This window comes from Pseudomonas sp. P1_C12, from assembly GCF_056406435.1.
This window is the reverse complement of record NZ_JBFUAE010000005.1, coordinates 57,672-286,131: the sequence shown is the minus strand read 5'-3', so window position 1 is coordinate 286,131 and position 228,460 is coordinate 57,672. Positions and strand designations below refer to the sequence as shown.

The following is a 228,460-nucleotide window of genomic DNA, read 5'->3' as shown; positions in this document are numbered from 1 at the left end:
ATAAAATCGAAAAACACATCAATACGTAAACGACGACTCACAACTTCACCTCTATCCCGGCTGCACTGAAGGGCTCAGGCACGCTCTGACCCTCAAGCCGGGCGATATCTTTTTGGTAATGACACTTGGCATAGAAGAACACCGCTGCCGCCGCGAGGCTGACCAGTGGCACTAATTGGAAAGCGGCATGCAGGCCGATGAGGTCGGACACACGGCCAGTCAGGAACGGCCCGGGTGCCAGCCCCAGCAGGTTATTGGCCAGGGTCAGCGTGGCGAACGCCGTACCGTGGACGGAGTAATGGGTCAGGTTGGCAACCATCGCACCGGCGGGGCCGGTGGTGCCGGTGGCAATCGCCATGCCCAGACAGATCAGCGCCAGTTGCGCAGGCCCTGCCGACAATGCGAACGCTGCCGACAGCAGCAGGCAACTGCCCAGGCAAAAACCAATGGCCAGGCTGACCTTGCGCTCCGGCGAGTTCCGACACAGGCGGTCGCTAAGCATGCCGCACAGGATCATCCCCGCGCCGCTGCACAACACGATGATCGCCGCCATGCCACCGGCCTTGTCGGTGGGCATGTCGTAGTAGCGATTGAGGTAGCTGGGAATCCACACCATCACCGTACCGCCGACGAACAACTGCAAGCCGCTGGCGACGTAGGTCGCTACCACCGAACGGCTGGACCACAGCGTGCGCAGCGGACGCTTGACCGCGGCGGCCGTCTTGTTCGCAATCTGCGCGGCACGTTGTGGCGCAATGCGCGCCTCCTTGACGATGAGCGGGTAAAGCACCGCCAGAAACAGGCCAAACAGCGACATGCCGGCGAACGACCAGCGCCAGCCCAGCTTGGCGGCAATCGCACCGCCCAAAGCCATGCCCAACACCGAACCGAACATGCCGCCTGCCATGAAGGCACTGGCCAGGGTGGCGCGCATGTGTTTGGGGAACACCGAGATCACCACGGCGATGCCCACGCTGCCGTAGGCGGCTTCGCCGACGCCGACCATGAATCGCGCGATGAACATCTGCTGGTAGTCCTGAGCCAACGCGCAACCCAGGGTCGCCACGCTCCACAGAAAAGCCATCAGCGCCAGGCTCTTGACCCGGCCGAAACGGTCGGCCATCAACGACAGGGGAAACGTCAGCAGGCCGACCATCAGGGCCACGATGCCACTGAGCAGACCGAGCTGACCGTCGCTCAACGCCCACTCGCTCTTGAGCAGCGGGAACACCGCGTTCAGTACCTGACGCGACATGTAATCGGAAATCAACAGGCCGAACGTCAAGGCAAAGACGATCCAGGCATATTGGCGCGCAACGCCGACGCAACCTGCGTCGTCATCGTCGGCGGCGATTGGGTGAAAGGCCATGCAGCCTCCTCAAAGCTTCGTTTTATTGTTGTTATCAAGCATGTAGCAATGCGGCGAGCGAGCGGTCACGGCCGCTTGCTCGCCAGTCGGTCAGCCGCGTTGCGGCACGCCTTTCTGCCCAGCCTTGCGGTTGGGGGCCATGCCGTTGGCCAACAGCGTTTCCTCGATGGTTTCGTACTGCACGCCGATGCGGTAGATCTCGCGGGCTTCTTTACCAGAGGCAATTTCGCGCCCCAGTTCGTGGGCAATGCGCACGGTTTGCCGGATCTGCGCAACCGAGCTGAAACGATCGCCCTTGTGGTCAATGATAGTGTCTTCATTGCCCACACGCGGGTGCATGCCCATGGCCATCGACATGGTGTTGAACGGCATGACGTTCTTGAGCAGCGATTCGGAGGTCAGGGTGCAGCCGTCCGGCGCGCGGTGGATGAAGTTGAAGAAGTTGAACGGGTTCGGGCCATCGAAACCGCCGCCGATGCCGATCCAGGTCAGGTTCAGCGGGCCCTTGTAGATGCCCCTGCGCACCAGGCGCTCGAGGGTTTCCATGGCGTGCATGCCGGTCAGCTGGAAGTGCGGCTGGATGCCGTTGTCCATCAGGCGCTTGAGGTGCTCGGCAACCCAGGCCGGGCCAGCCGGCACGGTCATCTCGCTGTAGGCCGCCTGGATCATCGGGTTGGCCAGGGAGGTGCCTTCCAGGTATTCCGGATACAGCAGCTCCATGATGTTCATTTGCGTGGTGTTGATCGCGACCGTGACTTGATCCGGTTTCGGCGTCAGCTCGGCCAGCATGTGGCGAGTGTCGTCGGACAGCCACTTGGCCGCTTCACCGTCGCTTTCCGGGGCGAAGGAAATCGAGCCGCCGACCTGGATGATCATGTCCGGCACGGCTTCACGCACACCGGCGATCAGTTCGTTGAACTTCGACAGGCGCTTGGAGCCCTTGCCGTCCAGTTCGCGCACATGCAGGTGCAGCACGGTGGCGCCGGCTTCATAGCATTCGACCGCTTTCTGGACTTGCTCATCCATGGTCAACGGGATGTCTTCCGGGAAGTCTTCCGGCATCCACTCCGGGCCGTACGGGGCCACGGTGATGACTACCTTTTCCATGTTTTCCGGGTGCAGGGAATCGTCGAAGAATTGCATGGTCTACTCCAGTTCTTATGATTGTCCCGCCCACCCGGGGTCGTGCCGGGCAGACGTGTTTACGAGTGCGAATGCTTTGAGTGCGGATGCAGGTGGCGTTCGATCAGAACGTCTTGTCGCCGATGATCCCGGCGCGATCCATCTTGCGATGGCACGGCGGGTAATCCATGACGGCGTAATGCTGGGTAGTGCGGTTGTCCCAGATGGCGATGCTGTTGGGCTTCCAGCGCCAGCGCACCTGATACTCGGGGATGTACGCCTGGCTGATCAGGTAGCGCAGCAACTCGCTTGCGCCGGGGTTGGCGTCCTGGCCGAAGCGCACCCGTTCAGGGGTGTGGTAGTTGCTGATGTGGGTGGTGAAGGCGTTGACGAACAGCACCTTCTCGCCGGTTTCCGGGTGTGTGCGCACCACCGGATGCTCGGCATCCGGAAACCTCTCCCTGAGTGCCAGGCGTTTTTCGATCGGCATGGCCGCACCAAAACTGGCTTCGATGCTGTGGCGCGCACGCAGGTCGGCAATCTTCACCTTCACGTCTTCGGGCAAACGCGCGTAAGCCTCGACCATGTTGGCCCACATCGTGTCGCCGCCCACCGGCGGGCACTCCACGCAACGCAGCACGCAGCCCATCGGCGGCGCCTCGCGCCAGGTGGCGTCGCTGTGCCAGGAGTTTTCGTAGCGGTCCGCCGGCTGGTCCGGACGCTTGTAGATTTGTACCAGGCCCGGATGCTCCGGATCGCTGCCCGCCACCGGGTGATCTTCCAGCTCGCCGAAGCGCCGGGCGAAGGCCACATGCTCGGCGCGGGTGATGTCCTGATCACGCAGGAACACCACGCGGTGCTTGAGTAACTGGGCACGGATCTCGGCAAACAGGCCGTCGTCATGGACTGCGTCGGCCAGGTTGACGCCGATCAGTTCGGCGCCGATGGAGCAGGTTAATTGTTCGACTTTCATGGCTGGCCGCTCCTTAAACGACGAAAATCGAAGAGCCGGTAGTCTTGCGCGATTCAAGGTCGCGATGGGCCTGCACGGCGTCCTGCAACGCGTAGTGCTGGTTGATCTCGATCTTGATCCGGCCGCTGCCGACATGGTCGAACAGTTCGCCAGCCAGGGCGGCTTTTTCCGCAGGGTCGCTGATGTAGTTGGCCAGGGCCGGACGGGTCAGGAACAGCGAGCCTTTCATCGCCAGCATCACCGGATCGAACGCCGGGATCGGGCCGGACGCAGTACCCACGCAGACCATCAGGCCACGGGGTTTCAACGAATCCAGCGAACCCATGAAGGTGTTCTTGCCGACGCTGTCGAACACCACGTTGACGCCCACGCCGTCGGTCAATTCGCGAACGCGAGCGGCGACGTCTTCATGGCTGTAATTGATCGTATGCTCGCAACCGTGAGCCCGGGCGATTTCCGCCTTTTGCTCGGTCGACACCGTGCCGATCACGTTCAAGCCCAGCAATTTGGCCCACTGCGAAACGATCAGACCGACACCGCCAGCGGCGGCATGCAGCAGAATGCTGTCGCCCGGCTTGAAGTCGTAGATGCGGCGCATCAGATACGAAGACGTCAGGCCACGCATGGTCATCGCGGCGGCGGTCTCGAAGCTGATGGTTTCCGGTAGCTTGATCAGCGGCGCAGCCGGGATCAGGCGCTCGGTGCTGTAGGCACCGAGGGTGTTGAGGAAACCGGTGTAGGTGACGCGATCACCGACCTCGACATTGGTGACCCCTTCACCAACGGCCTGGACTACGCCAGAGGCCTCGACGCCCATGCCGTTGGGCAGTGGAATCGCATAGGTACCGTTACGGAAATAGGTGTCGGCATAGTTCAGGCCAACTGCCACATGACGAAGCCGAACCTGGCCGGGACCGGGTTCGCCGACTTCGACGTCCTCATAACGCAGGACTTCGGGACCACCGGTTTCGTAGAAGCGTACGGCTTTAGCCATTTTTCTTATTCTCCAATCTGCAATATGGGCGTGTTGCATCGAATTGCGTTGATTGGACTGTAGGACGAGGCCTGTCGGGACGCTTCTCATCAGACGACAATGGCTTTTCATTTGGTGACAGGCAGAAACGGGATCGTCCCAGACGGCCCCGCCGCCACCTGCGCTATCATCGCCCGCCTCGATACCCCAAGAGTCTTGAACCTGGATGTCTGACACCCTGCCACTGCTCGACGATTACCAAGCCTTGCCCCCGGTCCTGGCCGGCCCGCTGTTGCGGCGCCTGGAGCCCACGCGACTGGTGCTGTGGCTGGTGGGTTCCCGGGCGCTGGCGCTGACCTTGCGCTTGCAGGGCGTCGGCGATATCCGTCTGGATGCCGGGCAATGCGCGGTGATTGCAGTGGGGGCTCATGCCTATGTGCACTTGATCGATGTGCAACTCGATTGCGCCCTGCCCTGGGACGAGTCGATCGACTATGACCTGCTGATCGATGGCACAGAGAAAGGCATCGCCGACTGGGCGCCGCATTTGCTGTACGGCCATGCCCGATGCCCGAACTTCGTCCTGCGCGCACGGGTCGACCAGTTGCTGCATGGCTCTTGCCGCAAGCCTCACCACCCGGCGGTAGACGGCTTGCTCTGCGTCGACCAGTTGCTGGCGCAAAAGCACGACGCCAAGGATCGTCCGGCACTGCTGATGATGACCGGCGATCAGGTCTACGCCGACGATGTCGCGGGGCCGATGTTGCGGGCGATTCATGCCTTGATCGAGCGTCTGGGGCTGTTCGGGGAGCACCTCGAAGGCACGGTGGTCAGCGACAGCGCCAGGCTCTACGAGCATCCGGCCAGTTACTACCACCGTGCAGATCTGCTACCGTCGCTGCAAAGCAATGAAACCCTGCGCGAGCGGTTTTTCGGTGGCGCACGCAAGCCGATTTTCACCAGCAGCAGTGCCGACAACCATCTAGTGACCTTCGCCGAAGTCATGGCCATGTATGTGCTGGTCTGGTCGCCAACGCCCTGGACCTTGATCGCGCCCCAGGCACCGACACTGACGCCAGAAAGGCTCAAGCGCTACGCCCTTGAACAGACCCGCATCGAGGCCTTCAAGGCAGGCCTTGGCAACGTCGCGCGGGCACTGGCGCATCTGCCGACGCTGATGATTTTCGACGACCACGACATCACCGATGACTGGAACCTTAGCGCGCAGTGGGAGGAAACCGCCTACGGCCATCCGTTCTCCCGGCGCATCATCGGCAACGCGTTGTTGGCGTACATGTTGTGCCAGGGCTGGGGCAACAATCCGGATGCTTTCGCCGCTGTGCTGGATAAGGCCGGCGCGTTGAGCGACAGCGCACGCGACCGTCACCTCGACAGCACGGTTCAGGATGACTTGATCAGTGATTTGCTGAAATTTCAGCACTGGCATTACGTGCTGCCCACCACCCCGGCCGTGGTGGTGATCGACACCCGCACCCGACGCTGGCGCAGCGAGATGACCCTCAAGCAGCCTTCCGGCTTGCTCGACTGGGAAGCCCTGAGCGAACTGCAACAGGAACTGCTGGACCACCCGAGCGCGATTATCGTTTCGCCGGCGCCGATCTTCGGCGTCAAACTGATTGAGACCGTGCAGCGGGTATTCAGCTGGTGCGGTTATCCACTGCTGGTGGACGCGGAAAACTGGATGGCCCATCGCGGCGCGGCACAGGTGATCCTGAACATTTTCCGGCACTCACGCACCCCGGGTAACTACGTGGTGCTGTCGGGCGATGTGCACTATTCCTTCGTCTACGAAGTGCTGATCCGCCACCGCAAGGCCGGGCCGCGCATCTGGCAGATCACCAGCAGCGGCATCAAGAATGAATTCCCCGCCACCCTGCTCGAGTGGTTCGACCGCCTCAATCGTTGGCTGTACTCACCACGCTCGCCGCTGAACTGGCTGACCAAACGGCGACGCATGCGCATCGTGCCGCATGTCCCGGAACACGCCGAAGCCGGTGAGCGGCTATGGAACTCGGCAGGGATCGGGCAGGTGTTCTTTAATGACCTGGGGCAGCCGCAGACCATCTATCAGCACAACTCGAACGGCTCGCCGAAGACCCGGATGATTGCGCCGGAAGGAGATGATTGAGGTAAAGAAGACACCACAAAAAACTGTGGGAGCGACGGTGCGGCGAGCAGGCTCGCACACACTGGATTTCTGGCGTGTACTATATCCTTTCAGTCAACACTTCCTCGCTCAGCCCCGGCGTTACCGCTAACGAAATATCACGAGTAATCGAAGGCAACCGAGAGACGGCGCGCCACGGATTCAGATCATGCATCTGTGCTTGTACTCGTTCGTTCTGATCACGCAGCAAACGAATATCCGGAATGCCTTTGCGCAGCATGGTCAAGCGATCCAATCCCATTCCCAGCGCCAGTCCTCCATGACGCAAAGGATCGATCTTCAGTCGCTCCAATAATGATTTGGCAATTCGACCGCACTCCAGAACCTCTACAGGGACGCCGTCATTCAACAGATTTACTTCGATCCCGCCCTCAGTGTAGTGATGCGGACTATCACTGTAGATCCAAGGCATATCAGGCACTGCGGATTTGAGGATATCGCCGACCAGGCAAAGTAAATGCTCATGCGTCGACAATTCAGGATCGCCGAGCACCCAGATATCCATTTGATGCGGTTCCGCACAATGCCAACGATCCCGGCTATCGCGACGAAAAGTGATACCAGGCGCGGCCAATAATATTGACTGCCCCGGTTGTCGTAGCTTGGCCGCTCGCTGAAGCGCAGACGGAATTTGGCTAGTGGTTTGCGTCCGTAACAGAGTCCATTCGTCAACCCATCGAGTGTGTGCACTTCCAAGCGTAATCTCAGATGGGTCATAACCAAGCAATCCGTAGTTTTCTTCAGCGGAGACAATTCTCGGCCCCGTCTGCACTTGCGCTTGTGGCCAGCCTTTATCCGTTAACCCTTGAAGGACCTCCTTGAGTAATAATCGAATGGCGTGATCGGGTGCAGCGGGCTCTGTTAGATCAGCCAGTAACAAGGCTTGGTGTACGGACGTATCTGTCAGATATTTCTTTGATTCCTGCACTACACAACCCCTTATTAACAATTGAATGTAGCCCCCCCGTAAAAAGCCCCCCATAGACCAACCTAACGATTTCAGATCGTCCACCACAACCAAATTCGGTGAAACACTAAATTTTCAGAAGAGGACTACAGCCACTGCTTACACAAATAACCAAGAGCTTCTTACAAGACACCTAACGAGCATCATTAATTCTAAAAAAACTTTAAACCAACGGCGGTTGCGGGAACTGAGTGCAACACGGTTATTGAATTGCAGAAGGACCTAGAGGCCTCAAGCTGACTGAGTTTGCTATTGGAGTAAACGACACAATCGCAAATAGCATTGACTACAAAATCAACTCTCAATTAAACGAAGGGATTAATGGCGTTCATATAGCAATTGGGGACGGTTCCTCTGGCTATCACATAGACTTCCTGAGCCCAGCAGTAAAGGTAAGCCCAACTCACAACTGAGCCAACCTGATCGCCCTCACCACAACCATCCACATCACAGCGATGTCTAAAAACTGACACTGTAAAAGGGCTTACAGAAAGGATGAGCAGTGAAGCACGGCAAGTTACCGATGAATCTCAAGGTGCGCAGGCCGGCGGATTCTGGTGTACCTGTAGGCTTGCCCGCGATAAGACCAGCACACCCAACATCAATGCTGACTGAAGCACCGCTTTCGCGAGCAGGTTCGTACCCACAATTGATCGGAGTCGCTCATGGACCTCACCCGCACCCTGATCATCGGCAACTCCGGTTCCGGCAAGAGCTGGCTGGCGCAGCGGCTGGCCGAGCAACTGCATGTGCCTTGGACCGATCTCGACCGGATTCACTGGCTGTCCGACGAACACAGCATCGCCCGCCCCCGAAATGAAGCATTGACCATGGCGCGGATCGCAGCCGAACAGGAGCGCTGGGTGATCGAAGGCGTATATGGCTGGATCGCCTGCGAACTCCTGCCACGGGTGACTGCGCTGATCTGGCTGAGCGTCGGGGACGAGGATTGCGTGGCCAACATTCGACAACGCGAGACCGGGCGTGATGAACAGGATCTGTTGCTTATCGCCTTACTGGAGTGGGCGGGTAGTTATCGCCAGCGGCAGGGGTCAAGTGGGTTTGCGGCGCATCAGCGACTGTTCGAAGAGTTTTGCGGTGGGAAAATCCGTCTGCGGGATCGGGGGGAAATCGCGGCGCTGGTTCATCACTCGTAAATTTTCGCAGCTGTGGTCGGACGCTCCTGATGGATGGCGTGTAGCTCAGAATGGGATTACATCAGTCACGGAAACGTCCTGAGGAACATTCGGCGATACTCGATACAAGCGTGGATGCACTTTCCACGCAACAACCGCTCGTAGGTATCGCCTTGCCAACATGTACTCATTTCTGTACGTTCTCTGCATCAAGCGAGGACAATCACATGGAAACCATCAACTACACCAACGCTCGGGCACACCTGGCGCAAACCATGGACCGGGTGAATGAAGATCGCGCCCCGCTACTGGTAACCCGTCAGAAAGGCGAGCCGGTAGTGATGATGTCATTGGCCGAATACAACGCTCTCGAAGAGACAGCCTATCTGCTGCGCTCCCCAGCCAACGCTGAACGCCTGATCAAATCAATCGGTAACCTGCGAGCGGGTAAAACCAAAACCAGGCAACTGATTGAAGAATGAATATCGAGTTCACTCCTGAAGCCTGGGACGATTATCTCTGGTTCCAGCAGAACGATAAGGCCGGGCTCAAACGTATCAACCTGTTGATCAAAGCTATCCAGCGTGAGCCTTTCGACGGACTGGGAAAACCCGAACCGCTCAAGCATAACTTGAGCGGATTCTGGTCACGCCGGATTACGGCTGAACATCGTCTGGTCTACGCCGTTGAAGACGGCGAAATACGCGTCGTGATGTGCAGATACCATTACTGAGCAGGACTTCATCCCTCTTTCACCACGCCCCTCACCCCCCTGACAATCATCTCCACCTCCCGCTCATCAATGGTCAGCGGCGGTAGCAGGCGAATGGTTTTGCCTCGCGTGACGTTGATCAGCAAGCCATGATCCCGGGCGGCGATCAGGCTCAGGTCGCGGATCGGTTGCTTGAGTTCGATGCCGATCATCAGGCCCTGGCCGCGGATTTGCGAGACGTTCGGGTTGCCCGCCAGTTCTGTACGCAATCTTTCGATCAGGCGTTCCCCCTGAATCCGGGCGTTCTCCAGCAAGCCTTGTTCTTCGACGATATCCAGCACCGTGCAACCGACCCGGCAGGCCAGCGGATTACCGCCGAAGGTGCTGCCGTGGCTGCCCGGCGTGAAGAGCTCGGCCGCCTTGCCACGGGCCAGGCAAGCGCCGATGGGCACGCCGTTGCCCAGGCCTTTGGCCAAGGTCATGACGTCCGGGACGATGCCTTCGTGCTGGAATGCGAACCACTGGCCGGTGCGGCCGATGCCGGTCTGGATTTCATCGAGCATCATCAGCCATGAGCGCCGGTTGCACAGTTCGCGCACGGCCTTGAGATAGCCTGGTGGCGCCAGTTGCACGCCGCTTTCGCCCTGGATCGGCTCCATCAGGATCGCCACGATCCGCGAGCCAAAGGCCTGTTGCACCTTGTCCAGCGCGTCGAGGTCGCCGAACGGCACTTTGACGAAATCCCCCGGCAGCTTGTTGAAACCCAGGCGCACCGCCGGGCCATCGCTGGCCGACAAGGTGCCGAGGGTGCGGCCATGAAACGCGTTCTCCATGACCACCACCAGCGGCTGCTCGATACCCTTGTGCCAGCCATGCAGCCGGGCGATTTTCAGTGCGGTTTCGTTGGCTTCGGCCCCGGAGTTGTTGAAGAACGCGCGGTCCATGCCCGCCAGCCGCGTCAGTTTCTGCGCGAGCCGTTGTTGCCAGACGATGCTGTAGAGGTTCGAGGTGTGCAGCAGTAACCCAGCCTGTTCAACGATGGCGGCAACGATTTTCGGATGGGAGTGGCCGACATTGGTCACCGCCACACCGGCGACCGCATCCAGGTATTCGCGGCCGGCCTGATCCCACAGGCGAGTGCCCAGGCCCTTGTTGAAACTCAAGGCCAAGGGTTGGTAAGTGCTCATCAGGCAGGCGGCGGTCATGACATCAAGCTCCAGCAAGGGTCGGTGTTTTTGCAGTATGGTTAGCCACCAGAGCTGGATAAACACCGTAAAACTTCAATCATTTAAAAGTAGAGATTGATAATGGATCTGTTCCAGGCAATGACCGTCTACGTGAAAGTGGTGGAGACCGGCAGCATGACCGCCGCCGCCTTGCAGTGTGAAATGTCCACGACCATGGTCGGCAACCACCTCAAGGCCCTGGAGCAACGGCTGGGTGTGCGCCTGCTCAACCGCACGACGCGGCGCCAGCGGCTGACCGAGTTCGGCGCCGCGTATTACCAGCGCTGCCTGGAAGTGTTGGGGTTGGTGGCCGATTCCGAGCGGCTGGCCGAGCAGGCTATGGACGAACCAAGCGGCATCTTGCGTATCACCGCGCCCCTGACCTTCGGTACCGAGCGCCTGGCGCCGGCACTGAGTGAGTTCAGCCGGCAAAACCCGCGGGTGAAACTCGACGTGGTACTGACCAACCGACGCCCGGATCTGCTGGAAAACGGCCTCGATGTGGCGTTTCGCCTCGGCGCGCTGGAGCCTTCCAACCTGATCGCCCGCCCGCTGATCGACTACACCCTGACCATGTGCGCCTCACCGGAATATCTGGCCCGTCGGGGCACACCGAAAACACCTGAAGACCTGCGACACCACGACTGCCTGTCCTTTGCCTATCCGGCCGGCGATGACTGGCAATCGGTGCAAAAGGAATGGCGCCTGGCCGGTCCCGATGGCGAAGTCAGCGTGGGGGTCAGCGGGCCGATGCTGATCAATAGTTCGGCCGGACTGCATCAAGCCGCGCGAACCGGCATGGGCATCGTGATGATGCCCGATGCCTTGGTCGAACAGGACCTCAAGGACGGAAAGCTGCTGGCCTTGATGCCCGACTACTGCCCGCCCAGTCGACCGATGCACCTGGTCTATGCCCAGGATCGCCACCGTTTGCCGAAACTGCGGCGTTTCGTCGAATTCGCCGTACAGAGGTGGGGCAAGCACTAGCCGGCCGAACAGGCCATGCAGTCGCTGATCGCCATTTACATCCCCGCCTTCACCAGCACCGGCTGCTCCTGATAACGATTCGGGTACAGCTGCTTCAACTGCGCGACCTTCGGCAAATCGTTGATCACGATGTACGGATAGGTCGGATGCTCGGTCAGGAAATCCTGATGTTCTTCCTCCGCCGGGTAGAAACCGTTGAAGGTTTCAAGCTTGGTGACGATCGGCTTGTCGAAGGCATGGGCGGCGTCGAGCTGGGTGATGTAGGCCTGTGCGACCCGCTGCTGCTCAGTGCTTTTGGTAAAGATCGCCGAACGATACTGGGTGCCGCTGTCCGGTCCCTGGCGGTTGAGTTCGGTCGGGTTGTGGGCCACCGAAAAGTAGATCTGCAGCAAGGTGCCGTAGCTGACCTGAGCAGGATCGAAGGTCACTTCGACCGACTCCGCATGGCCGGTATTGCCGTTGCTGACGCGCTCGTACTGCGCAGTATTGGCCGCCCCGCCTGCGTAGCCGGAGACGGCATTCTTCACACCTTTGACATGCTGGAACACCCCTTGAACACCCCAGAAACAACCACCGGCGAACACGGCGGTTTCACTATGGGCCTGGGTGGTTTCGTCGAGGGCCGGTGGTGGGATGATCACCGCCTCTTCGGCACCGCCGAACGAGAAGGCCGAGCATTGGCTGATGATGCCGGCAGCCGCCAGCCCCAACAGGGTACGGCGCCAGGTAAAGAGGGTTTTCATGGGGCGAACTCCTGAAGCGTTGGAAAGTAATCAGCCGAAGGTGAAGGCGTAAGCCGACGCGCCCGGATCAAGAAACTCGATGCTGAAGGTCCGGTCGGTCACGCCGCCGCTCTGGCGCACCAGTTGATACAAGCGCTGGTCGGTCACGGTGCCGCTGCCATCGGGGGCCACGTCCATGCCGTGGTCGTCGCCCGGCACCTTGCCGTCGATCAGCACCTTGAAGCGCACCGGTTTGCCATCGGCGCCAGGGCCGAGCACCAAATGCAAATCACGGGCGTGGAAGCGATAGACGATGCGGCTGGCCGGTGCGCTGGCGGTGGCCCGCTCCGGGCCGACATGCCACTGGCCGTCCAGGCTCCAGTCGTTGAGGCCCAGTTGCGTCGGCGGGTTGTAGGCCGCCAGCTTGTCCGGCACCAGCGCGGTTTCCGGCACGAAATGCTCGGCACGTTGATAGCCGACGTAGGTTTCCGGCGACTGCACTTCGCTGTTGTCCGGGGCCATTTGCACGCCGTCGGCCTTGGCGTTGATCAGCCCGTCCGACACCTTGGTCGAACCGGCCTCACGCAGCAATTGCTGAATGATCCGCTCCGACTCGGCGTACGCGCCTTCGCCGAAGTGGTGATAACGAATACGTCCCTGGGCGTCGGCAAAGTAATGCGCCGGCCAGTACTCGTTGTTGAAGGCGCGCCAGATCTTGAATTCGTTATCGATGGCCACCGGGTAGGTGATGCCCAGATCCTTCATGGCTTTGGTGACGTTGCTGACGTCGCGCTCGAAGGCAAACTCCGGCGCATGCACACCGATCACCACCAGGCCCTGATCGCGATATTTTTCGGCCCAGGCTTTCACATAGGGCAGCGAACGCAGGCAGTTGATGCAGGAGTAGGTCCAGAAATCCACCAACACGACCTTGCCTTTCAAGGCCTGGGCATCGAGGGGTGGCGAGTTGAGCCATTGCACGGCGCCGTCCAGCGGCGGCAGGTTGCCTTCGACCGGCAAGGTGCCTGGGGATTTCTCGGCCACTTGCACCGCGCCCTCAGAGGTCGTGTTCTGCGCTAGTAGCGCCCCGCTGTTACGCGGCGATTTGCCGGACAGTTTCTCCACCAACGCTTGTTCGATACCGCCGGTCGACGCTGTGGAAAACCGAGCCAGAACGCCGGTATCCAGGCCCAGGGCAATCGCCGCCACACCGGCCAGCATCGCCGCGCCAAGACCGCGACGCACCCATTCGCCCGCACCAATCGAGCGCTTCATCGCGGTGAAGACTTTGCCGCCCAGCAACAAGGCCAGCGCGAGGGACGTAGCGGCACCGGCGGCATACGCCAGCAGCAAAAAGGTGGTTTGAATGCTGGCGCCTTGCAGCGCTGCACCGGTCAACAGCAAACCGAGGATCGGCCCGGCGCAGGGCGCCCACAACAGGCCGGTGGCCACGCCGATCAGGAGCGAAGCACCGGGACGTGGCCGCGCATCGGCACCCGCCGCCTCCGACAAACGACTGCCCGCCGCCACCAGCGGCCGGGTCAGGCGCTCAGCCAATTGCGGCAGCAACAACGTCAGACCGAACAACGCGACGAACACCAGCGCCAGCCAGCGTCCGTACTGGTTGAGCTGCACCACCCAGCCACCGCCCACCGCCGCCAATGTGGCGACCAGCGCGAACGTCAGCGCCATCCCCACCAGCAGCGGCAATCCACTTTTGACGAAGGGTTGCCCGGTGCGGGCGAAGACAAACGGCAACACCGGCAGAATGCATGGGCTGACAATCGTCAGCACACCACCGAGATAAGCGAGGACCAGCAGCCACATGGCGATTACCTGCAAAAAGTGAGTGGTAGGGAATCACACCGTCTTGGGCACGAATTTCATCGCCAGGCCGTTCATGCAGTAACGCAGGCCGGTGGGTTTCGGGCCGTCGTCGAAGACATGCCCCAGATGCCCGCCGCAACGCCGGCAGTGAACCTCTTCGCGGACCATGCCGAACGCACGGTCCTGGCGGGTCGCCACGGCCTTGTCCAGCGGCGCCCAGAAACTCGGCCAACCGGTGCGGCTGTCGAATTTGGTCGCCGAGGAAAACAGCAGCAACTCGCAACCGGCACAGACGAAAGTGCCATCGCGGTGCTCGTTGTTCAGCGGGCTGCTGTAGGCCCGTTCGGTACCCTCTTCGCGCAGGATGTCGTACTGCTCGTCACTGAGGATGGCGTGCCATTCTTTGTCACTGTGGGTCACTTCGAATGCCTCCGCTGCGCTGGCCTCGCTGATTAATGCGGTGCCTGTGGAAAACTTCGGCAACAGGCCGATCGCCAGGGTTGCCACCCCCAGTCCGCCGCTCACTAGAAGAAATTGCCGTCGTGAAAACATGCTCGTCTCCAAAAAATCCAGGGGTGTTTCATGGAACACAGCCTAGGCTTTGGGTGATCGCCAAATCCTCACGGGAAGTTAAACAATTCGTGATAACTCGGACCCCGAAAAACCCGCACAATGCCTGTGCAAATGTAGGAGCGAGCCTGCTCGCGATGGCGGTGTGTCAGCCTCCATGAATATTGGATGAGGATCCGCTATCGCGAGCAAGCTCGCTCCTACAGAGGCATTACGCACAATGCGCTGAAGGATTGAGCTGTATGGAACAGACCAAACGCGTCCTGGTGGTCGAGGACGATATGCATATCGCCGACCTGATCTGCCTGCATCTTCGCGATGAGCAGTTCGAGGTGGTGCACAGCGCCGATGGCGATGAAGGCATGCGCCTGCTGCAGCAAGGCAACTGGGACGCACTGGTCCTGGACCTGATGCTGCCCGGTGTCGACGGCCTGGAAATCTGCCGCCGCGCCCGGGCCATGGCCCGCTACACGCCGATCATCATCACCAGCGCGCGCTCCAGCGAAGTACACCGGATTCTCGGCCTGGAACTGGGTGCCGACGACTATCTGGCCAAGCCCTTTTCCATGCTTGAGCTGGTGGCCCGGGTCAAGGCGCTGCTGCGCCGGGTCGATGCCATGGCGCGCAACCTGAAGATGGACGCCGGCAGCCTGCTCACCGACGGCCTGGCCATCGACCCGATCACCCGCGAAGTGTCCCTCGACGGACGGCGCCTGGACCTCACGCCCCGGGAGTTCGACTTGCTGTATTTCTTCGCCCGCCAGCCCGGCAAGGTGTTTTCGCGCATGGACCTGCTCAATGCCGTGTGGGGCTACAGCCACGAAGGCTACGAGCACACGGTCAACACCCACATCAACCGCCTGCGCGCCAAGATCGAGGCCGACCCGGCGCAACCGGTGCGCATCCTCACGGTCTGGGGTCGCGGCTACAAATTCGCCACCGGTGAGGAGCCGCAGCCATGAGGCTGACCCTGACGCAACGCCTGTCCCTGGTGTTCGCCGTGCTGCTGCTGGTGTGCTGCGGCACCTCGGCGTGGTTGCAGGTGCGCTCCAACCAGATGCATGAGCAGGAAGTGGTGCAAGGGCTGTCCCGGGACCTGGCGCAGCACATCGCCAGTGACACGGTGCTGATGGACACCCAGGGCCTGATGCCCAACGCCGTGCGCGACCTGTTCAGCAAACTGATGCAGGTCAACCCCAGCGTCGAGGTGTACCTGCTCGACTCCGCAGGCAAGATTGTCGGCAGCGCCGCGCCCGAAGGCCGGATCCGTCGCGAACAGGTCGACCTGGCGCCGATCCAGCGCTTGCTGCGGGGCGATGCCCTGCCCATCCTCGGCGACGATCCGCGCAGCGTCGATGCGCGCAAGGTGTTCAGCGCTGCACCGCTGAAGGTTGAAGGCAAGCCGGCCGGTTATCTCTACGTGGTGCTGCTCGGTGAAGATCACGACCGCCTGGCCGAGCGCGGTGCGACCAGCGCGGCGCTCAACACAGCGCTGTTGTCCATCGGACTGGTGGCGCTGCTGTGCCTGATCGCCGGTCTCACCGCGTTTGCCCTGATCACCCGGCCGTTGCGCCGCCTGACCGAAACCGTCAGCCAGTTCGACATCGATGGCGTGCCGGTCACACCGGCCCTGCCCGTCGCGGTGGAAAAAGCCGCCAGCCACGATGAAATCGCCGTGCTCGATGCCGCGTTCCGGCAGATGCAGGCACGCCTGGGCGAACAATGGCGCTCGTTGACCCGCCAGGATCAGGAGCGCCGCGAACTGGTGGCGAACATCTCCCACGACTTGCGCACACCGCTGGCCTCGCTGCACGGTTATCTGGAAACCCTGTCGCTCAAGGACACCACGCTGTCCCCTGCCGACCGCCGTCGCTATCTCGGCATCGCGCTGGATCAAAGCCGCAAGGTCGGTGGTCTGGCGCAGTCGCTGCTGGAACTGGTGCGCCTGGAGCATGGCTTCGTGCAGCCGGTGCTGGAGCGCTTCTCCCTGACCGACCTGGCCCAGGACATCTTCCAGAAATTCGAACTCACCGCCGAAGCGCGCAAAGTCGAACTCAAGGCCACGTTCGCGCCGAATGCCTCGGCGGCCTGTGCTGATCTCGGCTTGATCGAGCGGGTGCTGACCAACCTGTTCGACAATGCCCTGCGCCATACCCCGCCGGGGGGCGAGGTCGAACTGGGCCTGCGCCCGCAAGGCTCATTCATCGAAGTCACGGTCAGCGATACCGGCCCCGGCATCGCCCCGGAACTGCGCGAAGGGTTGTTCCTGCGGCCGTTCAATATCGGCGGCGCACGGCGTGATGGCGGGCTGGGGCTGCGGATCGTGCATCGCATCCTGCAATTGCACGGGCGCGAGATTCAGTTGATCGATATGCCGGGGCGCGGTGCGACGTTCCGGTTTTCGTTGCCGATCGACGAGGAAACGGCGACTGCCTTGGCGGTGCGGTCGATGAACCTGAATACACCGCGGCAGGCCTGACAGTCCGAGGCGCCTGCATCGCGAGCAGGCTCGCTCCTACATTAGGGGAGCAAAAAGATGACCAGCCGCCTGTTGATCCGTGACAACGCCGCCCCGGTCCAATAGATTAGGCGACCTGAAAAAGCCCCCGGGCTTTCTCGCCCCTATTCAAGTTCAAAGAAGTAGTGAAATTTCAATGTCCGATTCCAACACCGCTGAATCCGTAGTCACCCTGTCGTCCAAAGCGGAATACGAAAACTCCATCAATCTTTCACAGCACGTGCCCCAGGCCAAGACCATCAGCGAGATGGTGCTGGACGCTTTCCAGTCCACCCGCGAAAGCGACCAGATCCGCGAACTACGCGCCGCGATCCGCCAGGCCCACGACAGCTTCGACGATGACAAAGCCTACGAACTGATGGGCGAACTCAAGCAGCTCAAGGACGCCGAAGCCGCCGACATCGCCGCCCTCGAAGACCTGAGCAGCAAATTCCCGATCAGCCGCATCCTGTCCAGCTTCAAGGACGACCCGGCGTTTCAGGAAATCGTCTACGGCCTGGCCCTGAAGGTGCTGAACCAGACGCACCAGGCCATCAGCAACCCGAGCGGCGGCAAGAGCAAAGCCGCCAAGGCCAAGAAAGAAGTCGAAGTGTTCACCATCAGCAAGGACGGCATCAGCGTCACCTTGCCGTTGCGCACCCCGCGCTCGCGCCTGAACGTCGACCGTGAAGCCCTGGAATTCCTCGGTTTCACCTTCGTGGGCGAAGGCGAAGAGGCGGAGCTGGAAAGCGAGACGTTCCTGGACAACAGCGGTGCCGAACAGGCCGTCAACCGCAAGAACATCATCACCGCCCTGCAGCAGCAGACCGCGTTCGACGGCTATAGCATCGCTGCGCAGTAAGGCGACCTCGCCACAAGGTCTTCAGCGACTGACTCAAGAGCCCCGCCATCAGTGCGGGGCTTTTTATTGCCCGTGATTCGGGCAAATCCGCGATTACTCTTCCAGTATCGACGCCAGAACCACACTTCCCTTCACCCATGAGCACCACGGGTCCGCCTGCAGGGAGCGTCAACTCACTTTCCAGCCCAGACCTCGGTGGTGCAACTGCTGAGGTCATCATGAACACGACCCCCTTGTATCGCCAGTTGGCCAACCATTACCTGGACGCTATCCGCAGCGGCATCTTGAAAACCGGTGAACGCCTGCCCTCGATCCGGTTGATGATGGAAAAACACGCCGTAAGCCTGTCGACCGCCGTGCAGGTGTGCCGGGAACTGGAAGACTATGGCGTACTGGAAGCCCGGCCGCGCTCCGGCAACTACATTCGTCAGCCCGACACCGTGCCCAGGCGCGCCCCGATTGCCTTGGCGCCAACGCTGGATACCAGCATCTATGTCGGCATCCATGAACAGGTCTCAGCGGTGCTCAAGGCCAGTCAGCGCGCATCGATCAAGGTCAACTTCGCCAGCGCCTACTGCGCGCCCGAGCTGTATCCGCTGAAAACCTTGCAAGACAACATGATCAAATCACTGCGCTTGGCCCCCTGCCTGCTCGGCACCGCGGGCGGCGCCTGCGGCAACAGCGCATTGCGCAACATCCTGGCCCGACGGGCACTTGCCAGCAGGACCCACCTGGCCCCCGAGCGGATCGTGATCACCAACGGCGCCACCGAAGCGATCAATCTGGCCTTGCGCGCGGTCACCCGCCCCGGCGACACCGTGGCCGTGGAGTCGCCGACGTTCTACGGTCTGCTGCAAATTCTCGAAAGCCTGAACCTGCGGGTGCTGGAAGTCCCGGCCTCAGCCCACACCGGGCTCAATCTGGCGGCCCTGCAACGGCTGCTGCAAGGCCCCGAGCGGATCAAGGCATTGATCGTCATTCCCAACCTGCAAAACCCGCTGGGCAGCATCATGCCCGACGCCAACAAGGCACGTCTGGTGAAACTGTGCGCCGAGCACAATACCGTACTGATCGAAGACGACACCTACGGCGACCTGGTGGACAGCGAGCAGCCGCTGTCCACGCTCAAACATTGGGACCGCACCGACAACGTGATCTATTGCGCCTCGCTGAACAAAACCCTCGCCCCGGGCATGCGCCTGGGCTGGATCAGCGCCGGCAAATGGCACGAGCGCGTGGAAATGCTCAAGCATACGCAGTCACGGGGGTGCGAGGCGTTATCACAATTGGCGGCCAGCGAATTCATGCGCACACCGTCCTACGAACGTTACCTGCGGCGTTTGCGCAAAACCCTGACCGTACAACGCGAGCAGATGAGCGCAGCGATCACCCGCTATTTTCCCATCGGCACCAGCGTGACCCACCCGCAAGGCGGCACGCTGTTATGGGTGGAGTTGCCTCGCCGGCATTCATCGATGGCGTTCTTTCACGAGGCGCTGAAGGTCGGCATCCAGATTTCCCCTGGGGATATCTTTTCCAATGCCAAGCGTTTCGATCACTTTGTGCGCATTGGCTGCGGGGCGCCGTATTCGCCGCGGATTGATGAGGCGCTGCAGACGCTGGGCAAAATCCTGACAGCGCAGGGTTAACCACACCTCCTACGGAGGGTTACAGGGGAGGTTGGTGCAGGCAAATGATATGCGGGTCGTCATTCCAGTGCGGGAAACGCTCGGCGATCAACGGGTCGTGACCGGGGATGACGTGGTCTTCGCTGTCGGCCAGGCGATCGATCTCGGTGAAGGCTTCGAGGGTTTGCGCCAGGTCATCGAGAATCGGAAACGGACTGCGCTCACGAATGTTGACCCACAGGTGCGCAGCATCCGAGGCCAGCACAATCCAGCCGCGCTCAGTATTCACCCGCACCACCTGACTGCCCGGCGTATGCCCGCCCACCGGGTGCAGCGTTACGCCGGGCAGTACCTCGACAACACCGCTGTGCAAACGCATCCGCCCTTCGAACAGCGGCGGCAGCGCCGACATCACATCCTCGACCTCGTAGGTTTTGTTCACCGTGCGATGGGCCATTTTCGGCCCGGTGCAGAAACGCAGTTCCGCTTCCTGCAAATGCACGATCGCCTTCGGGAACAGCCCGAGGTTGCCGGCATGATCCCAATGCAAATGGGTCAGGATCAGGTGTTCGACCTGCGCCGGATCAATGTCCAGTTGTCGCAGGGATTCTTCCGGCAGCCGATACATCTGGCGATTGCGCCGCTGCGCCGTGGCCGGTTGAAAACAGGTGTCGACCACGATCACCTGCTGCTCGTTGCGGATGACCCAGAAGTAGTAGTCCAGTGGCATTGGCACATTCGGATCACCGCAGCAGGCGTCATAGAGAAAGTTCTCTTTGGCGGTGCGCTGGGCATTGGCACCGACGCGGATGGCGAACACTTCGTACACAGGCATGGGCATAGACACCTCCGGATTCAGGCCGTTGCGGTGGTTTTGAGAGTCGGACGGAAGTCGAAATCGATCTGCTCGCTGATACCCAGGTCATGGGCCAATTTATGCAGGCCACTGTAGTCACGCATGATGTTCGCGTTCCTGTTACTCTCGCGGGTGTCGGCAATGATCAGCGCTGCATCCTCGACCCCAAGCTGCGTCAGAATCGCCTCCCACATCGAGTAGTCCTGGGCGATAAAAGCACTCAGCGCCACCGACAGGTTGCGTGCGAAAAATTCCCGCTGGGCCGGCTGCATGTTCGCGTACATGACCTTCGCCACTTCGGCCAGCACCTTGCTGTGGGCGTACTCGTCACGGTTGTGCAGTTCGGCCACCCGGCGATTTTGCGGCTGGATGGTCTGGTCGTCCGCCAGCAAGTCGAGATAGGCGTTGACGCTGATCTCGGCCACCACCGCAAAAGTGATCGCCGCCAGATCCCGCTGCCATTGCTCGGGCAACTCTGCATGCAAGGCCTTCAGGCGCAGGTAAGTGACGGACGGCGGCAGATCCAGGTCCTGATCCAGCACCCGCTCCAGTTTGGTCCGCTCGATGGCGCGCAGGTGCATCAGCGTGTGGTAGTGCTCGTCAATCAGGGTCTGTTGCATGGCCTCGCGAAAATGCCAGTCGTCCTTGCCAAGGTACTGATTGGCGATGACGCTCAGCGCCGGATTGACCACATGCTCCTCGGCAGTGACGGTGCGCAGGTTGTAGCCGATCCAGCCCCAGGTCACCACGCTGCTCTTGAGTTCGTCGCTCAAGGCCTGGAATTTCGGATGATGGAAAAACGGCACCATGCATTCCGGGTAATCCGGGCGCGCCGGGTCGAACACTTCTTCGACCTGGCCCCTGTCCGGCGAACACACCGTGGCGCGCTTGGTCCAGGCCTGGTTGAGCCGCACGATCAGTTGATGATCGACCTGGGCGATCTCGATTGCTGTTTGCATGACGCGATACCTGTAAGGCGCGTACCCGCCAAGGGGTACGCCGAAAAAATGAAGGGCGACGGAAAAATCAGGCCAGCCAATAGCGGGTCAGGTGGCGCGCCGGGTCAGTGTAACGACTGCGCGCATGGATCATTCGCCAGTTGTCCCAAATCAGCAGGCATCCGTCGGGAATCAGCACCGGAACGTTGTGCTCGACGAAGTACGCTTCGCCAAGCACGGCAAACCTGGCCAGCGGCGAAGTGCTGTTGGTCACCAGCGATTGCTGCAGGGCTTCCTTGGACGGGTTCACGTCGCCGTAGTGAAACTGGTTGTAGCTGAAGCGGAAAATATCCCCGTCTTCCGTAGGCGTGAGGATGTATTCCTTGACCCGCCGTTGTCCCGGCTCACCCGGTTTGGCGGTGGCGACAAATTCTACCGGTGTGTCATCCAGCCACTCACGCAGTTGCGGTTCGCCGTGTTCTAGGGCGCGGAGAAATTCATAGCCGTCCACCAATCCGGTGTGCCCGCCACCGCACGTCGCCTGTTTATGGCAATGCAATGCCAGATAACGCGGTGGCGGCCCGTACACCGGCGCTTCAGTGTGCGGGCCGATGCCGTTCATGCTCTGGGAGTACGGCAAATCTTCGTAACCCGGCTTGCGGGTGATGGGAAAGGCCATCTGGCCGTTGAACTGCGGAATGATCGGACCGAATTCGCACAAGGTGCCTACGACATCATCGGCAAATTCGTCGGGGGTCAGCACTGTCCAGCCTGACGTCGACAGCTCTTCATGACGATGGCCGAGCGAAATGCAAGGTTGAGACGCAACAATCCCTTGGTCTGACATGGTGAGATTCCTGGCAGGTGATCAGGCATTTACGGTTGAGGTGTAAGCGGCAATGAAGTCGCTGCAGGTGTCACCCGGTCGATAGCGCTGCGCGTCGATGCTCTGCACCGGGGTGATTTCGGCGGCGGTGCCAGTGAGAAAACATTCATCGAAGTCGCCAAGCTCCGTAGGCAAAATCGTGCGCTCGACGACCTGGTAGTCCAGCACTTTGGCCAATTCAATGACGGTCTGCCGGGTAATGCCATTGAGAAAGCAGTCCGGGGTCGGCGTGTGCAAAGTCCGGCCTTTGACGAAGAACACATTGGCACTGGTGGCTTCGGCAACGTGGCCGCGCCAGTCGAGCATCAGCGCATCGTGGTAACCCGTGTTCTCGGCGTCGTGCTTGCTCAGCGTGGCGATCTGGTAATGCCCGGAGGCCTTGGCCTCGAACGGGCTGCTGTTCGGCGGCGGGCGGCGCCAGCTCGCGGTTTTCAAGCGGATACCGGCCATGCGCGCCGCCGGGTCGAAATAGCTCGGCCACTGCCAGCACGCGATGGCCACGTGCACACGGTTGAAACGCGCCGAGGTGGAAATCATCTCGCTGCCACGCCAGGCCACCGGGCGCAGGTAACCGTCGACGACGTTGTTGCGTTGCAGCAACTCATGGCTGGCCGCTTCCAGTTCAGCCAGCTCATAGGGGATGGCAAAGTCCATCCATTGCGCCGAGCGATACAAGCGCTCGCTGTGTTCGCGCAGCTTGAAGATCCTGCCGTTGTAGACTCGTTCACCTTCATACACGGTGCTCGCGTAATGCAGGCCATGGGTCAACACATGCAACTGCGCCCGGGACCACTCGACGAACTCGCCGTCGAGCCAGATAACGCCCTCGCGCTGATCAAACGGGATACTGCTCATATCCATATCTCCCCATTGTTCATAAATTTTCCTACGCCGTTTCCAGCAACACGGGTATCAATTCCGGCACGGCGGCGAGCTCGGTCTGAAAGAAGAACGCACGCTCGCCGAAGGCCGGTTGCAAGTCGTCGAACCAGGTCACTTGCGGATCGAAGCGCGCGTAGAACGTGCGCAACACCCATTGCGGATTGCGTGCCTGGAGGAACTGCAAAACGAAGACTTTTTCCCCGGCGACGGTCTCGATGCCGTTGATCAACACCTTGCCGTAGAAGGTGCTCATGGACGGCCCGCGCACCGTGCGCGCAAGCCCCGATACCGTGCGGTACGCCGCCTGGAAGATCTCGAAGGCCCGGGCCAGTGGCATCGCGAAGTAGTGGCTGGGGCCGGTGTCACGCTCGACGAACATGTAATACGGCACGGCCCCGAGCCGCACACCTTCGGTCCACAGCGCCGCCCAGTCGGCGGGGTTTTCGTTAATGTGGCGGATCAGCGGCGCCTGCATGCGCACCGTCGCGCCCGTCGAGCGAATACGCTCGACGGCCTGGCGGGCGATGGTCTGGCAGATCTCCACCGGGTGGTTGTAGTGCCCCATGATCGACAGGTTTTTCCCCGCCGCGACGATGCGCTGGAACAGCTCCAGCAGCTCGGGTGCATCCTTGTCGCTGACAAAACGCTGCGGCCAGTACGCCACGGATTTGGTGCCGATGCGGATGTTCTTCAGGTGCGGCAAATCCAGCAGCGGCTCGATGTAACCGGCCAGGGAGCGGGTGTTCATGATCATCGGGTCGCCGCCGGTAATCAGCACGTCAGTCACTTCGGTGTGCACCCGCAGGTAGCTGACCAGCTCCTGGGACTCACGGGCATTGAACTTGAGTTCTTCTTCGCCAATGAACTGCGCCCAGCGGAAACAGAAGGTGCAGTACGCGTGACAGGTCTGACCGGCACCCGGGAAAAACAGCACGGTCTCGCGGTACTTGTGCTGGATGCCCGGCAGAACTTTTCCGTTGAGGGTGACACCGTTGTGGGTCAACTGCCCGGCCGGATGCGGGTTCATGCGCCGCCAGATCGCCTCGATCCGACGCTTGATCGCCGCGCTGTCATCCTGCTCGATCAGGTGTTTAAGCGAGGCATACTCCTCCGCCAGCAACATGTCCTTGTGGGGAAAGGTCATGCGGAAAACCGGATCGTCCGGAATGTTGTTCCAGTCGATCAGCGTGCCCAGCACGTATTCGTTGGTGCGAAACGGCATGACCCGCGCCACCACGGTCATGGCCTCCTGCAACGCCGGCGTCAACTTGTGCCAGTAAGGTGATTCGCGGATGGTGCGTGAGTTATAAGGTTTGTAGCGTTCGTGCTCCGACAGTCCTTGCATGGCCGCGCTCCTGGTGATTGCCCTGGGTGTTGTCAGGCGATGGCCGGCGCTTTGCGCTCTATGTCCATCCACGCCCGGACGCTGTCGCGATCCCACTGGCGCCGCACATACGCCGCGAGCCGCGCCGGCACCGGATCGCCGTTGGCAACCAGTCGGTTGAGCATGATTGCCAGGTCGGTGTCGGCAATGCTCCAGTCACCGAACAGATGCTCGGCGCCCTCTTCCAGCAAATGCTCGGCGACGAAGAACAAGCGCTCGACAGCGACACGGGCATCGGCGCTCAGGGGCAGATCTTTTTTACCGAAGTAGACCAGGTCAAACGGGCGCTCCTTGCGCACCACCAGCAAGTCACTGCGCAACCAGGCCTGCAATTGACGGGCACGGGCACGCTGCTGGATGTCCTGCGGATAGAGTTTTTTAAGCCCTGGGGAGAGCTCATCGAGGTATTCGGCAATCGCCGATGATTCCGACAAGGCAAAACCTTCGTAAACTAACGTTGGGATTTTGCAGGTCAGCGAAAGATCGCGATAACTCGACAGATAGTTTTCGCGTGTTCTTAGATCAACAGTAACAAGTTCAAATGAAAGTTGCTTTTCCTTGAGCACCACAAAAGCCGACATCGCAAAAGCGCTGACATAGTCGGCGCCAACATACAGTTTTAGCTTCCTGTTTTCCATATAACACTCCATTGACCAACTGCAGGAATTGACGTGCATTGGAAGTGATCGTAGTTAGTTGAATGAATGTTGAATAGATACAGAATTTGTCCGTTTCAATCGATACAGAACGTTGTTTTTCACCGGCAGACACGCAGCCAGAATCCCGGCAAAACTGCTGCAAAAAGGGATCCTGGGGCAGGTCTGAAAAACAAAAAAGGGAGCCCACAAAAGTGGGCTCCCTGGGCAGATACGGCGGGGAATTACGGCTGGGTGGTGATCAGACCGTGGCTGTCGGCAAAATTCGAAAGCAGTGCCATTTGTGGCATATTGCTCATGTTCAGCATCGCCAGAGGCTCGTGTTTACTGGTGTTGACGAAACCATGCCGGGTCCAGGCTGGCACCAGTAGCACGTCGCCGCTGCTGACGTTAACCCCGTCGGCATCGCCGAGGGTCATCACGCCGCTGCCGCACTGGATAACAAACAGATGCCACCAGGAATGGGCATGACCGTTGAGCGTCACACCGGGGTTCAGCCATTGCATGGCGATCGCCATTCCAGGCGTCACTTCACAGCCTTCAATGCTTTTGTCGTGAGCCAACGCGACAATATCGACGTCGCTGTCTTCAAGGGTTTGACGCATACCCGCCAGTTCAGTGCCCTTCCACACCTTGGGACTTGGCGTTCGATGGTGGAGGCTTTGACGAAAGTCCTTATATGAAAAAAACGCACCTTGAAAGTTATCCATTCGCACGTCCTTTCTTCTTATTTCCCATACTTTAGCGCCAAACCTTAAGTTAACGATTCAGCGCTGTAAAGCTGGGAAACATTTTACAAAACCGATGGGCGCAAGGCGGCAATCATGTCCACTTCTATCGCGGCATTCTTGGGTAACTGGTAAACACCTACGGTGGTGCGGGTATGTTTACCGGCATCGCCCAGCACATGGCTGAACACATCCGAGGCGCCGTTGGCCACTTCGCTCAAATCGACAAAATCCGCCGTGGACTTCACATAGACCGTCACCCGGATCAATGACTTGATCTTGTCCAGCGAACCAATGGCATCGACGATCAAGGCCAGCCCGCGCATCGCACTGATGCTGGCCGCCGCTTGCGCATCGGCCAAGCTGAGGTCCAGGCCGACGCGACCGGGGTAATGGATCTTGCCGTTCATGCGCGGCACCAGACCGCTGATGTACAGCTCATCGTGATGACGGATCAGCGGCGCATAATGCCCGCCTGCGGTGTTTTCGCCGTAGATGTCGTAGCCAAACTCTTTGGCCAGGGCGATGAAGCGTTCATCGCAGGTCATATGCTGGATCATTGATCGAACCCTCTTAATCAGTAGTGCAAAAAACGGGTGCTTGCAGGCTCAACACACGGCGCGGGTAGCCGGTGCCAGGCAAGTCACCTCAATGCGTGACTCAATCGCCTCGGCCAGACGCAACAGGTCGTTGCTCAGTTGCCCGTAGTGTTCGTTGAACAACACGATGTGGCCGATGAATGAGAAGTTGTCTTTCACTAACGCGCTGACCGAGTCGCCGATTCGCTTGGCGTACTGGCCCTCCACCAGATCGATACGCAATGCGCGGGCCAGGGCCTCGATGTCGGGCGTCGCGCGCAAGATGCCGCCATCCGGCGCCCTGAGCAGGCGAATGCCGCAGAAGCCGCGAGCCACTGGCTCGTGCTGTTCGGTCTTGCCTTCCACCGCCCAGCGCACCCAGCGTTCCCACGGATCGAAATTGACGAAGGCGCGTTTGGCCAGATCCCAGATGTGCATGCCGCCGGGGCGCATGTTGGTTTCCACGGCGCAGGTCAGGTTGTCGCTGCGCAGGAACACTTCGTTGTGCCAGGCACCATTGTCCTGGGATACCAATGCCGACATATGCCGACCGGCTGCCATCAAACGCGCCTGTACCTCAGCCGAAAGCGGTGCGGGGACGACTTGCTGGATCTCTGCGCGGTAGGCGCCTTCGGTGGTGGTTTTTTCAGTCACCCAAGTGCTGCCGGCCACGTAGTCCCAGCTGTATTCGCGGGCGTTCTGCACCAGTGCTTCAAGGACGATGCCGCCTTCGCGGTAGGGCTTCAGTGCGAGCCAGGCGTCATCGCATTCCGAAGGGTGATGGATGACGCGACAGCCTCGACTCGCGCCTTCGCAGGCCGGTTTGATGAAGGCCTTGCCGCCCAGTTCGACAACGCGTTGGCGCAGTTCCGGCAGGCTTTCGACCCGCGCGGAAAACACCGGTCGGTATTCTCCGGGAGAGGTGCTGGCCGCCGCTTCGAGCCGACGGAAGATCTGCTTGTCCAGGCCCGCCCGCGCTTCGCCTGGGGTAATGCCCGGCAGGCCGAAGTGAGTGGCCAGCGCGGCACCGAGCAGTACGCCGCGATCGGAAAACGGCAGCACGCCGATCAGTTTCCAGCTATCGGCATTCAGGCACCCCACCACCAGTTCAAGGGACGCCGCCACGTCTTTCTCGGCCAGCGAAGTGCTGCAGACGTGATCGGCCACCTGGTCGTCATGGAGCTGAATTTTCTCGACCAGCAGGATGAGCCTGGCGTCGTAGAGCGACTTGCACAGCTCGCGCAGTTTCTGGATGTCGTGAACCCGATTGCCGTTGTAACCGACCACTACTACGCATGAAGTCGTATTCATAATGCCCCCGACCTGCAAAGTGAAAACCGCAACGGCGATGACTCAGTCATGCAACGACGCATTGGATTTACGATTGAGCCAGTACCAGGCCAGGATCCCGCCGGCGCCGATGGCGGCCAGCACCAGCGCGTTGTACGGCGCCGGCACCACCCGCATGATCAACACGGTCAGCCCGGCCCCCACCCCCAGGGACACTTCCTTGACGAACATGTTGTTTTGCTTGACCGAGAAGTAATCGAGGTAGCTGAAGGCGCACTCGGCGATGGACAGCAGCGCCACCCAGACCAGCGCCCCGGCGAGGGTTTCGACGTGGAACGCGGCGGGCGAAGACAGCACGGCAAAGCCGCCGACGATGATCCCGATCACCGCCACGACCTTGAAGCGCCCGGTGCGCTCGATCAGCTTCATCACCGGCACCTGGGCGAACACCACCACGGCGCTGTTGAGGATCAGCATCAAGCCGTACCAGGCCGGCAGCTCGCCGGTCTTGAGCAGGATCGCCTGTGGCAGGATCGAGAACACCCCGAACAGCTTGATACCCATGATGATCCCGGCGATTACCCAGGGCAGTTTGTTGCCCCAGTTGCTGCCAACCTGACTGGCTGGGCGGGCTACCACCGGCTCGGAGGTAAAGGTTGCGCCGAGGGCGATCGGCAGGCACAGCAACACGAAGGCCGCCGCGCCGAGGAAAAACATCGTAGGCGTGAGAAGCGGCGACAGCAGGATCAAACCGGCCACCAGGCTGCCCATGTTCATGGCCACGCGGTTGTAGGCCGCGCCTTCCTTGGTCTGGGCCGCTTCGCTCTTTATCAGGTAACCGGCAATCGCAATACCGTAGGCAAACAGTGCGGCGGCAAACATCACCATGCCTTGGTTACTGGTCAGCGCCAGCAGTACCAGGCCGAGGCCGGCACACAGCAGCGTGACGCTCAGGGAACGACGGCCAAGCACCAGTAAAGTCAGGGGCAACAGCAGCAACAAGGCGCGATATCCAAGGGCCAGGATGCTGTTGGTGGCCGTGTCGAGCCAGACGTTGGCCTTGCCCAGCACCGCGAACAGCGAGACGGCGGTGATGATCCGGATCGTGAATAACCGCAGGTTAATGACCGGTTTAGCCACCGCGACCGTTGTTTCGACACTCATGCAGCACCTCAGGAACCGGGTGAACGCCCGCCGACAAAGGCCGACATTCAGAAAAGTCTGTAAGGGCATGGTAGAGAGAGAGGCTTGTCCTGATCAGGGCAAGTTCGTATAGAATCCAACGAACTTTACTGCCGGAGAGACCAGTAAAATGCAGGTTCAACGTGCAGTCATTGCCGCCATAGAATTCCAGCCCGGCGTGCCGCTGGTGCAGCAGATCGTCGATCAACTGACCCAGGCGATCAGCACGGGTGGCCTGCCCCACGGCGCCAAGCTGCCGCCGATTCGCGAACTCTCCGACTTGATGAACGTGGGCAAATCCACGGTGGTCGATGCCCTGGACCGCATGCGGGCCAAGGGGCTGGTGGTGTCTCGCCAGGGCTCCGGGCATTACGTGCATCGCTCCGAAGCAGCACTGAAAAGTGGCACCGGTCCGGACCTGCAACCTCAGGACACCCTCAGTGTGGTACGCCGCGCACTGCTGCTGGATAACGGCGCGCTGCGCCCCGGCTGCGGTTTTCTGCCGACCTCGTGGCTGCCCGCCGAAGAGTTGCAGAAAGCCGTGCGCAGTACCCTGCGAGCGACGTCATTGCGCATGGGCGAGTACGGCGTGGCCGGCGGTTACCTGCCGTTGCGCCAGGCCTTGCGGGTCAAGCTGGCGACCTTCGGCATCGAAGCGCCGGTGGACCAGATCATCACTACCGCCAACACCATGCAGGCCATCGACCTGCTGATGCGCCTGCTGGTCAAACCCGGCGACACCGTGCTGCTCGACGACCCCTGCTACTTCAACATGCACGCCAACCTGGCGCTACACGGGGCCAAAGTCATTACCATCGCCCGGGATTGCGACGGCATGGACCTCGACGCCTTAGAGCAACTGCTGATCGCCCACAAACCCGTGCTGTACATGACCAACAGCACGCTGCATAACCCCACCGGCCACTCGTTCACCCCGGCCCAGGTTTACCGCTTGCTGGAACTGAGCCACCGCCATGGCTTCCACATCGTCGAAGACGATCTGTACTGCGACATCCAGCAACGCCGCACCCCGCGCCTGGCCGCCAGCGGGCTGGACAACGTGAGTTATGTGTCGGGCTTCTCCAAGACCCTGACCGCCAACAGCCGTGTCAGCTACACCGTACTGTCACCGCAATTGGCGGCACGCATGGTCGCGCTGAAAATGGCCTGCGGCGGGGTGACGTCGGAGCTGGCGGAGCAGATTACGTGCACCATGCTCAGCGATGGCAGCTATGCCAAACATGCGCGGCGCACGGTGGATCGGTTGTATGAATCGAACAGCCGAGTGGCGAGTTGGTTGGCGGAGGCAGGGTGCTCGCTTTCCTCGTTGCCCGGCGAAGGTGTGTTTATCTGGGCGCGGTTGCCGGAGGGCTTGCATGCCGAGAATCTGGCTCGCCAAGGGCTGGAGAACAATATGGTGTTGGCGCCGGGCACCTTGCTGAGCAAAGGGCCGGATGCCAGTCAGTTCCTGCGCTTCAATGTGGCTCACAGTGACAGTTTGCAGGTGCGCGAGCGGTTTTTCCGCTTGCTCGATACACAAAGTAAATAACCGACGCCCCCCAACCCTGTGGGAGCGAGCTTGCTCGCGATGAGGCCGTCACATTCAAAATTGATGCTGCCTGACACGCCGCCATCGCGAGCAAGCTCGCTCCCACAGGGGCCCGCGTCATGCTCGATATCAGCGATGACGCTAGTCCAATGTGGGAGCGGGCTTGCTCGCGAAGAGGCCGTCACATCCAGCATCAATATTGCCTGACCCACCGCCTTCGCGAGCAAGCCCGCTCCCACAGGGATTGCGGTGCCCAATGAGATCCCCGGCCACCAGATCGCTACGATTGCCGACCTCATCCTTGCCGGCTAACTTCGCCCGGTCGCTGCCAATTCAGCGACCGGGCCTGATAACCCGGGTAAGATGCCACGCAGCTGCGCCCCACGATGGTTGGCGTTTTTCTACGCCTGAGTATTCGTGTTATGGCGGCTGTGTGTGGGAGACCTTCGGGTCTGCCGGGTCCTGCATCTCCGGTTTATCAGCCTGCGCACAGCTGCCACCCATTCGCCTGATAACGAACGGGACAGCTTCACTTATGCAGGAGTTACAAATGAACACTATCGATCCGTCTGCTACACCAGTCATACCCTTCCACCTCCAGCCCAACAGGAGGTGAAGCCCAATGACCAATCCCCAAGACCTCAAAACCATCGGCCTCACCCCCTTCTCCTACCACGCCAACGAACCCCTGTTCCGCATCAATGCCGGCGTCCCGGTAACCGAAGCCCTCTACCACGCCTCCGACCTGCTCCACCTCGCGAAACTGCTCGCCTCAGACGCCGCCATGGTTCGCGACTCCGACCGACACGCCTGGGCATCACATTTTTTGCAGGACATGAGCAAGGCAATCATCGATGACGTGGTGAAGGTGCTCGATGCACCGTGTAACAACCGCGCGTAAATGAAAAAGCCCCACCGTTCTCTCGAAAGGAGGGGCTTTTGCGCTGCAAGCCGTTTCAACTTTTGGGCCAAACGATGCAGCCTATTCGCTGCAACCAAAGCTCAGGAAAACATGGCGCGCTGCTCAGCTTCGTAATGCCGGGTCTGAAAAGGCATGAGGGTTTGGGCTTTTAGGCCGAGGCCCTCACTCAACCCCCAAGAGACAGCAAGTTCATCACGGCGTCGACGCAGTGGCGTGACGGCTTGTAGCATCACGGCTTGCACGCAAGTCGAATGTGCAAAAAGCTCGAGGACATTGAGAGTTTCCGACACCCGGAGATCGGATAAGCAAGTAAATCGAGTGAATCGCTCGAGCAGATAGCCAGCACGCCGAACCTCCACTTCGTCAGAATGACGATTCAAAAAAACGCTTATCTCGCTTTCAAGATTTGAATCCGAGTACCAGACAGCTTTGGCGGCGCTCACCAAGGCAGCGTCATCCGCTTGATTCAAAGGTCTTTTTACCAGCGTGTCCAAGGCGGATGAGAGGACGTGGCCGCTATGGGGCTTCGTCATCTGTGCTCTCCAGATAATCATGCAAAATATTCGTGAGGACGGAGATTGGTGACTCCTTGTTGCCAACATATACATCAATCGCCTGCAATGCCAGTCGACGAAACTCGGTAGTCAGGATGAAACCAGCCCTGAGAAGTGCCTTGATATCACCAATGTCCTGATCGGTCGCTCTGCCCAGCTTGGAAATGGCAATGTCGACAGGTGCCGCGATATGAACGTACAGCGGGGACTCAACCGGGAACTCTGTAAAGGGAAGGCTCCGTTCCCAATAGTCCTCATGAATTGGGCCAAAACTGGTGTTGTATTGCAGGTCGTAGTTCAGCTCCATCAAGCGACCGGATCGCTCATCAACAAACTGTTCGGGTATCTCTGCGAGCATGGTTTGCAGGTGTAAACCTTCGGGAACATGAGCCTCATAAATCTCGGCATCGACGTCGGTGGAAACGCGATGATGGGTATAAAGGTGAACAGCGCAGCCACCGAACAGAATAATTTTGACCGCCCCTGGTCCTGCGTTCTCAAGCTCCAGTTCCGCTTCGACAGATTTGAACATCGAAATCAAAGCCTGCCCCAACGCTGTATTCGTATTAACACGCGGGGTGATTACCTCTGGCAGTTCCATCGTAGATCCTCTGGGATGCTTGTAATAACGGCATCCCGAGGCTAGATAGGCAACTTCCGACCCTCAACCTGAAAAACTCGTGGGAAAGCTCAGGCAAATCCGTAGGCATTTTTGCCGGTCAGGTCGCCCTATCGTAAGCGAGCTTGGTCGCGATGGCGGCAACGGACGAAACACAGGAGATGGAAACCCAATGACAAATCCCCCCAAGACCTCGGAACCATCCGCCTTACCCCATTTATTGGGTCTGACCGTGCATTTTTTCTTAAGTGGGCCAAGAAAATCTTAATAATTTGGGATTTTCTCAATTTTTTCTTAAGCGGACAGATATCGAATTCGCCTGTTAGTCCGCGTCGCGGCCATCGCGAGCAGGCTCACTCCTACAGAGATCGGTGTGCACTCAATCCAATGTAGGAGTGAGCCTGCTCGCGATGGCGGCAACACGGTCCACCAGAATCACCCCCAACAAAAAGCCCCGCTCTTCTCTCGAAGGCGGGGCTTTTTCTTTACAGCATCCGACGCTTAAGGCGCGTACGTCAGCAGCAACTCGCTCGGCACTTTGAAGTCCAGGGACATCATCACGCTCAACGCGGTAATGGTGAAGATCGAGAACACGAACAGCTTGCGTGCCCAGACCGTGTCATCCACTGCCTTGTAGCCGGTCCAGGCCATGTACAGCCAGTACATGCCCATGGCCGCGGCGACGGCGAGGTAGCTCATGCCGGCGTAGCCGCTGAAGGTCAGCATCAAGGTCGCCACGAGGAAGGCCAGGATGTAGAGCAGGATGTGCTTCTTGGCCACCTGGATGCCGCGCTTCACAGGCAGCACCGGAATCGATGCGGCCAGGTAATCGTTGAAGCGGAAGATCGCGATGGCGTAGGAATGCGGCATCTGCCACAGGCTGAACATCACCAGCAGGGTCAGCGCGGCCATGTCGAAGGTGTTGCTGACTGCGACGTAGCCAATCACTGGCGGCATGGCGCCCGACAGACTGCCCACCAGCGTGCCGTGAACCGACTTGCGCTTGAGGTACAGGCTGTAGAAGCCGACGTAGATGACGAAGCCGATGACTGCGAACAGCGCGGCCAACGGGTTGGCCACCTTGTACAACAGGGCAACGCCGGCGACACCCAGGACGGTCGCATAGATCAGGGCCAGTTTCAGGGAGATCAAGCCCTGGACCAGCACCCGGTTCTTGGTGCGTTCCATCTTCAGGTCGATGTCGCGGTCGATGCAGTTGTTGAACACGCAACCGGAGGCAACCACCAGAGACGTGCCGATCATGGCGGCCAGGAAAATGGCCAGATCGACATGCCCTTTGGAGGCCAGGAAAAATCCGCCTGCCACAGAAAGCACGTTACCGAAAATGATCCCCGGTTTGGTGATTTGGATAAAGTGCTTAAGGGACATGCGGATCTACCTCACTTCGCCATCATGAACGTGTGGATGCTGAACATGATCCACAGCGACAAGCCAACCAGCAGGACAATCACGATCGCGGCAAAGACAAACGCAATCACGTTGTTACGCTGCGCGGCCGAACGGTCCAGGTGCAGGAAGTACACCAGGTGCACCAGCACCTGGATGACTGCGAACGCGACGACGATCATCAGGGTGATCGACTTCGGCAGCGTCGGGTACATCACCAGACCGAACGGAATCAGGGTCAGGATCACCGACAGGATGAAACCGATGCCGTAGGACTTGACGCTGCCGTGACCGGCGTCGTGGCTGTCATGGCCATTTTGGGAATGAGCTGCGTTAGCCATTTACATAGTCCCCATCAGATAAACAACGGTGAATACGCAGATCCACACGACGTCCAGGAAGTGCCAGAACAGGCTCAGGCAGCTCAGACGGGTCTTGTTGGTCGCCGTCAGGCCGTTTTTCTGCACCTGATACATCATGATCGCCATCCAGATCAGACCGCTGGTCACGTGCAGACCGTGGGTGCCGACCAGGGTGAAGAACCCGGACAGGAAGCCGGAACGGCTAGGGCCGTAGCCCTCGGAGATCAACATGTGGAACTCGTTGATCTCCATGCCGATGAAGCCGGCACCGAACACGAAGGTCATGGCCAGCCAGCCCAGGACCTGCTTCTTGTTACCCCGGAAGAACGCCAGCATGGCGAAGCCGTAGGTGATCGAACTGAACAGCAGCAGAGCGGTTTCGCCCAGTACGTATGGCAGTTCGAAGATGTCGTGGCCCGACGGGCCACCCGCTACGTTGTTAACCAGTACCGCGTACGCCGCGAAGATCGATGCAAACAGAATGCAGTCGGTCATCAGGTAGAGCCAGAAACCGAATACGGTCATCTCGCCCGAGTCGTGGTGATGGTCATCATGCCCATGTCCATCGACATGGGTGTGTCCAGCATTGGTCACTAAGTTCGACATGGTTTAAGCCTGTTCCAACGAGGTTTCAACACGGGTGGCGGTGGCCGGGATTTTCCCTGCCGCTACCAGACGCTTGTGCTGCTCGGCTTCGATGCGCTCGATCACGTCGACCGGCACCATATAGCCTTGATCATCACGGGCCGCGTGGATCACGAAGTAGATCACGGTGCCGGCAAGACCCGCGATGGCCAGCCACCAGATGTGCCAGATCATCGCGAAACCGAACACGGTCAACAGAGCACCCATGACCACACCGGTCGCGGTGTTGTTTGGCATGTGGATCGGTTCGTACTTGGCCGGGGCCTTGTACGCGGTGCCGTTTTCCTTGGCTTCGGTGAACGGGTCGACAACGTCGGCTTTTGGCAGCACGGCGAAGTTGTAGAACGGAGGTGGCGACGAGGTCGACCATTCCAGGGTGTGTGCATTCCACGGGTCGCCGTGTTCGCACATGTTTTCTGGTTTGTTGCGGTCACGCACGCTGACGTACAGCTGGATCAGCTGGCAAGCGATACCTACGGCGATCATCACCGCACCGAACATGGCAACGTACAGGTACGGCACCCACTCAGGGTTGGTGGTGGCGTTCAGACGACGGGTCATGCCCATGAAGCCCAGTGCATAGAGCGGCATGAACGCGACGAAGAAGCCGGAGATCCAGAACCAGAATGCTGCCTTGCCCCAACCTTCGTGCAGCTTGAAGCCGAACGCTTTAGGGAAGTAGAAACCGAAACCAGCGATGTAACCGAATACCGCACCGCCGATGATCACGTTATGGAAGTGCGCGATCACGAACAGGCTGTTGTGCAGAACGAAGTCAGCACCCGGGATGGCCAGCAGTACGCCGGTCATGCCGCCGATGGCGAAGGTCACCATGAAGCCCAGGGTCCACAGCACCTGGCTGGTGAAGCGCAGACGGCCCTGGTAGATGGTGAACAGCCAGTTGAATAGCTTCACACCCGTCGGGATGGAAATCAGCATCGTCGCCAGACCGAAGAAGGCATTGACGCTGGCACCCGAACCCATGGTGAAGAAGTGGTGCAGCCAAACCATGAAGCCCAGGATCGAGATTGCGCCCGATGCGTAGACCATCGAGTGGTGGCCGAACAGTTTCTTGCCGGTGAAGGTCGAGATGACTTCGGAGAAGATACCGAACGCTGGCAGGATCAGGATGTACACCTCAGGGTGACCCCACGCCCAGAACAGGTTCACGTACATCATCGGATTGCCACCAAGTTCATTGGTGAAAATGTGGAAATCCATGTAACGGTCAAGCGTCAGCAGTGCCAGGGTAGCGGTCAGGATCGGGAACGAAGCCACGATCAGGACGTTGGCCCAGGTGCAGGTCCAGGTGAAGATCGGCATGTCCATCAGCTTCATGCCAGGGGTACGCATTTTCAGCACGGTGGCCAGGAAGTTGACCCCCGTCAGCGTTGTCCCCAGACCCGATAGCTGTAGCGCCCAGATGTAGTAGTCCATCCCCACGCCAGGGCTGTATTGCAGGCCCGACAGCGGCGGATAGGCAACCCAGCCGGTCTTGGCGAATTCGCCGACGCCCAGGGACAGGTTGATCAGCACTACGCCGGAAACCAGCAGCCAGAAGCTCAGGGAGTTCAGGAACGGGTAGGCAACGTCACGCGCGCCGATCTGCAGCGGCACTGCAAGGTTCATCAGGCCGGTGAAGAATGGCATCGCCATGAAGATGATCATGATCACACCGTGAGCGGTGAAGATCTGGTCATAGTGTTCAGGTGGCAGGTAGCCAGGCGAACCCTCGGTGGCCATGGCCAGCTGGGTACGCATCATGATGGCGTCGGCAAAGCCGCGCAGCAGCATGACCATGGCGACGATGATGTACATCACGCCGATTTTCTTGTGGTCGACCGACGTCAGCCACTCGGTCCACAGGTAGGTCCACTTCTTGAAGTAGGTGATTGCAGCGAACAGCGCCAGACCACCGAGCGCGATCATGGAGATGGTAATCATCACGATCGGTTCGTGGAACGGGATCGCTTCCCAACTTAATTTACCAAACATCGTTTACTCCTCTGCCCCGGCAGCTGAATGCGAACTCATGTCCATCCCTTCCATTTGGGCCACTTCTTTCTCTGCTTTCTCGTGCTTGACCTTAGGACCCGGTTTCATGCCTTCGTACTTGTCGACGATGGCCTGGAACATGCCTGGGGTAACCGAGGAGTAGAGCTCGACTGGGTTGTTCTGGCTTGGCTTGGAAAGGGCTGCGTATTCAGCTTGTTCAAGCTGTTTAGGTGCCTTTTTGACTTCACTTACCCAGGCGTCGAAATCTTCCTGGGAAGTTGCGATCGCTTTGAATTTCATACCGGTGAAACCCGCGCCGCTGTAGTTGGCGGAGATACCGTCCATTTCAGCGTTCTCGTTGGCGATCAGGTGCAGCTTGGTCTGCATGCCCGCCATTGCGTAGATCTGGCCACCCAGAGCGGGGATGAAGAACGAGTTCATCACGGCGTCGGAAGTGATCTTGAAGTTGACTGGGGTGTGCGCCGGGAACACGATCTTGTTGACCGTGGCGATGCCTTGTTCCGGGTAGATGAACAGCCACTTCCAGTCCAGCGCGACCACTTCGATGGTCACAGGCTTGACGTCGGATTCCAGCGGCTTGTACGGATCCAGTGCGTGGGTCGACTTGTAGGTGACGTAACCCAGGGCAATGATGATCAGCACTGGAACAGCCCACACCGCAATCTCGATCTTGGTGGAGTGGTTCCATTTCGGGGTGTAGGTGGCGTTGGTGTTGGACGCGCGGTATTTCCAGGCGAACAGGAAGGTCATGACGATGACCGGCACCACGACCAACAGCATCAGCAGCGTTGCGGTGATGATCAGGTTTCGCTCGTCCAGACCAACCTGGCCCTTGGGATTGAGCAAGGTCATGTTGCAGCCTGACAGCAACAACGTGCCGATCAGCGGCAATAAGCCTAGTAGTCTGGGGTACCTGTTTTTACTCATCTCACGACCTCTAAAGCAGCTTGCGCAATGCAGTTGGGTTTTGATCGCCAACACTTCACCCTGCCAAGGGTTGGCATTTTTCTTGGATTGAATAAGGGCATGCCCGTTGTGCGTCAGACGCTGTACGACAAATCCCGGGCCTGCGGTGAGTTCTTATTCGAATTCGTGGTCAAAGGCCTTGTTACAGACCAATTCCATTTGGTGCGGGTAGTTGGAGGCTCCGACACCTGGGCATCGCATGAAGCCACCAGACCTCTCGACACCCTGTTTCTGCTCACGTCTGGTTAAGATTTGAGCAGTGCCGGGGATTCAGTGCGGGCGATTGTAGATATGTAACGTTGTATAAACCATGTCTCATCCCGAAATAATTTTTATCCGAACCGGCAACAATCATTAACCGTTTTCGCAAAAGTGGCGCATCTTATCGAAATTAATTCTCAACAAAAACACCACAATAAGTAGGTCTTCCACCCACAGTTCAGACAGTATCGGCCCCCTCTTCACTGCCCTTTACCTTGCCCGGAGCCCGATATGACGGGGGCTTCGGCCATTCGCCAGACCCTGTTAAAACTGCCTGCTCGCGTTCGCAATGGAAAAAACCGCAAGCCTGCAAAACAGCCCAATTTCGTTACGTTTCCATGTACCAATCCGGCCTCTTCGAACGCCCTGCGACACTGACTCTGTGACAACATGTCGCACATGTGTCGCACCCTTGGCTGTCGCACATCACGGTCTTTTTACCCGGCCTCTGAAATGCGCTGAGCAAGACAAAAAAGCCCCGGTCCTCTCTTCAAGGACCGGGGCTTTTTTGTCCGACAATTCCTGCCGACAGATGACCTCAGCGCAGCGCTTTGCGGTTACGCGACGTGAGCAAAGGCACCAGCACCACAATCAGCACGAAGGCGACCAACGCCCACTGTGCCAACGACAGACCGAGGATCGGCGGGTATGGCGTGGAGCAGAAACCATCGACCTGGAAACCCAGCGGAAAGATCTTCGCCAGCGGCAAGTCATCCACAATCGGTTGCAGCACATCGATGCCGCAACTGACCGCCGGATAGAACTGCGTATAGACGTGATGTCCGGCAACGCCTGCGCCTGCCAGCGCGCAGATCACCACCAGGGTTTCGAACACCGTGATGCTGCGACGGGTGCGCATGGCGGCGCCGATGAAGGCGAAGATCGCGATCAGCAGCAACGCATAACGCTGCAGGATGCACAGCGGGCAAGGGGCCTCGCCCAGAACAATTTGCATGTACAGCGCGCCGCCGATCAGCGCCAGGCAAATGATGCCCAACAACACCAGGTAGCGCCGTTCACGCCCCAACCGCATGGATTCATCGCTCATCGCGTTTCCCTTGAAAATTTCGATTGCCCGCCAGTCTACACGCTGGCCTGATCTTTGAGAGCTGGCGCGTAGCAAGGGGGATGTCGCAGGGAATAGACGACAGGACGGTTAAGGAGGGATTAACTTTTAACCAGAAAGATCAAAAGATCGCAGCCTCCGGCAGCTCCTACATCGGAATGGATTGCATCCTGTAGGAGCTGCCGAAGGCTGCGATCTTTATTAGGGGTTACTCCAGCGCCGCTGCCGGCCCGAAGAACTCGTAACGGCTTTGCTTCTCCGGCACACCCAGGGCTTTGAGGTGACGCTTGATGGACGCCATGAAACCTTTCGGCCCCAGGAAGTAAACATCCAGGTCACGCTGCTCCGGCAGCCATGCATGCAACTGCTGCTGGCTCAACAAACCGACCTTGTGCGCCGCCGGGCTCACGCCGTCATCTTCGGCGTAGCAGTAGAAGCGCTTGAGCTGCGGGTGACGCTCGGCCAGGCCATCGATCCAGTCGCGGAAGGCATGGACGCTGCCGTTGCGCGCGCAGTGGATGAAATGCACCGGCCGCTGAGTTTCCAGCGCAGCTTCGAGCATCGCCAGGGTCGGGGTAATGCCGACGCCGCCGCTGATCAGCACCAGAGGTTTGTCGCTGGCGGTCAGGGTGAACTCGCCCGATGGCGGGAACAACTGGATGCTGGCGCCGACATGCAACTGGTCATGCAAGTAGTTGGAAGCGCGGCCACCGGCTTCACGCTTGACGCTGATGCGGTACTGGCCTTTGTTCGCCAGCGCTGACAGCGAGTAGTTACGACGGATCTCTTCACCGTCGAGGATCAGTTTCATGCCGATGTACTGGCCGGGTTCTGCCTCCAGGATCGGGCCTTTGTCTGCAGGTTCAAAGTAGAACGAGGTGATCTCGGCGCTCTCCTCGACCTTGCCGGCCACGATGAATGCCCGCGCCCCGCGCCAGCCGCCCGGTGCCTGTTCCTTCTGGTCGTAGATGCTGGTTTCGGCACCGATGAGGATGTCCGCCAGTTGCCCGTAGGCCGCACCCCAGGCCGCGATCACTTCCGGGGTGGCGATCTCTTCGCCCAATACTTCGGCAATGGCCCGCAGCAGGCAGCTGCCGACAATCGGGTAGTGCTCCGGCAGAATCTGCAGGGCCACGTGCTTGTTGATGATCTTGGCCACCAGGTCGCCCAACTGGTCGAGTTGGTCGATATGGCGCGCATACATCAATACGCCGTTGGCCAGGGCTCGCGGCTGATCACCACTGGCCTGGTGGGCCTGGTTGAACAGTGGGCGGACTTCCGGGTATTCGGAGAGCATCATGCGGTAGAAGTGTGTGATCAGCGCTTCACCACCGCTTTCGAGAAGTGGCACAGTGGATTTGACGATGGCACGATCTTGAACGCTCAGCATAAAGTGACTCCTGGTCTTCTTGGATTGCTAACGGATTACCCTATGCCTATCAGTTTCCATGCCAACTATTTAGTCTTTATAAATCAATAAGTTAATAACTTAATAGTCATTTAGACACTGCCTGACTTATAGTCATACCGACTACACGGAGTCACTATGACTGCAAAACCCCTGCTCACCGCCCTGCTGCCCCTTGTCTCCGACCTGTCCCGCGAACTGCCCGAGGGCGAGCGTTATCGCCGCCTGCTGGAAGCCATGCGCGCCCTGCTGCCATGCGACGCCGCCGCTCTGCTGCGTCTCGACGGTGAATGGCTGGTGCCGCTGGCGGTCGACGGCTTGAGTACCGATACCCTCGGTCGGCGCTTCAAGGTCAGCGAGCACCCGCGTTTCCAAGCGCTGCTCAGCGGCCCAGGCCCGACCCGTTTCGCTGCCGACAGCGACTTGCCTGACCCCTATGACGGCCTGGTCGATGGCCTGGATGATCATCTGGAGGTCCACGACTGCATGGGTTGCCCATTGTTCATCGACGAGCGCCCCTGGGGCCTGCTGACCCTCGATGCCCTAGACCCGGAGCGCTTCGAACCGATCGAACTGGATGCCCTGCAAGCCTTCGCCAGCCTCGCGGCCGCCACGGTCAACGCCGCCGAACGCATCGAGCGGTTGAACAATCGCGTCGAAGACGAGCATCAGCGCGCCGAGGTCTACCGCCAGGCCAGCGGCCAGCAGAATCGCGAGATGATTGGCCAGAGCAAGGCCCACAAGCGTCTGGTCGAAGAAATCAGTCTGGTGGGCGGCAGCGACCTGACCGTGTTGATCACTGGCGAAACCGGGGTCGGCAAGGAGCTGGTGGCCCAGGCCATCCATGCCGCCTCGCCCCGCTCCGACAAACCGATCATCAGCCTCAACTGCGCCGCGTTGCCCGACACACTGGTGGAAAGCGAATTGTTCGGCCATGTCCGCGGTGCTTTTACCGGTGCGCTGAACGACCGCCGTGGCAAGTTCGAACTGGCCAACGGCGGCACGCTGTTTCTCGATGAAGTCGGTGAGTTGTCGCTGACCGTGCAGGCCAAGTTGCTGCGCGTGTTGCAGAGCGGTCAACTGCAGCGACTGGGCTCGGACAAGGAGCATCAGGTCGACGTGCGCCTGATCGCGGCGACCAACCGCGACCTCGCCGAAGAAGTGCGCAGCGGCCGTTACCGCGCCGACTTCTACCATCGCCTCAGCGTTTATCCGCTGCTGGTGCCGGCCCTGCGCGATCGCGGACGCGATGTGCTGCTGCTCAGCGGTTACTTCCTGGAGCAGAACCGCTCGCGCATGGGCCTCAACAGCCTGCGCCTGAACAGCGACGCCCAGGCCGCGCTATTGGCCTACGACTGGCCCGGCAACGTGCGCGAGCTTGAACACTTGATCGGCCGCAGCGCCTTGAAAGCCTTGGGCAACTGCAAGGAACGGCCGAAGATTCTCAGCTTGAGTGCAGCCGACCTGGACTTGCCCAACGCCAGCGTTGAAGCTTCTGCCGAGCAACCTGTCGCCAGCGTCACGCAAGCGGTGATCGGCGACTTGCGCGAGGCTACCGAGCGTTATCAGCGTCAATTGATCGGTGCCTGCCTGGAACGGCACAACAACAATTGGGCAAGCGCGGCCCGTGAGCTGGGCCTGGATCGGGCGAACCTGGGGCGGATGGCCAAGCGGTTGGGGATGAAATAGTGTCGCTATAGGGTGAGTGGAGTCTTTGTGGCGAGGGGGCTTGTCGGATCGCCGCACCGCCCCGTTGGGTCGCGACGCGGCCCCTGGCTTTCACCGACAAACCGAGTCGCTGGATTTACGACCGCTTCGCGGCCGAACGGGGGCGAGCCCCCTCGCCACAATGGTCCTGTGTTTGACCCGAGAGAGGTATTCACCCTAAAGCCTGCCCCCGACAAGTCGATAACCCGGCATCGAAGTCATTGGCAATCCCGGGATTGCCCGTCACCTTTTTCCAGAGAAGGTTCCTATGTCCTCCACCAAAGCCCGCGCAGACTCACTTTCGCTTCTGCTGTTTACCTTGCGCAGCGGCAAGCTGATGGCGATCAACCTGCTCAAGGTCAGTGAAATCATTCCCTGCCCGCCGCTGACCAAACTGCCGGAGTCGCACCCCCACGTCAAAGGCATCGCCAGCCTGCGCGGTGCCTCGCTGTCGGTGATCGACCTCAGCCGTGCCATTGGCGAACGTCCGCTGGAAGACCCGAACGGCGGCTGCCTGATCGTCACCGACGTCAGCCGCTCCAAGCAGGGCCTGCACGTGCAGGCCGTGAGCAAGATCGTCCATTGCCTGACCACCGACATCCGCCCGCCGCCCTTCGGCTCCGGTGGTTCGCGCGCCTACATCACCGGCGTGACGTCGGTCGATGGCACCCTGGTGCAAGTGCTGGACATCGAAAAAGTCATCCACGGCATCGCCCCGGCACAAATCGAAATGGCGCCGACCGAGCTGAGCATGGAAGACGCCGAACTGCTCGGCAACGCGCGCATCCTGGTGGTCGATGACAGCCAGGTGGCCTTGCAGCAATCGGTGCACACCCTGCGCAACCTCGGCCTGCAATGCCATACGGCCCGCAGCGCCAAGGAAGCCATCGACTGCCTGCTGGACCTGCAAGGCACCGCACAACAGATCAACCTGATCGTCTCGGACATCGAAATGTCGGAGATGGACGGCTACGCCTTCACCCGTACCCTGCGGGAAACTCCGGATTTCGCGCATCTTTATGTACTGCTGCACACCTCGCTGGACAGTGCGATGAACGCCGAGAAAGCACGACTGGCGGGGGCGAACGCGGTACTGACCAAATTCTCTTCACCGGAATTGACCCAGTGCCTGATCACCGCGGCCAAGGCTGTCGCCGAACAGGGTTATTGAGTGTTGACCGAAGATTACTGCTGGCTGATGCGACGCGACCTCTCTGTCGTCGTGCCGCCCCCCGATTGGCCAGCCGGCCTGCAACTGGGCGAATACCGCCCCGAACTGGGCGCCGCCGTGCACCGGCTGATGGAGCTCGGTTATCTCGACGGCGCTGGGCGTGTAGCCGCGCTGGACATGTGGCAACGGCAGTTCGAAACCGATCCGGAATATGACCCGGCCCTGTGCTTCATTGCCCAGGATGCCGAAGGTGTGGTGGGTGTGTGTCAGTGCTGGACCAGTGCCTACATCAAGAACCTGGTGGTGCATCCGCGGTTTCAGGGCCGTGGATTGGGGCGTGCCTTGCTGTTGCAAGCGTTCAAGGTATTCCAGCAGCGGCGTGAAGGCTTCGTGGACCTGAAGGTTCTGGAAGACAACCTTCGGGCGCGGCGCTTGTATGAAAGCGTCGGGATGCGCGCAGTCCGCCGGGAGCCGGTTCCTCTCTGACATGCCGCCTTCGCTGGCAAGCCAGCTCCTACAGTGACCGAGCCGATCACAAAACATGTGTAGGGCGCGATTCCTGTAGGAGCGGGCTTGCTCCGGCCGGCGAGGCCAACTGAGTGGCGCATAATTTGCTTCGATAGCGGCTTTTGTGGCGGCATTCTGTCGCCGTTTCATGCCCTGTAATGCGAATGAACACTCAATGAATACAAGGTTTTCCTGCGTAGGCTGCGGCAAATGCTGCAACGGCCACCATGTGCCCCTGACCCTGAGCGAAGCCCGGATGTGGGCAGCCGACGGTGCTCAGGTGATCGTGCTGGTGGAAGCGTTTCTGGACAACGGCCTGGGCCTGCCAGTGCAACAACGGGAGCACACCGTACGCCGTTCGGCGGCGGTGCGCAGCGGCGAATCCGACGCGTACGTGGCCATCACCTTCGCCGCCTACAATGTCGGCCCCTGCCGGAATCTTGACGAAGACAACCGCTGCCGCATCTACGAACGCCGGCCGTTGGTGTGTCGCATCTATCCGATGGAAATCAATCCGCACATTCCCCTGAACCCCACCGCCAAGGAGTGCCCGCCAGAGTCCTGGGAAACAGGGCCAGAGCTGATTGTCGGTGGCAAACTGGTCGGCCGGGAGTTATCGGAATTGATCCAGCGTTCCCGTCAGGCGGATCGCGACGAAATTCAGACCAAGGATGCGATTTGCGCACAGCTGGGCATCCGCACGACGGCCCTGAAGGGCGACGGGTTTACCGCATATCTTCCGGATATGGCGGAGTTCGCCAGAATCATCGACGAACTGACCGGGCAAATGTTGCCGGAGTGGGGCAGCGAGTGGCTGTTTCATGTGTCGGGGGACGATATCGCCGGGCAGATTGTTGCGGCCGGGGGGCAAGTGGCGGCGGATGCGCCGACGAACTTTGCGTTCATTTCGTTGCGCACGGCTTGAGAGGTCAGGTGCGCAGCTTTGCGAGCTGCGCACGCGCCTTCAGACAGGTAAAGATTTAAAGCGTCGTGACCGCCAGACACTCCACTTCCACCCCTGCGTCCAGTACAAGCTTGCCAGCAAATGTAGTACGAGCGGGTAACCGATCCGCCGGAAAGTAGCTGCGATAAACAGCATTCATGGCAGCAAAGCCCTTCATGTCGGAAAGAATAACCGTGCATTTGGCCACCTGCGCCAGAGACGACCCATGATGCTGCAGTGCGTTGCGCAGATTGGCCATGGCCTGTTCCATTTGCGGCCCTATACCACCTTTCACCAACTCCCCTGCCTCCGTCATTCCGATTACGCCAGAGAGGTAAAGTGTCTGACCAACCTGAACCGCATTGGAAAATGGCATGCCTTCTTCGTTTGGAAAGTACCGAGGAAACTCGAGAGCCGGCGTCGGCAAGTAGCGCTGGGTAATTGCTTGCAGCTGACCATTTTGTTTCAACCGCTCAAGAGCAGCATTCAGGTTATTGCGCAGCAGGGTGTCGTTTTTGCGAACCGCCATGGCCACGCCGCTGCCCAGCATGGGATCGCTAATCGCCGGGCCGGCGAAGTCAAAACCTTGCCCCTGCGGTTTACTCAATAGCGCGTAGGTAATTTCGATCGAGTCTTGCAAAGTCGCATCCAGCTCTCCCGCCAGCAGGCTGGCGATCAATTGATCATTGAGGTTGAAGCTGCGTACTGTTACCCCCGCCTGCGCCCAACGCGCCTTGGCGAACGCCTCGCGACTGGTACCGGCCAGCACGCCGACACGCTTGCCCCGGAGCGATTGAGCATCGGGTTGCAGATTCGCCCCCTTGGGAGCCACCAGCCTGCTGCTCAGGGGATACAGGTTTTCGGTGAAATCGACACGCTCGCGACGCAACGATGTGGCTGTCATCGGCATGATTGCGTCGAAACGACCGCCTTCGAGCGCATCGATGTTGGTGGCGTAATCCTGGTCAACCCAGACACAGCGGGACTTGAGTTCGGCACACAGCGCATTGCCCAACTCGATATTGAGCCCTTCCAGTTCGCCATTCTCGTTACGGAATTCAAACGGCGATACAAGCGGCTCGACACCGAAACGGATCTGTGGATCGACGACAGCTGTAGTACAACCCGCGGCCAGAGCCACTATCAGGGGTGCAGAAAAAAACTTAAGCAGACGCATGAGAAAACCTTCATCAAGATTCATGGAAATGAATCCTCGACGAATGGCCTTCGAGATTCCCAGAGGGCGAATCGCCAACCGGTGTAGGAACGCTCTGACTTACAGCAAGGAATACGGGCGACCTGAAAATGCCTGAACCTTAACGCTTACCCATCGATCGACGAGTTCCCGGCGGCGCCATGCCCGGTGTCTTGGTGTGGCCGTTCTTGGCGCCGTTCTTGTACCACGGCTGGTTGGAGCCCTTGGCGGCCGCCAGTTCGCCCGGTTTGAACGGGAACTTGAAGGCCGGGATTTCGGCTTTGGTTTCGCTGTCGGCGCTGGAGTCGACGCTGTCTGGCAGCTCTGCCTGCACGTCGCTCAGGGCGTCGGCGACCGGCGGTTGTTTCGGGGAAGTCATGAAAGCTCCGGGTGGTGCATGAAGTGTCGGGCCCGGTGAACGAGCCGCATGCCACAGTATAAGAAGTGCGGCAGTATAACTGGATGGAGCACCGCAAGCTGCAAGCTTGCATTGACCGCCTGACGACTCGCACAAATCCCGCGAAGAATGTTAGCGTGCTCATCATTCTTCACCGCCCGACGAGCCCGCCTCCCATGAAAAAGACTGTCCTGGCCTTCAGCCGCGTCACCCCGGAAATGGTCGAACGCCTGCAACAAGACTTCGATGTCATCGTGCCGAATCCGAAAAACGGCGACATCAACGCCCAATTCAACGAAGCCCTGCCCCACGCCCACGGCCTGATCGGCGTGGGTCGCAAACTCGGCCGCGCCCAGTTGGAAAACGCCGCCAGGCTGGAAGTGGTGTCCAGCGTCTCGGTGGGCTACGACAACTATGACCTGGCCTACTTCAACGAACGCGGGATCATGCTGACCAACACGCCGGATGTGCTCACCGAAAGCACCGCCGACCTGGCGTTTGCACTGTTGATGAGCAGTGCGCGCCGCGTCGCCGAACTGGATGCCTGGACCAAGGCCGGGCAATGGCAAGCCACTGTCGGTGCGCAGCTGTTCGGTTGTGATGTGCATGGCAAGACGCTGGGCATCGTCGGCATGGGCAACATCGGTGCCGCCATCGCCCGGCGTGGCCGCCTGGGGTTCAACATGCCGGTCATCTACAGCGGTAACAGCCGCAAGACCGAACTGGAACAGGAACTCGGCGCGCAGTACCGCAGCCTCGATCAATTGCTGGCCGAAGCTGATTTCGTCTGCCTGGTGGTGCCGCTCAGCGAGAAAACCAAACACTTGATCAGCCATCGTGAACTGGCACTGATGAAGCCAAGTGCCATTCTGGTGAACATTTCCCGTGGTCCGGTGGTGGATGAACCGGCGCTGATCGAAGCGCTGCAAAACAACCGCATTCGGGGTGCAGGGCTGGACGTGTACGAAAAAGAACCACTGGCCGAGTCGCCACTGTTCCAGCTGAAAAATGCCGTGACCTTGCCGCACATCGGCTCGGCCACCCATGAGACCCGCGATGCCATGGCCAACCGTGCCCTGGCCAACTTGCGCAGTGCCCTGCTGGGCGAGCGACCGCAGGACCTGGTCAACCCGCAAGTCTGGAAGGGTTAACGCAAATCGGGCAGACGTTACAAGCGCCTGCCCGTTTGAAAAAAAGTCACTTTCAAGTTATTAAGCAACTCTCTGAATACACACCCTGCAATTCAGTCAGCAGCCGAACAACAAAACCACGAGATAGACTCTCCTTGTTTACCCTGGCACTACGGGATCAGCAACGGAGATCACCCATTTGAACTCACTCACAACAAATCAAGTCATTCGACTCAGCAAAGCCAAACTGATGTTATTTACTAGCCTCTTTGGATTGCTGATGCTATACAACAATGTCACGGATTACTCGACCAACTATGAATACATCAGCCATATCCTGAGCATGGACACTACCAATGATCAAAGCAAATACAGACACAGGGCTATTACTTCCGCCATACTTCACCACCGCATTTACTGGCTGATCATTACACTTGAGGTGGTCTACACCCTATGTTGCCTGCTCGGAACCTATTGCCTTTACAAAAACATCAACGCCAGCCCCGAACAATTTCACGAAGCTAAAAAACCTGCAATCATCGGATTATTGATTGCCCTTTTTCTTTATTACGTCGGTTTTCAAACAGTCGGTACCGAATGGTTCAATATGGATGAGTCGAAAACCTGGAACTACAATTACAGGGCTGGACACATTGTTGATTTCATCTTTCCGTTACTGATATACATCGCGATAAAAATCGAGCACTGAGTCACTCAGCACTCGACGCCCCCTCAAGCCAGCTTGCCGTTGCCCAGCACTTGCGGCGTTTTGGGTTTGCGAAACACCAGTACGTTCCCCGACATCACCAACACCAGCCCCAACAGCGCCGGCACCGTCCATTGATAGCCCTCGGCGAATGCTGACACGTTGAGCGCCACCACCGGAAACAGCACCGTGCAGTACGCCGCCCGCTCAGGCCCCATGCGGCCGACCAGCGTCAGGTAGGCGGTGAAACCGATCACCGACCCCGGAATCACCAGGTACAGCAGTGACCCGATGTAACGCGTGCTCATTTCCATGTCGAAGGGAATGCCCTTGACCAGACACCACACCGAGAGCATCGCCGCCCCGTAAGCCATGCCCCAGGCATTGGTGGTCAGCGGTTTGAGCCCGGCCTTCTGTTGCAGGCTCGAGAGCATGTTGCCCGCCGAGAAACACAAGGTGCCGCACAGGGCCAGACCGAGACCGAGCAGGGTTTCCGGGCTGGCGGTATGCCCGGCCAATTCAGGCCAGAACAACAGGCCCAGCCCAAGCAGGCCCAGCGCGCCACCCATCAGCACATTGCGGGCGATTTTCTGACCGAAGAACACCCGCGCGTTGAGGGCATTCCACAGGGTGGCGGTGGAAAACACCACAGCCACCAGACCGCTGGGGATCCACTGGCTCGCAGTGAGGAAGCACATGAAGTTGACGCAGAACAGGCACAAGCCCTGAGCCAGGCAAATCAAATGCCCGCGACGGTTCATCACTTGCAGGCGTCGGCTGAGCAGCAAGATCACGAACAGCACCAGCGCGGCGAGGCCGAAGCGATAGACGATCGACACAGGAATGGCCACCACACCCAGTTGCCATTTCAAGGCAATCCAGGTGGTGCCCCAGATCAGCACGGTCAACAGGTACAAAGAAAGGTTCATGGCAAAGGCTCCTCGATAGGCGCCCAGTGTCCGGCGCCACGCCTGGGCGCACTTGCATAAACTTGCGCTTTTGTCTGGCGACAGGCTGGCAGGCACGCGTCTACGGAGTAGGATGCAGGGCGTTGGATGCAGGTGTTAGAGAGCAACGATCATGGCTGTACTGGATACCCTACAAGTCTTTCAAGCCCTCAACCGCTCGCCGAATGCTCGCCTCGAGCACAGCGCCGAGCTCGGGGACGGCTTGTCTGCAGCTTTGTGGAGCAATCACCACGACGCCCAGGAATACGAAGCACCCAGCCACCATACGCTGTCCTGTTACATTGCTGGCGGCACCGGTACCTTCCGCCGCGATCAGCCCGCAACCAAGGGCGGCCCGGACAAACTGTGCATCCTGCCGGCCGGTCACCAGTCAGGCTGGGTGATCAACGGCGACATTCGTCTGGCGCACCTGTATTTCAGCCCCGAACAATTTGCCCTCGGCTGTGTCACCCTGCTCGATCGCGAGCCACGGGAAATGCAACTGCGCGAGCAGACCTTTCTCGATGATCCGCAGCAGGCGCTGCGCTTTCGACAGTTGATCACCCTGAACTGGGACGAGCCGGGCGAGCGCCTGCTCACCAGCAGCCTGGCTCACGAACTGCTCAGCCATGCCCTGCTCAGCCAGGTCAATGCCCGGCAAGGCCTGCGCCTTAAAGGTGGGTTGGCCGCGCATCAGCGCCGACATCTGGTGGAGTACATCGACAGCCATCTGGACGAGGCCATCAGTCTCGGCCAGTTGGCGGCGTTGTGCGCGTTGTCGGAATACCACTTCGCGCGGATGTTCCGCGAAAGCTTCGGCTTGCCACCCCACCAGTATGTGCTGGCACGACGCCTGAACCGGGCGCAGGAGTTGCTGCGCACGACCTTGCAGCCACTGGGGGAGATTGCGCTGGCCTGCGGATTTTCCAGTGCCAGCCATTTCACCAACCGGTTTCGCCAGGCCCTCGGTGGAACGCCCGGCGAATATCGCCAGGCGTTTTTGCGCTAGGCGCGGGATTTTCGGCGTCCTTCAGGCCGCCATCGCGAGCAGGCTCGCTCCCACAGGGAGAAACAGTCGTCAGAACTCCAAGGTGCTCGACAACGTCACCTGCCGCGAGTCACCCATCGACACAAAGAACCGACTCGCCGCCGAGGTGTAGTAAGTACGGTCAAACAGGTTCTTCACGTTGAGCTGGAACTTGACCTTCTGCCCTTCGACCTTTGTGTCGTAGGTGGCGAACGCATCGGCCACGGTGTAGCTCGGCAGGTCGAAATCGTTCACCGCATTGCCCGCGCGCTCCCCCACATAACGCGCCCCGGCGCCGACCCGCAGTTGGTCGCCGCCGACGATGGTGCCGAAGTCATAGACGGCCGACAGCGAGCCGCTGTTCTTTGCCACGTTTTGCAGTTGATTGCCCTTGTAAACAGGGTCTTCGGTGACTTCGGCATCGGTGTAGGCGTAGCTGCCGATCATGCTCCAGCGATCCGTCAGCTGACCGCTCAAGTCCACTTCCAGGCCACGGGAACGCACTTCGCCGGCGGCACTGTAAATCGTGGTCGGGCCTTCGGCGTTGGCCACCAGCACGTTGCGTTTCTTGATGTCGAACAGCGCGATGTTGCCAGTGACGCGGCCCGGCAGATCGAGCTTGGCACCCAGCTCCCAGGACTTGGCTTCTTCCGGCGCGATGCCGCCGTCAAGCACGGTGCTGCTGCCGCTCAACGGCGCGATGGTCGAGTTGGGTTTGAACGACTCGGTGTAGCTGCCATAAAACGACAAGGCATCGGTGTATTTGTATACCAGGCCCGCGCGCGGCACCCATTTCTGCCCGTTACTGTCGGTGTTGGCGTGGAACGGTACGCCTTTGCCGGCGTATTGGTCGTACGCCTGGAAGCGCGCGCCGGCCACCAGAATCCATTGGTCGTTGAGGTGGATGGAATCCTGCAGGAACACCGAATCGCTACGCAGTTCATCGGTCTGCGCGCTGTCGGCCGCACTGACAGTGGTGCCCGGCACGTCCTGGCCATAGATCGGGTTCACGTAGCTGAACTGGGTGCGGCTTTTCTGGCGGATCAGGTCTTCGCGGAAAATCTTGCGGTACTCGTCATCGACGCCGAACAGCAGGTCATGCTGCATGCCGAACACATCCACGTTGCCTTCGAGGCTGGCGGTGGTGAAGCGGTCGGTGCTGATCGCATTCCGGGTGCCGTCCATGCTGCGGGTCAGGGCGCCCTTATTGGTGTCGATTGCAGTCACGCGCACCTGGCTGGCGTCGTAGGTTTCGCGGTTCCAGCTGTAGCCGAAATGGGCCTTCCAGTTGTCGTTGAGCTCGTGATCGGCCTCGAAGTGATAGAGGTCCGAACGCCCCTCCATGTTGTTGAACGGCTCGTCGAGACGCTCGTTGCGCGAGATGTCCAGCGGATGGTTGGTCCGTGGATCGATCAGCGTGCCTCGGTCAAACGGCGTGAGGAATTCGCGGTGCTCATAGGAGAACAGCAACTTGGTGCTTTCACCGTACCAGGCCAGCGACGGCGCGATCAGGCTCTCACGATGTACACCGAAGTTGCGCCAGTAATCTTCGTCTTCGTAGTCGAGCACCATGCGATACGCCAGCCCGGAGTCGCCCAGGGCACCGGTGCTGTCGAGACCGCCGCCGCTGCCATTCTTGCCGTCGCCATAGCTCGAGCCGCGCACGGTCAAGGCGTTGTACTGCTCAAGCTCGGGTTTCTTGCTGACCATGTTGACCACGCCGCCCGGATCCTGGATGCCGTAGAGCAACGAGGCCGGGCCCTTGAGTACTTCGACCCGGTCGACGCTGGCGTTGAGACCACGACCCTGCACGATCGGCATGCCGTCTCGCATGATCGAGCCGTTACGGTTGTCGCCAAAGCCGCGGACCATCACCGAGTCCTGGGTGCTGCCAAGGGTGTTGGCCTGGGTGATGCCGCTGACATTGGCCAGGGCGTCATCGAGATTGCGCGGAGCCTGGTCGCGAATGACCTGGGCCGGGACGACATTGACGGTCTGCGGGATTTCCTGAATCGGGGCCGAGGAGCGCATCACTGAAGAAGTCGGTGGCGGCTGGTAACTCATGGACTCATCCATCACCGAGGTAATGGTGGTAGCGCCCAGGCTCAACGCACCTTCGGTCGGCCGTGGTTCCAGTGCAATGGTGTGCCCATCGGTGCGGCGGAACGTCAATCCCGAACCGGTGAGCAGACGTTGCAGGGCCTGTTCGGCACTCATCTGGCCATTGACCGCTGGCGCATTGAGGCCGTACGGCGCTTCATCGGTGTAGACGACACTGATGCCGGTCACCCGGCTGAAATCACTCAAGGCTTGGGGCAGCGGTTTGGCGGCCAGGGAAAAACTGAACTGCGCGAGTTGCTGGCTGTTGCCAGCCTCAGCGGCCAGCACCACGCTCAGCGGCAACAACGCCAATGCCGAAAAGCTCAACGCAGACACACCCAACCATTGTTTGACCGACCCCGATTTTGCCCTGGACTTCATGACTCATGACCTGTGTAGAACCACAACGGATGCGAATGACTCGCAGTTTCAGTCACTACACGGATGGCAATCGGATTTACCTCACTACAATTCTGAAAATATTTTTATTCCGGGCGAGGTAGTGATTGAACTTGCCCGCGAAGAGGCCAGCAGCTTCAACGTAAAATAATCAGGTGCCCCAAAACCTGATGCTGCTCAAACCCCAACACGCCTTGCAGTGAACTCAACACCGCCTGCGGGTTCCTGCTCGGAAAGCTGCCACTGACCCGGCGTGCCGCCAGTTCATCATTGAGCAGCACGATCCGTCCGGGGTAATAGCGCCCCAAATCCTGCACCACATCGGCCAACGTCGCCTTGTAGTAATTGAGCCAGCCCTGGCGCCAGGCTAACTGCGCTTCGCTGTCCACCCCGTGGAGTTTTTCCGCTGTGCCTTCGCCATAGGCCACTTGCTGGCCGGCGGTGAGAATTTGCTGTTCCGCGTTCTGGTCCGCCGTCACGCCAACCCGTCCCGACAACACCGTGACCTGTGCACCGTGAGGCTGCAAACGGACTTCGAACTGCGTACCCAGGACCCGCGCCAGGCCTTTCTCAGCATCCACCACAAACGGCTCGCCGGTGTGGGTGACACTGAAAAAACCGGCGCCGCGACGCAGTTGCACATGCCGCTCACCGCGACTGAAATCCACGGCGATGGCGCTGTCGGCATCCAGTGTCACCTGCGACTGATCGGCCAGAATGACAGTGCGGATTTCCCCCGGTGCCGAGACATAATCCGCCCCCAGGTCATCCATCCAACGCATCGGCTGCCAACCCGTGCCGAGACTGATCATCAACAGCAGGCACGCGGCCATCGCCAGCGCACCCGACCAACGTCCGACCGTGCTGCGCCGCGAGCGTTTGATGGCATTGAGATAGCCTTGCATGGCAAAAGCGTCTTCATCGGCCAGCGTGCGCGCCGGCCCTTCGCTCAACTCCCACAAGACCTGCGCCTGGGCATACGCCTGCGCATGAGCGGTATCGGCTCGCAACCACTGGCTGAACGCCGCCTGATCACCACTGCCAGGCTGGTCATGCAACAGGCTCAGCCAGGCCAGCGCGGCCTGCTCCTGAGCGGGCGTCGGGGTGACGCGTTCGAAGTGGTTCACGGTGCTTTCCCTGGCGTTCGTGTTTCAGGCTCCCGAAGGCTGGCCTTGCAGGCTTCGAGGGCGCGCATCATATGTTTTTCCACGGCACTTTGGGACAAACCCATGGCCTTGGCGATCTCGGCGTATTTACGGCCGTGAATGCGATTGAGTAAAAAGATCTGCCGCGTGCGCTGCGGTAATGCGCGCAACGCCGCTTCGACGTGGCGCAAATCGTTGCCCGCCTCCAGCGCCGCTTGCGGTCCGCAGCCGTGGCTGTCCGGTGGCTCCACCATCAAGCCTTCGCTGGCCCGGACCCGCGTGCCTTCACTGCGCAAATGGTCGATGGCGATATTGCCGGCGCAGCGCAGCAGATACGTGCCGAGCTCCTCGACCTGCACCAGCGGCCGCCGCCAGAAACGCAGGAACAAGTCCTGCACCAGGTCAGCCGCCGTCGCCCGGCAACCGACGCGCCGACTCACCAGTGCCTCCATTTGTGAACGCTGGGAGAGAAACACCTGGAGAAAATGCGCACGGTCGCCACGCTGTTCGTCGCGTTCGATATCGTGGGGGTCTGGGGGCAGAGTGATCATCGTTCATGTTCCGACCTGAAAACCGGGGAGGCCACGACAGCGTCAGGGGGCCGGCAAGGTTGCGATATTAATGATAAATATTCTCATATGCAAAAGGATCGGGTGCAGCCCTCTATTACGCCCATTGGCTGCACCGCAAACTCGGCCGTCCCGATAGCCCAGTCCAATGGCCATGGAATCCAAAAGCCACCCAAACGAAAACGGGCCTGCAATGCAGGCCCGTTCTAATGGGAAGGTAAAAAGTGAATCAGGTGTCAGCCGTTAAGCGCCGCCTGTTCGTTTTCCAGAAACTCTTCTTCCAGCAGCTGGTCGGCATGGGCGCCACTCTCGATGGGCACCACATTGGCTCGTTTGCCGCGTAATTTGCCGAACATATGCTCCAGCGCATGTTCAAGTTTGGTAGCTGCTCCGTCGATCGCCTGCTCCATGGTGGAGGCTTTATGGGTGACGGAAACCGGTTGATGGCCTTTTGGCCGCGCCTCCAGTTGGCAGCGCATGTCATGGGGACCCGGCTTGTCGCCGTTCTCGTCCCGCAGGTGAACCTCGACGCGTGTCAGGTCCTCTTCGTAGCGTTCGAGCGTGCTCTCAATGGTCGTACGTACCCACTCCTCCAGTCGTTTACTGCCTTGAATATGGTTATCGCTATTGACTTGGATTTGCATAGTTCATCCCTTATTTCAGCTAGCTCGCGAGAGGCCGGTCAGCTAAGCCCTTGGGCGTCATCACCGTGACCTCTTGCTTACACAATCGGTCTGTACGCTGAACAATTCAACCCCCTAAAAAAGATAAATTTTCAATCGCAAAAAAAGCCGGACAACCGGTAAAAGCGCTGTTAAGGTCGGGAGTTGGGTCGCCCTGCTCTTACGTAATAATTGCTCACATTTGCCGCTCCCCCAACGGGTGCAAACTGCGAAAAGCGCCCGCCTCCTCCACCAACCAATCGTGCACCGCGCGCACACCCGGATGGCTCAATGCCCCTGGTGCGTAAAGCAGCATGTAGCGCTTGTGATTGGGCACCGCCAGGCCGAACGGCACGATCAACGCCCCACGCTCCAGCTCATCGTTGAGCAGTGTCCGTCGGGCAATCGCCACCCCCATCCCGGCGATGGCCGCTTCGATCGTCAGGTGATTGCGATTGAACGTATGCCCGCGTCGCACATCCGCCCCCTCGAAACCGATGGCGTTGAGGTAAAACTCCCATTCCGCGTACTCATAGCTGCCGCGCCAGGCGGTGATGTCGTGCAGCAAGGGAAAGTGCATCAGGTCTGCCGGACCGTGCAGAGGCGGACGACCGCGCAACAGGCTCGGTGCACACACAGGAAAAATCTGCTCATCGAGCAAGGCTGTGGATAACAGGCCCGGGTAGCTGCCGTCGTTCAGGTCGATCGCCAGGTCGAAGTCGCCTTCATGCAACGGCACGCTGCTGTCCTCGGCCACCAGGCGCAACTGAATATCCGGAAAACGCTGCTGCAAACGCGGCAGACGCGGCGTCAGCCATTTGCTCAGGAACGACGGAATCGAACGTACCCGCAGAATCCCGCTGATCATGCCCGCATCCAGTCGCCGCAATTCCGCGTCGATGCTGCCAAATGCCTCGTTGACGGTAATGGCCAGACGCTGGCCCTCAGCGCTCAACTCCACTCCGCGGGCGCGGCGGTGAAACAGACGAAAACCCAGGCGTTCTTCCAGCTGACGGATCTGCTGGCTGACCGCCCCCGGTGTGATGTGCAGCTCTTCGGCGCAGCGGGTGAACGACAAGTGCCGCGCGGCACAGGCAAACACGTTCAGCCAGACATACGTCTGGGCGTGTAATTGACGGCTCATCGTTTAGTCCTGCTAAAGGATGTCTTAGGAATTTTCGTTGGTCACGTAGGATCGTGACAGGCAGTATCGCCCAAATTGCGCTTGTCCTACAGAAATGGCAGCGATTACCCTTCCATTGCATGTAAAGGCTTTAGCATGGCTATCAGTGTTTTCGATCTATTCAAAGTCGGCATCGGCCCGTCCAGCTCCCATACCGTCGGTCCGATGCGCGCTGCCGCAACCTTTGCCCAAGCGCTGGTCGATCACGGTTTTCTGGCTGACGTGCGACGTGTGGAAATTCGCCTCTATGGTTCTCTGTCAGCGACCGGCGTCGGCCACGCAACGGACCGCGCCTGCGTCATGGGTCTGATGGGCGAATGGCCCGACCGCATCGATCCCACCACCATCGACAGCCGCATTCACACCCTGCGCGAAACCGGCAAATTGTGCCTGGCAGGCGTTGCGGACATTGCCTTCGACTGGCAACGCGATCTCCTGCTGCTAAACGAGAGCCTGCCCTACCACCCCAACGCCATGTCCCTGGCAGCCTTCGGTGAAACCGGCGAACTGTTCGAGCAGACCTATTACTCGGTGGGTGGCGGTTTCATCATCGAAGCGGCCGAAGCCGAATCCGGTATCGCACCGGCTGGCGATGTGGTGCTGCCTTACGATTTCTCCAGCGCCGCCGAACTGCTCAAGCTGTGCAACGAGCACGGCCTGCGGGTGAGCGAACTGATGATGGCCAACGAACGGGCATGGCGTGGTGATGCCGAGATTCGCCAGGGCCTGTTGCATATCTGGTCGGTGATGCGCGAATGCGTCGAACAGGGCTTGCGTCACGAAGGCATCTTGCCCGGCGGTCTGAATGTTCCACGTCGAGCGGCGAAACTGCATCGCAGCCTGCAGGAAATCGGCAAGCCGAATGTCATTACGTCCACTTTGTCGGCAATGGAATGGGTCAACCTGTATGCCCTTGCCGTGAACGAAGAAAACGCAGCCGGCGGGCGCATGGTCACGGCACCGACCAACGGCGCGGCGGGGATCATTCCCGCGGTGCTGCACTACTACATGAAATTCAATGCCGATGCGTCTGACGATGACGTGGTCGCGTTCTTCCTGGGCGCAGCGGCCGTCGGCATCCTGTGCAAGAAAAACGCTTCGATCTCCGGGGCCGAAGTCGGCTGCCAGGGTGAAGTCGGCTCCGCCTGCGCCATGGCCGCCGCCGGCCTGGCAGAGGTGCTTGGCGCCACCCCGGAGCAGCTGGAAAACGCCGCCGAAATCGGCCTGGAACACAACCTCGGCCTCACCTGCGACCCGGTTGGCGGACTGGTACAAGTGCCGTGCATCGAGCGCAATGCGATCGCCGCAGTGAAAGCCATCAACGCCACGCAAATGGCCCTGCGTGGCGACGGCCAGCACTTCATTTCCCTGGACCGGGTGATTCGCACCATGCGCGACACCGGCGCCGACATGCACGACAAGTACAAAGAGACGTCGCGGGGCGGACTGGCGGTGAACTGGGTGGAATGTTGACCGTTTTGGTTGCACACCGAGGTTTATTGCCCTGAAACGTGCAGAAAACGCGGCCCCTGTAGGAGCGAGCTTGCTCGCGAAAAACCCTCAGGCGCCGCAAACCATCTGGTTTGACGCGTTATCGTTCACGACCATCGCGAGCAGGCTCGCTCCTACAGAACGTTTTTTTGTCCGACAATTTTGTCGGCATGCCCCTTGCTACATCCTGGTTGGAACAATGATGGCGAGATGGCCGGTGGTCAGGCATTGCGAACCAACCCGATCACGGCCGGTCAACAACTGCACGTTCAATCAGGCGGTGACGCATCATGGACAACCCTTTCCAGCTCATTACCGATGCCTTTGCAGCGGATTACCAGATCAACCTGAGCATTCAGGGCCTGGATGGCAGCATCATGCTGACCCTGTCCAACAGTGGACGCGTAGTCGCAAAGCGCATGATCAGTGCCGAACAACGCAATGACCCCGAGCGCCTGAAACGACTGGTGCAAAGCATTCAGTTCGGCATTGCCATCGAGCAGGGCCACAGTGCCGTGGCCATCCTCGAATCCATGACCGATGGCGGCATGCACAGCCTGCCGCCACCAGCCAAAGGCCGGCCCCGACCCGCCATGGGGCTTTAAAGCTCGCCCTTTTCTACTTCGGAATGCTCACTGGTGCCCGCACCTGTTTTGCGGTGCGGGTTCTCAATCTTCACCGAAGGAAATTGCGACGAAGCATAACGCACCACCAGAATCGCAAACGCCAGCAGCAGAATCCCGCCGCACAGGTAGATGATCCCAAGGTCCGGCGGGTTGTGGTGCGAAACGTTGGAAATCAGCAGCCGCGTCAGCGCGGTGATCGCCACGTAGATCAGGAAGCGCACCGGCATGTGATTGGTCTTGAAGTAAATCCCGACCATCGCTCCCAGTTCCAGATAGATGAACAGCAGCAAGATGTCATCGATCTTGATGTGCCCCTCTTCGATCATCCCGAGGAATTCCATCACCGCCGCCCACGCGGTCACCGCACCAATGGCGAACAGCGCCAGGTAGTGGAAGGTTTCGACGAACAGATTGCCCAGGGACTCGGCCAGTCCATGCACGTTCTGCCGCAGTTTTTCGGCCCAGTTGATTTTCACGATGATGCTTCCTTAGGTCGGTTCGACCGGATGATGCGGGTTGGACGTGACGGTTTTTCTGCATGCAGAAAAAAGGCCAGCCCATGATGGCGAGCCGCTCTGGATCGCGCGCCGTGGCGTTTGGTCGCACCCGTACAGCGCCTCACCTGACAAATCTCGAATCCGGTCTACATTGAAAAGCCACTATCCAAAAGACAGGGTTTCGCTTATCCTTTAGCTGTATATAGATACAGTAGTCGAAATCGACAACCAATGTGAAGGCATGTGAGGTGGTGAATGGCCGTCGAAGTGGTATACCGCAGCAGCCGAGATCTGGAGCGCTTGTTCATGGATAAAGCCGAAGCTGACCGTCATGACAAAATGCTCGAACTGGCCGAATTGCTGGCTGAAGTGTTGCAAAAAGCCGTTCCGTCCCTGACCGAGCAGCAAGTGGAAGAAGCCGGGATCTACATGGCGAAGAATCGCGACGTGTTCGCCAAGGCGTTCAAGAGCCAGCCGGACGCTCTGTCCGAATTGCTCAGCGCACCGGTTGAAGTCGCAGAAGCTGTCGCAGCGCTCGAGGTCGTTGAAGCCGCTGAGCCGATCGCCCCGGCCAAGCCTGCCAAGGCCCCCAAAGCCGCCAAGTAAGCAACGCGCAAATTGAACAGGCCCTGAGTCGAATGGCTCAGGGCCTTTTTCATGCCTGTGGAAAACTCATGCCTGACTCACCGGTACAACACTTTCTCCGCCAGTTCGTCCGCCACCCGGGCCGGTGAGCGTTTTTCCGCTTGGGCGTGGGCGAACACTTCAGTCAGGCGCGAACTGATTTTCGACAGGTGCGCGGTGATGGTTCCCAGTTCTTCGCCCCGATGTTTGAGCGAAACATAGATCAAACCGCCGGCATTGATCACGTAGTCCGGCGCATACAGGATGCCCCGCCGTTCCAACTGATCGGCGACGTCCAGATGGGTCAGTTGGTTGTTCGCCGAACCGGCCACTGCCGAGCAGCGCAGTTGCGTCACGCTGTGGCTGTTCAGCACTCCGCCCAAACCGCACGGCGCAAGAATATCGCAAGGCGTGCTGAGCAGTGCGTCGTTGGCGATGGGGTGAGCCCCGAGTTGCTCCATCGCCAGTTGCACCTTGCCGTGATCGATATCGCTGACCAGCAGTTCGGCCCCGGCGGCGTGCAACTGTTCTGCCAGGGCATAACCGACGTTGCCCAGGCCTTGAATGGCGACGCGCAGGCCTTCGAGGTTATCGCTGCCCAGTCGCGCCATTGCAGTGGCGCGAATACCGGTGAATACACCCATCGCCGCGTGCGGCGCGGGGTCGCCCGCCGAGGTGGTGCTGGTGACGTGTTGGGTCTGTTGGGCAATGCAATCCATGTCCGCCACTGAGGTGCCACTGTCGATAGCCGTGATGTAGCGCCCGTCGAGCTGATTGATACAGCGCCCGAAGGCTTCGAACAGCGCGGCGCGGTTGGCCACGTGAACGGGGCGGATGATCACCGCCACGCCGCCGCCCTGAGCCAGGCCGGCCAGTGCCGCCTTGTAACTCATGCCTTGGGCAAGGCGCACCGCATCCTCGACCGCAGACTCGTCGCTGGGATAGGCAAGGTAACGACAGCCGCCCAGGGCAGGCCCCAAGCGGCTGTTATGAATGGCAATGACCGCCTTCAACCCGGTGACCGAGTCAACGCTCAGATGCAGCGATTCAAGGCGGGTGCTTTGCATGAGAGCGAACATCGTAAGGCTCCCGAATCACTTCTTGTAGTCGCCAGTATAGGCTTGCGCCCAAAAATTGCAGAAGCGCACCGGAATAAGCACGGCCACGATGCAAGCTTTAGGAAATAACCTGCATTCGACCTTGTACGGCACTGGACGAACGCCGGAGAGGGGGCTAAAACGAGGCATTGCCCGGAGATTTTGATGACCCCGCGCCAATCGTTCTTCGCCTGCCTGCAACGTTCACCGCCCGCGCTGTTCGAGGCGGCACTGTGGATTGCGGTCGAGCACGACAGCGAAGTGGAGCCGCAAGCACTGCTGGCCGATTTCCAGGAGTTGCAGCAACGGGTCAGCGGCGGCTTGCCGATGCTGCCGGTCAGTGAACTGGCCCAGCCGCTGCTGCGGCGCCTGAATGACCTTGGCTTCGCCCAGGACGATTTCACGCCGTTGCGCCCGCAAGTGGCACTGCTGAACAAGGTACTGGAACGCCGAAAAGGGCAACCCTTGACGCTGGCGCTGATAGCACTGGAGTTGGCCAGGGGCCTGGAGATTCCCCTGGTCGGGGTCAACTTTCCCGGGCATTTCCTGCTGCGGGTGCCGGGCGCCGATCATTTGCTCGATCCCTGCGGCGGCCGTCGCCTTTATCCCAACGATTGTCGGGAGTTGTTGCACCGCCAGTACGGCCCGAACATCAAGCTCAGCGCCGAGCACCTGGAAACCGCCGAGCCGGTACAGATGCTGCAACGGCTGTCGCGCAACCTGCGCCAGTTGTACCTGTCCCACGACGATTTCATCAATGCCTTGATCGACGCCGAGCGTGTCCTGGAACTGGGCAACGCCAGCGCCGCCGACTATCTGGCCCGGGCCAGCTTGTACCAACGACTGGACTGCCCGAACGCCGAGCGTTTTGACCTGGAGCACGCACTGCTGCTCAGCGACGATCCGATCCAGCGGATTCGCCTGACGGAACGGTTGGGGCATTTGCCGCCGAACGCCATCGTTCATTAAAAGCAAAAGATCCTGCTTCTGACTTAAGGCGTATCTGGCTGATTCGCCGGATGCGCCTTGATGAACGCCGGGTGTGTCGCCGCCAATGCCGCCACTCGCCGGATTCGCGGGTAAGCTTCAAGAGAAACATTGAACCGCTCGGCCGCGTACAGTTGCGGGATCAAGTAGACATCCGCCAACCCGGGTTCGGTGCCGAAACAGTAACCCTCATCACCGATCAACTGCTCCACCGTCGCCAACCCTTGGCCGATCCAGTGGCCGATCCACTCCACCACCTGCGGTTCGTCGTGGCCCGACTGGCGCAGCCGATTGAGCACGCTGACGTTGTGCAGCGGGTGCACATCGCAGCCGATCACTGCCGCCACGCCGCGCTCGTGAGCACGGGCAGCCAGGTCTTTGGACAGCAGGGGCACCTGTGGATAACGCTCCTCCAGGTACTCGATGATCGCGGGAGACTGGATCAGCAATTCGCCTTCATCGGTGCGCAAGGCCGGCACACGGCCCTGCGGGTTGATGCCCAGATAAGGCGGCTGCCGATGCTCGCCACCCTGCGGTGCGATCAGGTTGACTGGCAAGGATTGATAATCCAGACCCTTGAGCGCCAACGCGATACGCACCCGGTACGACGAAGTCGAACGGTAGTAGGTATAGAGTTCCATGCCCTGCTCCTGTCAGCGCGCCGGCAGCACTTTGCCGCGGCATTCGCCGAAGCCAATGGACGCGAACCCGTCGCGGCGGCAACGTCCGCGCAGGATGATTTCGTCGCCGTCCTCGAGGAATTTACGCACCTCGCCCGAGGCCAGTTCGATCGGCTTTTTACCGCCCTCGGTAATTTCCAGCAGGCTGCCGAACTGACCGCTCTGCGGTCCCGACAACGTGCCCGAGCCGAACAAGTCCCCGGCCTGCAATTGGCAACCATTGACGCTGTGGTGCGCGACCATTTGTGCCACGGTCCAGTACATGTGCCCGGTGTTGCTCAGGGTCAGGCGATGGGCTGGCAGGTTCTGCTCGCGCATGGCCTCGGTGAGCAGCAACACTTCCAGTTCGATGTCGAACGCACCAGCGGCCTGATCGCGCTTGTCGAGCAGGTACGGCAGCGGCTGCGGATCGCCTTGCGGACGCGCAGGCTGGGCACGACGGAACGGCTCCAGTGCTTCGGCGGTGACCACCCACGGCGAGATGCTGGTGATGAAGCTTTTCGACAGGAACGGCCCCAGCGGCTGGTATTCCCAGGCCTGGATGTCCCGTGCCGACCAGTCGTTGAGCAGGCAGAAACCGGCGATGTGATTGGCGGCGTCGCCAATGGCAATCGAGTCGCCCATGTCGTTGCCCTGGCCGATCCAGATGCCCAGCTCCAGTTCGTAGTCCAGGCGCGCACAAGGGCCAAACGTCGGTTCGCTCTGACCGGCCGGCAACGTCTGGCCTTTCGGGCGGCGGACGTCAGTACCGGACGGGCGAATGGTCGACGCACGACCGTGGTAGCCGATTGGCACGTACTTGTAGTTCGGCAGCAGCGGGTTGTCGGGACGGAACAGTTTGCCGACGTTCTGCGCGTGCTCGATGCCGACGTAGAAATCGGTGTAATCGTTGATTTTCGCCGGCAGGTGCATCTCGCAATCCACCGCCAGCGGCAGCAGTTTTGCGCCCTGGGCTTCGATCTTGCCGTGCAGGGTGCTGCCTTCGGCGAACAGTTCCAGCAAGCGTTCACGCAGGGCCACACGGGCCTCGCGGCCCAGTTCGAAGAACGCATTCAACTGGCCGCAACAAGTAGCCTCGACCGCAGCCTTCGCGGCGCCATCGAACAACCCGACTTCAAGGGCCGCTTGCAGATCAAAGATATGCTCGCCAATAGCCACGCCACTGCGCGGAGCCGAGCCATTGAGGCTGAACACGCCCAGCGGCAGGTTTTGCAGGGGGAAGTCCGCGTGGCCGTTGGCGGACGCAACCCAGCTGCGAGTGATGGAAGTCTGCGTCATGGGTTATCTCCGGGTCGGGTCGAAAGTGGCGGGCAGCGTAGCCCAGCAGGCGTCGTAGGTATTTTGCAGTTGTGGGCAATCGAGGGCGAAACGGCTTGGGCGCAACACTTGGCTGGTTTCGAACATGAACGCCATGGTGTTGTCGATTTTCGCCGGCTTGAGGTCAGCGTTGATCGCTTTGGTGCAAGTCTCACCGTCGGGACCGTGGGCGCTCATGCAGCTGTGCAACGAAGCACCGCCGGGCACAAAACCTTCAGCCTTGGCGTCGTATTCGCCCTGGATCAAACCCATGAATTCGTTCATCAGGTTGCGATGGAACCACGGCGGGCGGAAGGTTTTCTCGGCCACCATCCAGCGCGGCGGGAAGATCACGAAGTCGAGGTTGGCCAGGCCGTGGACGCTGGTTGGCGAGGTCAATACCGTGAAGATCGACGGATCAGGGTGATCGAAACTGACGGTGCCGATGGTGTTGAAACGGCGCAGGTCATATTTGTACGGCACGTTATTACCGTGCCAGGCAACCACGTTGAGCGGCGAATGATCAAGCTCGCACGCCCACAACTGGCCGAGGAATTTCTGCACCAGCGTGGTCGGTTGTTGCAGGTTTTCGTAGGCCGCCACCGGGGTCAGGAAGTCCCGCGGATTGGCCAGGCCATTGCTGCCAATCGGCCCCAGGTCCGGCAGACGCAGCGGCGCGCCATGGTTTTCGGCGACATAACCGCGGGCTTGCGGGTCAAGCAGTTCGATGCGGAATTTAAGGCCGCGTGGCAGTACGGCAATTTCCAGCGGTTCCAGTTCAAGCACGCCGAGTTCGGTGGCAATGCGCAGGCGCCCCAGTTCAGGCACCAGCAACATCTCGCCGTCGGCGTTGAAGAACACACGCTCCATGGAACGGTTGGCGCGGTAGTTGTAGATGCTGATCCCGGCCGGTTTTTCCGCGCCCGAGTTGGCCGCCATGCTCACCAGACCGTCGATGAAATCGGTCGGCTCGGCAGGAATATCCAACGGGTTCCAGCGCAGGCGATTGGGGGTCACGTCACCCAGCGGACCGCCGGCCAGTTGCCGGTCAAGTTTGACGAATGCCGGGTGATTGGCCGACGGCTGGATGCGGTACATCCAGGTGCGCCGCGCCTCGCTGCGCGGCATGGTGAACGCCGTGCCGGAGAACAGTTCGGTGTAGAGGCCGTACGGGGCTTTTTGCGGGGAGTTCTGGCCGACGGGCAGTGCGCCGGGCAACGCTTCGCTGCTGAATTCGTTGCCGAAGCCTGACAGGTAGGCCAGCGCTGGCGTCGTTGAATCGGGGTTCATGGAGCCTCCTGAACAGGGAGTCGGCAATGCCGGTCACCCTTTGGAAGAGTGACTGGCCAGCCTCGGTTATTTTTATCGTAATTAGATTACGCATAACGTAATTTGATTGGTATTGACCGTCAAGCTATAAAGACGCCCATTCGTTACAGGATCAAACCGCCACCATGGAAAAACCTACCAGCGACAGCAACGGCAAACAGAAAGTCCGCTCGGCTGAGGTTGGCACCGACATCCTCAAGGCTCTGGCCGAGTTGTCGCCCTCGACTTCGCTGTCGCGCCTGGCTGAACACGTGCAGATGCCGGCGAGCAAGGTTCACCGCTATTTGCAGGCCTTGATCGCCAGCGGTTTTGCCGAACAGAACGCCGCCACCAACCATTACGGCCTGGGCCGCGAAGCCTTGCGCGTAGGGTTGGCGGCACTCAACAGTATGGACGTGCTGAAAGTTGCCGCCCTGCCCTTGTCCGAGTTGCGTGACGACTTGAACGAAACCTGTTTTCTGGCGGTATGGGGTAACCAGGGCGCGACCGTGGTGCATATCGAACCGGCGGTGCGTGCGGTGACGGTGGTGACACAACTGGGCTCGGTGTTGCCATTGCTCAGTTCTTCGACGGGACTGGTATTTGGCGCCTACCTGCCCAGGCGTGAAACCGTGGACCTGCGCGATCAGGAGTTGCAGAGCAGCGCCACCCACAGCTTGGCGGATGATCAGGCGTACACGACGATGTGCGAACAGATCCGCCAACGGGGCCTGCATCATGTGCATGGATTGTTGATGCCCGGTGTGGATGCCTTGTCGGCACCGGTATTCAACGCCATGGGCAAGATTGCGGCAGTACTGACCGTGGTCGGGCCGACCTCGCTGTTCCATGCCGATGAAAACGGTCCCGCGGCGCAGCGTTTGCTGTCTGCCACACGAGCAGTGAGTTGGCGCATGGGTTATCAGCCAGACGCATTGACAACCTGAACGCAACGGCGCTGATCAGACGGGCAGGATCAGCCCCAGCTTCTTGCCCATCGCCACGGCTTGCGTCCGACGCTCAACCCCCAATTTGCTGTGGATTCTCCGGGCGTGGGTTTTCACCGTATGCAAGGAGATGAACAGTCGCTCGGCAATTTGCTGATTGGAACTGCCTTGGGCAATGAGACCCAGCACCTCAATCTCCCGGGTACTCAGCGGGCTGACATCGGCGAGCATGGCCGTCACCGACTCTTCCCCGCGCAAACGGCTGAGCAAGTTCGGCTGGCGCAGCCCCAGTTCACGCAACGCCTGTTGCCCATTACAACGCTTCACCAGCGCCAGGCCCGCCTCCAAAGCCGCCCTGGCCAGCCTGGGCTCCGCGGTCAGGTCCGCCACTTCGCTGATCGCCAAATGCAATTCCGTTTCCAGCGCCAGCATGGCATGCCGTTGCGCGTGATCGAGCAACTCCTGCAGCCGATCCAGCGGCTTTTGCGTCTGTTGCAAATGCATCTGCGCCAACACCAATTGGTACTCGATACGGGCAATCAGTTGAAGCGTGGCCGGTGGCGCCTGGCGTGCACGAGGCCCGCGATAGTGACGCAAGACACGGGTCAGCGCTTCACAGGCCAACTCCGGTCGCCCTTGCTGCAACCAGAAATGGCTGCTGATTTGCAGCAGCACCCCGCGATACACCGTATCGGGAATCTGGCGCTGCTGCATCACGCGTTCGGCTTCGCGCAAACGATCAAACGCAAGGGCGTAATCGCGCTGATTGGCGGCCATCTGCGCTTGCCCGAGAAAGCCATACAGCGCGTGCTTGTCCTGGCTTTGCAGGCAGTCCTCCAGGCCGGACTGGAAGAAACCGGCGGCCAACTCATCTTGTCCCTGACAGAGGGCCAACCGTCCTCGCCGCAGGGCAATTCGCCCCAATAACGGCGTCGGTCGATCAGCCTGTCGGGACAACAGGTCAAAAACTTCAGCCAACAAGCTCTCGGCGCGTCGGGGCGCACCGCGCATCTCCAGCAACTGCGCGTGATCGAGTTCAAGCAGCCCTTCGAACAATAGCGAGCCTTGGGCGCGCGCCAGACACAGCGCCTCACGATTGAACGTCTGCGCCGCATCGAGTTCGGCGTTGAGCAAGGCCTGCTGGGTCAGACCCGACAGGCACAACAATCGCACCGGCCAGGCATCGACGCTCAACTCGGCCAGCGCATCGAGAAAGTGCGCACGGGCCGCCTCCATGCGGCCTTGCAAATGCAGCAACCAGCCCTGTTGCGCCTGCCAGCGTGCCAGCAGTTGCCGTTGCAGTTTTTGCGTAGGCTGTGGGGCAAATCGAGCCAGTTGCTCAATGCACACGGCAGCATGATCGAAGCGCCCGGCAAACAACAACGCCGCAGTAACCAGTCCCACCAATTGCGGTGTAACAAGGGTCAGCTCAGCCTGTTGACGCTCGTGTAGATTCAACAACAGACAAGCATTTTCACGCCGGAACAAATGCTCGAAGCTGAAGTGCTGCAACAGGCTGACCGCAACTTCGAACTCCTGCGCCAACAGAGCCTGCTCGAACGCACCTTGCCAGTCTTCTTCGGTGCTGAACCATTGGCACGCGCGGCGATGCCAGGATCGCCCGGCCGGGGTCGGCTCTTCACGCATCGCCCGGGCCAATGGCTCGAAGATCCGCAACCACTCGACGGAGTCCTCCCTGGGTTCAATGAAGCAGCCCATTTCCTGCAACGCGTGCAGCCACTGTGCGCCCTCACCCGTACCGAAAAGATGCTCGCACAGGCTGGCGTTGAAGCGTGGCAGATGAACCAACACCTGCCAGACTTCAACCAACTCCGGCGGCAAGGTGTTGAACAACTCATGCTGCAGATAATCGAGCAGCGTCGCCGAACGCCCCTGTTCACCAGACCACGGACAACCATTGAGCAACGCGATCCGCACGCCAGCGCACCAGCCACCGCTGCGCTCAACTACCCTTTTGGCGGTTTGTGCCGCCAGGGTCGGCTCGACATGACCGAGCAACTGCCCGACCTCGGCCTCGGTAAACGCCAGCGTCCGGCCTTCGCACTCGTACAACTCATCATCCAGCAGCAGCCGCGGCCAATTGCAGGATGGTCGTCGACGGGAGCTCAGCCACCAGGTCAGCGCCGGGCTGGCGACGGCCAACAGGCGATCGAGCATCCGGTCGAGTTCCGGATTGGGTGCGCGGCAGTAATCATCCAGAAACAGCCAGGTCGGCGCCTGTAATCGGGCCAGATGCGCCAGCAGCCCGGGCTCATCCGCCGAGGGCAGACCCAGCGCTTGCGTCAGGCGCAACAGAAAATCGGCTGCACTCAACGACGCCCCCGCCAGCGGCAGCCAACAGACCCGAGAGTGCTCCGGCGCCCGCAGCAGGCATTCGGTGAGCAACGCGCTCTTGCCACTACCGGCCGGCGCGCAAAGTAACTTCACCCGCGCGGTCGAGACCAGCATGGGCTCGATCAGCCGCTCGCGGGACAGATGATGGGACGACAGTCGGGGCAGGAAACCGGGGTGGTCCAGACAGTGCGTCATTGCAGTCATTGTGGTGCGCCTTTTTTATAATTCTGGCGCCACCCTAGACCCCTCCCGAGCGCTTGTTGAAGAAGTATTCAACACACTGATCGACCGCTATAAAAAAGGTGACCGCCAAGTCACCCTTTTGTGTAGGAGCCTGTAGGAAACCTACCGAACCCCTGTGCTACGCAAGGCTGCTGGCGTGTAGTCCCCCGCTTTTGCATCGATGTTGAATTCGAAGCTGCGCTTCTCTTCGTTCTTCATTCCCAGGGCGATATAGCGGCCGGCAATCAGGTCATACAGCGCTTCGACGGTGTAGGTCGGCACCTGGTGATCGTAGTAGAACTGGGCATGCCCTTCGGCGACGCGCCAAAGCTGGCCACGCCCGTCGTAGTGGTCGGCCAGCGCCACTTGCCAGCTGTCTTCATCGATGTACATGTGGCGTTTGGCGTACACGTGGCGCTCGCTCGGCTTGACCGTGGCGACGACTTCCCAGACCCGGTGCAACTCATAGCGAGTCAGGTCCTGATTGATGTGCCCGGCCTTGATCACATCGGTGTATTTGAGGTCTGGCGAGTCGAGCTTGTAGCTGTTGTAGGGGATGTACATCTCCTTCTTGCCGATCAGTTTCCAGTCGTAGCGATCCGGTGCGCCGGAAAACATATCGAAGTTATCGGTAGTGCGCAGGCCGTCGGATGAGGTGCCGACGCCGTCATAAGCGACCTGTGGCGCACGCCGTACCCGGCGCTGTCCAGCGTTGTAGATCCAGGCCTTGCGCGGCTCCTTGACCTGGTCGAGGGTCTCGTGGACCAGCAACACGTTGCCCGCCAGCCGCGCCGGTGCGGTCACTTCCTGCTTGAAGTAATTGAGGACGTTATCGTCGCTGCCCGGTTTCAGATCACCGAGCAACGACGGCACGGCGACCTCGTCCTTGAAGCGGATCACGGTGAAATCGCCATTGGACTGCGGTGTCGCCTGGGTGATGGTGCGGCGCAGATTGCCGCCGTGGTAACGCGTGACGTGGTTCCAGATCACTTCCACGCCATTCTTCGGAATCGGGAACGCGTAGTAGCGATTGCCGGTGAAATTGGCCAGACCGTTACCGTCGTTGATCGGTGTTACGTTCAGAGCGCTGCGTTTGGCCGACTCATAGATTTCCGCCGGTAACGCCACGGTGCGGTGGCTGGGATAGACCGGAATCTTGTAAGTCTCTGGATAGCGCTTGAACATCGCGATCTGGCCGTCGGAGAGTTTGTCCTTGTACTTGTCGACGGTCGCCGCGGTGATCACGAACAACGGCTTTTCGTTGGCGAACGGGTCGGCCAGGAAACCTTTGCTGTCCACCGCGCCAGCATTTTTCGGGATGCCGCCGGTCCAGGCCGGAATCGAGCCATCGGCATTGCCGGCCTTCTCGGCACCGAGTGGGGTCAGGCTGGTGCCGAGCTTGTTGGCTTCTTCCGGCGACACCGCGGCCATCACGTTGGCAGCCAGCAGACTCAGGGCCAGAACGGTGCCCAATTGCAGAATCATCTTGCGCATTGAATTCATCCTTTTCAGCCAGATCAGAAGTTCACACCAAAGCTCAACGCCACGAAGTCACGGTCAGTGAGGACGTTGTAGTCCCCGCCGAAAAAGTCGGTGTAACTGAGGCTCGCGGTATAGGTGTTGCGATAGTCCGCGTCGACACCGAAGCTGATGGCCTTGGCGCCTTCGTTGAACAGACCGTTGGGGCCAAAGCCGGAGACGTCGTGGGACCACGAGAGGTTGGGTCTGAAATTGATCCCGGCGATCAGGTTGTTGTAATCGAGAATGGCCCGGGCGCGATAACCCCACGACGTCGAGGTCACGAAGCCGCCGGTATCACCGCCGAAACCATACTGACCAAACACCGAGTCGCGGCCGTAGCGCAGTTTGGTGCGCGGCTCCAGGCCGCCGACCCGAACCACCGCCGCCTCGCCCACCAGGGTCAGGCGATCCGCACCCGCGACCTGATCGATGAAATGCGTCAGGGTGCTCTGGACCTGCGTCACCTCCTTGCGGCGGTAGCCTTTGTTGTCGGCCCCCGGTGTAGTGGCGATGGGCGATGCCGCACCACCTGCAATCGGATTGAGCATGGCCAGGGTCAGGTCATTGGTGTTGACCTGCACCGGGAGGTTGGGGCGGTAGCTGATTTCGCCGCTCCACGCGGTGCCGGTGGATAACGTGGTGGAGAAGCTTGCGCCGTAGAGGCGGATGTCCTCCGGGTATTCGAGGTAATACTGGCCACGACCGAGCATCACACTTTGGGCCAGGCCCGAACCGCTGCCGGGCGCGATGCGGTTGGCGGCGGCAACGATCCCCGGAAGGCTTGCCAGCGTACCGGGGCCAGCGGTGGTGGTCCCGACATTCGGTGAGCGGCTGTGGTAGTTCATGAAGTACAGGCCGTACTCGGTGTCGTCCCCCAGCCAGCGCAATGCCGTCCCCCACTGTCCGGAGTCCCGGGCATCGCGGTCGCCACCACGGGGAACGATCACCCCCTCCTTGCTGACTTCGAAGCCCTGGCCAAAGGCAGCAGCAATCGGCTGCAGCGGTGCAATGGCCGGGTTGGCGACGGTGTAACCCTTGTTGCAACCATCGGCCACCACATCGACGCCGAAGAAGGTGCCGCAGTTATCGACAACCGTCTGGTCCCACTCCAGTTGATAGAAGCCTTCGACCGTCAATTTGTCCGTCAGCCCCTGGGAGGCAAACAGCATGTTGACCGGAATCAGGCCTTCCTTGATCTCTGCCCCCGGTCGACGGAACGCGGACACGTCGACCGGGTTGATGCTGTTGATCGAGTTGCCGATGAAAGTACTTTCGCCCCAACTGACCACCTGCTTGCCGGCGCGGACCGTGCCCGGCAAATCGGCGAGGGAGTAGTTGTGATAGACGAAAGCGTCGAGGATTTGTCCGCCTGAAGACTTGGCGCCCTCTTTGCGATTGTGATCGCTGATGTCCTTGAATGGCCGGCTCTCATCTTTCAGTTCGAAGTCGTACCAGTACTTGCCACGCACAAACGCACCGGTGTCGCCGTACTTCAGTTCGAGGTCGTGAATCCCCTTGAAGATTTTCGAGAAGGTTTCACCCTTCTTGAAATTCAATCGCCCGTCGTCGCCGGTCGAAGACTGGCCGGAACCGCCGTTGACGGTGCCCACCAGGGCGTTATCCGCATCACGCACGCCCCAACTCGCGCCGACCGACAGCGAGGAATCGAACGTCCCCTCGATTTCCCCAATGTTGAACGAAATGGCCTGTGCCTGGGCACAGCAGCCCAATGCAACCGCAGCCGCCAGCGCCTGTGGTGTGAAGATGGCGCGCATTGTTGTTTTTGTCATGCGTCTTCCCCGGTGAGTGACAGAAGGCCTCACCCTACTGCCGGGCACCGGGGTCGATAAGCGCACCAAGGAGGTATTCGTGGTGTACCTCTAAAGGATGACCGGCACAGGGTCATCACCCAGAGGACGAGCAGCCGAATCCTGACTGTTGCCGGGGTTGCAACAGTGCATGTCCGTAATTGGTATTTTTCCTACGACACCAAGGGCTTATTCTTGCCTGGCTGTCACGGTAAACCACCGCAGGCACGATGTACCGGCCTGCGCCGTGATGAAAGATTTCAGATGAATTGAGGATTCGGTTCATCGCCCCGCGTTCACTGACGTTGATTTGTAGCTCCTGATCCAACGTCTTACCTTGGCCGCTGCGTTTGCAGCGGCCTTTTTTATGGGCGATGTTTTTTGATGAGTAACGGCTGCCCGTCAGTCCCCCCTGAGCATCCAGAAAAAACTTAGCGCGCCTACATTTTTTTCAGAAAGCGCCTACAGCCAAAGGTAAACACCAAAAGCACTCGAGCCATTAAGTTGAACAACAAGTCGGCGCACGATTTTTATTTTCGTCCGGCTTCAAACTTACTTATTGCGAGTGCAACCATGAAATCCATCAACTACAACCAGTATCGCTCAATCCGAAGCTTCAACAGTCGAATACACTTTCTGATTCTTCACTACACGGCCGCTAACTTTTCAAGTTCTGTCAGTGCCCTGACCGGCCCGTATGTCAGCGCGCACTATCTGATTCCAGATATCACTGACCCCAGTTACCTGAGCGCCGGTCATACCGGGCAGGAAGTTTTCAACCTGGTGGATGAAACCCATCGCGCTTGGCACGCGGGCGTCAGTCAGTGGGGCAACCGCAGCAATTTGAATGACACGTCCATCGGCATTGAAGTCGTCAACCTGGCGACTGACAACAACGGCGAATTCACCTTTCCGCCGTATCACCCCAAGCAGATCGCTGCGATTGAACAACTGGCCCTGAACATCCTCAAGCGCTACCCGGATATCACGCCGACGAAGGTTTTGGGCCACTCCGATGTTTCGATCGGCCGCAAGAGTGACCCGGGGCCGATGTTTCCCTGGCAGGCGCTGTACTTGAAGGGCGTCGGCGCCTGGTTCGATGCAACCACTCGGGACAAGTATCTGCGCCAATACAACACTTCGGGCGTTCCAGCCCGAAGCGAATTGCTGAAGCTGTTCAAAACCTATGGATACGATGTTTCGGGCGCTTCCACTGAAGGCGGTTTTCAACAGTTGGTGCGGGCATTCCAGATGCATTTTCGCCCGGAAAACTTCGACGGAAAAATGGACGTGCAAACAGCCGCCAATCTGAAGGCACTGGTAGTCAAATACTTTCCCGGCTGATCGGTAACAAATGGCTCCCAGCCGACAAATGCAACAACCGGCAAGGTCAATCAATGTGGCCTTGCCGGCGGTATCAGAGCGTATATCTCTGCAAATTCCCCATCATTTCCTTCAGCGCTTCGATGTTGTCTTTCGGATGCGCCGCGCCTTCGAAATCACAGATCTGCTGCCAATGAGCTGCCACGTCTTCCGGGGAGAAACCTGTCCGTGGATCGAACCCGGCACCGAGGCTGCGCTCCCAGCGGACCTTGCCCATCCAGCCGCCGCCGACTTCAAACAGGCCGGAAGTTTCCTGGCAATTCTCGCTGGCCAGGTACACCACCAGCGGGCTGACCAGTTCCGGCTTGAGCTGTTCGAAGACTTGCGGCGGGATCAGGCCTTCGGTCATGCGTGTGCCGCCGGTGGGGGCGATGGCGTTGACCAGGATGTTGTTCTTGCGGCCTTCAATGGCCAGGGTGCGGGTCAGGCCGTAGAGACCGAGCTTGGCCATGCCGTAGTTGGACTGGCCGAAGTTGCCATAGATGCCCGAGGTCGACGCGGTGAAAATCACCCGGCCGTAGTTCTGCTCGCGCATGTGCGGCCAGGCGGCGCGGGTGACTTTGTAGGCACCTTCGACGTGGACGCGGTAAACCAGGTCCCAGTCGGCGTCATCCATTTTGTGGAAGGTCTTGTCACGCAGGATCCCGGCGTTGTTGACCACTACGTCGACTCGACCGAAGACGTCCAGAGCGTGCTGGACCAGTTTGTCACCGTCAGTGACCGAGTCGTGGTTGGCCTCGGCGATGCCACCAGCCTCGCGAATGTCCGCCACCACGCGGTCGGCGGCCGAGGCGTTGGCGCCCTCACCCTGGGCCGAGCCGCCAAGATCGTTGACCAGCACCCTGGCGCCCTGTTTGGCGAACAGCAGTGCATGCGCCCGTCCCAGGCCGCCACCGGCTCCGGTGATGATCACGACTTTATCTTCGAAGCGCACAGACTCATTCATGGGGGACTCCAGCAGGCCAGGGGACAATGAGTCCGAGTTTCAGGCACTGCGCAGCGGGTCACAATGAACAAGGGGGAGGCTGAATGGTGGGCGATAAGGCTGGGGGATGATGATCGCGTCGGACAGGATGACGCGCCCCCTGTGGCGAGGGAGCTTGCTCCCTCGCCACAGAAGCAGAACAGGTTCAACGCTACGAATCAGGAACACGCCACCTTGCGCGACGGCAAGAGCAGTTGATCGCGAAACGCCAGGTAGTGCTTGAGCACCTCGCAGGGCGCCTCGATCTGTGGGTAGTGGCCAATGTCGGGCAACACCACCGTGTCCGCCTTCGGGATCAGTTCCCGGTAACGCTCGACCATGTGCACGCCGGAGATCGGATCGACCCCGCCGTCGATCACTCGCAGCGGCACTTCACCGCGTTGCATCGCGCTCACCCAGCGGTTGCGCCAGACGCGTCGCTCCGGGATGTAGGCGATCAATTTGTGCATGATCCGTGGCCCGCGCTGGCTTTCGACCAGGCTCCAGAAGTCATCCATCTGGCTTTCACTGGGACGGGTTTGCGGACCGAAAATCTGCCGGAAGCTTCTCACCAGGCCATCACGGCTGAAGGCACGGCCAATGATCCAGCCCAAAGGGCTGAGCAAGAGTTTTTGCATCAATACCGGGCGATGGGTTTCCGGAAACAACCCGCCATTGAGAAACACGCAACTGGCCAGCTCCACCCGCGACTCGTAATGCCGGGCCAGCAGTTCCTGGGCCACGCTGTCGCCGTAATCGTGGGCAAACAGGTGCACCGGCTGTTCGACATTCAGGTGTTCAAGCAGTGCCTGTTGCAGATCCGCTTGCTCCAGCAGGCTGTATTCGTGATTCGCAGGTTTAGCTGAATCGCCGAAGCCCAGCATGTCGCAAGCGATCACGCGAAACCGCTGGGTCAAAGGCTGCCACAGGTAATGCCAGTCCCAACTGGCGGACGGAAAGCCGTGAATGAGCAGCAGTGGCTCACCCTGCCCTGCTGTCCAGTAACGGATGCTCTGGTCACGAAAGATGAACGTCTGGCTGCGCTTGCGCCAGACACACAGAGGGATCTCGGCGAGTTCCATCAGAGTTTATAGCCCGGGTCCAGTTTATCGAGTTTGCGCAGCAGCGCCGGCCACGCCAGCGCTCCGCCCATGCCTTGAGCACTTCTGGTGACACCCGCGATCATGGCTTTGGCGCCGGCCAGAATCCGCGGTTCGATGGCGATCAGTTCAGTGGCACCGTTTTGCGCCATGACCTGAATGTCGCAGGCACGCTGAAAGGTGAACATCATCAGGAACGTATCGGCGATGGTGCTGCCGCAGGTCAGCAGACCGTGGTTATGCAGCATCAGGAAATTGTTTTCACCGAGGTCGGCCTGCAGCCGCACTTTCTCTTCATGGTTGAGCGCTACGCCTTCGTAGGCGTGGTAGGCCAGGCTGGAAAGCACGAACAACGACTGTTGGCTGATCGGCAAAACGCCCTGCTTCTGTGCCGACACCGCCACCCCTGAAGCGGTGTGGGTGTGGAGCACGCAGACGACATCGTGACGAACTTCATGCACGGCGCTGTGGATGGTGTATCCCGCCGGATTGATCTCGTAAGGACTGTCCATCAGCTTGTTGCCGGCCTGATCCACCTTGACCAGGCTCGACGCGGTAATTTCATGAAACATCAACCCGAACGGGTTGATCAGGAAATCTTCGGTGCCAGGCACCTTGGCGGAGATATGGGTGAAGATCAGGTCATCCCAGCCGTGTTGAGCGACCAGGCGATAACAAGCCGCCAGGTCGACGCGGGTCTGCCACTCGGCAGCACTGACCTGGTGTTTGACTCTGTGTGGCGATTGGACAGGAGCGACAGTCACGGCAAGGAACCTCGGTGTTTTTATGATGGAGTGTTTCCTATGTTTACCGAGTCTAGTCACCCCTTGAGGTTCGTGTACTTGCATTCGCAGCCAGCTTTGTGGCCCTGCGAGTCAGTCGCCCAGCCACCCTGGATCCATGTCAAACGACCGGCGCCAGCGATGGTCTGACAGACAGTTTTTTACCGTACTGTCAGAACCCTGACTGGCAAGGATGCCGGGGCAACGATCAGGCGCGCAGTGCGTTGATCAGGTCCGCCAGCCAGGGCTCGGCGTCCGTCTCGGGGGTCACGCTCTCGCTGGCATCCAGCCGCAGCATTGGCAGTACTTCGCGAATGCCCAGCTCACCGAACAATTCGCGCATCTGCTCGCCGCCGCCACAAAAAGTATCGCCATAACTCGCATCACCCAATCCGATCACCGCGCCCGGCAAACCGCGCCAGGCCGCTGGCAATTGGTCGCGAATGGTCGAATACAGCGGTTGCAGGTTGTCCGGCAGCTCACCCATGCCGGTGGTCGAGGTCACCGCCAGAAAGGCTTCGGGGCCGAACGCCTGGAGATCGGCGAGGGTCGCACGCGGGTTGTGAAAGGTTTCGAAACCGGCGGCTTTCAACAGGCTGGCGGCGTGGCGGGCAACTTCTTCGGCCGTGCCGTACACCGAGCCGGAAATGATGGCGACTTTCATCAATCTGATCCTGAATCCGAGTAAAAGACCCGGATATTAACAGCACGGTCGTGATTGTTCTTTTAGAATGCAATCGACAATCAATCAGGAAAGGATCCTCCGATGATTAATGCGCAACTGCTGCAAATGGCGATCAACACCTCCAACGACGGTATCGTGATTGCGGAAAAGGAAGGCGATCAGGACAAAATCCTCATTTACGTCAACCCCGCGTTCGAACGCCTGACGGGGTACTCCAGCGAAGAAATCCTCTATCAGGATTGCCGCTTCCTGCAGTCGGGAGACCGCGACCAGGAAGCCCTGCCGTTGATTCGCGACGCCTTGAACCGTGAAGGATCCTGCCGGGAAATACTGCGCAACTACCGCAAGGACGGCACACCGTTCTGGAACGAGCTGTCCCTTTCAACGGTGAAAAATCCAGCGGACGGGCAAACCTACTTTGTCGGCGTGCAGAAAGATGTCACCGCGCAGGTCAAGACACAACAGCGCGTGACACAGCTTGAAGCGCAGTTGGCTGAACTCCAGGCCGAACTGACGGCGCTCAAGGCGACGAACGGCAAAAACCAAATCAAGAATTAATGGTCAGTAACTACAATCACCGCTGACTTTGTAACTATATCTTTTGAGCTGGCCATGCAACGCGACGCACTCCTGACCCAGGATGAGCTGGATTTCATCCAGAGCATGCAACACAACCCGCAACTCAATGTGCGGGACGCGACGTCGAGCCTGCTCGTCAACGGGGGATCGCAAATTCGTGACCTGCTCACCCGCCTGGCGGCCCATGAGCAGGTGACCATTCAAGCCACCTTCGAAAACCAGCAAATGACCTTCCCCCTGCACCTGGTGGAAGACGAGTTCCATGCGCTACACCTGCGCCTCGGCGTGCCGAGCATCTATGAAGACGGACCGATGGTCCGGCCTTGGCGCCTGGTACTGGACGAACCGGTAGCACTGGAAAACGCCAAGGGTCAAACAGGCACCCTCTGGGTGCACGAAGTGTCGTGCAAAGGGGTTTTGCTGGAGGTTCGCAACAAGACCAAGCCGCCGAAGCATTTCGCCTTGTGGTTCAGCCCGTCAGGCTATGAGCGGATTGCCTTGCGTGGCACTTTCGAGAAAGAAAACGAACAGGGCTTCTATGCCTATCAACTGAGCCAGAGCGATACGGACGAAACCGAGCGCCTGCGCCAGTTCATCCTGCAACAACATCGGTTGACTCATCCCGCGCTGCACCTCTGAACCTCAAGTATCCAGACTACCCGCCAGGAACTGCTTCAGACGCTGGCTCATGACCTCCCCTTCATTGCCCAGGCATCCGATCGATGACCCGGCCAGGCTCTCCTGTACCAGATCGCAAGCATCACCGGCCAACAACAATCGGCACTCCAGACTCATGGCCAGGCGATTCAAGCGCCGCGGCAACTCGGGAGCCGGCACATGATTGGAAAACAACACCAGCGCCAAGGGCTTGACCCTTTCACACGTCAGCACCAGCTCATCGAACGGCTGACCAATGTTCAGCACGCGAACGGCCGCTGGCCCGGCACTCAGAAACAGGGCGGCGACCAACAGTTCCAGCTCGCGGCAATGGCCAACCAAGGCACAGATGACCACCCGAGGAGGCTGTTTGTCTCGCAGCAACAACAGACGCTGCACCACCCGGGAACGCAAAAATCCATCCAGGAACAACCACTCGCTGGTCCCGCCGAACTGGTCCTGTCGTTGCAACAATTGCTTCCAGACAGGGATCAGAATGTCCTGAAACACCACCGGCAGGGCGTGACTGGAAAAGATTTGCCCGTAGACCTGCTCCAGCCGAATGTCGTCAAACCCGTTGACCGCAGCAAGAACCTGCTGCTGCCACTGTGCATAATCGGCTTCCACGAGGTTGTTGGGGATAATGTGCGACAACGCCTGGAGCGGCTGGGTTTTGGCCAGGATCCTGCCGATCTTGCTGACGACTACACCGCGCTCGACCCAGCCGAGGACATTGCGAACCCGTTCGATATCGGTCAGCGAATACAGGCGATGCCCACTTTCGGTGCGCATTGGAACAATCAGGCCATAACGTCGCTCCCAGGCTCGAAGCGTGACCGGATTGACGCCTGTCAGGCGCGCCACCTCGCGAATCGGATAGAGCTGTTCCTGTTCAAGGGAGACAGCCCGCGGTACACCTGAAACTACGTCAGTAAGGACAGGCATCTAGGATTGTATGTCCATGTGCAGATGGGACCCCATTTAACTCCTCTGCCCCACAACGATTCAAGTTCATAATCGAAAAAAATCGCTCAAAGACGAAACCGGCAGAATCAGGAATAATCCTTGCTTGTTTCAAGCCGCAGCCCACTACCCCGGCGCTGCGCCTGGCGAAGTTCCTATCCGGAGCGACGCAAATGTCTACGGAGATGCACAATGTCTACCCCTCCCGTCACGCTGATGGTTGCGCGCCGCGTTGCCAATGGACGTTATCAAGACCTGATCGCCTGGCTGCGCGAAGGCGAACAACTGGCCACCGACTTTCCTGGCTACCTTGGCTCCGGGGTACTCGCACCGCCGCCCGGTGATGACGAGTTCCAGATTATCTTCCGCTTCGCCGACGAGCAGACCCTGCATGCCTGGGAGCATTCCGCTTCGCGCAGCGCCTGGCTCGGACGCGGCAGCGAGTTGTTCGCCCACCCGACGGAACATCGGGTCAGCGGCATCGAGGGCTGGTTCGGTGCCGTCGGTCAGCGCCCGCCGCGCTGGAAACAGGCCGTGGCAATCTGGTTGGCGTTCTTTCCGGTTTCCCTGCTGTTCAACTTTGCGCTGGGGTCGCTGCTGAGTGAGATGGCGCTGCTGCTCCGCATGTTCATCAGCACCCTGTGCCTGACGCCGTTGATGGTGTATTTCTTCATTCCACTGTCGACCCGTTTGCTGGCCAATTGGCTGAACAGCACGCCCGTACGCCGCTTGCCCGCCGCCCCCTCCACCCAAAACCACTGATATTGCGCACAATAGGTAGAGCGCTCCCGTCGCTGGTATAGTTTTGTTCTCACCGCGACGCGAGCCGTTCATGACTTTTTCTGCAGCCCCCATCCTCATTACCGGAGCCGGCCAGCGTGTCGGCCTGCATTGCGCCCGGCGACTGCTGGAAGATGGCCAGCGCGTGATTTTCAGCTACCGCAGCGAACGACCCGGCGTACAAGCCCTGCGCGATCTGGGGGCCACCGCGGTGTTCGCGGACTTCGCCAGCGAGGCCGGGATCCTCGCCTTCATCAGCGAACTGAAAACCCACACCGACTGTTTACGGGCGATTGTCCACAACGCCTCCGAATGGCTGGCCGAAACGCCGGACACCGACGCTGCAGCGTTCACCCGCATGTTCAGCGTGCACATGCTGGCGCCCTACCTGATCAACCTGCATTGCGCCGACCTGCTGCAACGCTCAAGCCCCGCAGACATCGTGCACATCAGCGATGACGTGACCCGCAAGGGCAGTAGCAGGCACATCGGCTATTGCGCCAGCAAAGCCGGGCTCGACAGCCTGACCCTGTCCTTCGCCGCCAGGTACGCGCCGGCCATCAAGGTCAACGGGATCGCGCCAGCCCTGCTACTGTTCAACCCTGAGGACGACGCGGCCTACCGCGCCAAGGTGCTGGCCAAGTCCGCGCTGGGCATCGAACCCGGCTGCGAAGTGATCTACCAGAGCCTGCGCTATCTGCTCGACAACCCTTATGTCACCGGCACCACCCTGACCGTCAACGGCGGAAGGCACATCAAATAAGTGTCCCGCGAGGATTTTCCATGACGTTATCGCTGCCCCAGAATTATCGAGAGATCCTCATCGGCCTCGGCGAAAACCCCGACCGCGAGGGTTTGCTCGATACACCGACGCGTGCAGCCAAAGCCATGCAGTACCTTTGCCATGGTTACGAGCAAAGTGTCGAAGAGATCGTCAATGGCGCGCTGTTCGCCTCCGACAACGATGAAATGGTCATCGTCGACAACATCGAGCTGTACTCGCTTTGCGAACACCACATGCTGCCCTTCATCGGCAAGGCGCATGTGGCTTATATTCCAACCGGCAAAGTGCTGGGCCTGTCGAAGATCGCACGGCTGGTGGACATGTTCGCCCGGCGCCTGCAAATCCAGGAAAACCTCACCCGGCAAATCGCCGACGCCGTGCAACAGGTGACCGGCGCGGCAGGCGTCGCGGTGGTCATCGAGGCACAGCACATGTGCATGATGATGCGCGGCGTCGAGAAACAGAATTCGACCATGAACACCTCGGTGATGCTCGGCGCCTTCCGCGAGTCGAGCAACACCCGCCAGGAGTTCCTGCAATTGATTGGACGGAGCAAGTAGCAATGCCACAACTTCAGCCAGGCATGGCACGCATCCGGGTCAAAGACCTGTGCCTGCGTACCTTCATCGGCATCAACGAGGATGAAATCCTCAACAAGCAGGATGTGCTGATCAACCTCACCATCCTGTACGCAGCCCAGGAAGCGGTGCGGGACAACGACATCGATCACGCGTTGAACTACCGAACCATTACCAAGGCGATCATTGCCCATGTGGAAGGCAACCGCTTTGCGCTGCTCGAACGCCTGACCCAGGAAATTCTCGACCTGGTGATGGCTAACGCATCGGTGCTCTACGCCGAGGTCGAGGTCGACAAGCCCCACGCGCTGCGATTTGCCGAGTCGGTGTCGATTACGCTGGCAGCGAGCCGCTAGCTTCAAGCCACAAGCGCCAGGCTGTAAACTTGCAGCCACCGCCATCCAACTTGCAGCTTCAAGCGTGCCGCTTGAAGCTGTCTCGCAGAGACCGCCATGACCGATCAACAACGCCTGGAACTCGAAGCCGCCGCCTTTCGCCGGCTGGTGGCCCACCTCGACAGCCGTAAGGATGTGCAAAACATCGACCTGATGAACCTCTCGGGCTTCTGCCGCAACTGCCTGTCCAAGTGGTACAAGGCGGCGGCTGACGAACGCCAGATCGAGGTCAGCCTCGATGAAGCCCGCGAAGTGGTTTACGGCATGCCGTACGCCGAGTGGAAAGCCCAATTTCAGCAAGAAGCCAACGCCGAACAACAGGCGGCGTTCGCCAAAGGAAAACCCAATGAGTGATTTGAACACCCTGCGCGCCAGCCTCAACAGCGGCGAACACGCCTTCGCCGATACTCTGGCGTTCATTGCTGCCGGTTACGACTACCAGCCTCAGGCTTTCAACAATGGTGGCGTGGAAAACGCGGCCGGGCAGAACGAAGGCTCGTGCAAGACCCTGGGTCTGGCGTTGCTCGAAGGCTTGAGTGATGCAGAAGCCCTGCTGGCTTTCGGCGAGCATTACCGTTCGGTGCTGGCGACACCAGAAGGCAGCGATCACACCAACATCCGTGCGTTGATTGCCCATGGCCTGGCCGGGGTGAAGTTCGCTCAGCAACCGCTGACCCGCCGATAACCGCATTCCTGTAGGAGCCGGCTTGCCGGCGAAGGGTCCATTGAGTTTTGCATCATTCTTGCGGACGCCTTCGCTGGCAAGCCAGCTCCTACAGGTTCAGCTGTGTTTGAAACCACAACCCGACTTTTAAGATTGACCCGGCAACTTTATTTCGTTTGCCGGGTACCACCGCTCACGGCTTAGATAAAAAGAAGCCTCCCTTCTTTCGAGCCGGTCATCCATGCGCAGCGAATCCATCAGCCAGTCGATCAACATCGTTCACCCTGTCACGCTCAGCCACGGTAAAAACGCCGAGGTCTGGGACACCGATGGCAAACGCTACATCGACTTTGTCGGCGGCATCGGCGTGTTGAACCTCGGCCATTGCCATCCGCGTATCGTCGAAGCCATCCGCGAACAAGCCACCCGACTGACCCATTACGCGTTCAATGCAGCGCCCCATGTGCCTTACCTCGAACTGATGGATCGCCTCAGCGCGTTCATGCCGGTGAGTTACCCGGTCAGCGGCATGCTCACCAACAGCGGCGCGGAAGCAGCGGAAAACGCCCTGAAGATCGTCCGTGGCGCCACCGGCCGTAGCGTGGTCATCGCCTTCGACGGCGCTTTCCACGGCCGCACACTGGCCACCCTCAACCTCAACGGCAAAGTCGCGCCCTACAAACAGAAAGTCGGCGTGCTGCCGGGGCCGGTATTTCACCTGCCCTTCCCCAGCCAGGACAACGGCGTCACCGGTGCCGAGGCCCTCAAAGCCATGGAGCGCCTGTTCAGCGTCGAGATCGATGTCGAGGACGTCGCCTGCTTTATCGTCGAACCGGTGCAGGGCGAAGCGGGCTTCCTGGCCATGGAGGCCGAGTTCGCCCAGGCGCTGCGCAAGTTCTGCGACGACAAGGGCATTGTGCTGATCGCCGATGAAATCCAGTCCGGTTTCGGCCGAACCGGCCAGCGCTTCGCGTTCTCGCGATTAGGCATCGAACCAGACCTGATCCTGCTCGGCAAAAGCATCGCCGGCGGTGTGCCGCTGGGTGCGGTGGTCGGGCGCAAGTCGCTGCTCGACAACTTGCCCAAGGGCGGACTCGGCGGCACTTACTCCGGCAATCCCATCGCCTGTGCAGCGGCATTGGCAACCCTGGACGAAATGACCGATGCCAACCTGCACGCTTGGGGTGCCCAACAGGAAGAAGCGATTGTCGGCCGCCATGCAACCTGGCGCGCGAACAAGCTGACGCCGTACGTGGGACGCCTGACCGGCGTCGGCGCCATGCGTGGCATCGAGCTGATCAACGCCGATGGCTCGCCCGCACCGGCCCAATTGACCCAACTGCTGGCCCTGGCGCGGGACGCGGGCCTGCTGTTGATGCCCAGCGGCAAATCGCGGAACATCATTCGCCTGCTGGCACCGTTGACCATCGAGGCAACGGTGCTGGAGGAAGGGCTCGACATCCTTGAGGCGTGCCTGGCCAAACTGGCCTAAGCATATCTCCCCTGTAGGAGCTGCCGAAGGTTCGGCAGCTCCTACAGGGAGCGCATTTGTGTTGCCCATAAAAAACCGGCCGAAGCCGGTTTTTTCATTTCGACGAAAGCAGAATCAAGCGTTCTGCAGATTGTCGAGGTAACGCTCGGCATCCAGTGCCGCCATGCAACCGGCGCCAGCGGAGGTGATGGCCTGACGGTACACGTGGTCAGCCACGTCACCGGCGGCGAAGATGCCTTCGAGGCTGGTGGCGGTGGCGTTGCCGTCACGGCCGCCCTGCACAACAAGGTAGCCGTCTTTCAGGGTCAACTGGCCTTCGAACAGCGAAGTGTTTGGCGTGTGGCCGATGGCGATGAACACGCCGTCGACTTTCACTTCGTCGAAGCTGCCGTCGTTGTTCTTCAGGCGCGCACCGGTCACACCCATGTTGTCGCCCAGCACTTCGTCCAGGGTCGCGTTCAGCTTCAGCTCGATCTTGCCTTCGGCAACACGGGCATTCAGCTTGTCGATCAGGATCTTCTCGGCGCGGAAAGTCTCGCGACGGTGGATCAAGGTCACCTTGCTGGCGATGTTGGCCAGGTACAGGGCCTCTTCAACAGCGGTGTTGCCGCCGCCGACCACGGCAACCGGCTTGTTGCGGTAGAAGAAACCGTCGCAGGTCGCGCAGGCCGAAACGCCTTTGCCCATGAAGGCATCTTCCGATGGCAGGCCCAGGTAACGAGCGCTGGCGCCGGTGGCGATGATCAGGGCGTCGCAGGTGTAAGTCGCGCTGTCGCCGGTCAGGGTGTACGGCTTGGCGGCGAAGTCCACGGCATTGATGTGATCGAAAACGATCTCGGTTTCGAAACGCTCGGCGTGCTCGCGCATCCGCTCCATCAGCGCCGGGCCGGTCAGGCCGTGGACGTCGCCCGGCCAGTTGTCGACTTCGGTGGTGGTGGTCAGTTGACCGCCAGCCTGCATGCCGGTGATCAGCAGTGGCTTGAGGTTGGCACGGGCGGCATAGACCGCGGCGCTGTAACCGGCAGGGCCGGAACCGAGAATAATCACTCGCGAATGACGGACTTCAGACATGACCTGCTCCTGTTGACCGGCCCGGAACACCTGGCGCGGAACGCCGGATTGCCGGCTGGAATAAAAAAGAACGGTTGAAAGCACTTGGGGAAGGCTTGAACCCGACCGTCCTGTAAAAAGATTGGGTGCAGCGTATCGAGGGGGCGAAGATTAAGGAAATACGGATTAACAATCCAGCTCATAGGTGGTCTCTATGCCATCTGACCGACGATATCGACGTCTTTGTTACAGTGAATGTCGATACCACTGCCGCGCTTTCGCACATGAAGCAAAGCCGGTAAGGTCGGCGCGTTTTCCCTTTGCTCGGAGCACATCATGCCTGCCCCCGTTCTGTCCGGCCCGCAATACCTGCGCGAAGGCCTCAAGCTGGTGCTGAGCCCCAGCCTGCGTTTGTTCGTGTTGTTGCCGTTGGCGATCAACCTGGTGCTGTTCGTCGGATTGATCTACCTGGCCGGCCATCAATTCAGCTTGTGGGTCGATACGCTGATGCCGTCCCTGCCCGACTGGCTGAGTTTTCTCAGCTACATCCTCTGGCCGCTGTTCGTGGTGCTCGTCGTGCTGATGGTGTTCTTCACCTTCACCATGCTCGCCAACGTCATTGCCGCGCCATTCAACGGCTTCCTGGCGGAGAAAGTCGAGGTGGTGGTGCGCGGCACCGACGACTTCCCGACCTTCAGCTGGGGCGAACTGATTGCGATGATCCCGCGCACCCTGGCCCGGGAAATGCGCAAGCTCGGCTACTTCCTGCCCCGGGCTATCGGGCTGTTCATCCTCTCGTTCATCCCGGTGGTGAACATCATCGCCGCGCCGCTGTGGCTGTTGTTCGGGGTGTGGATGATGGCGATCCAGTACATCGACTACCCGGCGGACAACCACAAACTGGGCTGGAACGAAATGCTCGCCTGGCTGCGACAGAAGCGCTGGCAAAGCATGAGCTTCGGCGGCATCGTCTACCTGGTGCTGCTGATCCCGGTGGTCAACATCCTGATGATGCCGGCCGCCGTGGCCGGGGCAACGCTGTTCTGGGTGCGTGAGCGCGGCGCGGAAAACCTGGTGGCGCAGCGCTGAGCCATCAGCTCCGGTACCGCAGTCACAAATCCATCATCCAGACGTCACACTGACGACATGCCCCCAGCCGACACTGGGGTCATGACGACAGCTCTGCATATCACCCTGATCACCGAAACCTTCCCTCCGGAAATCAACGGCGTGGCCAATACCCTGGGGCACTTGTGCGACGGTTTGCGCGCACGCGGGCATCAGGTGGAACTGGTGCGACCGCGTCAGGGCTGCGACCAACAGCTGGGCAGCGACGATGAACTGCTGCTATGCCGCGGCTGGCCGCTACCGGGTTATCCCGGCCTGCAATGGGGTCAGTCGTCGATGCACAAGCTGCTGCGGCGCTGGACGCGTCATCGCCCGGATGTGCTCTACATCGCCACCGAGGGCCCGCTGGGCCTCTCTGCATTGCGTGCGGCACGGCGACTGGGGATTTCCGTGGTCAGCGGTTTTCACACCAATTTCCAGCAATACTCCAACCAGTACGGGCTTGGTTTGCTCACGCGCCTGCTGACTCACTACCTGCGCTGGTTCCACAACCGCTCGACCATGACCCTGGTGCCCAGCGTCAGTCAGCGCATGGAACTGGAGCGACGTCATTTCGAACGACTGGCGTTGCTGTCCCGAGGGGTCGACAGCGAATTGTTTCACCCGGCCAAACGCTTGAATGCCCTGCGCGAGCAATGGGGACTGGCCGAGGCAGACATCGCCGTCATTCATGTCGGACGCCTGGCCCCGGAAAAAAACCTCGGCCTGCTCAAGCGTACCTTCAATACCCTCAAGGCGAGTTATCCCCAGCGCATCCTGAAACTGATCGTTGTCGGCGATGGCCCGCAGCGCCAGGAACTGGAAAACGAAATCCCCGAGGCGATTTTCTGTGGTACCCAACGGGGTGAAGCCCTGGCGTGTCACTACGCTTCGGGCGACGTGTTTTTGTTTCCGAGCCTGACCGAAACCTTTGGCAATGTAGTGCTTGAAGCACTTGCCTCGGGGCTCGGCGTGGTGGCCTACGACCAGGCGGCAGCCGCCCAGCATATTCGTCATGGCTACAACGGCGTGCTGGCGATGCCGGGAGATGAAGAAGCGTTCTGCGATGCAGCGGCATGGCTGCTGGAGGAAAGGGAAGCCTTGCGCAATGTGCGGCTCAATGCCCGCCAGCATGCCAGTCGCCAGGGTTGGGCGACGATTATCGAACAGTTCGAGGGACAGTTGCGCGGGGCTTGCATGCAGCAACAGTCAGTGCCGGATGCTGCGTTGCTGCCTTGAAAAGCTTCGCTGGCAAGCCAGCTCCTACAGGATTTGCGCGTTTTCTATAGGAGCTGGCTTGCCAGCGAAGAGGGCTTCGAAGACGCCGCTTAAACCAGCGTCATCAACGCCTCACGGCTGAACGGCAGAATGTCTTCCTCACGGCCGTCGCGCACTTTCTGCGCCCAGTCCGGGTCCACCAGCAACGCACGACCGACCGCTACCAGGTCAAACTCGTCGTTGTTCAGGCGCTCCAGCAGTTTTTCCAGGCTGGCGGGCTGTGCGACCTTGTCGGTGTTGACCATGAACTGCAGGAACTCGCCATCCAGGCCGACGCTGCCTACGGTGATGGTCGGCTTGCCGGTGAGTTGACGGGTCCAGCCGGCCAGATTCAACTCGGAACCGTCGAACTCCGGCTCCCAGAAACGGCGGGTCGAGCAGTGGAAAATATCCACGCCCGCATCCGCCAGCGGCTTGAGAAACTCGCCCAAGGCTTCCGGGGTTTGCACCAGGCGTGCGGTGTAGTCCTGCTGCTTCCACTGGGAGAAACGGAAGATGATCGGGAAACCTTCACCGACTGCGGCACGCACGGCCTGAATCAATTCAATGGCGAAGCGCGAACGGTTGGCCAGGCTGCCGCCGTACTCGTCGGTACGCTGGTTGCTGCCTTCCCAGAAGAACTGGTCGATCAAGTAACCGTGGGCACCGTGGATTTCCACGCCGTCCATGCCGATGCTCTGGGCATCCTTGGCGGCCTGGGCGAACGCGGCGATCACGTCCTGGATGTCTTGCTTGGTCATGCCGTGCACCACGACCTGACCTTCCTTCACTTTTTCCGACGGGCCATAACCCGGCACGCTGGCGTCCGGCTCGGTGCCGATACGACGTACGCTGCCCACATGCCACAACTGTGGAACGATCTTGCCGCCTTCGGCGTGAACGGCATCGACGACTTTCTTCCAGCCGGCCAGGGCCGCTTCACCGTAGAAATGCGGAACGTTCGGGTAGCCGTTGGACGCCTTGTGACCGACGGTGGTGCCTTCGGTGACGATCAGGCCGACGCCCGCTGCGGCGCGGCGACGGTAGTATTCGATCACTTTGGAATCAGGCACGCCGCCCGGGGAAAAGGAGCGGGTCATCGGCGCCATGACGACGCGGGTCGGCAGTTGGAGGGTGCCGAGGTGGAACGGTTTGAACAGGGCTTTGACGGGCATGGGACGCTCCACGGGAAGAAATTTTATGACGACGATAATATGAAGTGAGCGCCGCTTTGAACAGCACTATTGATTGCGGTGATTAAGGATCAAAAGATAGTAAATAACGTAGGAGCCGGCTTGCTGGCGAATCAGGCGACGCGGTGTGTCAGGGACACCGCTTTCGCTGGCAAGCCAGCTCCTACAGGAGAATGTCAGCCCAATGCTTTTTCGATCGCATGAACCACAGACGGATCATCCGGCGCCGTTCGCGGCGAGAACCGCGCCAGCACGCGGCCGTCCTTGCCCAGCAGGAACTTCTCGAAGTTCCAGGTGATGTCGCCGGGAAATTCCGCACCCTCGCCCGCCAGCAAGCGGTACAACTGATGACGGTCATGCCCGTTGACTTCCAGCTTGCTGGACAACGGGAAGGTCACGCCATAGTTGAGGCTGCAGAAATCCTTGATCTGCTGCTCGGTCCCCGGTTCCTGCCCGGCAAACTGGTTGCACGGCAAGCCCAACACGCTGAAGCCTTTGGCCTTGTATTGCTGGTAGAGGTTTTCCAGCGCCGCGTACTGCGGGGTCAAGCCGCATTTGGAGGCGACGTTGACCACCAGCACGACTTGGCCTTTGAAAGGCGCCAGAGGTAGCTCCTGACCATCCAGGGCTGTCAATTTAAGGTCGTGAAAAGCACTCATGGCGTACTCCAGATTCCCGTGTTCTTCTTGAAACAGTCACTTGGCGGTGTCGTCAGAGACAGCCGCATACTAAAAAGGCGCCCACAAGGCGCCTCTCCAGTTATCTGAGCTTAGCGCAGAAATCAGTGGTGATGGCCACCTTCGCCATGGACGTGGCCATGAGCGATTTCTTCCTGGCTGGCATCACGGATGGCAACGATCTTGACCTGAAAATTCAGGCGCTGACCGGCCAACGGGTGGTTGCCGTCAACGGTGACGTCGTCGCCGTCCAGATCACGGATGGTCACGATCTGCATCTGGCCGTCCGGTGCGGAAGCGTGGAACTGCATGCCCACTTCCAGCTCATCGACGCCTTCGAACATGCTGCGGCTCAGGGTGCTGACCAGTTCGGCAGCGTACTCGCCGTAAGCGTCTTCCGGTTCAACGGCTACGGTCAGTTCGTCGCCGACCGCTTTGCCTTCCAGAGCCTTTTCCAGGCCCGGGATGATGTTGCCTGCGCCTTGCAGGTAGACCAGCGGCGCGCCGCCGGCGGAGCTGTCGATGACCTCACCAGCGTCGTTGGTCAGGGTATAGTCGATGGAGACAGCCTTATTGGCGGCGATCAGCATGGGGCGAGACCTTTTGCATAAGAAGATTGAAAGGCCAAGTTTAGCGAAGCAATCGTCCGAAAGCGAACACAACACGGACAGACGGGACTCGACGATCACAGGCTTCCACCAGGACGAGGACGGACACTGGGTGGCCGAGCTTTCCTGCGGCCACACCCAACACCTGCGGCACCAGCCACCATGGCAATCGCGCGCCTGGGTCATGGACCCTGCGCAGCGCCAGGAAAAAATAGGCCAACCCTTTGATTGTGGTTGGTGCGCACAAGGCTCGGTTAGCGATAACCTTGGCGACTGAATTTCGGTAGATCGCCAGTTATAGGCGTTCACCTTTGCCATGCACCTCCAGAGAATCCGCATGCAAACTTTTTTTATCGCGCCCACCGATTTTGGTGTGGGTCTGACCTCCATCAGCCTCGGGCTGGTGCGTACTCTTGAGCGCGCCGGCCTCAAGGTCGGCTTTTTCAAACCGATTGCCCAGCCGCATCCGGGCGACACGGGCCCGGAACGTTCCACCGAACTGGTGGCGCGTACCCACGGCTTGAAACCACCCCAGCCCTTGGGCCTGGCCCATGTCGAGCGCATGCTCGGCGACGGTCAGCTCGATGAGTTGCTCGAAGAAATCATCGTCCTTTATCAGCAGGCGGCCATCGGCAAGGACGTGCTGATCGTCGAAGGCATGGTGCCGACCCGCAGCGCCAGTTATGCCGCGCGGGTCAACCTGCATCTGGCCAAGAGCCTCGACGCCGAGGTGATCCTGGTCTCGGCACCGGAAAACGAAGTGCTGACCGAGCTCTCCGGTCGCGTCGAGTTGCAGGCGCAATTGTTCGGCGGCCCGAAAGACCCGAAAGTCCTTGGTGTGATCCTCAACAAGGTCAAGACCGAGGAAAGCATGGAGGCCTTCGCCACGCGCCTGAAGGAACATTCGCCGTTGCTGCGCAGTGGGGATTTCCGTCTGCTCGGCTGCATTCCGTTCCAGCCGGAACTGAACGCCCCGCGCACCCGCGACGTCGCCGACCTGATGGGCGCGCAAGTGCTCAACGCCGGTGATTACGAAACCCGGCGCATGACCAAGATCATCATTTGCGCCCGCACCATGCGCAACACCGTGGAGTTGCTCAAGCCCGGCGTGCTGGTGGTAACCCCCGGCGACCGCGATGACATCATCCTCGCCGTCAGCCTCGCGGCCTTGAACGGCGTACCGCTGGCCGGCCTGCTGCTGACCAGCGACACCCTGCCCGACCCACGCATCATGGACCTGTGCCGCGGCGCCCTGCAGGCCGGGTTGCCGGTGCTGTCGGTGAGTACCGGCTCCTACGACACCGCCAACCTGCTCAATGGCCTGAACAAGGAAATTCCCATCGATGACCGCGAGCGCGCCGAAATCATCACCGATTTCATCGCCAGCCACCTCGATGCCAACTGGTTGCATCAGCGTTGCGGTACGCCGCGGGAGATGCGCCTGTCGCCAGCAGTTTTCCGCTATCAATTGATCCAGCGCGCCCAGGCGGCCAACAAGCGCATCGTGTTGCCCGAAGGCAGCGAGCCGTTTACCGTACAGGCTGCCGCGATCTGCCAGGCCCGTGGCATCGCTCGCTGTGTGTTGCTGGCCAAGCCCGAAGACGTGCAGGCCGTCGCCCGCGCCCAGGGCATCGAATTGCCGCCAGGCCTGGAAATCATTGATCCGGACTTGATCCGCGAGCGTTATGTCGAGCCAATGGTCGCGCTGCGCAAAAGCAAAAGCCTCAACGCGCCGATGGCCGAGCAACAACTGGAAGACACTGTGGTGATCGGCACCATGATGCTGGCCCTGGATGAAGTCGACGGCCTCGTGTCGGGCGTGATCAACACCACCGCCAACACCATCCGCCCGGCCCTGCAACTGATTAAAACCGCGCCTGGCTGCACCCTGGTGTCGTCGGTGTTCTTCATGCTGTTTCCGGAAGAGGTGCTGGTTTATGGCGACTGCGTGATGAACCCGCACCCAAGTGCCAGCGAACTGGCCGAGATCGCCCTGCAAAGCGCTGACTCGGCCGCCGCCTTCGGCATCACGCCACGGGTAGCGATGATCAGCTACTCCAGCGGTGAATCCGCCAGCGGCGAAGAAGTCGAGAAGGTCCGCGAGGCGACCCTGCTCGCCCACGAACAACAGCACTCGCTGCTGATCGACGGCCCCTTGCAATACGACGCCGCCGCCAACGAAGACGTCGCCCGGCAACTGGCGCCGAACAGTCAGGTCGCCGGTCGCGCCACGGTATTCGTGTTTCCCGACCTGAACACCGGCAACACCACGCACAAAGCCGTGCAGCGCAGCGCCGACTGCGTCAGCCTCGGGCCAATGCTGCAAGGCCTGCGCAAACCGGTGAACGATTTGCCGCGCGGCGCGCAGGTCGATGACATCGTCTACACAATCGCGTTGACCGCGATCCAGGCAGCCAACCGACCTATGGATGTGTAAATGCTGGATTTTCTACCTGCTGCGCTGCGGGGCGTGATCGCCTCGCTGCTGTTGGCGCTGAACACGATTTTGCTCTGCTCGTTTCTGTTCTGCGTGGCGCTGGTCAAGGTATTGCCGTTCGCCTTCACCCAGCGTCTCGCGGGCTGGCTGATGAGTCATACCCACGAAGCCTGGATCAGCATCAACAAAGGCTGGATGAATCTGGTGCGCCGCACGCGCTGGCACATCAGCGGCCTGCAAGGCCTCGACTATCAGCACTCGTACCTGATTACCAGCAACCACCAGAGCTGGGTCGACATTCTGGTGCTGCAATACGTGCTCAACCGGCGCATTCAGCCGCTGAAGTTCTTTCTCAAGCAGGCGCTGATCTGGGTCCCGGTGATCGGCCTGGCCTGGTGGGCGCTGGGCTTTCCGTTCATGAAGCGCTACTCCAAGGCTTATCTGGAGAAGCATCCGGAGAAGAAAGGCAAGGACCTGGAAACCACGCGCAAGACCTGCGCGAAATTCCGCGACAACCCGGTGGGCATTTTCAACTTCGTCGAAGGCACGCGCTTCACCAAGGGCAAGCATGCCCAGCAGCAGTCACCCTTCAAGTACCTGCTCAAGCCCAAGGCAGGAGGCATTGCCTTTGTGCTGGATGCGATGGGTGAGCAGCTGGAGTCGATCGTCAACGTGACCATCCACTACCCCGCCGGGCGCCCGGGTTTCTGGGACTTGCTGTGCGGGAATGTGGCGGACGTGGTGGTGCACTTTGAAGAGCTGAAAATTCCGCCGCAATTCATTGGCAAGAACTATGACCAGGATGGTGAGTACCGCCTGCAGTTTCAGGGCTGGATCAATCAGTTGTGGCAGGACAAGGATGCTCTGCTTGCGCAGATGCATCGCGAATATCCGGGCAAACACTAATCCCCTGTAGGAGCGAGCCTGCTCGCGATAGCGGTCGTACATTCAGAATTTATGTCGACTGATCCACCGCTATCGCGAGCAGGCTCACTCCTACAGTTGACCGAGTCGATCTGAAATAAAAAAACCCGCCGATGATCACTCATCGACGGGGTTCTTTTTACCGGCTAGCGCTTAGATCGCACCACGCTCACGCAGCAGACCCAGCACTTGCTTGACGCTTTCCTCCAGCGACACGGACTGGGTGTCGATCACCAGGTCGGCATCCAGCGGCACGTCGTACGGGAAGGACTCGCCCGGGATGTTATCCCCGGCCGCTGCGTACAAACCTTGCGGATCACGCTCGGCGCAGACTGTCGGCGAAGCCTGGACATAGACCGTCAGCAGACGCTCCTTGCCGATCAGTTCACGGGCCTGCTCACGACCTTCGGCACTCGGCGCAACGAACGCTGCCAGGGTCAGCAGACCGGCTTCGTTGAACTGACGCGCGACGTGCGCGGCACGACGCCAGTTCTCGGTACGCCCGGCGCGGTCCTGTGGCAGACCTTTGTTCAGGTCGTGACGCAGGTTCTGGCCATCGAGCACGAACACTGCACGGCCCAGGTCGAACAGCTTGCGTTCAACCGCATAGGCCAGCGTGCTTTTGCCCGCGCCGGACAAGCCGCTGAACAACACGGTGGCCGGTTGCTGGCCGAAGCGCTGGGCGCGTTCTTCGGTGGCGACGTGCGCGAGTTTGCCGTGATGCGTGCTACTGCCGTGCGCCACTGGTTGAGCGATGATCATGCCGGCGGCGACGGTGCCATTGGTCAAACGATCGATGACGATGAACGAACCGGTGGTGCGGTTGCTCGCGTAACCGTCCAGCGCGATGGCTGCATCGAGGCTGATCTTGACCCGACCGATCTCGTTCAGCTGCAAGGCACTGGCAGGGCCTTCTTCCAGGGTGTTCACGTCAACGCGGTTGACAATGCTGGTGATCGAACCCGGCACGTACGTCGTAGCGCGCTTGATGTCGTATTTCTTGCCCGGCAGCATCGGCTCTTCGGCCATCCACACCAGCATGGCATCGAAGCCGTCAGTCACTTGCGGCTGGTTGTCGGCATGCACCAGCAAGTCGCCGCGGGAGATATCGATCTCGTCTTCCATGGTCAGCGTCACCGCTTGACCCGGACCTGCATGCTCCAGCTCACCTTCGAAGGTGACGATGGATTTCACGCGACTGCTCTTGCCCGACGGCAGCACCACGACTTCGTCGCCCTTGTGCACGACGCCACTGGCCAGGGTGCCGGCGAAACCACGGAAGTTCAGGTTCGGACGGTTGACGTACTGCACCGGGAAACGCAGGTCGGTGTAGTTGCGGTCGCTGGCGATTTCGACGGTTTCGAGGATTTCCATCAGCGACTGGCCGGTGTACCACGGCGAGCGCTCGGACTTGTTCACTACGTTGTCGCCCTTGAGCGCCGACATCGGTACGAACGCCATGGTGGTCGGCTTGAACGCGATGCCTTCGGCGAACTTCAGGTAATCGGCCTTGATCGACTCGAACACGTTTTCGTCGAAGCCGTTGAGGTCCATCTTGTTGATGGCGACAACGATGTGCTTGATGCCCAGCAACGAGGCAATGAAGCTGTGGCGACGGGTCTGGGTTTGCACGCCGTAACGGGCGTCGACCAGGATGATCGCCAGGTCACAGGTGGATGCACCGGTGGCCATGTTGCGGGTGTACTGCTCATGGCCGGGAGTATCGGCGATGATGAATTTGCGTTTGGCGGTGGAGAAATAGCGGTAGGCGACATCAATGGTGATGCCTTGCTCACGCTCGGCCTGCAAGCCGTCGACCAGCAACGCCAGGTCGATATCTTCACCGGTGGTGCCGACTTTTTTCGAGTCGCGGGTGATGGCTTCCAGATGATCTTCGTAGATCATTTTGGAGTCGTGCAGCAGACGCCCGATCAGGGTGCTCTTGCCGTCATCGACGTTGCCACAGGTAAGAAAGCGCAGCATTTCCTTGCGTTCGTGCTGGCCCAGATAGGCGAGGATGTCCTCGCTGATCAAATCAGATGCGTGCGACATGACAACCCCTTAGAAATAACCCTGACGTTTCTTTTCTTCCATCGAGCCTGCGCCATCGTGATCGATGACCCGGCCCTGGCGTTCGGAAGTTCGCGTCAGGAGCATTTCCTGAATGATGTCGGTCAGGCTGGTGGCCTCGGACTCGACCGCACCGGTCAACGGGTAGTCACCCAGTGTGCGGAAACGGACCTTCTTCTTGACGATGCGCGCCTTGTCTTCATCGCTCAGGTGATTGAGCAGGCGTTCGTCGTCGATCATGATCCAGGTGCCATTCATCTCGATGACGTCGCGCTCGGCGGCGAAATACAGCGGCACGATCGGGATGCCTTCGAGGTAGATGTACTGCCAGATGTCCAGTTCGGTCCAGTTCGACAACGGGAACACGCGGATCGATTCGCCCTTGTTGACCTTGCCGTTGTAGACGTTCCACAGCTCGGGACGCTGGTTTTTCGGGTCCCAGCGGTGCTTGGTATCGCGGAAGGAATACACGCGCTCTTTGGCACGGGACTTCTCTTCGTCACGACGGGCACCACCGAAAGCAGCATCGAAACCGTACTTGTCGAGGGCCTGCTTGAGGCCTTCGGTTTTCATGATATCGGTGTGCTTGGCACTGCCGTGGGTCAGCGGGTTGATGCCCTGCGCAACACCCTCGGGATTCACGTGCACCAGCAGGTCAAGGCCCAGTTCTTCGACCATGCGGTCGCGGAACGCGTACATTTCCTTGAACTTCCACTGGGTGTCGACGTGCATCACCGGGAACGGCAGTTTGCCCGGGAAGAATGCCTTGCGCGCAAGGTGCAGCATCACGGCGGAGTCTTTACCGACGGAGTACAGCATCACCGGGTTATCGAACTCGGCGGCGACCTCGCGGATGATGTGGATGCTTTCGGCCTCCAGCTGTTTCAGATGCGTCAGTTTGTCGACCATGGCTACTCACGAAAACGATCTTATGGACGGCCAGCGGGCCGTGTTCGAGCGGGGAATCCTAGCACAGCGACCTCTTCTAATCAGGACGCCAACTAGATCGAAAGAGCATATGAATATGCCTGCCTGTTTGGGCTGTCGAACTGCGAACTCTTCCTTGTAGGAGCTGCCGGAGGCTGCGATCTTTTGATTTTKATTTTTAAGATCAAAAGATCGCAGCCTCCGGCAGCTCCTACAAAAGCGATCACATTGCAGTCGGAAATCAAATCGGATTCGGGCAATCGATGAAGATGTGTTCCAGCGCAAAGCGCCGCGCCAGATAATCCCCCAGCGCCTGAACGCCGTAGCGCTCGGTGGCATGGTGACCGGCGGCGATGAAGCTGATGTCGTTTTCCCGGGCGCTGTGGAAGGTTTGCTCGGAAGCCTCGCCGCTGAGGTACAGATCGACGCCTGCCAGTATGGCCTGATCGATGTAACCCTGGCCACCACCGGTGCACCAGCCGACGCGGCGGATCATCGCGCTGCCTTCGATCAACAGCGGCTCACGGCCCATGACTTCCTTGACGCGGCGGGCGAAATCCCGGGGCGTCATCGGCTCATTCAGCGAGCCGACCAGGCCGACAATCTTCAGATTGTCCGGGTCCAGCGGGCCTTCGACGGTGATGTCGAGTTGCCGCGCGAGCTGCACGTTATTGCCGACGTCCGGGTGCAGATCCAGCGGCAGGTGATAGGACAACAGGCTGATATCGTGCTTGAGCAGGGTCTTCAAGCGGCGCTGCTTCATGCCGGTGATGCACGGGTTCTCGCCCTTCCAGAAGTAGCCATGATGCACCAGCACCAGGTCGGCATTGGCCTCCACTGCCGCATCGAGCAAGGCCTGGCTGGCAGTGACGCCACTGACAATGCGCATCACTTGCGGACGGCCTTCGACCTGCAGGCCATTGGGACAGTAATCGGCGATTTTGGCGCTGTTTAGGTAACGGTCGGCTTCTTCGACCAGGGTGCTCAGGGCGACGGCCATAAAAGACTCCTAAATATCCCGTTCAGAGGCGCGTGCGGCCTCGTATAATGCGCGTCATTATGAGCGGTCTCATACCGCCTGCAACTCTCTCAGGAAGTGCTTAATGCTCAAGGCGCTGCGTTTTTCCGGCTGGCCGCTGCTGGCCGGCGTGCTTGTCGCTCTTTTGATAATCCAGCGTTACCCGCAGTGGGTCGGGCTTCCAAGCCTCGACGTCAATCTGCAACAAGCGCCGCAAACCACCAGTATGCAGCAGGGCCCGGTGTCTTATGCCGAAGCGGTATCCACCGCGGCGCCGTCGGTGGTGAACCTGTACACCACCAAAGTCATCAACAAACCCAACCATCCGTTGTTCGAAGATCCGCAGTTCCGTCGCTTCTTCGGCGATAACTCGCCCAAGCAGAAACGCATGGAATCGAGCCTCGGCTCCGGCGTGATCATGAGCCCGGAAGGCTACATCCTGACCAACAACCACGTGACCAGCGGCGCCGACCAGATCGTGGTGGCGCTCAAGGACGGCCGGGAAACCCTGGCGCGGGTGATCGGCAGCGATCCGGAGACTGATCTCGCGGTGCTGAAAATCGACCTGAAAAACCTGCCGTCGATCACTGTCGGGCGTTCCGACAACATCCGCATCGGCGACGTCGCGCTGGCCATCGGCAACCCGTTCGGCGTCGGCCAGACCGTAACCATGGGCATCATCAGCGCCACCGGTCGCAACCAACTGGGCCTGAACAACTACGAAGACTTCATCCAGACCGACGCCGCAATCAACCCCGGCAACTCCGGCGGTGCGCTGGTGGATGCCATCGGCAACCTGACCGGCATCAACACGGCGATCTTCTCCAAATCCGGCGGTTCCCAGGGCATCGGTTTCGCGATCCCGGTAAAGCTGGCGATGGAAGTGATGAAGTCGATCATCGAGCACGGCCAGGTGATTCGTGGCTGGCTGGGTATCGAAGTGCAGCCGCTGACCCAGGAATTGGCCGAATCGTTCGGCTTGTCCGGACGCCCGGGCATTGTAGTGGCGGGGATTTTCCGCGACGGTCCGGCACAGAAGGCCGGCCTGCAACTGGGGGATGTGATTCTTGCCATCGATGGCGAACCGGCCGGTGATGGCCGCCGCTCGATGAATCAGGTGGCGCGGATCAAGCCGACAGACAAGGTCGCGATCCAGGTGATGCGCAACGGCAAGGAACTCAAGCTGACAGCGGAAGTCGGCCTGCGTCCGCCGCCGGCTCCGGTCAAGGAAAAAGAAGAAGAGTAAGCGGCTGAGACAAGCCCCTGTAGGAGCGAGCTTGCTCGCTCCTACAGGGGTCAGCGGTGGTTTACAGGTCGCCCAGGCCGTCGATCAGCGCCTGATTCTGCTCTGGCGTGCCGATGCTGATCCGCAGGAACTGGGCAATCCGCTCCTGCTTGAAGTGCCGGACGATCACGCCCTGCTCACGCAACTTGGCCGCAAGCCCCGCCGCATCGTGCCGGGGGTGACGGGCGAAAATGAAGTTCGCCGCCGATGGCAGCACTTCAAACCCCTTCTCCTCTAGCTGCGTAACGACCTTCTCGCGATTCTCGATCACCAACCGGCAGGTCTTGTCGAAATACTCGCGATCCTCGAACGCCGCGGCAGCGCCGACATTCGCCATGCGATCCAGCGGATAGGAGTTGAAGCTGTTCTTGATCCGCTCCAGCGCCTCGATCAGGTCCGGATGGCCGACCGCCAGCCCCACCCGCAGGCCGGCCAGGGAACGGGACTTGGACAGGGTCTGGGTCACCAGCAGGTTCGGATAACGCTCGACCAGCGTGATTGCCGTCTCGCCGCCGAAGTCGATGTAGGCCTCGTCCACCACGACCACAGAATCCGGGCTGGCCTTGAGAATCTGCTCCACCGCCTCCAGCGCCAACAGGCAACCTGTAGGTGCGTTCGGGTTGGGGAAGATAATCCCGCCGTTCGGCTTGGCGTAGTCCGCCGGGTTGATCTGGAATTGCTCGTCCAGTGGCACGGCGTCGAACTTGATGCCGTACAACCCGCAGTAAACCGGATAGAAGCTGTAGCTGATGTCCGGGAACAGCAGCGGCTGATCGTGCTGCAGCAAACCGTGGAAGATGTGCGCCAGCACTTCATCGGAACCGTTGCCGAGGAACACCTGATTGCCTTGCACGCCGTAGTACCTGGCAACGGCCTGCTTGAGCAGATCGCTGTTCGGGTCCGGGTACAGACGCAGATTGTCATTCAGTTCGGTTTGCATCGCCGCAAGGGCTTTTGGCGATGGGCCGTACGGGTTTTCGTTGGTGTTGAGCTTCACCAGCTTTGCCAGCTTCGGCTGCTCACCCGGGACGTAAGGCACCAGATTCTTGACGAACGGGCTCCAGAATTTACTCATGTTCAGTTCCCCTTTTGTTCATCAACGATGCGGTATTCGGCGCTACGCGCGTGGGCGGTCAGCGACTCGCCACGGGCCAGCACGGAAGCGGTCTTGCCCAACTCGGACGCGCCCTGCTCGGAGCAGAAGATGATCGACGAGCGTTTCTGGAAGTCGTACACACCCAGCGGCGAGGAGAAACGCGCAGTGCCGGAGGTCGGCAATACGTGGTTCGGGCCGGCACAGTAGTCACCCAAGGCTTCGGACGTGTGACGGCCCATGAAGATCGCGCCGGCATGGCGGATTTGCGGCAGCCAGGCCTGTGGATCGGCAACGGACAATTCGAGGTGCTCCGGCGCGATGCGGTTGGCGACTTCGATGGCCTGTTCCATGTCGCGCACCTTGATCAGTGCACCACGGCCATTGATCGAGGTTTCAATGATCGAGGCGCGTTCCATGGTCGGCATCAGCTTGGCGATGCTGGCGGCGACCTTGTCGAGGAACTCGGCGTCGGGGCTGACCAGAATGGCCTGGGCGTCTTCGTCGTGCTCGGCTTGGGAGAAAAGATCCATGGCGATCCAGTCCGGATCGGTCTGGCCGTCGCACACCACGAGGATCTCGGAGGGACCGGCGATCATGTCGATACCGACCTGGCCAAACACGTGGCGCTTGGCGGTGGCGACATAGATGTTGCCCGGGCCGACCACTTTATCGACCTTCGGCACGCTTTCGGTGCCGTAAGCCAATGCGGCAACGGCTTGAGCGCCACCGATTGTGAACACGCGGTCGACACCGGCGATGCAGGCAGCGGCCAGCACCAGCTCGTTGATTTCACCGCGCGGGGTTGGCACCACCATGACCACTTCGGTGACGCCTGCAACCTTGGCCGGAATCGCGTTCATCAGCACCGACGACGGGTACGACGCCTTGCCGCCCGGCACGTACAGACCGGCGCGGTCCAGCGGCGTGACTTTCTGGCCCAGCACCGTGCCGTCGGCCTCGGTGTAGCTCCAGGAATCCTGCTTCTGTTTTTCGTGGTAGCTGCGCACTCGAGCCGCGGCGACTTCCAGCGCTTCGCGCTGCGGCACGGAGATACGGGTAAGTGCCAGTTCCAGACGCTCGCGCGGCAGGATCAGGTCGGCCATGGACTTCACGTCCAGGCCATCGAACTGGCGGGTAAAGTCCACCAGTGCCGCGTCGCCACGCTCACGCACGGCCTTGATGATGTCCAGCACCCGCTGATTGACCGAGTCGTCAGACACACTTTCCCAGCTCAGCAGATGATCCAGATGATGCGCGAAATCCGGGTCAGCAGCGTTGAGTCGGCGAATTGCAGTCGGTGCGGTCATAGCGAGAGCCTCATAGGAATGGCAAAAACTCAGGCACCCGAAGCTAGCACTCCATCCGCTTGGGCACCTGAGAATTCTGGCTATGAGGCGGATAGACGGGCGCGACTTAACGTCGCGCTGGTGAATCAGCCGCGGTGTCGAGACTCCACTGCCTTGCGCAGGGTGTCGATCAACGCCTGGATACGGGCGTGCTGCATTTTCATCGAAGCTTTGTTGACGATCAGCCGGGAGCTGATGGCAGCAATGAAATCCTGTGGCTCCAGGCCGTTGGCCCGCAGCGTGTTACCGGTGTCGACCACGTCGATGATCTTGTCGGCAAGGCCGATCAGCGGTGCCAGCTCCATCGAGCCGTACAGCTTGATGATGTCGACCTGACGACCCTGTTCAGCGTAATAACGCTTGGCAACGTTGACGAACTTGGTGGCGATGCGCAGGCGACCCTTGGGCTCGACCGCACCGACCTTGCCGGCCGTCATCAACTTGCACTGGGCAATTTGCAGGTCCAGTGGCTCGTACAGACCCTGGCCGCCATATTCCATCAGCACATCTTTACCGGCGACACCGAGGTCGGCAGCACCATGTTCGACATAGGTCGGCACATCGGTGGCACGCACGATCAGCAGGCGTACATCTTCCTGGGTCGTGGGAATGATCAGCTTGCGGCTCTTGTCCGGATTCTCGGTCGGCACGATGCCCGCTTCAGCCAGAAGCGGCAGGGTGTCGTCAAGGATGCGGCCCTTGGACAGTGCGATGGTCAACATGGGAAACGTCAGTCCTTATCAAGGTACTCATGCCCGGTCGCAAATGGCGCCGGACATACATCGAGCCGAAAACGGCCCGACTTCAACAAATCAACGGGCACGTCCTTATGCCCATGCAGCAGGTACTAGCCCGGAACGCGACGGATCTTGGCGCCCAGCATCTGCAGTTTTTCTTCGATGCACTCGTAGCCACGGTCTATGTGGTAGATGCGGTCGATCAGGGTGTCGCCGTCGGCGATCAGGGCCGAAATCACCAGGCTGGCCGAGGCACGCAGGTCGGTCGCCATCACTGGCGCGCCCTTGAGTTTTTCGGTGCCGGTGACGATCGCGGTGTTGCCCTCGACCTGGATCTTGGCGCCCATGCGGTGCAGCTCATAGACGTGCATGAAGCGGTTTTCGAAGATCGTCTCGATCACAGCACCGGTGCCTTCGGCAATGGCGTTGAGGGAGATGAACTGGGCCTGCATGTCGGTCGGGAACGCCGGGTACGGAGCGGTCCGCACGTTGACGGCTTTCGGCCGCTTGCCGTGCATGTTCAGCTCGATCCAGTCTTCGCCGCAGGTGATTTCGGCACCGGACTCACGGAGTTTTTCCAGAACGGCTTCGAGGATGGTCGGATCGGTGTCCTTGACCTTCACGCGGCCGCCGGTCACGGCAGCGGCAACCAGGTAGGTACCGGTTTCGATACGGTCCGGCATCACCTTGTAAGTGGTGGTGTGCAGACGCTCGACGCCGTCGATGGTGATGGTGTCGGTGCCGGCGCCGGAAACCTTGGCACCCATGGCGTTCAGGAAGTTCGCCAGGTCGACCACTTCAGGCTCGCGCGCGGCGTTAGCCAGGACGCTGCGGCCTTTGGCCAGCGCTGCGGCCATCATGATGTTTTCGGTACCGGTCACACTGACGGTATCGAAGAAGAAGTGCGCACCGCGCAGGCCGCCTTCAGGCGCCTTGGCCTTGATGTAGCCGCCTTCAACGTCGATGACTGCACCCATGGCTTCCAGGCCACGGATGTGCAGGTCAACCGGACGCGAACCGATGGCGCAACCGCCAGGCAAGGCGACTTCGGCTTCACCGAAACGGGCAACCATCGGGCCCAGCACCAGGATCGACGCACGCATGGTTTTAACCAGTTCGTACGGTGCGACCAGGGTCTTGATGGTGCGCGGGTCGATTTCGACGGAGAGTTTTTCGTCGATCACAGGCTCGATGCCCATGCGGCCGAACAGCTCGATCATGGTGGTGATGTCGTGCAGGTGCGGCAGGTTGGCCACGGTCACCGGGCCATCGCACAGCAAAGTGGCCGCCAGGATCGGCAGGGCAGAGTTCTTTGCCCCGGAGATGCGGATTTCGCCATCAAGACGAACGCCACCGGTAATAATCAATTTATCCATAAGAATCTCGACGCCCTTGGGCTCAGGTGCGCTCGGCCCAGGCCGTGCTGCTGAAAAATTTCATAGTCACCGCGTGGATGCTGCCATCAGCGATCCATGGGTTCAAATGGGCATAGATGCTCTGCTGACGCTTCACCGGGCTCAATGCCGCCAGTTCATCGCTAATCACGTTCAGCTGGAAATTGCAGCCTTCGCCCTCAACTTCTATCTGAGTTCCGGGCAGCTTTCCTTCAAGGAAGCTCTTCACTTCTACGGCCTGCATGCTCAACCTCATTCGGCGCCCTGTGCGCGCGGGTCGGACATCATACAAAAAAGCCCCGCGCCTGCGAACCCCGCCAAACAGGACTCGGACGGGGGGCTTCTTTATAGATGCGTGTCAGGGGTGCGCCAACAGCTCGGTCAGCTCGCTGACCTGAGCAATTTCACGCATGTCATCCGGCATTCCGCTGATGCTCAGGGCCTTGCCGGCCGCCTGCGCATCGCGGATAAAGCACAGCAGCAACGACAAACCGACACTGCTGGACTTGGTCACCGCCGAGCAATCGACCACCAGCGCCGCAGCCTTGCTGGCCTTGATCAGCGCCTTGCCCTGCTCGCGCAGGCCAGGGCCGGTGCGGTAATCCAGCACACCACTGAGTCGCAGCTCGCCCGCTTCGTCCATCTGGACTGCCGACTCACTCATTGGGCTGACTGCCCTGGCTTCTTGTCGGTGGCTTCCTTGGCCTTGGCAACTTCCCCGGCCCAACCATTGATGGTCTTGTCCAGGTCGTTGCCATTGCGTTGCATCGCATCGGCGAACTGATCGCGGAACAGCTTGCCGATGTTGATGCCATTGATGATGACGTTACGCAGTTTCCACTCGCCGTTGATTTTTTCCAGCGTGTAGGACACTGGATAGATCGCACCGCTGCTGCCCTTGACGGTCATGCCAACGGTGGTACGGTCGCCCGACTCGTCTTTGGCCGGATCAACGGTGATGCCCTGGTTGTTATACTCCAGCAAGGCATTGCCATAGAACTGGAACAGACCCTTCTTGAAGTTTTCTTCGAAGGTCTTCATCTGCGCCGGGGATGCTTTCTTCGAGTATTTGACCGTCATGATGCTCTTGGAAATGCCCTCGGCATCCACGACCGGCCCGACGATGGTGTTCAGCGCCGCATAAAAGTCTTGCGGATCCTGCTTGTACTTTTCTTTGTTGGCCGCCAGATCGGCCAGCATCCGATTAGTGGTGTCCTGTACCAGATCGTGCGCGGAAGGCGCCGCCACGGCGTGGGACACCAACGGAAACACCGCGAGTATTACCAACAGGCCACGTCGCAAGGTAGAGATCATTTAACAGTTCCTCATTTAGCTTCTTTGCTAACGGTATTGAGCAGGAATTTACCGATCAGGTCTTCGAGCACCAGCGATGACTGCGTGTCATGGATGGTTCCACCATCCTTGAGCAGGGTATCTTCCCCGCCCACGCTGATACCGATGTACTTTTCGCCCAACAGGCCAGCGGTCAGGATAGATGCAGTAGAGTCCGCCGGAAGATTATCGATGCGTTTTTCCAACTGCATGGTCACCCGACCAGTAAAACTGTCGCGATCCAGATCGATGGCCGTGACCTTGCCGATGGTCACACCGGCCATGGTCACTTTAGCTCTGACCGTCAAACCGGCGATATTGTCGAAGTAGGCGTAAAGTTTATATGTATCGGTGCTCGGACTCGGGGACAGGCCACTGACCCGCAACGCCAACAAGAGCAAAGCCAGGATGCCAGCCAGCAAGAAAAGGCCGACACCGATTTCCAGGGTGCGGTTTTGCATCAGAAATCTCCAAACATCAAGGCGGTCAGAATAAAGTCCAGGCCGAGTACTGCCAACGAGGCATATACAACGGTCTTGGTAGTGGCACGACTGATCCCCTCGGAAGTGGGTTCGCAGTCATAGCCTTGGAATACGGCGATCCAGGTCACGACAAAGGCAAAGACGATACTTTTGATGATCCCGTTGAGCACATCGTCGGTGAACGTCACGCTGTTCTGCATGTTCGACCAGTAGGAACCTTCATAGACTCCCAGCCAGTCGACAGCTACCCACGAGCCGCCCCAGATACCCACCACGCTGAAAATCATCGCCAGCACCGGCAGGGAAATGAAACCGGCCCACAAGCGTGGCGCGATGATGTACTTGAGCGGGTCAACCCCGATCATTTCCAGGCTGGACAACTGCTCGGTGGACTTCATGTTGCCGATTTCGGCGGTCAACGCCGAACCTGCGCGCCCGGCGAACAGCAAGGCAGTCACCACCGGCCCCAGTTCACGCAGCAGCGTCAGGGCAACCATCTGCCCGACAGCCTGCTCCGAACCATAGCTGGAAAGAATGTTGAAGCCCTGCAGCGCCAGCACCATGCCGATGAACACCCCGGAGACCACAATGATCACCAGGGACATCACGCCCACCGAATGCAGCTGCTTGACCAGCAGCCCGAAGGCGCCACCGATACCGCCCCGGCCGAGCAAGGCATGGAACAGGAACAAGCTCGAACGCCCGAACACCGCCAGCGCATCGATGCCGGCCTGGCCGAAGCGGCGAACGCGTTCTATCAATGAAATTCTGCGCATCAGCGCTTCCCCAGAAGATCTGCGCGGTAATCCGTCGCTGGAAAGTGGTACGGGACCGGGCCGTCGGGTTCGCCGGTCATGAACTGACGAATGCGCGGTTCATCCGAGTTCATCAACTCGTCCGGCGTCCCCTCCCCCAGCACCTGACCATCGCCCACCACATAAATGTAATCGGCAATGCTCGCGGTCTCGGCCAGGTCATGGGACACCACGATGCTGGTGATGCCCAGCGCATCGTTGAGCAAACGAATCAGGCGCACCAGAACGCCCATTGCGATGGGGTCCTGGCCGACAAAGGGCTCGTCGTACATGAGGATCTGTGGATCAAGCGCAATCGCCCGGGCCAGCGCAACACGGCGTTTCATGCCGCCGGAAAGCTCGTCGGGCATCAGGTCGATGGCACCGCGCAAGCCCACAGCCTGCAGCTTGAGCAGGACGATGTCGCGGATCATTTCATCCGGCAGTTGCGTATGGACCCGCAACGGAAAGGCGACGTTCTCGAAGACATCGAGGTCGGTGAACAGTGCGCCGCTCTGAAACAGCACGCCCATATGCTTGCGCGCATCGAACAGGTCGCTGCGCGACAGTTTTGGCAGATTCTGACCGTTGACCCAGACTTCGCCCCTGGTAGGCCGCAACTGGGCACCCATCAGACGCAAAAGCGTGGTCTTGCCACACCCGGAAGGCCCCATGATGCCGGTGACCTTGCCGCGCGGGATACGGATATCGACATTATTGAAAATGCTGCGCGCACCGCGCTTGAAGGACAGTCCCTTCAGCTCGACCGCGTAGGCGTTATCGGCACTCATCTAAACTCCTTGCGATGCAGCCTCTCACTCGGACGCCTGGCTTCCTGACGAAAGCACATACCTCCCGGGCAGGCCGAACTGGCGGCGAACTATATCACTGCAAAGGCTGCGCGCCCAAGGCCAAAGCCGGGGCAAGTTCAACTGCATGACGGGTTGAAAGCGCCATTTAGAAGGTTTCCCGCAACAGGTAATGACAATGCGCGACGAACTTGCGTGAGGGATTCGATCATTACCGTTATAATCGCCGACTTTTCATCAGGCTATACGATTTCTGACATGAGCCAATCCAGCGACCTGATTCAATCAGCACAACGCACCATCCGCCTCGAGGTAGAAGCCGTGCAAGGCCTGCTGCCCCATATCGATGCTGATTTCGTACGCGCTTGCGAGATGATTCTGGCCAGCAAGGGCCGCGTGGTCGTGGTCGGCATGGGCAAGTCGGGGCACATCGGCAACAAGATTGCCGCGACCCTGGCCAGCACCGGCACCACGGCATTTTTTGTGCACCCGGCTGAAGCCAGCCACGGCGACATGGGCATGATTACCCGCGACGACATCATTCTGGCGCTCTCGAATTCCGGCTCCACCAATGAAATCGTGACCCTGCTGCCGCTGATCAAGCGCCTGGGCATTCAATTGATCAGCATGACCGGCAATCCTGACTCCGCGCTGGCCAAGGCCGCCGAGGTCAACCTGAATGTTCACGTCGAGCACGAAGCCTGCCCGCTGAACCTGGCACCAACCTCGTCGACCACCGCCGCCCTGGTCATGGGCGACGCCCTGGCAGTCGCGCTGCTGGAAGCCCGTGGCTTTACCGCCGAAGACTTCGCCTTTTCCCATCCCGGTGGTGCCCTGGGCCGACGCCTGCTGCTGAAAGTGGAAAATGTCATGCACGCAGGCCAGGAACTGCCGCAGGTCCAGCGCGGCACCCTGCTCAAGGATGCCCTGATGGAAATGACCCGCAAGGGCCTGGGCATGACCGTCATTCTGGAAGCCGACGGCAAACTGGCCGGAATCTTCACCGACGGCGATTTGCGCCGCACACTGGACCGCAGTATCGACATCCACAACGCCATCATCGACCAGGTCATGACGGCCCATGGCAAGACCGCGCGCGCCGAGATGCTCGCCGCCGAAGCGCTGAAAATCATGGAAGACCATAAAATCAACGCATTGGTCGTGGTCGACAGCGAAGACCGCCCGGTCGGCGCCCTGAACATGCACGACTTGCTGCGTGCAGGAGTAATGTAATGAGTGCGGACCTGCTGCAACGCGGTAAACAGATCAAACTGGCGGTGTTCGATGTCGATGGCGTGCTGACCGACGGGCGCCTGTACTTCCTCGAAGACGGCAGCGAATTCAAGACGTTCAACACACTCGACGGCCAGGGCATCAAGATGCTGATGGCCGCCGGCGTGCAGACCGCCATCATCAGTGGCCGCAAGACTCCGGTGGTCGAGCGACGAGCCAAAAACCTCGGCATCCCGCATCTCTATCAGGGTCGTGAGGATAAACTGGTGGTACTCGACGAACTGCTGGCCCAACTCAACCTGAGCTATGAACAGGTGGCCTACCTCGGCGATGACCTGCCGGACCTGCCGGTGATTCGCCGCGTCGGCCTGGGCATGGCGGTGGCCAATGCCGCCAGCTTCGTGCGTGAACACGCTCACGGCATCACCCTCGCCCGTGGTGGTGAAGGTGCCGCTCGCGAATTCTGCGAACTGATCCTGCGCGCCCAGGACCGCCTCGATGCGGCCAATGCGGCGTACCTGTGAGCCCACTATGCTGAGCAAAAAGTTTCGCAACACCCTGATGTACAGTTGCATCGCGGCGATATTCGCCGCGGCTGGCTACTGGAACATCAGCCCGGAACGCTTCCTCGACAAGCCGGTAACGCCGGTCGATGAAAGCGCGATCGACTATTACGCCATCAACGCCCACAGCGTGCAGTACCTGCCGGACGGCAAGCTGCAATATGATCTGGTGTCCGACAAGGTCGAGCACCTGAAAGCGACCGAGGTGACATTGCTGACCAACCCCGACCTGAATGTGTTCCGCGGCACTGAATTTCCGTGGCACGTCCAGAGCCTGCACGGCGAGGTCAACCCTGATGGCACACAGGTCGAACTGATCGATGACGTGCGCATCACGCGCTTCGACGAGAAAAACCGTAAAACCCTGATCACCAGCACCCGCATGACCGTGTTCCCGCAGCAGCAATATGCGCAGACAGAGCAAGACGTTAGAATCGACGGCGCTGGCGGTGTATCGACTGGCAAGGGAATGAAGGCGTATTTGAAAGAAAGCAGGATACACCTGCTATCGAACGTAAGAGGACAGTATGAGGCTCGTTAAAACCCTCCCGATTTTGCTCAGTCTGGGCGCAGCACTGGGAAGCGTGAGCGCCTGGGCTCTGCCGGAAGATCAACAGCAGCCTATCCGCATTCAGGCCGACGATGCCCAACTGGACGACAAGCAAGGTATTGCCATCTATACCGGTGACGTGATCATTACCCAAGGTACGATGAAGGTTACCGGCAACAAGGTGACCATGACCCGCACCCCGAATGGCGACATCGACGTGGTTACCTCGGTGGGCAACCTGGCCTACTTCGAGCAACTGCAAACGGCGGGCGACACCAAACCCGTCCAGGGCTGGGGTGTGACCATCCAGTACCACGCAACGCAAAATCGCGTTGTGCTGATCGACAAGGCCAAAGTCATCGACAAGGACAACAACACCACCCAAGGTGAGAAAATCGTCTACGACACCGAGAAGAAGCTGGCCAGCGCCGGTCGCGCCACCGGCAGCAAGGTGACCGAGTCGCGTCCGCGTATCGACATGGTGATCCAGCCGAAGAAGAAAACCGACGAGAAAAAGGCCCAGTAATGGCAACTCTGAAAGCTCAGCATCTGGCCAAGAGCTACAAGAGCCGCCAGGTCGTGCGCGACGTCAGCCTGTCCATCGACAGCGGTCAGATCGTCGGCCTGCTTGGCCCGAACGGCGCCGGCAAGACCACCTGCTTCTACATGATCGTCGGTCTGGTGCAGGCCGACCAGGGCCGCGTCCTGATCGATGACCTGGACATCAGCCACCAGCCGATGCACGGCCGCGCAAAGGCTGGTATCGGCTACCTGCCGCAAGAAGCATCGATCTTCCGCAAACTGTCGGTGGCCGACAACATCATGGCCATCCTCGAGACCCGCAAGGAACTCGACAAGGCCGGTCGGCGCAAGGAACTGGAAAGCCTGCTGCAGGAATTCCACATCAGCCACATCCGCGACAACCTCGGCATGAGCCTGTCTGGTGGTGAGCGCCGTCGCGTGGAAATCGCCCGAGCCCTGGCCACCAACCCGAAATTCATCCTCCTCGACGAACCCTTCGCCGGCGTGGACCCGATTTCGGTCGGGGACATCAAGCAGATCATTCACCACCTCAAGGCCAAAGGCATTGGCGTGCTGATCACCGACCACAACGTTCGTGAAACCCTGGATATCTGCGAAACCGCCTACATCGTCAACGACGGCCAATTGATCGCCGAAGGCGACGCTGAAACCATCCTGGCCAACGACCTGGTGAAGGAAGTGTACCTGGGCCACGAATTCCGCCTGTAAGACACCGAGGTGCGAGACTGGTCGACGAGCGCTTGTCTCGATAAAAAACAACTCTTTTTTATTGTTACAGTGCTCTAGGCAAACACGACGCCTCAAAGATGTTCAAGAGTCGGCCGGAGCAACCTGTCAACAAAACATTGCAGCTTTTTATTGTTACAGTGCTCTAGGCAAACACTACAGTTTCAGGCATATAATTTGCTTATGTTTGGCGCCCCGGCGCCCTGTAGTGGATGGCGCGTGTGCGCCGGCGAATAAGGTGTTAAGCCCCTGCCATGAAACCATCGCTAGTCTTGAGAATGGGCCAGCAGCTGACGATGACACCGCAGCTGCAACAGGCTATCCGCCTGCTCCAATTGTCGACCCTGGACCTGCAACAGGAAATCCAGGAGGCCCTGGAGTCCAATCCGATGCTCGAACGCCAGGAAGAAGGCGACGACTTCGATAACACCGACCCCTTGGCCGACAACGCCGAACAGAAGCCCAACACCGACATCCAGGAACCCTCCTACCAGGAAACCGCCCCGACGGTTGATAACCTCGATGAGGGTGACTGGAACGAGCGCATCCCCAACGAACTCCCCGTCGACACCGCGTGGGAAGACGTTTACCAGACCAGCGCCAGCAGCCTGCCCAGCAATGACGACGACGAGTGGGACTTCACCACCCGTACCTCGGCCGGCGAAAGCTTGCAAAGCCACTTGCTGTGGCAACTGAACCTGGCCCCGATGTCCGACACCGATCGCCTGATCGCCGTGACCCTGATCGACTGCATCAACAATCAGGGCTACCTGGACGAAACCCTCGAGGAAATCCTCGACGCCTTCGATCCGGAACTGGACATCGAACTGGACGAAATCGAAGCGGTCCTGCATCGCATCCAGCAATTCGAGCCCGCCGGCATCGGCGCCCGCAACCTGGGCGAATGCCTGCTGCTGCAATTGCGCCAGCTACCCGCCAAGACCCCTTGGCTGGCTGAGGCCAAGCGCCTGGTCACCGATTACATCGACTTGCTTGGCAGCCGCGACTATAGCCAACTGATGCGCCGCATGAAGCTCAAGGAAGATGAACTACGCCAGGTCATCGAGCTGGTCCAGAGCCTTAACCCGCGCCCGGGTTCGCAGATCGAGTCCACCGAAGCCGAGTATGTCGTTCCTGACGTTATCGTGCGCAAGGACAACGAGCGCTGGCTGGTGGAGCTGAATCAGGAGTCGGTGCCACGGCTGCGGGTCAACGCCCAGTACGCCGGTTTCGTGCGCCGCGCCGACACCAGCGCCGACAACACGTTCATGCGCAATCAGTTGCAGGAGGCCCGCTGGTTCATCAAGAGCCTGCAAAGCCGCAATGAAACCCTTATGAAGGTTGCCACCCAGATCGTCGAGCATCAGCGTGGTTTCCTCGAATATGGCGACGAAGCCATGAAGCCGTTGGTCCTGCATGACATCGCCGAAGCGGTCGGCATGCATGAGTCGACGATTTCACGGGTGACCACCCAGAAGTTCATGCACACCCCCCGGGGCATTTATGAACTGAAGTACTTTTTCTCCAGTCACGTCAGCACCTCCGAAGGCGGCGAATGCTCGTCCACGGCGATCCGCGCGATCATCAAAAAACTGGTTGCCGCGGAAAATCAGAAAAAGCCATTGAGTGACAGCAAGATCGCTGGTTTACTGGAGGCACAAGGCATTCAGGTGGCTCGCCGCACCGTCGCCAAGTACCGCGAATCCCTCGGGATCGCGCCTTCGAGCGAACGCAAGCGGTTGATGTAGAGCCACGCCACAGCGTTCCAGTGGCAGGCATTTCTGCCTGCCGCTTTATGCACTGGCAACGAAGGAGAAGCTGTATGCAAGTCAACATCAGTGGACACCAACTGGAAGTGACCGAACCTCTTCGCACCTACATCGGCGAAAAACTCGAACGATTGGAGCGACATTTCGACAAGATCACTAATGTGCAGGTCACGATGACCGTCGAAAAACTGAAGCAGAAAATCGAAGCCACGCTGCATATTCCCGGGAATGAAGTGGTCGCCAACGCGGAACATACCGATATGTACGCCGCGATCGACGCACTCACCGACAAGCTGGATAAACAACTCAAAAAGCATAAGGAAAAGACCCAGAGCCTCCTCCAGGGTGCAACCGGTCGTTAACACTCCCAACCCATGATCCGACTTGAAAGTATCCTGACCCCCGGCCGTTCCCTGGTGAACGTGCCGGGCGGCAGTAAAAAGAAAGCCCTCGAGCAAATTGCCAATCTGATCGCCCGCGAAGTGCCGGCCCTGGAGATGCAAGATGTCTTCGAGGCACTGATTGCCCGTGAAAAACTCGGCTCCACCGGTTTTGGCAACGGCATCGCTATTCCACACTGCCGTCTCAAGGGCTGTGTTTCACCCATCAGTGCATTGATGCACCTGGACGCCCCTATCGACTTCGACGCCATCGACGGCGCGCCGGTTGACTTGCTGTTCGTATTGCTGGTCCCGGAAGCCGCCACCGATGCGCACCTTGAGCTGCTGCGACAAATCGCCAGCATGCTCGACCGCAAGGAAGTTCGCGAAAAACTGCGTAATGCTGCAAGCAACGAAGCCCTGTATCAGGTTGTCCTGGACGAGCAAAACGGTCAGTAATCATGCGCTTGATCATCGTCAGTGGCCGTTCCGGCTCAGGTAAAAGTACCGCCCTCGACGTTCTTGAGGACAACGGCTACTACTGCATCGACAACCTGCCTGCCGGTCTGCTGCCGGAACTGGCCGAACGAGCCTTGATTCATACCGAGCTGCTACAGCCGCTGGTCGCCGTTTCCATTGATGCGCGCAACCTGCCCAGCCACCTGTCACGCTTCCCCGATCTGCTCGAAGAAGTCCGCAACCGCCACATCCAGTGCGATGTGCTGTACCTGGATGCCGACGAAGAAACCTTGCTCAAGCGCTTCTCGGAAACCCGCCGTCGTCACCCCCTGACCAACGCCAACCGCTCGCTGGCCGAAGCCATCAGCGTCGAGAGCGACCTGCTCGGGCCGATTGCCGACCTCGCCGATCTCAAGATCAACACCACCAGCCTGAACCTGTACCAGCTGCGCGACGCCATCAAACTGCGTCTGTTGAATCAGCCCGAGCCGGGCACTGCGTTCCTGGTGGAATCCTTCGGGTTCAAGCGTGGCATGCCGGTGGACGCCGACTTGGTGTTCGATGTGCGTTGCCTGCCCAACCCTTACTGGAAACCGGAATTGCGCGAGCAGTCCGGGCTCGATCAACCGGTTGCCGAATACCTGGCGGCACAGCCGGATGTCGAAGAGATGTTCCAGGACATTTCCACATACCTGCTAAAGTGGCTGCCTCGTTTTGCCGCCAGCAACCGCGCCTATGTCACCATTGCCATTGGCTGCACTGGCGGACATCACCGCTCCGTCTACCTGACCGAGCGTCTGGGGCAGGCGCTGCAAAAATCCCTGAAGAACGTCCAGGTTCGCCACCGCGACCTCAGCTAAAGGATTCACATCGCGATGCCTGCTCTGGAAATCGAAATCATCAACAAGCTGGGCCTGCATGCCCGTGCTTCTGCAAAATTCGTCGGGGTCGCCGGCCAGTTCAAGGACTGCACGATCAGGGTAGGACGCACACCTGAATCCACAGTAGATGGCAAAAGCATCATGGCCATGATGATGCTCGCTGCCGGTAAGGGCACCAAAATCCATCTGAGCACGGAAGGCGAGCAGGAAAAGGAAGCGATGGACGCGCTGGTAGCCTTGATCAATAACTACTTCGACGAAGGCGAATAAACATCAAAAGAAAGGCGCGCCACCCATTGGGTGGCGCGCCTTTTTTATGCAACGGTCTGAGCTTAGCTACCCGCCACCGTCATCCGCTCGATCAACACCGAACCAGTGCGAATGTTGCTGCGCAGTTCCAGGTCGTTACCCACGGCAACGATCTGTTTGAACATATCGCGCATGTTGCCGGCGATGGTCACTTCCTGGACCGCGAACTGGATTTCGCCGTTCTCGACCCAGTAACCCGCCGCGCCCCGGGAATAATCGCCGGTGACCATGTTCAGCCCCTGGCCCATCAACTCGGTGACCAACAGTCCGCGTCCCATGCGCCGCAGCAAGGCCGCCTGGTCTTCATCACCATGGGTGACGAACAGGTTGTGCACGCCGCCGGCGTTGGCCGTACTTGGCATGCCGAGCTTGCGGCCGGAGTAGGTACCGAGGATGTACGACACCAACTCGCCTTTTTCGACGAACGGTTTGGCGTAGGTTGCCAGGCCATCGCCATCGAACGCCGCGCTGCCCAAGGCTCGCATCAAGTGCGGACGTTCGTCGATGGTCAGCCACTCCGGAAACAGCTTCTGGCCGAGAGTGCCCTCAAGGAACGAAGACTTGCGATACAGGCTGCCGCCGGAAATCGCCGACAGGAAACTGCCAAACAGGCCCCCGGCCAACTCTGCGGAAAACAGCACCGGCACCTCACAAGTCGGCACCGGACGCGCTCCCAGACGGCTCGCCGCCCGTTGCGCGGCACGCTGGCCGATGCTGACCGGATCGGCCAGCAGATTGCCCTGGCGGTTCACGTCGTACCAGTAATCGCGCTGCATCTGGCCGTCCGCTTCGGCGATCATCACGCAGCTCAAGCTGTGACGAGTCGATGCGTAACCACCGATAAACCCGTGGCTGTTGCCATAAACGCGGCAACCCTGATGGGTACTGAGAGTGGTGCCGTCAGCGTTCTTGATCCGGCTGTCGGCAGCAAACGCCGCGGCTTCACAGGCCAAGGCCTGTTCGATGGCTTGTTCCGGAGTGATGTCCCATTGGTGGAACAGGTCGAAATCCTGAATATCCCGCGCCATCAGCGCGGCATCCGCCAGGCCCGAGGCTTCGTCTTCCGAAGTGTGTTTGGCGATGGCCAGTGCCGCGGCGACGGTTTCGCGAATCGCTTCCGGACCACTGGCCGATGTGCTGGCCGAGCCTTTGCGCTGACCGACGTACAAGGTGATGCCAAAACCCTGATCGCGGTTGAATTCTACCGTTTCGACTTCACGCTGACGCACCGTGGTCGACAAGCCCTGCTCCAGTGACACCGCCACTTCACAGGCGCTGGCGCCCTGGCGCCTGGCTTCAGCGATGATCTGCTCGACTTGTTCCTGCAGTGCCGGCAACGCTTGTGGGCCGACGCTTTCAACTGCACTCATGCTGTTCTCCACTCAAATTCTGCTTTCGGTAACGGTCATCGAGCGACCGGGCCGGACAAGCGGCCCCCGACTGGTTATCATGGCGGCGTTTCTTTGCGGACGGCCACCATGGTTGATTCTTACGACGACTCCCTCGATACGGGAGAAAAAAGCAAATCCCAGGTTAAACGCGAGCTGCATGCTCTGGTTGACCTTGGCGAGCGCCTTACAACACTCAAGCCTGACTTGCTGGCAAAACTGCCCTTGACCGACGGAATGCGTCGGGCTCTGGCCGATGCGCCCAAGCACACCGCGAACATCGCGCGTAAACGGCACCTTCAGTTCATCGGCAAACTGATGCGCGATCAGGACACTACCGCCATTCTGGTTCTGCTCGATCAACTCGATGCCTCCACCCGTCAATACAACGAACGCTTCCATAACCTGGAGCGCTGGCGCGATCGTCTGATCGCGGGCGACGATGCCGTTCTGGAGAAATTCGTCGTCGACTACCCGGACGCGGACCGCCAGCAATTGCGTTCCCTGATCCGTCAGGCCCAGCATGAGGTTGCGCAAAACAAGCCTCCTGCTTCCAGCCGTAAAATCTTCAAGTACATCCGTGAGCTGGACGAGACTCAACGCGGTCTGCGTTAATTCTCCGAAGCTCTTGTAGGAGCTGCCGAAGGCTGCGATCTTTTGATCATTAAAAAAGGCAAAGATCGCAGCCTTCGGCAGCTCCTACAGGAGATGTCCCTATCCTTATGCGCCCGTGCCACCCACGGTGATCGCATCAATCTTCAGCGTTGGCTGGCCGACACCCACCGGCACCGATTGCCCATCCTTGCCACACGTGCCCACACCGCTGTCCAGCGACAGGTCATTACCGACCATCGACACCTTGCTCATGGCTTCCGGCCCGTTGCCGATCAGGGTCGCGCCCTTGACCGGAGCGGTGATCTTGCCGTCCTCGATCAGGTACGCCTCGCTGGTGGAGAACACGAACTTGCCGCTGGTGATGTCCACCTGACCACCACCCAGGTTGGCGCAGTAGATGCCGCGCTTCACCGAGGCGATGATTTCCGCCGGGTCGCTTTCGCCGGCGAGCATGTAGGTGTTGGTCATGCGCGGCATCGGCAGGTGCGCGTAGGATTCGCGACGGCCGTTACCGGTACGCGCCACGCCCATCAGGCGCGCGTTGAGCTTGTCCTGCATGTAGCCTTTGAGTACGCCGTTTTCGATCAGCGTGGTGCACTCGGTCGGCGTGCCTTCGTCGTCGACGCTCAACGAGCCGCGGCGACCGGCCAGGGTGCCGTCATCGACAATGGTGCACAGCTTCGATGCGACCATCTCGCCCATGCGCCCGCTATAAGCTGAGCTGCCCTTGCGGTTGAAGTCGCCTTCCAGGCCATGACCGACGGCTTCATGCAGCAGCACACCCGACCAGCCGGAACCGAGCACCACCGGCAAGGTACCGGCCGGTGCCGGGATGGCTTCAAGGTTGACCAGTGCCTGACGCAACGCTTCACGGGCATAGCCCATGGCGCGGTCTTCGCCAAGAAAATAACGGTAATCGGTCCGCCCGCCACCGCCATGACCGCCGCGCTCGCGGCGACCGTTCTGCTCGACGATCACGCTGACGTTGAAGCGCACCAACGGCCGCACATCCGCCGCCAGACCGCCATCGGTGGAAGCCACCAGAATCCGCTCCCAGACACCGGCCATGCTCACGGTGACTTGCTGGATGCGTGGGTCGAGGGCGCGGGTCGCGGCGTCGACTCGCTTGAGCAAATCGACTTTCTCGGCACGGGTCAGCACTTCCAGGGGATTGTCCGGCGCATACAACTGCGCGACGTCCTGGCTGGTGAATGCCTGTACGGTGCCGTGCTGCCCGGCCCGGGAAATCGAACGGGCGGCACGCGCCGCCGCGCCCAGGGCTTCAAGAGTAATAGCATTGCTATAGGCAAAACCGGTTTTTTCACCCGATTGCGCGCGCACGCCGACACCCTGGTCAAGGTTGAAGCTGCCTTCCTTGACGATGCCGTCTTCCAGCGCCCAGGACTCGGAGATCTGCCCCTGGAAATACAGGTCGGCGGCATCGATGCCTGGCCCGGCCAAGTCGCCGAGCACGCCTTGCAGGCTCTCGATCGTGACGCCACCGGGCGCCAGCAGGTGTTCACTGACTGAGGACAACAACTCGCTCATATGCTTTACGCCTTAAATTCGTCGTTCTGATGCAGGTCGCTGGGCGCCCTGCGAGAAAAATCGCCGGTGACTGGACACCGGCATCCGCGCCCGGATGGACGCCTGTTCATTGCTGTCGCGTTCGGCCAGCAGCACGGCCTCGCCTTGATCCTGTTGCGCCAGTACCCGGCCCCATGGGTCGATGATGGCGGCATGGCCAAAGGTTTCCCGCGGCCCCGGATGCGTCCCGCCCTGGGCCGCGGCGAGCACATAACATTGCGTCTCGATGGCTCGCGCACGTATCAGCACATCCCAATGCGCCGCGCCGGTCACCGCGGTGAAGGCCGAAGGGGCGGTAATCAGTTCCGCGCCGGCCGCGCGCAATTCGCTGTACAGCTCGGGAAAGCGCAGGTCATAGCAGACCGTCAGGCCAACCCGGCCGACCGGTGTGTCCGCCACAACCACTCCGTTGCCATAAGCATAGTCATCGGATTCACGATAACGGCCACGATTGTCCGCCACGTCCACATCGAACAGGTGCAGCTTGTCGTAGCGCGCCACCGTATCGCCCTGGTCATCGACCAGCAATGAACAGGCATGGGCTTTCGCCGTCGGCTGATCCACCGGCGGCAACGGCAACGTGCCGGCCACAATCCATAACTTGAGGTCGCGTGCGGTCTGTTTCAACCAGGGCAGGATCGGGCCTTCGCCCAAGGCTTCGGCGCGCCCGATGTCGGCAACGTCGCGCCGGCCCATGGCGGCGAAGTTTTCCGGCAATACCGCGAGCTTCGCGCCACCGGCGGCCGCTTGCTCGAGCAGTCGACGGGCCTGGGCCAGATTAGCCAGCACATCGCTCTGGCTGACCATTTGAATCACCGCTACAGACATGGCCCTTTCCTTGATTGAAATCAACGCATAACCGTAGGAGCCGCCGCAGGCTGCGATCTTTTGATTTTGCTTCTGAAAAACAAGATCAAAAGATCGCAGCCTGCGGCAGCTCCTACAGGGGAGTTACGGCCATGCTACTCCATAGGTCCGAAGGATGGCTTTTCAAAAAGCCTTGTCGAAGGTGATTTTCGGTTCTTTCCACGGCCCTTGGACCGTGTACTTCACACTGGCGAAACGGGAGACCCGGTCACCGATCAGCTTGTCGATCAGGAATAGCGCTCCGCCGACCGCGGGTGCACCGACGATCAGTGCGGCAATCGGCAGGTTATTGGTCACCGGCAAGGTTACCATCAGTTTCGCATCGATCTGATCGGCCACCATGTTCAGGGTGCCGTCGAGTTCGATGGTGCTCGACGGGCCGGTCAGCCGGATCGGCTCACGGGTGACATACACCCCATTGGTCCCAACCAGCAGCCCCTTGACCCGGTCATAACTCAGACCTTTGCCGAACAGGTCGGAGAAGTCCAGGCGCAGGCGCCGGCCGATGGAGTTGAAGTTGAGCAAACCAAATACCCGCAGCGCCTGGGCACTGCCTTCGACCTCGACGAACTGGCCCTGATTGAGCGTCGCATCGAGCGAGCCGGAGAATCGTTTGGTCGCCACCCAGGCCGGCGATCCGGGCCAGCGGCCATCGACATCCATATAAAAGTCCCGGCTGGTGACGCTTGGCGCAAAACCCCAGCCCTTGAGTACATCGGCGAGGTTCTTGCCGCTGATGCGTCCCTTGTACCAGCTGTTGCTGGCGCCAGGCGCGCCTTCCCAGCCACCGCTGCCCACCAACAGCATGCCCTTGAGGCCCAGGTCCAGCGAGTTGAACACGATGCCCTTGGCCGTCGGACGAATCTTCAGCGACCAGCCCCCCACCAGATCCTGGCCCTGGAATAACTGATTGATGGTGATGTCCATCGCAGGGATTATCGTCGGGTCCACCGACGCCAGCGGATCCGGCGAGTTTTCATCGGCCAGCACGGCCGGGTCCGGTGCGGGCAGGCGCACGGTTTGCAGATTGATCATGATCGGCGTGGCCTTCGAATCAGGAAGGTTCGCGCTGCCCTTGATCTGCTGGCTGTCGAGTTGCAGCGCCCAGGCGGAAGGTTTGCGCGCCAGCTGAATCGAGGCCTGATCGAGCGTGGTGCCGATACCGCTGAGCTTGCCCACCTTGAAATCCGCGCCGCTGAGCAATTGCTTGGCGCTGCCGCCGGGGTCCTGTCCGGCGTATTTATCCACCAGATCCTTCCACGGGCCAACGTCCAGCTCCGACAACACACCCTTTATCCGCAGGCCTTTGGTGCCAGGCAACACAGCCTCGCCACCACCGAGGAACAATTCCCCGCGACCGTCGGCGAAATTGCTGGCCGGGGCGGCAAACGTGAAACTCGCCAGGTCCGCGTAGTTGACCCAATAGCGCCGTTCGTCACCCTGCAAGGTCATACGGAACGTCGTGTCGCGCCCGGCATCGGCAGTCATGCCGAACGGCGCAGGCAAATCGACGGCCACGCCCTTGAGATTGGAATTGACCAGCAATTGGCTGTCGGCGCCATTCAGGGTCAGTTGCAGTTGATAAGGGATCACGCCACTCACCGGCAGAGGCTGGGTCACCTTCAGCCAGTCGGTCAGTTTCCTGACCTCGACCTGGCCCGACGCGGTCACCCGGGTATTAAGCTTACCCGGGCTGCCGTCGGCAAAAATCTGTGCGGTGACCGGCTTGTCGAACGCCCGTGCGCTGATGTTCTGCCCACTCAGGCCCTTGGCACTGTCGAAACGGAAATCACCTTTGAGTTGGGTCAGCTCCAGCACAGGTTCAGCCAGTTTCAAGCGTGCCTTGGCGGTCTTGAAATCGACGAGGATCTTCGGCTCCTCGCCTTTCGCCAGCGGAATATCCAGCTTCAAGTTGCCTTGCAGATCACCCTCGCCTTCCCACCCGGCAAAGGTTGCCCCGGTACCGATCGGCGCGTCCTGGAGGATTTTCAGGCCATCGCCCAAACCGCCGGTAAACCCGCCATCGAGGAACAAATGAACGTTCTGCCCGGCAGGCACATGGGGAATGTTGACGTAGATATCGCTGACCTGCGTGTCGAGCAACTGGCCCTTGCTGGCCAGAATCCGCACGCCGCTGTCTTCGACAAACACATCGCCGCTGACCTTGCTGACATGGGGCCAGCCCGGCTGGAAGGCCAGTTCGGCATCGTGAACCTTGAAGAACAGGCTGATGCTGCGATCGACGTCCGCGGCACCATGGCTGAGCGACCCTTGATACTGGAAGAAGCCTTGGTCCACCGCGCCCTTGAGAATCGCCGTGCGCAGCCATTCATCCAGCGCCGGGCTGAGGACTGCCGGCAAGTACTTGGCGGTGTAGCGACCGTCACCATCCACCATGCCGACCCGCAGGTCCATGTAGTCTTCCTGGGTGTGATCGAAGTGCAGGCGAATCAGGAAGTCGCCGGCGATCTTGCCTTCCTCGCCCAGCACCTTCAGGTACGGCGCGATCAGGGTGAAACCTTCTTTATCGAGCTTCCAGGTCAGCCGCGCATTGGCCTGAATGTACTGCCATGGCTTGGCGAAAATCGGGTCCAGATGCAGCATGAAATCCTTGCTGTCCATACGCAATTCGCCGCGCCCCAGGTCACCACTGATGCTGCCGCTGACATTTCGCGCCGCCGGCGCACCGTGATAGGCATCGAAGCCTACCTGGTCGAGGTTGGCGGCAAAGCCGAACTTGCTGTCGTCTGTGGCATTGGGGCGCAAGTCGACCAGCACGTTGCGCAGGCTGCCCGTGACTTTGAGCCGCTCGACGACCGTGGCAAGACCTTCTGGCAACGGCGCCAGCGCGTTGAGCAGCGGGGTCAGCGGAGTGAGATCGACCCGGTCGGCTTGCAGGCGCCAGAGCTCTTCGGTTTTATCAGTGGCCGCGTTTTGCTTGAGTTGCAAATGCGTTTCCCAGCGGGTCTCGCCAAGGTTCATCGCCAGGGAATCGAAAGTCACTGACGCGCCTTCGGCACTGCGCTGGAAGTAGCCGTTCAGGGCCAGATTGTTGATCTGGATCTGCTTGCGCTCGGCGTAGGCACCCTTGAGTTGTGGTGCATTCAAACGGACCGCAGCACTTTGCAGGGCACCTTTGCCCCAGGTCAGCCAAAGCTCGCCGCCGGCTTTGATCTCAGAGAAACTCCACTCTTGGGTCACTCGCTCGGGCAACCACTTCGACCAGTCGCTTTGCGGCAGGCTCAGGTAAACCTCGGCTTCAGCGTCCCTCCATTGACTGGCTCGAATGCGGGTGCGCAGACTCATGGCCACGGGCTGGCCGTCGGGCAGGGTCAGGCGGGCGTCGAGTCGCTGCCGCGACGCCCCGGTTTTCAGATTCAGGCCGACATAAGTCAGGGTCAGCGGCGACTGCGCAAACGGCTGCAAGGTCACCTGGCTGTCGAGCACCGACAGTTGCTGGATCATCTGCATGCGATTGAGCAGCTGTTCCGGATCGGTTGGCTGGTCCTGCTGTACCGGCAAACCTTCCAGCGCCCATTGACCGTCGTTACCCTCCTTGACGCTGATCTTCAGGCCGCTGAGCTCCAGATGAGCGATGCGTACCTGACGTGCCAGCAGGCTGGCCCAAAGGTCCGGCACCGCGCGCACCTGATCCAGGTGCAAGGCATTGGCGCCCTCGCCGACCGTCACGTCGTGCGCCATCAGTATGGGGGCGAATCCACTCCAGTTGCCTTCGAGCTCGCCGATCTGCAACGGCATGCCCAAGGCATCGCTGGCTTTGGTTTCGATGTCGGCACGGTACTCGGCGACTAACGGCGTCAGCTCCCGGCCCAGGCTGACGTAGAGCGCCATCAACACCAAAACCAACGCGCACAGGCCCAGACCCCAGCGGGTCAGTGCGGCCAAAATGCGTGTCAGACGGTCCATGTCAGGTGGCCCCCATGGCAAAAGTTTTGCAAAAAGCTGAGGCCAGCCATTCTCGAACAATCAAAACGATACGCTTCAGAGCAGCACCACGTCGTATTGTTCCTGGGAATACATGGTTTCGACCTGAAAGCGGATGGTGCGCCCGATAAACCCCTCCAGTTCGGCGACGTTGCCCGACTCTTCGTCGAGCAGGCGGTCCACCACTTTCTGGTTTGCCAATACACGATAGCCTTCCGCCTGATAGGCGCGTGCTTCACGCAGGATTTCGCGGAAGATTTCGTAGCAAACGGTTTCCGGGGTTTTGAGCTTGCCGCGCCCCTGACAGGCGTTGCACGGCTCGCACAACACTTGTTCAAGGCTTTCGCGGGTGCGCTTGCGGGTCATCTGCACCAGGCCCAGTTCGGTGATACCGATGATGTTGGTTTTGGCGTGATCGCGCTCCAGTTGCTTTTCGAGCGTGCGCAACACCTGGCGCTGGTGTTCTTCATCTTCCATGTCGATGAAGTCGATGATGATGATTCCGCCAAGGTTGCGCAGGCGCAATTGACGAGCGATGGCTGTCGCGGCTTCGAGGTTGGTCTTGAAGATGGTTTCTTCGAGGTTGCGATGGCCGACGAACGCCCCGGTGTTGACGTCGATGGTGCTCATGGCTTCAGCCGGGTCGACCACCAGATAACCGCCGGACTTGAGCGGGACCTTGCGCTCGAGAGCCTTCTGGATTTCGTCTTCGACGCCATACAGGTCAAAAATCGGCCGCTCGCCCGGGTAATGCTCCAGACGGTCGGCAATCTCGGGCATCAATTCGGCGACGAATTGCGTGGTTTTCTGGAAGGTTTCCCGGGAGTCGATGCGGATCTTCTCGATTTTCGGGCTCACCAGATCACGCAGGGTGCGCAGCGCCAAACCGAGGTCTTCGTAGATCACGCTGGGCGCGCTGATGGTTTTGATCTGGGCGCTGATCTGGTCCCAAAGCCTTCGCAGGTAGCGGATGTCCATGAGGATTTCATCGGCGCCGGCGCCTTCGGCTGCCGTGCGCAGAATGAAACCGCCGGCTTCCTTGATCCCTTCCTTGGCCACGCAATCAGTGACCACTTGCTTGAGTCGCTCGCGCTCGGCCTCGTCTTCGATCTTCAGGGAAATGCCGACATGGGCCGTGCGTGGCATGTACACCAGGTAACGCGAAGGGATCGACAGCTGAGTGGTCAGGCGTGCGCCCTTGGAACCGATCGGGTCCTTGGTCACTTGCACCACCAGGCTCTGGCCTTCGTGCACCAGTGCACTGATGCTCTCGACCGCCGGACCTTCGCGCAGGGAAATTTCCGACGCATGAATGAATGCGGCACGATCCAGGCCGATATCGACGAATGCCGCCTGCATCCCCGGCAATACCCGCACGACTTTGCCTTTATAGATGTTGCCGACGATCCCGCGCTTTTGCGTACGCTCGACGTGGACCTCTTGCAGGACACCGTTTTCGACCACCGCCACGCGCGACTCCATCGGCGTGATGTTGATCAGGATCTCTTCACTCATGGCAGGGTCTCGTTCAGGCATGTTCACGATAATGGCCGCATCTGTTCAGGACGACGCTTAAAGCGCGTTCCCGGGTTGCCAACAGGGTATGCCGAAATGGCCGAGCAGTTCCGCGGTTTCGCAAAGCGGTAGTCCGACTACCGCTGAATAACTTCCATTGAGTCCGGCGACAAACACCGCACCCAGTCCTTGAATGCCATAACCGCCCGCCTTGTCCCGTGGTTCGCCGCTGGCCCAGTAGGCCGCGGCTTCATCGCGACTGATAGCACGAAATCGCACCCGACTGGTGACAACCCGAGACTCGCAACGTTCGCCATCGAGCACTGCAATCGCGGTCAGGACCTCATGCTCACACCCTGACAACATCATCAGCATGGCGCACGCATCCGCTTCATCAACCGGTTTGCCGAGAATTTTTCCATCGAGCACCACGGCGGTATCGGCGCCGAGCACGCAGAACGGTTCTTCAGACACGACGCCGCCGCACCCGGCTTCGGCCTTGCCGCGCGCCAGACGCTCGACATAGGCCGATGGGGATTCTTTGAGTACAGGGGTTTCATCGATGTCCGCACTGACGGCGGAGAACGGAACGCCGATCTGCGTGAGCAATTCACGCCGACGCGGCGAGCCAGAGGCGAGGTACAACCGTTTCATCAAGACCTCTCCCTGTCCAATGCCTGAGCGAATTAATTGATTTTGTAGCGTCGACGCAATCCGCGCAAACCGAAACTGATCCAGGGCCAGAGCAATGCACTGACCAGTGCCGGCAGTACCAGCGCCAGCGTCGGTTGACGATTGCCGGTCAAGGCACTGAGCCATAGTTGTACAAGCTGGGCGAGGCCGAAGATCACCAGGATCACCAGGCTCTGCTGCCACATCGGGAACATCCGCAGACGTTGCTGCAGCGCCAGTACCAGGTAGGTGATGAGCGTCAGGATCAAGGCATTCTGACCCAGCAAGGTACCGTAGAGCACGTCTTCAGCCAGCCCCAGGCAAAACGCCGTCACCATCCCGACGGTCTGCGGCAGGTTCAACGCCCAGAATGCCAGCAACAAGGCCAGCCACAGCGGGCGCAGGATTTCCATGAATTGCGGCAGAGGTGAAACGCTCAGCAGCAGACCGACGGCAAATGTCAGCCAGACTATCCAGCCGTTTCGGGATGCTTTTACACCGCCCATTATTCTCTCCCCACTGGAGTGGCCGGCACGGAGACTGGCGGTTTGGCGGCAGGTTTCGCGGCAGCGGGTTGCGCCGCCGGCGGTTTAGCCGCCGCAGGATGCGTGGCCGCAGGTTTGGCTGGCGTGGTGGCTGGCTTGACTGGCGCAGTGGCCGCGGGCGCCACCGTAGCAGGAGCTACCGGTGCGGCGGCCGGTGCAGCGGGGGCTACAGGGTTGACCAGTTTCGGAACTGTCGCCGGAATGATCGGGCCACCACCCTGTGCATCCAGGCTTTCCTGAGCCTGGGCGGCATCGTTGGCGCGCTCTTCAGCCGTACGGTTGTCGCTGAACACCAGCAGCAGGTAACGGCTGCGGTTCAAGGCAGCGGTCGGAATGGCGCGGACAATGGCAAACGGCTGGCCGGAATCGTGAATCACTTCCTTGACCGTCGCCACTGGATAACCTGCTGGGAAACGCTGACCGAGGCCGGAGCTGACCAGCAAATCGCCTTCCTTGATGTCGGCGGTATCGGCCACATGCCGCAATTCGAGACGTTCCGGGTTGCCGGTGCCGCTGGCAATCGCCCGCAACCCGTTGCGGTTCACCTGCACCGGGATGCTGTGGGTGGTATCGGTCAGCAGCAAGACGCGGGAGGTGTAGGGCATCAACTCGACCACCTGGCCCATCAGGCCACGGGCATCGAGTACCGGCTGACCGAGGACCACGCCGTCGCGCTCACCTTTATTGATGATGATGCGATGGGTGAACGGGTTGGGGTCCATACCGATCAACTCGGCCACTTCGACCTTCTCGTTGACCAGTGCCGAAGAGTTGAGCAACTCGCGCAGCCGAACGTTCTGCTCGGTCAGGGCGGCAAGCTTCTGCATGCGTCCCTGCAACAGCAGGTTCTCGGTCTTGAGTTTTTCGTTTTCGGCGACGAGTTCGGTCCGGCTGCCAAACTGACTGGCAATACCTTCCCACAGTCGTCCAGGCAGGTCAGTGATCCAGTAGGCGTCCATCAGCACCAGCGACATCTGGCTGCGTGCAGGCTTGAGCAGACTGAAACGGGCATCGACCACCATCAGCGCGACCGATAGCACGACAAGCACCAACAGGCGCACGCCCAGTGAAGGGCCCTTGGTGAAAAGCGGTTTAATAAGCCGCTCCTCCCAGGCAAATGTTCTGTTTATTCATACGGCAGCAATCCGGCCAGGATGCAAAGTGACAGAAGATAAACGCGAACAGGCAGCACTGCAAAGTGCCGCCTGCGCGCTCAACAGCATAGAGGCAATCCGGCGACTTATTCGCTGGAAAGCAGGTCCATGGTGTGTTTATCCATCATTTCCAATGCACGGCCACCGCCGCGAGCAACGCAGGTCAGCGGGTCTTCGGCAACGATCACCGGCAGACCGGTTTCCTGGGCCAGCAATTTGTCCAGGTCACGCAGCAAGGCGCCACCACCGGTCAGTACCAGGCCACGCTCGGCGATGTCGGAAGCCAGTTCCGGAGGCGATTGCTCCAGGGCGCTTTTCACGGCCTGAACGATAGTGGCCAGGGACTCTTGCAGAGCTTCCAGCACTTCGTTGGAGTTCAGGGTGAATGCGCGCGGAACGCCTTCGGCCAGGTTACGGCCACGAACATCGACTTCGCGAACTTCGCCACCCGGGTAGGCCGTACCGATTTCCTGCTTGATGCGCTCGGCGGTGGATTCGCCGATCAGGCTGCCGTAGTTGCGACGCACGTAGGTGATGATCGCTTCGTCGAAGCGGTCGCCGCCAACACGCACGGATTCGGCGTAAACCACACCGTTCAGGGAGATCAGCGCGATTTCGGTGGTACCGCCACCGATATCCACGACCATCGAACCGCGAGCTTCTTCAACCGGCAGGCCGGCACCGATCGCAGCGGCCATTGGCTCTTCGATCAGGAATACTTCACGGGCACCGGCGCCAAGGGCCGATTCACGGATGGCACGACGCTCAACCTGGGTGGATTTGCATGGAACGCAGATCAACACGCGAGGGCTAGGCTGCAGGAAGCTGTTTTCGTGAACCTTGTTGATGAAGTACTGCAGCATTTTTTCGCAAACGCTGAAGTCGGCGATCACACCGTCCTTCATCGGACGAATGGCAGCAATGTTGCCCGGCGTACGGCCGAGCATGCGCTTGGCTTCGGTGCCGACAGCAACGACACTTTTCTGGTTACCGTGTGTCCGAATGGCCACAACGGAGGGCTCATTCAGGACGATACCGCGCTCGCGCACGTAAATAAGGGTGTTGGCAGTGCCCAGGTCAATGGAAAGATCGCTGGAAAACATGCCACGCAGTTTCTTGAACATGGGAAAGGGACCCTAGGCAACGCGTGGGTAAAAAAGTGCGGCAAACTCTAACAACGACAGGGATTTTGGGCAAGGCGCCAATATGTTAAATTGGCCGCTTTTCTGTGCACCAAGCCCCACAATCGCGGCCTTGAGACCGTAGAAATGCGGTAGTGTTCCGACAATCTAACACACGGACGCCGTCCGTTCTGTTTTCCACTGGAGAATCCCATGGCGCTTGAACGCTCCGACGTGGAAAAAATCGCTCATTTGGCCTGCCTTGGCCTCAATGATGCCGATCTTCCACACATCACTTCGGCCCTGAACAGCATTCTCGGGCTGGTCGACGAAATGCAAGCGGTCAATACCGACGGTATCGAACCGCTGGCCCACCCACTGGAAGCCAGCCAGCGCCTGCGTGCAGACGTCGTGACCGAGACCAATCACCGCGAGGCCTACCAGTCCATCGCACCAGCGGTCGAAAACGGCCTGTACCTGGTTCCGAAAGTCATCGACTAAAGGGAAAGAGCCTGCAATGCATCAATTGACTCTGGCCGAGATCGCCCGCGGACTCGCCGATAAAAAGTTTTCCTCCGAAGAGCTGACCAAAGTCCTGCTGGCGCGCATCGCCCAGCTCGATCCGCAGCTCAACAGTTTCATCAGCCTCACCGAGGACCTGGCGCTGACGCAGGCGAAAGCCGCTGACGCTCGTCGGGCCAATGGTGAGAGCGGCGCCCTGCTCGGCGCGCCGATCGCCCACAAAGACCTGTTCTGCACCCAGGGCATTCGCACCAGCTGCGGCTCGAAGATGCTCGACAACTTCAAGGCACCGTACGACGCCACCGTCGTCGCCAAGCTGGCTGCGGCCGGGGCCGTGACCCTGGGCAAGACCAACATGGACGAATTCGCCATGGGGTCGGCCAACGAGTCGAGCTACTACGGCGCGGTGAAAAACCCGTGGAACCTGGAACACGTGCCGGGCGGCTCGTCTGGCGGTTCGGCGGCGGCGGTAGCTGCTCGTCTGTTGCCAGCAGCCACCGGCACCGACACAGGCGGTTCGATCCGTCAGCCTGCGGCCCTGACCAACCTCACCGGCCTGAAACCGACCTACGGTCGCGTTTCGCGCTGGGGCATGATTGCCTACGCGTCCAGCCTCGATCAGGGCGGCCCATTGGCCCGCACCGCCGAAGACTGCGCGATCCTGCTGCAAGGCATGGCCGGTTTCGACCCGCAAGACTCCACCAGCATCGACGAACCCGTGCCTGATTACAGCGCCGGCCTCAACGGCTCGCTGCAAGGCCTGCGCATCGGCGTGCCGAAGGAATACTTCAGCGCCGGTCTCGACCCCCGCATCGCCGATCTGGTCATGGCCAGCGTTGAAGAGTTGAAAAAGCTCGGCGCGGTGGTCAAGGAAATCAGCCTGCCGAATATGCAGCACGCGATTCCTGCGTACTACGTGATCGCCCCGGCGGAAGCGTCCTCCAACCTGTCGCGTTTCGACGGCGTACGTTTCGGCTATCGTTGCGAAGACCCGAAAAACCTGGAAGACCTGTACAAGCGTTCCCGTGGCGAAGGCTTCGGGCCGGAAGTTCAGCGCCGGATCATGGTTGGCGCCTATGCGCTGTCGGCCGGTTACTACGACGCCTACTACCTGAAGGCGCAGAAGATCCGTCGCTTGATCAAGAACGACTTCATGGCGGCCTTCAATGAGGTCGACATCATCCTCGGCCCAACCACGCCGAACCCGGCCTGGAAGCTCGGCGCCAAGAACAGCGACCCGGTCGCCGCCTACCTGGAAGACGTCTACACCATCACCGCCAACCTCGCCGGTCTGCCGGGCTTGTCCATGCCGGCAGGTTTTGTCGATGGCCTGCCGGTCGGCGTGCAACTGCTCGCTCCGTATTTCCAGGAAGGTCGCCTGTTGAACGTTGCCCATCAGTATCAGCAAAACACTGACTGGCACACCCGCACCCCAACCGGCTTCTGAGGAGAAACACATGCAATGGGAAGTCGTGATCGGGCTGGAGATTCATACCCAGCTCACCACCCGGTCGAAAATCTTTTCCGGTAGCTCCACCACCTTCGGTTCCGAGCCGAACACCCAGGCCAGCCTGGTAGACCTCGGCATGCCCGGCGTATTGCCGGTGCTGAACCAGGAAGCGGTGCGCATGGCGGTGATGTTCGGCTTGGCGATTGACGCCGAGATCGGCCAGCACAACGTGTTCGCCCGTAAAAACTATTTCTACCCGGATCTGCCGAAGGGCTATCAGATCAGCCAGATGGAATTGCCGATCGTCGGCAAGGGCCACCTGGACATCGCCCTCGAAGACGGCACGGTCAAACGTGTCGGCATCACTCGCGCGCATCTGGAAGAAGACGCCGGCAAGAGCCTGCACGAAGAATTCAGCGGCGCCAGCGGCATCGACCTGAACCGTGCCGGCACGCCGTTGCTGGAAATCGTCTCCGAGCCGGACATGCGCAGTGCCAAGGAAGCCGTGGCTTACGTCAAGGCGATCCACGCGCTGGTGCGCTACTTGGGCATCTGCGACGGCAACATGGCCGAAGGCTCGCTGCGTTGCGACTGCAACGTGTCGATCCGTCCGAAAGGCCAGGTCGAATTCGGCACCCGCTGCGAGATCAAGAACGTCAACTCGTTCCGTTTCATCGAGAAGGCGATCAACTCCGAGATCCAGCGTCAGATCGAGCTGATCGAAGACGGCGGAAAAGTGATCCAGCAGACCCGCCTGTACGATCCGAACAAGGACGAAACCCGTCCGATGCGCAGCAAAGAGGAAGCCAACGACTACCGTTACTTCCCCGATCCGGACCTGCTGCCGGTAGTCATCGAGAACTCGTTCCTCGACGACGTGCGCGCCACCCTTCCGGAATTGCCACCGCAGAAGCGCGAGCGCTTCCAGGAGCAGTTCGGTCTGTCGGTCTACGACGCCAGCGTCCTGGCCACCAGCCGTGAGCAAGCCGACTACTTCGAAAAAGTCGCGAGCATCGGCGGCGACGCCAAACTGGCGGCGAACTGGGTGATGGTCGAGTTGGGCAGCCTGCTCAACAAGCAAGGCCTGGACATCGAAGAGTCGCCGGTTTCCGCCGAGCTTCTGGGCGGCATGCTGTTGCGCATCAAGGACAACACCATCTCCGGCAAGATCGCCAAGGTGGTGTTCGAAGCAATGGCCAACGGCGAAGGCAGCGCGGACGAAATCATCGACAAGCGCGGCCTCAAGCAAGTGACCGACACCGGCGCCATCTCGGCGGTGCTGGACGAAATGCTCGCAGCCAACGCCGAACAGGTCGAGCAATACCGCGCGGCAGACGAAGCCAAGCGCGGCAAAATGTTCGGCTTCTTCGTCGGCCAGGCCATGAAAGCCTCCAAAGGCAAGGCCAACCCGCAACAAGTCAACGAACTGCTGAAAAGCAAGCTCGAAGGCTGATGAGAATGGAGCCAGCTCTAAAATCTGGCTCCATTCTCCTGTGGGAGCGGGCTTGCTCCGGGCGGCGTTCCGACGAATGCGGTTTGGCACTCAATTCAATGTTGACTGTCAGAATGCATTCGCGAGCAAGTCGAATCGTCGCACCGCCGCTCCCACATTTGTTTTTTGGAACGCCAAAATGAAGCGTCTACTCAGCACCTGCGCCCTCCTCTCGCTCCTGGCCGGTTGCGCCAGCACCGACACCGTCGATCCGCATGGCTACGACAAAACCGGCGTGGCTTCGTATTACGGCGCCAAACACCAAGGCAAACGTACCGCCAACGGCGAGCGTTTCGACAAGAATTCCATGACTGCCGCCCATCGCCAGCTACCCTTCGGTACGCGGGTGAAGGTGACCAATCTGAATAACGACAAATCCTGCGTGGTGCGCATCAATGATCGCGGGCCGCACACCCGTGGCCGCCTGATCGACCTGTCCCACGAAGCCGCCGCGCGCCTGGGCATGCTCAAAAGCGGCACCGCACGGGTTCGCGTACAAGCCCTCGACGACTGACCGATGGAGCCCCGACCATTTTCGGATTAGCCGATTTACCCCTGATCAGCGTGATCGAATTGCTCAGCGGATTGCTCCTGCTGATTGTCGGCGCCGAATTGATGGTGCGCGCTGCAGTACGCATTGCCGCAAGGTTGCACATACGCCCGCTGATCATCGGCCTGACCATCGTCGCCCTCGGCAGCAGCGCACCGCAGATGGCAGTCAGCCTGCAAGCGACCCTGGCACACAATGCCGACATCGCGGTCGGCAGCGTGATTGGCAGCAGCATTTTCAACATCCTCGTCACCCTCGGGTTGTCCGCGCTGATCATTCCGTTGAGGGTTTCCCGACAACTGGTGCGTCTGGATATTCCGTTGATGATCGGCGCCAGCCTGTTGGTGTTCGTACTCGCCTGGAATGAAGAACTGACCCGGGCCGACGGCATGATATTGCTTGCGGCACTGGCGATTTACCTGGGCTTGTTGCTGCGCCAGTCGCGACACTCGGCACGGCCGGTATCGAGCCATGACCACCACCCGCAAGCGCCATGGTTGAGCAGCCTGCTGATGATCGTCGCAGGACTGGCGATGCTGGTGTACGCCGGGCACTTGTTGCTGGGTGCAGCGGTTGCGGTCGCCACCGATTTGGGGTTGTCGGAGCGGATCATCGGCCTGACCATCGTCGCTGTCAGCACGTCACTGCCTGAGCTCGCCACTTCGTTGATCGCCGCAATGCGCGGCGAGCGCGAGATTGCCGTGGGCAACGTGATTGGCAGCAACCTGTTCAACCTCTTGGGCGTGCTCGGCTTTACCGCACTGGTGGCGCCGTCGCCCCTGTCGGTGTCGCCCAACGCCCTGGATTTCGACCTGCCGGTGATGCTCGGCGTCGCGGCGCTGTGCCTGCCGGTGTTCTACTCCGGCTACCGGGTGACCCGCGCCGAAGGCCTGCTGTTTCTGGGTTTGTACCTGGCCTATGGACTGCACGTGGTGTCGTTCACCACCGGCATGCCACTGGCCGGCAAGCTGGAACACTTGATGCTGTTTTTCGTCCTGCCGGCGTTGGTGGCGTTTTTGCTGTTCACGTCGCTACGCGCCTGGCGTCGCCAACACCATAAGAGGGAAGTCCCATGACCGAGAATAAAAAAACCGGCGTTGAAGTCCGCCGCCAAGTGATGGGCGACGCCTTCGTCGACCGCGCACTGGGCAACGCCACCGAGTTCACCCAGCCGCTGCAGGACTTTGTCAATGAACACGCCTGGGGCGGGGTGTGGAATCGCGAAGGTCTGCCGCTGAAAACCCGCAGCCTGATCACCCTCGCGGCCCTGACCGCACTGAAGTGCCCGCAGGAATTGAAAGGTCACGTGCGCGGTGCGCTGAACAACGGCTGCACTGTGGAAGAAATTCGCGAGGCACTGCTGCATTGCGCGGTGTATGCCGGTGTGCCAGCGGCGATCGATGCGTTTCGGGCAGCGCAGGAAGTGATCGACAGCTATCAGACGCCGAAGTGATCACCATCGCCAGAGTGGTTCGCCGCCCTCGGTAACGCTTGTGATTGAACGGTTCAACCACATATTTCGACAATAAAAGACACCCCGCCAACCCTGTTCGCCCAAGCCTCTTTTCGACACACTGCGCCGACAAAAATCCACCAGGGGGATGGTCGGTGCAGCGTCGCTGTACCCAGGACTCGAACCTCTCCCAGCTTTACAAGGAAGGTTCCCATGCGCTTGAACGCCAGGTTCATATTGTCGAAATTGATGTTGTCCAGCCTGCTCGTCAGCAGCTCGATACATGCCTCTGCCCAGGCGTGTTTCGAGGCCAGCAATCAAGACTTCAGCGAAGTGCTTGCCTGCTACACGAAAGCCGAAGACGCCAATCCATTGGTTTACACCGCCAAAGGCAACACATCATTTCCAGGTGTGGAAAAGCGCGGTTTCGACCTGTCCTCCCAGCAATGGTCGCCACAAGGATTGGTCAGCCCCGCACAGTGGAAACACACCGTGGACATCTACATCCCGGACAATGCCCTGCGCGGCCAGTCGCTGCTGGTGGCCAATAACGGAACCCCTAACGCAGGGCAAAACAACGCCGACGAGCCGACGGACTTTACCGAAGCCATGGCACTTGAAGTGGCGCGTAAAACACGCACGATTGTCATTTCAGTCAGCAACGTTCCGAACCAGTACCTGACCTATACCGACGACGGCATTGCGCGCACTGAAGATGCCAGCGTCGCCCACAGCTGGAAGCTCTTTCTCGATGACCCGTACCAGCGCCCGTACATGTCGGTGCGCCTACCCATGGTGGTGTCGATGATCAAGGCCATGGACCTCGCGCAAAAGGAGCTGCAACCCTGGGGAATAGACCGTTTCATTGCCAGCGGCGCATCAAAACGTGGCTGGACCACCTGGCTGGCAGCGATTGCCGATGAGCGGATCAAAGCCATCGTGCCGTTTGTGATCGACGTACTGGGCACGGACAGTGTGCTTGAACATACCTGGCAGGCCTACGGAAAGAACTGGCCACTGGCATTTTTTGACTACCATCACGAGGGCATTACCCAACGAATCAAGACTGAAAACTTCGCACACCTGATGAAAATCGAAGACCCGCTAAGCTACTTGCAAACCCGCTATGCCGATCGCCTGGCGATCCCGAAATACATCGTCAATGCCAGCAGCGACGATTTTTTCCTGCCAGACAATTCACAGTTTTTCTTCGATCAGCTACCCGGTCCGAAAGCCTTGCGAATCGCGCCCAATGCGAGCCACTACGGCATCAATCGGTTCGTCGAGAACTCGCTGATACCGGTCATCAATCGCTGGCAACAGAACAAGCCTTTGCCGGTCATTTCCATGCGCTCGAATCCGCACGTTTCAACACAAAGGATGGGGCTGCACTTTTCCGAGGCACCGGTGCGAGTCGTTCAATGGACGGCGATAAATCCGGTCGCCCGGGACTTTCGTCACCCCTGTGGCGTCCAGTACGTGCCTGAAGACGTAAAGCTCACAGACCCGCTCAACGCTGACATGCAGATCGACACACCGGAAAATGGCTGGAAAGCGACCTTTGTCGAAACGACCTTTGCCGATGGCTTCGTCGTGACAACCCCGGTGCAGGTCATGCCCACGCACTATCCGACCCAGGCGCCTCCGGTTATCGAACCGGCGTGCAAAACCCTGGCCGATGAACAGGGGCGCTAAATCCAGCCACCCCACTGCAAGAAGAAGATCCCGATGTTGGTGGTGACAGCCGCCATCAACGTAGTGATCACGATAATCGCCGCCGCCAGTTCGTGATTGCCATCCGCCGCCCGGGCCATGACGAAACTGGCAGCGGCGGTCGGGCTACCGAAGTACAGAAACAGAATCCCCAGTTCCGCCCCACGAAAGCCCCACAGCCATGCCCCCAGCGTTGCCAGCACCGGCAGGCCGATCATCTTCACCAGGCTTGAACTCAGCGCCATGTTACCGCTTTTGCGCAGTGCCGCCAGGGACAGCGTGCCGCCGATGCAGATCAGCGCCAGCGGCAGCGTGGTTTGCGCCAGGTACTGGCCGGAGGTCTCCAGCCAGCCGGGCAAGCCGATCTTGAAATAGGCGAAGGGTGCAGCCGCAATCACGCTGATGATCAGCGGATTGCTGAACACGCTTTTGCAGATGCTCCAAGGATCGGATTTGATCACCGGACTGTAGACCGCCAGCACGATAGTCGAGAGGGTGTTGTAAAACAGGATCACCAGTGCCGCGAGGATCGCCCCGAGGGAAATCCCGTAGTCGCCGTACATGCTGGCCGCCAGCGCCAGGCCGATGACCCCGTTGTTACCGCGAAAGGCGCCCTGGGTGTAGATCCCGCGATCTTCCCGCGGGCACTTCCAGATCGCCCAACCCCAGGCAATGGCAAAACACACCAGCGTCGCCACGGAGAAATAGATCAGCAGCGCCGGCTGCAATGCCGCGCGCAGGTCAGCATGCAGGATGCCCAGAAACAGCAACGCCGGCATGGTGACGTTGAACACCAGTGCCGACGCCGTGTGGATGAAGTTGTCGTTGATCCAGTCGATGCGCTTGAGCAGCACCCCCAAAAACAGCATGGCAAACACCGGCGCGGTGATGTTCAGGGTTTCGAGGAAAATTGCCAGCATGCCGGGAGGACCTTGGGGTGGGCGTCGTTAGGGGGCTAATGATAAGCCACACGAGCGCATTAAGATCAAAAGATCGCAGCCTGCGGCAGCTCCTACAGGGAAAATCGTGCTCTGTAGGAGCTGCCGCAGGCTGCGATCTTTTCCCGGGCAATGCAGTATCAGGTGATCGGCGCCGGGTTGAACAAGGTGATGTCGTTATGCAGCTTGTGCTGCTCGGCCCATGTCTGTTTCTTGCCGCTAGCCACATCCAGGTAGTAATGGAACAGCTCCCAGCCCAGTTCCTCGATCGATGCGCGCCCGGTGGCAATACGCCCGGCGTCGATATCGATCAGGTCAGGCCAGCGCTGCGCCAATTCAGTCCGGGTCGATACCTTGACGACCGGGGCCATGGCCAACCCGTAAGGCGTACCACGACCGGTGGTGAACACATGCAGGTTCATCCCCGCCGCCAGCTGCAAGGTCCCACAGACAAAGTCACTGGCCGGGGTCGCGCAGAAGATCAGGCCTTTGCGTTTGAAGCGCTCGCCAGGGCCAAGCACGCCATTGATCGCGCTGCTGCCGGACTTGACGATCGAGCCCAAGGACTTCTCGACAATGTTCGACAACCCGCCCTTCTTGTTGCCCGGCGTGGTGTTGGCGCTACGATCTGCTTCACCCTTGGCCAGGTAGCGGTCGTACCAGTCCATTTCCCGCACCAGTTCCTGGGCGACGTCCTGGTTTTCCGCGCGGGAGGTCAGCAGATAAATGGCATCGCGCACTTCGGTGACTTCGGAAAACATCACCGTCGCACCGGCCCGCAGCAGCAGGTCCGAGGCATAACCGAGTGCCGGGTTGGCGGTGATACCGGAGAACGCATCACTGCCGCCGCATTGCATGCCCAGGATCAGCTCGGACGCCGGCACGGTTTCCCGGCGACGCTGATCGAGCTTCTTCAAGCGCGTCTCGGCCAGTTCCATGATCTGCTCGATCATCTCGGTGAAGCCGTGGCTGGAATCCTGCAAGCGGTACAACCATGGCTCGCTCAGATCCACCGAGCTGTCGTTGTCGTGCATCACCTGCCCGGCCTGCAATTTCTCGCAGCCCAGGCTGATCACCAGGGCTTCGCCGCCCAGGTTCGGGTTGCGGGCCAGGTTGCGCACGGTGCGGATCGGGATGTATGCGTCAGTCGCAGTGATCGCCACGCCACAGCCGTAGCTGTGGGTCAGCGCCACCACGTCATCGACGTGCGGGTACTTGGGCAGCAACTCATCCTTGATGCGCTTGACCGCATGATCCAGCACCCCGGTCACGCACTGTACGGTGGTAGTGATGCCGAGAATGTTGCGCGTGCCGACGGTGCCGTCGGCGTTGCGATAACCCTCGAAAGTGAAGCCTTCCAGCGGTGCCTGCGCGGCCGGCACATCGGTGGACAGCGGCAGGCTGTCCAGCGGTGGCGCGGTCGGCATGCGCAGTTGATCTTCCTTGACCCAACTGCCACGGGGAATCGGCTGCAAGGCATAGCCAATGACCTGGCCGTAACGAATCACCTGGCCACCTTCGGGAATGTCTTCCAGGGTGACCTTGTGGCTCTGCGGCACGAAGTCCACGGTGACCAGGCCGTCCGCAAACTCGGTACCGGCTGGTACGCCCTGATCATTGACCACGATGACCACGTTATCCCGCTCGTGCAGGCGGATGTAGCGCGGCGAGTCGGAATGTTCAATCAACTGCATGACGCCGCTCCTCAGGAATGCGCTTGAGACAATTTGCCAGGGGCTTCAGTACCGTTCGCTGGTGGCTCTTTGAGCACCACACGTTTGATCGGGCCCACGATCACCAGATAGCTGAACACCGCGACCAAAGCGTTGCAACCAACGAACACCAACGCCCATTTGAACGAACCGGTGGAGCTGATGATGTAGCCGATCACGATCGGAGTGGTGATGGATGCAATGTTACCGAAGGTGTTGAACAGGCCACCGCTCAGGCCGGCGATCTGCTTCGGCGAGGTGTCGGACACCACCGCCCAACCCAGTGCACCCACTCCTTTGCCGAAGAACGCCAGGGCCATGAAGCCGACCACCATCCATTCAACATCCACGTAGTTGCAGGCCACGATGCTGCTGGAAACCAGCAGGCCGGCAATGATCGGCGCCTTGCGGGCGAAGGTCAGGGAATGGCCTTTGCGCAGCAGGTAATCGGAAATCACCCCGCCGAGCACACCACCGATGAAGCCGCAGATCGCCGGCAAGGACGCAATGAAACCGGCCTTGAGAATGGTCATGCCGCGTTCCTGCACCAGGTACACCGGGAACCAGGTCAGGAAGAAGTAGGTGATGCCGTTGATGCAGTATTGGCCCAGGTATACGCCGAGCATCATGCGGTTGGTCAGCAACTGCCGGATGTAGTCCCACTTCGGACCATCGGTCTTCTTGCCTTTGCCCTTGTCCTGGTCCATGTCGACCATGCCGCCGTTGTCGGCGATGTGCTTGAACTCGGCATCATTGATCATCGGGTGCTGACGCGGGCTGTGGATAACCTTCAGCCAGATCCCGGAGAAGATGATGCCGATCACGCCCATGACGATGAACACGTGCTGCCAGCCGAAGCTGTAGACGATCCAGCCCATCAGCGGTGCGAACAGTACCGTGGCGAAGTATTGCGCCGAGTTGAAGATCGCCGAGGCAGTGCCGCGCTCAGCGGTCGGGAACCAGGCCGCTACGATACGTGCGTTGCCGGGGAAGGATGGCGCTTCAGCCAGGCCCACCAGGAAGCGCAGCATGAACAGCGCAACCACTGCCGTGGACATGCCGAACTCGCCGACATAGCCCTGCAGCACGGTGAACAGTGACCAGGTGAAGATACTCAACGCGTAGATTTTTTTCGAACCGAAACGGTCCAGCAGCCAGCCACCGGGGATTTGCCCGGCCACGTAGGCCCAACCGAATGCGGAGAAGATGTAGCCGAGGGTAACGGCATCAATGCCCAGGTCTTTCTGCAGGCTGGAGCCGGCGATTGCAATGGTAGCCCGGTCGGCGTAGTTGATCGTGGTCACCAGAAACAGCATGAGCAGGATCAAATAGCGGACGTGAGTCGGCTTTTGGGTCGATTGCATGTAGATGTACTCCCACTGATTATTTTTATGCGGGGTGAATCTTTGGTTGTTCCCCGTAGGAGCTGTCGAGTGAAACGAGGCTGCGATCTTTTGATTTTTAAAAGCAAAGATCGCAGCCTGCGGCAGCTCCTACAGGGGTATTGCGGTGAATCAACCGATGTAGGCAGTCTTCACAACGGTGTAAAACTCTTGCGCATAGCGACCTTGCTCACGTGATCCATAGGATGAACCTTTACGCCCACCGAACGGAACGTGGTAATCCACGCCGGCCGTCGGCAGGTTGACCATCACCATCCCTGCCTGGGAGTGGCGCTTGAAGTGGTTGGCGTACTTCAAGGACGTGGTAGCGATGCCCGCCGACAGACCGAACTCGGTGTCGTTGGCCATGGCCAGGGCTGCTTCGTAATCGGCGACGCGGACGATGTTGGCCACCGGACCGAAGATCTCTTCACGGCTGATGCGCATCGAGGCTTCGCTGTCGGCAAACAGGGTTGGCGCGAGGAAGTAGCCTTCGGTATCGCAGGTCACCAGACCACCGCCGCTGACCAGACGTGCACCTTCGGACTGGCCGATATCGATGTACTTCATGTCCTGTTCAAGTTGTGCTTGCGAGACCACCGGACCGATATCGGTTCCGGCTTTCAAGGCGTGACCGACCTTGATCGACTTCATGCGCTCGGCCATGGCTTCGACGAACTGGTCGTGGATGCCAGCGGTGACGATAAAGCGGCTGGAAGCGGTGCAACGCTGGCCGGTGGAGTAGAACGCGCTCTGTACCGACAGTTCGACCGCTTGCTTGAGGTCGGCGTCGTCGAGAATGATCTGCGGGTTCTTGCCACCCATTTCCAGCTGAACCTTGGCCTGGCGCGACACGCAGTTGACGGCGATCTGACGACCCACGCCCACGGAACCGGTGAAGCTGATGCCATCGACTTTCGGGCTGTTGACCAGTGCATCGCCCACCACGCGACCGCTGCCCATCACCAGGTTGAACACACCGGCCGGGAAGCCTGCGCGGGAGATGATTTCGGCCAGGGCCCAGGCGCAACCCGGAACCAGGTCCGCCGGCTTGAGCACGACGCAGTTGCCGTAGGCCAGGGCCGGAGCGATTTTCCATGCCGGGATGGCAATCGGGAAGTTCCACGGGGTGATCAGACCGACCACGCCAAGGGCTTCGCGAGTGACTTCAACGTTGACGCCCGGACGCACCGACGGCAGATAGTCACCGGAGAGGCGCAGGCACTCGCCGGCGAAGAATTTGAAGATGTTGCCGGCGCGGGTCACTTCACCGATGGCTTCAGGCAGGGTCTTGCCCTCTTCCCGGGCCAGCAGGGTGCCGAGCTCTTCGCGACGGGCGAGGATTTCAGTGCCGACTTTATCCAGCGAATCGTGACGTGCCTGGATGCCCGAAACGGACCAGGCCGGGAACGCGGCGCGAGCAGCGTCGATGGCGGCGTGGACCTGAGCCAGATCGGCTTTGGCGTAGTTGCCAATGGTGTCGGTCAGTTCGGACGGGTTGATGTTGGCGCAGTAATCACTGCCCGCGACCCATTCACCATTGATGTAGTTATCAAAACGCTTTGCTTCTGCCACGAGATGTTCTCCTCACGCAAAAGGCCGCTGATTACTCAGCGGCCTTGTTAAATCGGATGTGTTATTGCGCACCTTGCTTGTCGATCAACGCGGCGAGCATTTCGTACTCTTCGCCGGTCAGATCGGTCAGCGGTGCGCGCACAGGACCTGCGTCGTAGCCGGCAATTTTTGCCCCGGCCTTGACGATGCTCACGGCATAACCAGCCTTGCGGTTACGGATGTCCAGGTACGGCAGGAAGAAGTCGTCGATGATCTTGCCGACGGTGGCATGATCTTCACGAGCGATCGCGTGGTAGAAGTCCATCGCGGTTTTCGGGATGAAGTTGAACACCGCCGAGGAGTAGACCGGTACGCCCAGGGCCTTGTAGGCGGCGGCGTAGACTTCGGCGGTCGGCAAGCCACCCAGATAGCTGAAGCGATCACCGAGGCGGCGACGGATCGACACCATCAACTCGATATCACCCAGGCCATCCTTGTAGCCGATCAGGTTCGGGCAGCGCTCGGCCAGACGTTCCAGCAACGGCGCGGTCAGGCGGCAGACGTTACGGTTGTAGACCACCACGCCGATGTTGACCGATTTGCACACGGCTTCAACGTGGGCGGCAACGCCGTCCTGGCTGGCTTCGGTCAGGTAGTGCGGCAGCAGCAACAGACCTTTGGCGCCCAGACGCTCGGCTTCCTGAGCGTATTCGATGGCTTGACGGGTCGAACCGCCCACGCCAGCCAGAATCGGCACGCTGGTGGCGCAGGTGTCGACGGCGGTCTTGATGATTTCCGAATATTCGCTGGCCGCCAGAGAGAAAAACTCACCGGTGCCGCCCGCAGCGAACAGCGCCGAGGCGCCGTATGGGGCCAGCCATTCGAGACGCTTGATGTAACCCGCGCGATTGAAGTCGCCCTGAGCATTGAAATCGGTGACCGGGAAAGACAGCAGACCGGCAGAGAGGATGGACTTCAGTTCTTGTGGATTCATTATTCGAACACCCTGGGTAGCGACGTTATGTGTGAGAAAACCGTTCAGCCTGCGCTGAAGTTGTAGGTCATCGTACAACTTAAAATACAACCGTCAACTGCATTTCATCGCTGGGGGTGAAAATTGTTCGACAACAGGCTAAAGCGCCCGTAAATCTGGCACGAAAATGGGCTGTTCGAGGATCGATTGCTTAAAGAGAGATACGTTGTCCTAACATTGGACGCGATTAGACTGCAGGGGGGATGCTCGGCCTTGGTACGCCGTGTACGGTGAAAATCAGGAGGTGCAGGGGTACCGTCCATCAAAACTGGTATTTCTAATAGTTATGAGTAATCGCTGAAGAAGGCTAAATCGAGGGCTCAATCACTGCCAGGGAACCCCCTCATGAAAACTAGATCTCGATTTACCTTCCCAACCGTATCCAGGCTCGCAGCCAGAGAGATGCCGATGGACTTCGACTTGCATGTAAATATCGGAGACTGGATCGAATTTGAATCGGTGCCGGGAAACACCTGGGAGGTGACCCGGAAAAAATTCAAAGTACTGAGTGACAACACCATTGAGTATGTCGATTACGTCACGGTGCCGGTGAGCAACCCTGAACTCCCCTAACCCCGCTGCGCCTCAGCCTCTTCATGGGCATGACGCAACCGTTCACGGCTGTTGGTCAGGTGCAAACGCATGGCCGCCCGCGCCGCATCGGAATCCTGACGGGCAATGGCGTCGTAGATTTCCTCGTGCTCACGGCTCAGGCGACTCATGTAGTGCTGCTGGTCGTCATGGGCCAGGCGCGCGGAATTCAGCCGGGTGCGCGGGATGATGCTGGTGCCCAGGTGGGTCATGATGTCGGTGAAGTAGCGGTTGCCGGTGGACAACGCGATTTCGAGGTGGAAGGCGAAGTCCGACGCCACGGCATCACTGGCATGAGCGGCGCTTTCGTTCAACGCATCGAGGGCGGCGCGCATGTTGGCCAGTTGCTCCGGACTGCGGCGTTGCGCCGCCAGCCCGGCAGACTCCACTTCGAGACTGATGCGCAGCTCCAGGATCGCCAGCACATCTCGCAAGGTCACCACGGTCGCCGGGTCGATACGGAAACCGCTAGGGCTCGGCGTGTCGAGCACGAAGGTGCCGATACCGTGGCGGGTTTCCACCTGGCCGGCCGCCTGCAAACGGGAAATCGCTTCGCGCACCACGGTGCGGCTGACGCCATGGGCATCCATGATGGCCGACTCGGTGGGCAACTTGTCGCCACGCTTGAGATGACCGTCGCGGATCTGCTCGGACAGCACCGTCACCAGTTCCTGAGCGAGGCTGCGGCGCTTGCGTGGGAGGCGTGGTGCGTCGTTCGGGTTTTCCATGGTGAACATCTGTCTCGAAAAGTTCGGCTGCTGAAAGCGCATCATAGCGCAACGCGGTTGTACGATCACCACACCTCCTGTAGGAGCTGCCGCAGGCTGCGATCTTTTGACTTTGATTTTTCAAGATCAAAAGATCGCAGCCTGCGGCAGCTCCTACAGGGACCTTCGGTGTTTATGCGGTCACGGCCTGGTCCACCAGATGGCCATTCTCGATACGGATGTGCCGTGGGTGGAAGCGCTTCAAGCTGCTGCGATGGCCGACGCTGACAATGCTCAACCCCGGCAACTCGTCGATCAGCGCCTGATACAGCGTGGCCTCGTCCTCTTCGTCCATCGCCGAGGTCGCTTCGTCCATGTACAGCCATTGCGGTGCATAAAGCAGCGCACGGGCAAAGGCCAGGCGCTGCTGCTCACCCGGGGACAACATGCGCTGCCAGTGGTTGGCTTCGTCGAGACGGGCAATCAGGTGCGGCAAGCGACAGGTTTCCAAGACCTGCACGTAGCGTTCGTTCGGATAGATATCGCCAGCCTGTGGATAACTGAGAACATCACGCAGGGTGCCAATCGGCAAATACGGTTTTTGCGGCAGGAACAGGTAACGCGCCGCTGGCAGGCGAATACTGCCGTGGCCGGCCGGCCACAGATGGCCCATCGCCCGCAACAAGGTCGACTTGCCGCTGCCGGAACGACCGCTGAGCATCACACGGTCGCCCTCCTCCACGGTCATGTCGGCGTTGGTCAGCAGGTGACGACCTTCAGCCAGGTCGAGGCCGAGGTTGTGCACCTTCAGCACCGAGCCCGAATTCTGTACGTCGATGGCCGGCGCACGCTCTTCGTTGTCACGCATGGCCTGGTGGAAGCTCAGCAGACGATCGCAGGTGGCGCGCCAGGAAGCGAGGCTCTGGTACGCGCTGATGAACCAGCTGAAACTCTCCTGCACATTGCCAAATGCCGAGCTGATTTGCATCAGCTCGCCCAGTTCGATCTTTCCGGAGAGGTAACGCGGCGCGGCAACCATGAAGGGGAAAATGATGGCGGCCTGACTGTAACCGGCGGTGAAGAATGTCAGGCGCTTGGACACCTTCATGATGTCCCAGAAGTTATGCCAGACCATCCCGAAGCGACTGCTCAACCGACGATTTTCGTTCGGCTCGCCGTTGTACAACGCGATGCTTTCGGCATTCTCGCGAATCCGCACCATGGAGAAACGCAGGTCGGCTTCGAAGCGTTGTTGCTGGTTGTTCAGGCCGATCAGGCGACGACCGATCAAATGCGTCAGCCAACTGCCCACCACGGCGTAAACCAGCACGCACCAGAACATGTAGCCGGGAATGGTGATGCCGAATACTTCAATGCTGCCCGACACGCCCCACAGAATGATCGAGAACGACACCAGGCTGACGATATTGCGCAGCAACCCGATCCCCAACTCAAGGGTGTTGGAGGTGAAGTTGTTGAGGTCTTCGGAAATCCGCTGGTCCGGGTTATCGGTGTAACCGCCCTGCTCCAGCTGGTAGTAATTCTTGTCGGCGAGCCAGCGCGCAAAGTGCTTTTCCGTAAGCCATGCCCGCCAGCGGATCGTCAGCATCTGCGTCAGGTAGAGCCGATACACCGCACCGACGATCGCCACCGCCGCAATCGCGCAGAAGTACAGGATCAGTTGCCAGAACGCCGCCTCGTCCTTCTTTTGCAGGGCGTTGTAGAAATCCTTGTACCAGGTGTTGAACCACACCGAGATCCCCACACTGATCAGCGACAACGCAATCACCGCGATCAGCAGCGTCCAGGCCTTGACCTTCTCCTCACTGCGCCAGTAAGGCGTGATCATCGCCCACACTTTGCGAAAAAACTGCCCGCGCACGGCGTCGTTGACCGCAGAATACTCAGCGTTCTGATTCATGGATAAGGCTCGATAGAGAAAAGAACACGCACGAACCGATCATAGATGATCGGTTCGGTTTGTCGTGAGATACGGCCTGCATTCGTTCAGCGCAGGTTCAGCGGCGAACGGGACGCTTCTGCAGTTTGCGCTGCAGGGTGCGACGGTGCATGCCCAGGGCACGGGCCGTGGCCGAGATGTTGCCTTCGTGCTCGGTCAGCACGCGCTGGATGTGCTCCCACTGCAGGCGGTCCACGGACATCGGGTTTTCCGGCACCAGGCTGTCGAGGTCAGCGTGTTCGGACAGCAGCGCCGCCAGCACGTCGTCGGCGTCCGCCGGTTTGCACAGGTAGTTGCAGGCACCGCGCTTGATCGCCTCGACGGCGGTGGCAATGCTCGAATAACCGGTGAGGATCACCACGCGCATTTCCGGGTCCATTTCCAGCAACTTGGGCAGCAGCACCAGGCCGGAATCGCCGTCCATCTTCAGGTCCAGGGCGGCGTAATCCGGCAGATCGGCCTTGGCCAGTTCCAGGCCTTCTTCGGCGGAACTGGCAGTGCTGACGCGAAAACCGCGGCGGGCCATGGCGCGGGCCATGACGCGGGTGAACGTGGCGTCGTCATCGACCAGCAGCAAATGCGGCAGTTCTTCGCCTTCGACTTGGATCTCTTCACTCATGTTCGTCTCCTCGGGCGACACGGGGCAGGCGCAGCTCGGTGAGCGTGCCGCCTTCCTCATGACTGTAGAGTTTCACTGAGCCGCCGGCGCGTGTCACGCTGGCCTTGCTCAAAAACAGGCCCAGGCCGAAGCCTTTGCCCTTGGTGGTAAAAAACGGTTTGCCGATTTGCTCGGCGATGGCCAGCGGCACACCGGCGCCGTGGTCACGAATGCTGATGGTGAGGTTTTCCCAATCCCAGTCCAGCGTCACTTGCAGCCCTTCGGGGCAGGCATCGGCGGCGTTGTTCAACAGATTCAGCAAAGCCTGGGTCAAGTCCGGCGGCGGCGCCATGCGCGGTACCGCGCCCTGGCCGAGGCGCTGGAAGCGATAACTGGCCTCCGGGCGCATCAGGTGCCAGCGATTGAGGGCTTCGTCGAGCCAATCGGTGACGTCCTGCATCTCCACCGCCAACCGGCGATTGGCCTCGGCGGCGCGCACCAGATGCTGCAAGGTCTCTTTACACAACTTGACCTGATCCTGCAGCACGCTCAGGTCATCTTGCAACATCGGGTCATGGTGGTCCTGACGCATTTCCTTGAGTAGCACACTCATGGTCGCCAGCGGCGTGCCCAGTTCATGGGCCGCACCGGCGGCCTGGGTGGCGACGGCCAGCAGTTGCTGATCGCGCAGGCCTTCTTCGCGACGAATGGCGCGCAGTTCTTCCTGACGGCGCAGCTCTTCGGCCATGCGCGCGGCGAAGAACGTGATCACTGCGGCGGCGAGGGCGAAGCTCAACCACATCCCGTACACCTGCAGGTTTTCCCGAGCGATCGGGAAGGTTTGCAGTGGGTAGAACTGTGCCAGCAACAGCGTGTACATCGTCAGCGCGATACCCGACAGGATCACCGAATAACGCCATGGCAACGTCACCGCGGCAATGGTCAGCGGCACCAGGTAATAGGAGACGAAGGGGTTGGTCGAGCCGCCGGAGAAATACAGCAAGGCGCTGTGGATAAACAGGTCGCAGGCCAGTTGCACGGCGTATTCGAGCTCGGTCACCGGCCACGAGGTACGCAGGCGAATCGCCGTGAACACGCACAACAGCATCGAACAACCGAGGGTCGCGGCCAATTGAAACCAGGGCAGTGGCAGCAATTGGAGCCAGTAGGCCAGGCCCACGGAACCGGCCTGTGCGGCCAGCACCAAGGTGCGGATGAACGTCAGCCGCCAGAGGTTCTGGCGAGTGGCGGAAGTGATTTGAACGGGGGCGAGCATGAGCTCTCCTGATGAGCGCTCCAGGCGGATCGCAGGGAGTATAACCAAGCGCGGGGGCTGACAGGCAAAAGTGCGGCAAACGGCCACACGCATGGAATGCTTCAAGACGCCTCTTGTAGGAGCTGGCTTGCCAGCGAGGGCTGCGTGTCATTCAACGCTTATTTTGAATGATCCACCGATTTCGCTGGCAAGCCAGCTCCTACAAGGACTACAGGTGCCTCGATCTGTATAGAAGTTGTAACTGTGCGAACCGGAACATAAAAGCTAGAGTCTGATGGTTTCACGCAGGCCCGGACCATACCCCTGCGCACCTTTCAAGGAGCCTTCATGTACAGATTCCGCCGCAGCGCCGCCCTCCTCGCCCTGAGTGCTGGCACCGTCGCCAGCCTCCCGGCCCTGGCTGCCGACGAGCTGCATTACAACCAGATTTCCCTGCGCGCCGAAGTCAGTCAGGAAGTGGCCCGCGACTTGATGATCGTGACCCTCTACACCGAAGAACAGAACAGCGACCCGGCCAAACTCGCCGCCGACGTCAGCACTGCAATGAACAAGGCGCTGGCCCAGGCCAAGAAAGTCAAGGACATCACCCTGCGTCAGGGCAGTCGCAACAGCTACCCGATCTACGATACCAAAGGCCAGAAAATCACCGGCTGGCGCGAGCGCGCCGAATTGCGCCTGGAAAGCTCGGACTTCGCCGCGCTGTCGAAGCTGACCGGCGAACTGCTCACCGACCTGAAAATGGGCGGCATGGACTTCGCCATCGCCACCCCGACCCGCAAAGCCAGCGAAGACGCCCTGCTCAAGGACGCCGTGACCGCCTTCAAGGCCCGCGCCCAACTGGCCACCGACGCCCTCGGCGGCAAGAGCTACAAAATCGTCAACCTGAACCTCAACAGCAACGGTTATCCACAGCCTTACCTGCGCGCGCCGATGATGATGAAAGCCGCCGCCATGGACGCCGCACCAGTGACGCCAGATGTTGAAGCCGGCACCAGCCAGGTCAGCATGACCGCCGATGGATCGATTGAAGTGCTGATGCCTTGATTCGATAGCCTCTAAATAAAAAAAACGGCGATCACTCACATGATCGCCGTTTCTTTTTTTTTTGAGGGGGGGGCTGTTTTCAGGCATGAGCTATAACTGGAGAGTCCACTGAGAAAAGCCGGCAGTTGCACCGGGTGCAACTGAGATTGATTGGCCACTATCGGTGCAACAATAACCACTCTTATTCACGCCATACCCACCTCACAAAACGGGGTATAAATAAGTAACACCCCGCCCTGATCGGGAGCACCCTGCGCTCAGGACGCACCGTGAAAGTGCGTCGTTTGCACCGTGAAAATGTCGCGCAAACGGTAAAATAAGTCAGGATTTATACAAATGCGACATTAAGGTACGTTCGTACCACCGTTTAAGGCTTGCAGTCACTCTGGATCTTGCATTGGGTATGGCCCCTGCATAAGTATCCGCAGGCACGACTCACGAGGTCGTCCTCTAATTCCAAAAATGACAACAAATCATGAGGCCACCATGCTTAAACACGCGGTCATTCCGTTCTTAGTTGGCGCAAGCTTGCTAGCCAGCGCACCGTTCGCCCAAGCAGCGACTAACCTGGTGTTCTGCTCCGAAGGGAGCCCGGCCGGTTTCGATCCAGGTCAATACACCACCGGAACCGACTTCGACGCCTCTGCAGAAACCATGTTCAACCGCCTGACGCAGTTCGAGCGCGGCGGCACCGCCGTTATTCCTGGTCTGGCAACCAGTTGGGACGTCTCCGATGACGGCCTGACCTACACCTTCCACTTGCGTGAAGGCGTCAAGTTCCACACCACCCCGTATTTCAAGCCGACTCGTGAGTTCAACGCCGACGACGTGCTGTTCACCTTTAATCGCATGATTAACAAGGATGACCCGTTCCGCAAAGCCTACCCGACCGAATTCCCGTACTTCACCGACATGGGGATGGATACCAACATCACCAAGATCGATAAAGTCGACGACAAAACTGTCAAGTTCACCCTCAAAGACGTTGATGCCGCGTTCATCCAGAACATGGCCATGAGCTTCGCCTCGATCCAGTCCGCCGAGTACGCTGCCCAGCTGCTCAAGGAAGGCAAGGCTGCCGACATCAACCAGAAGCCGATCGGCACCGGCCCGTTCGTATTCAAGAGCTACCAGAAAGACTCCAACATCCGCTACTCCGGGAACAAGGACTACTGGAAGCCTGACGACGTGAAGATCGACAACCTGATCTTCGCCATCACCACCGACCCGTCGGTACGTATCCAGAAGCTGAAGAAGAACGAGTGCCAGGTCACCCTGTTCCCTCGTCCGGCCGACCTGAAGGCGCTGCGTGAAGACAAAACCCTGAAGCTGCCTGACCAGGCTGGTTTCAACCTGGGCTACATCGCCTACAACGTGATGCCCAAGGTCAAGGGACAAACCGATGCGAACCCGCTGGCCGAGCTGAAGGTGCGCCAGGCACTGGACATGGCGGTCAACAAGCAACAGATCATCGACTCCGTGTACCAGGGCGCTGGCCAACTGGCCGTCAACGCCATGCCTCCGACCCAGTGGTCCTACGACACCACCATCAAGGATGCGCCGTACAACCCTGAGAAAGCCAAAGAGCTGCTCAAGGAAGCCGGCGTGAAAGATGGTACCGAAATCGTTCTCTGGGCGATGCCGGTGCAGCGTCCATACAACCCGAACGCCAAACTGATGGCAGAAATGCTGCAGTCCGACTGGTCCAAGATCGGCCTCAAGGTCAAGATCCAGAGCTACGAGTGGGGCGAGTACATCAAGCGCTCCAAAGGTGGCGAGAACCAGGCGATGCTGATTGGCTGGAGCGGTGACAATGGTGATCCGGACAACTGGCTGAACGTGCTGTTCGGCTGCGACTCGCTGGAAGGCAACAACTTCTCCAAATGGTGCGACAAGAAGTTTGACGACATCGTCAAGCAAGCCAAGCGCACTTCAGACCAAGGCAAGCGCACCGAGCTCTACAAACAAGCGCAACACGTGCTCAAAGATGCTGTGCCCATGACACCTATCGCTCACTCGACGGTGTTCCAACCCATGCGCGCCAACGTGCAGGATTTCAAGATCAGCCCATTTGGCTTGAACTCCTTCTACGGCGTCAGCGTCAGCAAGTAAGACATTGCTACGGCGACGTTTCTGACGTCGCCGTAGCTTTATCTACCGAGAAAGCAGGAATTTGCCTACATCCAAATCCGCAGCTGACTACAGCATCGGGGGAGGACGCGTTGCCATTTCCTACGAGCCTTTAGGACTTTACGCATTTACTGCCGGACCCGCGGCTCATACCGTCGGGATCCGACCAGTGCATGCGTGGGTCATCGGTTACTGCTGCGTGCATGGCTTGAAATCAATGATGCCTCTACGTCCGCTGACGGGACGGCGGCTCATTGACAACACTTTGAGAGAAAAGGAAGCGTTATGCGCCATACCTTGGTTTTATCCGCATTGCTGGGCACCGGCCTGTTGGCCGCCACTTCCATCAGCCAGGCCGCCAACAACAGCCTGGTGTTCTGCTCCGAAGGCAGTCCCGCCGGTTTCGACACGGCGCAGTACACCACTGCGACCGACAACGACGCCGCCGAACCGCTGTACAACCGGTTGGCAGAGTTTGAAAAAGGCGCGACCAACGTCGTACCGGGCCTGGCCACGAGCTGGGATATTTCCGAGGACGGCCTCAAATACACCTTTCACCTGCGCGAAGGGGTGAAGTTTCATACCACCAAGTACTTCACGCCGACCCGCGATTTCAATGCCGATGACGTGCTGTTCACGTTCAATCGCATGCTCGATCCGCAACAACCTTTCCGTAAGGCTTATCCGACAGAGTTTCCGTACTTCAACGGCATGAGCCTGAACAAGAACATCGCCAAGGTCGAAAAGACCGGGCCGCTGACCGTGGTCATGACGCTCAACAGCGTGGACGCCGCGTTCATCCAGAACATCGCCATGAGCTTCGCCGCCATCCTTTCGGCCGAATACGCCGAAAAGCTGCTGGCCGAAGGCAAGCCGAGCGACATAAACCAGAAGCCGATCGGCACCGGGCCGTTCGTGTTCAAGAGCTACCAGAAAGACTCGAACATTCGTTACACCGGCAACCAGCATTACTGGGACCCGAGCCGGGTCAAGCTCGACAACCTGATTTTCGCCATCAATACCGACGCCTCGGTGCGCGTGCAGAAACTCAAGGCCGGCGAGTGCCAGATCACCCTGCACCCGCGCCCTGCCGATGTGACCGCGCTGAAGAACGACCCGGCCCTGCAACTGATCGAGAAGCCTGGTTTCAACCTCGGCTACATCGCCTACAACGTGCGCCACAAGCCGTTCGACCAGCTCGAAGTGCGCCAGGCGCTGGACATGGCGGTGAACAAGCAAGGCATTCTCAATGCCGTTTATCAGGGTGCGGGGCAACTGGCGGTCAACGCCATGCCGCCGACCCAATGGTCCTACGACGACACGATCAAGGACGTCGCCTACAACCCGGAAAAAGCCAAGGAGCTGCTCAAGGCTGCCGGCGTCAAGGAAGGCACTGAAATCACCCTCTGGGCCATGCCGGTCCAGCGTCCGTACAACCCCAACGCCAAGTTGATGGCCGAGATGCTCCAGGCTGACTGGGCGAAGATCGGCCTCAAGGTCAAGATCGTCAGCTATGAGTGGGGCGAGTACATCAAGCGCACCAAGAACGGCGAACACGACATCAGCCTGATCGGCTGGACTGGTGACAACGGTGATCCGGACAACTGGCTGGGCACGCTCTACAGCTGCGACGCCATTGGCGGCAACAACTACTCGATGTGGTGTGATCCGGCCTACGACAAGCTGATCAAGCAGGCCAAGGTCGTCACCGACCGTGACCAGCGCACCCTGCTCTACAAACAGGCGCAGCAGTACCTCAAGCAGCAGGTGCCGATCACGCCAGTCGCCCACTCAACGGTCAACCAGCCGCTGAGCGCCAAAATCGAAGGGTTCAAGGTGAGCCCGTTCGGTCGCAATGTTTTCTCGGGTGTCAGCATAGAAAAATAACCGATTAGCCAGAAATGCCGGGGGGCGGATTTTCCGCCCTCACGCAGACGCTTTGCCGTCTTTTGCCAATTTGGCTGGCAGCAAACGTTTGCGATGCCGTGAATGAGTTCTAAACCAATAGCCGGATCACAAAAAAAGACCGGCATAAAAAAAGAAAGTAAGGAGCTTTACCCATGAAACTGAGCAGCACCGCGTTATTGGCCTTGGCCATAAGCAGCGTAACCGCCACGGCTTACGCAGAAACCCAAAGCCAGGCTTTCACCCCGGTTACCGTGAACGAGAAAAGCGCCCAAAGCGAAGCCACCGGCTTTGTCGAAGGCCAGTCGATCACCGGCACCACGCGTAACTGGTACGCCAACGAGCAATTGCAACGTGGCGCCAAGTTCGCCTACAAGAAAGACGGCGTTTCGACCCCGACCGATCGCCGGATCAACTGGGTCCAGGGCACCATCCTCAAGTACAACTCGGGCTTCACTGAAGGCACTGTCGGTTTCAGCACTGAAGTCGCCGCCTACAACGCCGTTGCCCTGGACCGGGACCGCAAAGACCTGGCGTCCAACAACGGTGGCGCACCGGGCTCTCGTCCAGGCGCGGGCAACAACCGCACCCTGACCAAGGAAGGCGGCGACGCTCAAGGACAGTGGAGCAAGCTGGGCCTGGCCAACGTCAAGGCCCGTGTCTCCAACAGCACCCTGACTGCCGGCCGCATGAACTTCAGCAGCCCGATGGTCGACGTGATCGGGAACCGTGCACTGCCTTCGAGCTTCCAGGGCGTGGCCATCCACAGCGAAGAACTGAACAACCTGGCCTTCGACCTGGCCACCTTCGACCGCAACTCACCGCGTACCGAAGAAAGCCTGCGCAAATTCCGCACCGAATACGCCAACGGCATCGTCGAAACCGACCACATCTACACCGGCGGTATCACCTACAACCCGCTCGCCAGCCTGACCACCAGCCTCTGGGCGACCCAGGCTGAAGACATCTGGAACCAGTACTACTTCGGCGCCTCTCACGTACTGGGCGACAGCCAGGTACTGAGCCTGACCACCGGCCTGAACTACTACAAAACCAAGGAAACCGGAAAGGCCCTGATCGGCGATATCGACAACGACACCTACTCGCTGTCGTTCGGCCTGACCCACCAGGCCCACACCCTGACCTTCTCGTACCAGGAAGTGAACGGTAACGAGTACTTCGACTACCTGCACGAAACCAACGGCATCTACCTGGCCAACTCCCTGCTGTCGGACTTCAACGGCCCGAACGAAAAATCGTTCCAGGTTGCCTACGGCCTGAACATGGCCGAATACGGCGTACCGGGCCTGAAGTTCAACATCTACCAGGCTCGCGGCTGGGGTATCGACGGTACTCACTACACCGGCAACGGCGGCGTGGCCGGCAAGGGTTACGACGGCATCCAGTCCCAGGATGGCGAACACCACTATGAATACGGCATCGGCGCGACTTACGCCGTGCAGAGCGGCCCGCTCAAGGCCACCACGATCCGCGGCACCTACACCGCTCACCGTGCCAGCGAAAACCAGGCTGACGGCAGCATCAACGAGTTCCGTCTCGTGACCACGGTTCCGTTCAACATCCTGTAATGCCGCTGCCGAACGGCTGATTCATTGACGAGTCGGCCGTTGGGCTTTTGTCCTTTAACTGATTGCAGAGGGTTCTTGATGAAAATGCTTCCCCTACGTGCGGCCATCGCGGCTGCGTTGCTCAGTGTCGCTGTCGGTGTCTCGGCCAAACCCCTGGTGGTTTGTACCGAAAACAGCCCCGAAGGCTTCGACATGGTCCAGTACACGACTGCAGTCACAGCCGATGCGGTGGCCGAAACCATCTTCAATCGCCTGGCAGACTTCAAGCCCGGTACCACCGAAGTGATTCCGGCGCTGGCCGAATCCTGGGATATCAGCGAAGACGGCCTGAGCTACACGTTCCATCTACGTAAAGGCGTCAAGTTCCACACCACCGACTACTTCAAGCCGACCCGCGACATGAATGCCGACGACGTGGTCTGGAGCTTCCAGCGCCAGCTGGACCCGAATCATCCGTGGCACAAACTGTCGAGCGTGGGCTTCCCGTACTTTGAAAGCATGGGCTTCAAGGAGCTGCTCAAGAGCGTCGAGAAAGTCGACGACAACACGGTCAAGTTCACCCTGACCCGTCCTGAAGCACCGTTCCTGGCCGACATCGCCATGGCGTTCTCCTCGATCTATTCCGCCGAGTATGCCGACCAGTTGCTCAAGGCGAACAAGAGCGGTGACCTGAACAACAAGCCGGTCGGCACCGGCCCGTTCGTCTTCCAGCGTTACAACAAGGACGCCCAGGTACGCTTCAAGGCCAACCCGGACTACTTCCGCGGCAAGCCTCCGGCTGATGCGCTGATCCTGGCCATCGCCACCGACAACAACGTGCGCCTGCAGAAGCTAAAGGCAAACGAGTGCCAGGTCGCGCTGTATCCAAAACCGGATGACATTCCGAGCATCAAGAAAGACGACAAGCTGAAAGTCGATGAGCTGAATGCGATGACCGTCGCGTACATCGCCATCAACACCACGCATAAGTACCTGAGCGATGTACGGGTGCGTAAAGCCATCGACATCGCCTTCGACAAGGAAGCGGCTGTCAACGCGCTGTTCGGCAAGGACAATGCAACAGCCGCAGTCAACCCGTTCCCGGACACCCTGCTGGGCTACAACCACACACTGAAGAACCCGGCCCGTGACCTGGACAAGGCCCGCGCCCTGCTCAAGGAAGCCGGCGTACCGGAAGGCACCACCTTCACCCTGTTCACCCGCAACGGAGGCGGTGCAACCAACCCGAACCCGATGCTCGGTGCGCAGATGATGCAGGCCGACCTGGCCAAGGTCGGGATCAAGATCGACATTCGCGTGATGGAATGGGGCGAAATGCTCAAACGCGCGAAAAACGGCGAGCACGACATGGTTTCCGCCGGATGGGCGGGCGATAACGGCGACCCGGATAACTTCCTGACGCCTATGCTCAGTTGTGATGCGGCCAAGAACGGCGAAAACTACGCACGCTGGTGCAATGACAAGTTCCAGGCCCTGATCGATCAGGCCCGGGAAAAGACCGACCCGGCCGAGCGTGCAGCCCTGTACGAGCAGGCCCAGGTCATTTTTAACCAGGACCAGCCGTGGATCAGCTTGGCGCACACTAGAATGTTTACCGCAATGCGCAACAACGTAGAGGGCTATCACATTAGCCCCCTCACCACGAATAACTTCGCCACCACCCAGGTGAAGTAATAAGAAAACTCCCGGCATGCCTGACCCAGGCATGCCGGGCACGCCTAACCGGCTGATGAGGTACAACACACGATGTTTAGTTTTATTGCCCGCCGACTGGGGTTACTGATCCCCACGTTCTTCGGTATCACCTTGCTGACTTTCGCGTTGATTCGCATGATCCCGGGCGACCCCGTGGAAGTCATGATGGGAGAACGTAGGGTCGATCCCGAAATGCACGCTCAGGCAATGGAACGCCTAGGTCTGAACAAACCCCTGTATGCCCAATACCTGGATTACATCGGCAAACTGGCCCACGGCGATCTCGGTGAATCCCTGCGTACCCGTGAAAGCGTCTGGACCGAATTCACCTCTCTGTTCCCCGCGACCCTGGAACTGTCCTCGGCCGCGCTGTTGTTCGCCGGTGTCCTGGGACTCTTGGCCGGAGTGATCGCGGCACTCAAGCGAGGATCCCTGTTCGACCATGGGGTGATGGGCATCTCCCTGGCGGGATATTCGATGCCGATCTTCTGGTGGGGCCTGATCCTGATCATGTTCTTCTCGGTGTCGCTGGGCTGGACCCCAGTGTCCGGGCGGATCGATCTGCTCTACGACATCGAGCCACGCACCGGCTTCATGCTGATCGATACGCTGCTGGCCAATGACGTCAGTGCGTTCTTCGATGCCCTGCACCACCTGATCCTGCCGGCCATCGTGCTGGGTACCATCCCGCTGGCGGTGATCGCGCGGATGACCCGTTCGTCGATGCTCGAAGTGTTGCGTGAAGACTACATTCGCACCGCCAAGGCCAAAGGCCTGTCGCCGTCGCGCGTGGTGTTCGTGCACGGTCTGCGTAACGCGTTGATTCCGGTACTGACCGTGGTTGGCCTGCAAGTCGGCACATTGCTGGCCGGTGCGGTCCTGACCGAAACCATCTTCTCGTGGCCGGGCATCGGCAAATGGCTGATCGAAGCCATTGGCGCCCGGGATTACCCCGTCGTGCAAAACGGCATCCTGTTAATCGCCTGCCTGGTGATTGTGGTCAACTTCGTAGTGGACATCCTCTACGGCTTTGCCAACCCACGCATCCGTCACCAGCGCTGAGATCATGACCATGACCACTCCAATTCCATCGGTAGCAGTCGATCAAAGCCTGCTGTACCCGTCTCCGTACAAAGAATTCTGGCAAGCGTTCTCCAAGAACAAAGGTGCCGTCGCCGGCCTGATGTTCATGCTGCTGGTGATTTTCTGCGCGATCTTCGCCCCGTGGGTTGCCCCTCACGACCCGAGCGAGCAGTACCGCGATTTCCTGCTGACCCCGCCGGCCTGGCTGGAAGGTGGGCAACTGCAATTCCTGCTCGGCACCGACGAACTGGGCCGCGACCTGCTGTCGCGTCTGATCAATGGTTCGCGCCTGTCATTGCTGATCGGCTTGTCGTCGGTGGTGATGTCGCTGATTCCGGGCATCCTGCTGGGCCTGTTCGCCGGGTTCTACCAGCGGATTCTCGGCCCGACCATCATGCGTCTGATGGACATCATGCTGGCCCTGCCATCCCTGCTGCTGGCCGTGGCGATTGTCGCCATCCTCGGCCCTGGCCTGATCAACACCATCATTGCCATCGCCGTGGTTTCGTTGCCGTCCTATGTTCGTCTGACTCGCGCCGCGGTGATGGGCGAGCTGAACCGCGACTACGTGACCGCCGCGCGCCTGGCCGGTGCCGGCCTGCCGCGCCTGATGTTCGTTACCGTGCTGCCTAACTGCATGGCGCCGCTGATCGTTCAGGCCACCCTGAGTTTCTCCTCGGCGATCCTCGATGCCGCCGCACTGGGCTTCCTCGGCCTTGGCGTACAACCGCCAACCCCTGAGTGGGGCACCATGCTGGCTTCGGCCCGCGACTACATCGAACGCGCCTGGTGGGTGGTGAGCCTGCCTGGTTTGACCATTTTGCTCAGCGTGCTGGCAATCAACCTGATGGGCGACGGCCTGCGCGATGCGCTGGACCCGAAACTCAAGAACGCCGCCTGAGGAGATTCCCATGTCACTGTTAGAAATCAAGAATCTCAACGTTCGCTTCGGCGACAAAAACGCCACGCCAGTAGTCGATGGCCTCGACCTGCAAGTGGACAAGGGCGAAGTGCTGGCCATCGTTGGCGAATCGGGTTCCGGCAAGTCCGTGACCATGATGGCGCTGATGGGCCTGATCGAGCATCCGGGGATCGTCACCGCCGACGCCCTGAATTTCGACGGCAAGAACATGCTCAAGCTCAACAATCGCCAGCGTCGACAGATCGTCGGTAAAGACCTGTCCATGGTCTTCCAGGATCCGATGACCGCGCTGAACCCGAGCTACACCGTCGGCTTCCAGATCGAAGAAGTGCTGCGCCTGCACCTGAAAATGTCCGGCAAGGCCGCGCGCAAGCGCGCCATCGAACTGCTGGAAAAAGTTGAAATCCCGGGTGCCGCGAGCCGTATGGACGCCTACCCGCATCAACTGTCCGGTGGTATGAGCCAGCGTGTCGCGATTGCCATGGCGATTGCCGGCGAACCGAAACTGCTGATCGCCGACGAACCGACCACGGCGCTGGACGTCACCATTCAGGCGCAGATCATGGACCTGCTGCTGGCGCTGCAGAAAGAGCAGAACATGGGCCTGGTGCTGATCACCCACGACCTCGCCGTCGTGGCCGAAACCGCCCAGCGCGTGTGCGTGATGTACGCCGGCCAAGCGGTCGAAGTCGGCCAGGTGCCGCAACTGTTCGACATCCCTGCGCACCCGTACAGCGAAGCGCTGCTCAAGGCGATTCCGGAACACAGCCTGGGCGCCTCGCGCCTGTCGACCCTGCCGGGCATCGTTCCCGGTCGCTACGACCGTCCGCAGGGTTGCCTGCTGTCGCCCCGCTGCCCTTACGTGAAAGACAACTGCCGTCAACAACGTCCGGCACTAGACCAGAAAAGCAACAGCCTCGCTCGCTGCTTCTACCCGCTGAACCAGGAGGTGGCGTAATGGCCGTCGTTCTTACCGCCCGCGACCTGACCCGTCACTACGAGGTGTCCCGAGGCCTGTTCAAGGGTCACGCCACTGTGCGCGCCCTCAACGGCGTGTCGTTCGAACTGGAAGCCGGCAAGACCCTCGCTGTCGTAGGCGAGTCGGGTTGCGGCAAGTCCACCCTGGCCCGGGCCTTGACCCTGATCGAAGAGCCGTCCTCCGGTTCCTTGAAAATTGCCGGACAGGAAGTCGCCGGTGCCGACAAGGCCCAGCGCAAACAACTGCGCAAAGACGTGCAGATGGTGTTCCAGAGCCCGTACGCATCGTTGAACCCACGGCAAAAAGTCGGTGATCAGCTTGCAGAGCCATTATTGATCAACACCAACCTCAGCGCCGCGGAACGTCGCGAGAAAGTCCAGGCGATGATGAAGCAGGTGGGCTTGCGTCCCGAGCACTACCAGCGTTATCCGCACATGTTCTCCGGCGGTCAACGCCAGCGGATCGCCCTGGCCCGGGCAATGATGCTGCAACCGAAAGTGCTGGTAGCGGACGAACCGACCTCGGCGCTGGACGTGTCGATTCAGGCGCAGGTGCTCAACCTGTTCATGGATTTGCAGCAGGAGTTCAACACCGCCTATGTGTTCATCTCCCACAACCTGGCGGTGGTACGCCACGTTGCCGACCACGTGATGGTGATGTACCTCGGTCGTCCGGTGGAAATGGGCTCGAAAGAGGACATTTACTCTCGTCCTCTGCACCCCTACACCCAGGCGCTGTTGTCGGCGACGCCAGCCATCCACCCGGATCCGAACAAGCCGAAAATCAAGATCGTCGGCGAATTGCCCAACCCGCTGAACCCGCCGTCCGGCTGCGCTTTCCATAAGCGCTGCCCGTACGCCACCGAGCGTTGCAGCACCGAAGAGCCGGCCCTGCGCCTGCTCGACGGCCGCCAAGTGGCTTGCCACTACGCCGAGCAATTCCTCGACGGCGCGGCATAAAAAACTGTAGGAGCGAGCTTGCTCGCTCCTACAGGGATTGAGTTGCTCAAATTCTTGATGCGTTGACCAAACCCCTTCCGCCTCGATTGCGCATCAGTCAGGCAGAAGGGGGTTTCTTTTACCTGCCATTCAGCGACTACGTCTGGCTGTCACCTTCTTCTTCATCGGAGTCCGGCTCGTCGGTGGTCGAGTCATCGTCGTTGTCAGCACCACCCTGCCCCTGATCTCCCGGCTCCGATTCGGATTTGGCGAGCATCAACCCCGCGTACCCCGCCTGCCCGCTCGAGGCCTGCTCACCGTGATTGGTGCACTCGGCCCACGCCATCGACGTTCCGAGCGAAAGCATCACCAACACCTTCAACAGCAGTAAAACGCGAAACAACCTGTTCATAGCCGATTCCTTCCTTTCGTAGAGTGCCTGTCTGGCGCTGAGTCAAATCTAGTTCCGATCAGTCGGGTTCTCCAGATTGGACGTTGTCGAACCCGCGGAAATGCCCTTGGCTTGGAGACTGGTTTGCTATAAAGGTTATGCCGAAAAGATCAAAGCGTGTTCCGCCGTCCAGAACGCTTGTGTACCCACAGAATTCCTCGCAGGATTCGCGGGATGTACGCAGGACAGGACTTCCCGCGATCGGCACGTTTAATCAAAGGACACAGCATGATCAGCAGCACCTTCGCACCGATGCAATCACTCGCCACCACCCTGCTGCCCCACGTCCTGGAACCCTCGGAAGACGGCGCTCACGACCTTTCGCACCTGCAACGGGTCTGGCACAACGCCCACTTGATTCAGGCACAGGAAGGTGGCGATCTTGAGGTGCTGCTGGCGGCGGTGCTGCTGCATGATTGTGTAGCAGTGGAAAAGAACTCGCCGTTGCGCTCGCAGGCATCGCAATTGGCAGCGCGCAAAGCGTCAGGGGTATTGGCGAAGATGGATTGGCGCGAGACAAAAATCGCCGCCGTCGCCCACGCCATCGAAGCCCATAGCTTTTCCGCCAACATCCCGCCGACCTCGCTGGAAGCGAAAATCGTGCAGGACGCCGACCGCCTCGACTCCCTGGGTATGCTCGGAGTCGCCCGCACCTTTTACGTTGCCGGGCGCATGGGCAGCGCCCTCTACGACCCGCAGGACCCGCAGGCCAATGACCGCGACTATGACGACACTCGCTTCTGTATCGACCATTTCCAGACCAAGCTGCTGCACTTGGCAGACGGTTTCCAGACTGCGACAGGGCAACGTCTGGCACAGGTTCGTCATGAGCGTTTGAAGGGGTTTCTGGAGCAGTTCAAGGAAGAGATCGGGATTGGCTGATACGCCAGGAGCACTGAACCTGCATAACTCAGGAAAGGACAAGCGCTATGGATCTGTCGCAAATACTGCTGCAACTTGAACGACGCCTCCTATCACACACGACTCGACGAAATGCTGAAGAAATCTCACGCCTGCTCGCGGATGACTTTATCGAGTTCAGCGCCAGTGGCGGCATCTGGAGCAAGGCCGAAGTGGTCGAGCAGTTACCCCATGAGTCGTTTATCCAACGGAGCATCAGCCATTTTGCCATCAAGCCATTGTCAGAAGAGACCGCCTTGGTGACTTATCATTGTTACGTCGACAGCCACGGCCATCCCGGCGCAGTCCACAGTCTGCGCAGTTCCATCTGGCGTAATCGGGGCGAGCAGTGGCAGATGGTTTTCCACCAGGGGACATTGATTCCCAGTGAACAATGACGCAGGCATTCATGGCGAATCCGGATCCCTCGCGAGCAAGCTCGCTCCTACAGTGCCCGCGGCGAGTCAGAGAATGTTGTGAACACCCCGGATTACTGTAGGAGCGAGCCTGCTCGCGATGGACGTCAATGATGACGCATACTGCCTGAATAAACGCGGCGGGTCTGAATTCTTCGCGAGCAGGCTCGCTCCTACAGGGGGTTGCGTCAGGTAACAAAAAACCCCGCAGCTTTCGCAACGGGGTTTCTGGTGTTTCAACTCAGCGCTTAATGGTGCTCACGCGTCGCACGGAATTTAACATCCGGCCAGCGCTCTTCCATCAGTGCCAGGTTGACCCGCGTAGGCGCGAGGTAGGTCAAGTGACCGCCGCCGTCCAGTGCCAGGTTTTCCACAGCCTTGTTGGAGAATTCCTCAAGCTTCTTCTTGTCGCTGCATTCGATCCAGCGCGCGGAATAAACGGTGATCGGCTCGTAGGAGCATTCGACCTTGTATTCCTCTTTCAAACGGCTGGCGACCACATCGAACTGCAGCACACCGACGGCGCCGAGGATGATGTCGTTGCTGCGTTCAGGGAAGAACACCTGGGTCGCGCCTTCTTCGGCCAACTGTTGCAAGCCTTGGCGCAGTTGCTTGGATTTCAGCGGATCCTTCAGACGCACGCGACGGAACAGTTCCGGGGCGAAGTGCGGGATGCCGGTGAAGCCCAGGACTTCGCCTTCGCTGAAGGTGTCGCCGATCTGGATGGTGCCGTGGTTGTGCAGGCCGATGATGTCGCCGGCAAAAGCTTCTTCCAGCTGCTCACGCTCGGAGGAGAAGAAGGTCAGCGCGTCGCCGATGCGCACGTCCTTGCCGGTGCGCACGTGGCGCATCTTCATGCCCTTCTCGTATTTGCCGGAGCAGATACGCATGAAGGCGATGCGGTCGCGGTGCTTCGGGTCCATGTTCGCCTGGATCTTGAAGATGAAGCCCGAAAACTTCTCTTCCACCGGCTCCACGGTGCGCTCGTTGGCTACGCGTGCCAGCGGGCGTGGTGCCCAGTCCACCACGGCATCGAGGACATGGTCGACACCGAAGTTGCCCAGCGCCGTACCGAAGAACACCGGGGTCAGTTGGCCGTCGAGGAATTCCTGCTGGTTGAACTCGTGGCAAGCGCCCTGCACCAGTTCCAGCTGCTCGATGAAACGCTCGTACTCGTCACCCAGGTGGGCGCGGGCTTCATCGGAGTCCAGCTTCTCGATGATCTTGGTTTCGGTGCGTTCGTGGCCGTGACCGGCGGTGTACACGATGATGTAGTCATCGGCGAGGTGATACACGCCTTTGAAATCGCGGTAGCAACCAATCGGCCAGGTGATCGGCGCAGCCTTGATCTTCAGGACGGCTTCGATTTCGTCGAGCAGTTCGATCGGGTCACGGATATCACGGTCGAGTTTGTTGATGAAGCTGACGATCGGCGTGTCACGCAGACGGCAGACGTCCATCAGGGCAATGGTCCGTGGCTCTACACCCTTACCGCCGTCGAGAACCATCAAGGCCGAGTCCACCGCCGTCAGGGTGCGGTAGGTATCTTCGGAGAAGTCTTCGTGGCCCGGGGTGTCGAGCAGGTTGATCATGTGCTCGCGATACGGGAACTGCATGACCGACGTGGTAATGGAAATACCCCGCTGCTTTTCCATTTCCATCCAGTCGGAGGTGGCATGGCGGTCGGATTTACGCGATTTCACCGTACCAGCTACCGCAATCGCCTTGCCCATCAGCAAGAGCTTCTCGGTGATGGTGGTCTTACCGGCATCGGGGTGGGAAATAATGGCGAAAGTGCGGCGTTTCGCGACTTCGGCGGCCTGTTTGGTCATGGGAAATCGCCTGGCAGGTGATTCAAAAAAGGGCGCAGATTATAGCCCAAGTTGATCGAAGAACCGAACCGTTGAGCACATTAGGGGTGGCCAAATGCAGCTTCAGATGGGAACCTTTTAAAGCACGGAGACGTCCACTCCCCCGTTACGACCACTCGTCGGGGGCCTGAAACACCTGCAATTCAGCCTGACGAGGCTGTGCTCATGGCTCAATAGCCGTGTGCCTACCCTCTGTAGGAGCGAGCTCGCTCGCGAAAAACGTCCAGACAACGCGTACATTCAGATACCCAGCGTTATCGTTGACGTCCATCGCGAGCAGGCTCGCTCCTACAGTGGAACGCACTCGGCATGAGCTGCTTCTCGCGATCATTTTTCGGCAGCCAGGCATGGCGTTGCCACACGAAAATTTTTCGCCGACTGAAAAAAGGAGTCCGCCTGTGGCTATCCACTATGGCAAAGGGCTGATAGGAGGCGCGCTGGTAATCGCCCTTCTGGCCCTGCTGATCCACTGGATCGGCATCGACACGATCGAACACTACCGCGACGATTTGTTGTTTTACCTGCAAGCTCATCTGATTCTCGTCCTCGCTTCCATGCTGGCCGCCCTTGTCGTGGGCATTCCTGCCGGCATCCTCCTCAGCCGCCCGTCCATGGTCGGCCGTGCCGAACGCTTCATGCAGTTTTTCAACATCGGCAACACCGTTCCGCCCCTCGCCGTTCTGGCCATAGCCCTCGGTATCCTCGGCATCGGCAGCGGCCCGGCCATCTTCGCCCTGTTCCTCGCCTCGCTACTGCCCATCGTACGCAACACCTACGAAGGCCTGAAAAACGTTCAGGGTTCGCTCAAGGAAGCCGCCGTCGGCATCGGCATGACCCCGCTCCAGGTGCTGCGGAAAGTCGAATTGCCCAACGCGGTGCCGATCATCATCGGTGGTGTGCGCGTGGCGTTGGCGATCAATGTCGGGACGGCGCCGCTGGCGTTCCTGATCGGCGCCAACAGTCTCGGCAGCCTGATCTTCCCCGGCATTGCCCTGAACAATCAGCCGCAATTGCTCCTCGGCGCGGCCTGCACCGCTCTGCTGGCCTTGTTGCTCGACGGCCTGGTGACACTCGCCAGCCGCCTCTGGCTCGAACGCGGCTTGCGCCCGTCTTAAGCCTCGGCAAAGGAATCGTCATGAAAACATCAAGCTTTTTACTAGGCTGCGTCCTGCTGTTCGCAGGATTTGCCCAAGCCGCTGACAAACCCTTGATCCGCATCGGCGCCCGGGTGTTCACCGAACAGACCCTGCTGGCGGAAATCACTTCGCAGTACCTGCGCACCAAGGGTTACGAGGTGCAAGTGACCGGCGGCCTGGGCAGCAATCTGGCCCGCAGCGCCCATGAAAGTGGCCAGTTGGACATGCTCTGGGAATACACCGGCGTTTCGCTGGTGGCCTACAACCATGTCACTGAAAAACTCGACAGCGAACAGTCCTACGCCCGAGTGAAAGAACTCGATGCGAAAAAAGGCCTGGTCTGGCTCACCCCGTCGAAATTCAGCAACACCTACGCCCTCGCCCTACCGAAGAATGTCGCCGACCAATACCCGCGAATCAACACCATCAGTGAGCTGAACACGGTGCTGCGAAAGGAAGCCGAGACCAACAACCTGGTGGCGCTGGATACCGAGTTCGCCAACCGTTCGGACGGTCTTGATGGCATGGTCAAGCTCTACGACATGAACCTGACCCGCGAAAACATCCGGCAGATGGACGCAGGGTTGGTCTACACCGCCCTGCGCAACGGCCAGGTGTTTGCCGGTCTGGTCTACACCACTGACGGTCGCCTCAACGCCTTCCAGCTGAAACTGCTGGAAGACGACAAGCACTACTTCCCCGACTACACCGCCGCGCCCGTGGTGCGTCAGGCCTACCTCGATGCGCATCCGCAATTGGCCGCACAGCTCAAGCCGCTGGCTGAACTGTTCGACGACAACACCATGCGCGAACTCAACGCGCGGGTCGACGTCGAGCACCAAAATCCTTCAGCCGTTGCCGCGGATTTCCTGCGCCAACACCCCTTGCTTTCTAATAATTGAGGCGGGAAGAGAAAAAGTCATGGAATTTATCAACGCCTTTTCCCATCTCGACTGGCAGCAGGTGATCCACCTGACCTGGCAGCACATCATGCTGGTCGGCATCGCCGTGACCCTGGCGATTGTGGTTGGCGTGCCGCTGGGCATCCTGATGACACGCTTCCCGAGCCTCGCCGGGCCGTTGCAGGCCAGCGCCACCGTGCTGCTGACTGTGCCGTCGATTGCCCTGTTCGGCCTGCTGCTGCCGTTCTACTCAAAGTTCGACCAGGGCCTGGGGCCGATGCCGGCGATTACCGCGGTTTTCCTGTACTCGCTGTTGCCGATCATGCGCAACACCTACCTGGCCCTGACCAGCGTCGAGCCGGGCATCCGCGAAGCCGCCCGCGGTATCGGCATGACCTTCGGCCAGCGCCTGCGCATGGTCGAACTGCCCATCGCCGTACCGGTAATCCTCGCCGGTGTGCGCACCGCCGTGGTGATGAACATCGGTGTCATGACCATCGCCGCCACCATCGGCGCCGGAGGCCTCGGCGTACTCATCCTCGCTTCCATCAGCCGCAGCGACATGTCGATGCTGATCGTCGGTGCTGTGCTGGTCAGTGTGCTGGCGATCATCGCCGACCTCATTCTGCAAGTGCTACAGCGCTCGTTGACTCCAAAAGGACTGCTCAAATGATCGAACTTCAAAACCTCAGCAAGACCTTCCAAAGCAACGGCAAAGATGTGAAAGCCGTGGATTCGGTGAGCCTGACCGTCAATGAAGGCGAAATCTGCGTGTTCCTCGGGCCATCGGGTTGCGGCAAAAGCACCACGCTGAAAATGATCAACCGCCTGATCAAACCGACCTCGGGCAAGATCCTGATCAACGGCGAAGACACCACCGGCCTCGACGAAGTGACCCTGCGGCGCAACATCGGCTACGTGATCCAGCAGATTGGTCTGTTCCCGAACATGACCATCGAGGAGAACATCGTCGTGGTACCGAAACTGCTCGGTTGGGACAAGCAGAAATGCCACGACCGCGCCCGCGAGTTGATGAGCATGATCAAGCTCGAACCCAAGCAATACCTGCATCGTTATCCACGAGAATTGTCCGGTGGCCAACAACAGCGGATCGGCGTAATTCGCGCACTGGCCGCCGATGCGCCACTGTTGCTTATGGACGAACCCTTCGGCGCGGTCGACCCGATCAACCGCGAGATGATCCAGAATGAGTTCTTCGAAATGCAGCGGGCGCTGAACAAGACCGTGATCATGGTCAGCCACGACATCGACGAGGCGATCAAGCTCGGCGACAAGATCGCGATCTTCCGTGCCGGCAAACTGTTGCAGATCGATCACCCGGATACTCTGCTCGCGCATCCGGCGGATGAGTTTGTCAGCAACTTCGTCGGTCAGGACAGCACACTCAAGCGCCTGCTGCTGGTAAAAGCCGAAGACGCGGCGGACAACGCGCCTTCCGTCAGCCCGCAAACCCCAGTGGCCGAAGCGCTGGAGTTGATGGACGAGCATGACCGACGCTACGTGGTGGTCACTTGTGCCGAGAATAAAGCCCTGGGTTACGTGCGCCGTCGCGACCTGCACCGTCAAGCCGGCACTTGCGCGCAGTACCAACGCGAGTTCAACGCCACCGCAGCGTACGACGAGCACTTGCGCATCTTGCTGTCGCGCATGTACGAGTTCAATCGCGCGTGGTTGCCGGTGATGGATGCCGAGCGGGTGTTTTTGGGGGAGGTGACGCAGGAGTCGATTGCGGCTTACCTGAGCTCTGGCCGATCGCGCGGGATGAAGACCAATATCGTGTCGCCTGCCAAGGCAGTGATCGCCTGATCACCCATATCGCCAGGTAAAAAACGCAAAACCTGTAGGAGTGAGCCTGCTCGCGATAGCGCAATATCAGTCAACGACGATGTTGGCAGTGAAAATGCCATCGCGAGCAGGCTCGCTCCTACAAGGTTTGTGCAATTTTTGGGTAATCGGCATACCGGAAAAAAATATCAACAGTCGCGTCTGTAAAAGCTATCCGAAAACACGCTCAGAAATAGTCAAATCCCCTCTCAGCCTACCTTTTCGCAGCCAACGTCGGCGATGTTGACGCTATCGTAGTTACTAGCGACTTGGCGCACAAAAGCGTCGAACGTGCAGGTATTCTTAACACTTCACAATTCCTTGGGAACATCCGACTGTCATCTGTGTCGGTTACAAAGAGTAATGCTCGCAACGCACGTCAGAAGAGTGCAAAAACGCGACATTTTTTGTTGATCTCAGGCCCCTCACGCCCTAAAGTTCGCGCCGAACGTCCATGCTGGAAACGATCCATCCGGCTCAAGTACTGACGACGAGACAGCAAGGCCAAGGGAAAGCTGCACTTCCCATGGCCTTTTTGCTTTCGGCGACATGCCTTGGGAAGTAGGCGAACCAAAGTGGGGATACGGAGGACGTTCATTTGCACCCATTGATTACTAATGTTTGCCACTAGGAGTCCCAGGTATGTCGATCCAGGTCGAAGACTATTTCGCGCGTGAAACCTTTCAGAAAATGAAGGCGTTCGCCGACAAACAGGAAACCCCGTTCGTGGTGATCGACACCGCGATGATCAGTCAGGCCTATGACGACCTGCGCGCCGGTTTCGAATTCGCCAAGGTCTACTACGCGGTCAAGGCCAACCCGGCCGTCGAGATCATCGACCTGCTCAAAGAGAAAGGTTCGAGCTTCGACATCGCCTCGATCTATGAGCTGGACAAAGTGCTCGATCGCGGCGTCAGCGCCGACCACATCAGCTACGGCAACACCATCAAGAAGTCCAAGGACATCCGCTACTTCTATGAGAAGGGCGTGCGCCTGTTCGCCACCGACTCCGAAGCCGACCTGCGCAACATCGCCAAGGCGGCACCGGGTTCGAAAGTCTACGTACGCATCCTGACCGAAGGCTCGACCACCGCCGACTGGCCGTTGTCGCGCAAATTCGGCTGCCAGACCGACATGGCCATGGACCTGCTGATCCTCGCCCGTGACCTGGGCCTGGTGCCTTATGGCATCTCGTTCCACGTGGGTTCGCAGCAGCGCGACATCAGCGTCTGGGACGCGGCCATCGCCAAGGTCAAAGTGATCTTCGAACGCCTGAAGGAAGAAGACGGCATTCACCTGAAGCTGATCAACATGGGCGGCGGCTTCCCGGCGAACTACATCACCCGCACCAATAGCCTGGAAACCTACGCCGAGGAAATCATCCGCTTCCTCAAGGAAGACTTCGGTGACGACCTGCCGGAAATCATCCTGGAACCGGGCCGTTCGCTGATCGCCAACGCCGGCATCCTGGTCAGCGAAGTGGTGCTGGTCGCGCGTAAATCCCGTACTGCTGTCGAGCGTTGGGTGTACACGGATGTGGGCAAGTTCTCCGGCCTGATCGAAACCATGGACGAAGCCATCAAGTTCCCGATCTGGACCGAGAAGAAAGGCGAGATGGAAGAAGTGGTCATCGCCGGCCCGACCTGCGACAGCGCCGACATCATGTACGAAAACTACAAGTACGGCCTGCCGCTGAACCTGGCCATAGGTGATCGCCTGTACTGGCTGTCGACCGGTGCGTACACCACCAGCTACAGCGCCGTCGAATTCAATGGCTTCCCGCCGCTGAAGTCGTTCTACGTTTAAATCCTGCGTGCTGTACAAAAAAGGCCTGTGAGTAATCACAGGCCTTTTTTATTTCTACCATTTCCTCTTGAAAGCGATTTCAAAGCAACTTCACAACACATTACGTTTCGATATCAGAAAGCTGCACTTTATTCAATAGAAACAGCAAAACTCAGAGTTTCACTCCCTACCCGACACACATTGAAATTCTTCCAGACTTAACTTTAACCACAACTACCATTACTTTTCAGCGGCAACAACAAGGACCTCCATGACGAAAAAACATAAAAGGGATTTTCATGTTAGCCATTCAAGAACAGACCATTACCGCCGAAGAACTTAACTCACTGACATCGGATTTCATGGGGGCCGTTTCCGGCACCCTCGAAGGTGTCGAGCGTGAACGTGGACTATTGGTTACAAACGATGACATCAGAAAAATAAGACGCTACGTCAATGCCGGACTGGCGCTACCCATCGAAATTGATGAAATAGAACAGATACACAAGTATGACCAACTGAATATCGCCGGGCTTAAATCTGCCGATATGCAAAAATTGTATAAATCCATGAGAAATCATGCTGAAACCTGGTCGCCACTGGAATCAAACATGAAGAGAGTTGGTTCGGATCTTCATGTATTTGCCGACAATTTCACTTCAAGCAGTCAATCCATCATTCACTATCTGACGAGCCTTCCCAGTTACATCAGCGGAATCGGAAAAGTCGGTGGCCTGAGCCCGGAGGAAATCGACAATCTGCCGGAAATCCAATTGACTGGAGATGAGAAACGAAAAATTCCGGCATTACTGGGACTGGTTGAAGAGCTTAAAGCAGTTATTACCGAGCACAGCGCAAGCACACAGATCACCAAAGCCCAGATCACCGAATTCAAATGGAAAATCAGCAACTCACTGAAACCGGCACTGGGTTTAAAAATAGCCCTTTGCAACAGCCGCAACTTCGACGTAGAAATAAAACTGCTCAATGAAAGGCTTGAAATTCTCAACCAGCGCATCAACGGAAAACTCGCGGAAATCGAAGAATACTCCAAAAGTAAATGGTGGGGACTCATCGGTGGCGCAATTGGCTTTATCATTGCTTCTACAATATATGGAGACAAGGCCAACAAGGCTCGTAATGAACTGGATCTGCTAACAACCGAACGACGTGAAATCGAAACAAAAGTTGCAACCACCAATGCGATCCTCGCATCGTTGCGGGCATTCGAAACCAGCCTACAGGACCTGCATGTCAGGATTGAAGGTGCTGCTGGCAGTTCATCGAACCTCGAAAGCCTCTGGGAATTGATACAGGCTTATATCGACTCATCCAGCAAAAGACTCGATGGCGTTACCAATGCCATGTACCTGGTGTCTTTTGTCTCCAGGCTAACCACGATGATGGATAACTGGTCAGCGATAAAAAAGCAGGCAGGTGATTTACTGACCGCCTTCAACAATGCCACGAGCACTATCTGATATTCCGGCTTGCACACCAATGCCAAATCCGAAACTTACTTTTTTAAAGGCGGAACAATCATGACCGTATACACTCTCGACTTGCCATTTCAATACCCCTCTCCCGACATGAAAAAAATCAAGCAAAACAGGGATGAGCTCCATTATAAAATACGTACATTGAGCACTGTTTACCTACCGATACTTGGCGAGCAATTAACATCATTACTGGAGGAATTGAATTCCATCGACAAGCAAGCACTTAGCACCCTGACTCTGCTACCCACCGTATTACCCATTAGCGAAATTCAACGCTTTTACACCACCATCGAAAACCTGAAACTCAAGCCCTCCTCCCCCGAGCAACGGGAGGCCATAGACAGTTTTTACGAAGAAATCAATTCATCGATTAAAATCGGCACGTCCGAAGTCTCAAAACTTGCAACAATACTGAACAACAATTTGGTGAACCTCAAAGCGGTGACCCTCAGCGACAACCAATACCGCATCAAGGAACTGGAAGCATCCATCAGCAACATCAGCCCGAATGTAGCAGAGCTGGAAAGCGACATCGAGAAACTGGTAATAGACGAATCAGAACTGAACAGCGCCATCAAACTCATTGAAGCGACGGACACTTTCTCGCTAATCAAAGAGTTCTTTCTCACGGCGGAAAAACTTGCAGGCCTTAACCTGTCCGCTCCTCAAATTGAACTCGTCAAGACTGGTATTTCCGTCGCTGGCAAGATCCTCAATTTAATCAGCGACAGAATTAAATATGGCAACCTGATTGAAGCCAGGCGCCAGATCCAGGTGCGACTTGATGGCCGCCGTGAAAACCTCGCCCGTATTAATAAAGATATAAAAACCTTGCAAGACCAAAAAAATCAGTTAGTGGAATTCCAGTCTGTGCAAACCCCCAGAGAGGTTTATACGAATGAGATAAGCACCCTCGTCGACGCCGCTTACAAATTCCTGGAGATTAATGAATATGATGCTGCGGACGATTTCAATTCGGTTGTCAAACGGTTCATCGAACAGTCGAACATCTTCAGCAAGCATTTGAAAAACCTGCGCCAGGACTGGAGAAGCTAAACCGGGCTCGCTCCGTTTGGAGATAACCCCCTGATCAGCGCGAGCGAAGGCGCGCACAACGCCATTTCGCTCGCCTTGATGACAGCTACAGTTCTCGGTATCTAGGCCACCTGCGCGTGATTTTGCAATTGCTCGGCACGCTGTTGAAAGCGCGGGGCCAATGCCCGCAGATCAGGGTGGGGAGCACACAGCAGTGCCTGGCCGCTCACTTGCAGGAAACTCAGATTGCCTGCCTCCAACGCCCGATGAAGCCACACCAAGGCCTCTTCGACTTTCCCGGCCTGCGCCAGAACAGCCGCATAGCTGAATTGCCCGCGAAAATCTCCGCCCTCAGCAGAACGTCGATACCAGTTGAAAGCGGCATCCTGGTCCGCCGGACAGTACCGGCCTTCCTCCAGATAACGCCCCAGCAGGTTCATCGACTTCGCATGGCCGAGGTCCGCCGCACGCCGATACCCGTTCAGCGCCAGCACCTGATCCTTGGTCACACCGCGCCCGGTGGCCAACAGGTTGGCGAAGTTGTACATCGCCCAATCCAGCCCTCCTTCAGCTGCGATCCGATAATGCTGTGCCGCAATCGTGGCATCGGCAACACAACCCCAGCCATGTTCATGACAACGACCGAGCATATTGCGCGCCATCAGGTGCCCCTGGCGAGCGGCGATACCGAACCAGCGTAACGCCAGCGACTGGTCCTGCGCGATACCCTGCCCGTCCAGCAGAATCTGCCCGAGCAAGGCCTGGGCCTCGATCTCACCCTCACGTGCAGCGATCAGGATGGCCTGGGCCGCACGTGCCGGGCTTTCGTCGAGCATGGAACGCAGGCGTTCACCGTCGAGCGTTTCCTCGCGGCGTAAACGAAAATCCGCCACTTACACCTCGACCCAGCGACGCAGCAGATTGTGATAAGTGCCGGTCAGGCGGATCAGCGATGGATGATCGGGCACATCGCGGGCCAGTTGCTGGATTGCCCCGTCCATCTCGAACAACAGGGCGCGCTGGCTGTCTTCGCGCACCAGGCTTTGAGTCCAGAAAAACGAGGCGAGTCGCGTTCCGCGCGTCACCGCGTTGACCTTGTGCAGGCTGGTGCCGGGGTACAGCACGATGTCACCGGCAGGCAGCTTCACCCGTTGGGTGCCGAAGGTGTCCTGGATTTCCAGCTCGCCGCCGTCGTAATCCTCGGGCTCGCTGAAGAACAGCGTGGCGGACAAATCCGTGCGCACTCGTTCGACGCTGCCTTTGGGCTGACGCACCGCGTTGTCGATATGGAAGTCGAAACTGCCACCGGCGGTGTAACAGTTCACTAACGGAGGAAAGACTTTGTGCGGCAGTGCAGCTGACATGAACTGCGGATTTTTCCACAGCCGTTCCAGCATCGCCGCGCCGATCTCCTTGGCCAGCGGATGCCCTTCAGGCAGCTGCAAATTGTGCTTGGCCTTGGCCGACTGGTAGCCGGCGGTGATCTTGCCATCGGCCCAATCGGCCTGTTCCAGAGCCTCGCGAATGCGCTGCACCTCGTCTTTTTCGAACAGGCCGGGAATGTGCAGCAGCATGACAAAGACACCTGAAAACCAAGGGGTGCCAATGGTATTGATTCTTATTGCCCTTGTAAAACCCATCTGACGAATGAGTCAGCAAAAACCGTAAGGGTAAATTGTAAAGAATGTAAATTCAGTGCAAATAGCAATATTTCGCAATTGATACAAATACGTGTTTACCCTATATTCCGCCGCCTCAAATCCTTGGGGAGGGGAATTCAAATGTCGCGTCAACAACCACAAGTACCGGTCAGTTCACCACGTTTGCTCGCATCGGCCATCGGCATGGCGATTACTGCCGGCTCTGCGGGCCACATGGTTTTCGCGGCGGAAAAAACCGACGAAAAAGCACCGGACAAAGTGATTTCGCTGGGCGCCACCGCCATCACCGGCGAAGCCCGGGACGAGACGACCTACAACGTCGAGAAAGCCTCCTCGCCCAAGTACACCGCGCCGCTGATCGACACACCGCGCTCGGTGACCGTTGTTCCGCAACAAGTCTTGAAAGACACCGGCTCGCTCAATTTGCAGGACGCGCTGCGCACCGTTCCGGGCATCACCTTCGGTGCCGGTGAAGGTGGCAACCCGCAGGGCGACCGCCCATTCATCCGCGGCTTTGACGCCCAGGGCGACACCTATCTGGACGGCGTGCGCGATACCGGTTCCCAGAGCCGCGAGATCTTCGCCGTTGAATCGATCGAAGTCAGCAAAGGCCCGAACTCCGCGATCGGCGGCCGTGGCGCCGCCGGCGGCAGCATCAACCTGGTCAGCAAGAAAGCGCACCTGGGCGATTCGCTCGACGGTGGTTTCACCTGGGGCTCCGACCAGACCCAACGCTACACCTTCGACGGCAACTACCAGTTCACCGACACCGCCGCTGGCCGTCTGAACCTGCTGAGCCACGAGAGCAACGTCGCCGGACGTGACAGCGTCGACTACGACCGTTGGGGTGTTGCACCGTCCCTGGCCTTCGGCCTGGGTACGGACACACGCGTCAACCTCGACTACTACCACCTCGAAAGCAATGACACGCCGGACTCGGGTATTCCGTACTCCATCCCGGTCGGTGGCTCGACTGCCCGTACCAAGGCCAATCCGGACAAGCCGAATGACGGCGGCGACAGCAGCAACTTCTATGGTCTGACCGATCGCGACTTCCGCAAGACCCGCACCGACACCGCGACCTTCGCCATCGAGCACGACCTGAGCGACTCGCTGACCATCAAGAACACCCTGCGTCACGGCACCAGCATGCAGGATTACATCCTGACCCAGCCGGACGACAGTAAAGGCAACGTCAACAACGGCAGCGTCTGGCGCCGCGCGAACACCCGCGTGAGCAACACCGAGACCACCACCAACCAGACCGACCTGTTTGGCGATGTCTACATTGCCGGGCTCAAGAACAGCTTCTCCACCGGTGTCGAATACACCCACGAGGAAAGCGAAAAGTCCTCGTACAACGTCAACACGGACACCACCCCGGGAACAGCAGCGGTGACCACCAACTGCTCGCCGACACTGATCGGCGCGCCAAGCGGCTTCAACTGCACCTCGCTGTCCAACCCGAACCCGAATGATCCATGGAACGGTGCCATCTCGCGTAATTACGCCGGCACCAACACCAAGGCCGACACCTACGCACTGTACGTGTTCGACACCCTGACGTTGTCCGAGCAGTGGCTGGTGAACATGGGCCTGCGGTATGACCATTTCAATACCCAGTACCGTACCTTTGACGGTTCCGGCGCCACCGTCGTGACCAAAGGCAACGCAGCCAAAGGCAAGGACACCAGCGAATTCGTCACTGGCCAGTTCGGCGTGGTCTACAAGCCAGCCGAAAACGGCAGCATCTATGCGTCCTACGCGACGTCTGCCACGCCACCGGGCAACACCTTGGGCGAAGGTTCGGAAGGCAACCCGTTGGGTGGCACGCCGGATCGCAACGGCAACCTGCTGAGCAGCGACATGGAGCCGGAAACCACCAAGAACTACGAAATCGGTACCAAGTGGGATCTGCTGAACAATCGCCTGGCATTGACCGCCGATATCTTCCGCACCGAGAAAGACAACGCTCGTGTGCAGACCAACACCACCACCTTCGAAAACGTCGGCAAAACCCGCGTTCAAGGCATCGAACTGTCGGCCAGCGGCAAGCTCACCGACAAATGGCAAGTGTTCGCCGGTTACGCCTACATGGACAGCGAACAAATCGATGGTGGCCCATTGGGCGCGGCCAATGACGGCAACCAGTTACCTAACACGCCGGAAAACAGCGCCAGCCTGTGGACGACCTACCAGGTCACGCCAAGGCTGACCATCGGTGGCGGTGCGTTCTATGTCGATGACGTGTTCGGCAGTACCGCCAACACCACCATGGTTGATTCCTACGTTCGTTACGACGCGATGGCGGCCTATAAGCTGACCAAGAACGTCGACCTGCAACTGAACGTGCAGAACCTGACCGACGAAACCTACTACGACAAGGCGTTCTCGACTCACTTCGCCAACCAGGCGGCCGGTCGTACCGCCTTGCTGAGCACCAACTTCCACTTCTGATGGAATTGTGAAGGTCGAGCCAATGTAGGAGCTGCCGAAGGCTGCGATCTTTTGATCTTGAATGTTGGCGGCATTTGAATCGCCGAAGATCAAAAGATCGCAGGCTTCGCCAGCTCCTACATTGGGCAGGGCCCCGTTCATCCATATGATCGGGGCTTTTGTGCGTAAAAAAGAATGCGTCTCGACAACCCCACGGCATAATGCGCACCGTGATGAATCAATTTGAACGAACAAGGCGAGCGACGTGTTGAAGAAAACCCTGTTCCAGTTGCACTGGTTTTTCGGCATCAGCGCCGGGCTGGTCCTGGCCCTGATGGGCATCACCGGGGCGACGGTGTCGTTTCAGGATGAAATCCTGAGCACACTCAACCCTTCTGTGTTGCTGGTCGAGAAGCAGGTCGCCGGTGTGCTGCCACCCGCCGAACTGGTGGAGCACATCGAAGCCGCGTCGGGTAAAAAAGTCTCGATGCTCACCGTGGAAACCGACAGCGGCAACGCCGCTAAAGTGTGGTTCACCCCGCCGCCGGGTGAACGCCGTGGCGAGATGCGCTACTTCGATCCATACACGGCCGAGTTCCTCGGCGACGCTACCGGCCAGGACTTCTTCGGCCTGATGCTGCAACTACATCGCTTTCTCGCCATGGGCGACACGGGTCGGCAGATCACCGGCGCGTGCACGCTGATCCTGGTGTTCTTCTGCCTGTCCGGCCTGTACCTGCGCTGGCCTCGCCAGTGGAGAAGCTGGCGCGCCTGGCTGACTCTGGACTGGAAGAAAAAGGGTCGCAGTTTCAACTGGGACCTGCACTCGGTGGCCGGCACCTGGTGCCTGGTGTTTTACCTCCTGGCGGCGCTGACCGGGTTGTCCTGGTCCTACGAGTGGTACAACAAGGGGTTGACCCGGTTGCTCTCCGACTCACCGCAGAACGAACGCGTTCGCGGCGGACGCGGCCCTGCGCCAAGCGGTCCGGCACCGACGGCCGATTACGCGGCGATGTGGAGCAGCATCTACAGCGCGGCCGGTCCGCAACTCAGTTCCTATAATGTGCGCATGCCGTCCGTGGCCGGCCAACCAGCGACCGTGTACTTCCTGCTGAAAACTTCGCCTCACGACCGCGCCCTCAACCAGATCACCCTCGACCCGGCCACCGGTGTGGTCAAACGGGTTGATCGCTACAGCGACAAGAGCCTCAAGGCGCAACTGCTGACCAGCATCTATGCGCTGCACGTCGGCAGTTACTTCGGCATCGTCGGGCGCATCATCCTGACCCTCACCGCGTTGACCATGCCGCTGTTCTTCGTCACCGGCTGGATGCTGTACCTGGATCGTCGGCGCAAAAAACGCCAGATCAAGGATGCGCGCAAAGACCTCGTGCAAACCGCCAGCGATGCGCCGGCGTGGCTGATCGGCTTCGCCAGCCAAAGTGGTTTTGCCGAGCAGTTGGCATGGCAGACCGCCGGTCAATTGCAGGCCGCAGGCTTGCCGGTAAAAGTGCAACCATTGGCGGACGTCAGCGAGCAGGACTTGCATGAATCGAACAATGCCTTGTTCGTCATCAGCACCTTCGGCGACGGCGAAGCACCGGACAGCGCCCGCGGTTTCGAGCGCAAGGTACTGGGCCGGGCACCGAGCCTGGGACGCCTGAATTATGCCGTCCTTGGGTTGGGCGACCGGCAGTATCAACACTTCTGCGGTTTCGCCAAACGCCTGCACGCCTGGTTGGGTGAACATGGCGCAAAGACCCTGTTCGCCCCGGTGGAGGTCGACAGCGGTGACCCTTACGCCTTGCGTCACTGGCAACAGCAACTGGGCCTGTTGACCGGTCAGGCCCCCGTGGATACCTGGCAAGCACCCAACTACGACAACTGGACCCTGCTGCGTCGTGAACTGCTCAACCCGGACAGCAGTGGCTCGCCGGTGTACTTGTTGGGCCTCAAGCCTCCTTCCACCAGCAGCTGGCTGGCGGGCGACCTGGTGGAAGTGTTGCCGCGCAATTGCCCGTGGGCCATCGAGCATTTCCTCGACGGCCTGGGCATTCACGGTGAAACCAGGGTGCAACTCAACGGCCTGGAGGAAACCCTCGAACAGGCCCTGGCCAGCCGCCAGTTGCCGGAGAACCGCGCCCATCTGGTCGGCCTGCACGCCCAAGCGTTGGCAGAGGCCCTCGTGCCGTTGGCCATGCGCGAGTATTCCATTGCGTCGATCCCGGCCGATGGCGTGCTGGAATTGATCGTGCGCCAGGAAGTGCATGCCGACGGCAACCTCGGCGTCGGCTCCGGTTGGCTGACCGAGCACGCGCCCGTAGGCAGTTCCATCAGCCTGCGAGTGCGGCGCAATAGCGGTTTCCATCTGCCGGCGCAGCCGGTGCCGATGATCCTGCTGGGCAACGGCACGGGGCTGGCCGGGTTGCGCAGCCTCCTCAAGGCCCGGATTGCCGACGGTCAGCAACGTCACTGGCTGCTGTTTGGCGAGCGCAATCGCGAACACGATTACCTGTGCCGAAAGGAGCTGGAGGAGTGGCTGATCAATGGTGATCTGGCGCGCCTCGACCTGGCGTTTTCCCGCGACCAGGCCGAAAAGGTTTACGTACAGGATCGCCTGCGCGAATCGGCAGCCGAGCTCAAGAAGTGGCTGGCGGACGGTGCGGTGATCTACATCTGCGGCAGCCTTCAAGGCATGGCTTCAGGCGTGGACCAGGTGCTCAACGAGGTGTTGGGCGCCGCCGAAGTGGAGCGCCTGATCGAACAGGGCCGCTACCGCCGCGACGTGTACTGATTCACTGAATTCCCTGTGGGAGCGAGCTTGCTCGCAATGACTGTTTTACATTCAACAAATCTGTTGGTTGTCAGACCGCCATCGCGAGCAAGCTCGCTCCCACGGGGGCTTTGTGTCCAGCGATCAGACCGGCTGCAACTTCTGCTCAAACACCGACACACCATCCAGATCGCGCAACACCACGCTCAACTCCCCGCTCTGCCCATCGATGTTCACCTCGCCAAAAAACTGAAACCCGGCAAACGGCGAGAGGTTCTGCGCCGGTGGGGCCTTTTCGAACACCGCTTCAGGACCAAAGGTTTTATCCAGCGGATTCGGCCCGTAGCTGCCGGCATTCAAAGGCCCGGCGACGAACTCCCAGAACGGTTCGAAATCCTGAAACGCCGCCCGATCCGGGTGGTAATGATGGGCCGCGCAGTAATGCACATCCGCGGTCAGGAACAGGAAATTGCGCACCTGCTGCGCCCGCAGAAAGCCGAGCAATTCGGCGATTTCCAGTTCGCGGCCCTGGGCCGGGCCGGGGTCACCGTTGGCCACCGCGTCCCACCTCATGACACCGGGGCTGACTTCGCCGTCCCCTTCGCCGAGGCCGATGGGCATATCGGCGGCGATCACTTTCCATTGCGCATTCGAGGCCTGCATTTCGCGCTTGAGCCAGTCCAGTTGCTCACGACCGAGGAATGGCTTGGCCTCGCCCAGATTGTCGTCATTGGCCCCGCGATAACTGCGCATGTCCACCACGAACACATCGAGCATGGGCCCGTAACCGAGCTTGCGATAGATGCGCCCGCCGCCATCGGCGCTCTGCCAGCGCATCGGCGCGTATTCGAGCCAGGCCTGGCGTGCGCGGTCCACCAGACTGTGGATATCTTTGCTCTGGTAACGCGCACCCAGCTGCTTGCCGGGCGACCAGTTGTCCACCACTTCGTGGTCGTCCCACTGCCAGATCTGCGGGACCTCGGCGTTGAAGCGACGGATGTTTTCGTCCATCAGGTTGTAGCGGTAATTACCACGGTACTCATCGAGGGTCTCGGCGCCTTTGCTCTTGGCCTCGGTGGTGATGTTGCGCCATACCCGGCCGCCTTCTGTGGTGAGCTGCGCCCGGATCGGGATATCGGCGTAAATGATGTCGCCGCTGTGGATAAAGAAGTCCGGCAGCCGCCGGCGCATCGCCTCGTAGATGCGCATGCCGCCAAAGTCCGGGTTGATGCCGAAGCCCTGGCCGGCGGAGTCGCCGCTCCAGACAAAACGGAGGTCGCGCCGGGTCTGCGGCACGCTGCGCAAGTGACCGAACCAGGGCTCGCTGGCAACGCCGCTCTGGGCGTCCTCAAACTGCACGCGATAGAAAATCGCCTGGTCGGCGGGCAGCCCGCTGAGTTCGACCCGAGCGGTGAAATCGGTGCGCGCATCGGCCAGGGGCGAGACGAAACGTCGAGGGTTGGAAAACAGGCTGCGGGTGTCCCACTCCACCACCATCCGCGCGGGGCGATCGCAGCGGCTCCAGATGATCGCCCGGTCGCCCAGCAGGTCGCCGGACTGCACGCCGTCGGTGAGTTGCGGCCGGTCCTTGACCGAAGCAATCACCGCCGGCACCAGCCCTGGCAACAACAATCCGGCGCCGACCGCTTGCATGACACGACGGCGCCCGAGGTTGAAATCGCTCATGGTGTTCTCCTTGAAAAAGGAAAAACTAAAGCATGGACCTTTGACCCTGGCATGACACAGATCCCGCCAACACCACAGGGGACAGGTGTCAGGCGGTGACGGGTTCTACCGCCAACTCCACCGTCTCCGGCCGCTTGACCAGCGCATACGCCACCGCCGTCAACAGACTCCCTGCCACAATCGCCAACAAGTAAAGCAGCGCATGGTTGATCGCATTCGGGATCGCCAGCACGAACAACCCACCGTGGGGCGCCATCAGTTTGCAGCCGAAATACATCGACAGCGCACCAGTCAACGCACCGCCGGCGATGCTCGCCGGAATCACCCGCAACGGATCTTTCGCGGCAAACGGAATCGCCCCTTCGGAAATGAAGCACAGCCCCAGCACCAGCGCCGCTTTACCGGCCTCGCGTTCGGCCTGGGCGAACTTGCGCCGGGCAATGAACGTGGCGATGCCCAGGCCAATCGGCGGCACCATGCCGGCGGCCATGGTCGCCGCCATCGGCGCGTAACTCTGCGACGCCAGCAACCCCACCGAGAACGCATAGGCCGCCTTGTTGATCGGCCCGCCGAGGTCGACGCACATCATGCCGCCCAGCAACACACCCAGCAGGATCGCGTTGGTGGTGCCCATGCTGTCGAGGAAATGCGTGAGGCCGGCGAGCATGCCGGCCACAGGTTTGCCGACCACGTAGATCATCACCAGGCCGGTGAACAGACTCGCCACCAACGGGATGATCAGGATCGGTTTCAGCGCCTCAAGGCTCTGCGGCAAACGCGCATATTTATTGATCGCCCTGGCCGCATAACCGGCGAGGAAACCGGCAATGATCCCGCCGATGAAACCTGCGCCCAAAGTGCTCGCCAACAGACCGCCGATCATCCCCGGCGCGAGGCCCGGACGGTCGGCGATGGAATAGGCGATATAGCCTGCCAGCAGCGGCACCATCAGCTTGAATGCAGTGTCGCCACCGATCTGCATCAACGCCGCCGCCAGCGTGCCCTGCTCCTTGAATGCGGTGATGCCGAACACGAACGACAAGGCGATCATCAAGCCGCCGGCCACCACCATCGGCAACATGAACGACACGCCGGTCAGCAGGTGTTTATAGACACCGGTTTTCTCCTGTTTGACCGTTGTTTTGGCAGCGCCTGATGCGCTTTCCTGCCGGCCTTCGGCCAAGGCCTTTTTCAAAGTCGCTTCGGCTTGCTTGAGGGCAATGCCGGTGCCACAGCGATAGATTTTCTTGCCGGCAAAGCGCTCGGTGGCGACTTCGATATCGGCCGCCAGCAACACCACATCGGCCTCGGCAATCGCCGCTGCGCTCAGTGGATTGCGCGCACCGACCGAGCCCTGGGTTTCCACCTGCAGGTCATAGCCCAGGCGTTTGGCCGCTTGCTGCAAGGCCTCAGCGGCCATGAACGTATGAGCGACGCCGGTCGGGCACGCGGTGACGGCCACCAGTCGCGGCGTGTTTTGAGGTACCGTCACAGGTTCGACGACGGCTTCGTCAGCGGCGTAAACCTGTGCTTCCTGCGCTCCACGCCGCAGCACGGCTTCCACGTCTTGCAGGGCCTGGGCCGGGGTGCTCTGGAACACTCGCTTGCCAACAAACCGCGACATGTCCACTGGTGCGCTGGTCACCAGCAGCACCCACTCGGCCGCGTCGAGGGTGGCCGCCGACAGTTGCTTTTCGGGATGCGCGGTATCGGTGATTTCGACACTGGTGCTCCAGCCCTGACGCTGGGCCGCGGCATCGAGCAACCGGGCACACAGCACACTGGTGACCATGCCGTTCGGGCAGGCCGTAACGATGGCTAACTTCATGACAAACCCTCTTATTGTTCTGTCAGGGGACGCACGCGCACACCCTGTTCGAGCTGCGCCAGTTGCGCTGCATCGCCAATGCCGAATCCGATCTGGGTCACTGCCATCGCGGCAATCGCCGTGGCGGTGCGCAAGGTCTGCTCCGGCGTATCGGCACTGAGCAAACCGTGGAGCATCCCCGCCAGCAATGAGTCGCCCGCGCCCACCGTACTGGCGACACAGACCCTGGGCGGAGTGGCATGCAGTGCCGAACCGACGCTGAACCAGTTCACACCCTCGGCACCATGGGAAATCACCACATGCTCGATGCCCTGGGCGTGCAAGCGCTCCGCCGCCAAGGCCTGGGCACTGACCGAGACGACCTCGCAATCCAATACTTCGGCCAGCTCTTCAGTGTTGGGTTTGATGAGCCACGGTCCCGCTTTCAGCGCTGCACGCAACGCCTCGCCGCTGGTGTCGAGGGCGACGTTCAAGCCCAACTTCTTCAAGCGCAAAATCAACGCCTGCAACCACTGCGCACTGACGCCCAACGGCAAACTGCCGGCAACCACCACCGCATCATGGCCCGGGGCAATCTGCTCCAGTCGATCCATCAAGGCCTGCTGCGCCGCTTCGCTGACCTGCGGCCCCGGCCCGTTGATGTCGGTGATGCGGCCGTCGCTTTCCGCCAGTTTGATATTGCTGCGGGTTTCACCCGGAACGCGGATGAAGGCATCGACAAAACCGCGGTTGGCGAACAATGTTTCGAACGCTTGCAGGTTGTCCTCACCGAGAAAGCCACTGACGGTCAGCTGGTGACCGAGGTCCGCCAACACTTGCGCCACGTTCACGCCTTTACCGGCGGCGTGGGTGTGCATCACCTCGCTGCGGTTGACCTGGCCGGCTTCAAGGCGCGGCAACTGGACGGTCAGGTCCAGCGCCGGGTTAAGGGTCAAGGTAAGTATCCGGGCCATTACAGGGCCTCCACTAATGCGCGCACTTCATTGGCGCTGCCCACGGCCAGGGCCTGTCGGGCAAGGGTTTGAGTCTGAGTGAAGTCTAGTTCGCGAATCCGCGCCTTGACCTCGGCAATGCTGCGTGCCCCGACGCTGAGTTCATCCACCCCGAGGCCGACCAGCACCGGCACCGCCAGCGGGTCGGCCGCCAGCTCACCGCACACACCGACCCACTTACCGTGAGCATGGGCCGCGCGCACGGTGATGTCGATCAGTTGCAGCACCGCCGGATGCAAACCATCGGCCTGGGCCGACAGCGTCGGATGGCCACGGTCGATGGCCAGGGTGTATTGGGTCAGGTCGTTGGTACCGACACTGAAAAAGTCGACCTCTTTGGCCAGCACCGGCGCCAGCAATGCCGCCGATGGCACTTCGATCATGATCCCCAGTTGCAGGTCGGCGACCGGGATTTCCTGGCGCAGACGTTCGGTCATGTCACGGGCCTGGCGCCACTCGTCAACACTGCCCACCATCGGGAACATGATCCGCAGCGGCCGGTTGTCGGCCGCCCGCAGCAAGGCGCGCAATTGCGCTTCCATGATCTGCGGGCGCTGCAAGGTCAGGCGAATGCCACGCACGCCGAGGAAGGGGTTTTCTTCCTTCGCAATCGGCCAGTACGGCAGCGGTTTGTCGCCACCGACATCGAGAGTGCGCACCACCAGCGGCCGCCCGGCCAGACCGTCGAGGACGCGGCGGTACTCGACTTCCTGGGTCGCTTCGTCGGGCGCTTGCGAGTGGGCCATGAAAATCAGTTCGGTGCGCAACAGGCCAATGCCTTCGGCGCCCTGCTCCACCGCGCCGGTCACGCCAGCGCTTTCACCAATGTTGGCGAACACTTCTACGGCGTGGCCATCGGTGGTCAGCGCCGGTTGATGGCGCCGTTCAGCAGCCGCCTTCAAGCGTTGCTCGCGGGTATCGCGCTCGGCGGTGGCGCGCTGCAAGGTCGCCGCGTCGGCGTCCACATGCAGGCGACCCCGCTGGCCATCGAGCAGCAATGGCGTACCCGGCGCCAGCAGCAACACGCCGGGGCCGGCGCCGACCAGTGCCGGAATGCCCAAGGCCCGGGCAACAATCGCACTGTGCGCCGTAGCGCCACCCCGGGCGGTGAGAATCCCGGCCACGCGAGCCGGATCCAGACGCGCGACGTCGGACGGGCCAACCTCGTCCATCACCAGAATGTACGGTTGATCTGGTTCGCTCGGGGTTTCGATGCCACTGAGCTGCATCAGCACCCGGCGCCCGATGTCGCGCAAGTCGGCTGCGCGCTCGGCCAGCAAGGCATCCTGCAACGCTTCCTGCTGCCGGGCCGCCGCCTCAATCACAGCCATCCACGCCGCCTGGGCGCTTTCGCCCTGCTTGAGGCGCGCATCGACCTCATCGGTCAGTTCCGGGTCGTCGAGCATCTCTTGGTGGGTGATGAAGATTTCGCGGATGGCTTTGCTCTTGCTGCGCTCGATCAGGCCCTGAATGTCACGACGCACCTGCGCCAGGGCGTGCTGGAGACGCTCACGCTCGATGCCGGCGGACTCGCCGCGCAACGGGTAATCGATGGTTTGCAGCACTTGAATATGCGCCGGGCCGATGGCAATCCCCGGGGCGGCGGCAATCGCCTGGACCACGCTGCCTGACACCGGGGCGAGGACCACTTCGGCCATATCGGCAACGACTTCGCGTGCCTGGCTTACTGGCGGCAGCGGCTCGACTTCCTCACCGAGGCCTTCTTCGATGGCGGCCAACAAGGCCGGCAACGCATCAGCCGCGATGCCCGGTTCGGCAATGATTTCCAGAACCTGTCCCCGACGGGCGCCGAGGCTGAGCAACTTGCTCAAACTCTTTACCGACACCGCGCTGTCGTGACCATCGACAATGCGCACGCGGATGTCACCTTCAAAACTCTTTGCCAGTTGCGCGAGGATTTTCGCCGGCCGCGCATGCAAACCGTGGGCGTTGGCCAATGCAATTCGCGCGCTGGGCCAGTCGGCGGGCACTTCACCACCGAGCACTTCGAGGACTTTGCGGCTGCTGGTGGCGCGTCCCAACTCATGGCCACGCCCTTCGATCAACAACGCGCACAGGCGTTCGAGCAGCGCTTGATGGGCCTCACCAAGGCTGGCCAGGCAGAACAGTCCATTGAGTGGCTGGCCGAGATAGCGCAGCGGTTTGTCCGGGGTGACGAAGGCAAGGCCAGGGCGCTTCACCGTTTGCTCGCTGTGCAACCACCACAGGCCATCGCCCAGGGGCAGCGCTTCAACCTGCTGCAGCACGGCGGAGAAACCGTTGCTCACGCAGTCGGCCTGCCGCAACAGACGTGCGCCGCGCCAGACCAGCTCTTCGAAATCTTCGGCCGCCACACCCAGGCCGATCATCTGCGCATCCAGCGCCAGCTCCTGCGGCGCGCCTTGCAGCAACTTCAGCAATGCTTCGGCGGAACCGGCGCGACGCAGGGCCTGGCCCAGATCCGTCTCGCCGAGGGCGCGGGTCAGCAATTGCAACAGGCGCAGGTGTTCATCGGATTTGGCGGCGATACCGATCGCCAGGTAAACGATATGACCATCGCCCCAGTCCACGCCATCGGGGAACTGCATCAGGCGCACACCGGTGGTGAACACCAGGTCGCGGGTTTCGGGCGTACCGTGGGGGATGGCAATACCTTGACCGAGAAAGGTCGAGCCTTGGGCCTCCCGCGCCTGCAAACCGGCGAGATAGCCCTCGGCAACCAGGCCGTCGGCGACCAGATGCCGGGCCAGCAATTGCAGCGCTGCGGATTTATCCACAGCCGACTGGCCCATGGAAATCTGCTCTACAGTGAGCTCGAGCATGTGTTCTCCTTTTTGGCGCCTTGGGACGCCAGGTATTGTTTTGAATGAGCCAGCTCAGACGATTGGTCGTCATTTTGGCGGTTTCACGGCAGAACCGGCCAAAGGCGCCTCTAACGTAGAAAATACGCTTGCTGAAACGTTTAATCTAGAATGAATGGCACGTTACTCGATAATGTCCCATCCTTGAAGCTCAACTTGTCGGATGCGTTGCGACAATGGTCGCCTGCCTTAATCGGTTAGGATTGACGAAAATGTCGAGGCAATCTCGAAAAAACAAGGAAACAGCGGGTTGAAACTCAGTGATATCGCCCAGTTGGCCGGTGTGTCCGTCACCACCGCCAGCTATGTCATCAATGGCAAGGCCGAACAACAGCGCATCAGCAGCGCCACCGTCGAACGCGTGCGCGCAGTCGTCGAACTGCATGGCTTCACGCCTAACCCACAGGCCGCTGGCTTGCGCAGCCGACACACGCGCACATTGGGGTTCATTCTGCCGGATCTGGAAAACCCCAGTTACGCGCGAATCGCCAAATTGCTGGAACAAGGTGCGCGAGCCCGGGGCTATCAGTTGCTGATCGCCAGTTCCGACGATGCACCGGACAGCGAACGGCAATTGCTGCAACTGTTCCGCGCCCGGCGCTGCGACGCACTGATCGTTGCCAGTTGCCTGCCGACCGGCGACGACAGCTATCGCCAATTGCAGGCCAAGGGCCTTCCGATCATCGCCATCGACCGGGTCATGGAGCCCGAGCATTTCTGTTCGGTGATCAGCGACGACCGCGAGGCCAGCCTGCAACTGACCCGCAGCCTGCTGGAACCGCTGCCCAGGCACATCGCGCTGATCGGCGCCCGCCCAGAGCTGAGCATCAGCCGGGAACGTGCCGCTGGCTTCAAAGAGGCCCTCGTCGGGTTCAACGGGGAAGTGCTGATCGAAGAAGGCGAATCCTTCAGTCGCGAGTGCGGCAAACAATTGATGGACGAGTTGCTGCAGCGCCTGGGCCATTTACCCGATGCCCTGGTGACCACCTCCTACGTGCTGCTTCAGGGCGTGTTCGATGCGCTGCACGACTTCCCGCTGAGAAACCGCCCGCTACGCCTCGGCACGTTCGGCGATACCCAGTTACTGGACTTCCTGCCACTGCCGGTCAACGCCATGGCCCAGCAACATCAGCTGATCGCAGACAAGGTCCTCGCGCTGGCCCTGGCAGCCATCGAGCAGTCGGATTACCGGCCCGGCGTGCAAGCCATCCCGCGCACGTTCAAGCAGCGTATTCGCCAGGATTGAACCGTGGAGCTGATCGACACCCACACCCATCTGGATTTTCCGGACTTCGACGCCGACCGTCAGGCGCTGCTGGCCGAAAGCCGCGCCCTGGGGGTGCGGCGGATCGTGGTGCTGGGGGTTTATCAGGCCAACTGGCAGCGGGTCTGGGAGCTGGTGCAGAGTGATCCCGACCTGCACGCCGCGTTCGGATTGCACCCGGTGTACCTGGACGATCATCGACCGCAACACCTGAGCGAACTCGGTGACTGGCTGACCCGTCTGGCCGGCCATCGGCAACTGTGTGCGGTGGGCGAGATCGGCCTGGACTACTTCATCGAAACCCTGGACCGCGACCGTCAGCAGGCGTTGTTCGAGGCGCAATTGCAACTGGCGGTGGATTTCAATCTTCCGGCATTGATCCATGTGCGGCGTAGCCATGCGGCGGTGATTGCCACGCTCAAACGGTTTCGCCTGAAACGGGCCGGCATCATCCACGCCTTCGCCGGCAGCCAGGAAGAAGCGCGGGAATACATCAAGCTCGGTTTCAAACTCGGCCTTGGCGGCGCCCCGACCTGGCCGCAGGCGCTGCGCATGCACCGAGTGCTCGGCGGACTGCCACTGGATTCGGTGGTGCTGGAAACCGACTCGCCGGACATGGCCCCTGCCATGTTCCCCGGCCAGCGCAACAGTCCGGCACACTTGCCGGCGATCTGCACGGCACTGGCGCAATGGATGGCGATCAGCCCGGAACGACTGGCGGCTGCCAGCACCGCCAACAGCTGCGAAGTGTTCGGCTGGTAATCAGTCGACGTGAGCCCTGGCGGCTTCCAGGATCAGCGTCAGGTGCTGGCGCCGGCGGAAATAACGGACCACCGCGAAGTACACGAATATGACGATCAGCGAAGCATTCAGCTGTTCGATGACGCTGAGCATTCCCACCCACTCCATCACCAACGCCACCAGCAAAGCAGTGCAGACCATCACCCGCAAGCTGGCGCGCAACAGCGAAAAAGAGTCGAGCGACTTGAAGCGCCTGAACTGTTCCGGACAACGTAACTGAACGTGTTTCTGGCAGTGGGCACAGGCAAACGCCTCATTGATCGCAATGGCGTTGAGCTGCCAGGGTTGAAGCCGCAATGTGCGCTGACAATGCGCACAGCGTCCCTGGACTCCTGATGTTGCAACAGACATAACCAAGTTCCTCCATGAAGTAAGCCGCGTCACTCTTCCTTGATTGACATCCAAAATCCAGCGCGCGGAAAGAATCAGGAGCATTCTCACCTGGAAAAGGAAAAAGTATTACGAAACTTTCCGACAGTACACCAAAACGTGGGAGCGGGATCGCCGCCCGGAGCAAGCTCGCACACAGGGTTCCCGAGCAGTCTTTCAGACCCGGAATGCACTGATCAACTGTTTCAACTCCACGACCTGGGCCGACAACGCCCGGCTGGCATCTTCGGTCTGATGTGCACCTTCAGCGGTACGCTCGCCGGCGCGATTGATCTCGACGATGTTCTGGTCGATGTCGTGGGCTACGGCGGTTTGTTGCTCCACGGCGGCGGCAATCTGCTGGTTCTGGTCGACGATCATGCCGACCGCGCCCAGGATGTTTTCCAGCGCCCGCTGGACCTTCTCCGACTGCCCCACCGTGCCGTTGGCCATTTCATGGCTGGTGCCCATGGCCTTGACCGCCGCGCCGACACCGCCATGAAGCCTGGCGATCATCTGCTCGATTTCTTCGGTCGATTGCTGGGTTCGTTTGGCCAGGGTCCGGACTTCATCGGCTACCACGGCGAAACCACGGCCCTGCTCACCGGCCCGTGCGGCCTCGATGGCGGCATTGAGCGCCAGCAGGTTGGTCTGCTCGGCGATGCTCTTGATCACGTCGAGCACGCGGCTGATGGACTGGCTGTCGTTGGCCAGTTGATTGATCACCCGCACCGATTGATCGATCTCGCTGGCCAGCGCGGCAATGCTGCCTTGCTGCGACTCCACCAAGCCGCGACCACTGATGGTTTCGTCGTTGACACTGTGGGCACTGCTCACCGCCGCGGCGGCACTGCGCGCGACCTCCTGGGAAGTGGCCGACATCTGGTTCATCGCCGCGGCCACTTGCTCGATTTGCGTGCGCTGCCCGGCGACGGCCTGGTTGCTTTGCGCGGAAACATTTTCCACTTGCCCGGCCTGACGCTCGACTTCGCTGACGGTCTGCCCCACCCGCTCGATCAGGTCATGGATTTTTTTCACCGTGCCGTTGAACACCTCGCCCAGCTCCCCCAGTTCATCGCGGCTGTGGGCGCTGAAGGTCACGGTCATGTCGCCGGCCGCCACCTTGTCCATCACCGCCCCCAGGCGCTTGAGCGTGGTGCGGGTCGAGACATAGAAAGCGCCGTAGAGATAAAAGATCAATACAAATACGACTGACAACGCCACGGCCTGCAAGACCATGTGCGTACGGTTCTGGCCCAGGCGTTGCTGCAACTGCGGGCCCATATACTTCAGGGTCGCCTCGTTGAGTTGGTAGGTCTGGTCCATCAGGGCGCTGACCTGATCGTAAAAGCCCTGCCACGGCGCGTCGAGGGTATCGGCCATGACCACTTGTTCTTCAAACAGCTCGCTGGCTTTCTTCAAGGATGCCCGGCTGCTATCGGCCTGAGCGGCCAAGGTATCGCGTGCGGCTTTGCTGGAACCCAGGGCATCCTGCAGTTTCAGGCCATACTCGGCCTGGAGCTTTTCAATCTGCGCCAGCAATTCATCGAAACGGGTACTCGAAGCCGAGTTGATGAAACCCTGCCCCAACGAATAGGAACCCATTGCCCGACCTTCGCCCAGGATCTGGGTGACACGTGGCGTGACGAGGGTGACCAGCTCGCTCAACTGGCGCATGTCGCTCTGATTGTCGCGACTGAGGCCGGCCTGGCTGGTGATGAGCTGGCTGAAAATCTGCGCGCTGCCGACCAGTTTGCCAATCAGGGCACTTTTGCTTTGCAGGGAGTTTTCCGTTTGCTGGGCCTTGAACGCGGCGATCATTTCATCGCGTTTGCCATCAAACACCGCGACCTGCTCCGGGTCGCTGGTCATTGCCGTCAGCCCTTGCAGGCGAGTCAGAATATTCTGCTCAAGGGCGCTGATTTTCGATTCGACATTGCTGGCCTTGCCGGACTGGCCGAGGCTGACATCGATCTGCACCAGGTTGTTCAGGGTTTCCAGATCGCGCCGCAACGTCAGGCTGCTGCCCAACAGGTCGAGACTTTGCAGTTCGATGCGAGTGCCCTGGAACTCGCGGTAGGAGTCACGTACCAGATAGAAGTTGGTCACCAGCATCGGCACCAGGAACAGTACGCTGATCAGGCTGAACTTCATGCCGAAGCTCAGGCGGTTCATCAGTGCGACAGCGGGATAGAGCAAGCTCTTCACTGGATGTCTCCCTTCGATTTCTTATTTTTTTTATTGGCAGGCGCAGACGGGCGGCAGATAGCCACTATTCAGCGCTATCTCTGTATAACTTAAATCGGCAGGGGGTTTTGTAACTTAAGGTTAACGACAGGGCGAAGCACTTCGGACAAGTGATCGCCCTGTGGCGAGGGAGCTTGCTCTGATTTCTGACTACAGCGCTAAGGCAGGACCGTCCACAGCGCAAACCCGGCATACCAGAGCACTGCGGCACGCAGCAGCAGTTCCCAGATGCGGTCCAGGTTGTTGATACCTTCTGCGCCAGCCACCGGCGCCGGAATTTCACCGGCCACCAGCCCGACTTTCACGATCAATTGCGCGGCGCTGATGTTCCAGTTCAGCAGCTCATGCAGCATGACCCGGCTGACCGCGACAAAATTGCCGACCAATGCCAGGCTCGCCGCCAGCAGACGCACCGGCCCCCAGTCGAAGGCGTGACGCAGTTGCCCGGCGCGTTCGACCACCGCCGGGTTTTTTCCGTGTTCTTCGGCCAGCGCCAGCAACCGATAGCTCAGCGCGGCGACCGGACCCAACAGGAAGTACCAGAAAATCACCGCAAAAAAACTATGGTAGGCCTCCCACAGCAAATGCCCTTCGACCTGTTCCAGCAGTTGCTCGCCACTGTCGGCGCAAATGTCCAGATCGCGCTTGGCGACATGGGCTGCTGCTTGCAGGTCCTCCCGACGCCAGGCATCGCGGAACGGCCCGAGATCGCCCAGCAGATCACCGCGCCCCAGGCTGTAAATCACCACCAGCAAATGAATCGGCAACGCCAGCAACCCGTAGGCCACCGGCTCGATGATGACCAGCAGCAAACCCAGCAACGCCACCGGCAACAAGACCAGTACCGACAACACCAGCCAGGGCCGGCCCGAAAGTCGCGGGCTGGCCTCAAGCTTGTTCAGCTCCTGTGTCCAGCCACTGTCACGCTGAACCCGATGACGCAAGGCCGAGAACTTCTCGATCCACACCGCCAACAGCAACACCAGAAAACTCATCGTCCTTCCTCTTGTGCCAGGGCGGCACGATAGCGTGCCCAGTCGAACGCCGGCCCTGGATCGGTTTTGCGCCCCGGTGCAATGTCGCTGTGCCCGCAGATGCGCTCTGTGGTGATTGCCGTGAACGCCTGCTGCAACTGGCGGGTCAGGGCTGTCAACGCGCTGTATTGCGCGTCGGCGAACGGCTGATCATCCGTGCCTTCCAGTTCGATGCCCACGGAAAAATCGTTACAGGTTTCCCGTCCCTCGAAGCTCGAAACACCCGCATGCCAAGCACGCTCAAGGCATGAAACGAACTGGGTGACGGTACCGTCACGCTCAATCAGAAAGTGCGCGGACACCCGCAAATCCGCGATCCCTTCAAAATAGGGATGTTCGGTGACATCCAGACGATTCTGGAAAAACTCCTGCACCTTACCGGTGGCGAACTGCGCCGGTGGCAGGCTGATGTTGTGGATCACCAGCAGGGAAATTTCGCCTGTGGGGCGCGCATTGAAGTTGGGTGAGGGGCAGACATGCACACCCTGAATCCAACCGCTCGCGGGGTCCAACTGCATACATATTCCTTCGACATCGACTGAGTTGACACAGTATGCCGTGATAATCCCCCGGGGCGCGATCACTTGCCGCGATTGAGGCGCTGGAGGTTGCCGATCTCAAACTGGCGTTTGTTCGGAATCGACGGCCTACGCCGACAACGACAGGGATTCGACCAAATGCAGGCGCCAGCACCAATGTAACGCGCTGATGCCTTGGGTTGGTCGCTGCCATGGCCCTATAATCGAGCCACTTTGTTTGTGGAGTCCGTTATGCCGAATCTACGTCTCGCCGATCTGACCGCCGAAATCGAAGCCAACGTGCGCCGTGCGCTGCGCGAAGACATCGGCAGCGGCGACATCACCGCGCAGTTGATCCCGGCTGAACGCCTGGCCAAAGCCACCATCATTACCCGCGACGCGGCCGTCATCAGCGGCACCGCCTGGGTAGATGCCGTGTTTCGGCAACTGGATCCACGGGTGGCGGTGCACTGGCAGGTTGCCGACGGTGAACGGGTGACGCCCAACCAGGTGCTGTTCCACCTCGAAGGCCCTGCACGCTCACTGCTGACTGGCGAACGCAGCGCCCTGAACTTCCTGCAATTGCTCTCCGGCGTGGCGACCCGCGCGCAATACCTGGCGGACTTCGTGGCCGAGACTCAGGTCAAACTGCTCGACACTCGTAAAACGCTACCGGGGCTGCGCCTGGCGCAAAAGTACGCCGTGACCTGCGGCGGTTGCCATAACCACCGCATCGGCCTGTATGACGCCTTCCTGATCAAGGAAAACCACATCGCCGCCAGCGGCGGCATCGCCCAGGCCATCGCCGCCGCGCACAAGATTGCCCCGGGAAAACCGGTCGAGATTGAAGTGGAAAGCCTGGATGAACTGAAAGAAGCGCTGACGGCCGGTGCCGACATCATCATGCTCGACGAACTGAGCCTGGACGATATGCGCGAAGCCGTGCGCCTGAATGCCGGCAAGGCCAAACTGGAGGCCAGCGGCGGGATCAACGAAAGTACGTTGCTACCGATTGCCCGGACCGGGGTGGATTACATTTCGATTGGCGCGATGACCAAGGATGTGAAGGCTGTAGACCTTTCGATGCGCCTGAGCATCTGATCGCTCTTGTGCAATGAAAAACGCCAGCCCCATTGAGGCTGGCGTTTTTGTTCAAACCACCAGATTGTTCATCTCGCAGTACTCTTCCCACTCGACACCTAGCACCTCGGCCGCTTCTTTATGCAGCTTCAGGCGTTCTGTCTCGTACTCTTCTGGTGTCGAGGTGTATTTGAGGCTCAACTCCCACGGCTGCAAGCCCTGGGCTTCGGCTTCATCCTCAAACGCCCACTGAATCTGGTCCTTCTGATCATCGGCACTCAGGTCCTTGATCTCTTCCATCAGATCCGGCACATCCAGCACGTACTTTTTCAGTGCTTCTTCGTGTCTGGCTTCTTGGGTCAATTCTTTTATTGTCATGACGTTCTCGTTGATCTGGGGAATGGAAGATGGATATGGATCATCAAGGATCTCTCTGACGCAAAAAAACCGTATGAAGCGCGGTTTGTCTGGCCTTCAGAACCATTCGGGATCATCTGAAAACAAGTCTTGCTGGTGCCCGAGACAGGAATCGAACCTGCGACCTTCGCGTTACGAGTGCGCTGCTCTACCGGCTGAGCTACACGGGCGGTGGGCTAAACCTAGCACTGACTTCAGGGGCAGGCAACTTCTGGAACGTCTCAATTTCCTACAGACAAAAAAATGCCCCTTCGTTTTCACGGCGGGGCATTTTTTACAACGTTGAAGCGGTCAGGCGTGAGGCGCGATTAAACGCCCGAAGCCTTGGCTGCTGCCACGTCTTTGATGGACAGCTTGATACGGCCGCGGTTGTCCACGTCCAGTACCAGCACTTCCACTTCCTGGCCTTCTTTCAGGATGTCGGTCACTTTCTCGACGCGAGCGTCGCTCAGCATGGAGATGTGAACCAGACCGTCCTTGCCTGGCAGGATGTTGACGAATGCGCCGAAGTCGACGATGCGTTCAACCTTGCCCACGTAGATCTTGCCGATTTCGGCTTCAGCGGTGATGCCCAGAACGCGCTGACGAGCAGCTTCTGCCGCTTCCTTGGTTTCGCCGAAGATCTTGATCGAGCCGTCGTCTTCGATGTCGATCGAAGCCTTGGTCTCTTCGCAGATCGCACGAATGGTCGCGCCGCCTTTACCGATAACGTCACGGATCTTGTCGGTATCGATCTTCATCGCGATCATGGTCGGAGCGTTGGCCGACAGTTCGGTACGCGACTGGCCAATGATCTGGTTCATCTGGCCGAGGATGTTCAGGCGCGCTTCCAGGGCTTGGCCCAGAGCGATCTCCATGATTTCTTCGGTGATGCCCTTGATCTTGATGTCCATCTGCAGCGCGGTGACGCCTTTGGCGGTACCGGCTACCTTGAAGTCCATGTCGCCCAGGTGGTCTTCGTCACCCAGGATGTCGGTCAGGACGGCGAATTTCTCGCCTTCTTTAACCAGACCCATGGCGATACCGGCAACCGGCGCCTTCATCGGCACACCAGCGTCCATCAGGGCCAGGGAAGCGCCGCAAACGGAAGCCATCGAGCTCGAACCGTTGGATTCGGTGATTTCCGAAACCACGCGGATGGTGTACGGGAACACGTCAGCGGCAGGCAGCATGGCCGAAACCGAACGACGGGCCAGACGGCCGTGACCGATTTCACGACGACCAGCGCCACCCATGCGACCACACTCGCCCACCGAGAACGGAGGGAAGTTGTAGTGCAGCATGAACGGGTCTTTTTTCTCGCCTTCCAGGGTGTCCAGCAGCTGTGCGTCACGGGCGGTGCCCAGAGTCGCGACTACCAGGGCCTGGGTTTCACCACGGGTGAACAGGGCCGAACCGTGAGTCTTCGGCAGAACACCGACTTCGATGTTCAGCGGACGTACAGTCTTGGTGTCGCGCCCGTCGATACGTGGCTTGCCGTTAACGATGTTTTCGCGAACGGTGCGGTATTCGATTTCGCCGAAAGCGGCTTTGACTTCGCTGGAAGAAGGCTGGCCGTCTTCACCGGACAGCTTGGCAACGACCTGGTCCTTCAACTCGCCCAGGCGAGCGTAACGGTCGGCCTTGACGGTGATGGTGTAGGCCTGGGAGATCGCTTCGCCGAACTCGGCACGAATAGCGCCCAGCAGTTCGGTGGCTTCTGGCGCAGGAGCCCAGGTCCAGGTTGGCTTGGCAGCTTCGGCAGCCAGTTCTTTAACAGCGTTGATCACAACCTGGAACTCGTCGTGAGCAAACAGTACCGCGCCCAGCATCTGGTCTTCGGTCAGCTCTTTGGCTTCCGATTCAACCATCAGCACAGCGTCCGAAGTACCGGCAACGACCATGTCCAGGCTCGAAGCAGCCTGTTGCTCGTAAGTCGGGTTCAGCAGGTAGCCGGTGCTTTCGTGGAACGCAACGCGGGCAGCGCCGATCGGGCCATCGAAAGGAATGCCGGAGATCGCCAGGGCAGCCGAGGTACCGATCATCGCAGCGATGTCCGGATCGGTCTTCTTGCTGGTGGAAACGACGGTGCAGACAACCTGCACTTCGTTCATGAAGCCTTCCGGGAACAGCGGACGGATCGGACGGTCGATCAGTCGGGAAGTCAGGGTTTCTTTCTCGGAAGGACGGCCTTCGCGCTTGAAGAAACCGCCAGGGATCTTACCGGCAGCGTAAGTCTTTTCCTGGTAGTGAACAGACAGAGGGAAGAAGCCCTTGCCTGGATCGGCTTGTTTTGCACCGACTACGGTCACCAATACGCTGACGTCGTCGTCAACGGTGACCAATACTGCGCCGGAGGCCTGACGGGCGATACGGCCAGTCTCGAGGGTAACGGTCGACTGACCGAACTGGAATTTTTTGATTACCGGGTTCACGGTGTCCTACCTTCTTTGTGGCTCTTGGGGGAACTGGTTTCTTGCGAAATTCTTGGGCAACGCCGGGAATCGGCCCGACTGGTTTGTCCAGGTGTTACTCAGGCAAAGCAGGTATCCAGATAAAACTTGAGGCTGGGAGCCTGCCATGCACCGGCGGGAAACCCACTGGTGCACGACAGACAACCAACCTCTAGCGCAATCGCTTATTAGCGACGCAGACCCAGGCGACCGATCAGAGTCTGATAGCGACCCAGATCCTTGCCTTTCAGGTAGTCCAGCAGCTTACGACGCTGGTTAACCATGCGGATCAGACCACGACGGGAGTGGTGGTCTTTACCGTTGGCCTTGAAGTGACCTTGCAGCTTGTTGATGTTGGCGGTCAGCAGTGCAACTTGCACTTCTGGCGAACCGGTGTCACCAACAGCTTGCTGGTAGTCAGTTACGATTTGAGCTTTTTCTTGAACGTCGAGAGCCATGAGGCAATCCTTTTATCAGGAAACTGTTTCAGAAAAACAGTTTCAACAGGCCAGGGACAAATCCCTGTATCTAAAAATGAGTAGTGACCGTGCCTGTTGACAGCCACCCTCGCCAGCCTGCTTTGTCACAAGCTGGTTTCCGGTCATTCTGACCGAATCAGTCGACGAGGCGCGATGCGCCCGTCTTCGCTCACTTCACCGATACCGATGAAGCGACCATTGTGATCCTGTACCCGCACCATGCCGAACTTCGGAGCATCCGGGGCACGTACCGGCTGGCCGTTGAGCCAGTAGAACGCACTCGCTTCCGAGAACTGCAACAGTGGCCAATCCAGCAGGCCGCTGTCCGATGGCATCAGGAAGCGATCGACCGCTTCGTTGCCGCCTTCGGCATGTACCGCTTCCAGCTCTTCGAGGGTAACCGTCTGCGCCAAGGTGAATGGCCCGGCCTGGGTACGTCGCAGTTCTGCAACGTAAGCACCACAACCGAGTTGCTCACCGATATCCTCCACCAGGGTGCGGATATAGGTGCCTTTAGTGCAATCCACCGCCAGCCGCGCAGTATCACCTTCGAAGGCCAGCAATTCCAAGCGCGTAATAGTAACAGAACGCGGTTCGCGCTCCACTACTTCGCCTGCACGCGCCAGCTTGTACAGCGGCTGGCCATCACGCTTGAGCGCCGAGTACATCGGCGGTATCTGACTGATTTGCCCACGAAATTTCGGCAGTACCGCCTCGACATCGGGGCGACCAACGGTCACCGGGCGCTCCTGCAAAACTTCACCTTCGGCATCCGCCGTGGTGGTGGTCTTGCCCAGTTGCGCCAGGGTTTCATAACCCTTGTCGGAGTCGAGCAGGTATTGCGAGAACTTGGTGGCTTCGCCGAAGCACAGCGGCAACACGCCGGTGGCCAAGGGATCGAGACTGCCGGTATGACCGGCCTTTTCGGCGTTCAGCAACCAGCGAACCTTCTGCAAGGCCGCGTTGGAGGTGAACCCCAGCGGCTTGTCGAGAAGGATAATGCCGCTGACGTTACGACGGATACGTTTGACCTGAGCCACCGATTACTCCTTGGTGTCTTCGGCTTCTGCCGCAACCGGATGCTGATTGTCTTCAGCCACTGCGCGCTCGATCAATGCCGACAGATGCGCACCACGCACGACGCTTTCGTCGTAGTGGAAGTGCAGCTGTGGAACGCTGCGCAGCTTCATCTCGCGAGCCAGCTGCATGCGCAGGAAACCGGCGGCGGAGTTGAGCACCTTGATGCTTTGTGCGATTTCTTCGGCGCTGTCCTGCCCCATCACGGTGATGAAGATCTTGGCGTGACCGACGTCACGGCTGACTTCCACTGCGGTAATGGTGACCAGGCCGACGCGCGGGTCTTTGACTTCACGACGGATCAGTTGTGCCAGCTCACGCTGCATCTGATCGCCGATGCGTTGGGTACGGCTATATTCTTTTGCCATGTCTTGTTACCTGTTACTGCCCCACGGTGAAACCCGTGAGGTCTGAAAGCGGCAAACGCCCGGCCTGACAAAAGCCAGACCGGGCGTTGCGTTTAGAGTCCTGGTGACGAACTGCGCATTTGCATGCGACGACCCGTCACGGCTCCTGAAGTGCGCGAATTAGAGGCTGCGAGCAACCTGCACCTTCTCGAAGACTTCGATCTTGTCACCGACTTTAACGTCGTTGTAGCTCTTCACGCCGATACCGCATTCCATGCCGGCACGTACTTCGGAAGCGTCATCCTTGAAGCGGCGCAGGGATTCCAGCTCGCCTTCGAAGATAACGATGTCTTCACGCAGTACACGGATTGGACGGTTACGGTGCACAACACCTTCGATAACCATGCAACCGGCGATCGCGCCAAACTTCGGCGAACGGAACACGTCACGCACTTCGGCGATACCCAGGATGTTCTCGCGAACATCGCTGCCGAGCATACCGGTCAGGGCTTTCTTGACGTCTTCGATGATGTCGTAGATCACGTTGTAGTAACGCATGTCCAGACCTTCCTGCTCGACGATCTTGCGCGCGCCGGCATCGGCACGCACGTTGAAGCCGAACAGTACAGCGTTGGAGGCCAGTGCCAGGTTGGCATCGGATTCGGTGATACCACCGACGCCGCCACCGACCACGCGCACTTGCACTTCGTCGTTACCCAGGCCGTTCAAGGCACCGTTCAACGCTTCGAGCGAACCACGGACGTCGGATTTGAGGACGATGTTGAGCGTCTTCTTCTCTTCCTGACCCATGTTTTCGAAGATGTTTTCCAGCTTGCCGGCGTGAGCGCGAGCCAGTTTGACTTCGCGGAACTTGCCTTGACGGAACAGAGCCACTTCACGGGCTTTCTTCTCGTCGGCAACCACGCTCATCTCGTCGCCAGCATCCGGGGTACCGTCCAGGCCGAGGATCTCGACAGGGATGGCCGGACCGGCTTCCTTGATTGGCTTGCCGTTCTCGTCGAGCATGGCGCGAACGCGGCCATAGTTCGAACCGACCAGGACCATGTCGCCCTGACGCAGGGTACCGTCTTGAACCAGAACGGTAGCCACCGGGCCACGGCCCTTGTCCAGACGGGATTCAACCACGACGCCACGGCCAGGAGCCGACGGAGTTGCGGTCAGTTCCAGGACTTCGGCTTGCAGCAGAACAGCTTCGAGCAGTTCGTCGACGCCAGTACCCATCTTCGCCGAGACCGGTACGAACGGCGTGTCACCACCCCACTCTTCCGACGTCACGCCGTGAACCGACAATTCGCTACGGATGCGATCGAGATCGGCGCCCGGCTTGTCGATCTTGTTCACCGCGACGACCAGCGGAACACCCGCGGCCTTGGCATGCTGAACAGCTTCGATGGTCTGCGGCATCACGCCGTCGTCCGCCGCCACCACCAGGATCACGATGTCGGTCGCCTTGGCACCACGGGCACGCATTGCGGTAAACGCGGCGTGACCAGGGGTGTCGAGGAACGTCACCATGCCACGGTCGGTTTCAACGTGGTACGCACCGATGTGCTGGGTGATACCGCCGGCTTCGCCAGCAGCTACCTTGGCACGACGGATGTAGTCGAGCAGGGAAGTCTTACCGTGGTCAACGTGGCCCATTACGGTCACGACTGGTGCACGGGAAACTGCCTCGCCTTCAAACTTCAGGGACTCGGCCAGGGAATCTTCCAGGGCGGTGTCGCTGACCAGGGTCACTTTGTGGCCCAGCTCTTCGGCAACCAGTTGAGCAGTTTCCTGATCCAGTACCTGGTTGATGGTCGCTGGAGTACCCAGTTTGAACATGAACTTGATGATTTCAGCAGCCTTCACCGACATCTGCTGGGCGAGATCGCCAACAGTGATGGTCTCGCCGATCTTCACTTCGCGCACGACAGGGCCGGTCGGGCTCTGGAAACCGTGGGCGTTGCGCTTCTTCAGCTTGGCCTTGCCACGACCACCACGACGGAAGCCATCGCTTTCTTCGTCGGTAGTACGTGGGGCGACGCGTGGAGCCGGCGCCTTTTCCTTGACCGAAGCACGATGCGGAGCGTTTTTGCGCTCGCCATCGCCGCTACCGCGACGACTGTTGTCGTCGGCACGTGGCTTGTCCGGACGACGCTGTTCGTCACGCTTGCGGGTATCGGCCGCAGGAGCTGGAGCGGCTGCCACAACCGGTGCGCTTTCGCGAACTGGCTCGGCCACCACAGCAGGCGCTGCAACAGGTACGGCTTGAGCGGTCGGCGCAGCAGCAGGCTGGCGACGCGCTTCTTCTTCGGCGCGACGCTTGGCTTCTTCTTCAGCCTTCTGACGAGCAGCATTTTCTACTGCGCGACGTTCATCCAGTTCACGCTTGCGCTCGGCTTCGATTTCTTCCGGGCTGCGCTGTACGAAGACTTTCTTCTTGCGTACTTCAACGCTGATGCTTTTGCTGCCAGCAACACGCAGGGTGCTGGTGGTTTTACGCTGCAGCGTAATCTTGCGTGGTTCTTCCACTTTCGCCTTGTGGCTGCTTTTCAAGTGAGTCAGCAACGATTGCTTCTCACTGTCAGTCACATGTTCTTCGGCGGCGGTGTGCGGCAGACCTGCCTCACGCATCTGCTGCAACAGGCGCTCTACCGGTGTTTTGACCTCATCGGCCAGTTGTTTCACCGTGACTTGCGTCATGCACTTCTCTCCTCAGGCCGCGCCTAATTACTCGAACCAGTGGGCTCGGGCGGCCATGATCAACTTGCCGGCACGATCATCGTCAATGCCGTCGATGTCGAGCAGGTCGTCAATAGACTGCTCGGCCAGGTCTTCGCGGGTAATTACGCCGCGCACCGCCAGTTCCATCGCCAAATCCTTGTCCATACCCTCAAGCGAGAGCAGGTCTTCGGCCGGATGGGCGTCTGCCAGCTTTTCCTCAGTAGCGATGGCTTTAGTCAACAAGCGATCCTTGGCCCGAGCGCGAAGCTCGTTGACGGTGTCTTCGTCAAAGCCGTCGATGTTGAGCATTTCTTCCAACGGTACGTAGGCAATCTCTTCCAGGCTGGTAAAGCCTTCGTCCACCAGCACCTGCGCCAGATCTTCGTCGACTTCCAGCTCGTCGATGAAGTTGCGCAGGATGTCGCCGGTTTCTGCTTGCTGTTTAGCCTGGATGTCCGATTCGGTCATCACGTTCAGGGTCCAGCCAGTCAACTGGCTAGCCAGACGCACGTTCTGACCACCGCGACCGATGGCCTGAGCCAGATTGTCTGCGCCAACGGCGATGTCCATTGCGTGGGCATCTTCGTCAACGATAATTGCCGCAACCTCGGCCGGGGACATGGCGTTGATCACGAACTGAGCCGGGTTGTCGTCCCACAGAACGATGTCAACACGCTCACCGCCCAACTCACCCGACACTGCCTGGACGCGCGAACCGCGCATACCGATGCAAGCGCCCTGCGGGTCGATGCGTTTGTCCTTGGAGCGAACGGCGATCTTGGCGCGCGAACCCGGATCACGGGACGCAGCCATCACTTCGATCAGGCCTTCGGCAATTTCCGGCACTTCGATGCGGAACAACTCGATCAGCATTTCCGGCGCGGTGCGCGACAGGATCAACTGCGGGCCGCGGTTCTCGGTGCGGATTTCCTTGAGCAGCGCACGCAGACGCACGCCAACCCGGAAAGTTTCGCGAGAAATGATGTCTTCACGAGCCAGCAACGCTTCAGCGTTGTTACCCAGATCAACGATCACGTTGTCGCGGGTGACTTTTTTCACGGTGCCGGAGATGATTTCACCCAGGCGCTCGCGGTAAGCGTCAACCACCTGAGCGCGCTCGGCTTCGCGAACTTTCTGCACAATGACTTGCTTGGCAGTTTGTGCAGCAATGCGGCCGAACTCGATGGATTCGATTTTCTCTTCTACGACATCACCGACCTTGGCGCCAGGATGCGTTTCGGCAACCTTGCTCGGCCAGGTTTCGATGGCCGGATCGTCCAGGTCTGCTTCTTCGACGACCGTCCAGCGACGGAATGTCTCGTATGCACCCGTGTGGCGATTGATTTCCACACGCAGATCAACTTCGTCTTCGAAACGCTTTTTGGTAGCAGTGGCCAGAGCCAGCTCCAGCGCTTCAAAAATAACGTTTGCCGGTACGCCCTTTTCATTGGATACCGACTCAACAACCAGCAGTACTTCTTTGCTCATCGTACGCCTCGCCTTTCGCAAGCCATTGGATCCGCGGGATCCGCAGTATCTGGCACGCCTCAGTCAAAACTGGGAATAATGTTGGCCTTGTCGATCATATCGATCGGCAACAGGAACTCATGGTCTTCTACCTGCACCACGACATCCTGCTCTTCTACGCCGCGCAGAAGGCCCTGAAAGTTGCGTCGTCCTTCAAAAGGCGAGCGCAGCTTGATCTTCACTTGTTCACCGGCAAATTTTGCAAACTGCTCAAGAGTGAACAGCGGGCGTTCCATGCCAGGCGAGGAAACTTCAAGGGTGTATTCAACGGAAATTGGATCTTCAACATCCAGCACACCGCTGATCTGACGGCTGACGATGGCGCAATCGTCCACCAGCACGCCGCCTTCTTTATCGATATAAACGCGCAACATCGAGTGACGACCCTGAGCCGAAAACTCGATACCCCAGCATTCATAGCCTAGGGCCACGACCACCGGGGCCAGCAAGGCCTGCAACTCTTCTAGCTTGCTCGACACCTGAACCCCCTAGTGCATGTATGTGCATGCTATGCAAAATAAAAAAATGGGCGAAACGCCCATCCTTGAAACGCCGTCGAACAGCGGCGTTGAAAGTGTCCAGCTAACAAAAAGCCCCTTAAAAGGGGCTCCTTAAACTGGTTGCGGGGGCCGGATTTGAACCGACGACCTTCGGGTTATGAGCCCGACGAGCTACCAGACTGCTCCACCCCGCGACAAAGCTGGGGCGGAAGTATACGACCGATCCCCTACAGGGTCAATGTAACCTTCCACCTGCAAGAAAGCCCGCAACAGCGGGCTCTCCTGACTAATTGGTACCGAGAAGGGGACTCGAACCCCTACACCCTATGGGCACAACCACCTCAAGGTTGCGTGTCTACCAATTCCACCACCTCGGCAATACTACGTTTGGAACCCTTCTTACTTCTGCTCTTGAGCTGGAGGCACGTCAGTCGCTGGGGTAGCCGACTTTTGCTCTTGAAGCACCGGGACATCATCAGAAGCCGGTTGTTGCTTTGGAACTTCCAGTACCGCTGGATTTGGGAGACCTACTTGAGTCAGCTGGTGAGCCTTCTCTTTAGCAAAGTAACCTAACCCCAAGCTGGTTATGAAAAAACCTGCGGCAAGTATAGCAGTAAACTTACTAAGAAAGGTAGAGGAACCTTGGCTTCCGAACACAGTATTTGAAGCACCTGCTCCGAAAGACGCGCCAGCATCCGCACCTTTACCCTGCTGCAGCAAAACCAGAGCTACTACGCCCAATGCACCCAGCAGATGAAAAACGACTACGACTGTTTCCAGCATTTTTTCAGTTTCCCGCGGCGCGACAAATCGCACCGAACTCATCTGCATTCAGGGAAGCCCCACCAATGAGACCCCCATCGATATCCGGCATGCCGAACAGTTCGACCGCATTGGCCGCCTTCACGCTGCCGCCGTATAGAAGCCGCACACCTTGTGCGACCTCAGAATTCTCTGCCGCCAACTGGGCGCGAATGGCTGCGTGCACATCCTGCGCCTGTTGTGGCGTTGCAGTCAGCCCGGTGCCAATGGCCCAGACCGGCTCGTAAGCGATCACTGCCTTGGCAAAGACACCGACACCCAGCTCCTCGATGATACTGCCCAGCTGACGCGAGACAACCTCAAGAGTCTTTCCGGCTTCACGCTGTTCAAGGGTTTCCCCTATGCACAACACCGGAATCAAGCCACATGCCTGTGCCGCTGCGAACTTGCGGATCAGCATTCCGTCCTGCTCACCCATGATCTGGCGGCGCTCGGAGTGCCCGACAAGCACCAGGGAACAACCTGCATCCACTAACTGACTCGGTGCAACTTCACCGGTCAACGCACCTTGTCCGGATTCCACCGCAGAATTCTGCGCGCCGACCGAAATCGACTTTCCTTCCAGGCCATCAATCACTTGATTGATATGCAGGCAAGGCGGGAATACCGCAACATCAATATCGCTCGGCAAGGCCAAGTCACGAAGGCCGTTGATCAGCTCAGCGACGCTGGCGCGGGTACCGTGCATCTTCCAGTTACCAGCTACCATAGGGCGACGCATGCTGTACCTCGTCGGTCAAAGTGGGCGCAGATGTTACCCAACACAATCATGGCTGGCAAGCCGAATTCAGGCAGAAACTTCAGTAACCAGTTTTGCCAGCTCTTCGGCATAGCCACGAACCTGCGTTTCGTCTTCGCCTTCGACCATCACACGCACCAGCGGTTCGGTTCCGGACTTGCGCAACAGCACGCGCCCCCGACCCGCCATGGCCTTGGTCACACGCTCGCTGGCTTCCTTGACCGACGGATGGTCGAGTGGGTTTGCGCCGCCACCGAATCGCACATTGATCAGCACCTGAGGGCATTTGCGCAGCGCCTGACGCGCTTCAGCCAAACCTTGCGCACGGGCTTTCAACGCCTTCAGCACCTGCAACGCGGCGATAATCGCATCACCAGTGGTGGTGTAATTGAAGCAAACGATATGACCCGAATTTTCGCCACCGACCAGCCAGTTACGCTCCAGCAGATCAGCAATTACATAACGATCACCAACATTGGCGCGGACAAATGGAATCCCCAGGTCGGCCAAGGCCAACTCCAGTCCCAGGTTGCTCATCAGTGTACCGACTACACCACCTTGCAGCTTGTCTCGCTCATGCAGGTCGCGAGCAATGATGAACAGCAACTCATCACCATCGACGATGGCCCCCGTGTGATCCACCATCAACACCCGGTCGCCATCACCATCGAAGGCGATACCCAGATCGGCGTGTTCAGCCAGCACAGCGGCCTGCAGTTGCCCCATATGGGTCGAGCCGCAGTTGTCATTGATATTCAAACCGTTGGGCTGCGCGGACAAGACCACGACTTCGGCACCCAACTCACGAAACACACTCGGCGCCACTTTATAGGTCGCACCATGGGCGCAGTCGATCACAATCTTGAGGCCGGTAAAGCTGGTACCGGTCGGCACACTGCTCTTGCAGAATTCGATATACCGACCCGACGCGTCATTGATTCGCGACACCTTGCCGATCTTGCTCGACTCAACCACAGTCATTGGGGTATCGAGCAGCTCTTCGATCATGTGCTCGACCTCATCCGGCAGCTTGGTGCCATTGCCGGAGAAGAACTTGATGCCATTGTCATCATGCGGATTGTGCGACGCACTGATCACGATGCCAGCTTCGGCATGAAAGGTACGCGTCAGGTAGGCAATCGCCGGGGTCGGCATAGGCCCAAGGAGCATCACATCAGCACCCGCGGAGGTAAGCCCCGCTTCAAGCGCAGACTCGAACATGTAGCCGGAGATCCGGGTGTCCTTACCTACCAATACCTTGCAGGCGCCCATCTTGCGGAACGCCATACCTGCAGCCCAGCCGAGCTTGAGCATGAAATCAGGAGTAATCGGGTACTCACCGACACGCCCACGAATACCATCGGTGCCAAAATATTTTTTGCTCATAAGTGCTCCATCATTCTTATTCGGCTGATTCCACTGCGGCGATCATCCGCACCACATCCATTGTTTCGGCTACATCATGGACGCGCAATATACGCGCACCTTTCGCCGAAGCCAGCGCCGCGAGCGCCAAACCACCATACAGCCGGTCTCCCACCGGACGATTCAACGCCTGACCAATCATGCTCTTTCGCGAAACCCCGACCAACAGGGGGCGCCCCAAGGCATGCAGGGCTTCCATATGTTTGAACAAACTCAGATTGTGCTGCAAGGTTTTGGCGAAGCCAAAGCCGGGGTCAAGAATGATCCGCTCAGCCGCAATTCCCACCAATGAACACTCATGCATGCGTTCGGCGAGAAACTCACCGACTTCCCTTGTAACGTCCTGATACTGCGGATTGTCCTGCATATCGCCTGGCTCTCCAAGCATATGCATCAGGCAAACCGGTAACCCGGTGGCCGCCGCAGCATCCAGGGCACCATCGCGACGCAACGAACGTACGTCATTGATCAGCCCGGCACCCAGGCGCGCAGTTTCACGCATGACCGCTGGCGTGGAGGTGTCGACCGAGATGATGACGTCCAGTTCGCGACTGATGCGCTCGACAATGGGCGCTACGCGCTCCAGCTCTTCCAGCGGCGACACCGCCCTGGCACCAGGACGGGTGGATTCGCCACCGACATCGATCAGCGTCGCGCCGGCCACAACCATGGCTTCGGCGTGGCGCATGGCCGCGTCGAGCTGGCTGTATTGACCACCATCGGAGAAAGAATCAGGAGTGACATTGAGAATGCCCATGACATGCGTCTGGGCCAAATCAAGAACCCGGTTGCCGCAAGGCAACCGGGTCGAGGACTGAACAGAAGTCATTTCAAACCTTATACGTCAGCAGCAGGACCGCCAATCGGTGTTTCCGGACGCTCATCCTGCACCACCGGAGGGGTGCCGGAAGTACCCGTGCCACCCGACCAATCGCGCGGCTCGCGAGGCGTACGACCCGCCATGATGTCGTCGATCTGCTCGGCATCGATTGTCTCGTACTTCATCAAGGCATCGGCCATCGCATCGAGCTTGTCACGGTTGTCCGTGAGAATCTGCTTCGCCGTGCCATAGCACTGATCGATGATGCTGCGCACTTCGGAGTCGATCAGCTTGGCTGTCTCACCGGAGAAACTTGCATTCTGACCACCGCCGCCGCGACCGAGGAATACCTCACCCTCTTCTTCGGCATACATCAACGGACCGAGTTTTTCCGAAAGACCCCACTTGGTCACCATATTCCGCGCAATCTGGCTGGCGCGCATGATGTCGTTGGAGGCACCGGTGGTCACGCCATCGAAGCCCAGGGTCATTTCTTCAGCGATACGACCGCCGTACAGCGAGCAGATCTGGCTGATCAACGCACGCTTGGACAGGCTGTAACGATCTTCTTCCGGCAGGAACATGGTTACACCCAGCGCACGACCGCGCGGGATGATCGACACCTTGTACACCGGATCATGCTCAGGTACGACGCGACCAACAATGGCGTGGCCGGCTTCGTGATAAGCGGTGTTCTGCTTTTCTTTCTCGGACATGACCATGGATTTGCGCTCGGCGCCCATCATGATCTTGTCTTTGGCCAGTTCGAACTCTTTCATTTCGACGATGCGCTTGCCGGCACGGGCAGCGAACAACGATGCCTCGTTCACCAGATTGGCCAGGTCAGCACCGGAGAAGCCTGGAGTACCACGAGCGATCACGGCCGGAGCAACGTCGTCGCCCATTGGCACTTTGCGCATGTGAACCTTGAGAATCTGTTCGCGACCACGGATGTCCGGCAGCCCCACAACAACCTGACGGTCGAAACGGCCTGGACGCAGCAACGCAGGGTCCAGTACATCAGGACGGTTGGTTGCGGCGATCACGATGATGCCGTCATTCATTTCAAAGCCGTCCATCTCGACCAGCAACTGGTTGAGAGTCTGCTCGCGCTCGTCGTGACCACCACCCATGCCGGCACCACGATGGCGACCGACCGCATCGATTTCGTCGATGAAGATGATGCATGGAGCGTGCTTCTTGGCCTGTTCGAACATGTCGCGAACACGGCTGGCACCGACACCGACGAACATTTCGACGAAGTCGGAACCGGAAATGGTGAAGAACGGCACTTTGGCTTCGCCGGCAATCGCCTTGGCAATCAAGGTTTTACCGGTACCTGGAGGACCAACCATCAGCACGCCGCGAGGAATGCGGCCACCCAGGCGCTGGAACTTGCCCGGATCGCGCAGGAACTCGACCAACTCACCGACTTCTTCCTTGGCTTCGTCGCAACCGGCAACGTCAGCCAGGGTAGTTTTCACCTGATCCTCAGAGAGCAGGCGCGCCTTGCTTTTACCGAAGCTCATCGGCCCGCCCTTGCCACCGGCACCGCCCTGCATCTGCCGCATGAAGAACATGAACACAGCGATGATCACAAGGATCGGGAAGCTGGCGACCAGAAGTTGAGTCCAGATGCTTTGCTGTTCAGGCTGCTTGCCTTCGACCACGACGTGGTTATCCACCAGGTCACCGATCAGGCCGTTGTCCTGGATCGCCGGGCGAATGGTCTTGAAGCTGTCGCCATCGTTGCGCTTGCCGGTAATCACGTAGCCATCAACCGCCACGCGTTCGACCTTGCCATCCTTGACCTGCTGGATGAAGTCGGAATAGTTGAGGGTCTGCGGCTCGTTAGGGCTGGAGAAGTTGTTCATCACCGTCACCAGGACAGCCGCGATGATCAACCACAGGATCAGATTCTTTGCCATATCGTTCAATTAACTACCCTCTGAAGCAAGCTCCGCTACTGGCGCGCGCTTCGCATGATATTCACCGGCCTAACTTACTACATTACCTACAACTTGGCAGGCGCCGTCTGTAACCCTTTGTGAAACACTTCCTACACAATATTCGCTAATTCTGACAAGGCGTAATACAAAAATCCTATCACCTCGATCGAAAATTCACTCATTCCTCACTGCGTCCGCGGAAACCGCGGCCCAGCAGGTACTGCTCGCGAGAACGGTCGCGCGACGAGGTCGGTTTGCGCATCTGCACCTTCTCGAACTGCTGGCGAACGCTCTTGTGGAATTCGTCGAAGCCTTCGCCCTGGAAGATCTTGATCAAAAAATCACCACCGGGCTTGAGCACCCGCGTCGAAAGATCCAGTGCCAACTCGCACAGGAACATCGCTCGCGGCATGTCCACGGCCGGTAATCCACTCATATTGGGGGCCATGTCGGAAATCACAAGGTCTACTTCCTTATTTCCGACGGCATCGAGGATCTGAGCCAGCACGGCATCCTCGGTAAAGTCGCCCTGAATGAAGGTCACGTCCGGGATACTGTCCATTTCCAGAATGTCAGAAGCGATCAGTGTCCCCTGCCCACCAATCAGACGACTGGTCACCTGGGACCACCCACCGGGGGCCGCACCAAGGTCGATTACGCTCATGCCCGGGCGGATCAGACGGTCCTTTTCCTGGATCTCCAGCAGTTTGTAGCTGGCGCGGGAACGGTACCCGTCTTTTTGTGCCATTTTGACGAATGGGTCGTTGAAATGTTCTTTCAGCCAGTTAAGGCTTGTCTTGGAACGGGCCACGGGATACCTCGGAAATAAAACGGGTCGTGATTAACTGGGCGGTCCCGGACTCGCTCGGGTAAACTGGCCGCCGCTTTTTACAAGATCAGACGCAGGGGTCAGATTATGCCGCTCACTCAAGAGCAGAAGAAACAGTACAAATCCATTGGCCACCATCTGAAACCGGTTTTGATTGTGGCAGACAATGGTTTGACTGAAGGTGTGTTAGCCGAACTCGAACGCGCATTGGCGGATCACGAGCTGATCAAGATCAAGCTCAACATCCTCGATCGCGAATCGCGCCTGGCGTCCATTGCAGAGCTCTGCAAGGTCGGCAAAGCGGATCTGGTTCAGGTCATCGGCAAGATGGCACTGATCTACCGCAAGAACTTCAGCGTCAACAAGCAGCTGTCGAACGTCCATCGCTTCAAGTGATGACAAGGGTCAAGGGTGTGCTTCGCGCACCCTGCCACTCCCTCCCGGCACCGGCTCCAACACCAGCACCAGCCCGGAAAAACCCAGAACAAGATAGCTGAACGCCTGCCAACGCACGGCATCCGGCCAGCCGAAACGCACCGCGAAGTACATCGCGCACGCATACAGCGCCATCAACAGCAGTTTCCCGCGAATATCCCGCCATAGACTGACAAGGCCCTCGGTCTTTATCAGCACCAAAGCCTGAAAAATCAAACACGCCGTGGCGAATCCCACTACCAACGTAATGAGCGTGCCTGCGATTTCGTCGATCAGCAGCGGCGCCAGGCCAATTCGCCCCAGCACCGGCAACAGACCAATTTGCAACAGCCACAAGCCGCCGACCCACAACACCTGGGTCAGCTGCCAAAGCATGGCGCCCGCACGAAACGGGCGCCGATCTTCAGATGTGGCGAACTTCGACAATCTCGTACTCGATAACGCCGCCAGGCGTTTTGACTGCAACCACATCACCCTCTTCCTTGGCAATCAAGGCGCGAGCCAGTGGCGAGCCGACCGAAATCTTGCCGAGTTTGAAGTCAGCCTCATCCTCACCCACGATGTGGTAAGTGACGCGCTCATCCGTCTCGACGTTGGCGATTTCAACGGTGGTGCCGAAAATCACTTTGCCGGTGTGCGGAATGCTCGTGACATCAATGATGACCTGATTCTGAATCCGGCCTTCGATATCACGGATCCGCGCCTCGACCATACCCTGCTGCTCGCGGGCAGCGTGGTATTCGGCGTTTTCCTTCAAGTCACCCAACTCGCGGGCCGTACCGATGTCCTGGCTGAGCTTCGGACGAACGACCTTGGTCAGGTGAGTGTGCTCTTCTTCCAGGGCGCGAGCGCCCTGAACGGTCATTGGGTACTTCGTTATGCTCATGCCTTCAATCCTGCGTGTAGATCCTGCAAGCGGCGCACGGTCTTCTCGGGACCGAACTTCAGCGCTTCACAGATGGCTTCGCCAGCAGCAATGGTGGTGGTGCAGTAAATCTTGTGCTGCAGGGCATTACGACGAATGGAGTACGAATCAGCGATCGACTGACGCCCTTCGGTGGTGTTGATGATCAGCGTGACTTCGTCATTCTTGATCATGTCGACCACGTGCGGACGACCTTCGGTCACCTTGTTCACGCGGCGCACTTTCAGGCCTGCCGCTTCGATCAGCTTGGCAGTACCGGCGGTGGCGACCACTTCGAAGCCCAAGTTGATCAGATCACGGGCCACGCCCGCAACCAGTGGCTTGTCGTCGTCACGTACGCTGATGAACGCAGTACCACCGGTCGGCAGCACTTCGCTGGCACCCATCTGGGCCTTGGCGAACGCTTCACCGAAGGTGTCGCCCACGCCCATCACTTCACCGGTGGACTTCATCTCTGGGCCGAGGATCGGGTCAACGCCAGGGAATTTGGCGAACGGGAACACCGCCTCTTTCACGCTGTAGAAGTTCGGGATGATTTCCTTGGTGAAGCCGATTTCCTTCAAGGTCTTACCGGCCATGACGCGAGCCGCGATCATTGCCAGGGAAACACCGATGCACTTGGACACGAACGGCACAGTACGGGAAGCACGCGGATTGACTTCGATGACGTAGATGTCGTCGCCTTGCAGCGCCAACTGTACGTTCATCAGGCCGATCACGCCGAGCTCCAGGGCCATTTTCTTGACCTGTTCGCGCATCTCGTCCTGGATGTGCGCCGGCAGCGAGTACGGCGGCAGCGAGCATGCGGAGTCACCGGAGTGAACGCCAGCCTGCTCGATGTGCTGCATGATCGCGCCGATCACCACATCTTTACCGTCGCAGACCGCATCCACGTCCATTTCGATGGCGCAGTTGAGGAAGTGGTCCAGCAGCACCGGGCTGTCGTTGGACACTTGAACCGCTTCACGCAGGTAGCGCTTGAGTTCTTCTTCTTCGTAGACGATTTCCATCGCACGACCGCCCAGTACGTAGGACGGGCGCACCACCAGCGGGTAACCGATCTTGGCGGCGGCACGAATCGCTTCGTCTTCGCTGCGCACGGTGGCGTTTGGCGGCTGACGCAGGTTCAGGCGCTGGACCATCTGCTGGAAGCGCTCACGGTCTTCGGCGCGGTCGATTGCATCAGGGCTGGTGCCGATGATCGGCACGCCGGCGGCTTCCAGGGCACGCGCCAGTTTCAGCGGAGTCTGGCCGCCGTACTGGACGATCACGCCTTTCGGCTTCTCGACGCGGACGATTTCCAGCACGTCTTCCAGGGTCACTGGTTCGAAGTACAGGCGATCGGAAGTGTCGTAGTCAGTGGAAACGGTTTCCGGGTTGCAGTTGACCATGATGGTCTCGTAGCCGTCATCGCGCAGGGCCAGTGCCGCGTGTACGCAGCAGTAGTCGAACTCGATGCCTTGGCCGATGCGGTTAGGACCGCCACCCAGGATCATGATCTTGTCACGACCCGATGGCGCCGCTTCGCACTCTTCCTCGTACGTCGAGTACAGGTAAGCAGTATCGGTGGCGAACTCGGCAGCGCAGGTGTCGACGCGCTTGTAGACCGGGAAGATTTCCAGTTTGTGACGGTGAGCACGCAGGCTCTTCTCGGTCACACCCAGCAATTTGGCCAGGCGCATATCGGAGAAGCCTTTGCGCTTGAGGCGGAACATCAGATCGCGGTCGATGCTGGTCAGACCCAGGGTCTTGACCTTCTCTTCTTCCTTGATCAGGTCTTCCATCTGCACCAGGAACCAAGGGTCGATCATGGTCATGCCGAAGATGTCTTCGACGGTCATGCCGGCGCGCATTGCGTCCGCCACGTACCAGATACGCTCGGCACCCGGCACGGTCAGCTCGCGCTTGAGTACGCTCATGCTTTCCGGGTTGGCCAGATCAACCTTCTCGTCCAGACCGCAAACGCCCACTTCCAGACCGCGCAGGGCTTTCTGCAGGGATTCCTGGAAGGTACGGCCGATGGCCATGACTTCACCCACCGACTTCATCTGAGTGGTCAGGCGCGCGTCAGCCTTGGGGAACTTCTCGAAAGCGAAACGTGGCAGCTTGGTGACAACGTAGTCGATGGACGGCTCGAAGGACGCCGGTGTCTTGCCGCCGGTGATGTCGTTCGACAGTTCGTCGAGGGTGTAGCCTACAGCCAGCTTGGCCGCGACCTTGGCGATCGGGAAGCCGGTGGCTTTCGAAGCCAGTGCCGAGGAACGGGATACACGCGGGTTCATCTCGATCACGACCATGCGGCCGGTGTTCGGGCAGATACCGAACTGAACGTTGGAACCGCCGGTTTCCACGCCGATCTCGCGCAGTACCGCCAGGGAGGCGTTACGCAGGATCTGGTATTCCTTGTCGGTCAGGGTCTGTGCCGGAGCCACGGTGATCGAGTCACCGGTGTGCACGCCCATCGGGTCGAAGTTTTCGATGGAGCAGACGATGATGCAGTTGTCCTTCTTATCGCGGACAACCTCCATCTCATACTCTTTCCAGCCGATCAGCGATTCGTCGATCAGCAGTTCCTTGGTTGGCGACAGGTCCAGACCACGGGCGCAGATTTCTTCGAACTCTTCACGGTTGTAAGCGATACCGCCACCGGTGCCGCCCATGGTGAAGGACGGACGGATGATGCACGGGAAGCCGAGCTTCTCGAGGACCGCATTGGCCTCTTCCATGCTGTGGGCGATACCGGAACGCGGGCACGCCAGGCCGATGGATTTCATCGCCTTGTCGAAACGCGAACGGTCTTCAGCCTTGTCGATGGTGTCGGCGTTGGCACCGATCATCTCTACGCCGAACTTCTCCAGAACGCCTTCGCGCTCCAGGTCCAGGGCGCAGTTCAGGGCGGTCTGGCCACCCATGGTCGGCAGCAGCGCGTCCGGACGCTCTTTCTCGATGATCTTGGCAACGGTCTGCCACTTGATCGGCTCGATGTAGGTGGCGTCGGCCATGGCCGGGTCGGTCATGATGGTGGCCGGGTTGGAGTTCACCAGGATGACGCGGTAACCCTCCTCGCGCAGGGCTTTACAGGCCTGGGCGCCGGAGTAGTCGAATTCACAGGCCTGGCCGATCACGATCGGGCCAGCGCCAAGAATCAGGATGCTTTTAATGTCTGTACGTTTTGGCATGGGTTTGTCACTCAAATCCGCAGGTCAGTCGGCAAGCCGTCTTGTTCAATCTCTGAAGCCTTGAGGGGGCCGCCGGTGTCGGGACCACCCTCAAGCTTCGCTACATCAGGGCCAGCGATCAGCGTCGCTTTGCCATCTCGGTGATGAAGCGATCGAACAATGGCGCTACGTCGTTCGGGCCAGGGCTGGCTTCCGGGTGACCCTGGAAGCTGAAGGCGCTCTTGTCGGTACGCTCGATACCTTGCAGGGTGCCGTCGAACAGCGATTTGTGAATCGCGCGGACGTTGGCTGGCAGGGTCGCTTCGTCTACCGCAAAACCGTGGTTCTGGCTGGTGATCATCACTACGCCGCTGTCCAGGTCCTGGACGGGGTGGTTGGCACCGTGGTGGCCGTGACCCATTTTCAGGGTCTTGGCGCCGGAGGCCAGGGCCAGCAGTTGGTGACCGAGGCAGATACCGAAGACCGGAATCTCGGTTTCCAGCACGTCCTTGATCGCCTGGATCGCGTAGTCGCAAGGCTCCGGATCACCAGGGCCATTGGACAGGAACACGCCGTCCGGCTTCAGTGCCAGCACATCGGCAGCAGGCGTTTGTGCAGGCACGACGGTCACGCGGCAACCGCGCTCGACCAGCATGCGCAGGATGTTCACCTTGACGCCGTAGTCGTAGGCAACCACGTGGTACGGCAGCTCGGAGGCTTCGATGGTTGCGTGGCTGTCGGTTTTCAGATCCCAGACAGTCGAGCGCCACTCGTAGCTTTCCTTGGTGCTGACGACTTTCGCCAGGTCCATGCCCTTGAGGCCAGGGAAACCCTGGGCGGCGGCGATGGCGGCGGCTTCGGAAATGTTGTCGCCAGCCATGATGCAGCCGTTCTGCGCGCCTTTTTCACGCAGGATGCGTGTCAGGCGGCGGGTGTCGATACCGGCGATGGCCACAACGTTGTTGGCCTTCAGGTAGTCGGACAGGGACATCGTGTTACGCCAGTTGCTCGCCACCAGTGGCAGGTCACGGATGACCAGGCCGGCAGACCAGACGCGGTTGGACTCGGCGTCTTCCGGCGTGGTGCCGGTGTTGCCGATGTGCGGGTAAGTCAGGGTAACGATCTGTTGGGCGTAGGAAGGATCGGTAAGGATTTCCTGATAGCCGGTCATTGCGGTGTTGAACACCACCTCACCAACGGTTTGACCGTCGGCTCCAATGGCTTCGCCGCGAAAAATGCTGCCATCAGCAAGGGCGAGTATGGCTGGCTTAGTCAAGAAGACCTCCCGTAAATAAAGCCTGAAAGGGCGATCGCAGGTTGTAAAAAAGCGGAGTGACGTATGGACACGTCACCCCGCTTCTTCACTGAATTATTCTGCGCGCTTTTAGTGGACACACTAAAGCTGTAGCTTACAGAAAAAGGCCTTTTTGGTCTACCGCAAATGAGCCTTAAAGGCTGGAGAATGCGACAGGACGTCGCTTGGCAGAACAAAACCGGGCTCAAACGCTGTGCGCGAGCCCGATTTCGGGTGCATCTTAACGCAGATCGAGCACGTCTTGCATGTCGTAAAGGCCAGGCTCGCGCCCGTCCAGCCACAATGCAGCACGCACCGCACCCTTGGCGAACGTCATGCGACTGGACGCCTTGTGAGTGATCTCGACACGCTCGCCGTCGGCGGCGAACAGCACAGTGTGATCACCGACGATGTCGCCGGCACGCACCGTGGCGAAACCGATGGTTTCACGATCACGAGCGCCGGTCTGACCTTCACGACCATACACCGCCACCTTTTTCAGATCGCGGCCCAACGCATCGGCAATCACCTCGCCCATGCGCACGGCAGTGCCGGACGGCGCATCGACTTTATGCCGATGGTGAGCTTCGGTGATTTCGATGTCGACATCGTCGCCCAATACGCGAGCTGCCGTGTCGAGCAACTTCAGGCACAGGTTGACCCCGACACTGAAGTTGGCCGCGAAGACAATCGGAATGTCCTTGCCCGCTTCCGCCAGCAACTGCTTTTCTTCAACGCTGAAACCGGTGGTACCGATGATCATGGCCTTGCCGTGCTTACGGCAGAAAGCCAGGTTCTTCAAGGTCACCGTCGGGTGAGTGAAGTCGATCAGCACGTCGAACTCGTCGACCACCCGATCCAGATCACCGGACAGAGGCACACCGATACGACCCAGTGCAGCCAGCTCACCGGCATCCGCACCGACCAACGTGCTGTCGGGACGATCCACCGCCGCCGTCAGACCGGCGCCCGGAGTTTGCTGCACGGCTTCAATCAGGGTCTTGCCCATGCGCCCGGCGGCGCCCATCACTGCAATACGTCGCATGCCTGTCTCCTTACAAATCGCCGAAGAAGCGCTTCACGCCTTCGAACCAACCGGTGGTTTTTGGCGAATGGCTGTTGTCATCCGCCAGCGAACTACGGAATTCCTCGAGCATTTCACGCTGGCGACGGCTCAGGTTGACCGGAGTCTCGACCGCCACGCGGCACATCAAGTCGCCAGCACCACCGCCACGCACCGGCGCAACGCCCTTGCCACGCACACGGAACTGTTTGCCGGTCTGAGTCCCCTCAGGGACCTTCAGCTTGACCCTGCCATCAAGGGTCGGAATCTCCAGCTCGCCACCCAGCGCCGCATCGACGAAGCTGATCGGCACTTCGCAGAACAGGTGTTTGCCATCGCGCTGGAAAATCGAGTGCTCGCGCACATTGATCACCACGTACAGGTCGCCTGTCGGGCCACCATGAGCGCCCGCCTCGCCTTCGCCGGACAGACGAATGCGGTCACCGGTATCGACACCGGCCGGCACTTTCACCGACAGGGTCTTGTACTCTTCGACACGACCTTCGCCGTGGCAGGAATCGCACGGATCGGAAATGATCTTGCCCTGGCCATGGCAACGCGGGCAGGTCTGCTGCACCGAGAAGAAGCCTTGCTGCATGCGCACCTGACCGATACCGCCGCAAGTCGGGCAGGTCACCGGCGAAGAACCTTTCTTGGCCCCGGCGCCGTCGCAAGGCTTGCAGTTGACCAGCGTCGGAACGCGGATATTCACGGTCGTACCGCGCACCGCCTCTTCGAGGTCCAGTTCCAGGGTGTAGCGCAAGTCACTGCCGCGCTGAGCGCCACCACGGGAACCGCCGCGACCGCCACCGAAGAAATCACTGAAGACATCGCCAAAGATGTCGGAGAAGTTCTGACCGCCGAAACCGGCACCGCCGCCACCCATGCTCGGGTCGACACCGGCATGGCCGTACTGGTCGTATGCCGCGCGCTTGCTGGAGTCGGACAGCACTTCGTAGGCCTCGTTGGCCTCCTTGAACATATCTTCCGACGCCTTGTCATCGGGATTACGGTCCGGGTGGTGCTTCATCGCCAGGCGACGGTAGGCCTTTTTCAGGTCCGCTTCGCTTGAGCCACGCTCAACACCCAACACTTCGTAATAGTCACGCTTTGCCATAAGTCTTTGCACTCTTGAGGACGTCCGACAAAACCCTCCTGAGTTTGCCGAACTCGTTGAGCCCCAATACAGGCCCGGACCCAACTCACGTCAATTCAACGATCCTGGTCTTTGTTTCAAATTGGCACTTACAGCTCGGAAAGCAGGAGCATTCCCGGCCATGCCAGCAGCACGCGAACGCTGTCGCATGCTGTAAAAATTCGCGTATTCCAGATACGCCAACGCGGGAGCAAGCTCCCGCGCGGCGACATCCTACCAGTCACCGCCTGAAGGCAGTCAACCGGCCGACCAACAACTTACTTGTGGTCTTTGACTTCTTCGAACTCGGCGTCGACAACGTCGTCAGCCTTTTCCGCCTTGTCGTCGTGCGGTGCCGCGCCTTCAGCAGGCTGAGCCTGTTCGGCGTACATCTTCTGCGCCACTGGAGCGGAGACTTTCGACAGCTCTTCAACCTTGGCGTCGATAGCAGCCTTGTCGTCGCCTTTGACGGCGGCTTCCAGGGCAACTACGGCCGCTTCGATTGCAGTCTTCTCTTCAGCGGTCACTTTATCGCCGGCATCGGCAACCATTTTGCGCGTCGAGTGAACCAGTGCATCACCCTGGTTACGGGCAGCGGCCAGCTCTTCGAACTTGCGGTCTTCCTCGGCGTTCGCCTCGGCATCACGCACCATGCGCTCGATTTCCTCGTCGGACAGACCGGAGTTAGCCTTGATCACGATCGACTGAGTCTTGCCGGTAGCCTTGTCCTTCGCACCTACGTGCAGGATGCCGTTGGCGTCGATGTCGAAGGTCACTTCGATCTGCGGCACACCACGTGGAGCCGGTGGAATGTCGGCCAGGTCGAACTTGCCCAAGGACTTGTTCTGTGCGGCTTGCTTACGCTCGCCCTGCAGCACGTGAATGGTCACGGCGCCCTGGTTGTCATCGGCAGTCGAGAACACTTGCGATTTCTTGGTAGGAATCGTGGTGTTTTTCTCGATCAGCGCGGTCATCACGCCACCCATGGTTTCGATACCCAGGGTCAGCGGGCTGACGTCGAGCAGCAGAACGTCTTTCACGTCACCGGCCAGTACCGCGCCCTGGATAGCAGCACCCATGGCAACCGCTTCGTCCGGGTTGACGTCTTTACGAGCTTCTTTACCGAAGAACTCGGTTACCAGCTTCTGAACCAGCGGCATACGGGTCTGACCGCCCACCAGGATCACGTCGTTGATCGCGCCAACGTCGATACCGGCATCTTTCATTGCGATGCGGCAAGGTTCGATGGTGCGCTGAACCAGGTCTTCCACCAGCGCTTCGAGCTTGGCGCGGGAGATCTTCACGTTCAGGTGCTTTGGACCGGTGGCGTCTGCAGTGATGTACGGCAGGTTCACGTCGGTCGACTGGCTCGAGGACAGCTCGATCTTGGCTTTTTCAGCGGCTTCTTTCAGGCGCTGCATGGCCAGCGGGTCGCCCTTGAGGTTCATGCCGCTTTCTTTCTTGAATTCGTCGACGAGGTAGTCGATCAGACGGATGTCAAAGTCTTCACCGCCCAGGAACGTGTCACCGTTGGTGGCCAATACTTCGAACTGGTGCTCGCCATCGACTTCAGCGATCTCGATCACGGAAACGTCGAAAGTACCACCGCCCAAGTCGTAAACGATCACGGTGTGATCGCCCTTCGCCTTGTCCATACCGTAAGCCAGAGCAGCTGCGGTTGGTTCGTTGATGATACGTTTTACGTCCAGACCGGCGATGCGGCCGGCGTCCTTGGTGGCTTGACGCTGGCTGTCGTTGAAGTAGGCCGGAACGGTGATCACCGCTTCAGTCACAGTCTCGCCGAGGTAGTCTTCGGCGGTCTTCTTCATTTTCTTCAGGATTTCAGCCGAGATTTGTGGCGGTGCCATTTTCTGGCCGTTCACTTCAACCCAGGCGTCGCTGTTGTCAGCCTTGACGATCTTGTAAGGGACCATCTGAATGTCTTTCTGCACGACTTCTTCGTCGAAACGACGACCGATCAGACGCTTCACCGCATACAGGGTGTTATGCGGATTGGTCACAGCCTGACGCTTGGCCGATTGGCCAACCAGAATTTCGCCATCGTTGGCGTAAGCGATGATCGACGGCGTGGTACGCGCGCCTTCAGCGTTTTCAATAACTTTTGCCTTGCCGTTTTCCAGCACGGAGACGCAGGAGTTGGTAGTCCCCAGGTCGATACCGATAATTTTGCCCATGTTCACTCTCCCGAAACTTTGGATTTGGTTGCCGCAGCAGTGGTGGCTAACTGCGGTAGCACTTAAACGCTTGACTTATAAATGGGGGCCTTGCGGCGGATTTCAAGCCTGCTCGTCAATCGAAGGCGAAACCGGCGCAGGCGCCTTGCTGACCACGACCATCGCCGGGCGCAGCAAGCGACCATTGAGCTGATAGCCCTTCTGGAACACCTTCAGAACGCTGTTCGGCTCGACATCGGCGCTTTCCTGCATGGCCATCGCCTGATGTTGAACGGCGTTGAACGGCTCGCCATGCGGATCGATCGCTTCAAGCTGATAACGCTTGAGGGTGTCCTGGAACATTTTCAGGGTCAGCTCGATGCCTTCGCGCATCGGACGGATGCTTTCGTCGTCCGGGCTGGACAGTTCCAGGCCGCGTTCCAGGCTGTCGACGATCGGCAGCAGGTCGCCGGCGAATTTTTCCAGCGCGAACTTGTGAGCCTTCTCCACATCCTGCTCGGCGCGACGGCGGACGTTCTGCAGATCGGCGGCTACACGCAAAGCCTGATCCTGAGCGCCTGCCAGTTGCTCTTCGAGCACTTGTACACGAGCCGCCAGGTCTTCACCCGAAGCCTCGGGCGCCTGGTTGGCGTCTGGGTTTTGCGTATCCACTGTCTGTTCGTCAGCCATAGATTTCTCCTTTCAATATCGTCCGCGAGCTCAACTCGCGCTTCTGCCCAGCTATATGGGGCCGCAAAATCCGGCTTCAAGGGGCGCCGACGATTAACCCTACAAAAAACAACTGCTTTGTCATTCCCGGTCGCGATAAGGCTTTCGTCGGGTCGAGCGAATCGAGCTAACGAGGGGCATTGTCAGCCAGAAACAAAACACTGTATAAATAACCAGACCTAACACCTGGGAGCGGCCCATATGCTGGTGCACCTGTCCGTACACAACTACGCCATCGTTGAACATCTCGATCTCGAACTCGATCGCGGGATGAGCGTGATCACCGGGGAAACCGGCGCGGGCAAGTCGATCATGCTCGACGCGCTGGGCCTTACCCTGGGTGATCGCGCCGACAGCGGCGTGGTCCGCCCCGGCGCCGACAAGGCCGACATCCTGGCCACCTTTGACCTGGCCGACATTCCGGAGGCCAGCGCCTGGCTGGCCGAACGCGACCTCGAAAGCGACGGCCCATGCATCTTGCGCCGGGTGATCACATCCGAAGGACGCTCGCGCGGCTACATCAACGGCACGCCCTGCCCGCTTGGCGACCTCAAGGCGCTGGGCGAGCTACTGATCGACATTCACAGCCAGCACGAACACCAATCCCTGCTCAAGACCGACACCCACCGCCGCCTGCTCGACGAGTACGCCGGGGCCACGGACCTTGCCCGCCAGGTGCAGCTTGCCGCACAGCGCTGGCGCCAGACTCGCCAGGAGCTGGAGCGACTCTCCAACTCCGGCGATGAGCAACGCGCCCGCCATCAGTTGCTCAGCTATCAACTCGAAGAGCTGGAAAACCTTGGTCTTGGCGACAACGAACTGGAGCAGCTTGAGCAGGAACACAAGAACCTGACCAACGCCGAGACCTTGCTCGGGATCTGCCGGCAAGTCGTCGAGCAATGCAGTGAAAGTGATTCCGGAAATGTCCTCAACGCCCTCACTGCCAGCCTCAACCGCCTGTCGAGCGTGAACAGCTCGATCGGCGCGCTGGGCGAAGCCAGCAGCTTGTTGACCAGTGCACAGATCCAGGTTGAAGAGGCCGTGGGTGAACTGAACCGCTTCCTCGACAACTTCGACGCCGATCCGTCGCGCCTTCAATACCTTGAAGAACGCCTCGACGCGATCTACACCCTGGCGCGCAAACACCGCATCCAGCCGACCGAAGTCGCCGAGATGCAGCAGAAACTGCTGGATGAAATCGAAACCCTCAACGCCAACGACGAATCCATCGAGCGGCTGAGCGATGAGCTGTCTTCATACGCTCGCCATTATCAGGAAAAGGCTCGCGAACTGAGCGATCTGCGTCATCAAGCCTCGAGCAGCCTGGCCAGCGCCGTGGAACTGGAGATCCAGCGCCTGGGCATGCCTGGCGGGCGCTTCACCATCGAGTTGCGCCCAAACAGCAGTGATGAACTGCTGCCTAATGGACTTGAACAGGTTGAATTACTGGTCAGCGCCAACCCTGGCCAACCATTGAAAGCCTTGGCAAAAGTCGCATCCGGTGGCGAGCTGTCGCGGATCAGCCTGGCGATTCAGGTCATCACCGCGCAGACCTCCCGCGTACCAACCCTGGTGTTCGACGAAGTCGATGTCGGCATTGGCGGTCCAACCGCGGAAATCGTCGGCCAGTTGCTGCGCAGGCTCGGTGAGCGCGGGCAGGTACTGACCGTGACCCACTTGCCGCAAGTGGCGGCGCAAGGTCATCAACATCTATTTGTGCATAAAGTGCGCGGCGAAGATGCCACCCGCACGGCCGTTTCAAAATTGAGCAAAAACGACCGCGTCGAAGAAGTCGCACGGATGCTGGGCGGCATCGATCTCACCAAGGAATCCTTGGCGCATGCCAAAAAAATGGTGGTGGCCGCAAAAGCCTGACTAAAGGCAGAAAGCACGAAGGCGACCCTGGGGTCGCCTTCGTTCGTTTCGCGAACCTCAAGTTCGCGCGACATGCTTACTTTTTCTTGCGCACGTACAGCACCAGATTGTGATCAACCATCTCGAAGCCATACTTGTCGACGATTGCTTTCTGAAGCCGCTCGATTTCTTCGTCGAAGAATTCGATCACTTCGCTGGTTTCGACGTTGACCATATGGTCGTGATGCTTTCCGTCGTCCAGCTCGAAGACCGCATGGCCTCCGTCGAAGTTGTGCCGCACCACAAGGCCAGCTGCCTCGAACTGGGTCAGAACACGGTAAACCGTGGCCAGACCGACGTCCTCACCAGCCTCCATAAGGGCCTTGTAGACATCCTCGGCACTCATGTGGCGCTGCTCGGCGGAATCGAGCATTTGCAGAATTTTGACCCGTGGCAGGGTCACTTTGAGGCCGGCTTTGCGTAGTTCGCTATTTTCAACCATGGTCAGCTTTCTCGCGATGCTGCTTCGCAGCTTCTCTTAATGCGGGTATGATCGGCGTTTACGTTGTCCCAGCCAAGATAGTGGAAGTCGCCCACCGATGCAAAACACCAAGCTCTTGCTAACCAGTTTCACCTTTGTGGGACTGCTCGCACTCGCCGGTTGTTCATTCCCCGGGGTTTACAAAATCGACATCCAGCAGGGCAATGTCGTCACGCAGGACATGATAGACCAGTTACGCCCGGGAATGACCCGTAAGCAAGTACGGTTTATCATGGGCAACCCTCTGCTGACTGACACGTTCCATGCCGATCGCTGGGATTATCTGTACAGCCTGCAACCCGGTGGCGGTGAACGCCAACAGGAACGCATCAGCGTTATCTTCAACCCAAATGACCAGCTTGTCAGCCTCTCCGGTGATTTCATGCCAGGCGTGAGCCGTGACGAAGCCATCCTTGGCAAGGACAGCGGCACGACAGTGGCTGCCCCGGCAGAAAACGTCGAAAAACCAAAACCGGAAAAACCGGTCAAGCCAGGTTCGTTGCTGGATCAGATCCAGAAGGACGTCGACGGTGTAGAAACCGCTCCAGTCCCGACGCCTGAACCGCTGGACACCTCGCCGCAGTAATTGGCGAATGATGCCGCTTGCCTGGGTATTCAAGCTCCAGCAAGGCTGCTCTGAAAATCCGCTACCAGACCTCTGGCGGCGGATTTTTTTGTACCGGCAATAGTGATCGATCCGGATCGCTTGCCGGAATCACTATCGATGATTCCCGCTTATTTAATACACATCAGCATAAAGTCTTGGGAACCATCACCGGAAGGGCCCTTCATTCCTGCCAGTTGAGTGATCACACTCAAATTATCCTGCTTGGGTGTAGACCCAAGTCGCGCCCGCCCATAATAAATATCATCTTCGGAACTGCTGTTCGTAAGGGATACAGAGCAGAACCGTGGAGCCTGGATGAAGACATCCGACTTGAAGCTAACCTTATAGTTCGCAAAATAATCAGCCTGGGAGAAGTACTCTACCGCAGAGATCCACTCGGGTGCCTGAGCCACCACCTTGCCTTGTGCGCTTATCGTGGCGGTTAACACATTGGAGGCTGCACTGGCCGGCATGACAGTGAAAGCCGCACCCATTGCTGCCAGCACACTTATATGCTTCAACGACTTGATCAAGTCCATTTCAGATTTATCCCTAAATGAGTTTATTTGCCCCTCACATAACGAGGGCAAGACTTGATTTAGGCTTAATCGGAACCACATTCAATCAAGATTGAAGCAAAGAGAAAATTCTCTTCAATACTCAAACCAATCCTACATTCCCCCGATAAAAAGCCTACAAAGCATATTTACACTCAGGGATTGAACCACCTGTGGGCGGAAATTTTAGTGCCTGGCGCGCAATTCAATCATTGATTCCGCGCCTTGGCCTCGGCCGCTTTTGCTGCACGCAGGCGACGGACCTCTTTCGGATCCGCCAGCAGCGGCCGGTAGATTTCGATTCGATCCCCCGCCTGAATCGTTCGAGTGTCCGGGTCGGTGATCACCTTGCCAAAGATACCCACCGGGCAGGCGGCAAGATCCAGCTCAGGAAACTCTGCCCCTACACCAGACTTGAGCACGGCCGCCCGAACCGTAGTGCCGACCGGCACCGCGAGTGAAAGTAGCACCTGCCTGTCCACAGCGGCGTACACCACTTCGATATCGATCACGGCTTCAACCATGAATCTGCTTGGCGCGCTGACAGAACGCATCCACCAGCGTATTGGCGGCCTGATTGAACAATGGCCCCAATGTGGCGCGAACCAGCGGCCCGGCATAATCGAACGAAAGATCAAGACTGATCTTGCAGGCCTTCTCGCCCAGCGGCTTGAACACCCACACCCCATGCAATTGATTGAAAGGGCCTTCTTCAAGATTCATTTCGATTGATTGACCGGGAACCAGAGTATTGCGCGTCACGAAATGCTGACTGAGGCCACCCTTCGCCACGCCAACGCTCGCCCGCATATGCTCAGGCGAGCTCTCCAGGACTTCGGCTGCCGAGCACCACGGCAGAAACTCCGGATAGCGTGCCACGTCGTTGACCAGGTCATACAGCGCTTGTGCCGGGTACGGCAGCAAGGCCGAACGTGAAATGTGTGTCGTCATGTCAGCGTCACTTCCACAGCTGGGCGGCAAACACTACGAGAATGCCGATGGGCGCCACATAGCGCATCAAGAACAAGGACAGGCCAAACAGCGCAGGGTTGCGGATCGACAACTCGTCGCGCACCGCTTCACGCCCCATGATCCAGCCCGCAAACACCACGAAACACAAACCGCCAAGCGGCAACATGAGTCGCGAGGTGAAGAAATCGATCACGCCAAAGAAGTCGAGACCACCGGCGGCTCCCCATTGGTAGAGGTGGAACATCCCGCCTTCGTTCACGAAGAACTTGGCCTCCTTCCAGATATTGAAGGAGAACACAGTGCCCAGACCGACAAACCAGCAGCTGAAAGCCAGCCAGAAAGTAACCCATGCACGACTCACCTTAGTGCGCTCGACCAGGTAGGCCACCATCGGTTCAAGCAGGGAAATCGCCGAACTCCAGGCAGCGACCGCCACCAGCACGAAGAACACCACCCCCATCAATTGCCCGAACGCCACGTTACCGAAGGCAAACGGCAGGCTGACGAACATCAGCCCCGGCCCTTCGCTCGGATTCAGGCCCGCCGCGAAAACAATCGGAAACAATGCCAGTCCGGCAACCAGGGAAACGAAGGTATCGAGCAGCGCCACGCCGACGACCGTCCCTGAGATCGACGAGTTCTTCGGCATGTAGGCGCCATAGATCATGATCGAGCCGACGCCCACGCTCAGGGAAAAGAACGCATGCCCCATCGCGGGCAACAAGCCGTCCAGAACCTTTTCCGGGTGGAAGTCGAACATGAAATGCACGCCCTCCATGAAATGACCGGTGGTCATGCTGTAGCCCAGCAGCACCAGGATCATCACGAACAACAACGGCATCATGATGCGCAAACTGCGCTCAAGCCCGGCAACCACGCCCTTGGCGATCACCACCGCGGACAACAGCATGAAAATCGTGTGCCAAAGTGTCAGGCGCCAGGGATCGGCGATCACATTGCCGAAGTAAGCCCCCACCTGATCAGGCGTCGCGCCCTGAAAATCGCCACGCCCCATGTCGATGATGTAATCCAGCGACCAGCCGCCAACCACACTGTAGAAAGACAGGATCAGCAATGCCGTGATCATCCCGGCAAATGCGCCCCAGGACCATTTCGTCGAGTGCCCCGCCTCGACCGCCAGCGTCTTCAAGGCATTGGCCGGGCTCTGCCGGGCACGCCGGCCGATCAGGGTTTCGGCCAGCATGACCGGTACGCCAATCAGCGCGATGCAGGCCAGAAACATCAGCACGAAGGCGCCGCCGCCATAGACGCCGACCATGTACGGGAATTTCCAGATACTACCCAGCCCCACGGCCGAACCGGTCGCGGCGAGTATGAAGACCCAGCGGCTAGCCCAACTGCCGTGGACAGAAACCTTGTCTGTCGACATCGTTATCACGCCCAAGCGTTCAAAAAAGAGGCCGCATTGTCCGGGATTCAATCAACCTGCTCAAGCACGTAGCAACACCGTAGCCGACTCGCGTGCAACTCCCTATAATGCCGCCCCTATGGCTAAACAGAAGAAACACCCAACAGGGACCATCGCGCAAAATAAAAAGGCGCGACACGATTACTTCATCGAACATCGGTTCGAGGCTGGTCTGGTCCTGGCCGGCTGGGAAGTAAAAAGTCTGCGGGCAAGCAAGCTGCAGCTGGTTGACAGCTACGTACTGCTCAAGGATGGCGAAGCCTGGCTGCTCGGCAGCCACATTACGCCCCTGACGACCGCCAGTACCCACGTCATCGCTGACCCGGTGCGCACCCGTAAATTGCTGCTCAATCGGCGCGAGCTGGAAAAGCTGGCCGCTGCCGTGCAGCAAAAGGGTTACGCCTGCGTGTGCCTGTCCTGGTACTGGAGCAAGCACATGGTCAAGTGCGAGATCGCGCTGGGCAAGGGCAAGAAGGAATACGACAAGCGCGATACCGAGCGCGAACGCGACGCCGGTCGCGAGTTGCAGCGTGCGGTGCGCAACAAGGGCAAGGAAGAGTAGTTTTCCTGCTTGAGGCGAGGGAGCTTGCTCCCTCCCACAGCCACCTCTCTACATCCCCTTGCGCCGCTCCGCCCGGGCCATGCGCTGCACTTCCTGACGCACTTCTTCCAGCACCTCCTGTACATACAGAATGTGTCGACTGGAAACTTCACGCGCCTGCTCCGCCCGCCCTTCGATGATCGCCTGATACAACTCCCGATGCTGCGCGATCAACATGTCGCGGGTTTCGGTGCGCTGCTTGTACATGCCACCGATGTTGGTCACCACGTTGCGCTTGAGCAGGTCGAACAGCCCGCGAATGGTGTGCAGCAACACGGCATTGTGGCTGGCCTCGGCGATCGCCAGGTGAAAACTTGCGTCTGCAGCCCCCTCTTCGGCACGACTCACTTCTTCGTGACGGGAATAGCAGTCCTGCAGTTCGTTGAACGCAGCGGTCAGCCGTTCGCGATCCACCTCCGTGGCACGCAGCGCCGCGTAGTAGGCGCAAGACGCTTCCAGCGTATGGCGAAACTCCAGCAGATCGCGTTGCGCCTCAGGATTGCTTTCCAGCAGATGCAACAAGGGATCACTGAAGGTGCTACCCAGTGATTCCACCACATAGTTGCCGCCACCCTGGCGACTGACCAGCAGGCCCTTGGCGGTCAGCTTCTGAATGGCTTCGCGCAACGAAGGGCGTGACACGCCAAATTGCTCGGCCAGCGCGCGCTCGGCCGGCAAGCGCTCACCCGCTTTCAGCGTGCCCTCGAGGATCATGCCCTCAAGCTGCTCGACAATATCGTCAGACAAACGGCGCTGACGAATCTGATCAAACCCCATAACTCGATTACTCCACGATCCGACGGCTCGCCGGGGCTCTATTCTGGCCTATCGGCGCCGCGCCAGCACCTGCCACAGCGCATTTGGTCATACCAGACAGACGACCTGCGCACTTCGCATTCGACAAAAGTTTTAGGGCGGCAAATTGACACACCGCCTACAAGGCTTTTACCCTAGCCAACAGCGATTGTAAATTGGTCTTACCAATTATCCAAGAACGCTGATCAGTGCCTGACCAACAACAATTAGGGGCCACCCCATATGCAAACCTGGCAACAGCTCTATACCCCGCTCGGCAGCCTCGGCCTGTCCGCACTCGCAGCCGTTATCCCCATCGTGTTTTTCTTCCTGGCTTTGGCCGTGTTCCGCCTCAAAGGGCATGTGGCCGGTAGCATCACCCTGGCGTTGTCGATTCTGGTGGCGATCTTTGCTTTCCAGATGCCGGTCGATATGGCGTTCGCCGCCGCCGGGTATGGCTTCGCTTATGGCCTGTGGCCGATTGCCTGGATCATTGTGGCAGCGGTGTTCCTCTACAAACTGACGGTCAAGAGTGGCCAGTTTGAAGTCATCCGCAGTTCGGTCCTGTCGATCACCGATGACCAGCGCCTGCAGGTCCTGCTGATCGGCTTCTGCTTCGGTGCCTTCCTCGAAGGGGCGGCCGGTTTTGGCGCACCGGTAGCAATTACCGCCGCCCTGCTGGTAGGACTGGGCTTCAACCCGCTGTACGCCGCTGGCTTGTGCCTGATCGCCAACACCGCGCCGGTGGCCTTTGGCGCCCTGGGCATTCCAATCATCGTTGCCGGGCAAGTCACTGGCATCGACGCGTTCAAGATCGGCGCCATGACCGGCCGCCAATTGCCGCTGCTGTCGCTGTTCGTGCCGTTCTGGCTGGTGTTCATGATGGACGGCCTGCGCGGCGTGCGGGAAACCTGGCCGGCAGCCCTGGTGGCCGGCTTGAGCTTTGCCGTGACCCAGTACTTCACCTCGAACTTCATCGGCCCGGAACTGCCGGACATCACCTCGGCCCTGGCCAGCCTGATTGCCCTGACCCTGTTCCTGAAAGTCTGGCAACCAAAACGCGCCGCCGGCCAACACATCGTCGGCGCCGTCTCGGCCTCCGTGGTGAGCGCCAGCGTCGGTGGTTTCGGCCAGAAACGCACAACCGTGGCTTCGCCTTACAGCCTTGGGGAAATCTTCAAGGCCTGGTCTCCGTTTCTGATTCTCACCGTACTGGTCACGATCTGGACCTTGAAACCGTTCAAGGCCATGTTCGCCGCCGGCGGTTCGATGTACAGCTTCGTATTCAACTTCGCCATCCCGCACCTGGACCAGATGGTGATCAAGGTCGCACCGATCGTGGCCGCGCCAACCGCCCTTCCGGCAGTGTTCAAACTGGACCCGATTTCCGCCACCGGCACGGCGATTTTCTTCTCGGCGCTGATCTCGATGCTGGTCCTGAAGGTCAATTTCAAAACTGGTCTGACCACTTTGAAAGAGACCTTCTACGAACTGCGCTGGCCGATCCTGTCCATCGGCATGGTGCTGGCGTTTGCCTTCGTGACCAACTACTCGGGCATGTCCTCGACCATGGCGCTGGTACTGGCGGCGACGGGGGCAGCCTTTCCGTTCTTCTCGCCGTTCCTCGGCTGGCTGGGCGTGTTCCTCACCGGTTCCGATACCTCGTCCAACGCCCTGTTCAGTTCGCTGCAAGCGACCACCGCGCACCAGATCGGTGTCAACGACACCTTGCTGGTGGCGGCGAACACCAGTGGCGGTGTGACCGGCAAGATGATCTCGCCACAATCGATCGCCGTGGCTTGTGCCGCGACCGGCCTTGTGGGCAAAGAATCGGATCTGTTCCGCTTCACCCTCAAGCACAGCCTATTCTTTGCAACGATTGTCGGTTTGATCACATTGGCCCAGGCCTACTGGTTCACCGGCATGCTGGTGCACTAAGGGCTACAGGCAACACGATAAAAACCGACACCGGGCCACGCCCCCGGCGTCTGCTATTCACACCCCGGTCTGTAAGGCTGCTGAAAGCTTCCGGTTTTATATTCAGCAGCCTCAACAGACGAATAACCGGGACCACCCGGAGACCGCCTGATGAGCGAGCTTTTTTACAACGCCGTGCCGAATGCGACCCGTGTCGCCCCGCCACTGCCAGAGCCTCGGCAGTAC

212 protein-coding genes, 3 tRNA genes and 2 pseudogenes (2 of these 217 only partly in view) are annotated in these 228,460 nt (G+C 59.5%); 89 read left to right on the top strand and 128 right to left on the bottom strand.

The window, feature by feature from the left end; genetic code table 11:
* The 5 genes from AC1D19_RS11715 to AC1D19_RS11695 form a co-directional block, all read right to left on the bottom strand.
* A protein-coding gene (locus AC1D19_RS11715) for a DsbA family oxidoreductase (protein ID WP_477763269.1) crosses the window boundary here: on the bottom strand, positions 1 to 41 show its beginning. Its footprint begins 622 nt before the window's first position; the window shows 41 of its 663 coding nt (coding positions 1-41); its start codon is at positions 39 to 41; the stop codon falls past the left edge of the window.
* Positions 38 to 1,369, bottom strand: coding sequence for an MFS transporter (locus AC1D19_RS11710; RefSeq protein WP_477763268.1), 1,332 nt, complete (start codon positions 1,367 to 1,369; stop codon positions 38 to 40). The genes AC1D19_RS11715 and AC1D19_RS11710 overlap by 4 nt, the downstream gene beginning before the upstream one ends.
* A gap of 90 nt (positions 1,370 to 1,459) precedes the next feature.
* Positions 1,460 to 2,512 (bottom strand): beta-keto acid cleavage family enzyme, encoded by a 1,053-nt coding sequence (locus AC1D19_RS11705; RefSeq protein WP_477763267.1) that lies wholly within the window; start codon positions 2,510 to 2,512, stop codon positions 1,460 to 1,462.
* A 103-nt stretch (positions 2,513 to 2,615) separates the two neighbouring features.
* Entirely contained in the window at positions 2,616 to 3,464 is an 849-nt protein-coding gene (locus AC1D19_RS11700) for a TauD/TfdA dioxygenase family protein (RefSeq protein WP_477763266.1), read from the bottom strand.
* A 13-nt stretch (positions 3,465 to 3,477) separates the two neighbouring features.
* The gene (locus AC1D19_RS11695) at positions 3,478 to 4,458 is read right to left on the bottom strand and encodes a quinone oxidoreductase family protein (RefSeq protein WP_477763265.1); all 981 of its coding nucleotides are present in this window, start codon (positions 4,456 to 4,458) and stop codon (positions 3,478 to 3,480) included.
* A 205-nt stretch (positions 4,459 to 4,663) separates the two neighbouring features.
* On the opposite strand from AC1D19_RS11695, the gene AC1D19_RS11690 reads away from it, so the two are divergent.
* The gene (locus tag AC1D19_RS11690; protein ID WP_477763264.1) at positions 4,664 to 6,586 is read left to right on the top strand and encodes an alkaline phosphatase D family protein; all 1,923 of its coding nucleotides are present in this window, start codon (positions 4,664 to 4,666) and stop codon (positions 6,584 to 6,586) included.
* Between the two features lie 79 nt (positions 6,587 to 6,665).
* Here the strand turns inward: AC1D19_RS11690 and srmL are convergent, their stop codons facing one another.
* Positions 6,666 to 7,637 carry a PheS-related mystery ligase SrmL gene (gene srmL / locus AC1D19_RS11685; RefSeq protein ID WP_477763263.1) on the bottom strand — a complete coding sequence of 324 codons (972 nt, stop codon included), beginning with the start codon at positions 7,635 to 7,637 and terminating at the stop codon, positions 6,666 to 6,668.
* A 164-nt stretch (positions 7,638 to 7,801) separates the two neighbouring features.
* On the opposite strand from srmL, the pseudogene AC1D19_RS11680 reads away from it, so the two are divergent.
* The 4 genes and pseudogenes from AC1D19_RS11680 to AC1D19_RS11665 form a co-directional block, all read left to right on the top strand.
* Positions 7,802 to 8,005, top strand: a pseudogene (locus AC1D19_RS11680) (CgnE/CgnB domain-containing protein); the annotation flags it as partial.
* 252 nt (positions 8,006 to 8,257) lie between these two features.
* The gene (locus AC1D19_RS11675) at positions 8,258 to 8,749 is read left to right on the top strand and encodes a P-loop NTPase family protein (protein WP_477763262.1); all 492 of its coding nucleotides are present in this window, start codon (positions 8,258 to 8,260) and stop codon (positions 8,747 to 8,749) included.
* A gap of 206 nt (positions 8,750 to 8,955) precedes the next feature.
* Complete coding sequence (locus AC1D19_RS11670) at positions 8,956 to 9,210, top strand: type II toxin-antitoxin system prevent-host-death family antitoxin (RefSeq protein WP_056728535.1); 255 nt, start codon at positions 8,956 to 8,958, stop codon at positions 9,208 to 9,210.
* Positions 9,207 to 9,461 (top strand): Txe/YoeB family addiction module toxin, encoded by a 255-nt coding sequence (locus AC1D19_RS11665; RefSeq protein WP_015093589.1) that lies wholly within the window; start codon positions 9,207 to 9,209, stop codon positions 9,459 to 9,461. The genes AC1D19_RS11670 and AC1D19_RS11665 overlap by 4 nt, the downstream gene beginning before the upstream one ends.
* Before the next feature lie 8 nt (positions 9,462 to 9,469).
* Here AC1D19_RS11665 and AC1D19_RS11660 read toward each other — a convergent pair whose 3' ends face one another.
* Entirely contained in the window at positions 9,470 to 10,645 is a 1,176-nt protein-coding gene (locus AC1D19_RS11660; protein ID WP_477763261.1) for an acetylornithine/succinylornithine family transaminase, read from the bottom strand.
* Between the two features lie 102 nt (positions 10,646 to 10,747).
* On the opposite strand from AC1D19_RS11660, the gene AC1D19_RS11655 reads away from it, so the two are divergent.
* Positions 10,748 to 11,653 carry a LysR family transcriptional regulator gene (locus AC1D19_RS11655; RefSeq protein ID WP_477763260.1) on the top strand — a complete coding sequence of 302 codons (906 nt, stop codon included), beginning with the start codon at positions 10,748 to 10,750 and terminating at the stop codon, positions 11,651 to 11,653.
* Positions 11,654 to 11,688: 35 nt separating this feature from the next.
* Here the strand turns inward: AC1D19_RS11655 and msrA are convergent, their stop codons facing one another.
* Genes msrA through msrB form a run of 3 tightly spaced genes read right to left on the bottom strand, consistent with a single transcriptional unit; the run spans position 11,689 to position 14,754 of the window.
* On the bottom strand, positions 11,689 to 12,396 hold the full coding sequence (gene msrA, locus AC1D19_RS11650; RefSeq protein WP_477763259.1) for a peptide-methionine (S)-S-oxide reductase MsrA: 708 nt from the start codon (positions 12,394 to 12,396) through the stop codon (positions 11,689 to 11,691).
* Between the two features lie 30 nt (positions 12,397 to 12,426).
* Positions 12,427 to 14,202, bottom strand: a complete 1,776-nt coding sequence (locus AC1D19_RS11645; RefSeq protein ID WP_477763258.1) for a cytochrome c biogenesis protein DipZ — start codon at positions 14,200 to 14,202, stop codon at positions 12,427 to 12,429.
* A 33-nt stretch (positions 14,203 to 14,235) separates the two neighbouring features.
* Positions 14,236 to 14,754, bottom strand: a complete 519-nt coding sequence (gene msrB / locus AC1D19_RS11640) for a peptide-methionine (R)-S-oxide reductase MsrB (RefSeq protein ID WP_477753543.1) — start codon at positions 14,752 to 14,754, stop codon at positions 14,236 to 14,238.
* Between the two features lie 260 nt (positions 14,755 to 15,014).
* Between msrB and AC1D19_RS11635 the strand changes: the two genes are divergently transcribed.
* The 4 genes from AC1D19_RS11635 to AC1D19_RS11620 all read left to right on the top strand — a co-directional run bounded on the left by AC1D19_RS11635 (position 15,015) and on the right by AC1D19_RS11620 (position 19,780).
* Positions 15,015 to 15,734 carry a response regulator transcription factor gene (locus AC1D19_RS11635; protein WP_008000098.1) on the top strand — a complete coding sequence of 240 codons (720 nt, stop codon included), beginning with the start codon at positions 15,015 to 15,017 and terminating at the stop codon, positions 15,732 to 15,734.
* Complete coding sequence (locus AC1D19_RS11630; protein WP_477753544.1) at positions 15,731 to 17,251, top strand: sensor histidine kinase; 1,521 nt, start codon at positions 15,731 to 15,733, stop codon at positions 17,249 to 17,251. Before AC1D19_RS11635 ends, AC1D19_RS11630 begins: the two co-directional genes overlap by 4 nt.
* A gap of 175 nt (positions 17,252 to 17,426) precedes the next feature.
* Entirely contained in the window at positions 17,427 to 18,131 is a 705-nt protein-coding gene (locus AC1D19_RS11625) for a hypothetical protein (RefSeq protein WP_108218291.1), read from the top strand.
* 218 nt (positions 18,132 to 18,349) lie between these two features.
* Positions 18,350 to 19,780, top strand: coding sequence for an aminotransferase-like domain-containing protein (locus AC1D19_RS11620; protein WP_477763257.1), 1,431 nt, complete (start codon positions 18,350 to 18,352; stop codon positions 19,778 to 19,780).
* Between the two features lie 19 nt (positions 19,781 to 19,799).
* Here AC1D19_RS11620 and AC1D19_RS11615 read toward each other — a convergent pair whose 3' ends face one another.
* The 10 genes from AC1D19_RS11615 to AC1D19_RS11570 form a co-directional block, all read right to left on the bottom strand.
* Positions 19,800 to 20,600, bottom strand: coding sequence for an N-acyl homoserine lactonase family protein (locus AC1D19_RS11615; protein ID WP_477763256.1), 801 nt, complete (start codon positions 20,598 to 20,600; stop codon positions 19,800 to 19,802).
* A 14-nt stretch (positions 20,601 to 20,614) separates the two neighbouring features.
* Positions 20,615 to 21,574, bottom strand: a complete 960-nt coding sequence (locus AC1D19_RS11610; RefSeq protein WP_477763255.1) for a diiron oxygenase — start codon at positions 21,572 to 21,574, stop codon at positions 20,615 to 20,617.
* Positions 21,575 to 21,641: 67 nt separating this feature from the next.
* On the bottom strand, positions 21,642 to 22,400 hold the full coding sequence (locus AC1D19_RS11605) for a TauD/TfdA family dioxygenase (protein WP_477753549.1): 759 nt from the start codon (positions 22,398 to 22,400) through the stop codon (positions 21,642 to 21,644).
* Positions 22,401 to 22,421: 21 nt separating this feature from the next.
* Positions 22,422 to 23,294: a branched-chain amino acid aminotransferase gene (locus tag AC1D19_RS11600; protein WP_477763254.1), complete on the bottom strand. Its 873-nt coding sequence runs from the start codon at positions 23,292 to 23,294 to the stop codon at positions 22,422 to 22,424.
* 31 nt (positions 23,295 to 23,325) lie between these two features.
* Positions 23,326 to 24,666, bottom strand: a complete 1,341-nt coding sequence (locus AC1D19_RS11595; protein ID WP_477763253.1) for a KamA family radical SAM protein — start codon at positions 24,664 to 24,666, stop codon at positions 23,326 to 23,328.
* Positions 24,667 to 24,698: 32 nt separating this feature from the next.
* Entirely contained in the window at positions 24,699 to 25,343 is a 645-nt protein-coding gene (gene yfcF / locus AC1D19_RS11590) for a glutathione transferase (protein WP_477763252.1), read from the bottom strand.
* Between the two features lie 242 nt (positions 25,344 to 25,585).
* Positions 25,586 to 26,071: a cupin domain-containing protein gene (locus AC1D19_RS11585; RefSeq protein ID WP_477753553.1), complete on the bottom strand. Its 486-nt coding sequence runs from the start codon at positions 26,069 to 26,071 to the stop codon at positions 25,586 to 25,588.
* Positions 26,072 to 26,154: 83 nt separating this feature from the next.
* A complete protein-coding gene (locus tag AC1D19_RS11580; protein WP_150727357.1) occupies positions 26,155 to 26,649 on the bottom strand; it encodes a RidA family protein in 495 nt (164 codons plus the stop codon).
* Between the two features lie 48 nt (positions 26,650 to 26,697).
* Entirely contained in the window at positions 26,698 to 27,978 is a 1,281-nt protein-coding gene (locus tag AC1D19_RS11575; protein WP_477763251.1) for an ATP-grasp domain-containing protein, read from the bottom strand.
* Positions 27,979 to 28,020: 42 nt separating this feature from the next.
* Positions 28,021 to 29,121, bottom strand: coding sequence for a hypothetical protein (locus AC1D19_RS11570; RefSeq protein ID WP_477763250.1), 1,101 nt, complete (start codon positions 29,119 to 29,121; stop codon positions 28,021 to 28,023).
* A gap of 148 nt (positions 29,122 to 29,269) precedes the next feature.
* Here AC1D19_RS11570 and AC1D19_RS11565 point away from each other — a divergent pair, with 148 nt between their 5' ends.
* Entirely contained in the window at positions 29,270 to 30,688 is a 1,419-nt protein-coding gene (locus tag AC1D19_RS11565; RefSeq protein WP_477753556.1) for an aminotransferase-like domain-containing protein, read from the top strand.
* A gap of 622 nt (positions 30,689 to 31,310) precedes the next feature.
* Positions 31,311 to 31,589, top strand: coding sequence for a DUF3077 domain-containing protein (locus AC1D19_RS11560; protein WP_477755608.1), 279 nt, complete (start codon positions 31,311 to 31,313; stop codon positions 31,587 to 31,589).
* Positions 31,590 to 31,690: 101 nt separating this feature from the next.
* Here the strand turns inward: AC1D19_RS11560 and AC1D19_RS11555 are convergent, their stop codons facing one another.
* From AC1D19_RS11555 to cyoA, 7 genes are all read right to left on the bottom strand, one after another.
* A complete protein-coding gene (locus AC1D19_RS11555; RefSeq protein WP_477755607.1) occupies positions 31,691 to 32,143 on the bottom strand; it encodes a hypothetical protein in 453 nt (150 codons plus the stop codon).
* Positions 32,127 to 32,765, bottom strand: coding sequence for a DUF6036 family nucleotidyltransferase (locus AC1D19_RS11550; RefSeq protein WP_477755606.1), 639 nt, complete (start codon positions 32,763 to 32,765; stop codon positions 32,127 to 32,129). Before AC1D19_RS11550 ends, AC1D19_RS11555 begins: the two co-directional genes overlap by 17 nt.
* A 519-nt stretch (positions 32,766 to 33,284) precedes the next feature.
* Positions 33,285 to 34,172 (bottom strand): heme o synthase, encoded by an 888-nt coding sequence (gene cyoE / locus AC1D19_RS11545; protein WP_477755605.1) that lies wholly within the window; start codon positions 34,170 to 34,172, stop codon positions 33,285 to 33,287.
* An 11-nt stretch (positions 34,173 to 34,183) separates the two neighbouring features.
* Positions 34,184 to 34,531 (bottom strand): cytochrome o ubiquinol oxidase subunit IV, encoded by a 348-nt coding sequence (gene cyoD / locus AC1D19_RS11540; protein WP_223459110.1) that lies wholly within the window; start codon positions 34,529 to 34,531, stop codon positions 34,184 to 34,186.
* Positions 34,532 to 35,158 carry a cytochrome o ubiquinol oxidase subunit III gene (locus AC1D19_RS11535; RefSeq protein ID WP_046040171.1) on the bottom strand — a complete coding sequence of 209 codons (627 nt, stop codon included), beginning with the start codon at positions 35,156 to 35,158 and terminating at the stop codon, positions 34,532 to 34,534.
* Positions 35,159 to 35,161: 3 nt separating this feature from the next.
* Positions 35,162 to 37,192 carry a cytochrome o ubiquinol oxidase subunit I gene (gene cyoB, locus AC1D19_RS11530; RefSeq protein ID WP_110660131.1) on the bottom strand — a complete coding sequence of 677 codons (2,031 nt, stop codon included), beginning with the start codon at positions 37,190 to 37,192 and terminating at the stop codon, positions 35,162 to 35,164.
* Positions 37,193 to 37,195: 3 nt separating this feature from the next.
* Positions 37,196 to 38,140 (bottom strand): ubiquinol oxidase subunit II, encoded by a 945-nt coding sequence (cyoA, locus tag AC1D19_RS11525; protein ID WP_115948065.1) that lies wholly within the window; start codon positions 38,138 to 38,140, stop codon positions 37,196 to 37,198.
* Positions 38,141 to 38,167: 27 nt separating this feature from the next.
* On the opposite strand from cyoA, the gene AC1D19_RS11520 reads away from it, so the two are divergent.
* Positions 38,168 to 38,428 carry a hypothetical protein gene (locus AC1D19_RS11520; protein ID WP_218480045.1) on the top strand — a complete coding sequence of 87 codons (261 nt, stop codon included), beginning with the start codon at positions 38,168 to 38,170 and terminating at the stop codon, positions 38,426 to 38,428.
* Between the two features lie 550 nt (positions 38,429 to 38,978).
* On the opposite strand, the gene AC1D19_RS11515 is transcribed toward AC1D19_RS11520, so the two are convergent.
* Together AC1D19_RS11515 and hmpA are read right to left on the bottom strand one after the other, a co-directional pair.
* Positions 38,979 to 39,488 carry a disulfide bond formation protein B gene (locus AC1D19_RS11515; protein WP_477763249.1) on the bottom strand — a complete coding sequence of 170 codons (510 nt, stop codon included), beginning with the start codon at positions 39,486 to 39,488 and terminating at the stop codon, positions 38,979 to 38,981.
* Positions 39,489 to 39,714: 226 nt separating this feature from the next.
* Entirely contained in the window at positions 39,715 to 40,896 is a 1,182-nt protein-coding gene (hmpA, locus tag AC1D19_RS11510) for an NO-inducible flavohemoprotein (RefSeq protein ID WP_477763248.1), read from the bottom strand.
* 156 nt (positions 40,897 to 41,052) lie between these two features.
* Here hmpA and norR point away from each other — a divergent pair, with 156 nt between their 5' ends.
* From norR to AC1D19_RS11490, 4 genes are all read left to right on the top strand, one after another.
* A complete protein-coding gene (norR, locus tag AC1D19_RS11505; protein ID WP_477763247.1) occupies positions 41,053 to 42,603 on the top strand; it encodes a nitric oxide reductase transcriptional regulator NorR in 1,551 nt (516 codons plus the stop codon).
* Between the two features lie 286 nt (positions 42,604 to 42,889).
* A complete protein-coding gene (locus AC1D19_RS11500; RefSeq protein WP_477763246.1) occupies positions 42,890 to 43,792 on the top strand; it encodes a chemotaxis protein CheW in 903 nt (300 codons plus the stop codon).
* 27 nt (positions 43,793 to 43,819) lie between these two features.
* Entirely contained in the window at positions 43,820 to 44,278 is a 459-nt protein-coding gene (locus AC1D19_RS11495) for a GNAT family N-acetyltransferase (protein ID WP_477752955.1), read from the top strand.
* A 196-nt stretch (positions 44,279 to 44,474) separates the two neighbouring features.
* Entirely contained in the window at positions 44,475 to 45,224 is a 750-nt protein-coding gene (locus AC1D19_RS11490; RefSeq protein ID WP_477763245.1) for a YkgJ family cysteine cluster protein, read from the top strand.
* Between the two features lie 55 nt (positions 45,225 to 45,279).
* Here the strand turns inward: AC1D19_RS11490 and AC1D19_RS11485 are convergent, their stop codons facing one another.
* Entirely contained in the window at positions 45,280 to 46,419 is a 1,140-nt protein-coding gene (locus AC1D19_RS11485; RefSeq protein ID WP_477763335.1) for a transporter substrate-binding domain-containing protein, read from the bottom strand.
* 139 nt (positions 46,420 to 46,558) lie between these two features.
* Positions 46,559 to 46,816 (bottom strand): hypothetical protein, encoded by a 258-nt coding sequence (locus AC1D19_RS11480; RefSeq protein ID WP_103394221.1) that lies wholly within the window; start codon positions 46,814 to 46,816, stop codon positions 46,559 to 46,561.
* Positions 46,817 to 47,010: 194 nt separating this feature from the next.
* On the opposite strand from AC1D19_RS11480, the gene AC1D19_RS11475 reads away from it, so the two are divergent.
* Both AC1D19_RS11475 and AC1D19_RS11470 read left to right on the top strand, forming a co-directional pair.
* A complete protein-coding gene (locus AC1D19_RS11475; RefSeq protein ID WP_477752923.1) occupies positions 47,011 to 47,985 on the top strand; it encodes a 2-hydroxyacid dehydrogenase in 975 nt (324 codons plus the stop codon).
* A 178-nt stretch (positions 47,986 to 48,163) separates the two neighbouring features.
* Positions 48,164 to 48,673, top strand: coding sequence for a DUF2165 family protein (locus AC1D19_RS11470; RefSeq protein WP_477763244.1), 510 nt, complete (start codon positions 48,164 to 48,166; stop codon positions 48,671 to 48,673).
* Between the two features lie 23 nt (positions 48,674 to 48,696).
* Here AC1D19_RS11470 and AC1D19_RS11465 read toward each other — a convergent pair whose 3' ends face one another.
* A complete protein-coding gene (locus AC1D19_RS11465; RefSeq protein WP_477763243.1) occupies positions 48,697 to 49,599 on the bottom strand; it encodes a DMT family transporter in 903 nt (300 codons plus the stop codon).
* Between the two features lie 151 nt (positions 49,600 to 49,750).
* Between AC1D19_RS11465 and AC1D19_RS11460 the strand changes: the two genes are divergently transcribed.
* Positions 49,751 to 50,626: a helix-turn-helix domain-containing protein gene (locus tag AC1D19_RS11460; RefSeq protein WP_477763242.1), complete on the top strand. Its 876-nt coding sequence runs from the start codon at positions 49,751 to 49,753 to the stop codon at positions 50,624 to 50,626.
* Between the two features lie 69 nt (positions 50,627 to 50,695).
* Here the strand turns inward: AC1D19_RS11460 and AC1D19_RS11455 are convergent, their stop codons facing one another.
* From AC1D19_RS11455 to AC1D19_RS11435, 5 genes are all read right to left on the bottom strand, one after another.
* Complete coding sequence (locus AC1D19_RS11455) at positions 50,696 to 53,125, bottom strand: TonB-dependent siderophore receptor (RefSeq protein ID WP_477763241.1); 2,430 nt, start codon at positions 53,123 to 53,125, stop codon at positions 50,696 to 50,698.
* A 155-nt stretch (positions 53,126 to 53,280) separates the two neighbouring features.
* Positions 53,281 to 54,270: a FecR family protein gene (locus AC1D19_RS11450; protein ID WP_477763240.1), complete on the bottom strand. Its 990-nt coding sequence runs from the start codon at positions 54,268 to 54,270 to the stop codon at positions 53,281 to 53,283.
* Positions 54,267 to 54,839 (bottom strand): RNA polymerase sigma factor, encoded by a 573-nt coding sequence (locus AC1D19_RS11445; RefSeq protein WP_477763239.1) that lies wholly within the window; start codon positions 54,837 to 54,839, stop codon positions 54,267 to 54,269. The genes AC1D19_RS11450 and AC1D19_RS11445 overlap by 4 nt, the downstream gene beginning before the upstream one ends.
* 254 nt (positions 54,840 to 55,093) lie before the next feature.
* Positions 55,094 to 55,501: an HPF/RaiA family ribosome-associated protein gene (locus AC1D19_RS11440; RefSeq protein WP_007970346.1), complete on the bottom strand. Its 408-nt coding sequence runs from the start codon at positions 55,499 to 55,501 to the stop codon at positions 55,094 to 55,096.
* Between the two features lie 214 nt (positions 55,502 to 55,715).
* A complete protein-coding gene (locus AC1D19_RS11435) occupies positions 55,716 to 56,663 on the bottom strand; it encodes a LysR substrate-binding domain-containing protein (RefSeq protein ID WP_008046773.1) in 948 nt (315 codons plus the stop codon).
* Positions 56,664 to 56,798: 135 nt separating this feature from the next.
* On the opposite strand from AC1D19_RS11435, the gene AC1D19_RS11430 reads away from it, so the two are divergent.
* Positions 56,799 to 58,175 carry an L-serine ammonia-lyase gene (locus AC1D19_RS11430; RefSeq protein WP_477763238.1) on the top strand — a complete coding sequence of 459 codons (1,377 nt, stop codon included), beginning with the start codon at positions 56,799 to 56,801 and terminating at the stop codon, positions 58,173 to 58,175.
* A gap of 308 nt (positions 58,176 to 58,483) precedes the next feature.
* Entirely contained in the window at positions 58,484 to 58,798 is a 315-nt protein-coding gene (locus AC1D19_RS11425) for a DUF3509 domain-containing protein (RefSeq protein ID WP_477752931.1), read from the top strand.
* Here the strand turns inward: AC1D19_RS11425 and AC1D19_RS11420 are convergent.
* Positions 58,795 to 59,295 (bottom strand): phosphate-starvation-inducible protein PsiE, encoded by a 501-nt coding sequence (locus tag AC1D19_RS11420; protein ID WP_477763237.1) that lies wholly within the window; start codon positions 59,293 to 59,295, stop codon positions 58,795 to 58,797. The genes AC1D19_RS11425 and AC1D19_RS11420 overlap by 4 nt on opposite strands.
* Positions 59,296 to 59,571: 276 nt before the next feature.
* Here AC1D19_RS11420 and AC1D19_RS11415 point away from each other — a divergent pair.
* Positions 59,572 to 59,811: pseudogene (locus AC1D19_RS11415) on the top strand (YebG family protein); the annotation flags it as partial.
* A 188-nt stretch (positions 59,812 to 59,999) separates the two neighbouring features.
* On the opposite strand, the gene AC1D19_RS11410 reads toward AC1D19_RS11415, so the two are convergent.
* On the bottom strand, positions 60,000 to 61,019 hold the full coding sequence (locus tag AC1D19_RS11410) for a Glu/Leu/Phe/Val dehydrogenase family protein (RefSeq protein ID WP_477760005.1): 1,020 nt from the start codon (positions 61,017 to 61,019) through the stop codon (positions 60,000 to 60,002).
* A 183-nt stretch (positions 61,020 to 61,202) separates the two neighbouring features.
* Between AC1D19_RS11410 and AC1D19_RS11405 the strand changes: the two genes are divergently transcribed.
* Entirely contained in the window at positions 61,203 to 62,006 is an 804-nt protein-coding gene (locus AC1D19_RS11405) for a SirB1 family protein (protein ID WP_477763236.1), read from the top strand.
* Between the two features lie 23 nt (positions 62,007 to 62,029).
* Here AC1D19_RS11405 and maiA read toward each other — a convergent pair whose 3' ends face one another.
* Genes maiA through hmgA form a run of 3 tightly spaced genes read right to left on the bottom strand, consistent with a single transcriptional unit; the run spans position 62,030 to position 65,290 of the window.
* A complete protein-coding gene (gene maiA, locus AC1D19_RS11400; RefSeq protein WP_477752935.1) occupies positions 62,030 to 62,665 on the bottom strand; it encodes a maleylacetoacetate isomerase in 636 nt (211 codons plus the stop codon).
* A 12-nt stretch (positions 62,666 to 62,677) separates the two neighbouring features.
* Positions 62,678 to 63,982 carry a fumarylacetoacetase gene (gene fahA, locus AC1D19_RS11395; protein ID WP_477763235.1) on the bottom strand — a complete coding sequence of 435 codons (1,305 nt, stop codon included), beginning with the start codon at positions 63,980 to 63,982 and terminating at the stop codon, positions 62,678 to 62,680.
* A 3-nt stretch (positions 63,983 to 63,985) separates the two neighbouring features.
* Positions 63,986 to 65,290 carry a homogentisate 1,2-dioxygenase gene (gene hmgA, locus AC1D19_RS11390; RefSeq protein ID WP_477763234.1) on the bottom strand — a complete coding sequence of 435 codons (1,305 nt, stop codon included), beginning with the start codon at positions 65,288 to 65,290 and terminating at the stop codon, positions 63,986 to 63,988.
* A gap of 164 nt (positions 65,291 to 65,454) precedes the next feature.
* Between hmgA and AC1D19_RS11385 the strand changes: the two genes are divergently transcribed.
* Complete coding sequence (locus AC1D19_RS11385) at positions 65,455 to 66,255, top strand: IclR family transcriptional regulator (RefSeq protein ID WP_477752938.1); 801 nt, start codon at positions 65,455 to 65,457, stop codon at positions 66,253 to 66,255.
* A gap of 15 nt (positions 66,256 to 66,270) precedes the next feature.
* Here AC1D19_RS11385 and AC1D19_RS11380 read toward each other — a convergent pair whose 3' ends face one another.
* From AC1D19_RS11380 to AC1D19_RS11370, 3 genes are all read right to left on the bottom strand, one after another.
* Positions 66,271 to 68,814 (bottom strand): LuxR C-terminal-related transcriptional regulator, encoded by a 2,544-nt coding sequence (locus tag AC1D19_RS11380; RefSeq protein WP_477763233.1) that lies wholly within the window; start codon positions 68,812 to 68,814, stop codon positions 66,271 to 66,273.
* Positions 68,815 to 68,955: 141 nt separating this feature from the next.
* Complete coding sequence (locus tag AC1D19_RS11375) at positions 68,956 to 70,326, bottom strand: DUF1329 domain-containing protein (protein ID WP_477752940.1); 1,371 nt, start codon at positions 70,324 to 70,326, stop codon at positions 68,956 to 68,958.
* Positions 70,327 to 70,349: 23 nt separating this feature from the next.
* On the bottom strand, positions 70,350 to 72,143 hold the full coding sequence (locus AC1D19_RS11370) for a DUF1302 domain-containing protein (protein ID WP_477763232.1): 1,794 nt from the start codon (positions 72,141 to 72,143) through the stop codon (positions 70,350 to 70,352).
* A gap of 591 nt (positions 72,144 to 72,734) precedes the next feature.
* On the opposite strand from AC1D19_RS11370, the gene AC1D19_RS11365 reads away from it, so the two are divergent.
* Positions 72,735 to 73,505, top strand: a complete 771-nt coding sequence (locus AC1D19_RS11365; protein WP_477763334.1) for an N-acetylmuramoyl-L-alanine amidase — start codon at positions 72,735 to 72,737, stop codon at positions 73,503 to 73,505.
* A gap of 73 nt (positions 73,506 to 73,578) precedes the next feature.
* Here the strand turns inward: AC1D19_RS11365 and AC1D19_RS11360 are convergent, their stop codons facing one another.
* From AC1D19_RS11360 to AC1D19_RS11345, 4 genes are all read right to left on the bottom strand, one after another.
* A complete protein-coding gene (locus tag AC1D19_RS11360) occupies positions 73,579 to 74,490 on the bottom strand; it encodes an SDR family oxidoreductase (RefSeq protein WP_115948084.1) in 912 nt (303 codons plus the stop codon).
* A gap of 197 nt (positions 74,491 to 74,687) precedes the next feature.
* Positions 74,688 to 75,590 (bottom strand): alpha/beta fold hydrolase, encoded by a 903-nt coding sequence (locus AC1D19_RS11355; RefSeq protein WP_477752944.1) that lies wholly within the window; start codon positions 75,588 to 75,590, stop codon positions 74,688 to 74,690.
* A complete protein-coding gene (locus tag AC1D19_RS11350) occupies positions 75,590 to 76,372 on the bottom strand; it encodes a class II aldolase/adducin family protein (RefSeq protein ID WP_477763231.1) in 783 nt (260 codons plus the stop codon). The genes AC1D19_RS11355 and AC1D19_RS11350 overlap by 1 nt, the downstream gene beginning before the upstream one ends.
* Positions 76,373 to 76,598: 226 nt before the next feature.
* Positions 76,599 to 77,054, bottom strand: a complete 456-nt coding sequence (locus AC1D19_RS11345) for a flavodoxin (protein WP_477752946.1) — start codon at positions 77,052 to 77,054, stop codon at positions 76,599 to 76,601.
* 102 nt (positions 77,055 to 77,156) lie between these two features.
* Here AC1D19_RS11345 and AC1D19_RS11340 point away from each other — a divergent pair, with 102 nt between their 5' ends.
* The gene (locus AC1D19_RS11340) at positions 77,157 to 77,633 is read left to right on the top strand and encodes a PAS domain S-box protein (RefSeq protein ID WP_477752947.1); all 477 of its coding nucleotides are present in this window, start codon (positions 77,157 to 77,159) and stop codon (positions 77,631 to 77,633) included.
* A 54-nt stretch (positions 77,634 to 77,687) separates the two neighbouring features.
* Entirely contained in the window at positions 77,688 to 78,293 is a 606-nt protein-coding gene (locus AC1D19_RS11335; protein WP_477752948.1) for a hypothetical protein, read from the top strand.
* Between the two features lie 3 nt (positions 78,294 to 78,296).
* Here the strand turns inward: AC1D19_RS11335 and AC1D19_RS11330 are convergent, their stop codons facing one another.
* Positions 78,297 to 79,256, bottom strand: coding sequence for a MerR family transcriptional regulator (locus tag AC1D19_RS11330; protein WP_477763230.1), 960 nt, complete (start codon positions 79,254 to 79,256; stop codon positions 78,297 to 78,299).
* Positions 79,257 to 79,466: 210 nt separating this feature from the next.
* On the opposite strand from AC1D19_RS11330, the gene AC1D19_RS11325 reads away from it, so the two are divergent.
* The 7 genes from AC1D19_RS11325 to AC1D19_RS11295 all read left to right on the top strand — a co-directional run bounded on the left by AC1D19_RS11325 (position 79,467) and on the right by AC1D19_RS11295 (position 83,967).
* Positions 79,467 to 80,036 carry an antibiotic biosynthesis monooxygenase gene (locus tag AC1D19_RS11325; RefSeq protein ID WP_477763229.1) on the top strand — a complete coding sequence of 190 codons (570 nt, stop codon included), beginning with the start codon at positions 79,467 to 79,469 and terminating at the stop codon, positions 80,034 to 80,036.
* A gap of 70 nt (positions 80,037 to 80,106) precedes the next feature.
* Complete coding sequence (gene folM, locus AC1D19_RS11320) at positions 80,107 to 80,817, top strand: dihydromonapterin reductase (RefSeq protein WP_477752951.1); 711 nt, start codon at positions 80,107 to 80,109, stop codon at positions 80,815 to 80,817.
* A gap of 20 nt (positions 80,818 to 80,837) precedes the next feature.
* A complete protein-coding gene (gene folE, locus AC1D19_RS11315; protein WP_223455605.1) occupies positions 80,838 to 81,398 on the top strand; it encodes a GTP cyclohydrolase I FolE in 561 nt (186 codons plus the stop codon).
* Positions 81,399 to 81,400: 2 nt separating this feature from the next.
* Entirely contained in the window at positions 81,401 to 81,772 is a 372-nt protein-coding gene (gene folX, locus AC1D19_RS11310; protein ID WP_007970304.1) for a dihydroneopterin triphosphate 2'-epimerase, read from the top strand.
* A 96-nt stretch (positions 81,773 to 81,868) separates the two neighbouring features.
* Complete coding sequence (locus AC1D19_RS11305) at positions 81,869 to 82,165, top strand: DUF1244 domain-containing protein (protein ID WP_218429330.1); 297 nt, start codon at positions 81,869 to 81,871, stop codon at positions 82,163 to 82,165.
* Positions 82,158 to 82,496: a HopJ type III effector protein gene (locus AC1D19_RS11300; RefSeq protein ID WP_477763228.1), complete on the top strand. Its 339-nt coding sequence runs from the start codon at positions 82,158 to 82,160 to the stop codon at positions 82,494 to 82,496. The genes AC1D19_RS11305 and AC1D19_RS11300 overlap by 8 nt, the downstream gene beginning before the upstream one ends.
* 220 nt (positions 82,497 to 82,716) lie before the next feature.
* Positions 82,717 to 83,967, top strand: coding sequence for a 2-aminoadipate transaminase (locus AC1D19_RS11295; RefSeq protein ID WP_477763227.1), 1,251 nt, complete (start codon positions 82,717 to 82,719; stop codon positions 83,965 to 83,967).
* 114 nt (positions 83,968 to 84,081) lie between these two features.
* On the opposite strand, the gene trxB is transcribed toward AC1D19_RS11295, so the two are convergent.
* On the bottom strand, positions 84,082 to 85,038 hold the full coding sequence (trxB, locus tag AC1D19_RS11290) for a thioredoxin-disulfide reductase (protein ID WP_477763226.1): 957 nt from the start codon (positions 85,036 to 85,038) through the stop codon (positions 84,082 to 84,084).
* Positions 85,039 to 85,353: 315 nt separating this feature from the next.
* Between trxB and cysZ the strand changes: the two genes are divergently transcribed.
* Positions 85,354 to 86,106: a sulfate transporter CysZ gene (gene cysZ, locus AC1D19_RS11285; protein WP_477760007.1), complete on the top strand. Its 753-nt coding sequence runs from the start codon at positions 85,354 to 85,356 to the stop codon at positions 86,104 to 86,106.
* Positions 86,107 to 86,163: 57 nt separating this feature from the next.
* On the top strand, positions 86,164 to 87,363 hold the full coding sequence (locus AC1D19_RS11280; RefSeq protein ID WP_477763225.1) for a glycosyltransferase family 4 protein: 1,200 nt from the start codon (positions 86,164 to 86,166) through the stop codon (positions 87,361 to 87,363).
* Positions 87,364 to 87,452: 89 nt separating this feature from the next.
* Here the strand turns inward: AC1D19_RS11280 and AC1D19_RS11275 are convergent, their stop codons facing one another.
* The 3 genes from AC1D19_RS11275 to AC1D19_RS11265 all read right to left on the bottom strand — a co-directional run bounded on the left by AC1D19_RS11275 (position 87,453) and on the right by AC1D19_RS11265 (position 89,841).
* A complete protein-coding gene (locus tag AC1D19_RS11275) occupies positions 87,453 to 88,556 on the bottom strand; it encodes an NADH:flavin oxidoreductase (RefSeq protein WP_477763224.1) in 1,104 nt (367 codons plus the stop codon).
* Between the two features lie 194 nt (positions 88,557 to 88,750).
* Positions 88,751 to 89,233: a glutathione peroxidase gene (locus tag AC1D19_RS11270; protein WP_477763223.1), complete on the bottom strand. Its 483-nt coding sequence runs from the start codon at positions 89,231 to 89,233 to the stop codon at positions 88,751 to 88,753.
* Positions 89,234 to 89,355: 122 nt separating this feature from the next.
* Complete coding sequence (locus AC1D19_RS11265) at positions 89,356 to 89,841, bottom strand: FKBP-type peptidyl-prolyl cis-trans isomerase (RefSeq protein WP_007942189.1); 486 nt, start codon at positions 89,839 to 89,841, stop codon at positions 89,356 to 89,358.
* On the opposite strand from AC1D19_RS11265, the gene AC1D19_RS11260 reads away from it, so the two are divergent.
* The 3 genes from AC1D19_RS11260 to AC1D19_RS11250 are packed head-to-tail and all read left to right on the top strand — an operon-like array spanning position 89,810 to position 93,202.
* Complete coding sequence (locus tag AC1D19_RS11260) at positions 89,810 to 90,136, top strand: DUF3565 domain-containing protein (RefSeq protein ID WP_477755365.1); 327 nt, start codon at positions 89,810 to 89,812, stop codon at positions 90,134 to 90,136. The genes AC1D19_RS11265 and AC1D19_RS11260 overlap by 32 nt on opposite strands.
* Positions 90,137 to 90,196: 60 nt before the next feature.
* Entirely contained in the window at positions 90,197 to 92,296 is a 2,100-nt protein-coding gene (pta, locus tag AC1D19_RS11255; protein ID WP_477755364.1) for a phosphate acetyltransferase, read from the top strand.
* Positions 92,297 to 93,202, top strand: a complete 906-nt coding sequence (locus AC1D19_RS11250; protein WP_477763222.1) for an acyltransferase — start codon at positions 92,297 to 92,299, stop codon at positions 93,200 to 93,202.
* A 171-nt stretch (positions 93,203 to 93,373) separates the two neighbouring features.
* On the opposite strand, the gene cysN is transcribed toward AC1D19_RS11250, so the two are convergent.
* The 3 genes from cysN to AC1D19_RS11235 all read right to left on the bottom strand — a co-directional run bounded on the left by cysN (position 93,374) and on the right by AC1D19_RS11235 (position 97,217).
* Complete coding sequence (cysN, locus tag AC1D19_RS11245) at positions 93,374 to 95,272, bottom strand: sulfate adenylyltransferase subunit CysN (RefSeq protein WP_477755362.1); 1,899 nt, start codon at positions 95,270 to 95,272, stop codon at positions 93,374 to 93,376.
* A gap of 9 nt (positions 95,273 to 95,281) precedes the next feature.
* On the bottom strand, positions 95,282 to 96,199 hold the full coding sequence (gene cysD, locus AC1D19_RS11240) for a sulfate adenylyltransferase subunit CysD (protein ID WP_008008639.1): 918 nt from the start codon (positions 96,197 to 96,199) through the stop codon (positions 95,282 to 95,284).
* Between the two features lie 259 nt (positions 96,200 to 96,458).
* On the bottom strand, positions 96,459 to 97,217 hold the full coding sequence (locus AC1D19_RS11235; protein WP_477753423.1) for a Nif3-like dinuclear metal center hexameric protein: 759 nt from the start codon (positions 97,215 to 97,217) through the stop codon (positions 96,459 to 96,461).
* A gap of 103 nt (positions 97,218 to 97,320) precedes the next feature.
* Here AC1D19_RS11235 and algW point away from each other — a divergent pair, with 103 nt between their 5' ends.
* The gene (gene algW / locus AC1D19_RS11230) at positions 97,321 to 98,481 is read left to right on the top strand and encodes a Do family serine endopeptidase AlgW (RefSeq protein ID WP_223455591.1); all 1,161 of its coding nucleotides are present in this window, start codon (positions 97,321 to 97,323) and stop codon (positions 98,479 to 98,481) included.
* A 61-nt stretch (positions 98,482 to 98,542) separates the two neighbouring features.
* Here the strand turns inward: algW and hisC are convergent, their stop codons facing one another.
* From hisC to AC1D19_RS11180, 10 genes are all read right to left on the bottom strand, one after another.
* Positions 98,543 to 99,595 carry a histidinol-phosphate transaminase gene (gene hisC / locus AC1D19_RS11225; RefSeq protein WP_477753421.1) on the bottom strand — a complete coding sequence of 351 codons (1,053 nt, stop codon included), beginning with the start codon at positions 99,593 to 99,595 and terminating at the stop codon, positions 98,543 to 98,545.
* Positions 99,596 to 99,597: 2 nt separating this feature from the next.
* Positions 99,598 to 100,923, bottom strand: a complete 1,326-nt coding sequence (hisD, locus tag AC1D19_RS11220) for a histidinol dehydrogenase (protein WP_477763221.1) — start codon at positions 100,921 to 100,923, stop codon at positions 99,598 to 99,600.
* Positions 100,924 to 101,048: 125 nt separating this feature from the next.
* Positions 101,049 to 101,684: an ATP phosphoribosyltransferase gene (hisG, locus tag AC1D19_RS11215; RefSeq protein ID WP_008018703.1), complete on the bottom strand. Its 636-nt coding sequence runs from the start codon at positions 101,682 to 101,684 to the stop codon at positions 101,049 to 101,051.
* A 125-nt stretch (positions 101,685 to 101,809) separates the two neighbouring features.
* Positions 101,810 to 103,075, bottom strand: coding sequence for a UDP-N-acetylglucosamine 1-carboxyvinyltransferase (gene murA / locus AC1D19_RS11210; RefSeq protein ID WP_223455589.1), 1,266 nt, complete (start codon positions 103,073 to 103,075; stop codon positions 101,810 to 101,812).
* A 22-nt stretch (positions 103,076 to 103,097) separates the two neighbouring features.
* On the bottom strand, positions 103,098 to 103,337 hold the full coding sequence (locus AC1D19_RS11205) for a BolA family protein (protein ID WP_223546387.1): 240 nt from the start codon (positions 103,335 to 103,337) through the stop codon (positions 103,098 to 103,100).
* Between the two features lie 114 nt (positions 103,338 to 103,451).
* Complete coding sequence (locus AC1D19_RS11200) at positions 103,452 to 103,757, bottom strand: STAS domain-containing protein (protein ID WP_477763220.1); 306 nt, start codon at positions 103,755 to 103,757, stop codon at positions 103,452 to 103,454.
* On the bottom strand, positions 103,754 to 104,407 hold the full coding sequence (locus AC1D19_RS11195) for an MlaC/ttg2D family ABC transporter substrate-binding protein (protein WP_477753417.1): 654 nt from the start codon (positions 104,405 to 104,407) through the stop codon (positions 103,754 to 103,756). The genes AC1D19_RS11200 and AC1D19_RS11195 overlap by 4 nt, the downstream gene beginning before the upstream one ends.
* An 11-nt stretch (positions 104,408 to 104,418) precedes the next feature.
* Positions 104,419 to 104,886, bottom strand: coding sequence for an outer membrane lipid asymmetry maintenance protein MlaD (mlaD, locus tag AC1D19_RS11190; RefSeq protein WP_056728368.1), 468 nt, complete (start codon positions 104,884 to 104,886; stop codon positions 104,419 to 104,421).
* The gene (gene mlaE / locus AC1D19_RS11185) at positions 104,886 to 105,683 is read right to left on the bottom strand and encodes a lipid asymmetry maintenance ABC transporter permease subunit MlaE (protein WP_223546373.1); all 798 of its coding nucleotides are present in this window, start codon (positions 105,681 to 105,683) and stop codon (positions 104,886 to 104,888) included. The genes mlaD and mlaE overlap by 1 nt, the downstream gene beginning before the upstream one ends.
* Positions 105,683 to 106,492 carry an ATP-binding cassette domain-containing protein gene (locus AC1D19_RS11180; RefSeq protein ID WP_477759871.1) on the bottom strand — a complete coding sequence of 270 codons (810 nt, stop codon included), beginning with the start codon at positions 106,490 to 106,492 and terminating at the stop codon, positions 105,683 to 105,685. The genes mlaE and AC1D19_RS11180 overlap by 1 nt, the downstream gene beginning before the upstream one ends.
* 276 nt (positions 106,493 to 106,768) lie before the next feature.
* Here AC1D19_RS11180 and AC1D19_RS11175 point away from each other — a divergent pair, with 276 nt between their 5' ends.
* The 10 genes from AC1D19_RS11175 to AC1D19_RS11130 all read left to right on the top strand — a co-directional run bounded on the left by AC1D19_RS11175 (position 106,769) and on the right by AC1D19_RS11130 (position 113,884).
* Entirely contained in the window at positions 106,769 to 107,743 is a 975-nt protein-coding gene (locus tag AC1D19_RS11175) for a KpsF/GutQ family sugar-phosphate isomerase (protein ID WP_477763219.1), read from the top strand.
* The gene (locus AC1D19_RS11170) at positions 107,743 to 108,267 is read left to right on the top strand and encodes a KdsC family phosphatase (protein WP_008018712.1); all 525 of its coding nucleotides are present in this window, start codon (positions 107,743 to 107,745) and stop codon (positions 108,265 to 108,267) included. Before AC1D19_RS11175 ends, AC1D19_RS11170 begins: the two co-directional genes overlap by 1 nt.
* 7 nt (positions 108,268 to 108,274) lie before the next feature.
* Positions 108,275 to 108,847 carry an LPS export ABC transporter periplasmic protein LptC gene (gene lptC / locus AC1D19_RS11165; protein WP_477753414.1) on the top strand — a complete coding sequence of 191 codons (573 nt, stop codon included), beginning with the start codon at positions 108,275 to 108,277 and terminating at the stop codon, positions 108,845 to 108,847.
* The gene (gene lptA, locus AC1D19_RS11160; protein ID WP_477753413.1) at positions 108,834 to 109,382 is read left to right on the top strand and encodes a lipopolysaccharide transport periplasmic protein LptA; all 549 of its coding nucleotides are present in this window, start codon (positions 108,834 to 108,836) and stop codon (positions 109,380 to 109,382) included. The genes lptC and lptA overlap by 14 nt, the downstream gene beginning before the upstream one ends.
* Complete coding sequence (gene lptB / locus AC1D19_RS11155; protein WP_477753412.1) at positions 109,382 to 110,107, top strand: LPS export ABC transporter ATP-binding protein; 726 nt, start codon at positions 109,382 to 109,384, stop codon at positions 110,105 to 110,107. Before lptA ends, lptB begins: the two co-directional genes overlap by 1 nt.
* Before the next feature lie 272 nt (positions 110,108 to 110,379).
* Entirely contained in the window at positions 110,380 to 111,873 is a 1,494-nt protein-coding gene (locus AC1D19_RS11150; RefSeq protein ID WP_477753411.1) for an RNA polymerase factor sigma-54, read from the top strand.
* Positions 111,874 to 111,947: 74 nt separating this feature from the next.
* The gene (hpf, locus tag AC1D19_RS11145; RefSeq protein ID WP_007941242.1) at positions 111,948 to 112,256 is read left to right on the top strand and encodes a ribosome hibernation-promoting factor, HPF/YfiA family; all 309 of its coding nucleotides are present in this window, start codon (positions 111,948 to 111,950) and stop codon (positions 112,254 to 112,256) included.
* Positions 112,257 to 112,268: 12 nt separating this feature from the next.
* Complete coding sequence (gene ptsN, locus AC1D19_RS11140) at positions 112,269 to 112,733, top strand: PTS IIA-like nitrogen regulatory protein PtsN (RefSeq protein WP_150718657.1); 465 nt, start codon at positions 112,269 to 112,271, stop codon at positions 112,731 to 112,733.
* Between the two features lie 2 nt (positions 112,734 to 112,735).
* On the top strand, positions 112,736 to 113,593 hold the full coding sequence (gene rapZ / locus AC1D19_RS11135) for an RNase adapter RapZ (protein ID WP_477753410.1): 858 nt from the start codon (positions 112,736 to 112,738) through the stop codon (positions 113,591 to 113,593).
* 15 nt (positions 113,594 to 113,608) lie between these two features.
* Entirely contained in the window at positions 113,609 to 113,884 is a 276-nt protein-coding gene (locus AC1D19_RS11130; RefSeq protein ID WP_008046141.1) for an HPr family phosphocarrier protein, read from the top strand.
* A gap of 62 nt (positions 113,885 to 113,946) precedes the next feature.
* Here the strand turns inward: AC1D19_RS11130 and pmbA are convergent, their stop codons facing one another.
* A complete protein-coding gene (pmbA, locus tag AC1D19_RS11125; RefSeq protein ID WP_008018721.1) occupies positions 113,947 to 115,293 on the bottom strand; it encodes a metalloprotease PmbA in 1,347 nt (448 codons plus the stop codon).
* Positions 115,294 to 115,401: 108 nt separating this feature from the next.
* On the opposite strand from pmbA, the gene yjgA reads away from it, so the two are divergent.
* Positions 115,402 to 115,926: a ribosome biogenesis factor YjgA gene (yjgA, locus tag AC1D19_RS11120; protein ID WP_057716427.1), complete on the top strand. Its 525-nt coding sequence runs from the start codon at positions 115,402 to 115,404 to the stop codon at positions 115,924 to 115,926.
* 105 nt (positions 115,927 to 116,031) lie between these two features.
* Here the strand turns inward: yjgA and tldD are convergent, their stop codons facing one another.
* From tldD to mreB, 8 genes are all read right to left on the bottom strand, one after another.
* On the bottom strand, positions 116,032 to 117,474 hold the full coding sequence (tldD, locus tag AC1D19_RS11115) for a metalloprotease TldD (RefSeq protein WP_218429285.1): 1,443 nt from the start codon (positions 117,472 to 117,474) through the stop codon (positions 116,032 to 116,034).
* Positions 117,475 to 117,486: 12 nt separating this feature from the next.
* Positions 117,487 to 118,341: a carbon-nitrogen hydrolase family protein gene (locus AC1D19_RS11110; RefSeq protein ID WP_477753408.1), complete on the bottom strand. Its 855-nt coding sequence runs from the start codon at positions 118,339 to 118,341 to the stop codon at positions 117,487 to 117,489.
* Between the two features lie 162 nt (positions 118,342 to 118,503).
* Positions 118,504 to 122,307 (bottom strand): YhdP family protein, encoded by a 3,804-nt coding sequence (locus tag AC1D19_RS11105; protein WP_477763218.1) that lies wholly within the window; start codon positions 122,305 to 122,307, stop codon positions 118,504 to 118,506.
* A 75-nt stretch (positions 122,308 to 122,382) separates the two neighbouring features.
* Positions 122,383 to 123,840, bottom strand: coding sequence for a ribonuclease G (rng, locus tag AC1D19_RS11100; protein ID WP_007970246.1), 1,458 nt, complete (start codon positions 123,838 to 123,840; stop codon positions 122,383 to 122,385).
* 57 nt (positions 123,841 to 123,897) lie between these two features.
* Entirely contained in the window at positions 123,898 to 124,494 is a 597-nt protein-coding gene (locus AC1D19_RS11095; protein WP_477763217.1) for a Maf family protein, read from the bottom strand.
* A 32-nt stretch (positions 124,495 to 124,526) separates the two neighbouring features.
* A complete protein-coding gene (gene mreD, locus AC1D19_RS11090; protein WP_007970244.1) occupies positions 124,527 to 125,018 on the bottom strand; it encodes a rod shape-determining protein MreD in 492 nt (163 codons plus the stop codon).
* On the bottom strand, positions 125,018 to 126,154 hold the full coding sequence (mreC, locus tag AC1D19_RS11085) for a rod shape-determining protein MreC (protein WP_477763333.1): 1,137 nt from the start codon (positions 126,152 to 126,154) through the stop codon (positions 125,018 to 125,020). The genes mreD and mreC overlap by 1 nt, the downstream gene beginning before the upstream one ends.
* Before the next feature lie 143 nt (positions 126,155 to 126,297).
* The gene (mreB, locus tag AC1D19_RS11080) at positions 126,298 to 127,335 is read right to left on the bottom strand and encodes a rod shape-determining protein MreB (protein ID WP_002555108.1); all 1,038 of its coding nucleotides are present in this window, start codon (positions 127,333 to 127,335) and stop codon (positions 126,298 to 126,300) included.
* A 210-nt stretch (positions 127,336 to 127,545) separates the two neighbouring features.
* On the opposite strand from mreB, the gene gatC reads away from it, so the two are divergent.
* The 7 genes from gatC to AC1D19_RS11045 all read left to right on the top strand — a co-directional run bounded on the left by gatC (position 127,546) and on the right by AC1D19_RS11045 (position 134,494).
* Complete coding sequence (gene gatC / locus AC1D19_RS11075; protein WP_007901429.1) at positions 127,546 to 127,833, top strand: Asp-tRNA(Asn)/Glu-tRNA(Gln) amidotransferase subunit GatC; 288 nt, start codon at positions 127,546 to 127,548, stop codon at positions 127,831 to 127,833.
* Between the two features lie 16 nt (positions 127,834 to 127,849).
* Complete coding sequence (gene gatA, locus AC1D19_RS11070) at positions 127,850 to 129,301, top strand: Asp-tRNA(Asn)/Glu-tRNA(Gln) amidotransferase subunit GatA (protein WP_477753405.1); 1,452 nt, start codon at positions 127,850 to 127,852, stop codon at positions 129,299 to 129,301.
* Between the two features lie 10 nt (positions 129,302 to 129,311).
* Entirely contained in the window at positions 129,312 to 130,757 is a 1,446-nt protein-coding gene (gatB, locus tag AC1D19_RS11065) for an Asp-tRNA(Asn)/Glu-tRNA(Gln) amidotransferase subunit GatB (RefSeq protein WP_347910607.1), read from the top strand.
* A 178-nt stretch (positions 130,758 to 130,935) separates the two neighbouring features.
* Positions 130,936 to 131,310 carry a septal ring lytic transglycosylase RlpA family protein gene (locus AC1D19_RS11060; RefSeq protein ID WP_477763216.1) on the top strand — a complete coding sequence of 125 codons (375 nt, stop codon included), beginning with the start codon at positions 130,936 to 130,938 and terminating at the stop codon, positions 131,308 to 131,310.
* Between the two features lie 50 nt (positions 131,311 to 131,360).
* Positions 131,361 to 132,422: a calcium/sodium antiporter gene (locus AC1D19_RS11055; RefSeq protein WP_477763215.1), complete on the top strand. Its 1,062-nt coding sequence runs from the start codon at positions 131,361 to 131,363 to the stop codon at positions 132,420 to 132,422.
* The gene (locus AC1D19_RS11050) at positions 132,419 to 132,799 is read left to right on the top strand and encodes a carboxymuconolactone decarboxylase family protein (RefSeq protein WP_477763214.1); all 381 of its coding nucleotides are present in this window, start codon (positions 132,419 to 132,421) and stop codon (positions 132,797 to 132,799) included. The genes AC1D19_RS11055 and AC1D19_RS11050 overlap by 4 nt, the downstream gene beginning before the upstream one ends.
* Before the next feature lie 213 nt (positions 132,800 to 133,012).
* On the top strand, positions 133,013 to 134,494 hold the full coding sequence (locus tag AC1D19_RS11045) for a PhoPQ-activated pathogenicity-related family protein (protein WP_477763213.1): 1,482 nt from the start codon (positions 133,013 to 133,015) through the stop codon (positions 134,492 to 134,494).
* On the opposite strand, the gene AC1D19_RS11040 is transcribed toward AC1D19_RS11045, so the two are convergent.
* From AC1D19_RS11040 to kdgD, 5 genes are all read right to left on the bottom strand, one after another.
* Complete coding sequence (locus tag AC1D19_RS11040) at positions 134,491 to 135,432, bottom strand: AEC family transporter (protein WP_477763212.1); 942 nt, start codon at positions 135,430 to 135,432, stop codon at positions 134,491 to 134,493. The two genes, AC1D19_RS11045 and AC1D19_RS11040, sit on opposite strands and share 4 nt — an antisense overlap.
* A gap of 158 nt (positions 135,433 to 135,590) precedes the next feature.
* Positions 135,591 to 137,144, bottom strand: a complete 1,554-nt coding sequence (gene garD / locus AC1D19_RS11035) for a galactarate dehydratase (RefSeq protein WP_223448107.1) — start codon at positions 137,142 to 137,144, stop codon at positions 135,591 to 135,593.
* An 11-nt stretch (positions 137,145 to 137,155) separates the two neighbouring features.
* On the bottom strand, positions 137,156 to 138,526 hold the full coding sequence (locus AC1D19_RS11030; protein WP_477763211.1) for an MFS transporter: 1,371 nt from the start codon (positions 138,524 to 138,526) through the stop codon (positions 137,156 to 137,158).
* A 150-nt stretch (positions 138,527 to 138,676) separates the two neighbouring features.
* On the bottom strand, positions 138,677 to 140,119 hold the full coding sequence (locus tag AC1D19_RS11025; protein ID WP_477763210.1) for an aldehyde dehydrogenase family protein: 1,443 nt from the start codon (positions 140,117 to 140,119) through the stop codon (positions 138,677 to 138,679).
* Positions 140,120 to 140,180: 61 nt separating this feature from the next.
* On the bottom strand, positions 140,181 to 141,092 hold the full coding sequence (gene kdgD / locus AC1D19_RS11020) for a 5-dehydro-4-deoxyglucarate dehydratase (protein ID WP_007981458.1): 912 nt from the start codon (positions 141,090 to 141,092) through the stop codon (positions 140,181 to 140,183).
* A gap of 384 nt (positions 141,093 to 141,476) precedes the next feature.
* Between kdgD and AC1D19_RS11015 the strand changes: the two genes are divergently transcribed.
* Complete coding sequence (locus AC1D19_RS11015) at positions 141,477 to 141,704, top strand: hypothetical protein (protein ID WP_477763209.1); 228 nt, start codon at positions 141,477 to 141,479, stop codon at positions 141,702 to 141,704.
* Here AC1D19_RS11015 and AC1D19_RS11010 read toward each other — a convergent pair.
* The 4 genes from AC1D19_RS11010 to AC1D19_RS10995 form a co-directional block, all read right to left on the bottom strand.
* Positions 141,701 to 142,450 (bottom strand): FadR/GntR family transcriptional regulator, encoded by a 750-nt coding sequence (locus AC1D19_RS11010; RefSeq protein ID WP_008018739.1) that lies wholly within the window; start codon positions 142,448 to 142,450, stop codon positions 141,701 to 141,703. The genes AC1D19_RS11015 and AC1D19_RS11010 overlap by 4 nt on opposite strands.
* Before the next feature lie 172 nt (positions 142,451 to 142,622).
* The gene (locus tag AC1D19_RS11005; RefSeq protein ID WP_477763208.1) at positions 142,623 to 144,350 is read right to left on the bottom strand and encodes an ABC transporter ATP-binding protein/permease; all 1,728 of its coding nucleotides are present in this window, start codon (positions 144,348 to 144,350) and stop codon (positions 142,623 to 142,625) included.
* 97 nt (positions 144,351 to 144,447) lie between these two features.
* Positions 144,448 to 145,008: a response regulator transcription factor gene (locus AC1D19_RS11000; RefSeq protein WP_007981466.1), complete on the bottom strand. Its 561-nt coding sequence runs from the start codon at positions 145,006 to 145,008 to the stop codon at positions 144,448 to 144,450.
* Complete coding sequence (locus AC1D19_RS10995) at positions 145,001 to 146,263, bottom strand: ATP-binding protein (RefSeq protein WP_477759865.1); 1,263 nt, start codon at positions 146,261 to 146,263, stop codon at positions 145,001 to 145,003. Before AC1D19_RS10995 ends, AC1D19_RS11000 begins: the two co-directional genes overlap by 8 nt.
* Before the next feature lie 327 nt (positions 146,264 to 146,590).
* Here AC1D19_RS10995 and AC1D19_RS10990 point away from each other — a divergent pair, with 327 nt between their 5' ends.
* The 9 genes from AC1D19_RS10990 (at position 146,591) to AC1D19_RS10950 (ending at position 158,569) form a co-directional block, all read left to right on the top strand.
* A complete protein-coding gene (locus AC1D19_RS10990) occupies positions 146,591 to 147,307 on the top strand; it encodes an SIMPL domain-containing protein (protein WP_477763207.1) in 717 nt (238 codons plus the stop codon).
* A 486-nt stretch (positions 147,308 to 147,793) separates the two neighbouring features.
* A complete protein-coding gene (locus AC1D19_RS10985) occupies positions 147,794 to 149,419 on the top strand; it encodes an ABC transporter substrate-binding protein (protein WP_477753393.1) in 1,626 nt (541 codons plus the stop codon).
* Between the two features lie 303 nt (positions 149,420 to 149,722).
* Positions 149,723 to 151,324 carry an ABC transporter substrate-binding protein gene (locus tag AC1D19_RS10980; RefSeq protein ID WP_477753392.1) on the top strand — a complete coding sequence of 534 codons (1,602 nt, stop codon included), beginning with the start codon at positions 149,723 to 149,725 and terminating at the stop codon, positions 151,322 to 151,324.
* A 173-nt stretch (positions 151,325 to 151,497) separates the two neighbouring features.
* The gene (locus tag AC1D19_RS10975; protein ID WP_477753391.1) at positions 151,498 to 152,931 is read left to right on the top strand and encodes an OprD family porin; all 1,434 of its coding nucleotides are present in this window, start codon (positions 151,498 to 151,500) and stop codon (positions 152,929 to 152,931) included.
* Positions 152,932 to 153,009: 78 nt separating this feature from the next.
* Positions 153,010 to 154,605 carry an ABC transporter substrate-binding protein gene (locus AC1D19_RS10970; RefSeq protein ID WP_477763206.1) on the top strand — a complete coding sequence of 532 codons (1,596 nt, stop codon included), beginning with the start codon at positions 153,010 to 153,012 and terminating at the stop codon, positions 154,603 to 154,605.
* 72 nt (positions 154,606 to 154,677) lie between these two features.
* On the top strand, positions 154,678 to 155,688 hold the full coding sequence (locus tag AC1D19_RS10965; RefSeq protein ID WP_477763205.1) for an ABC transporter permease subunit: 1,011 nt from the start codon (positions 154,678 to 154,680) through the stop codon (positions 155,686 to 155,688).
* A gap of 10 nt (positions 155,689 to 155,698) precedes the next feature.
* Positions 155,699 to 156,610 (top strand): ABC transporter permease subunit, encoded by a 912-nt coding sequence (locus AC1D19_RS10960; protein WP_477763204.1) that lies wholly within the window; start codon positions 155,699 to 155,701, stop codon positions 156,608 to 156,610.
* A gap of 10 nt (positions 156,611 to 156,620) precedes the next feature.
* Positions 156,621 to 157,589: an ABC transporter ATP-binding protein gene (locus tag AC1D19_RS10955; protein ID WP_057716450.1), complete on the top strand. Its 969-nt coding sequence runs from the start codon at positions 156,621 to 156,623 to the stop codon at positions 157,587 to 157,589.
* Positions 157,589 to 158,569: a peptide ABC transporter ATP-binding protein gene (locus AC1D19_RS10950; protein WP_477753386.1), complete on the top strand. Its 981-nt coding sequence runs from the start codon at positions 157,589 to 157,591 to the stop codon at positions 158,567 to 158,569. Before AC1D19_RS10955 ends, AC1D19_RS10950 begins: the two co-directional genes overlap by 1 nt.
* A 136-nt stretch (positions 158,570 to 158,705) precedes the next feature.
* Here the strand turns inward: AC1D19_RS10950 and AC1D19_RS10945 are convergent, their stop codons facing one another.
* Positions 158,706 to 158,960 carry a hypothetical protein gene (locus tag AC1D19_RS10945; RefSeq protein WP_223454129.1) on the bottom strand — a complete coding sequence of 85 codons (255 nt, stop codon included), beginning with the start codon at positions 158,958 to 158,960 and terminating at the stop codon, positions 158,706 to 158,708.
* Between the two features lie 267 nt (positions 158,961 to 159,227).
* Between AC1D19_RS10945 and AC1D19_RS10940 the strand changes: the two genes are divergently transcribed.
* Positions 159,228 to 159,881, top strand: a complete 654-nt coding sequence (locus AC1D19_RS10940) for an HD domain-containing protein (protein ID WP_477763203.1) — start codon at positions 159,228 to 159,230, stop codon at positions 159,879 to 159,881.
* Positions 159,882 to 159,928: 47 nt separating this feature from the next.
* Positions 159,929 to 160,297 carry a nuclear transport factor 2 family protein gene (locus tag AC1D19_RS10935; RefSeq protein WP_477763202.1) on the top strand — a complete coding sequence of 123 codons (369 nt, stop codon included), beginning with the start codon at positions 159,929 to 159,931 and terminating at the stop codon, positions 160,295 to 160,297.
* A gap of 266 nt (positions 160,298 to 160,563) precedes the next feature.
* Here the strand turns inward: AC1D19_RS10935 and AC1D19_RS10930 are convergent, their stop codons facing one another.
* The gene (locus AC1D19_RS10930) at positions 160,564 to 162,147 is read right to left on the bottom strand and encodes a peptide chain release factor 3 (RefSeq protein ID WP_060541686.1); all 1,584 of its coding nucleotides are present in this window, start codon (positions 162,145 to 162,147) and stop codon (positions 160,564 to 160,566) included.
* A gap of 437 nt (positions 162,148 to 162,584) precedes the next feature.
* Between AC1D19_RS10930 and AC1D19_RS10925 the strand changes: the two genes are divergently transcribed.
* The 7 genes from AC1D19_RS10925 (at position 162,585) to AC1D19_RS10895 (ending at position 170,409) form a co-directional block, all read left to right on the top strand.
* On the top strand, positions 162,585 to 163,301 hold the full coding sequence (locus AC1D19_RS10925; RefSeq protein ID WP_477755287.1) for an ABC transporter permease: 717 nt from the start codon (positions 162,585 to 162,587) through the stop codon (positions 163,299 to 163,301).
* A 20-nt stretch (positions 163,302 to 163,321) separates the two neighbouring features.
* Positions 163,322 to 164,224, top strand: a complete 903-nt coding sequence (locus tag AC1D19_RS10920; RefSeq protein WP_477763201.1) for a glycine betaine ABC transporter substrate-binding protein — start codon at positions 163,322 to 163,324, stop codon at positions 164,222 to 164,224.
* A gap of 19 nt (positions 164,225 to 164,243) precedes the next feature.
* Complete coding sequence (locus AC1D19_RS10915) at positions 164,244 to 164,897, top strand: ABC transporter permease (RefSeq protein WP_477755289.1); 654 nt, start codon at positions 164,244 to 164,246, stop codon at positions 164,895 to 164,897.
* A complete protein-coding gene (locus tag AC1D19_RS10910) occupies positions 164,894 to 166,051 on the top strand; it encodes an osmoprotectant ABC transporter ATP-binding protein OsmV (protein WP_477755290.1) in 1,158 nt (385 codons plus the stop codon). The genes AC1D19_RS10915 and AC1D19_RS10910 overlap by 4 nt, the downstream gene beginning before the upstream one ends.
* Positions 166,052 to 166,711: 660 nt before the next feature.
* The gene (locus AC1D19_RS10905) at positions 166,712 to 167,875 is read left to right on the top strand and encodes a type III PLP-dependent enzyme (RefSeq protein WP_110657157.1); all 1,164 of its coding nucleotides are present in this window, start codon (positions 166,712 to 166,714) and stop codon (positions 167,873 to 167,875) included.
* 278 nt (positions 167,876 to 168,153) lie between these two features.
* Entirely contained in the window at positions 168,154 to 169,335 is a 1,182-nt protein-coding gene (locus AC1D19_RS10900) for an alpha-xenorhabdolysin family binary toxin subunit A (RefSeq protein ID WP_477763200.1), read from the top strand.
* A 60-nt stretch (positions 169,336 to 169,395) separates the two neighbouring features.
* Positions 169,396 to 170,409 carry an alpha-xenorhabdolysin family binary toxin subunit B gene (locus AC1D19_RS10895; RefSeq protein ID WP_477763199.1) on the top strand — a complete coding sequence of 338 codons (1,014 nt, stop codon included), beginning with the start codon at positions 169,396 to 169,398 and terminating at the stop codon, positions 170,407 to 170,409.
* A 101-nt stretch (positions 170,410 to 170,510) separates the two neighbouring features.
* On the opposite strand, the gene AC1D19_RS10890 is transcribed toward AC1D19_RS10895, so the two are convergent.
* Both AC1D19_RS10890 and AC1D19_RS10885 read right to left on the bottom strand, forming a co-directional pair.
* On the bottom strand, positions 170,511 to 171,281 hold the full coding sequence (locus AC1D19_RS10890) for a tetratricopeptide repeat protein (protein WP_477763198.1): 771 nt from the start codon (positions 171,279 to 171,281) through the stop codon (positions 170,511 to 170,513).
* A complete protein-coding gene (locus AC1D19_RS10885; protein ID WP_477763197.1) occupies positions 171,282 to 171,962 on the bottom strand; it encodes a Fe2+-dependent dioxygenase in 681 nt (226 codons plus the stop codon).
* A 207-nt stretch (positions 171,963 to 172,169) separates the two neighbouring features.
* Between AC1D19_RS10885 and AC1D19_RS10880 the strand changes: the two genes are divergently transcribed.
* Together AC1D19_RS10880 and AC1D19_RS10875 are read left to right on the top strand one after the other, a co-directional pair.
* Complete coding sequence (locus AC1D19_RS10880) at positions 172,170 to 174,506, top strand: TonB-dependent receptor (RefSeq protein WP_477763196.1); 2,337 nt, start codon at positions 172,170 to 172,172, stop codon at positions 174,504 to 174,506.
* A 244-nt stretch (positions 174,507 to 174,750) separates the two neighbouring features.
* Positions 174,751 to 177,279, top strand: a complete 2,529-nt coding sequence (locus AC1D19_RS10875; RefSeq protein ID WP_477763195.1) for a PepSY domain-containing protein — start codon at positions 174,751 to 174,753, stop codon at positions 177,277 to 177,279.
* Positions 177,280 to 177,402: 123 nt separating this feature from the next.
* Here AC1D19_RS10875 and AC1D19_RS10870 read toward each other — a convergent pair whose 3' ends face one another.
* The 4 genes from AC1D19_RS10870 to ptsP form a co-directional block, all read right to left on the bottom strand.
* The gene (locus tag AC1D19_RS10870; protein WP_477763194.1) at positions 177,403 to 178,944 is read right to left on the bottom strand and encodes an alkaline phosphatase D family protein; all 1,542 of its coding nucleotides are present in this window, start codon (positions 178,942 to 178,944) and stop codon (positions 177,403 to 177,405) included.
* 88 nt (positions 178,945 to 179,032) lie between these two features.
* Entirely contained in the window at positions 179,033 to 180,772 is a 1,740-nt protein-coding gene (locus AC1D19_RS10865; RefSeq protein WP_477763193.1) for a PTS fructose-like transporter subunit IIB, read from the bottom strand.
* Between the two features lie 11 nt (positions 180,773 to 180,783).
* Positions 180,784 to 181,725, bottom strand: coding sequence for a 1-phosphofructokinase (gene pfkB / locus AC1D19_RS10860; RefSeq protein WP_477763192.1), 942 nt, complete (start codon positions 181,723 to 181,725; stop codon positions 180,784 to 180,786).
* Entirely contained in the window at positions 181,725 to 184,586 is a 2,862-nt protein-coding gene (gene ptsP, locus AC1D19_RS10855) for a phosphoenolpyruvate--protein phosphotransferase (RefSeq protein WP_477763191.1), read from the bottom strand. Before ptsP ends, pfkB begins: the two co-directional genes overlap by 1 nt.
* A gap of 289 nt (positions 184,587 to 184,875) precedes the next feature.
* Here ptsP and cra point away from each other — a divergent pair, with 289 nt between their 5' ends.
* Complete coding sequence (cra, locus tag AC1D19_RS10850; protein ID WP_477763190.1) at positions 184,876 to 185,871, top strand: catabolite repressor/activator; 996 nt, start codon at positions 184,876 to 184,878, stop codon at positions 185,869 to 185,871.
* Between the two features lie 3 nt (positions 185,872 to 185,874).
* Entirely contained in the window at positions 185,875 to 186,651 is a 777-nt protein-coding gene (locus tag AC1D19_RS10845) for a TatD family hydrolase (protein WP_477763189.1), read from the top strand.
* Here the strand turns inward: AC1D19_RS10845 and AC1D19_RS10840 are convergent, their stop codons facing one another.
* The 4 genes from AC1D19_RS10840 to ampD all read right to left on the bottom strand — a co-directional run bounded on the left by AC1D19_RS10840 (position 186,652) and on the right by ampD (position 190,858).
* Entirely contained in the window at positions 186,652 to 187,041 is a 390-nt protein-coding gene (locus AC1D19_RS10840; protein ID WP_477763188.1) for a hypothetical protein, read from the bottom strand.
* Positions 187,042 to 187,236: 195 nt separating this feature from the next.
* The gene (locus AC1D19_RS10835) at positions 187,237 to 187,941 is read right to left on the bottom strand and encodes a methyl-accepting chemotaxis protein (protein WP_477759873.1); all 705 of its coding nucleotides are present in this window, start codon (positions 187,939 to 187,941) and stop codon (positions 187,237 to 187,239) included.
* A gap of 1,523 nt (positions 187,942 to 189,464) precedes the next feature.
* The gene (ampE, locus tag AC1D19_RS10830) at positions 189,465 to 190,301 is read right to left on the bottom strand and encodes a regulatory signaling modulator protein AmpE (protein WP_477763187.1); all 837 of its coding nucleotides are present in this window, start codon (positions 190,299 to 190,301) and stop codon (positions 189,465 to 189,467) included.
* Positions 190,298 to 190,858, bottom strand: coding sequence for a 1,6-anhydro-N-acetylmuramyl-L-alanine amidase AmpD (ampD, locus tag AC1D19_RS10825; protein ID WP_477763186.1), 561 nt, complete (start codon positions 190,856 to 190,858; stop codon positions 190,298 to 190,300). Before ampD ends, ampE begins: the two co-directional genes overlap by 4 nt.
* A gap of 252 nt (positions 190,859 to 191,110) precedes the next feature.
* Here ampD and nadC point away from each other — a divergent pair, with 252 nt between their 5' ends.
* Complete coding sequence (gene nadC, locus AC1D19_RS10820) at positions 191,111 to 191,959, top strand: carboxylating nicotinate-nucleotide diphosphorylase (protein ID WP_477763185.1); 849 nt, start codon at positions 191,111 to 191,113, stop codon at positions 191,957 to 191,959.
* A 51-nt stretch (positions 191,960 to 192,010) separates the two neighbouring features.
* Here the strand turns inward: nadC and AC1D19_RS10815 are convergent, their stop codons facing one another.
* The 17 genes from AC1D19_RS10815 to rlmE form a co-directional block, all read right to left on the bottom strand.
* A complete protein-coding gene (locus tag AC1D19_RS10815; RefSeq protein ID WP_223448135.1) occupies positions 192,011 to 192,316 on the bottom strand; it encodes a DUF6388 family protein in 306 nt (101 codons plus the stop codon).
* Between the two features lie 133 nt (positions 192,317 to 192,449).
* A tRNA-Thr gene (locus tag AC1D19_RS10810) sits at positions 192,450 to 192,525 on the bottom strand.
* Between the two features lie 138 nt (positions 192,526 to 192,663).
* The gene (pnp, locus tag AC1D19_RS10805) at positions 192,664 to 194,769 is read right to left on the bottom strand and encodes a polyribonucleotide nucleotidyltransferase (protein ID WP_477763184.1); all 2,106 of its coding nucleotides are present in this window, start codon (positions 194,767 to 194,769) and stop codon (positions 192,664 to 192,666) included.
* A gap of 206 nt (positions 194,770 to 194,975) precedes the next feature.
* Entirely contained in the window at positions 194,976 to 195,245 is a 270-nt protein-coding gene (gene rpsO, locus AC1D19_RS10800; protein ID WP_347910535.1) for a 30S ribosomal protein S15, read from the bottom strand.
* A gap of 143 nt (positions 195,246 to 195,388) precedes the next feature.
* Positions 195,389 to 196,306 carry a tRNA pseudouridine(55) synthase TruB gene (gene truB / locus AC1D19_RS10795; RefSeq protein WP_046038714.1) on the bottom strand — a complete coding sequence of 306 codons (918 nt, stop codon included), beginning with the start codon at positions 196,304 to 196,306 and terminating at the stop codon, positions 195,389 to 195,391.
* Positions 196,307 to 196,309: 3 nt separating this feature from the next.
* Positions 196,310 to 196,711: a 30S ribosome-binding factor RbfA gene (gene rbfA, locus AC1D19_RS10790; protein ID WP_007973108.1), complete on the bottom strand. Its 402-nt coding sequence runs from the start codon at positions 196,709 to 196,711 to the stop codon at positions 196,310 to 196,312.
* 159 nt (positions 196,712 to 196,870) lie between these two features.
* Positions 196,871 to 199,396 carry a translation initiation factor IF-2 gene (infB, locus tag AC1D19_RS10785; RefSeq protein ID WP_477763183.1) on the bottom strand — a complete coding sequence of 842 codons (2,526 nt, stop codon included), beginning with the start codon at positions 199,394 to 199,396 and terminating at the stop codon, positions 196,871 to 196,873.
* A gap of 27 nt (positions 199,397 to 199,423) precedes the next feature.
* A complete protein-coding gene (nusA, locus tag AC1D19_RS10780; protein WP_008057419.1) occupies positions 199,424 to 200,905 on the bottom strand; it encodes a transcription termination factor NusA in 1,482 nt (493 codons plus the stop codon).
* 59 nt (positions 200,906 to 200,964) lie between these two features.
* Positions 200,965 to 201,423 carry a ribosome maturation factor RimP gene (gene rimP / locus AC1D19_RS10775; protein ID WP_007973115.1) on the bottom strand — a complete coding sequence of 153 codons (459 nt, stop codon included), beginning with the start codon at positions 201,421 to 201,423 and terminating at the stop codon, positions 200,965 to 200,967.
* Positions 201,424 to 201,561: 138 nt separating this feature from the next.
* Positions 201,562 to 201,638: transfer RNA gene (locus tag AC1D19_RS10770), tRNA-Met, on the bottom strand.
* A gap of 97 nt (positions 201,639 to 201,735) precedes the next feature.
* A tRNA-Leu gene (locus tag AC1D19_RS10765) sits at positions 201,736 to 201,821 on the bottom strand.
* Positions 201,822 to 201,843: 22 nt separating this feature from the next.
* Positions 201,844 to 202,227: a preprotein translocase subunit SecG gene (gene secG / locus AC1D19_RS10760; RefSeq protein ID WP_017336473.1), complete on the bottom strand. Its 384-nt coding sequence runs from the start codon at positions 202,225 to 202,227 to the stop codon at positions 201,844 to 201,846.
* A 4-nt stretch (positions 202,228 to 202,231) separates the two neighbouring features.
* The gene (gene tpiA, locus AC1D19_RS10755; RefSeq protein ID WP_477763182.1) at positions 202,232 to 202,987 is read right to left on the bottom strand and encodes a triose-phosphate isomerase; all 756 of its coding nucleotides are present in this window, start codon (positions 202,985 to 202,987) and stop codon (positions 202,232 to 202,234) included.
* Between the two features lie 66 nt (positions 202,988 to 203,053).
* On the bottom strand, positions 203,054 to 204,391 hold the full coding sequence (gene glmM / locus AC1D19_RS10750; protein WP_477752813.1) for a phosphoglucosamine mutase: 1,338 nt from the start codon (positions 204,389 to 204,391) through the stop codon (positions 203,054 to 203,056).
* A gap of 16 nt (positions 204,392 to 204,407) precedes the next feature.
* On the bottom strand, positions 204,408 to 205,259 hold the full coding sequence (folP, locus tag AC1D19_RS10745; RefSeq protein WP_477763181.1) for a dihydropteroate synthase: 852 nt from the start codon (positions 205,257 to 205,259) through the stop codon (positions 204,408 to 204,410).
* 8 nt (positions 205,260 to 205,267) lie between these two features.
* Positions 205,268 to 207,178 (bottom strand): ATP-dependent zinc metalloprotease FtsH, encoded by a 1,911-nt coding sequence (ftsH, locus tag AC1D19_RS10740; protein WP_057398827.1) that lies wholly within the window; start codon positions 207,176 to 207,178, stop codon positions 205,268 to 205,270.
* Between the two features lie 199 nt (positions 207,179 to 207,377).
* Positions 207,378 to 208,010 carry a 23S rRNA (uridine(2552)-2'-O)-methyltransferase RlmE gene (gene rlmE, locus AC1D19_RS10735; RefSeq protein ID WP_429368067.1) on the bottom strand — a complete coding sequence of 211 codons (633 nt, stop codon included), beginning with the start codon at positions 208,008 to 208,010 and terminating at the stop codon, positions 207,378 to 207,380.
* 105 nt (positions 208,011 to 208,115) lie between these two features.
* Between rlmE and AC1D19_RS10730 the strand changes: the two genes are divergently transcribed.
* A complete protein-coding gene (locus AC1D19_RS10730) occupies positions 208,116 to 208,424 on the top strand; it encodes a YhbY family RNA-binding protein (RefSeq protein ID WP_007942889.1) in 309 nt (102 codons plus the stop codon).
* A gap of 9 nt (positions 208,425 to 208,433) precedes the next feature.
* On the opposite strand, the gene AC1D19_RS10725 is transcribed toward AC1D19_RS10730, so the two are convergent.
* The 8 genes from AC1D19_RS10725 to grpE form a co-directional block, all read right to left on the bottom strand.
* Complete coding sequence (locus AC1D19_RS10725) at positions 208,434 to 208,838, bottom strand: MFS transporter (protein ID WP_477763332.1); 405 nt, start codon at positions 208,836 to 208,838, stop codon at positions 208,434 to 208,436.
* A 28-nt stretch (positions 208,839 to 208,866) separates the two neighbouring features.
* Positions 208,867 to 209,343, bottom strand: coding sequence for a transcription elongation factor GreA (gene greA, locus AC1D19_RS10720; protein ID WP_108218328.1), 477 nt, complete (start codon positions 209,341 to 209,343; stop codon positions 208,867 to 208,869).
* Between the two features lie 2 nt (positions 209,344 to 209,345).
* Positions 209,346 to 212,567 (bottom strand): carbamoyl-phosphate synthase large subunit, encoded by a 3,222-nt coding sequence (carB, locus tag AC1D19_RS10715; RefSeq protein ID WP_477752815.1) that lies wholly within the window; start codon positions 212,565 to 212,567, stop codon positions 209,346 to 209,348.
* A gap of 118 nt (positions 212,568 to 212,685) precedes the next feature.
* On the bottom strand, positions 212,686 to 213,822 hold the full coding sequence (carA, locus tag AC1D19_RS10710) for a glutamine-hydrolyzing carbamoyl-phosphate synthase small subunit (protein WP_046038697.1): 1,137 nt from the start codon (positions 213,820 to 213,822) through the stop codon (positions 212,686 to 212,688).
* Between the two features lie 259 nt (positions 213,823 to 214,081).
* The gene (gene dapB / locus AC1D19_RS10705) at positions 214,082 to 214,885 is read right to left on the bottom strand and encodes a 4-hydroxy-tetrahydrodipicolinate reductase (protein ID WP_057716481.1); all 804 of its coding nucleotides are present in this window, start codon (positions 214,883 to 214,885) and stop codon (positions 214,082 to 214,084) included.
* A gap of 10 nt (positions 214,886 to 214,895) precedes the next feature.
* Entirely contained in the window at positions 214,896 to 216,020 is a 1,125-nt protein-coding gene (dnaJ, locus tag AC1D19_RS10700) for a molecular chaperone DnaJ (RefSeq protein ID WP_477763180.1), read from the bottom strand.
* A 296-nt stretch (positions 216,021 to 216,316) separates the two neighbouring features.
* Positions 216,317 to 218,233 (bottom strand): molecular chaperone DnaK, encoded by a 1,917-nt coding sequence (dnaK, locus tag AC1D19_RS10695; protein ID WP_477763179.1) that lies wholly within the window; start codon positions 218,231 to 218,233, stop codon positions 216,317 to 216,319.
* 102 nt (positions 218,234 to 218,335) lie between these two features.
* Complete coding sequence (gene grpE / locus AC1D19_RS10690) at positions 218,336 to 218,902, bottom strand: nucleotide exchange factor GrpE (RefSeq protein WP_223458579.1); 567 nt, start codon at positions 218,900 to 218,902, stop codon at positions 218,336 to 218,338.
* Between the two features lie 240 nt (positions 218,903 to 219,142).
* Here grpE and recN point away from each other — a divergent pair, with 240 nt between their 5' ends.
* Positions 219,143 to 220,816 (top strand): DNA repair protein RecN, encoded by a 1,674-nt coding sequence (gene recN, locus AC1D19_RS10685; RefSeq protein WP_477763178.1) that lies wholly within the window; start codon positions 219,143 to 219,145, stop codon positions 220,814 to 220,816.
* A 76-nt stretch (positions 220,817 to 220,892) separates the two neighbouring features.
* Here the strand turns inward: recN and fur are convergent, their stop codons facing one another.
* Positions 220,893 to 221,297 (bottom strand): ferric iron uptake transcriptional regulator, encoded by a 405-nt coding sequence (fur, locus tag AC1D19_RS10680; RefSeq protein WP_003197684.1) that lies wholly within the window; start codon positions 221,295 to 221,297, stop codon positions 220,893 to 220,895.
* A gap of 97 nt (positions 221,298 to 221,394) precedes the next feature.
* Here fur and AC1D19_RS10675 point away from each other — a divergent pair, with 97 nt between their 5' ends.
* A complete protein-coding gene (locus AC1D19_RS10675; protein ID WP_223458575.1) occupies positions 221,395 to 221,922 on the top strand; it encodes an outer membrane protein assembly factor BamE in 528 nt (175 codons plus the stop codon).
* 149 nt (positions 221,923 to 222,071) lie between these two features.
* Here the strand turns inward: AC1D19_RS10675 and AC1D19_RS10670 are convergent, their stop codons facing one another.
* The 4 genes from AC1D19_RS10670 to AC1D19_RS10655 form a co-directional block, all read right to left on the bottom strand.
* Positions 222,072 to 222,482 carry a hypothetical protein gene (locus tag AC1D19_RS10670; RefSeq protein ID WP_477763177.1) on the bottom strand — a complete coding sequence of 137 codons (411 nt, stop codon included), beginning with the start codon at positions 222,480 to 222,482 and terminating at the stop codon, positions 222,072 to 222,074.
* A gap of 227 nt (positions 222,483 to 222,709) precedes the next feature.
* Positions 222,710 to 223,024, bottom strand: a complete 315-nt coding sequence (locus AC1D19_RS10665) for an RnfH family protein (RefSeq protein ID WP_108218129.1) — start codon at positions 223,022 to 223,024, stop codon at positions 222,710 to 222,712.
* Positions 223,017 to 223,451 carry a type II toxin-antitoxin system RatA family toxin gene (locus AC1D19_RS10660; RefSeq protein ID WP_007988702.1) on the bottom strand — a complete coding sequence of 145 codons (435 nt, stop codon included), beginning with the start codon at positions 223,449 to 223,451 and terminating at the stop codon, positions 223,017 to 223,019. The genes AC1D19_RS10665 and AC1D19_RS10660 overlap by 8 nt, the downstream gene beginning before the upstream one ends.
* A 7-nt stretch (positions 223,452 to 223,458) precedes the next feature.
* Positions 223,459 to 224,862, bottom strand: coding sequence for a sodium-dependent transporter (locus tag AC1D19_RS10655; protein WP_477760715.1), 1,404 nt, complete (start codon positions 224,860 to 224,862; stop codon positions 223,459 to 223,461).
* Between the two features lie 118 nt (positions 224,863 to 224,980).
* On the opposite strand from AC1D19_RS10655, the gene smpB reads away from it, so the two are divergent.
* Positions 224,981 to 225,463, top strand: coding sequence for an SsrA-binding protein SmpB (gene smpB / locus AC1D19_RS10650; RefSeq protein ID WP_007993569.1), 483 nt, complete (start codon positions 224,981 to 224,983; stop codon positions 225,461 to 225,463).
* Positions 225,464 to 225,511: 48 nt separating this feature from the next.
* Here smpB and AC1D19_RS10645 read toward each other — a convergent pair whose 3' ends face one another.
* Entirely contained in the window at positions 225,512 to 226,279 is a 768-nt protein-coding gene (locus AC1D19_RS10645) for a GntR family transcriptional regulator (RefSeq protein WP_477760714.1), read from the bottom strand.
* A gap of 261 nt (positions 226,280 to 226,540) precedes the next feature.
* Between AC1D19_RS10645 and AC1D19_RS10640 the strand changes: the two genes are divergently transcribed.
* Together AC1D19_RS10640 and AC1D19_RS10635 are read left to right on the top strand one after the other, a co-directional pair.
* Positions 226,541 to 228,235: a lactate permease LctP family transporter gene (locus tag AC1D19_RS10640; protein ID WP_477763176.1), complete on the top strand. Its 1,695-nt coding sequence runs from the start codon at positions 226,541 to 226,543 to the stop codon at positions 228,233 to 228,235.
* A 150-nt stretch (positions 228,236 to 228,385) separates the two neighbouring features.
* On the top strand, positions 228,386 to 228,460 hold the beginning of the coding sequence (locus AC1D19_RS10635) for a (Fe-S)-binding protein (protein WP_477763175.1). It continues 750 nt past the right edge of the window; only the first 75 of its 825 coding nucleotides appear in the window; its start codon is at positions 228,386 to 228,388; its stop codon lies off the right edge, out of view.

Excerpts from the sequence above, each read along its gene's own strand:
- AC1D19_RS11710 (WP_477763268.1), bottom strand. The coding sequence starts at position 1,369 with ATGGCCTTTCACCCAATCGCCGCCGACGATGACGACGCAGGTTGCGTC.
- AC1D19_RS11705 (WP_477763267.1), bottom strand. The coding sequence starts at position 2,512 with ATGCAATTCTTCGACGATTCCCTGCACCCGGAAAACATGGAAAAGGTA.
- AC1D19_RS11700 (WP_477763266.1), bottom strand. The coding sequence starts at position 3,464 with ATGAAAGTCGAACAATTAACCTGCTCCATCGGCGCCGAACTGATCGGC.
- AC1D19_RS11695 (WP_477763265.1), bottom strand. The coding sequence starts at position 4,458 with ATGGCTAAAGCCGTACGCTTCTACGAAACCGGTGGTCCCGAAGTCCTG.
- AC1D19_RS11690 (WP_477763264.1), top strand. The coding sequence starts at position 4,664 with ATGTCTGACACCCTGCCACTGCTCGACGATTACCAAGCCTTGCCCCCG.
- AC1D19_RS11675 (WP_477763262.1), top strand. The coding sequence starts at position 8,258 with ATGGACCTCACCCGCACCCTGATCATCGGCAACTCCGGTTCCGGCAAG.
- AC1D19_RS11670 (WP_056728535.1), top strand. The coding sequence starts at position 8,956 with ATGGAAACCATCAACTACACCAACGCTCGGGCACACCTGGCGCAAACC.
- AC1D19_RS11665 (WP_015093589.1), top strand. The coding sequence starts at position 9,207 with ATGAATATCGAGTTCACTCCTGAAGCCTGGGACGATTATCTCTGGTTC.
- AC1D19_RS11660 (WP_477763261.1), bottom strand. The coding sequence starts at position 10,645 with ATGACCGCCGCCTGCCTGATGAGCACTTACCAACCCTTGGCCTTGAGT.
- AC1D19_RS11655 (WP_477763260.1), top strand. The coding sequence starts at position 10,748 with ATGGATCTGTTCCAGGCAATGACCGTCTACGTGAAAGTGGTGGAGACC.
- msrA (WP_477763259.1), bottom strand. The coding sequence starts at position 12,396 with ATGAAAACCCTCTTTACCTGGCGCCGTACCCTGTTGGGGCTGGCGGCT.
- AC1D19_RS11645 (WP_477763258.1), bottom strand. The coding sequence starts at position 14,202 with ATGTGGCTGCTGGTCCTCGCTTATCTCGGTGGTGTGCTGACGATTGTC.
- msrB (WP_477753543.1), bottom strand. The coding sequence starts at position 14,754 with ATGTTTTCACGACGGCAATTTCTTCTAGTGAGCGGCGGACTGGGGGTG.
- AC1D19_RS11635 (WP_008000098.1), top strand. The coding sequence starts at position 15,015 with ATGGAACAGACCAAACGCGTCCTGGTGGTCGAGGACGATATGCATATC.
- AC1D19_RS11630 (WP_477753544.1), top strand. The coding sequence starts at position 15,731 with ATGAGGCTGACCCTGACGCAACGCCTGTCCCTGGTGTTCGCCGTGCTG.
- AC1D19_RS11625 (WP_108218291.1), top strand. The coding sequence starts at position 17,427 with ATGTCCGATTCCAACACCGCTGAATCCGTAGTCACCCTGTCGTCCAAA.
- AC1D19_RS11620 (WP_477763257.1), top strand. The coding sequence starts at position 18,350 with ATGAACACGACCCCCTTGTATCGCCAGTTGGCCAACCATTACCTGGAC.
- AC1D19_RS11615 (WP_477763256.1), bottom strand. The coding sequence starts at position 20,600 with ATGCCCATGCCTGTGTACGAAGTGTTCGCCATCCGCGTCGGTGCCAAT.
- AC1D19_RS11610 (WP_477763255.1), bottom strand. The coding sequence starts at position 21,574 with ATGCAAACAGCAATCGAGATCGCCCAGGTCGATCATCAACTGATCGTG.
- AC1D19_RS11605 (WP_477753549.1), bottom strand. The coding sequence starts at position 22,400 with ATGTCAGACCAAGGGATTGTTGCGTCTCAACCTTGCATTTCGCTCGGC.
- AC1D19_RS11600 (WP_477763254.1), bottom strand. The coding sequence starts at position 23,294 with ATGAGCAGTATCCCGTTTGATCAGCGCGAGGGCGTTATCTGGCTCGAC.
- AC1D19_RS11595 (WP_477763253.1), bottom strand. The coding sequence starts at position 24,666 with ATGCAAGGACTGTCGGAGCACGAACGCTACAAACCTTATAACTCACGC.
- yfcF (WP_477763252.1), bottom strand. The coding sequence starts at position 25,343 with ATGGAAAACAGGAAGCTAAAACTGTATGTTGGCGCCGACTATGTCAGC.
- AC1D19_RS11585 (WP_477753553.1), bottom strand. The coding sequence starts at position 26,071 with ATGGATAACTTTCAAGGTGCGTTTTTTTCATATAAGGACTTTCGTCAA.
- AC1D19_RS11580 (WP_150727357.1), bottom strand. The coding sequence starts at position 26,649 with ATGATCCAGCATATGACCTGCGATGAACGCTTCATCGCCCTGGCCAAA.
- AC1D19_RS11575 (WP_477763251.1), bottom strand. The coding sequence starts at position 27,978 with ATGAATACGACTTCATGCGTAGTAGTGGTCGGTTACAACGGCAATCGG.
- AC1D19_RS11570 (WP_477763250.1), bottom strand. The coding sequence starts at position 29,121 with ATGAGTGTCGAAACAACGGTCGCGGTGGCTAAACCGGTCATTAACCTG.
- AC1D19_RS11565 (WP_477753556.1), top strand. The coding sequence starts at position 29,270 with ATGCAGGTTCAACGTGCAGTCATTGCCGCCATAGAATTCCAGCCCGGC.
- AC1D19_RS11560 (WP_477755608.1), top strand. The coding sequence starts at position 31,311 with ATGACCAATCCCCAAGACCTCAAAACCATCGGCCTCACCCCCTTCTCC.
- AC1D19_RS11555 (WP_477755607.1), bottom strand. The coding sequence starts at position 32,143 with ATGACGAAGCCCCATAGCGGCCACGTCCTCTCATCCGCCTTGGACACG.
- AC1D19_RS11550 (WP_477755606.1), bottom strand. The coding sequence starts at position 32,765 with ATGGAACTGCCAGAGGTAATCACCCCGCGTGTTAATACGAATACAGCG.
- cyoE (WP_477755605.1), bottom strand. The coding sequence starts at position 34,172 with ATGTCCCTTAAGCACTTTATCCAAATCACCAAACCGGGGATCATTTTC.
- cyoD (WP_223459110.1), bottom strand. The coding sequence starts at position 34,531 with ATGGCTAACGCAGCTCATTCCCAAAATGGCCATGACAGCCACGACGCC.
- AC1D19_RS11535 (WP_046040171.1), bottom strand. The coding sequence starts at position 35,158 with ATGTCGAACTTAGTGACCAATGCTGGACACACCCATGTCGATGGACAT.
- cyoB (WP_110660131.1), bottom strand. The coding sequence starts at position 37,192 with ATGTTTGGTAAATTAAGTTGGGAAGCGATCCCGTTCCACGAACCGATC.
- cyoA (WP_115948065.1), bottom strand. The coding sequence starts at position 38,140 with ATGAGTAAAAACAGGTACCCCAGACTACTAGGCTTATTGCCGCTGATC.
- AC1D19_RS11520 (WP_218480045.1), top strand. The coding sequence starts at position 38,168 with ATGCAGTTGGGTTTTGATCGCCAACACTTCACCCTGCCAAGGGTTGGC.
- AC1D19_RS11515 (WP_477763249.1), bottom strand. The coding sequence starts at position 39,488 with ATGAGCGATGAATCCATGCGGTTGGGGCGTGAACGGCGCTACCTGGTG.
- hmpA (WP_477763248.1), bottom strand. The coding sequence starts at position 40,896 with ATGCTGAGCGTTCAAGATCGTGCCATCGTCAAATCCACTGTGCCACTT.
- norR (WP_477763247.1), top strand. The coding sequence starts at position 41,053 with ATGACTGCAAAACCCCTGCTCACCGCCCTGCTGCCCCTTGTCTCCGAC.
- AC1D19_RS11500 (WP_477763246.1), top strand. The coding sequence starts at position 42,890 with ATGTCCTCCACCAAAGCCCGCGCAGACTCACTTTCGCTTCTGCTGTTT.
- AC1D19_RS11495 (WP_477752955.1), top strand. The coding sequence starts at position 43,820 with ATGCGACGCGACCTCTCTGTCGTCGTGCCGCCCCCCGATTGGCCAGCC.
- AC1D19_RS11490 (WP_477763245.1), top strand. The coding sequence starts at position 44,475 with ATGAATACAAGGTTTTCCTGCGTAGGCTGCGGCAAATGCTGCAACGGC.
- AC1D19_RS11485 (WP_477763335.1), bottom strand. The coding sequence starts at position 46,419 with ATGCGTCTGCTTAAGTTTTTTTCTGCACCCCTGATAGTGGCTCTGGCC.
- AC1D19_RS11480 (WP_103394221.1), bottom strand. The coding sequence starts at position 46,816 with ATGACTTCCCCGAAACAACCGCCGGTCGCCGACGCCCTGAGCGACGTG.
- AC1D19_RS11475 (WP_477752923.1), top strand. The coding sequence starts at position 47,011 with ATGAAAAAGACTGTCCTGGCCTTCAGCCGCGTCACCCCGGAAATGGTC.
- AC1D19_RS11465 (WP_477763243.1), bottom strand. The coding sequence starts at position 49,599 with ATGAACCTTTCTTTGTACCTGTTGACCGTGCTGATCTGGGGCACCACC.
- AC1D19_RS11460 (WP_477763242.1), top strand. The coding sequence starts at position 49,751 with ATGGCTGTACTGGATACCCTACAAGTCTTTCAAGCCCTCAACCGCTCG.
- AC1D19_RS11455 (WP_477763241.1), bottom strand. The coding sequence starts at position 53,125 with ATGAAGTCCAGGGCAAAATCGGGGTCGGTCAAACAATGGTTGGGTGTG.
- AC1D19_RS11445 (WP_477763239.1), bottom strand. The coding sequence starts at position 54,839 with ATGATCACTCTGCCCCCAGACCCCCACGATATCGAACGCGACGAACAG.
- AC1D19_RS11440 (WP_007970346.1), bottom strand. The coding sequence starts at position 55,501 with ATGCAAATCCAAGTCAATAGCGATAACCATATTCAAGGCAGTAAACGA.
- AC1D19_RS11435 (WP_008046773.1), bottom strand. The coding sequence starts at position 56,663 with ATGAGCCGTCAATTACACGCCCAGACGTATGTCTGGCTGAACGTGTTT.
- AC1D19_RS11430 (WP_477763238.1), top strand. The coding sequence starts at position 56,799 with ATGGCTATCAGTGTTTTCGATCTATTCAAAGTCGGCATCGGCCCGTCC.
- AC1D19_RS11425 (WP_477752931.1), top strand. The coding sequence starts at position 58,484 with ATGGACAACCCTTTCCAGCTCATTACCGATGCCTTTGCAGCGGATTAC.
- AC1D19_RS11410 (WP_477760005.1), bottom strand. The coding sequence starts at position 61,019 with ATGTTCGCTCTCATGCAAAGCACCCGCCTTGAATCGCTGCATCTGAGC.
- AC1D19_RS11405 (WP_477763236.1), top strand. The coding sequence starts at position 61,203 with ATGACCCCGCGCCAATCGTTCTTCGCCTGCCTGCAACGTTCACCGCCC.
- maiA (WP_477752935.1), bottom strand. The coding sequence starts at position 62,665 with ATGGAACTCTATACCTACTACCGTTCGACTTCGTCGTACCGGGTGCGT.
- fahA (WP_477763235.1), bottom strand. The coding sequence starts at position 63,982 with ATGACGCAGACTTCCATCACTCGCAGCTGGGTTGCGTCCGCCAACGGC.
- hmgA (WP_477763234.1), bottom strand. The coding sequence starts at position 65,290 with ATGAACCCCGATTCAACGACGCCAGCGCTGGCCTACCTGTCAGGCTTC.
- AC1D19_RS11385 (WP_477752938.1), top strand. The coding sequence starts at position 65,455 with ATGGAAAAACCTACCAGCGACAGCAACGGCAAACAGAAAGTCCGCTCG.
- AC1D19_RS11380 (WP_477763233.1), bottom strand. The coding sequence starts at position 68,814 with ATGACTGCAATGACGCACTGTCTGGACCACCCCGGTTTCCTGCCCCGA.
- AC1D19_RS11375 (WP_477752940.1), bottom strand. The coding sequence starts at position 70,326 with ATGCGCAAGATGATTCTGCAATTGGGCACCGTTCTGGCCCTGAGTCTG.
- AC1D19_RS11370 (WP_477763232.1), bottom strand. The coding sequence starts at position 72,143 with ATGACAAAAACAACAATGCGCGCCATCTTCACACCACAGGCGCTGGCG.
- AC1D19_RS11365 (WP_477763334.1), top strand. The coding sequence starts at position 72,735 with ATGAAATCCATCAACTACAACCAGTATCGCTCAATCCGAAGCTTCAAC.
- AC1D19_RS11360 (WP_115948084.1), bottom strand. The coding sequence starts at position 74,490 with ATGAATGAGTCTGTGCGCTTCGAAGATAAAGTCGTGATCATCACCGGA.
- AC1D19_RS11355 (WP_477752944.1), bottom strand. The coding sequence starts at position 75,590 with ATGGAACTCGCCGAGATCCCTCTGTGTGTCTGGCGCAAGCGCAGCCAG.
- AC1D19_RS11345 (WP_477752946.1), bottom strand. The coding sequence starts at position 77,054 with ATGAAAGTCGCCATCATTTCCGGCTCGGTGTACGGCACGGCCGAAGAA.
- AC1D19_RS11340 (WP_477752947.1), top strand. The coding sequence starts at position 77,157 with ATGATTAATGCGCAACTGCTGCAAATGGCGATCAACACCTCCAACGAC.
- AC1D19_RS11335 (WP_477752948.1), top strand. The coding sequence starts at position 77,688 with ATGCAACGCGACGCACTCCTGACCCAGGATGAGCTGGATTTCATCCAG.
- AC1D19_RS11330 (WP_477763230.1), bottom strand. The coding sequence starts at position 79,256 with ATGCCTGTCCTTACTGACGTAGTTTCAGGTGTACCGCGGGCTGTCTCC.
- AC1D19_RS11325 (WP_477763229.1), top strand. The coding sequence starts at position 79,467 with ATGTCTACCCCTCCCGTCACGCTGATGGTTGCGCGCCGCGTTGCCAAT.
- folM (WP_477752951.1), top strand. The coding sequence starts at position 80,107 with ATGACTTTTTCTGCAGCCCCCATCCTCATTACCGGAGCCGGCCAGCGT.
- folE (WP_223455605.1), top strand. The coding sequence starts at position 80,838 with ATGACGTTATCGCTGCCCCAGAATTATCGAGAGATCCTCATCGGCCTC.
- folX (WP_007970304.1), top strand. The coding sequence starts at position 81,401 with ATGCCACAACTTCAGCCAGGCATGGCACGCATCCGGGTCAAAGACCTG.
- AC1D19_RS11305 (WP_218429330.1), top strand. The coding sequence starts at position 81,869 with ATGACCGATCAACAACGCCTGGAACTCGAAGCCGCCGCCTTTCGCCGG.
- AC1D19_RS11300 (WP_477763228.1), top strand. The coding sequence starts at position 82,158 with ATGAGTGATTTGAACACCCTGCGCGCCAGCCTCAACAGCGGCGAACAC.
- AC1D19_RS11295 (WP_477763227.1), top strand. The coding sequence starts at position 82,717 with ATGCGCAGCGAATCCATCAGCCAGTCGATCAACATCGTTCACCCTGTC.
- trxB (WP_477763226.1), bottom strand. The coding sequence starts at position 85,038 with ATGTCTGAAGTCCGTCATTCGCGAGTGATTATTCTCGGTTCCGGCCCT.
- cysZ (WP_477760007.1), top strand. The coding sequence starts at position 85,354 with ATGCCTGCCCCCGTTCTGTCCGGCCCGCAATACCTGCGCGAAGGCCTC.
- AC1D19_RS11280 (WP_477763225.1), top strand. The coding sequence starts at position 86,164 with ATGCCCCCAGCCGACACTGGGGTCATGACGACAGCTCTGCATATCACC.
- AC1D19_RS11275 (WP_477763224.1), bottom strand. The coding sequence starts at position 88,556 with ATGCCCGTCAAAGCCCTGTTCAAACCGTTCCACCTCGGCACCCTCCAA.
- AC1D19_RS11270 (WP_477763223.1), bottom strand. The coding sequence starts at position 89,233 with ATGAGTGCTTTTCACGACCTTAAATTGACAGCCCTGGATGGTCAGGAG.
- AC1D19_RS11260 (WP_477755365.1), top strand. The coding sequence starts at position 89,810 with ATGGAGACAGCCTTATTGGCGGCGATCAGCATGGGGCGAGACCTTTTG.
- AC1D19_RS11265 (WP_007942189.1), bottom strand. The coding sequence starts at position 89,841 with ATGCTGATCGCCGCCAATAAGGCTGTCTCCATCGACTATACCCTGACC.
- pta (WP_477755364.1), top strand. The coding sequence starts at position 90,197 with ATGCAAACTTTTTTTATCGCGCCCACCGATTTTGGTGTGGGTCTGACC.
- AC1D19_RS11250 (WP_477763222.1), top strand. The coding sequence starts at position 92,297 with ATGCTGGATTTTCTACCTGCTGCGCTGCGGGGCGTGATCGCCTCGCTG.
- cysN (WP_477755362.1), bottom strand. The coding sequence starts at position 95,272 with ATGTCGCACGCATCTGATTTGATCAGCGAGGACATCCTCGCCTATCTG.
- cysD (WP_008008639.1), bottom strand. The coding sequence starts at position 96,199 with ATGGTCGACAAACTGACGCATCTGAAACAGCTGGAGGCCGAAAGCATC.
- AC1D19_RS11235 (WP_477753423.1), bottom strand. The coding sequence starts at position 97,217 with ATGGCCGTCGCCCTGAGCACCCTGGTCGAAGAAGCCGACCGTTACCTA.
- algW (WP_223455591.1), top strand. The coding sequence starts at position 97,321 with ATGCTCAAGGCGCTGCGTTTTTCCGGCTGGCCGCTGCTGGCCGGCGTG.
- hisC (WP_477753421.1), bottom strand. The coding sequence starts at position 99,595 with ATGAGTAAATTCTGGAGCCCGTTCGTCAAGAATCTGGTGCCTTACGTC.
- hisD (WP_477763221.1), bottom strand. The coding sequence starts at position 100,923 with ATGACCGCACCGACTGCAATTCGCCGACTCAACGCTGCTGACCCGGAT.
- hisG (WP_008018703.1), bottom strand. The coding sequence starts at position 101,684 with ATGTTGACCATCGCACTGTCCAAGGGCCGCATCCTTGACGACACCCTG.
- murA (WP_223455589.1), bottom strand. The coding sequence starts at position 103,075 with ATGGATAAATTGATTATTACCGGTGGCGTTCGTCTTGATGGCGAAATC.
- AC1D19_RS11205 (WP_223546387.1), bottom strand. The coding sequence starts at position 103,337 with ATGCAGGCCGTAGAAGTGAAGAGCTTCCTTGAAGGAAAGCTGCCCGGA.
- AC1D19_RS11200 (WP_477763220.1), bottom strand. The coding sequence starts at position 103,757 with ATGAGTGAGTCGGCAGTCCAGATGGACGAAGCGGGCGAGCTGCGACTC.
- AC1D19_RS11195 (WP_477753417.1), bottom strand. The coding sequence starts at position 104,407 with ATGATCTCTACCTTGCGACGTGGCCTGTTGGTAATACTCGCGGTGTTT.
- mlaD (WP_056728368.1), bottom strand. The coding sequence starts at position 104,886 with ATGCAAAACCGCACCCTGGAAATCGGTGTCGGCCTTTTCTTGCTGGCT.
- mlaE (WP_223546373.1), bottom strand. The coding sequence starts at position 105,683 with ATGCGCAGAATTTCATTGATAGAACGCGTTCGCCGCTTCGGCCAGGCC.
- AC1D19_RS11180 (WP_477759871.1), bottom strand. The coding sequence starts at position 106,492 with ATGAGTGCCGATAACGCCTACGCGGTCGAGCTGAAGGGACTGTCCTTC.
- AC1D19_RS11175 (WP_477763219.1), top strand. The coding sequence starts at position 106,769 with ATGAGCCAATCCAGCGACCTGATTCAATCAGCACAACGCACCATCCGC.
- AC1D19_RS11170 (WP_008018712.1), top strand. The coding sequence starts at position 107,743 with ATGAGTGCGGACCTGCTGCAACGCGGTAAACAGATCAAACTGGCGGTG.
- lptC (WP_477753414.1), top strand. The coding sequence starts at position 108,275 with ATGCTGAGCAAAAAGTTTCGCAACACCCTGATGTACAGTTGCATCGCG.
- lptA (WP_477753413.1), top strand. The coding sequence starts at position 108,834 with ATGAGGCTCGTTAAAACCCTCCCGATTTTGCTCAGTCTGGGCGCAGCA.
- lptB (WP_477753412.1), top strand. The coding sequence starts at position 109,382 with ATGGCAACTCTGAAAGCTCAGCATCTGGCCAAGAGCTACAAGAGCCGC.
- AC1D19_RS11150 (WP_477753411.1), top strand. The coding sequence starts at position 110,380 with ATGAAACCATCGCTAGTCTTGAGAATGGGCCAGCAGCTGACGATGACA.
- hpf (WP_007941242.1), top strand. The coding sequence starts at position 111,948 with ATGCAAGTCAACATCAGTGGACACCAACTGGAAGTGACCGAACCTCTT.
- ptsN (WP_150718657.1), top strand. The coding sequence starts at position 112,269 with ATGATCCGACTTGAAAGTATCCTGACCCCCGGCCGTTCCCTGGTGAAC.
- rapZ (WP_477753410.1), top strand. The coding sequence starts at position 112,736 with ATGCGCTTGATCATCGTCAGTGGCCGTTCCGGCTCAGGTAAAAGTACC.
- AC1D19_RS11130 (WP_008046141.1), top strand. The coding sequence starts at position 113,609 with ATGCCTGCTCTGGAAATCGAAATCATCAACAAGCTGGGCCTGCATGCC.
- pmbA (WP_008018721.1), bottom strand. The coding sequence starts at position 115,293 with ATGAGTGCAGTTGAAAGCGTCGGCCCACAAGCGTTGCCGGCACTGCAG.
- yjgA (WP_057716427.1), top strand. The coding sequence starts at position 115,402 with ATGGTTGATTCTTACGACGACTCCCTCGATACGGGAGAAAAAAGCAAA.
- tldD (WP_218429285.1), bottom strand. The coding sequence starts at position 117,474 with ATGAGCGAGTTGTTGTCCTCAGTCAGTGAACACCTGCTGGCGCCCGGT.
- AC1D19_RS11110 (WP_477753408.1), bottom strand. The coding sequence starts at position 118,341 with ATGTCTGTAGCGGTGATTCAAATGGTCAGCCAGAGCGATGTGCTGGCT.
- AC1D19_RS11105 (WP_477763218.1), bottom strand. The coding sequence starts at position 122,307 with ATGGACCGTCTGACACGCATTTTGGCCGCACTGACCCGCTGGGGTCTG.
- rng (WP_007970246.1), bottom strand. The coding sequence starts at position 123,840 with ATGAGTGAAGAGATCCTGATCAACATCACGCCGATGGAGTCGCGCGTG.
- AC1D19_RS11095 (WP_477763217.1), bottom strand. The coding sequence starts at position 124,494 with ATGAAACGGTTGTACCTCGCCTCTGGCTCGCCGCGTCGGCGTGAATTG.
- mreD (WP_007970244.1), bottom strand. The coding sequence starts at position 125,018 with ATGGGCGGTGTAAAAGCATCCCGAAACGGCTGGATAGTCTGGCTGACA.
- mreB (WP_002555108.1), bottom strand. The coding sequence starts at position 127,335 with ATGTTCAAGAAACTGCGTGGCATGTTTTCCAGCGATCTTTCCATTGAC.
- gatC (WP_007901429.1), top strand. The coding sequence starts at position 127,546 with ATGGCGCTTGAACGCTCCGACGTGGAAAAAATCGCTCATTTGGCCTGC.
- gatA (WP_477753405.1), top strand. The coding sequence starts at position 127,850 with ATGCATCAATTGACTCTGGCCGAGATCGCCCGCGGACTCGCCGATAAA.
- gatB (WP_347910607.1), top strand. The coding sequence starts at position 129,312 with ATGCAATGGGAAGTCGTGATCGGGCTGGAGATTCATACCCAGCTCACC.
- AC1D19_RS11060 (WP_477763216.1), top strand. The coding sequence starts at position 130,936 with ATGAAGCGTCTACTCAGCACCTGCGCCCTCCTCTCGCTCCTGGCCGGT.
- AC1D19_RS11050 (WP_477763214.1), top strand. The coding sequence starts at position 132,419 with ATGACCGAGAATAAAAAAACCGGCGTTGAAGTCCGCCGCCAAGTGATG.
- AC1D19_RS11045 (WP_477763213.1), top strand. The coding sequence starts at position 133,013 with ATGCGCTTGAACGCCAGGTTCATATTGTCGAAATTGATGTTGTCCAGC.
- AC1D19_RS11040 (WP_477763212.1), bottom strand. The coding sequence starts at position 135,432 with ATGCTGGCAATTTTCCTCGAAACCCTGAACATCACCGCGCCGGTGTTT.
- garD (WP_223448107.1), bottom strand. The coding sequence starts at position 137,144 with ATGCAGTTGATTGAACATTCCGACTCGCCGCGCTACATCCGCCTGCAC.
- AC1D19_RS11030 (WP_477763211.1), bottom strand. The coding sequence starts at position 138,526 with ATGCAATCGACCCAAAAGCCGACTCACGTCCGCTATTTGATCCTGCTC.
- kdgD (WP_007981458.1), bottom strand. The coding sequence starts at position 141,092 with ATGAATCCACAAGAACTGAAGTCCATCCTCTCTGCCGGTCTGCTGTCT.
- AC1D19_RS11015 (WP_477763209.1), top strand. The coding sequence starts at position 141,477 with ATGAAAACTAGATCTCGATTTACCTTCCCAACCGTATCCAGGCTCGCA.
- AC1D19_RS11010 (WP_008018739.1), bottom strand. The coding sequence starts at position 142,450 with ATGGAAAACCCGAACGACGCACCACGCCTCCCACGCAAGCGCCGCAGC.
- AC1D19_RS11005 (WP_477763208.1), bottom strand. The coding sequence starts at position 144,350 with ATGAATCAGAACGCTGAGTATTCTGCGGTCAACGACGCCGTGCGCGGG.
- AC1D19_RS11000 (WP_007981466.1), bottom strand. The coding sequence starts at position 145,008 with ATGAGTGAAGAGATCCAAGTCGAAGGCGAAGAACTGCCGCATTTGCTG.
- AC1D19_RS10995 (WP_477759865.1), bottom strand. The coding sequence starts at position 146,263 with ATGCTCGCCCCCGTTCAAATCACTTCCGCCACTCGCCAGAACCTCTGG.
- AC1D19_RS10990 (WP_477763207.1), top strand. The coding sequence starts at position 146,591 with ATGTACAGATTCCGCCGCAGCGCCGCCCTCCTCGCCCTGAGTGCTGGC.
- AC1D19_RS10985 (WP_477753393.1), top strand. The coding sequence starts at position 147,794 with ATGCTTAAACACGCGGTCATTCCGTTCTTAGTTGGCGCAAGCTTGCTA.
- AC1D19_RS10980 (WP_477753392.1), top strand. The coding sequence starts at position 149,723 with ATGCGCCATACCTTGGTTTTATCCGCATTGCTGGGCACCGGCCTGTTG.
- AC1D19_RS10975 (WP_477753391.1), top strand. The coding sequence starts at position 151,498 with ATGAAACTGAGCAGCACCGCGTTATTGGCCTTGGCCATAAGCAGCGTA.
- AC1D19_RS10970 (WP_477763206.1), top strand. The coding sequence starts at position 153,010 with ATGAAAATGCTTCCCCTACGTGCGGCCATCGCGGCTGCGTTGCTCAGT.
- AC1D19_RS10965 (WP_477763205.1), top strand. The coding sequence starts at position 154,678 with ATGTTTAGTTTTATTGCCCGCCGACTGGGGTTACTGATCCCCACGTTC.
- AC1D19_RS10960 (WP_477763204.1), top strand. The coding sequence starts at position 155,699 with ATGACCACTCCAATTCCATCGGTAGCAGTCGATCAAAGCCTGCTGTAC.
- AC1D19_RS10955 (WP_057716450.1), top strand. The coding sequence starts at position 156,621 with ATGTCACTGTTAGAAATCAAGAATCTCAACGTTCGCTTCGGCGACAAA.
- AC1D19_RS10950 (WP_477753386.1), top strand. The coding sequence starts at position 157,589 with ATGGCCGTCGTTCTTACCGCCCGCGACCTGACCCGTCACTACGAGGTG.
- AC1D19_RS10945 (WP_223454129.1), bottom strand. The coding sequence starts at position 158,960 with ATGAACAGGTTGTTTCGCGTTTTACTGCTGTTGAAGGTGTTGGTGATG.
- AC1D19_RS10940 (WP_477763203.1), top strand. The coding sequence starts at position 159,228 with ATGATCAGCAGCACCTTCGCACCGATGCAATCACTCGCCACCACCCTG.
- AC1D19_RS10935 (WP_477763202.1), top strand. The coding sequence starts at position 159,929 with ATGGATCTGTCGCAAATACTGCTGCAACTTGAACGACGCCTCCTATCA.
- AC1D19_RS10930 (WP_060541686.1), bottom strand. The coding sequence starts at position 162,147 with ATGACCAAACAGGCCGCCGAAGTCGCGAAACGCCGCACTTTCGCCATT.
- AC1D19_RS10920 (WP_477763201.1), top strand. The coding sequence starts at position 163,322 with ATGAAAACATCAAGCTTTTTACTAGGCTGCGTCCTGCTGTTCGCAGGA.
- AC1D19_RS10915 (WP_477755289.1), top strand. The coding sequence starts at position 164,244 with ATGGAATTTATCAACGCCTTTTCCCATCTCGACTGGCAGCAGGTGATC.
- AC1D19_RS10910 (WP_477755290.1), top strand. The coding sequence starts at position 164,894 with ATGATCGAACTTCAAAACCTCAGCAAGACCTTCCAAAGCAACGGCAAA.
- AC1D19_RS10905 (WP_110657157.1), top strand. The coding sequence starts at position 166,712 with ATGTCGATCCAGGTCGAAGACTATTTCGCGCGTGAAACCTTTCAGAAA.
- AC1D19_RS10900 (WP_477763200.1), top strand. The coding sequence starts at position 168,154 with ATGTTAGCCATTCAAGAACAGACCATTACCGCCGAAGAACTTAACTCA.
- AC1D19_RS10895 (WP_477763199.1), top strand. The coding sequence starts at position 169,396 with ATGACCGTATACACTCTCGACTTGCCATTTCAATACCCCTCTCCCGAC.
- AC1D19_RS10885 (WP_477763197.1), bottom strand. The coding sequence starts at position 171,962 with ATGCTGCTGCACATTCCCGGCCTGTTCGAAAAAGACGAGGTGCAGCGC.
- AC1D19_RS10880 (WP_477763196.1), top strand. The coding sequence starts at position 172,170 with ATGTCGCGTCAACAACCACAAGTACCGGTCAGTTCACCACGTTTGCTC.
- AC1D19_RS10870 (WP_477763194.1), bottom strand. The coding sequence starts at position 178,944 with ATGAGCGATTTCAACCTCGGGCGCCGTCGTGTCATGCAAGCGGTCGGC.
- AC1D19_RS10865 (WP_477763193.1), bottom strand. The coding sequence starts at position 180,772 with ATGAAGTTAGCCATCGTTACGGCCTGCCCGAACGGCATGGTCACCAGT.
- pfkB (WP_477763192.1), bottom strand. The coding sequence starts at position 181,725 with ATGGCCCGGATACTTACCTTGACCCTTAACCCGGCGCTGGACCTGACC.
- ptsP (WP_477763191.1), bottom strand. The coding sequence starts at position 184,586 with ATGCTCGAGCTCACTGTAGAGCAGATTTCCATGGGCCAGTCGGCTGTG.
- AC1D19_RS10840 (WP_477763188.1), bottom strand. The coding sequence starts at position 187,041 with ATGTCTGTTGCAACATCAGGAGTCCAGGGACGCTGTGCGCATTGTCAG.
- AC1D19_RS10835 (WP_477759873.1), bottom strand. The coding sequence starts at position 187,941 with ATGTCGGCCACTTCCCAGGAGGTCGCGCGCAGTGCCGCCGCGGCGGTG.
- ampE (WP_477763187.1), bottom strand. The coding sequence starts at position 190,301 with ATGAGTTTTCTGGTGTTGCTGTTGGCGGTGTGGATCGAGAAGTTCTCG.
- ampD (WP_477763186.1), bottom strand. The coding sequence starts at position 190,858 with ATGCAGTTGGACCCCGCGAGCGGTTGGATTCAGGGTGTGCATGTCTGC.
- nadC (WP_477763185.1), top strand. The coding sequence starts at position 191,111 with ATGCCGAATCTACGTCTCGCCGATCTGACCGCCGAAATCGAAGCCAAC.
- AC1D19_RS10815 (WP_223448135.1), bottom strand. The coding sequence starts at position 192,316 with ATGACAATAAAAGAATTGACCCAAGAAGCCAGACACGAAGAAGCACTG.
- rpsO (WP_347910535.1), bottom strand. The coding sequence starts at position 195,245 with ATGGCTCTCGACGTTCAAGAAAAAGCTCAAATCGTAACTGACTACCAG.
- rbfA (WP_007973108.1), bottom strand. The coding sequence starts at position 196,711 with ATGGCAAAAGAATATAGCCGTACCCAACGCATCGGCGATCAGATGCAG.
- infB (WP_477763183.1), bottom strand. The coding sequence starts at position 199,396 with ATGACGCAAGTCACGGTGAAACAACTGGCCGATGAGGTCAAAACACCG.
- nusA (WP_008057419.1), bottom strand. The coding sequence starts at position 200,905 with ATGAGCAAAGAAGTACTGCTGGTTGTTGAGTCGGTATCCAATGAAAAG.
- secG (WP_017336473.1), bottom strand. The coding sequence starts at position 202,227 with ATGCTGGAAACAGTCGTAGTCGTTTTTCATCTGCTGGGTGCATTGGGC.
- tpiA (WP_477763182.1), bottom strand. The coding sequence starts at position 202,987 with ATGCGTCGCCCTATGGTAGCTGGTAACTGGAAGATGCACGGTACCCGC.
- glmM (WP_477752813.1), bottom strand. The coding sequence starts at position 204,391 with ATGAGCAAAAAATATTTTGGCACCGATGGTATTCGTGGGCGTGTCGGT.
- folP (WP_477763181.1), bottom strand. The coding sequence starts at position 205,259 with ATGACTTCTGTTCAGTCCTCGACCCGGTTGCCTTGCGGCAACCGGGTT.
- ftsH (WP_057398827.1), bottom strand. The coding sequence starts at position 207,178 with ATGGCAAAGAATCTGATCCTGTGGTTGATCATCGCGGCTGTCCTGGTG.
- AC1D19_RS10730 (WP_007942889.1), top strand. The coding sequence starts at position 208,116 with ATGCCGCTCACTCAAGAGCAGAAGAAACAGTACAAATCCATTGGCCAC.
- AC1D19_RS10725 (WP_477763332.1), bottom strand. The coding sequence starts at position 208,838 with ATGCTTTGGCAGCTGACCCAGGTGTTGTGGGTCGGCGGCTTGTGGCTG.
- carB (WP_477752815.1), bottom strand. The coding sequence starts at position 212,567 with ATGCCAAAACGTACAGACATTAAAAGCATCCTGATTCTTGGCGCTGGC.
- dapB (WP_057716481.1), bottom strand. The coding sequence starts at position 214,885 with ATGCGACGTATTGCAGTGATGGGCGCCGCCGGGCGCATGGGCAAGACC.
- dnaJ (WP_477763180.1), bottom strand. The coding sequence starts at position 216,020 with ATGGCAAAGCGTGACTATTACGAAGTGTTGGGTGTTGAGCGTGGCTCA.
- dnaK (WP_477763179.1), bottom strand. The coding sequence starts at position 218,233 with ATGGGCAAAATTATCGGTATCGACCTGGGGACTACCAACTCCTGCGTC.
- grpE (WP_223458579.1), bottom strand. The coding sequence starts at position 218,902 with ATGGCTGACGAACAGACAGTGGATACGCAAAACCCAGACGCCAACCAG.
- recN (WP_477763178.1), top strand. The coding sequence starts at position 219,143 with ATGCTGGTGCACCTGTCCGTACACAACTACGCCATCGTTGAACATCTC.
- fur (WP_003197684.1), bottom strand. The coding sequence starts at position 221,297 with ATGGTTGAAAATAGCGAACTACGCAAAGCCGGCCTCAAAGTGACCCTG.
- AC1D19_RS10675 (WP_223458575.1), top strand. The coding sequence starts at position 221,395 with ATGCAAAACACCAAGCTCTTGCTAACCAGTTTCACCTTTGTGGGACTG.
- AC1D19_RS10670 (WP_477763177.1), bottom strand. The coding sequence starts at position 222,482 with ATGGACTTGATCAAGTCGTTGAAGCATATAAGTGTGCTGGCAGCAATG.
- AC1D19_RS10665 (WP_108218129.1), bottom strand. The coding sequence starts at position 223,024 with ATGGTTGAAGCCGTGATCGATATCGAAGTGGTGTACGCCGCTGTGGAC.
- AC1D19_RS10660 (WP_007988702.1), bottom strand. The coding sequence starts at position 223,451 with ATGACGACACACATTTCACGTTCGGCCTTGCTGCCGTACCCGGCACAA.
- AC1D19_RS10655 (WP_477760715.1), bottom strand. The coding sequence starts at position 224,862 with ATGTCGACAGACAAGGTTTCTGTCCACGGCAGTTGGGCTAGCCGCTGG.
- smpB (WP_007993569.1), top strand. The coding sequence starts at position 224,981 with ATGGCTAAACAGAAGAAACACCCAACAGGGACCATCGCGCAAAATAAA.
- AC1D19_RS10645 (WP_477760714.1), bottom strand. The coding sequence starts at position 226,279 with ATGGGGTTTGATCAGATTCGTCAGCGCCGTTTGTCTGACGATATTGTC.
- AC1D19_RS10640 (WP_477763176.1), top strand. The coding sequence starts at position 226,541 with ATGCAAACCTGGCAACAGCTCTATACCCCGCTCGGCAGCCTCGGCCTG.